The organism is Variovorax monticola, from assembly GCF_051216855.1.
Taxonomy (GTDB): domain Bacteria; phylum Pseudomonadota; class Gammaproteobacteria; order Burkholderiales; family Burkholderiaceae_C; genus Variovorax.
The window spans coordinates 442744-634764 of sequence record NZ_JBPJZP010000006.1 but is presented as its reverse complement, the minus strand read 5'-3'; the positions used below and the strand labels follow the sequence as shown (position 1 = coordinate 634764).

General features: G+C 66.9%; 189 protein-coding genes, 1 tRNA gene and 2 pseudogenes (1 of these 192 only partly in view). 90 read left to right on the top strand and 102 right to left on the bottom strand.

The genetic code is table 11. The annotated features are described in order from the left end of the window. Nucleotides 1-156 precede the first annotated feature (156 nt). Entirely contained in the window at nucleotides 157-4032 is a 3876-nt protein-coding gene (gene hrpA / locus ACSFA5_RS24100; protein WP_435446559.1) for an ATP-dependent RNA helicase HrpA, read from the bottom strand. 146 nt (nucleotides 4033-4178) lie between these two features. Between hrpA and argA the strand changes: the two genes are divergently transcribed. The 8 genes from argA to ACSFA5_RS24060 all read left to right on the top strand — a co-directional run bounded on the left by argA (nucleotide 4179) and on the right by ACSFA5_RS24060 (nucleotide 13622). Beyond that, nucleotides 4179-5525, top strand: a complete 1347-nt coding sequence (argA, locus tag ACSFA5_RS24095) for an amino-acid N-acetyltransferase (RefSeq protein ID WP_435446558.1) — start codon at nucleotides 4179-4181, stop codon at nucleotides 5523-5525. 36 nt (nucleotides 5526-5561) lie between these two features. Further along, nucleotides 5562-6770 (top strand): succinyldiaminopimelate transaminase, encoded by a 1209-nt coding sequence (dapC, locus tag ACSFA5_RS24090; RefSeq protein WP_435446557.1) that lies wholly within the window; start codon nucleotides 5562-5564, stop codon nucleotides 6768-6770. Nucleotides 6771-6836: 66 nt separating this feature from the next. After that, the gene (gene dapD, locus ACSFA5_RS24085) at nucleotides 6837-7670 is read left to right on the top strand and encodes a 2,3,4,5-tetrahydropyridine-2,6-dicarboxylate N-succinyltransferase (RefSeq protein ID WP_435446556.1); all 834 of its coding nucleotides are present in this window, start codon (nucleotides 6837-6839) and stop codon (nucleotides 7668-7670) included. Nucleotides 7671-7726: 56 nt separating this feature from the next. Next, nucleotides 7727-8878 (top strand): PilT/PilU family type 4a pilus ATPase, encoded by a 1152-nt coding sequence (locus ACSFA5_RS24080; RefSeq protein ID WP_435446555.1) that lies wholly within the window; start codon nucleotides 7727-7729, stop codon nucleotides 8876-8878. A gap of 17 nt (nucleotides 8879-8895) precedes the next feature. Then, nucleotides 8896-10080: a succinyl-diaminopimelate desuccinylase gene (gene dapE, locus ACSFA5_RS24075; RefSeq protein ID WP_435446554.1), complete on the top strand. Its 1185-nt coding sequence runs from the start codon at nucleotides 8896-8898 to the stop codon at nucleotides 10078-10080. Beyond that, nucleotides 10077-10958, top strand: a complete 882-nt coding sequence (prmB, locus tag ACSFA5_RS24070) for a 50S ribosomal protein L3 N(5)-glutamine methyltransferase (RefSeq protein WP_435446553.1) — start codon at nucleotides 10077-10079, stop codon at nucleotides 10956-10958. The genes dapE and prmB overlap by 4 nt, the downstream gene beginning before the upstream one ends. A gap of 144 nt (nucleotides 10959-11102) precedes the next feature. Beyond that, complete coding sequence (locus ACSFA5_RS24065; RefSeq protein ID WP_435446552.1) at nucleotides 11103-13100, top strand: ABC-F family ATP-binding cassette domain-containing protein; 1998 nt, start codon at nucleotides 11103-11105, stop codon at nucleotides 13098-13100. An 18-nt stretch (nucleotides 13101-13118) separates the two neighbouring features. Further along, nucleotides 13119-13622 (top strand): hypothetical protein, encoded by a 504-nt coding sequence (locus ACSFA5_RS24060; protein WP_435446551.1) that lies wholly within the window; start codon nucleotides 13119-13121, stop codon nucleotides 13620-13622. Here the strand turns inward: ACSFA5_RS24060 and ACSFA5_RS24055 are convergent. Next, nucleotides 13573-13806 (bottom strand): hypothetical protein, encoded by a 234-nt coding sequence (locus ACSFA5_RS24055; RefSeq protein ID WP_435446550.1) that lies wholly within the window; start codon nucleotides 13804-13806, stop codon nucleotides 13573-13575. The genes ACSFA5_RS24060 and ACSFA5_RS24055 overlap by 50 nt on opposite strands. A 3-nt stretch (nucleotides 13807-13809) precedes the next feature. Next, the gene (locus ACSFA5_RS24050) at nucleotides 13810-14040 is read right to left on the bottom strand and encodes a helix-turn-helix domain-containing protein (protein WP_435446549.1); all 231 of its coding nucleotides are present in this window, start codon (nucleotides 14038-14040) and stop codon (nucleotides 13810-13812) included. A gap of 68 nt (nucleotides 14041-14108) precedes the next feature. On the opposite strand from ACSFA5_RS24050, the gene ACSFA5_RS24045 reads away from it, so the two are divergent. Next, nucleotides 14109-14825: a LexA family protein gene (locus tag ACSFA5_RS24045; protein WP_435446548.1), complete on the top strand. Its 717-nt coding sequence runs from the start codon at nucleotides 14109-14111 to the stop codon at nucleotides 14823-14825. A gap of 193 nt (nucleotides 14826-15018) precedes the next feature. On the opposite strand, the gene ACSFA5_RS24040 is transcribed toward ACSFA5_RS24045, so the two are convergent. After that, nucleotides 15019-15579 carry a fasciclin domain-containing protein gene (locus ACSFA5_RS24040; protein WP_435446547.1) on the bottom strand — a complete coding sequence of 187 codons (561 nt, stop codon included), beginning with the start codon at nucleotides 15577-15579 and terminating at the stop codon, nucleotides 15019-15021. Between the two features lie 354 nt (nucleotides 15580-15933). On the opposite strand from ACSFA5_RS24040, the gene ACSFA5_RS24035 reads away from it, so the two are divergent. From ACSFA5_RS24035 to ACSFA5_RS24025, 3 genes are read left to right on the top strand one after another with little or no spacing between them, the layout of a single operon-like run. Then, nucleotides 15934-17448, top strand: coding sequence for an efflux transporter outer membrane subunit (locus ACSFA5_RS24035; RefSeq protein WP_435446546.1), 1515 nt, complete (start codon nucleotides 15934-15936; stop codon nucleotides 17446-17448). Nucleotides 17449-17501: 53 nt separating this feature from the next. Beyond that, the gene (locus ACSFA5_RS24030) at nucleotides 17502-18659 is read left to right on the top strand and encodes an efflux RND transporter periplasmic adaptor subunit (RefSeq protein ID WP_435446545.1); all 1158 of its coding nucleotides are present in this window, start codon (nucleotides 17502-17504) and stop codon (nucleotides 18657-18659) included. A gap of 10 nt (nucleotides 18660-18669) precedes the next feature. Then, entirely contained in the window at nucleotides 18670-21768 is a 3099-nt protein-coding gene (locus ACSFA5_RS24025) for an efflux RND transporter permease subunit (protein ID WP_435446544.1), read from the top strand. Nucleotides 21769-21783: 15 nt separating this feature from the next. Here the strand turns inward: ACSFA5_RS24025 and ACSFA5_RS24020 are convergent, their stop codons facing one another. The 9 genes from ACSFA5_RS24020 to ACSFA5_RS23980 form a co-directional block, all read right to left on the bottom strand. Further along, complete coding sequence (locus ACSFA5_RS24020; protein ID WP_435446543.1) at nucleotides 21784-23913, bottom strand: putative bifunctional diguanylate cyclase/phosphodiesterase; 2130 nt, start codon at nucleotides 23911-23913, stop codon at nucleotides 21784-21786. Nucleotides 23914-24382: 469 nt separating this feature from the next. After that, nucleotides 24383-25246 (bottom strand): alpha/beta hydrolase, encoded by an 864-nt coding sequence (locus ACSFA5_RS24015; RefSeq protein WP_435446542.1) that lies wholly within the window; start codon nucleotides 25244-25246, stop codon nucleotides 24383-24385. After that, nucleotides 25246-25959: an ABC transporter ATP-binding protein gene (locus ACSFA5_RS24010; protein ID WP_435446541.1), complete on the bottom strand. Its 714-nt coding sequence runs from the start codon at nucleotides 25957-25959 to the stop codon at nucleotides 25246-25248. The genes ACSFA5_RS24015 and ACSFA5_RS24010 overlap by 1 nt, the downstream gene beginning before the upstream one ends. Further along, on the bottom strand, nucleotides 25943-26686 hold the full coding sequence (locus tag ACSFA5_RS24005) for an ABC transporter ATP-binding protein (protein ID WP_435446540.1): 744 nt from the start codon (nucleotides 26684-26686) through the stop codon (nucleotides 25943-25945). The genes ACSFA5_RS24010 and ACSFA5_RS24005 overlap by 17 nt, the downstream gene beginning before the upstream one ends. Further along, nucleotides 26683-27642 (bottom strand): branched-chain amino acid ABC transporter permease, encoded by a 960-nt coding sequence (locus tag ACSFA5_RS24000; protein WP_435446539.1) that lies wholly within the window; start codon nucleotides 27640-27642, stop codon nucleotides 26683-26685. The genes ACSFA5_RS24005 and ACSFA5_RS24000 overlap by 4 nt, the downstream gene beginning before the upstream one ends. Further along, nucleotides 27642-28526: a branched-chain amino acid ABC transporter permease gene (locus ACSFA5_RS23995; RefSeq protein ID WP_435446538.1), complete on the bottom strand. Its 885-nt coding sequence runs from the start codon at nucleotides 28524-28526 to the stop codon at nucleotides 27642-27644. Before ACSFA5_RS23995 ends, ACSFA5_RS24000 begins: the two co-directional genes overlap by 1 nt. A gap of 43 nt (nucleotides 28527-28569) precedes the next feature. Continuing rightward, the gene (locus ACSFA5_RS23990) at nucleotides 28570-29757 is read right to left on the bottom strand and encodes an amino acid ABC transporter substrate-binding protein (protein WP_435446537.1); all 1188 of its coding nucleotides are present in this window, start codon (nucleotides 29755-29757) and stop codon (nucleotides 28570-28572) included. 51 nt (nucleotides 29758-29808) lie between these two features. Next, on the bottom strand, nucleotides 29809-30951 hold the full coding sequence (locus ACSFA5_RS23985) for an FAD-dependent oxidoreductase (RefSeq protein ID WP_435446536.1): 1143 nt from the start codon (nucleotides 30949-30951) through the stop codon (nucleotides 29809-29811). A 41-nt stretch (nucleotides 30952-30992) separates the two neighbouring features. Next, on the bottom strand, nucleotides 30993-31973 hold the full coding sequence (locus ACSFA5_RS23980; protein ID WP_435446535.1) for a VOC family protein: 981 nt from the start codon (nucleotides 31971-31973) through the stop codon (nucleotides 30993-30995). Nucleotides 31974-32277: 304 nt separating this feature from the next. Here ACSFA5_RS23980 and ACSFA5_RS23975 point away from each other — a divergent pair, with 304 nt between their 5' ends. Together ACSFA5_RS23975 and ACSFA5_RS23970 are read left to right on the top strand one after the other, a co-directional pair. Beyond that, nucleotides 32278-32844 carry a TetR/AcrR family transcriptional regulator gene (locus ACSFA5_RS23975; RefSeq protein WP_435446534.1) on the top strand — a complete coding sequence of 189 codons (567 nt, stop codon included), beginning with the start codon at nucleotides 32278-32280 and terminating at the stop codon, nucleotides 32842-32844. 301 nt (nucleotides 32845-33145) lie between these two features. Next, a complete protein-coding gene (locus tag ACSFA5_RS23970) occupies nucleotides 33146-33406 on the top strand; it encodes a hypothetical protein (protein WP_435446533.1) in 261 nt (86 codons plus the stop codon). Between the two features lie 359 nt (nucleotides 33407-33765). Here ACSFA5_RS23970 and ACSFA5_RS23965 read toward each other — a convergent pair whose 3' ends face one another. Both ACSFA5_RS23965 and ACSFA5_RS23960 read right to left on the bottom strand, forming a co-directional pair. Continuing rightward, a complete protein-coding gene (locus ACSFA5_RS23965; protein ID WP_435446532.1) occupies nucleotides 33766-34854 on the bottom strand; it encodes a GntR family transcriptional regulator in 1089 nt (362 codons plus the stop codon). A gap of 26 nt (nucleotides 34855-34880) precedes the next feature. Next, the gene (locus ACSFA5_RS23960; protein ID WP_435446531.1) at nucleotides 34881-36233 is read right to left on the bottom strand and encodes a class-II fumarase/aspartase family protein; all 1353 of its coding nucleotides are present in this window, start codon (nucleotides 36231-36233) and stop codon (nucleotides 34881-34883) included. Nucleotides 36234-36472: 239 nt separating this feature from the next. Here ACSFA5_RS23960 and ACSFA5_RS23955 point away from each other — a divergent pair, with 239 nt between their 5' ends. From ACSFA5_RS23955 to ACSFA5_RS23940, 4 genes are read left to right on the top strand one after another with little or no spacing between them, the layout of a single operon-like run. Next, nucleotides 36473-37423, top strand: a complete 951-nt coding sequence (locus ACSFA5_RS23955; RefSeq protein WP_435446530.1) for a Bug family tripartite tricarboxylate transporter substrate binding protein — start codon at nucleotides 36473-36475, stop codon at nucleotides 37421-37423. Next, nucleotides 37420-38640 (top strand): fumarylacetoacetate hydrolase family protein, encoded by a 1221-nt coding sequence (locus tag ACSFA5_RS23950; RefSeq protein WP_435446529.1) that lies wholly within the window; start codon nucleotides 37420-37422, stop codon nucleotides 38638-38640. The genes ACSFA5_RS23955 and ACSFA5_RS23950 overlap by 4 nt, the downstream gene beginning before the upstream one ends. A gap of 6 nt (nucleotides 38641-38646) precedes the next feature. After that, nucleotides 38647-39414 carry a D-xylose 1-dehydrogenase gene (gene xylB / locus ACSFA5_RS23945; RefSeq protein WP_435446528.1) on the top strand — a complete coding sequence of 256 codons (768 nt, stop codon included), beginning with the start codon at nucleotides 38647-38649 and terminating at the stop codon, nucleotides 39412-39414. Between the two features lie 34 nt (nucleotides 39415-39448). Further along, nucleotides 39449-41233 carry an IlvD/Edd family dehydratase gene (locus tag ACSFA5_RS23940; protein WP_435446574.1) on the top strand — a complete coding sequence of 595 codons (1785 nt, stop codon included), beginning with the start codon at nucleotides 39449-39451 and terminating at the stop codon, nucleotides 41231-41233. A 45-nt stretch (nucleotides 41234-41278) separates the two neighbouring features. Here the strand turns inward: ACSFA5_RS23940 and ACSFA5_RS23935 are convergent, their stop codons facing one another. After that, nucleotides 41279-42925 carry a patatin-like phospholipase family protein gene (locus tag ACSFA5_RS23935; RefSeq protein ID WP_435446527.1) on the bottom strand — a complete coding sequence of 549 codons (1647 nt, stop codon included), beginning with the start codon at nucleotides 42923-42925 and terminating at the stop codon, nucleotides 41279-41281. A 155-nt stretch (nucleotides 42926-43080) separates the two neighbouring features. Next, nucleotides 43081-44010: a LysR substrate-binding domain-containing protein gene (locus ACSFA5_RS23930; protein WP_435446526.1), complete on the bottom strand. Its 930-nt coding sequence runs from the start codon at nucleotides 44008-44010 to the stop codon at nucleotides 43081-43083. An 88-nt stretch (nucleotides 44011-44098) separates the two neighbouring features. On the opposite strand from ACSFA5_RS23930, the gene ACSFA5_RS23925 reads away from it, so the two are divergent. From ACSFA5_RS23925 to ACSFA5_RS23900, 6 genes and pseudogenes are all read left to right on the top strand, one after another. Beyond that, on the top strand, nucleotides 44099-45217 hold the full coding sequence (locus ACSFA5_RS23925) for a Bug family tripartite tricarboxylate transporter substrate binding protein (protein ID WP_435446525.1): 1119 nt from the start codon (nucleotides 44099-44101) through the stop codon (nucleotides 45215-45217). Beyond that, the gene (locus ACSFA5_RS23920; RefSeq protein ID WP_435446524.1) at nucleotides 45214-46341 is read left to right on the top strand and encodes an NAD(P)/FAD-dependent oxidoreductase; all 1128 of its coding nucleotides are present in this window, start codon (nucleotides 45214-45216) and stop codon (nucleotides 46339-46341) included. The genes ACSFA5_RS23925 and ACSFA5_RS23920 overlap by 4 nt, the downstream gene beginning before the upstream one ends. Next, nucleotides 46322-46618, top strand: coding sequence for a (2Fe-2S)-binding protein (locus ACSFA5_RS23915; protein ID WP_435446523.1), 297 nt, complete (start codon nucleotides 46322-46324; stop codon nucleotides 46616-46618). The genes ACSFA5_RS23920 and ACSFA5_RS23915 overlap by 20 nt, the downstream gene beginning before the upstream one ends. Beyond that, a complete protein-coding gene (locus ACSFA5_RS23910; RefSeq protein ID WP_435446522.1) occupies nucleotides 46615-48015 on the top strand; it encodes an FAD-dependent oxidoreductase in 1401 nt (466 codons plus the stop codon). Before ACSFA5_RS23915 ends, ACSFA5_RS23910 begins: the two co-directional genes overlap by 4 nt. A gap of 309 nt (nucleotides 48016-48324) precedes the next feature. Beyond that, a pseudogene (locus ACSFA5_RS23905) lies at nucleotides 48325-48510 on the top strand (Rid family hydrolase); the annotation flags it as partial. A gap of 594 nt (nucleotides 48511-49104) precedes the next feature. Then, nucleotides 49105-49749 (top strand): c-type cytochrome, encoded by a 645-nt coding sequence (locus ACSFA5_RS23900; RefSeq protein ID WP_435446521.1) that lies wholly within the window; start codon nucleotides 49105-49107, stop codon nucleotides 49747-49749. 4 nt (nucleotides 49750-49753) lie between these two features. Here ACSFA5_RS23900 and ACSFA5_RS23895 read toward each other — a convergent pair whose 3' ends face one another. From ACSFA5_RS23895 to bchI, 4 genes are read right to left on the bottom strand one after another with little or no spacing between them, the layout of a single operon-like run. Then, nucleotides 49754-50020: a hypothetical protein gene (locus ACSFA5_RS23895; RefSeq protein WP_435446520.1), complete on the bottom strand. Its 267-nt coding sequence runs from the start codon at nucleotides 50018-50020 to the stop codon at nucleotides 49754-49756. Next, on the bottom strand, nucleotides 50017-50913 hold the full coding sequence (gene bchO, locus ACSFA5_RS23890) for an alpha/beta fold hydrolase BchO (protein ID WP_435446519.1): 897 nt from the start codon (nucleotides 50911-50913) through the stop codon (nucleotides 50017-50019). The genes ACSFA5_RS23895 and bchO overlap by 4 nt, the downstream gene beginning before the upstream one ends. Then, nucleotides 50910-52754 (bottom strand): magnesium chelatase subunit D, encoded by a 1845-nt coding sequence (locus tag ACSFA5_RS23885; RefSeq protein WP_435446518.1) that lies wholly within the window; start codon nucleotides 52752-52754, stop codon nucleotides 50910-50912. Before ACSFA5_RS23885 ends, bchO begins: the two co-directional genes overlap by 4 nt. Continuing rightward, the gene (bchI, locus tag ACSFA5_RS23880) at nucleotides 52751-53773 is read right to left on the bottom strand and encodes a magnesium chelatase ATPase subunit I (protein WP_435446517.1); all 1023 of its coding nucleotides are present in this window, start codon (nucleotides 53771-53773) and stop codon (nucleotides 52751-52753) included. Before bchI ends, ACSFA5_RS23885 begins: the two co-directional genes overlap by 4 nt. Before the next feature lie 122 nt (nucleotides 53774-53895). On the opposite strand from bchI, the gene ACSFA5_RS23875 reads away from it, so the two are divergent. Continuing rightward, nucleotides 53896-54210: a high-potential iron-sulfur protein gene (locus ACSFA5_RS23875; RefSeq protein WP_435446516.1), complete on the top strand. Its 315-nt coding sequence runs from the start codon at nucleotides 53896-53898 to the stop codon at nucleotides 54208-54210. On the opposite strand, the gene ACSFA5_RS23870 is transcribed toward ACSFA5_RS23875, so the two are convergent. Further along, a complete protein-coding gene (locus ACSFA5_RS23870) occupies nucleotides 54194-55204 on the bottom strand; it encodes a LysR family transcriptional regulator (RefSeq protein WP_435446515.1) in 1011 nt (336 codons plus the stop codon). The genes ACSFA5_RS23875 and ACSFA5_RS23870 overlap by 17 nt on opposite strands. A gap of 130 nt (nucleotides 55205-55334) precedes the next feature. Here ACSFA5_RS23870 and ACSFA5_RS23865 point away from each other — a divergent pair, with 130 nt between their 5' ends. Next, entirely contained in the window at nucleotides 55335-56486 is a 1152-nt protein-coding gene (locus tag ACSFA5_RS23865) for an HAD-IA family hydrolase (RefSeq protein ID WP_435446514.1), read from the top strand. Here the strand turns inward: ACSFA5_RS23865 and ACSFA5_RS23860 are convergent. From ACSFA5_RS23860 to ACSFA5_RS23835, 6 genes are all read right to left on the bottom strand, one after another. Then, nucleotides 56466-56960, bottom strand: a complete 495-nt coding sequence (locus ACSFA5_RS23860) for a TspO/MBR family protein (protein WP_435446513.1) — start codon at nucleotides 56958-56960, stop codon at nucleotides 56466-56468. The two genes, ACSFA5_RS23865 and ACSFA5_RS23860, sit on opposite strands and share 21 nt — an antisense overlap. Next, nucleotides 56957-58183 carry a geranylgeranyl diphosphate reductase gene (locus ACSFA5_RS23855; RefSeq protein ID WP_435446512.1) on the bottom strand — a complete coding sequence of 409 codons (1227 nt, stop codon included), beginning with the start codon at nucleotides 58181-58183 and terminating at the stop codon, nucleotides 56957-56959. The genes ACSFA5_RS23860 and ACSFA5_RS23855 overlap by 4 nt, the downstream gene beginning before the upstream one ends. Before the next feature lie 4 nt (nucleotides 58184-58187). Next, nucleotides 58188-59531 carry a BCD family MFS transporter gene (locus ACSFA5_RS23850; protein WP_435446511.1) on the bottom strand — a complete coding sequence of 448 codons (1344 nt, stop codon included), beginning with the start codon at nucleotides 59529-59531 and terminating at the stop codon, nucleotides 58188-58190. Continuing rightward, complete coding sequence (gene chlG / locus ACSFA5_RS23845; RefSeq protein WP_435446510.1) at nucleotides 59528-60412, bottom strand: chlorophyll synthase ChlG; 885 nt, start codon at nucleotides 60410-60412, stop codon at nucleotides 59528-59530. The genes ACSFA5_RS23850 and chlG overlap by 4 nt, the downstream gene beginning before the upstream one ends. A 76-nt stretch (nucleotides 60413-60488) precedes the next feature. Continuing rightward, nucleotides 60489-61928, bottom strand: a complete 1440-nt coding sequence (ppsR, locus tag ACSFA5_RS23840) for a transcriptional regulator PpsR (protein ID WP_435446509.1) — start codon at nucleotides 61926-61928, stop codon at nucleotides 60489-60491. Nucleotides 61929-61988: 60 nt separating this feature from the next. Then, entirely contained in the window at nucleotides 61989-63155 is a 1167-nt protein-coding gene (locus ACSFA5_RS23835) for a cobalamin B12-binding domain-containing protein (RefSeq protein WP_435446508.1), read from the bottom strand. A gap of 122 nt (nucleotides 63156-63277) precedes the next feature. Between ACSFA5_RS23835 and bchF the strand changes: the two genes are divergently transcribed. The 14 genes from bchF to ACSFA5_RS23765 all read left to right on the top strand — a co-directional run bounded on the left by bchF (nucleotide 63278) and on the right by ACSFA5_RS23765 (nucleotide 81317). Then, complete coding sequence (bchF, locus tag ACSFA5_RS23830; RefSeq protein ID WP_435446507.1) at nucleotides 63278-63835, top strand: 2-vinyl bacteriochlorophyllide hydratase; 558 nt, start codon at nucleotides 63278-63280, stop codon at nucleotides 63833-63835. Next, nucleotides 63832-65133, top strand: coding sequence for a ferredoxin:protochlorophyllide reductase (ATP-dependent) subunit N (locus ACSFA5_RS23825; RefSeq protein WP_435446506.1), 1302 nt, complete (start codon nucleotides 63832-63834; stop codon nucleotides 65131-65133). Before bchF ends, ACSFA5_RS23825 begins: the two co-directional genes overlap by 4 nt. A 38-nt stretch (nucleotides 65134-65171) precedes the next feature. Next, nucleotides 65172-66767: a ferredoxin:protochlorophyllide reductase (ATP-dependent) subunit B gene (bchB, locus tag ACSFA5_RS23820; RefSeq protein ID WP_435446505.1), complete on the top strand. Its 1596-nt coding sequence runs from the start codon at nucleotides 65172-65174 to the stop codon at nucleotides 66765-66767. After that, complete coding sequence (locus tag ACSFA5_RS23815) at nucleotides 66739-70548, top strand: magnesium chelatase subunit H (protein ID WP_435446504.1); 3810 nt, start codon at nucleotides 66739-66741, stop codon at nucleotides 70546-70548. The genes bchB and ACSFA5_RS23815 overlap by 29 nt, the downstream gene beginning before the upstream one ends. Then, complete coding sequence (bchL, locus tag ACSFA5_RS23810) at nucleotides 70545-71489, top strand: ferredoxin:protochlorophyllide reductase (ATP-dependent) iron-sulfur ATP-binding protein (protein ID WP_435446503.1); 945 nt, start codon at nucleotides 70545-70547, stop codon at nucleotides 71487-71489. Before ACSFA5_RS23815 ends, bchL begins: the two co-directional genes overlap by 4 nt. A gap of 22 nt (nucleotides 71490-71511) precedes the next feature. Next, nucleotides 71512-72234 (top strand): magnesium protoporphyrin IX methyltransferase, encoded by a 723-nt coding sequence (gene bchM / locus ACSFA5_RS23805; protein ID WP_435446502.1) that lies wholly within the window; start codon nucleotides 71512-71514, stop codon nucleotides 72232-72234. After that, on the top strand, nucleotides 72231-73703 hold the full coding sequence (locus ACSFA5_RS23800; RefSeq protein ID WP_435446501.1) for a BCD family MFS transporter: 1473 nt from the start codon (nucleotides 72231-72233) through the stop codon (nucleotides 73701-73703). The genes bchM and ACSFA5_RS23800 overlap by 4 nt, the downstream gene beginning before the upstream one ends. A gap of 44 nt (nucleotides 73704-73747) precedes the next feature. Continuing rightward, nucleotides 73748-74518 (top strand): photosynthetic reaction center subunit H, encoded by a 771-nt coding sequence (puhA, locus tag ACSFA5_RS23795; RefSeq protein WP_435446500.1) that lies wholly within the window; start codon nucleotides 73748-73750, stop codon nucleotides 74516-74518. Beyond that, a complete protein-coding gene (gene puhB / locus ACSFA5_RS23790; protein ID WP_435446499.1) occupies nucleotides 74515-75207 on the top strand; it encodes a photosynthetic complex putative assembly protein PuhB in 693 nt (230 codons plus the stop codon). The genes puhA and puhB overlap by 4 nt, the downstream gene beginning before the upstream one ends. Before the next feature lie 10 nt (nucleotides 75208-75217). Next, entirely contained in the window at nucleotides 75218-75691 is a 474-nt protein-coding gene (gene puhC / locus ACSFA5_RS23785; RefSeq protein WP_435446498.1) for a photosynthetic complex assembly protein PuhC, read from the top strand. An 11-nt stretch (nucleotides 75692-75702) separates the two neighbouring features. Continuing rightward, complete coding sequence (acsF, locus tag ACSFA5_RS23780) at nucleotides 75703-76773, top strand: magnesium-protoporphyrin IX monomethyl ester (oxidative) cyclase (protein ID WP_435446497.1); 1071 nt, start codon at nucleotides 75703-75705, stop codon at nucleotides 76771-76773. Between the two features lie 61 nt (nucleotides 76774-76834). After that, nucleotides 76835-77632, top strand: a complete 798-nt coding sequence (gene puhE / locus ACSFA5_RS23775; RefSeq protein ID WP_435446496.1) for a putative photosynthetic complex assembly protein PuhE — start codon at nucleotides 76835-76837, stop codon at nucleotides 77630-77632. Nucleotides 77633-77706: 74 nt separating this feature from the next. Continuing rightward, entirely contained in the window at nucleotides 77707-79143 is a 1437-nt protein-coding gene (ppsR, locus tag ACSFA5_RS23770; protein WP_435446495.1) for a transcriptional regulator PpsR, read from the top strand. Beyond that, the gene (locus ACSFA5_RS23765) at nucleotides 79143-81317 is read left to right on the top strand and encodes a GAF domain-containing protein (RefSeq protein WP_435446494.1); all 2175 of its coding nucleotides are present in this window, start codon (nucleotides 79143-79145) and stop codon (nucleotides 81315-81317) included. Before ppsR (ACSFA5_RS23770) ends, ACSFA5_RS23765 begins: the two co-directional genes overlap by 1 nt. 76 nt (nucleotides 81318-81393) lie before the next feature. Here the strand turns inward: ACSFA5_RS23765 and pufC are convergent, their stop codons facing one another. The 11 genes from pufC to ACSFA5_RS23710 all read right to left on the bottom strand — a co-directional run bounded on the left by pufC (nucleotide 81394) and on the right by ACSFA5_RS23710 (nucleotide 92590). Next, entirely contained in the window at nucleotides 81394-82827 is a 1434-nt protein-coding gene (gene pufC, locus ACSFA5_RS23760) for a photosynthetic reaction center cytochrome PufC (RefSeq protein WP_435446493.1), read from the bottom strand. After that, complete coding sequence (gene pufM / locus ACSFA5_RS23755) at nucleotides 82824-83804, bottom strand: photosynthetic reaction center subunit M (RefSeq protein WP_435446492.1); 981 nt, start codon at nucleotides 83802-83804, stop codon at nucleotides 82824-82826. Before pufM ends, pufC begins: the two co-directional genes overlap by 4 nt. A gap of 48 nt (nucleotides 83805-83852) precedes the next feature. Further along, complete coding sequence (gene pufL, locus ACSFA5_RS23750) at nucleotides 83853-84677, bottom strand: photosynthetic reaction center subunit L (RefSeq protein WP_435446491.1); 825 nt, start codon at nucleotides 84675-84677, stop codon at nucleotides 83853-83855. A gap of 114 nt (nucleotides 84678-84791) precedes the next feature. Then, nucleotides 84792-84995, bottom strand: a complete 204-nt coding sequence (gene pufA, locus ACSFA5_RS23745) for a light-harvesting antenna LH1, alpha subunit (protein WP_435446490.1) — start codon at nucleotides 84993-84995, stop codon at nucleotides 84792-84794. A gap of 12 nt (nucleotides 84996-85007) precedes the next feature. Next, nucleotides 85008-85241, bottom strand: coding sequence for a light-harvesting antenna LH1, beta subunit (pufB, locus tag ACSFA5_RS23740; RefSeq protein ID WP_435446489.1), 234 nt, complete (start codon nucleotides 85239-85241; stop codon nucleotides 85008-85010). A 144-nt stretch (nucleotides 85242-85385) separates the two neighbouring features. Continuing rightward, nucleotides 85386-86876, bottom strand: a complete 1491-nt coding sequence (gene bchZ, locus ACSFA5_RS23735) for a chlorophyllide a reductase subunit Z (protein ID WP_435446488.1) — start codon at nucleotides 86874-86876, stop codon at nucleotides 85386-85388. Next, on the bottom strand, nucleotides 86876-88444 hold the full coding sequence (bchY, locus tag ACSFA5_RS23730; protein ID WP_435446487.1) for a chlorophyllide a reductase subunit Y: 1569 nt from the start codon (nucleotides 88442-88444) through the stop codon (nucleotides 86876-86878). Before bchY ends, bchZ begins: the two co-directional genes overlap by 1 nt. A 10-nt stretch (nucleotides 88445-88454) precedes the next feature. Beyond that, complete coding sequence (locus ACSFA5_RS23725; RefSeq protein WP_435446486.1) at nucleotides 88455-89477, bottom strand: chlorophyllide a reductase iron protein subunit X; 1023 nt, start codon at nucleotides 89475-89477, stop codon at nucleotides 88455-88457. After that, the gene (gene bchC / locus ACSFA5_RS23720) at nucleotides 89474-90421 is read right to left on the bottom strand and encodes a chlorophyll synthesis pathway protein BchC (RefSeq protein WP_435446485.1); all 948 of its coding nucleotides are present in this window, start codon (nucleotides 90419-90421) and stop codon (nucleotides 89474-89476) included. The genes ACSFA5_RS23725 and bchC overlap by 4 nt, the downstream gene beginning before the upstream one ends. An 89-nt stretch (nucleotides 90422-90510) precedes the next feature. Next, a complete protein-coding gene (locus tag ACSFA5_RS23715; protein WP_435446484.1) occupies nucleotides 90511-91677 on the bottom strand; it encodes a methyltransferase in 1167 nt (388 codons plus the stop codon). Nucleotides 91678-91705: 28 nt separating this feature from the next. Continuing rightward, the gene (locus ACSFA5_RS23710; RefSeq protein WP_435446483.1) at nucleotides 91706-92590 is read right to left on the bottom strand and encodes a polyprenyl synthetase family protein; all 885 of its coding nucleotides are present in this window, start codon (nucleotides 92588-92590) and stop codon (nucleotides 91706-91708) included. A gap of 86 nt (nucleotides 92591-92676) precedes the next feature. Here ACSFA5_RS23710 and crtD point away from each other — a divergent pair, with 86 nt between their 5' ends. The 4 genes from crtD to ACSFA5_RS23690 are packed head-to-tail and all read left to right on the top strand — an operon-like array spanning nucleotide 92677 to nucleotide 96506. Then, complete coding sequence (gene crtD / locus ACSFA5_RS23705; protein WP_435446482.1) at nucleotides 92677-94230, top strand: 1-hydroxycarotenoid 3,4-desaturase CrtD; 1554 nt, start codon at nucleotides 92677-92679, stop codon at nucleotides 94228-94230. Then, nucleotides 94188-95111: a carotenoid 1,2-hydratase gene (locus ACSFA5_RS23700; protein ID WP_435446481.1), complete on the top strand. Its 924-nt coding sequence runs from the start codon at nucleotides 94188-94190 to the stop codon at nucleotides 95109-95111. Before crtD ends, ACSFA5_RS23700 begins: the two co-directional genes overlap by 43 nt. Nucleotides 95112-95120: 9 nt before the next feature. Then, nucleotides 95121-95474 (top strand): hypothetical protein, encoded by a 354-nt coding sequence (locus ACSFA5_RS23695; RefSeq protein WP_435446480.1) that lies wholly within the window; start codon nucleotides 95121-95123, stop codon nucleotides 95472-95474. A 60-nt stretch (nucleotides 95475-95534) separates the two neighbouring features. Beyond that, nucleotides 95535-96506 carry an NAD(P)H-binding protein gene (locus ACSFA5_RS23690; RefSeq protein ID WP_435446479.1) on the top strand — a complete coding sequence of 324 codons (972 nt, stop codon included), beginning with the start codon at nucleotides 95535-95537 and terminating at the stop codon, nucleotides 96504-96506. Nucleotides 96507-96522: 16 nt separating this feature from the next. On the opposite strand, the gene ACSFA5_RS23685 is transcribed toward ACSFA5_RS23690, so the two are convergent. Genes ACSFA5_RS23685 through ACSFA5_RS23675 form a run of 3 tightly spaced genes read right to left on the bottom strand, consistent with a single transcriptional unit; the run spans nucleotide 96523 to nucleotide 99381 of the window. Continuing rightward, nucleotides 96523-96684: a hypothetical protein gene (locus tag ACSFA5_RS23685; RefSeq protein ID WP_435446478.1), complete on the bottom strand. Its 162-nt coding sequence runs from the start codon at nucleotides 96682-96684 to the stop codon at nucleotides 96523-96525. 11 nt (nucleotides 96685-96695) lie between these two features. Then, complete coding sequence (locus ACSFA5_RS23680; protein ID WP_435446477.1) at nucleotides 96696-97823, bottom strand: phytoene/squalene synthase family protein; 1128 nt, start codon at nucleotides 97821-97823, stop codon at nucleotides 96696-96698. Next, a complete protein-coding gene (locus tag ACSFA5_RS23675) occupies nucleotides 97795-99381 on the bottom strand; it encodes a phytoene desaturase (RefSeq protein WP_435446476.1) in 1587 nt (528 codons plus the stop codon). The genes ACSFA5_RS23680 and ACSFA5_RS23675 overlap by 29 nt, the downstream gene beginning before the upstream one ends. 37 nt (nucleotides 99382-99418) lie before the next feature. Between ACSFA5_RS23675 and ccmA the strand changes: the two genes are divergently transcribed. The 9 genes from ccmA to ACSFA5_RS23630 are packed head-to-tail and all read left to right on the top strand — an operon-like array spanning nucleotide 99419 to nucleotide 106024. Then, nucleotides 99419-100051: a cytochrome c biogenesis heme-transporting ATPase CcmA gene (ccmA, locus tag ACSFA5_RS23670; RefSeq protein WP_435446475.1), complete on the top strand. Its 633-nt coding sequence runs from the start codon at nucleotides 99419-99421 to the stop codon at nucleotides 100049-100051. Nucleotides 100052-100092: 41 nt separating this feature from the next. Beyond that, the gene (gene ccmB / locus ACSFA5_RS23665) at nucleotides 100093-100761 is read left to right on the top strand and encodes a heme exporter protein CcmB (RefSeq protein ID WP_435446573.1); all 669 of its coding nucleotides are present in this window, start codon (nucleotides 100093-100095) and stop codon (nucleotides 100759-100761) included. Between the two features lie 11 nt (nucleotides 100762-100772). Continuing rightward, nucleotides 100773-101552 carry a heme ABC transporter permease CcmC gene (ccmC, locus tag ACSFA5_RS23660; protein ID WP_435446474.1) on the top strand — a complete coding sequence of 260 codons (780 nt, stop codon included), beginning with the start codon at nucleotides 100773-100775 and terminating at the stop codon, nucleotides 101550-101552. Continuing rightward, nucleotides 101549-101722 (top strand): heme exporter protein CcmD, encoded by a 174-nt coding sequence (gene ccmD, locus ACSFA5_RS23655; protein ID WP_435446473.1) that lies wholly within the window; start codon nucleotides 101549-101551, stop codon nucleotides 101720-101722. The genes ccmC and ccmD overlap by 4 nt, the downstream gene beginning before the upstream one ends. Continuing rightward, nucleotides 101719-102180, top strand: a complete 462-nt coding sequence (ccmE, locus tag ACSFA5_RS23650; RefSeq protein WP_435446472.1) for a cytochrome c maturation protein CcmE — start codon at nucleotides 101719-101721, stop codon at nucleotides 102178-102180. Before ccmD ends, ccmE begins: the two co-directional genes overlap by 4 nt. After that, on the top strand, nucleotides 102177-104228 hold the full coding sequence (locus ACSFA5_RS23645; RefSeq protein ID WP_435446471.1) for a heme lyase CcmF/NrfE family subunit: 2052 nt from the start codon (nucleotides 102177-102179) through the stop codon (nucleotides 104226-104228). The genes ccmE and ACSFA5_RS23645 overlap by 4 nt, the downstream gene beginning before the upstream one ends. Continuing rightward, the gene (locus ACSFA5_RS23640) at nucleotides 104225-104749 is read left to right on the top strand and encodes a DsbE family thiol:disulfide interchange protein (protein WP_435446470.1); all 525 of its coding nucleotides are present in this window, start codon (nucleotides 104225-104227) and stop codon (nucleotides 104747-104749) included. The genes ACSFA5_RS23645 and ACSFA5_RS23640 overlap by 4 nt, the downstream gene beginning before the upstream one ends. After that, nucleotides 104742-105152 (top strand): cytochrome c-type biogenesis protein, encoded by a 411-nt coding sequence (locus ACSFA5_RS23635; RefSeq protein WP_435446469.1) that lies wholly within the window; start codon nucleotides 104742-104744, stop codon nucleotides 105150-105152. The genes ACSFA5_RS23640 and ACSFA5_RS23635 overlap by 8 nt, the downstream gene beginning before the upstream one ends. Next, the gene (locus ACSFA5_RS23630) at nucleotides 105149-106024 is read left to right on the top strand and encodes a tetratricopeptide repeat protein (protein ID WP_435446468.1); all 876 of its coding nucleotides are present in this window, start codon (nucleotides 105149-105151) and stop codon (nucleotides 106022-106024) included. Before ACSFA5_RS23635 ends, ACSFA5_RS23630 begins: the two co-directional genes overlap by 4 nt. 218 nt (nucleotides 106025-106242) lie before the next feature. On the opposite strand, the gene ACSFA5_RS23625 is transcribed toward ACSFA5_RS23630, so the two are convergent. After that, nucleotides 106243-106884 (bottom strand): hypothetical protein, encoded by a 642-nt coding sequence (locus tag ACSFA5_RS23625; protein ID WP_435446467.1) that lies wholly within the window; start codon nucleotides 106882-106884, stop codon nucleotides 106243-106245. A gap of 410 nt (nucleotides 106885-107294) precedes the next feature. Here ACSFA5_RS23625 and ACSFA5_RS23620 point away from each other — a divergent pair, with 410 nt between their 5' ends. The 5 genes from ACSFA5_RS23620 (at nucleotide 107295) to ACSFA5_RS23600 (ending at nucleotide 112107) form a co-directional block, all read left to right on the top strand. After that, nucleotides 107295-107936: a biliverdin-producing heme oxygenase gene (locus tag ACSFA5_RS23620; protein ID WP_435446466.1), complete on the top strand. Its 642-nt coding sequence runs from the start codon at nucleotides 107295-107297 to the stop codon at nucleotides 107934-107936. Between the two features lie 832 nt (nucleotides 107937-108768). Beyond that, nucleotides 108769-109857, top strand: coding sequence for an MBL fold metallo-hydrolase (locus tag ACSFA5_RS23615; protein ID WP_435446465.1), 1089 nt, complete (start codon nucleotides 108769-108771; stop codon nucleotides 109855-109857). 979 nt (nucleotides 109858-110836) lie between these two features. Continuing rightward, a complete protein-coding gene (locus ACSFA5_RS23610) occupies nucleotides 110837-111091 on the top strand; it encodes a hypothetical protein (RefSeq protein ID WP_435446464.1) in 255 nt (84 codons plus the stop codon). Nucleotides 111092-111119: 28 nt separating this feature from the next. Then, the gene (locus tag ACSFA5_RS23605) at nucleotides 111120-111320 is read left to right on the top strand and encodes a hypothetical protein (RefSeq protein WP_435446463.1); all 201 of its coding nucleotides are present in this window, start codon (nucleotides 111120-111122) and stop codon (nucleotides 111318-111320) included. Nucleotides 111321-111603: 283 nt separating this feature from the next. Further along, nucleotides 111604-112107, top strand: a complete 504-nt coding sequence (locus ACSFA5_RS23600; RefSeq protein WP_435446462.1) for a tripartite tricarboxylate transporter substrate-binding protein — start codon at nucleotides 111604-111606, stop codon at nucleotides 112105-112107. 33 nt (nucleotides 112108-112140) lie between these two features. Here the strand turns inward: ACSFA5_RS23600 and ACSFA5_RS23595 are convergent, their stop codons facing one another. Next, on the bottom strand, nucleotides 112141-112941 hold the full coding sequence (locus tag ACSFA5_RS23595; RefSeq protein ID WP_435446461.1) for a GntR family transcriptional regulator: 801 nt from the start codon (nucleotides 112939-112941) through the stop codon (nucleotides 112141-112143). Between the two features lie 125 nt (nucleotides 112942-113066). Between ACSFA5_RS23595 and ACSFA5_RS23590 the strand changes: the two genes are divergently transcribed. The 9 genes from ACSFA5_RS23590 to ACSFA5_RS23550 all read left to right on the top strand — a co-directional run bounded on the left by ACSFA5_RS23590 (nucleotide 113067) and on the right by ACSFA5_RS23550 (nucleotide 121635). After that, nucleotides 113067-113951, top strand: a complete 885-nt coding sequence (locus tag ACSFA5_RS23590) for an isocitrate lyase/PEP mutase family protein (protein WP_435446460.1) — start codon at nucleotides 113067-113069, stop codon at nucleotides 113949-113951. Then, nucleotides 113948-115357, top strand: coding sequence for a 3-isopropylmalate dehydratase large subunit (leuC, locus tag ACSFA5_RS23585; protein ID WP_435446459.1), 1410 nt, complete (start codon nucleotides 113948-113950; stop codon nucleotides 115355-115357). The genes ACSFA5_RS23590 and leuC overlap by 4 nt, the downstream gene beginning before the upstream one ends. Nucleotide 115358: 1 nt before the next feature. Continuing rightward, complete coding sequence (leuD, locus tag ACSFA5_RS23580; protein WP_435446458.1) at nucleotides 115359-116000, top strand: 3-isopropylmalate dehydratase small subunit; 642 nt, start codon at nucleotides 115359-115361, stop codon at nucleotides 115998-116000. A 34-nt stretch (nucleotides 116001-116034) separates the two neighbouring features. Continuing rightward, nucleotides 116035-117231, top strand: a complete 1197-nt coding sequence (locus tag ACSFA5_RS23575; protein WP_435446457.1) for a 2-methylaconitate cis-trans isomerase PrpF family protein — start codon at nucleotides 116035-116037, stop codon at nucleotides 117229-117231. A 67-nt stretch (nucleotides 117232-117298) separates the two neighbouring features. Then, complete coding sequence (locus tag ACSFA5_RS23570) at nucleotides 117299-118255, top strand: Bug family tripartite tricarboxylate transporter substrate binding protein (RefSeq protein WP_435446456.1); 957 nt, start codon at nucleotides 117299-117301, stop codon at nucleotides 118253-118255. Between the two features lie 23 nt (nucleotides 118256-118278). Then, nucleotides 118279-119670, top strand: coding sequence for an MmgE/PrpD family protein (locus ACSFA5_RS23565; protein WP_435446455.1), 1392 nt, complete (start codon nucleotides 118279-118281; stop codon nucleotides 119668-119670). A 12-nt stretch (nucleotides 119671-119682) separates the two neighbouring features. Continuing rightward, nucleotides 119683-120657 (top strand): Bug family tripartite tricarboxylate transporter substrate binding protein, encoded by a 975-nt coding sequence (locus tag ACSFA5_RS23560; protein WP_435446454.1) that lies wholly within the window; start codon nucleotides 119683-119685, stop codon nucleotides 120655-120657. Nucleotides 120658-120686: 29 nt separating this feature from the next. After that, nucleotides 120687-120944 (top strand): hypothetical protein, encoded by a 258-nt coding sequence (locus tag ACSFA5_RS23555; RefSeq protein ID WP_435446453.1) that lies wholly within the window; start codon nucleotides 120687-120689, stop codon nucleotides 120942-120944. A 181-nt stretch (nucleotides 120945-121125) separates the two neighbouring features. Beyond that, nucleotides 121126-121635, top strand: a complete 510-nt coding sequence (locus tag ACSFA5_RS23550) for a DUF1993 domain-containing protein (RefSeq protein WP_435446452.1) — start codon at nucleotides 121126-121128, stop codon at nucleotides 121633-121635. Nucleotides 121636-122245: 610 nt separating this feature from the next. Here the strand turns inward: ACSFA5_RS23550 and ACSFA5_RS23545 are convergent. The 15 genes from ACSFA5_RS23545 to ACSFA5_RS23475 all read right to left on the bottom strand — a co-directional run bounded on the left by ACSFA5_RS23545 (nucleotide 122246) and on the right by ACSFA5_RS23475 (nucleotide 134512). Then, nucleotides 122246-122719, bottom strand: a complete 474-nt coding sequence (locus tag ACSFA5_RS23545; protein ID WP_435446451.1) for a hypothetical protein — start codon at nucleotides 122717-122719, stop codon at nucleotides 122246-122248. Nucleotides 122720-122783: 64 nt separating this feature from the next. Next, entirely contained in the window at nucleotides 122784-123254 is a 471-nt protein-coding gene (locus ACSFA5_RS23540; RefSeq protein WP_435446450.1) for a lysozyme, read from the bottom strand. Further along, a complete protein-coding gene (locus tag ACSFA5_RS23535) occupies nucleotides 123251-123394 on the bottom strand; it encodes a hypothetical protein (protein ID WP_435446449.1) in 144 nt (47 codons plus the stop codon). Before ACSFA5_RS23535 ends, ACSFA5_RS23540 begins: the two co-directional genes overlap by 4 nt. Before the next feature lie 66 nt (nucleotides 123395-123460). After that, nucleotides 123461-123754: a hypothetical protein gene (locus ACSFA5_RS23530; protein WP_435446448.1), complete on the bottom strand. Its 294-nt coding sequence runs from the start codon at nucleotides 123752-123754 to the stop codon at nucleotides 123461-123463. Continuing rightward, nucleotides 123747-124073: a hypothetical protein gene (locus ACSFA5_RS23525; protein WP_435446447.1), complete on the bottom strand. Its 327-nt coding sequence runs from the start codon at nucleotides 124071-124073 to the stop codon at nucleotides 123747-123749. The genes ACSFA5_RS23530 and ACSFA5_RS23525 overlap by 8 nt, the downstream gene beginning before the upstream one ends. Continuing rightward, nucleotides 124070-124486, bottom strand: a complete 417-nt coding sequence (locus ACSFA5_RS23520) for a hypothetical protein (protein ID WP_435446446.1) — start codon at nucleotides 124484-124486, stop codon at nucleotides 124070-124072. The genes ACSFA5_RS23525 and ACSFA5_RS23520 overlap by 4 nt, the downstream gene beginning before the upstream one ends. A 1-nt stretch (nucleotide 124487) precedes the next feature. After that, complete coding sequence (locus ACSFA5_RS23515; protein ID WP_435446445.1) at nucleotides 124488-125930, bottom strand: hypothetical protein; 1443 nt, start codon at nucleotides 125928-125930, stop codon at nucleotides 124488-124490. 136 nt (nucleotides 125931-126066) lie between these two features. Next, a complete protein-coding gene (locus tag ACSFA5_RS23510) occupies nucleotides 126067-128457 on the bottom strand; it encodes a glucosaminidase domain-containing protein (protein WP_435446444.1) in 2391 nt (796 codons plus the stop codon). Next, nucleotides 128457-129812, bottom strand: a complete 1356-nt coding sequence (locus ACSFA5_RS23505) for a hypothetical protein (protein ID WP_435446443.1) — start codon at nucleotides 129810-129812, stop codon at nucleotides 128457-128459. Before ACSFA5_RS23505 ends, ACSFA5_RS23510 begins: the two co-directional genes overlap by 1 nt. Nucleotide 129813: 1 nt before the next feature. Continuing rightward, nucleotides 129814-130998, bottom strand: coding sequence for a hypothetical protein (locus tag ACSFA5_RS23500; RefSeq protein WP_435446442.1), 1185 nt, complete (start codon nucleotides 130996-130998; stop codon nucleotides 129814-129816). Nucleotides 130999-131001: 3 nt separating this feature from the next. Continuing rightward, complete coding sequence (locus tag ACSFA5_RS23495; protein ID WP_435446441.1) at nucleotides 131002-131547, bottom strand: GNAT family N-acetyltransferase; 546 nt, start codon at nucleotides 131545-131547, stop codon at nucleotides 131002-131004. 2 nt (nucleotides 131548-131549) lie between these two features. Beyond that, nucleotides 131550-132137, bottom strand: a complete 588-nt coding sequence (locus ACSFA5_RS23490; protein ID WP_435446440.1) for an aspartyl/asparaginyl beta-hydroxylase domain-containing protein — start codon at nucleotides 132135-132137, stop codon at nucleotides 131550-131552. Next, the gene (locus tag ACSFA5_RS23485) at nucleotides 132134-132400 is read right to left on the bottom strand and encodes a hypothetical protein (protein WP_435446439.1); all 267 of its coding nucleotides are present in this window, start codon (nucleotides 132398-132400) and stop codon (nucleotides 132134-132136) included. The genes ACSFA5_RS23490 and ACSFA5_RS23485 overlap by 4 nt, the downstream gene beginning before the upstream one ends. Next, complete coding sequence (locus ACSFA5_RS23480; protein WP_435446438.1) at nucleotides 132400-133680, bottom strand: hypothetical protein; 1281 nt, start codon at nucleotides 133678-133680, stop codon at nucleotides 132400-132402. Before ACSFA5_RS23480 ends, ACSFA5_RS23485 begins: the two co-directional genes overlap by 1 nt. Nucleotides 133681-133795: 115 nt before the next feature. Next, the gene (locus tag ACSFA5_RS23475; protein WP_435446437.1) at nucleotides 133796-134512 is read right to left on the bottom strand and encodes a hypothetical protein; all 717 of its coding nucleotides are present in this window, start codon (nucleotides 134510-134512) and stop codon (nucleotides 133796-133798) included. Between the two features lie 230 nt (nucleotides 134513-134742). Here ACSFA5_RS23475 and ACSFA5_RS23470 point away from each other — a divergent pair, with 230 nt between their 5' ends. The 9 genes and pseudogenes from ACSFA5_RS23470 (at nucleotide 134743) to ACSFA5_RS23430 (ending at nucleotide 138121) form a co-directional block, all read left to right on the top strand. Further along, a complete protein-coding gene (locus ACSFA5_RS23470) occupies nucleotides 134743-134880 on the top strand; it encodes a hypothetical protein (RefSeq protein WP_435446436.1) in 138 nt (45 codons plus the stop codon). Next, on the top strand, nucleotides 134880-135050 hold the full coding sequence (locus ACSFA5_RS23465) for a hypothetical protein (protein ID WP_435446435.1): 171 nt from the start codon (nucleotides 134880-134882) through the stop codon (nucleotides 135048-135050). Before ACSFA5_RS23470 ends, ACSFA5_RS23465 begins: the two co-directional genes overlap by 1 nt. Next, entirely contained in the window at nucleotides 135047-135625 is a 579-nt protein-coding gene (locus tag ACSFA5_RS23460; RefSeq protein ID WP_435446434.1) for a TMF family protein, read from the top strand. The genes ACSFA5_RS23465 and ACSFA5_RS23460 overlap by 4 nt, the downstream gene beginning before the upstream one ends. Next, complete coding sequence (locus ACSFA5_RS23455; RefSeq protein WP_435446433.1) at nucleotides 135622-135915, top strand: hypothetical protein; 294 nt, start codon at nucleotides 135622-135624, stop codon at nucleotides 135913-135915. The genes ACSFA5_RS23460 and ACSFA5_RS23455 overlap by 4 nt, the downstream gene beginning before the upstream one ends. Further along, a complete protein-coding gene (locus ACSFA5_RS23450; protein ID WP_435446432.1) occupies nucleotides 135912-136157 on the top strand; it encodes a phiTE_015 family protein in 246 nt (81 codons plus the stop codon). The genes ACSFA5_RS23455 and ACSFA5_RS23450 overlap by 4 nt, the downstream gene beginning before the upstream one ends. Then, nucleotides 136157-136447, top strand: coding sequence for a hypothetical protein (locus tag ACSFA5_RS23445; protein ID WP_435446431.1), 291 nt, complete (start codon nucleotides 136157-136159; stop codon nucleotides 136445-136447). Before ACSFA5_RS23450 ends, ACSFA5_RS23445 begins: the two co-directional genes overlap by 1 nt. Further along, nucleotides 136444-136968, top strand: a complete 525-nt coding sequence (locus ACSFA5_RS23440; protein WP_435446430.1) for a DUF1643 domain-containing protein — start codon at nucleotides 136444-136446, stop codon at nucleotides 136966-136968. The genes ACSFA5_RS23445 and ACSFA5_RS23440 overlap by 4 nt, the downstream gene beginning before the upstream one ends. Further along, a pseudogene (locus ACSFA5_RS23435) lies at nucleotides 136965-137111 on the top strand (helix-turn-helix domain-containing protein); the annotation flags it as partial. The gene ACSFA5_RS23440 and the pseudogene ACSFA5_RS23435, both read left to right, overlap by 4 nt. Before the next feature lie 17 nt (nucleotides 137112-137128). Next, the gene (locus tag ACSFA5_RS23430) at nucleotides 137129-138121 is read left to right on the top strand and encodes a tyrosine-type recombinase/integrase (RefSeq protein WP_435446429.1); all 993 of its coding nucleotides are present in this window, start codon (nucleotides 137129-137131) and stop codon (nucleotides 138119-138121) included. Between the two features lie 64 nt (nucleotides 138122-138185). On the opposite strand, the gene ACSFA5_RS23425 is transcribed toward ACSFA5_RS23430, so the two are convergent. The 5 genes from ACSFA5_RS23425 to tolB all read right to left on the bottom strand — a co-directional run bounded on the left by ACSFA5_RS23425 (nucleotide 138186) and on the right by tolB (nucleotide 141688). Further along, nucleotides 138186-138261: transfer RNA gene (locus ACSFA5_RS23425), tRNA-Lys, on the bottom strand. Between the two features lie 50 nt (nucleotides 138262-138311). Next, nucleotides 138312-139154 (bottom strand): tRNA threonylcarbamoyladenosine dehydratase, encoded by an 843-nt coding sequence (locus tag ACSFA5_RS23420; protein ID WP_435446428.1) that lies wholly within the window; start codon nucleotides 139152-139154, stop codon nucleotides 138312-138314. A 16-nt stretch (nucleotides 139155-139170) separates the two neighbouring features. After that, the gene (ybgF, locus tag ACSFA5_RS23415) at nucleotides 139171-139920 is read right to left on the bottom strand and encodes a tol-pal system protein YbgF (protein WP_435446572.1); all 750 of its coding nucleotides are present in this window, start codon (nucleotides 139918-139920) and stop codon (nucleotides 139171-139173) included. Continuing rightward, nucleotides 139920-140435, bottom strand: a complete 516-nt coding sequence (gene pal / locus ACSFA5_RS23410) for a peptidoglycan-associated lipoprotein Pal (protein ID WP_435446427.1) — start codon at nucleotides 140433-140435, stop codon at nucleotides 139920-139922. Before pal ends, ybgF begins: the two co-directional genes overlap by 1 nt. Nucleotides 140436-140461: 26 nt before the next feature. After that, nucleotides 140462-141688 carry a Tol-Pal system beta propeller repeat protein TolB gene (gene tolB, locus ACSFA5_RS23405; protein ID WP_435438272.1) on the bottom strand — a complete coding sequence of 409 codons (1227 nt, stop codon included), beginning with the start codon at nucleotides 141686-141688 and terminating at the stop codon, nucleotides 140462-140464. Nucleotides 141689-141952: 264 nt separating this feature from the next. On the opposite strand from tolB, the gene msbA reads away from it, so the two are divergent. Beyond that, entirely contained in the window at nucleotides 141953-143737 is a 1785-nt protein-coding gene (gene msbA / locus ACSFA5_RS23400) for a lipid A export permease/ATP-binding protein MsbA (protein WP_435446426.1), read from the top strand. A 36-nt stretch (nucleotides 143738-143773) separates the two neighbouring features. On the opposite strand, the gene rng is transcribed toward msbA, so the two are convergent. The 8 genes from rng to ACSFA5_RS23360 all read right to left on the bottom strand — a co-directional run bounded on the left by rng (nucleotide 143774) and on the right by ACSFA5_RS23360 (nucleotide 150855). Next, nucleotides 143774-145300 (bottom strand): ribonuclease G, encoded by a 1527-nt coding sequence (gene rng, locus ACSFA5_RS23395; RefSeq protein WP_435446425.1) that lies wholly within the window; start codon nucleotides 145298-145300, stop codon nucleotides 143774-143776. A 7-nt stretch (nucleotides 145301-145307) separates the two neighbouring features. Next, entirely contained in the window at nucleotides 145308-145910 is a 603-nt protein-coding gene (locus ACSFA5_RS23390) for a Maf family protein (protein ID WP_435446424.1), read from the bottom strand. 121 nt (nucleotides 145911-146031) lie between these two features. Beyond that, the gene (rlmH, locus tag ACSFA5_RS23385; RefSeq protein ID WP_435446423.1) at nucleotides 146032-146499 is read right to left on the bottom strand and encodes a 23S rRNA (pseudouridine(1915)-N(3))-methyltransferase RlmH; all 468 of its coding nucleotides are present in this window, start codon (nucleotides 146497-146499) and stop codon (nucleotides 146032-146034) included. Further along, nucleotides 146496-147239 carry a ribosome silencing factor gene (gene rsfS / locus ACSFA5_RS23380; RefSeq protein WP_435446422.1) on the bottom strand — a complete coding sequence of 248 codons (744 nt, stop codon included), beginning with the start codon at nucleotides 147237-147239 and terminating at the stop codon, nucleotides 146496-146498. The genes rlmH and rsfS overlap by 4 nt, the downstream gene beginning before the upstream one ends. Further along, nucleotides 147239-147868 carry a nicotinate (nicotinamide) nucleotide adenylyltransferase gene (gene nadD, locus ACSFA5_RS23375; RefSeq protein ID WP_435446421.1) on the bottom strand — a complete coding sequence of 210 codons (630 nt, stop codon included), beginning with the start codon at nucleotides 147866-147868 and terminating at the stop codon, nucleotides 147239-147241. The genes rsfS and nadD overlap by 1 nt, the downstream gene beginning before the upstream one ends. Further along, nucleotides 147865-148782 carry an oxygen-dependent coproporphyrinogen oxidase gene (gene hemF, locus ACSFA5_RS23370; RefSeq protein WP_435446420.1) on the bottom strand — a complete coding sequence of 306 codons (918 nt, stop codon included), beginning with the start codon at nucleotides 148780-148782 and terminating at the stop codon, nucleotides 147865-147867. Before hemF ends, nadD begins: the two co-directional genes overlap by 4 nt. Continuing rightward, entirely contained in the window at nucleotides 148782-150080 is a 1299-nt protein-coding gene (gene purD / locus ACSFA5_RS23365) for a phosphoribosylamine--glycine ligase (RefSeq protein ID WP_435446419.1), read from the bottom strand. The genes hemF and purD overlap by 1 nt, the downstream gene beginning before the upstream one ends. A 49-nt stretch (nucleotides 150081-150129) precedes the next feature. Next, nucleotides 150130-150855, bottom strand: a complete 726-nt coding sequence (locus ACSFA5_RS23360; RefSeq protein ID WP_435446418.1) for a YebC/PmpR family DNA-binding transcriptional regulator — start codon at nucleotides 150853-150855, stop codon at nucleotides 150130-150132. 117 nt (nucleotides 150856-150972) lie between these two features. On the opposite strand from ACSFA5_RS23360, the gene ACSFA5_RS23355 reads away from it, so the two are divergent. Genes ACSFA5_RS23355 through ACSFA5_RS23340 form a run of 4 tightly spaced genes read left to right on the top strand, consistent with a single transcriptional unit; the run spans nucleotide 150973 to nucleotide 154381 of the window. Then, on the top strand, nucleotides 150973-151761 hold the full coding sequence (locus ACSFA5_RS23355; RefSeq protein ID WP_435446417.1) for a class I SAM-dependent methyltransferase: 789 nt from the start codon (nucleotides 150973-150975) through the stop codon (nucleotides 151759-151761). Nucleotides 151762-151814: 53 nt separating this feature from the next. Further along, nucleotides 151815-152798, top strand: a complete 984-nt coding sequence (locus tag ACSFA5_RS23350; RefSeq protein WP_435446416.1) for a chorismate transformation FkbO/Hyg5 family protein — start codon at nucleotides 151815-151817, stop codon at nucleotides 152796-152798. A gap of 51 nt (nucleotides 152799-152849) precedes the next feature. Continuing rightward, complete coding sequence (locus ACSFA5_RS23345; protein ID WP_435446415.1) at nucleotides 152850-153638, top strand: lysophospholipid acyltransferase family protein; 789 nt, start codon at nucleotides 152850-152852, stop codon at nucleotides 153636-153638. Then, nucleotides 153605-154381: a glycosyltransferase family 2 protein gene (locus ACSFA5_RS23340; protein ID WP_435446414.1), complete on the top strand. Its 777-nt coding sequence runs from the start codon at nucleotides 153605-153607 to the stop codon at nucleotides 154379-154381. The genes ACSFA5_RS23345 and ACSFA5_RS23340 overlap by 34 nt, the downstream gene beginning before the upstream one ends. Before the next feature lie 180 nt (nucleotides 154382-154561). On the opposite strand, the gene ACSFA5_RS23335 is transcribed toward ACSFA5_RS23340, so the two are convergent. The 11 genes from ACSFA5_RS23335 to ACSFA5_RS23285 all read right to left on the bottom strand — a co-directional run bounded on the left by ACSFA5_RS23335 (nucleotide 154562) and on the right by ACSFA5_RS23285 (nucleotide 166012). Continuing rightward, nucleotides 154562-155947 (bottom strand): efflux transporter outer membrane subunit, encoded by a 1386-nt coding sequence (locus ACSFA5_RS23335; RefSeq protein WP_435446413.1) that lies wholly within the window; start codon nucleotides 155945-155947, stop codon nucleotides 154562-154564. Next, a complete protein-coding gene (gene macB, locus ACSFA5_RS23330) occupies nucleotides 155940-157931 on the bottom strand; it encodes a macrolide ABC transporter ATP-binding protein/permease MacB (RefSeq protein WP_435446412.1) in 1992 nt (663 codons plus the stop codon). Before macB ends, ACSFA5_RS23335 begins: the two co-directional genes overlap by 8 nt. Next, a complete protein-coding gene (macA, locus tag ACSFA5_RS23325) occupies nucleotides 157928-159088 on the bottom strand; it encodes a macrolide transporter subunit MacA (RefSeq protein WP_435446411.1) in 1161 nt (386 codons plus the stop codon). Before macA ends, macB begins: the two co-directional genes overlap by 4 nt. Nucleotides 159089-159258: 170 nt before the next feature. Beyond that, on the bottom strand, nucleotides 159259-159762 hold the full coding sequence (locus ACSFA5_RS23320; RefSeq protein ID WP_435446410.1) for a disulfide bond formation protein B: 504 nt from the start codon (nucleotides 159760-159762) through the stop codon (nucleotides 159259-159261). After that, on the bottom strand, nucleotides 159759-160856 hold the full coding sequence (locus tag ACSFA5_RS23315) for a sulfate/molybdate ABC transporter ATP-binding protein (RefSeq protein ID WP_435446409.1): 1098 nt from the start codon (nucleotides 160854-160856) through the stop codon (nucleotides 159759-159761). The genes ACSFA5_RS23320 and ACSFA5_RS23315 overlap by 4 nt, the downstream gene beginning before the upstream one ends. 89 nt (nucleotides 160857-160945) lie before the next feature. Continuing rightward, nucleotides 160946-161839, bottom strand: coding sequence for a sulfate ABC transporter permease subunit CysW (gene cysW, locus ACSFA5_RS23310; protein ID WP_435446407.1), 894 nt, complete (start codon nucleotides 161837-161839; stop codon nucleotides 160946-160948). A gap of 1 nt (nucleotide 161840) precedes the next feature. Continuing rightward, nucleotides 161841-162728, bottom strand: coding sequence for a sulfate ABC transporter permease subunit CysT (cysT, locus tag ACSFA5_RS23305; RefSeq protein WP_435446406.1), 888 nt, complete (start codon nucleotides 162726-162728; stop codon nucleotides 161841-161843). Beyond that, nucleotides 162729-163754, bottom strand: coding sequence for a sulfate ABC transporter substrate-binding protein (locus ACSFA5_RS23300; RefSeq protein WP_435446405.1), 1026 nt, complete (start codon nucleotides 163752-163754; stop codon nucleotides 162729-162731). Continuing rightward, nucleotides 163751-164326 (bottom strand): RBBP9/YdeN family alpha/beta hydrolase, encoded by a 576-nt coding sequence (locus tag ACSFA5_RS23295; RefSeq protein WP_435446404.1) that lies wholly within the window; start codon nucleotides 164324-164326, stop codon nucleotides 163751-163753. The genes ACSFA5_RS23300 and ACSFA5_RS23295 overlap by 4 nt, the downstream gene beginning before the upstream one ends. Before the next feature lie 20 nt (nucleotides 164327-164346). After that, nucleotides 164347-164988 (bottom strand): peroxiredoxin, encoded by a 642-nt coding sequence (locus ACSFA5_RS23290; RefSeq protein ID WP_435446403.1) that lies wholly within the window; start codon nucleotides 164986-164988, stop codon nucleotides 164347-164349. A 118-nt stretch (nucleotides 164989-165106) separates the two neighbouring features. Continuing rightward, nucleotides 165107-166012, bottom strand: coding sequence for a LysR family transcriptional regulator (locus tag ACSFA5_RS23285; protein WP_435446402.1), 906 nt, complete (start codon nucleotides 166010-166012; stop codon nucleotides 165107-165109). Nucleotides 166013-166117: 105 nt separating this feature from the next. On the opposite strand from ACSFA5_RS23285, the gene ACSFA5_RS23280 reads away from it, so the two are divergent. Further along, nucleotides 166118-166951 carry an SDR family oxidoreductase gene (locus ACSFA5_RS23280; protein WP_435446401.1) on the top strand — a complete coding sequence of 278 codons (834 nt, stop codon included), beginning with the start codon at nucleotides 166118-166120 and terminating at the stop codon, nucleotides 166949-166951. Nucleotides 166952-166965: 14 nt separating this feature from the next. Here the strand turns inward: ACSFA5_RS23280 and ACSFA5_RS23275 are convergent, their stop codons facing one another. Then, nucleotides 166966-167880, bottom strand: coding sequence for a LysR family transcriptional regulator (locus ACSFA5_RS23275; protein ID WP_435446400.1), 915 nt, complete (start codon nucleotides 167878-167880; stop codon nucleotides 166966-166968). A 131-nt stretch (nucleotides 167881-168011) separates the two neighbouring features. On the opposite strand from ACSFA5_RS23275, the gene ACSFA5_RS23270 reads away from it, so the two are divergent. Then, nucleotides 168012-168659 (top strand): FMN-dependent NADH-azoreductase, encoded by a 648-nt coding sequence (locus ACSFA5_RS23270; protein WP_435446399.1) that lies wholly within the window; start codon nucleotides 168012-168014, stop codon nucleotides 168657-168659. Between the two features lie 69 nt (nucleotides 168660-168728). Here the strand turns inward: ACSFA5_RS23270 and ACSFA5_RS23265 are convergent, their stop codons facing one another. The 4 genes from ACSFA5_RS23265 to ACSFA5_RS23250 are packed head-to-tail and all read right to left on the bottom strand — an operon-like array spanning nucleotide 168729 to nucleotide 171631. Continuing rightward, nucleotides 168729-169283: an NADPH-dependent FMN reductase gene (locus ACSFA5_RS23265; RefSeq protein ID WP_435446398.1), complete on the bottom strand. Its 555-nt coding sequence runs from the start codon at nucleotides 169281-169283 to the stop codon at nucleotides 168729-168731. Nucleotides 169284-169327: 44 nt separating this feature from the next. Next, nucleotides 169328-170059, bottom strand: coding sequence for an amino acid ABC transporter permease (locus ACSFA5_RS23260; RefSeq protein ID WP_435446397.1), 732 nt, complete (start codon nucleotides 170057-170059; stop codon nucleotides 169328-169330). Continuing rightward, entirely contained in the window at nucleotides 170050-170772 is a 723-nt protein-coding gene (locus ACSFA5_RS23255) for an amino acid ABC transporter permease (protein ID WP_435446571.1), read from the bottom strand. The genes ACSFA5_RS23260 and ACSFA5_RS23255 overlap by 10 nt, the downstream gene beginning before the upstream one ends. Before the next feature lie 25 nt (nucleotides 170773-170797). After that, nucleotides 170798-171631 carry an ABC transporter substrate-binding protein gene (locus ACSFA5_RS23250; RefSeq protein WP_435446396.1) on the bottom strand — a complete coding sequence of 278 codons (834 nt, stop codon included), beginning with the start codon at nucleotides 171629-171631 and terminating at the stop codon, nucleotides 170798-170800. A gap of 168 nt (nucleotides 171632-171799) precedes the next feature. Here ACSFA5_RS23250 and ACSFA5_RS23245 point away from each other — a divergent pair, with 168 nt between their 5' ends. The 5 genes from ACSFA5_RS23245 (at nucleotide 171800) to yjjJ (ending at nucleotide 177078) form a co-directional block, all read left to right on the top strand. Further along, nucleotides 171800-172768: an aliphatic sulfonate ABC transporter substrate-binding protein gene (locus ACSFA5_RS23245; protein ID WP_435446395.1), complete on the top strand. Its 969-nt coding sequence runs from the start codon at nucleotides 171800-171802 to the stop codon at nucleotides 172766-172768. A gap of 13 nt (nucleotides 172769-172781) precedes the next feature. Then, entirely contained in the window at nucleotides 172782-174005 is a 1224-nt protein-coding gene (gene solA / locus ACSFA5_RS23240; RefSeq protein WP_435446394.1) for an N-methyl-L-tryptophan oxidase, read from the top strand. Between the two features lie 66 nt (nucleotides 174006-174071). Then, nucleotides 174072-175004, top strand: a complete 933-nt coding sequence (gene panE / locus ACSFA5_RS23235) for a 2-dehydropantoate 2-reductase (RefSeq protein ID WP_435446393.1) — start codon at nucleotides 174072-174074, stop codon at nucleotides 175002-175004. 5 nt (nucleotides 175005-175009) lie between these two features. Further along, nucleotides 175010-175675, top strand: coding sequence for an Asp/Glu/hydantoin racemase (locus tag ACSFA5_RS23230; protein WP_435446392.1), 666 nt, complete (start codon nucleotides 175010-175012; stop codon nucleotides 175673-175675). An 86-nt stretch (nucleotides 175676-175761) separates the two neighbouring features. Further along, the gene (gene yjjJ, locus ACSFA5_RS23225; protein ID WP_435446391.1) at nucleotides 175762-177078 is read left to right on the top strand and encodes a type II toxin-antitoxin system HipA family toxin YjjJ; all 1317 of its coding nucleotides are present in this window, start codon (nucleotides 175762-175764) and stop codon (nucleotides 177076-177078) included. 9 nt (nucleotides 177079-177087) lie between these two features. Here yjjJ and ACSFA5_RS23220 read toward each other — a convergent pair whose 3' ends face one another. After that, a complete protein-coding gene (locus tag ACSFA5_RS23220) occupies nucleotides 177088-178449 on the bottom strand; it encodes an NAD(P)/FAD-dependent oxidoreductase (protein ID WP_435446390.1) in 1362 nt (453 codons plus the stop codon). A 115-nt stretch (nucleotides 178450-178564) separates the two neighbouring features. Here ACSFA5_RS23220 and ACSFA5_RS23215 point away from each other — a divergent pair, with 115 nt between their 5' ends. Further along, entirely contained in the window at nucleotides 178565-179395 is an 831-nt protein-coding gene (locus tag ACSFA5_RS23215; RefSeq protein ID WP_435446389.1) for an AraC family transcriptional regulator, read from the top strand. A 31-nt stretch (nucleotides 179396-179426) separates the two neighbouring features. Continuing rightward, a complete protein-coding gene (locus ACSFA5_RS23210; RefSeq protein ID WP_435446388.1) occupies nucleotides 179427-180410 on the top strand; it encodes an alpha/beta hydrolase family protein in 984 nt (327 codons plus the stop codon). Here the strand turns inward: ACSFA5_RS23210 and ACSFA5_RS23205 are convergent. The 13 genes from ACSFA5_RS23205 to ACSFA5_RS23145 all read right to left on the bottom strand — a co-directional run. Beyond that, nucleotides 180407-182419, bottom strand: coding sequence for a family 2A encapsulin nanocompartment cargo protein cysteine desulfurase (locus ACSFA5_RS23205; protein ID WP_435446570.1), 2013 nt, complete (start codon nucleotides 182417-182419; stop codon nucleotides 180407-180409). The two genes, ACSFA5_RS23210 and ACSFA5_RS23205, sit on opposite strands and share 4 nt — an antisense overlap. Before the next feature lie 66 nt (nucleotides 182420-182485). Continuing rightward, entirely contained in the window at nucleotides 182486-183418 is a 933-nt protein-coding gene (locus ACSFA5_RS23200) for a family 2A encapsulin nanocompartment shell protein (RefSeq protein WP_435446387.1), read from the bottom strand. Between the two features lie 61 nt (nucleotides 183419-183479). After that, nucleotides 183480-183749 (bottom strand): helix-turn-helix domain-containing protein, encoded by a 270-nt coding sequence (locus ACSFA5_RS23195; protein WP_435438230.1) that lies wholly within the window; start codon nucleotides 183747-183749, stop codon nucleotides 183480-183482. A gap of 55 nt (nucleotides 183750-183804) precedes the next feature. Beyond that, nucleotides 183805-184719 carry a serine O-acetyltransferase EpsC gene (gene epsC / locus ACSFA5_RS23190; RefSeq protein WP_435446386.1) on the bottom strand — a complete coding sequence of 305 codons (915 nt, stop codon included), beginning with the start codon at nucleotides 184717-184719 and terminating at the stop codon, nucleotides 183805-183807. Between the two features lie 4 nt (nucleotides 184720-184723). Next, complete coding sequence (locus ACSFA5_RS23185) at nucleotides 184724-185206, bottom strand: rhodanese-like domain-containing protein (protein ID WP_435446384.1); 483 nt, start codon at nucleotides 185204-185206, stop codon at nucleotides 184724-184726. Nucleotides 185207-185410: 204 nt separating this feature from the next. Continuing rightward, on the bottom strand, nucleotides 185411-185626 hold the full coding sequence (locus ACSFA5_RS23180; protein WP_007829250.1) for a TOBE domain-containing protein: 216 nt from the start codon (nucleotides 185624-185626) through the stop codon (nucleotides 185411-185413). A 69-nt stretch (nucleotides 185627-185695) separates the two neighbouring features. Beyond that, the gene (locus ACSFA5_RS23175) at nucleotides 185696-186292 is read right to left on the bottom strand and encodes a malonic semialdehyde reductase (RefSeq protein WP_435446383.1); all 597 of its coding nucleotides are present in this window, start codon (nucleotides 186290-186292) and stop codon (nucleotides 185696-185698) included. 16 nt (nucleotides 186293-186308) lie between these two features. After that, on the bottom strand, nucleotides 186309-187607 hold the full coding sequence (locus ACSFA5_RS23170; protein WP_435446382.1) for an O-acetylhomoserine aminocarboxypropyltransferase/cysteine synthase family protein: 1299 nt from the start codon (nucleotides 187605-187607) through the stop codon (nucleotides 186309-186311). A 48-nt stretch (nucleotides 187608-187655) separates the two neighbouring features. Further along, the gene (locus ACSFA5_RS23165) at nucleotides 187656-188498 is read right to left on the bottom strand and encodes an ATP-binding cassette domain-containing protein (RefSeq protein WP_435446381.1); all 843 of its coding nucleotides are present in this window, start codon (nucleotides 188496-188498) and stop codon (nucleotides 187656-187658) included. Between the two features lie 4 nt (nucleotides 188499-188502). Then, entirely contained in the window at nucleotides 188503-189474 is a 972-nt protein-coding gene (locus ACSFA5_RS23160; protein ID WP_435446380.1) for an aliphatic sulfonate ABC transporter substrate-binding protein, read from the bottom strand. 10 nt (nucleotides 189475-189484) lie between these two features. Next, entirely contained in the window at nucleotides 189485-190330 is an 846-nt protein-coding gene (gene ssuC / locus ACSFA5_RS23155) for an aliphatic sulfonate ABC transporter permease SsuC (RefSeq protein WP_435446379.1), read from the bottom strand. A 9-nt stretch (nucleotides 190331-190339) separates the two neighbouring features. Continuing rightward, the gene (gene ssuD, locus ACSFA5_RS23150) at nucleotides 190340-191518 is read right to left on the bottom strand and encodes an FMNH2-dependent alkanesulfonate monooxygenase (protein WP_435446378.1); all 1179 of its coding nucleotides are present in this window, start codon (nucleotides 191516-191518) and stop codon (nucleotides 190340-190342) included. Then, nucleotides 191518-192021, bottom strand: partial view of a sulfonate ABC transporter substrate-binding protein gene (locus ACSFA5_RS23145; RefSeq protein ID WP_435446377.1) — the 3' portion only. It continues 453 nt past the right edge of the window; 504 of the gene's 957 nt are visible here — the last part of the coding sequence; its start codon lies beyond the right edge, outside the window; it ends in the stop codon at nucleotides 191518-191520. The genes ssuD and ACSFA5_RS23145 overlap by 1 nt, the downstream gene beginning before the upstream one ends.

The window sequence follows — 192021 nt, the reverse complement described above, 5'->3', positions numbered from 1 at the left end:
GCCTCGGTCCTGTCCGTGTCGATGTCCCATGGGTCAGTCTCCAATGAAAAATGCCCTCCAGACCAACGCCTGGAGGGCACTTCTCGTCGACTCGATGCAGACTATTTACACAGCCTGGAAAGCGGGCTTTTTTTCGTTCGCGCGCCGGTGCGCGGCTCAGGCCTGCAGCTGCGCCCAGGCCTTGTCCAGGCGCTTCACGCTCACCGGCTGCGGCGTGCGCAGCTCCTGCGCGAAGAAGCTCACCCGCAACTCCTCCAGCAGCCAGCGGAACTCGAGCATGCGGTCGTCCACCACGCCCTTGCGCTCGGCGACCAGGCGCCAGTAGCGCTGGTCCTGCGGCTTCAGCTCGGCCAGCTTGGCGGCGTCGCGCGCGGGGTCGGCGCGCAGCTTGTCGAGGCGCAGCACGATGGCCTTCAGGTAGCGCGCGAAGTGCTGCAACTGCGTCCACGGCGCATCGGCGATGAAGCGCTTGCCGACAAGGCGTTGCAACTGCTGCGCGGCGTCCTGCACGGCGTCGGGCTGGATCTTCGTGTCCTTGATCTTGCGTGCAGCAGCGGCGTACTCGACGAGGACGGTCGATGCGAGCCGCGCCACCTCGTTCGCAATCAGCGTGAGGCGCCCGCGCCCCTCCTCCAGCCGCTTCTTGAACGCGAACTCGTCGGTGGGCAGCGGTTCCTGCAGAAAGGCACGGTCGATCGCCACGTCGACGATCTGCGTGCGCAGTTCCTCGGAACTGCCCAGCGGCATGTAGGCCACCGACATCTTCTGCAGGTCGGGGATGTTCTTCTCGAGGTACTTGAGCGCGTCCTTCAGCTGCAGCGCGAACAGGCGGCGCAGGCCGGCGCGGTGCTTGCTGGCAGCCACGGCGGGCTCGTCGAACACCTCGATGGTCACCGCATCGCCTTCGTCGCGCAGCGCAGGAAAGCCGACGAGCGACTGCGCGCCGCGGCGCACTTCCATCAGTTCGGGCAGTTCGCCGAAGGTCCATCCCGTGTAGCGCTGGCCGGCCGGAAGTGCGATCGGTGCCGCCGCTGCGGGTGCGCCGGCATTCTTCGCGGGCTGCGCCGAACGATCGTCGGAAGCGGCCGCCGCCTTCTGCTCCGGCGACGCCTTCACGTTCAGCCCCGCCAGCGCCTGGAAGGCACCGCGCGCCTGCGCACCCAGCTCGGCTTTCAGCGCACCGAGATTGCGCCCCATGCCCAGCTGGCGCCCGTGCTCGTCGATCACGCACAGGTTCATGAACAGGTGCGGCGCCAGCATGTCCAGCTTGAAATCGGCGCGCTTCACATCGATGCTGGTCATGTCGCGCACGCGCTTGAGCAGCACGTCGGTCAGCGAACCCGTGCCGAACAGCTCGGGCACCGACAGCGCCTCGGCCAGCTTCGCCGCCGATTCGGGCAGCGGCACCAGCCGCGAACGCGGGCGCTGCGGCAGGCTCTTGAGCAGCGCCTGGATCTTGTCCTTGAGCATGCCCGTCACCAGCCACTCGCAGCGCTCTTCGTTGACCTGGTTGAGCACGAACAGCGGCACGCTCGCCGTGAGACCGTCCCTGGCGTCGCCCGGCTCGTGCAGGTAGGTGGCCGCGCAGTCCACGCCGCCCAGGCGCAGCGTGGGCGGGAACGACTGCGTCGTGATGCCGGCTGCCTGGTGGCGCATCAATTCGTCGCGCGTCAGGAACAGCAGGCGCGGCTGCTCCCGGGAGGCGTGGCGGTACCAGTTCTCGAAGGTGATGCCGCTGGCCACGTCGGCGGGCAACTGCGCGTCGTAGAAGGCGAAGATGAGTTCGTCGTCGACCAGCACGTCCTGCCGGCGCGCCTTGTGCTCCAGCCCCTCGACCTCGCGCACCAGCTTGCGGTTGGCAACGAGAAACGGGAACTTGCTTTCCCATTGCCCGCCGACCAGCGCTTCGCGAATGAAGATCTCGCGCGCCGCCACCGGGTCGACCTTGGTGAAATCGACGCGCCGCCCGCTGTAGACCACCAGGCCGTACAGCGTGGCGCGCTCCAGCGCCGAGACCTGTGCGCCCTTCTTCTCCCAGTGCGGGTCGAGCAACTGCTTCTTCAGCAGATGCCCCGCCACCTGCTCGAGCCACTGCGGCTCGATGTTGGCCACGCCGCGGCCGAAGAGCCGCGTGGTCTCGACCAGTTCGGCCGCGACGATCCAGCGGCCCGGCTTTTTCTTCAGGTGGGCGCCGGGGTGCTTGTAGAACTTGATGCCGCGCGCGCCGAGGTAGGCCTCATCGTCCTCGAGCTTCCAGCCGACGTTGCCCAGCAGGCCGGCCAGCATCGACAGGTGCAGCGGCTCATAGCCCGCGGGCTCCGGGTTGATGCGCCACTTGTGCTCGGTGACCACCGTGAGCAGCTGCGAATGAATGTCGCGCCACTCGCGCACGCGGCGGATGTTGATGAAGTTCTGCCGCAGCAGCTGCTCGTACTGCCGGTTGCTGAGCTTGTGGGTGTCGCCGTGTCCACCGCGTGCGTCGCCGATCCACTTCCACAGCCGCAGGTAGCCGCTGAACTCGCTTTTCTCGTCGTCGAATTTCGAATGCGCCTGGTCGGCCTGCTGCTGTGCCTCCATGGGGCGATCGCGCACGTCCTGCACGCTCAGGGCCGACGCGATGACGAGCACTTCTTCCAGCGCACCGCGCGAGCGGGCTTCCAGGATCATCCGCCCGACGCGCGGATCGAGCGGCAGCCTGGCCAGCTCGCCGCCCATGGGCGTGAGCTCGTTCGCGTCGTCGACCGCGCCGAGCTCGTTCAGCAGCTGGTAGCCGTCGGCAATGGCGCGCGGGGACGGCGCTTCCAGGAACGGGAAGCGCGACACGTCGCCCAGGCGCAGCGACTTCATCCGCAGGATCACGCCCGCCAGCGAGGAGCGCAGGATTTCCGGGTCGGTGAAGCGCGGGCGGCCGTCGAAGTCTTTCTGGTCGTACAGCCGGATGCAGATGCCGTCCGCCACGCGCCCGCAGCGACCGGCGCGCTGGTTGGCCGCAGCCTGGCTGATCGGCTCGACCATCAGCTGTTCGACCTTGCTGCGGAAGCTGTAGCGCTTGACGCGCGCCGTGCCCGTGTCGATCACGTAGCGCGTGCCCGGCACGGTGAGCGAGGTTTCGGCCACGTTGGTGGCCAGCACGATGCGCCGGCCAGTGTGGCTGTCGAAGATGCGGTCCTGCTCGGGGCCCGACAGCCGCGCGAACAGCGGCAGCACTTCGGCGTTGCGAAACAGCGGCTGGTTGCTCAGGTGGCGGCGCAGGTGGTCGGCCGCCTCGCGAATCTCGCGCTCGCCCGGCAGGAAGATGAGGATGTCGCCCGCGTTGTGCGGGTCGCGCCATAGCTCGTCGACCCCGTCGGCAATGGCGTCGTTCAGGTCGTGCTCGCGCGACTCCTCGAACGGGCGGTAGCGCTGCTCCACCGGAAAGGTGCGCCCGGACACGTAGATGATCGGAGCCGGTCCCTTGGAGGAAGCGAAATGCTGCGCGAAGCGATCGGCGTCGATGGTGGCCGACGTGACGATCACCTTCAGGTCGGGCCGGCGCGGCAATATCTCGCGCAGGTAGCCCAGCAGGAAGTCGATGTTCAGCGAGCGCTCGTGGGCCTCGTCGATGATGAGCGTGTCGTAGGCCTTGAGCAGCGGATCGGTCTGCGTCTCGGCCAGCAGGATGCCGTCGGTCATCAGCTTGACCGAGGCATCGCGGCTCAGGCGGTCCTGAAAACGCACCTTGAAGCCGACCACATCGCCCAGCGGCGTCTTCAGCTCTTCGGCGATGCGCTTGGCCACCGAGCTCGCGGCAATGCGGCGCGGCTGCGTGTGGCCGATCAGGCGGCCCTTGCCGGGCTCGGCGTTGAGCTTGCCGCGGCCCAGGGCGAGCGCGATCTTCGGCAGCTGCGTGGTCTTGCCCGAGCCCGTTTCGCCGCAGACGATCACGACCTGGTGCGCCTGGATGGCGGCCATGATTTCGTCGCGCCGGCCCGAGACGGGGAGCGATTCGGGGAATTCGATGCGCAAGGGAGCGGAGGGGGTCGTGGTCGTCAAGGCAAGGCAGTCGTCGGGCTGGCGCGGCGGGCAAACCGTCGATTATCGGTGCCCGGGGCGTTCGGTGCAGAGGGGCCTCGACCGCCTGCGAAACCGCAGGGCGCGAGTCAGGCAAACGACGTCTCATGAATGCACAATCACGCCCCATGTCCACCGTCTTCAATTTCACCTTCGTGCCGTGGTTCCGCTCGGTCGCGCCCTACATCCACACGCACCGCGGCAAGACTTTCGTGGTCGGCCTCGCGGGCGAGGCGATCGCGGCGGGCAAGCTGCAGAACATTGCGCAAGACCTGGCGCTGATACAGAGCATGGGCGTCAAGATCGTGCTGGTGCACGGTTTTCGCCCGCAGGTCAACGAACAGCTCGCGGCCAAGGGCCACGAAGCGCGCTACTCGCACGGCATCCGCATCACCGACGAGGTGGCGCTCGACTCGGCGCAGGAGGCTGCCGGCCAGTTGCGCTACGAGATCGAGGCGGCCTTCAGCCAGGGCCTGCCGAACACGCCGATGGCCGGCTCCACGGTGCGCGTGATTTCGGGCAACTTCATCACCGCGCGCCCCGTGGGCGTGGTCGACGGGGTGGACTTCAAGCATTCGGGCCTGGTGCGCAAGGTCGATTCGGCCGGCATCCGCCGCACGCTCGACTTCGGCGCGATGGTGCTGATGTCGCCCTTCGGCTTCTCGCCCACCGGCGAGGCCTTCAACCTGACGATGGAAGAAGTGGCCACCAGCGTGGCCATCTCGATCCAGGCCGACAAGCTGATCTTCCTGACGGAGATTCCGGGCATCCGCATGGACAGCGAGCTGCCCGAGAGCGAAGACAACCCGATCGACACCGAGCTGCCGCTGGACGCCGCCGAGAAGCTGCTCGCCTCGCTGCCGCCCGCGCAAAAGCCGACCGACACGGCCTTCTACCTGCAGCACTGCGTGAAGGCCTGCAAGGCCGGCGTGGAGCGCAACCACATCCTGCCCTTCGCGCTCGACGGCTCGCTGCTGCTGGAGGTGTACGTGCACGACGGCGTAGGCACCATGGTGATCGACGAGAAGCTCGAAAGCCTGCGCGAAGCCTCGGTGGACGACATCGGCGGCATCCTGCAGCTGATCGAGCCCTTCGAGCGCGACGGCACGCTGGTCAAGCGCGACCGCACCGAGATCGAACGCGACGTGGGTCACTACACGGTGATCGAGCACGACGGCGTGATCTTCGGCTGCGCGGCGCTCTACCCGTACCCGGAGGAGAAGACCGCCGAGATGGCCGCGCTGACGGTCTCGCCGCTGTCGCAGTCGCAGGGCGACGGCGAACGCATCCTGAAGCGCATCGAGCACCGCGCCAAGTCCATGGGACTGGAAAGCATCTTCGTGCTCACCACGCGCACCATGCACTGGTTCCTGAAGCGCGGCTTCCAGCAGGTCAACCCCGACTGGCTGCCCGAGGCGCGCAAGCGCAAGTACAACTGGGACCGCAAGAGCCAGGTGCTCGTCAAGAAGATCTGACCGTGCGGGCGCCACCCCGTCGCCGATAATCCGGGCATGAATCCCTTGCTTTCCAGGTTGCAGCCCTATCCCTTCGAGCGGCTGAAGCAACTGTTCGCGGGCGTCACGCCCAACCCCGACTTCCCTGCCATCAGCCTGGGTATCGGTGAACCCAAGCACGCCACGCCGGCGTTCATCAAGGAGGCCCTGAGCGCCAGCCTCGGCGCGCTGGCCGCGTACCCCGCCACCGCCGGCGACCTGAAACTGCGCACCGCCTTCACCGACTGGCTTCAAACCCGCTACAGCCTGGCGCTGGACCCGGCCACCCAGGTGCTGCCAGTCAACGGTTCGCGCGAGGCGCTGTTCTCGCTGGCGCAGACCGTGGTGGACCCCACCGCGTTGCCGAAGCCGGTGGTGATTTCGCCCAACCCGTTCTATCAAATCTACGAAGGTGCGGCCCTGCTCTCGGGGGCCGAGCCGTACTACGTGCCCAGCGTGCCCGCGCGCAATTTCGCGGTCGACTGGGACAGCGTCCCAGAGGCCATCTGGGCCCGCACACAGTTGGTGTTCGTTTGCTCGCCGGGCAACCCGACGGGCGCCGTGATGCCGCTGGACGAGTGGCAAAAGCTCTTCGCGCTGTCGGACCGCCACGGCTTCGTGATCGCGGCCGACGAGTGCTACAGCGAAATCTATTTTCGCGACGAGCCGCCGCTCAGCGGCCTGGAAGCCTCGGTGAAGCTGGGCCGGCCCGACTTCAGGAACCTGATCGCCCTGACCTCGCTGTCCAAGCGCAGCAACGTGCCGGGCCTGCGCAGCGGTTTCGTGGCGGGCGACGCCGCCCTCATCAAGAAATTTCTGCTCTACCGCACCTACCACGGCAGCGCCATGAGCGGCACCGTGGGCGCGGCCAGCATCGCGGCCTGGGGCGACGAAGCCCACGTGGTCGAGAACCGCGCCAAGTACCGCGCCAAGTTCGCGGCCGTCACGCCGCTGCTCGAGCCGGTGCTCGACGTGCGCCTGCCCGACGCCAGTTTCTACCTCTGGGCCGGCGTGCCCGAAGTGTGGGCTGGCGACGACGAGGCCTTCGCCCGCGCGCTCTACGCTCAATACAATGTCACGGTTTTGCCGGGGAGCTACCTGGCGCGCGACACCGACCACAGCGCCAACCCCGGCCGGGGCCGCATCCGCATGGCGCTGGTGGCCGAAACCGCAGAGTGCGTCGAGGCCGCCGAACGCATCGTCCGATTCGTCAAGGGCGGGCGCTGATCCCGCCGATCCGCCCGCCAGTCCAACCGCTGTCCCCGCATCCATTCTTCACCCGAGACTTTCTCCATGACCCAGCAACTGCAACAAATCATCGACGCCGCGTGGGACGACCGCGCCAACATCTCGCCCACCGCAGCGTCCGCCGAAGTGCGCGATGCCGTCGAGCACGTGATCACCGAGCTGAACAACGGCAAGCTGCGTGTGGCAACCCGTGAAAGCGTCGGCCAGTGGACGGTGCACCAGTGGATCAAGAAGGCCGTGCTGCTGTCGTTCCGCCTGAAGGACAACGAGCAGATCCAGGCCGGCTCGCTCGGCTTCTACGACAAGGTGCCGACCAAGTTCTCGCACCTGTCGGCCGCCGAGCTGAAGGAATCGGGCGTGCGCATCGTGCCGCCGGCCGTGGCCCGCCGCGGCAGCTTCATCGCCAAGGGTGCGATCCTGATGCCCTCTTACGTGAACATCGGTGCCTACGTGGGCGAAGGCACCATGGTCGACACCTGGGCCACCGTGGGTTCGTGCGCACAGATCGGCGCCAACGTGCACCTGTCGGGCGGCGTCGGCATCGGCGGCGTGCTCGAGCCGCTGCAGGCCGGCCCCACCATCATCGAAGACAACTGCTTCATCGGCGCGCGCTCGGAAGTGGTCGAAGGCGTGGTCATCGAAGAGAACTCGGTGCTCGGCATGGGCGTGTACATCGGCCAGAGCACGCCGATCTTCAACCGCGACACCGGCGAGACCTTCTTCGGCCGCGTGCCGTCGGGCAGCGTCGTCATCAGCGGCAACCTGCCCAAGAAGACCAAGTCGGGCCAGGACTACAGCACCTACGCAGCGATCATCGTCAAGACGGTCGATGCACAAACGCGCTCCAAGACCAGCCTGAACGACCTGCTGCGCGACTGACCCCCTCCCCTGCTTTCGTCCCGTTCGACAACAACAGCACCCGAGGAGAGAGACCGATGAACATGATGGAGCGAATTCTTCGTTTGATGGCCGAGCGCAAGGCCTCCGACATCTACCTCTCGGCCCACTCCCCGGTGCTGATCCGCATCAACGGCAACTGCGTGCCCATCAACGCGCAGGTGCTGCCGGCCACGGCGCCGCTGGCGCTGCTGTCCGAAGTGGTGCCCGCCGAGCGCATCCAGGAACTGGAACGCACGGGCGAACTGAACATGGCCGTGGCGCTCGAAGGTGCCGGCAACTACCGCTTGAGCGCGATGCGCCAGCGCGGCAGCTACGCGGTGGTGGTGCGCCACATCAGCGCCGTCATTCCGAGCTTTGCCGACCTGAACCTGCCCGACATCCTGAAGACGCTCGTCATGGAAAAGCGCGGGCTGATCCTGATGGTGGGCGCCACCGGCGCAGGCAAGACCACCACGCTGGCCTCGATGCTGGACTACCGCAACGAGCACGCCAGCGGCCACATCCTGACGGTGGAGGAACCCATCGAGTTCACCTTCACCAACAAGAAATCGGTGGTGAACCAGCGCGACGTGGGCAGCGACACCGAGTCGATGCACATCGCGTTGAAGAACGCGCTGCGCCAGGCGCCCGACGTGATCCAGATCGGCGAAATCCGCGACCGCGACACCATGTCCGCCGCCATCGCCTATGCGCAGTCGGGCCACCTGTGCGTGGCCACGCTGCACGCCAACAACAGCTACCGCGCGCTGAACCGCATCCTGAGCTTCTACCCCGTCGAGGTGCGCGCCACGCTGCTGGGCGACCTGGGTGCCGCGCTGCGCGCGGTCGTGTCGCAGCGCCTGCTGCGCACATCGGCCGGCGCCCGCATCCCCGCGTTCGAGGTGCTGCTCAACACCGCACTGGTGGCCGAGCTGATCGAAAAGGGCGACTTCTCCGCCGTCAAGGAGGCCATGGAAAAGTCGATGGCCGAAGGCTCGCAGACCTTCGAGGAAGACATTGCCCGCCTCGTCATCGAGGAGCGCGTGAGCCGCGAGGAGGGCCTGGCCCAGGCCGACTCGCCCACCAACCTCATGTGGCGCCTGCAGAACCGCGCCGCGCCCAAGCAGCAGCACGTCGAAGACCGGGCCCTGACCGACCAGCTCGACGAACCCACCTTTACCGACATCACGCTGGACGTGAAGTTCTGAACCAAGCCTTTTTTCCGATGTCCCGTACGCTCCAGCTCGCCGAACAACTCATCTCGCGCCCCTCCGTCACACCGGACGACGCGGGCTGCCAACAGATCCTCGGCGAGCGGCTGGCGGCACTGGGCTTCACGCTGGAAACCATCGAGAGCGGCCCGGCCGACTTTCGCGTGACCAACCTGTGGGCGGTGCGCCGCCCCCGTGACACCAGTCCCGCCAAGGCCACCAAGACGCTGGTGTTCGCGGGCCACACCGACGTGGTGCCCACCGGCCCCGTCGAGCAATGGACCAGCCACCCCTTCACGCCCACGCACCGCGACGGCAAGCTGTACGGCCGAGGCGCCTGCGACATGAAGACCTCCGTCGCAGCCTTCGTGGTGGCCATCGAGGAGTTTCTGCAGGCCGTGCCCGAGCCGCAGCTCACGCTCGCCCTGCTGCTCACCAGCGACGAGGAAGGTCCCGGCGTGGACGGCACCGTCGTCGTGTGCAACACGCTGGCCGCGCGCGGCGAGACCATCGACTACTGCATCGTCGGCGAGCCCACGGCGGTGGAGCGCTGCGGCGACATGATCAAGAACGGCCGCCGCGGCACCATGAGCGGCAAGCTCACGGTCAAGGGCGTGCAGGGGCACATCGCCTATCCGCACCTGGCGAAGAACCCGGTGCATTCGGTGGCACCCGCGCTGGCCGAACTGGTGGCGCTGAACGCGGCCGGCGGCTGGGACGCCGGCAACGCCTACTTCCAGCCGACCAGCTGGCAGATCAGCAATTTCCACTCGGGCACGGGCGCCAGCAACGTGATTCCGGGCAGCGCGGTGATCGACTTCAACTTCCGCTTCTCGACCGAGTCGACGCCCGAGTCGCTGCAGCAGCGCGTGCACGCCGTGCTCGACGCGCACCAGGTCGACTGCACGCTGGCCTGGACCATCGGCGGCCTGCCCTTCCTGACGACGCCGGGCGAGCTGGTCGCGGCGGTGCAAGGCGCCATTCGCGCCGAAACCGGCATCGAGACCGAGCTGTCGACCAGCGGCGGCACCAGCGACGCGCGCTTCATCGCCAAGATCTGCAAGCAGGTGGTCGAACTGGGCCCGGTGAACGCGAGCATCCACAAGATCGACGAACACATCGACGTGGCCGAGATCGAAACGCTGAAGAACATCTACGTGCGCACGGTGAAGCAGCTGAACGCGGCGCTTGCGGCATGAGCACCGTCATCGCACTCATCGAGGCCGGCGCCCAGCGGCTGCAGGAAGCCGGCGTGGCCTTCGGCCATGGCACCGCCAACGCCTTCGACGAAGCCGCCTGGCTGGTGCTGTGGCGCCTGAAGCTGCCGCTGGACGGCATCGACGCCGTGGCCGACACGCCGGTGTCGCCCGCCGACGCCGCCCAGGTGGCCGCGCTGATCGGCGAACGCATCGCCACGCGCAAGCCCGCCGCCTACCTCACCAAAGAGGCCTGGCTGCAGGGCATGCCCTTCTACGTGGACGAGCGCGCCATCGTGCCGCGCAGCTTCATTGCCGAGCTGATTGCCGACGGCAGCATCGACTACTGGCTCGGCGAGCACACGCAGCGTGTGCTCGACCTGTGCACCGGCAACGGCAGCCTGGCCGTGATCGCGGCGCTGACCTATCCGGACGTGACGGTCGCTGCCGCCGACCTGTCGGTCGAGGCGCTCGAAGTGGCCGCCATCAACGTCACCCGCCACGAGCTGGACGCGCGCGTCACGCTGATCGAATCGGACGGCCTGCGCGACGTGCCCGGCCTGTACGACCTGGTGCTGTGCAACCCGCCCTACGTGAACAGCCAGAGCATGGCCGCCCTGCCCGCCGAATACCGCGCCGAGCCCGAACTGGCTCTGGCCGGCGGCACCGACGGCATGGACTTCGTGCGCCGGCTGTTCGCCGACGCGCCCACGCACATGAGCGAACAGGCCGTGCTGGTGCTGGAAATCGGCAACGAGCGCGATCACTTCGATACGGCTTTTCCGCGGCTCGAAGTGGTGTGGCTCGAAACCTCGGCCGGCGAGGACCAGGTCTTGCTTGTGACCCGCAATGCCCTGGTGGCTGGCGCCGGCACGCGTTAGCGGCGCCTGCCCAAGCCCCTTCAGTCGCGTTTTCGCGGCCCTTGGCCGCGATCCCCAGTTATCGGGCGATGTCCCCGCGCCTTTGTCCCTTTTCGCCGGGACTCAAGGGCCGGGCGGGATAATCGCCCCTACGGTTCCTCTTTCATGATCACTCTCAAAAACGTCATTCTTCGCCGCAGCGCCAAGAAACTCCTCGACGGCGCCACCGTCAACCTCAACCCCGGCGAAAAGGTCGGACTCGTGGGGCGCAACGGTGCCGGCAAGTCCTCGCTGTTCGCGCTGTTCAACGGCTCGCTGCACGAAGACGGCGGCGACTTCTACGTGCCCAAGCAGTGGCGCATGGCCCAGGTGGCGCAGGACATGCCCGAAACCGACGAGTCGGCCACCGACTTCGTGGTGGGCGGCGACACCCGCCTGACCGAGCTGCGCGCCACGCTGGCGGCCATCGAGGCGGCCTACACCGAAAACCCCGACGACGCGGACATCGGCATGGAACTGGCCCATGCCTACACCGACCTGGCCGATGCCGGCGAGCACGACGCCGTGCCGCGCGCGCAGGCGCTGATCCTGGGGCTGGGCTTCAAGTCGAACGAGCTCGACGGCGCAGTCAACAGCTTTTCGGGCGGCTGGCGCATGCGCCTGCAGCTGGCCCGCGCGCTGATGTGCCCGAGCGACCTGCTGCTGCTCGACGAGCCCACCAACCACTTGGACCTGGACGCGCTGGTCTGGCTGGAAGCCTGGCTGCAGAAGTACGCCGGCACCATGATCGTCATCAGCCACGACCGCGAGTTTCTCGACGCCGTGACCGACGTCACCCTGCACATCGCCAACGCCCAGCTCACGCGCTACGGCGGCAACTACAGCGCCTTCGAGACCCTGCGCGCCGAGCAGATGGCGCTGCAGCAAACCGCCTTCAGCAAGCAGCAGGACAAGATCGCCCACCTGCAGAAGTTCATCGACCGCTTCAAGGCCAAGGCCAGCAAGGCCAAGCAGGCGCAAAGCCGCGTGAAGGCGCTGGAGCGCATGGAGAAGGTGGCGCCGTTGCTGGCGGAGGCCGACTTCACGTTCGAGTTCAAGGAGCCGGGCAACATTCCCAACCCGATGCTGTCGATCAGCAACGCGAGCTTCGGCTACGAAATTGAAGACGCCGCGCCCAAGACCATCCTGCGCGGCGTCAGCCGCTCGGTGCTGGCGGGCCAGCGCATCGGCATCCTGGGCGCCAACGGCCAGGGCAAGTCGACGCTGGTGAAGACCATTGCGCGCGAAATGGGCGCGCTGGCCGGCGAGGTTACGGAGGGCAAGGGACTGAACATCGGCTACTTCGCCCAGCAGGAGCTCGACGTGCTGCGCCCGCAGGACAACCCGCTCGAACACATGGTGCGCATGGCCCGGGAAATGGGCAGCGCCGTGAAGGAAGCCACCGGCGAGCAGGCACTGCGCGGCTACCTGGGCAGCTTCAACTTCAGCGGCGACATGGTCAAGCAGCCCGTGGGCACCATGAGCGGCGGCGAAAAGGCCCGCCTCGTGCTCGCGATGATGGTGTGGCAGCGCCCCAACCTGCTGCTGCTGGACGAACCCACCAACCACCTGGACCTCGCCACCCGCGAAGCCCTTGCCGTGGCGCTCAACGAATTCGAAGGCACGCTGATGCTGGTGAGCCATGACCGCGCGCTGCTGCGCTCGGTGTGCGACGAGTTCTGGCTTGTGGGCCGCGGCGTCGTGGCCGACTTCGACGGCGACCTGGACGACTACCAGCGCTACCTGCTCGACGAGGCCAAGCGCATGCGCGAAGAGGCCAAGGTCGCGACGCGCGAGGCGATCAGCACCGCCGCCGCGGCAGCCGCCGCGCCGGTGGCGGCGCCCGCGCCCGCTGCCCCGCAGCAGCGCAAGCAGGACGCACAGGAGCGCCAGCAGCGCAACGAGCAGGCCAAGCCGATCAAGCGCGAAATCGCCCAGATCGACGAACGCATGGCGTCGGCCGCCACCGAGCGCGCCGCGCTCGAGGCGCGCATGAGCCAGCCGCTGCCTTCCGCCGAGATTGCCGAAGCGGGCAAGCGGCTGAAGGCCCTCAACGACGAAATCGGCCGCCTCGAAGAGCGCTGGCTGGCCCTGTCGGACCAGCTGGAAGCGCTGGCCGCCTGACACTGAAAAGGGCACCGGATGCCGTCTTCCATCGAACTCGCCGGGGGCGATGAAAAACTCATCGCCGCCGTGCTGCGCAGCCGCCGCCTGATCGGGCGCAAGGCCCTGATGGCGGCTGCGGCCAGCGCCGTGCCGCTGCCCGGCATCGACTGGGCGGCCGACGCGGCGCTGCTGTCGCGGCTGGTGCCGCAGATCAGCGCCGAATTCGGGCTCTCGGTCACCCAGGTCGAAAAGCTCGCGCCGCACCAGCGCGAGCGCATCCAGAAGGCAGCCACCACGGTGGGCGCCCTGCTGGTCGGACGGCTGGTCACGCGCGACCTGCTGATCCGCCTGGCCAAGCACGCGGGCGTGCGTCTCACCGCCAAGCAGGCGACCAAGTACGTGCCCTTTGCGGGGCAGCTGATTTCGGCCGCGCTGGGCTATGCGGCCCTGCGCGCGCTGGGCGAGCAGCACATCAAGGACTGCGTGCGGGTCAGCGCCACGCTCGCCCTCGCGCCGCCCGAACCGCACGCGAGCGCCTGAGCGCCTCGCGGTCGAACAGCACCTGCGCCGCCCACGCGGCACCGGCCAGGCCGAAGCAGCCACCTCCGGCGATGGCTGGCCGCCCCGCCGCCAGCCCGTAGATCAGCCCCGCGAGGGACAGCGACGCCAGCAATGCGCACAAGGCGCGGTCGAGCCACAGGCCCGACAACCGAGGTTCATGCACGCCTCAGTCATGGGGCAAGGGAACATGGAAGACGGGCGCCGGACGCACCGCCTCTTCTTTCAGCTGCTGCTCGTAGGCGGCCAGCAACGCCAGGTAGTGGCGCGACATCACGTCGTTTACCCGCCCCAGGCCGATCTTGCTGACCGTCGGTTGTGGAATTCCGGTTTTCTGCTCGATCTGCTTCTGCGTGAGCCCCATGGCCCTCAACGCCTGTACCAACTCGCGTGGCTTCATGGCTTTACTCCCTTTTTTTAATATTCTAGAGTCTGCACAGAATATTCATCTGGGCTTAAATCTCGGCCATGGAGACCATTGCAAGCCGCGCCCTGGCCGCGCGTAAATTCGCCAAGATGACCCAAAAGGAAGCCGAGGCCGCTTCCGGCGTCAAGCAGTCCAGCATTTCGAAGATCGAGCGTGGAGACACCAGCCGATCGATGAGCGTGCTGGCCTTGGCGCGGGCCTACCGCGCCGATCCGAACTGGCTGGACACCGGCGACGGACCCGCGCCCTGGGACCAGAACCAGATCCGCAGAACGCTGCACCTCGTCAACGAGCCACCCGGGCCTTACCGCGTGACCCATTCACCGCCCATGAGCCCGTCGTTCAATCCGAGCACGCCGGGCACCGTGCCGCTGATCACATGGGAAGACGCCGCCCACTGGGGCGAGCGACCGTCGTCGCAGCAGGGGCAGCCCGAGCGTTGGATTCCCTGCATCGCGCACCACAGCCTGGACACCTACGCGCTGCGCATGCGCGGCAACAGCATGACCGCGAGCAGCGGCCAGTTGAAGAGCTATCCGGCGCGGTCGCTCGTGTTCGTCGACACGCAATTGAAGACGCCCGAGGACGGTGAGCGCGTCATCGCGAGGCTCGACGACACCGGCGAGGTGACCTGCAAGGTGTTCAAGCACGAAGACGGCAAGCGCTGGCTGCTGCCGCTGAACCCGAGGCACGAGCCGATCCGCGCGGCGTTCACCGTGCTCGGCACCGTCGTGGGCAAGTGGGAAGACGAGGACTGAGCGAAGACCGGGTCCATCGTCTTTCGGGACAAGATTCCAGCGAGGTCAGGTTGTGTGCAGGTTCACCAGAGATAGTCATGTCTCTCCCTGTGGCCTGCACTCTCTGATCCTCCCTCCTCCAGCAGGTCACCTTCCAGCCCGCCTTACCGCGGGCTGTTTTTTTGGTGAGCCTGCAAGAGAAGGCAAGACACGATCACTTGGGCAGCAGCACCTTGTCGACCACGTGGATCACGCCGTTCGACTGGTACACATTGGCGATCGTCACCGTGGCGGTGCCGCCCTTTTCGTCGGTGAGCGTGATCTTGCCGCCCTTTTCCTTGGCCACCAGCACGCCGCCGGCCACGGTCTTCAGTTCGGCAGAGCCCTTGCCGGCCTTGATTTCCTTCTTGAGTTCCGCCGCGTCGAGCTTGCCCGACACCACGTGGTAGGTCAGCACGCCGGTCAGGGCGTCCTTGCTCTCGGGCTTGAGCAGCGTGTCCACCGTGCCGGCAGGCAGCGCGGCGAAGGCGGCGTTGGTCGGCGCGAACACGGTGAACGGACCCGGGCCCTTGAGCGTGTCGACCAGGCCCGCGGCCTTCACGGCGGCGACCAGCGTGGTGTGGTCCTTCGAGTTCACGGCGTTGTCGATGATGTCCTTGGTCGGCAGCATCGGCGCACCGCCCACCATCACGGAAGCCGCCATGGCCGAGAAGGCCCCTGCGGACAGCGCGACGGCGAGAGAGACGGCGGCGATGCGGTGAAGTTTGCTCTGCATGGAAATTGCTCCTGATGAATGAATGAACCACCGCGAAATGGCAGCGGCTGCAATCAATACGGGGGGCCGCGCGGAACAGATTCGGCCTCGGCAAAAAGAAAAACGCGGCCACGCTTCGCGCCGCGCCGACGCACTTCGCGCCATGTAATACCAATTTCGTCTCATCGCGCTCGCGGTGCGGGACCGTCGCGACGACATTCAGAAACAAGTCAGGTGCCCGGGCCGTTCCGGGTGTACAACCGCTGCCCCATGCCACATCGACACCACAACGCGTTGGAGGATTCACCCTTTTCGCCGCGCGCAGCCCCCACGGGCCGACGACGAGGGTGGCCTGCCTCGGGGATCCCCGGGGCCATGCAGGGCGCGGCGCTCGGTGCCGTCCTGTTGCTGAGCGCCTGCGCGGTCGGCCCCGACTTCAAGACGCCCGGCCTGCCGTCGGCCGCGCAGGGCGCCGACTACACCCCCTCGCCCGTGCCTGCGCGCACCGCGCAGGCCGACGTGCCAGGCGGCCAGGCGCAAACGCTGCTGCCGGGCCGCGACATTCCCGCGCAGTGGTGGGACGTGTTCCGTTCCGAGCCGCTCGACCAGTTGATCCGCGCCTCGCTCGCGCAGAGCCCCACGCTGGCCTCGGCACAGGCCGCGCTGCGGCAGGCCGAAGCCACCTACGACGCCAGGTCGGGCAACCTGCTGTGGCCGCAGGTCTCGGCGCAGCTCGGCGCGCAGCGCGAACGCGCATCCGAAATCACCTCGCAGGTGCCGGGCGGCCAGTTGCTCACGCTGTACAACGCGTCGGTCAACGTCAGCTACAACCTCGACGTGTTCGGCGGCTCGCGCCGCCAGATCGAGGGTGCGCAGGCCGCCGTGGAGGCGCAGCGCTACCAGGTCGAGGCCGTGTACCTCACGCTCACGTCGAACCTCGTGACCACGGCCATCCGCGAGGCGTCGCTGCGCGCGCAACTGCAGGCCGCGCTCGAAGTGCTGCAGGCCCAGCGCGAGCAGCTCAACGTGATCGAAAAACAGTTCGACACCGGCGCCATCTCCAAATCGATCGTGCTGCAGCAGCGCACGCAGGTCGCGCAAACCACGGCCACGCTGCCGCCCATCCAGAAGGCGCTGGCGCAGACGCGCCATCAGCTTTCGGTGTTCGCGGGGCGCCTGCCGTCCGAGGCGGGCCTGCCCGAGTTCGACATGGCAAGCCTCTCGCTGCCTGAAGCCCTGCCGCTGTCGCTGCCCTCCGAGCTCGCCCGCCAGCGGCCCGACGTGCGCGCCAGCGAGGCGCAGTTGCACCAGGCCAGCGCGGCGATCGGCGTGGCCACGGCCAACCTGTATCCGCAGGTCCAGCTGAGCGGCAGCTACGGCAACAACGCACTGCGCGCACGCGACCTGTTCACCGGCCCGACCACGCTGTGGAGCATCGGCGCCGGGCTCACCCAGCCGATCTTTAACGGCGGCGCGCTGCGCGCACAGCAGCGCGCGGCGGTCGCGGCCTACGACTCGGCGGCGGCGCAGTACCGCAACACCGTGCTGGGCGCGTTCCAGAACGTGGCCGATGCCCTGCGCGCGCTCGAGCTCGATGCCACCGCGCTGCAGACCCAGGCCACGGCCGAGTCGCTGGCCCGGCAATCGCTCGACCTGTCGACCGCCCAGTTCCGCGCCGGTGCGGTGAGCTACGTGACGCTGCTCACCGTGCAGCAGGGCTGGCTGCAGACGCACACCGCGCTGGTGCAGGCGCAGGCTGCGCGCTATGCGGACACGGCAGCGCTGTTCCAGGCGCTGGGCGGCGGCTGGTGGAACCGCGGTGCGCTGGCCGATGCGGTGATCGCACCGGCACAGCCCGCCCTGCCCGGCCAGCCCGCGGCCAGCAACTGACCACCCTCCATCACTCCAAGAAAAGCCTACCTATGACCCGGAGAATGATCATCATGATCGGCTGCGTTCTGCTGCTGGTCGCCGTGCTTGCGCTCGGCAAGTTCCTGCAGATCCGTGCGCTGATTGCGGCCGTGCCCAAGCCGGGCGCGCAAACCGTGTCGACGGTCGAGGTGCAGAAGCTGCAGTGGCAGTCGCAGTTCACCGCGGTCGGCACGCTGAACCCGGTGCGCGGCGCCGACCTCAGCACCGAAGTGGCGGGCCTGGTGCGCGCCGTGCACTTCAAGTCGGGCCAGGACGTGAAGGCCGGCGCGCTGCTGGTGGAGCTCAACGCCGACTCCGACATCGCCCTGCTGCACTCCGCCGAAGCCGCCGCCGCGCAGGCCGCCACCGTGCTCAAGCGCGACCAGGCGCAGTTGGCGGTGCAGGCCGTGGCCCAGGCGCAGATCGACGCCGACACCAACGACCTCAAGGCCAAGCGCGCGCAGGTCGAGCAGCAGGCCGCGGTGGTGGCGAAGAAGTCGATCCGCGCGCCCTTCGCGGGCCGCCTGGGCATTTCGGCGCTCAACCCGGGCCAGTACGTGAATGCGGGCGACAAGCTGGTCACGCTGCAGACGCTCGACCCGATCTACGTCGACTTCTCGCTGCCGCAGCAGCAGCTCGCGGGCCTCGCGGTCGGCCAGGTGGTGAACCTGTCGGTCGACACCTTCCCCGAGCAGACTTTCAGCGGAAAGATCAACGCGATCAGCCCCAAGGTCGATTCGGCCACGCGCAACGTGCAGGTCGAGGCCACCATCGCCAACCCGAAGCAGGTGCTGCTGCCGGGCATGTTCGCGAACGTGAAGATCGACATCGGCGGCTCGCAGGAACGGCTCACGCTGCCTTCCACCGCCGTGACCTACAACCCGTACGGCTCGACGGTGTACGTTGTGAAGCAGGCCGAGCCGCCCAAGCCTGGTGCCCCCGGTGCCGCGGGAACGCCGGCCCCGGCGCCAGCCACCGATGCACAAGGCAAGCCGCAGCTCGTCGCCGAGCAGGTCTTCATCGAGACCGGCCCGACGCGCGGCGACCAGATCTCCATCGTCAAGGGCCTGCAAGCCGGCCAGGTGGTGGTGAGCAGCGGGCAGAACAAGCTGAAGAACGGCACGCCCGTCACGGTGGACAACAGCGTGCAGCCGACCAACGACCCGAACCCGAAGCCGCAGGAAAAGTGAGGCCCGCCGCATGAACTTCACCGACATCTTCATCCGCCGGCCCGTGCTGGCGATGGTGGTGAGCCTGCTGATCGTGGTGCTGGGGCTGCGCGCGCTGTCCGGCCTGCCGGTCAACCAGTACCCCAAGACCGAGAACGGCGTGGTCACCATCAGTACGGCCTACTACGGCGCGGACGCGGCCACGGTCGCGGGCTTCATCACGCAGCCGCTGGAGGCGGCCGTGTCGCAGGCGCAGGGCATCGACTACCTGTCTTCCTCGAGCAGCCTGGGCGTGTCGACCATCACCGCCACGCTGCGGCTGAACTACGACTCCAACCGCGCGCTGACCGAGATCAACACGCAGGTCAATTCCGTGCGCAACCAACTGCCGCCGCAGGCGCAGCAGCCGGTGCTCACGGTGGCCACGGGCCAGACCACCGATGCGATGTACATCGGCTTCTACAGCGACACGCTGCCCAACAACAACGTGACCGACTTCCTGGTGCGCGTGGTGCAGCCCAAGCTCAACGCCATTGCGGGGGTGCAGACGGCTGAAATTCTGGGTGCGCGCACCTTCGCGCTGCGGGCCTGGCTCGACGCGCAGAAGATGGCCGCCTACGGCGTGACCGCCACCGACGTGAGCGCCGCGCTCAGCGCCAACAACTACCTGGCCGCGGTGGGCACCAGCAAGGGCCAGATGGTGAGCGTGCCGCTCACGGCCGGCACGTCGCTGCACAGCGTGGACGAGTTCAAGCAGCTGTCGGTGAAAAGCAGCAACGGCGCGATCGTGCGGCTGCAGGACGTGGCCAACGTCACGCTGGGTTCGGAGAACTACGACTTCAACGTGGCCTTCAACGGCGTGCGCTCGGTGTTCATCGGCATCAAGGTCGCGCCCGAGGCCAACATCCTGGACGTGGCCAAGCAGGTGCGCACCACCTTCCCCGACCTGCAGTCGCAGCTGCCCACGGGCCTGACCGGCAAGATCGTCTACGACTCGACCGACTTCATCAACACGTCCATCAGCGAAGTGATCAAGACGCTGGTCGAGGCGCTGGTGATCGTCACGATCGTGATCTACCTGTTCCTGGGCAGCTTGCGCGCGGTGCTGGTGCCCGTCATTGCGATGCCGCTGTCGCTCATCGGCACCTTCTTCGTGATGCTGGTGCTGGGCTATTCCATCAATCTGCTCACGCTGCTGGCGCTGGTGCTGGCGATCGGGCTGGTGGTGGACGACGCCATCATCGTGGTGGAGAACGTCGACCGGCACATGCGCGAGGGCAAGTCGCCCATGCAGGCCTCGCTGCTGGCTGCGCGCGAGCTGGGCGGGCCCATCCTGGCGATGACCGTGGTGCTGGTGGCGGTGTACGTGCCCATCGGCTTCCAGGGCGGGCTCACCGGCTCTCTCTTCACCGAATTCGCGTTCACGCTCGCGGGCTCGGTGGTGGTGTCGGGCATCGTCGCGCTCACGCTGTCGCCCATGATGTGCTCGCGCTTCTTCAAGCCCGAGCAGGACAGCGGCAAGTTCGCGACCTTCATCGAGCACACCTTCGAGCGCGTGCACCGGCGCTACCAGCTCATCCTGCGCGGGGTGCTCAAGACCTGGCCGGTGATGCTGGTGATGGGCGCCATCCTGGTGGCGCTGCTGTTCGTGATGTTCAAGATGTCGAAGTCCGAGCTCGCGCCCGAGGAAGACCAGGGCATCGTGCTGTCGCAGGTGGTGGGCGCGCCCACGGCCACCATCAACCAGATGCAGACCTATGCCGACCAGATCTTCAAGGTCGCGCACGACACGCCCGAGTACGCACAGCTGTTTCAGCTGACCGGCGTGCCCAGCACCAACGCGGGCATTGCCGGCGTGCTGCTCAAGCCCTGGGACCAGCGCACGCGCAGCGCGCACGACATCCAGACCGACCTGCAGAAGCGCTGGAACGGCATTGCGGGCGCCAAGGTCGTCGCCTTCCAGTTCCCGGCGCTGCCGGGCGCCTCGGGCCTGCCGGTGCAGTTCGTGATCAAGACGACCGAGCCCTTCGAGAACCTGAACACGCTGGCGCAGCAGATCATGGACAAGGCGCGTGCGGACGGCAAGTTCTACTACATCGACGCCGACCTCAAGATCGACCTGCCGCAGGCCACGGTGGTGGTCGACCGCGACAAGATCGCCACGCTGGGCATCACCCAGCAGGATGTGGGCAACGCGCTGGGCGCGGCGCTGGGCGGCGGCTACGTCAACTACTTTTCCATCTCGGGCCGCTCGTACAAGGTGATTCCGCAGGTGCAGCAGGTCGACCGGCTGAACCCGTCGGACGTGCTCAACTTCTACATCAAGACACCGAACGGCGTGGTGCCCGCAAGCACCGTGGCCAGCCTCAAATACACGGTGCAGCCCGAAACGGTCAACCACTTCCAGCAGCTCAACTCGGTGACCATTCAGGGCGTGCCCAGCGGCACGCAGGGCGAGACGCTGGAGTACCTGCGCGGGGTGGTGCAGCAGCTTGCGCCCAGCGGCTACACGGTCGACTACTCGGGCCAGTCGCGCCAGTTCGTGCAGGAGTCGGGCAACTTCGCCGTCACCTTCCTGTTCGCGCTGATCATCGTGTTCCTGGCGCTGGCCGCGCAGTTCGAGAGCTTTCGCGACCCGGTGGTCATTTTGGTGTCGGTGCCGCTCGCCCTGTTCGGCGCCATGATCTTCATCTTCTGGGGCTTCGCCTCGATGAACATCTACACGCAGGTGGGGCTGGTGACGCTGATGGGGCTCATCAGCAAGCACGGCATCCTGATCGTCGAGGTGGCCAACCGGCTGCAGAAGCAGGGCCTGAGCAAGCTCGACGCAATCGTCGAGGCGGCGGGCACCCGGCTGCGGCCCATCTTGATGACCACCGCGGCCATGGTGTTCGGCGTGCTGCCGCTCGTCATTGCCTCGGGTGCCGGTGCGGCCGGTCGCAAGGCGATGGGCATCGTGATCTTCAGCGGGCTGTCGATCGGCACGCTGTTCACGCTGTTCGTGGTGCCGGCGATGTACCTGGCCATCGCGGCGCGGCATCAGAAGGAAGAAAGCGGCGACGGGGTGGCGCCTGTATCCGCTCCTTCGCCGGCGCCTGCATTGCCGGGGAGCGTGGCGCCCGAGGCCTGAAGCCTCGCCGCCGCCTCAGCCCGCGGCGCCTTCGCGCTTGGAGAACCACTCGAGCAAGGCGCCCGCGGGCAAGGGGCGCGAAAAGAAAAAGCCCTGCAGTTCGTCGCACCCCATGGCGAGCAGGATGTCGCGCTGCGCCTCGTTCTCCACGCCCTCGGCCACCACGCTCAGCCCCAGCGCATGGGCCAGGCGAATGACGGCGTCCACCACGGCGCGCGCGTCGTCCTTGGTCTGCAGGTCCTGCACGAAGCTGCGATCGATCTTCACCTGGCGCGCCGGCAGCTTGCGCAGATGGCTCAGGCTGGAATAGCCCGTGCCGAAATCGTCGATCGACAGGAACACGCCCACGCGCGCCAGCCCCTCGAAGGTGCGTTGGGTCGCCTTGATGTCTTCCATGGCGACCGACTCGGTGATCTCGCACAGCAGCAACGAGGCAGGCACCTCGTGCCTTGCCAGCGTCTGCTCGACGCGTGCGACGAAATCGATCTCGCGCAGCTGCATGACCGACAGGTTGACCGCCACGCACATCCAGATGTCTTGCGCCCGCCACTGCGCGATCTGGCGGCAGGCTTCATCGAGAATCCAGTCGCCCAGGCGCACGATGAGACCGAATCGCTCCGCCAGCCCGATGAACTCGGTGGGGCCGATCAGGCCGTGCTGGGGGTGGTTCCAGCGCACCAGCGCCTCCACGCCGCTGAGGGTGTCGCCCACGCCCTTGATCTTGGGCTGGTAGTAAAGCTCGAACTGCTTGAGCTCGACCGCCCGGCGCAGGTCGCTCTGCAGCTGCAATTGCTTGGCGGCATCGGCGCCCATGTGCGATTCGAACATGACGTAGTTGCCGCCGCCCGCGCGCTTGGCTTCGTACATGGCGGCATCGGCGTTGGCCACGAGCTTGTCGGGCTCGCCCTGCTCCGGATGCAGCACGATGCCGATCGAGCACGCGATCTGCAACTGCTTGCCGAGCACGCTGAACGGCTGGCCGAGCGCACGCAGCACGCGGTTGGCGGCCTGTGCGCATTCCGCGCGGTCGTGCACGCCTTCGAGCAGCAGCAAGAACTCGTCGCCCCCGATGCGCGCGACGGTGTCGCTTTCTCGCGTGGTCTCGGCGAGCCGCTCTGCGGCGGCGCGCAGGATCTGGTCACCGGCCGCATGGCCGAAGGAATCGTTGATCGGCTTGAAGCCGTCGAGGTCGACGAAGAGCACGGCAATGCGCTCCTCCACCTGATGCAGGTTGGCCCGCTCCATGCGCAGCAGCGCGTGCCGAAGCCGGTCCTCGAACAGCACCCGGTTGGGCAGCCCGGTCAGTGCATCGGTGAAGGCGCGCTTCTGCAACTCGCGGTTGGCCTGGGTCAGCTCGGCATTGGCTTCCTCGAGCGAGCGCGACAGGCGCCTGGCGACCTGCTGCAGCCGCGACTCCAGGATCGATGTGAACAGCGTGCCCAGCAGCAGCAGGCCCGACGCCAGCACGACGATGGCGGTGAGCCCCGAGCCGTACAGCGCATCGGCGCTGCGGCAGACGGAATCTGCCGGGAAGTTCGCCGCCGCCATGGCGGTGTAGTGCATGCCGCAGATCGCAATGCCCATGACCACCGCGGCCAGCAGCTGGAAGGCCACGCGATGGGTGTTGTGGACCTCGCCAAGGTACTTGAAGATGAACAGCGCCGCGGCCGAGGCGCCCAGGCCGATCAGCAGCGACGCCAGCACGGTCGGCACGTGCCAGACGATGGGCGGCGACATGTCCAGCGCGGCCATGCCGATGTAGTGCATGCCGCAGATGCCGACGGCCATGGCCAGGGAGGCGATGGCGATGCGCCGAAGGCTGTAGTTCGCCTCGCTGGCCACCCACAGCGCAATGCCGGATGCCGTGACGGCGGCCACCCATGAGGTCAGCGTCGTGGCACCCGAGAAGCCCAGCGCGATGGGCAGCGTGAAACCCAGCATGCCGACGAAATGCATCGACCAGATGCCCGTGCCCATGGCCAGCGACCCGATGCCCCACCACAGCAGGTGCGGCTTTCCGCTGGCATGCCGGACCCGGCGCGACAGGTCCAGTGCCACATACGAAGCGAGGGTCGCGAGAAGAAGAGACGCGGCGACAACCCACAGGTTGTAGTGCGAGGGCAAGAAGGCGGGAGAGGTATTCACTGCGCAAATGACACTTGAGCGCGCGCAGCGGGCCGCGTGCCAATCCGGATTTATCCCCAGAAAAAAGCCAGCTATCGAAGAGACAGCTGGCTTCTGATATTCCACAAAGGATTCGTGGTAGGACGTACTGGATTCGAACCAGTGACCAACGGGTCGAAAGTAAGTATCGCTGCCATTCTAAGGCATCCGACATGTGACGACATTCGCCGAAATATGCCGGCAAGCGCCGACAAAAACCCAAGCGCGACAACAAGTTAGCGCGTAAATTCAAATTCACCTCCAGGGGTTGTCGATGGCCCCCAAGTGCGATCTGTTTGCCACCTTTTGCCAACTTTTTGATAACTGGGCCCGCTGGGTTCGAGTTGATGGAGGAAGCTGCGATGACCCGCAAGCCACTTAAGTTTTCGACCGCCGCACCCACAGGCGCCGAGCATGTTGGATTCCGCCGATCTCTGACCCTTGCGTCAATTCAAAGACACTCTACAACCCAACGACAGAGCGCACTTTCGGGGTTTTCGAATCCGAAGATGGCGGAGTAGTGATTGCAACCGGCCTGCGATTCGAGTACCGATCGATTGCCTACATCGGACCACGCGTGATGGAACGCTGACGATTGGCGCCCAAACTCCGCGCTTTCTTCAGCCCCCCAACTCAGCAACGCCGGTGTGCGACACGCACGATTCGTGAACAGCGGCGAGTTGCGTCGCACCACTCCGTCATCGAGCTGGATTTGCGGCTGCAGGTAGCTGTAGCGAAGCGGCTGCAAGTCATAGAGTCCGCTCACCAGCACGGCCGCCTTGAACGGGTCGTCGGCGATGCCGTAGTCGGCCTGCCACGGTGTCTGCAGCGCCATGGCCGCCAGATGCGCGCCGGCCGAATGCCCCCCGATGGCAACGCGTTCCGGGTCGCCGCCATGGCGTTCGATGTTTCGCAACACCCATGCCAGCGAGGCGCGGGTCTGACGCGTGATCTCGTCGATGCCCACCCACGGTGCGAGCGCATAGTTCACCACGACGGTCGTGATGCCCAGCGCATGCAACCCCAGTGCGACGCCACTGAAATCCCGCGCAGAGAACGCCCGCCAGTAGCCGCCATGGATGAAGACGAACACCGGCGCGTTCGCTTTGGCTGCAGGAAAGATGTCCAGCGTTTCAGCGAGCGTCGACCCAAAAGGAACGTCGAGCGTGCAAGGCAGGCTTTCGCGGGCCAGGCGGCTCTTTTGGGCGTAGTGGCGCTGATAGACGCCCGGATCGGGCAGTCGGATCGCGGGGTCGTACTCGGCGTCGATCTCGGCCTGGCTGGTGAACTGCCGGTAGAGCGTGGCCTTGCCCATCACAGCCCCAGGTAGGCTTGGCGGATCATCGGGTCGTCGATCAGGTCGCAGGACGGTGCGTGACGCACGACCCGCCCGTCCTCCATCACATAGGCCGAATCGGCGATCGACAGCGCCGCATAGACGTTCTGCTCGACCATGCCGATGGTCACGCCCTGCGCTCTGATGGACCGGAGCGCGGCGAACACCTCGTCGGCCATGGCCGGCGCCAGCCCCAGGCTGGGCTCGTCCAGCAGAAGCACGCGCGGCATCGACATCAGGCCACGCGCCAATGCGAGCATTTGCTGCTCGCCGCCGGACAGCAGCCCCGCGCGCGTCGTCCGGCGCTCCTGCAGCCGCGGGAACAGTTCGTACATGCGAGCCACGCGTTCCTGCCAGCCCTTGCGGACCCGGGGCAGGAATGCACCGATGCGCAAGGTCTCGGCCACCGTGAAATCGGGAAACACCAGGCGCCCTTCCGGCACCAATGCGATCCCGTCGTTGACGCGTTCGTGCGCCAGCCGGGCAGTCACATCTTGACCGTTGAAGCGGACGGCGCCAGCCTGCAATCGCAGCAAGCCGGCCAGCGATCGCATCAGTGTCGACTTGCCCGCGCCATTGCTGCCGATGACGGCCGTGATCGATCCCGCGGGGATGGCCACATCGACGTGTTCGAGCACCTGGATCTCGCCATAACCGGCACAGGCGCCGAGGGCCTCAAGCATGATCGACATGGCGGCGTTCTCCCAGGTAGGCCTTGATCACGCGCGGATCGTTGGCCACTTCGGCGGGCAAGCCCTCGACCACCTTGCGTCCTTCGTGCATGACCACGATGCGATCGCTCAGGCGCATGAGCGCTTTCATGACGTGTTCGATGATGACGATGCTCAGTTTGTAGCGCTGCTGCACGTCGCGGATCAAATCGAGCGCGGCGCCGACTTCGGTGGCGTTAAGGCCGGCGAGCACTTCGTCGAGCAGCAACAACCGGGGCTGGGTCGCCAGTGCACGCGCGATCTCCAGCCGCTTGCGGCACGCCAGGTTGAGCTGTGCCGCAGGCAGGTCGGCGCGATCGGACAGTCCGGTCTCGCGCAGCAACGCCGACGCGCGCTCGCGTGCCCGGGCAGGTGAAGCAATGCGGCCGCGGCCATACATCGCTGCGACCGCCACGTTCTCCAGCACGGTCATGCCCGCGAAGGGGCGCACGATCTGGAAGGTGCGCGCCACGCCCAAGGCGTTGATCTGCTCCGGCGGCCATCCCTGGATGGCCTGCCCCGCCAGCAGGATCTGCCCCGAAGACGGTTTGACATTGCCGGCAATCATGCTGAACAGCGTGGTCTTGCCCGCGCCATTCGCACCCATCACGCCCAGGATCTCGCCCGGCATGACGTCGAAGCTCACCTCGTTCACGGCCAGGTTGCCGCCGTAGCGGCGTGTGACGTTGCGCACCGACAGCAGGCTCATGCGGGCCTCCCTGCGCGCACCTTGCGCTTCAGCCACGTCGGGCGCCGCCCGGCCAGCAAACCGGCCAGCCCTGAAGGCGCCAGCAGCACGAAGCCGATGAGCAGCACGCCCAGCAGGATCATGTAGGTCTGCGGTGCGCGCGCCCACAGCAGTTCGCCGAGGACCAAGATGAACGCAGCGCCCATGACGGGGCCTGCAGGACGGTCGCTGCCGCCGATGATCGCCATCGTCACGATGGTGAACGAGGTGGTCGGGCTGAACAACTGCATCGGCTCGAAGTACGTGCTGCGCAACACGCTGAGCGCGCCGACCATCGCGGGAATTACGGCCGACAGCGCGAACGCGAGAATCTTCACGCGCGCGATGGGCACGCCCACGGTGGCCGCCGCCGTTTCGTCTTCCCGCACGGCGCGCAATGCCGCACCGAATCGCGACCGTGTCAGCAACACGTTGATGCCCGTGGCCGCGAGCGCGAGGCCCAGCATCGGATAGAACAGGACGACGGTGTCGGGCGTGTCGATCAGCAGTCGGCCGCTCGCGCCCAGCGACGCCTCGATGGCAACCACGACGTACTTGAGGAACTCGGAGATGCCCAGCGTGAGGATCACGAAATAGGGACCGCGCACACGCAGTGCCGGAAAACCGACCACCAATGCGAGCGCGGCGGCGGCCACACCGGCCAGCGGCAGGATAGCCACGACCGGAATCTGCTGCCAGCCCAGGGCCATGATGTAGGCACCCAGCCCGAAGAACACGGCGTGCCCGAGCGAGATGTAGCCCGTCATGCCCGAGAACGCGACCCAACTGCCGGTCAGCGCGATCCAGGCGCACAACTGGGTGAGCACGCCCACACCGTAGGCGCCGAAGACCAGCGGCGACAGGGCCGCCATGCCGGTGAGCGACACGGCGGCGGCCCAGCCGGCCTTGCCGCAAGACGATAAAGGAATTGTTGTCATCAGGTCGACCTCCGTCCGAACAGACCTTGCGGCCGCACGAACAGGATGAGAATGAACAGTCCGTAGACAAGGATGGAACGGTAGGCCGCCGAAGTGAGCGCCACGCCGTAGACCTCGACGACCGCCAGCAGCAGGCTGCCGGCCACCGCGCCACCCAGCGATCCCAAGCCGCCGAGGATCACGACCACGAAAGCCGCGATCGTGTAGGGGAAGCCCCCGAAGGGCGTCACGCTTTCGGTCATGCTGATGAGCGCCCCGGCCAGCCCTGCCAGCGCAAAGCCCAGGCAGAACACGACGACATTGACGCGGTCGGCATTGATGCCGACCAGCGAAGCCGCGTCGCGTTGCTGGATCAGTGCGCGGATCGCCATGCCGAAGACGCCGAAGCGCAGAAAGCACAACACCGCGATCGTCACGCCCGCACTGATGCCCAGGATGACCAGCCGGTTGAGGGCGACGGACACGCTGCCCCACTGCACCAGCGCGTCCATGTAGCTGTAGCTGCGTGCATCGGCGGTGAAGACCAGCGACATCAGGTTCTGCAGGATGATGGACACCCCGAAGAAGATCAGCAGCGAGTTGGCTTCGAGCCGGGCCGCAATGGCCGTGTTGCGCACCAGTCGCTTGAAGCACAGCGTGTAGCAGGCCATGCCCAGCCCCGCCGCCAGCAGCATGGCGCCGAAGAGGCCCAGCAATGGGCTCACGCCGAGCAGCGCGAAGCCGCTCCAGGCCACGTAGCCGCCCAGCACCATCATGTCGCCATGCGCCACGTTGAGAAGCCTCATGGCGCCGTAGATGAGGTTCAGGCCCAGCGCCACGAGTGCGTACGTCGATGCCAGCATCAACGCCGCCAGGAGAAGTTCGGGAGCAAGCAGCTGCGCCATGGGTTTCTTTCCGGCTGCGGGTTCGGGTACGTCCTTGCGCGACCTACTTCTGCCAGCCGGTCTTCGGCGCGAAGGGCGCCGTCTGCTGTGCAGCCGGATACACGATCTGTCCGCTGCCTTGCTGGAACTGCAGGAACATCGTGGGGGTCAGTCGATTCTGCACACCGTCGAAGGCGACCGGTCCGTCGATGGTGTCGAAGGTGCCGGTCGAGAGGGCGGTGCGCAGCTTGTCCTTGTCCAGCCCGGCCTTGGCGACGGCTTGCTGCAGGATCTCGGCCGACTCCCAGGCGAGCGCCACGTCGAGGTAGTCGGGTGCTTCGCCGTACTTCGCCTTGTAGGCGTCGAAGAAAGGCCTGGCTTTCGGCCATGCCTTCTGGTTGGGCGACCAGTGGCCCAGCGTGACAATGCCGTCGAGGTTGGCGCCGAACATCTTCGAGAAAAACGCGATGCTCGGGCCGACGGCCACGAACTGGAACGGTGCCTGGATGTTCTGCTCGCGCGCCTGCTTCATGTAGAGCATGGAGTCCTGCGGATAGGACAGCGAGACGACCGCATCGGGTGCGGCACTCTTGATGGCGACCAGGCTCGCGGTCATGTCCTTGATGCCCGGGGCGTATTCCTGGTTGAAGACCACCTTGATGCCGGCCTTCTCCAGGGCAGGAACCAGGAAGCGCTTGATCTCCTGGGGAAATGGCAGCTGGATGGTGCTGACGGCTGCCGTCTTCACCCCTTGCGCCTGCATCATCTTCGCCAACTCGCCGCCCAGCGCATCGGGTATCGCCGAGGTCGGGAACCAGATATTTTTGGCCTTGATCGAGCGGATCTGCAACGAGGCCGCAGAACTGCCGACCATCGGGAACTTGTAGCGCTCAAGCACCCCGACGATGGCGAAGTGGGCCGGCGACCCCCACGGCGACAGCAACAGGTCGACCTTGTCGTTCGTGATCAGCTTCTCGTAGATGGCGGAGGCCTTCGCCGGGTCGGACTGATCGTCGTAGACCACCAGTTCGACCGGCCGTTTGGTGCCCGCCACATCGAGGCCCCCGCCGGCGTTCACCTGTTCGGCCCACAGCTGGTAAGCATTGAGCTGGCCGGTGCCTGCCGCCGCGAAATCGCCGGTCCTGGCCATGCTCATGCCGATGCGCACCGGCTCGGCAGCCCAACTGCCAGCAGCGGCAGCGAGCGAGAAGCCGGTCACGACCAGCCGGAAATACTTCATTAGCTTCATCATGGAAAGTCCTTGAGTAACTAGGGATATGGTCAGGCGGATTGCCGGGGACTGTCAGCCAAGGGGCGCCTGGGTCCCGGTGGGTGAGCTGTTGGCAGCCTTGAACACCTGCCCTGCGATCCAGTCATCGCTCATGGCCGAACGGATCACGCGCGAGCGCACCTCGTCGGGCAGGCAGGCAACTTCGCCGTACAGGATCGACCAGCGCTGGCAGTGCTCGGTCAGGGGCCGCTCGGTCGCCTCCCACGCCTCCAGCGCAGCAGGGATGTCACGCGGATCGTGTACGCGCTCCAGGGCAACAGCCATCGCCAGGCCGTTCTGCATCGCCATGCCGCCGCCTTGCCCGAGGTTGGGGGGTTGCGCGTGTGCGGCATCGCCGACGATGGCCGTGCGCCCGGTGGACCAGGCCCGGCTTCGCGTGACGCTGTAGACGCCCCAGCTCACCACGTCGCCGATGCGCTCGATGAGGTGTGCCCACTGCGGGAAGGCGTCGGTCCACAGCGTCTTGTTCAACGGCAAGTTGCGCGCCTCGTCGTCATGCAGGCACGTCAGGGCGAGATAGATCTGCGTGCTGTTGACCGGCGTCACGAGCAGGCGACGCGTGCCGTTCCAGTTCTCGATGTACTTGCCAGCATCGCCAGGAGCGAAGTCGCCGGGGTGCGAGGCGATCATCGTGCGCAAGGCGCCCTCTCGTGTCTGCTCGTGCAGCAGTTCGAGGCCCAGGCTCTGGCGCACGCGCGACCAGATGCCGTCGACGCCCACCGCCAGGTCGGCGCGCACGGTCTGCCCGCTGGCCAGCAGCAGTTCGCCGCGGGCCGTCGCGCCGATGGTCTCCACATTGGTGACCACCTGCACGCCGGCACGTTCGCAGGCCGATTTCAATGCGCCCAGCAGTCGGCTTCGCAGCACGGTCAGCAGACGCTTGTCGGATGCGATGGGTGCCGATTCGATGATCGCGTTGCGGTTGTCGCGCTGTTCGAAATGCGTGCCGTGGAAGGCGCCTTCGGTGGCCTCTTCGCAGGCACCCAATGCTTCGAGCACACGCAGGCCGTTTTCCCAGATATAGATGCCCGAGCCTGCGGCACGCAGCGCTGTTTGCCGCTCGTAGACCGTGACATCCCAACCGCGTTGGGCCAGCGCCGCGGCCGTGGCCAGCCCACCGATGCCACCGCCGGAAATGATTGCGCTGAGTCCCATGTTCGTTTCTTTCAGGAAGGTTGAAGAAGGGTGTCGGGTGGTCAGATGGCGTCGGCCATGTCGAGATCGCCGCGCGCCGACAGTTGGCGCGCGGCCTGCCGCTTGACGTACCACTCGCTGCGGATGCCGTCTGGATCGCGCAGGAAGATGGCGCGCTTCCATGGCAGATCGACGCTGCGCGCAATCGCCACGCCGCGTGCGTGCAGCGCCTCCACGGCGGCGTCCAGCGCGGCCTCGTCGAAGAGCTCGAAGCTCGCGTGGTGGTAGCGCGCGTTGCGGGCGGGCACGAGGACCAGATGGTGGTCGTAGGCAGCCAGCGAGGCACCTAGATAGACGACGCCTTCGTCGCGTGCGACCACGTGGAGACCGCCGATGCCGGTATAGAAGGCGGTCATCTCCTCAATGCGTGCCGTCTCGAGCACCGCATGCGTGATGCGCCGGGGATGCAGTGGCGCCGCCGGATGGGTGTGGAGCACAGGGTCCTGGTCATAGCGGCCCTCGACGAAGCCCTCTGCGGTCAATGGGTCCCATTGGCTGGTGATCAGCGCCATGGGTCCACCCAGCACGTTGCGCCAATTCTTGACAGTGTCGCAGTAGAACTCGTTGTAGTTGCCGTCGGGATCGAACATGTAGACGCTGTGCGCGACCTGATGGTCCACCGTGATGTCCGTGGGTACGCCATCGCGCTTGAGCCGGCGAAACGCCGCGACCAGGTCCGCTTCGTTTTCCAATTCCCACGCCAGGTGATTGAGTCCGGCGTGCAGACCGATCGTGCCCGGAAGTTGCAGCAATCCGTCCTTGCCGTAGCGATCGACACCGTTGGTCTTCTGGATCATGCCGAGGTCGTGCGGCGTGTGGCCTGTGCCCAGAAAAGTGGCGACCAGTTCCGGTTCGGTGAACTCCACGTTCAAGCCGCACACCTCGCTGTAGAAGTGCTCAGACATCGGAATGCTGTCCACCCACAGGTTGACGTGGCCGAGGCGGCGGGGTGCGAAATACGAAGCGCCCGGTGAATCGTTCATGTCGGTCCTTTTCGTTTGTAGCGCGATGCGCCAAGTGATTCGTGATCGATCAACTAACAGGTCGTTGCACCAAGTCAGAGCGACTTGCATATGAGTCGCGATTCATGTTGGGGCGTCACAGACTACGGTTTGCTTTTCCTCCCCTGAGGTGCGATAGAAGCGAACTCTAGAAGTCGGCCTCATGACTGTCAATAGCGAATACCATTCATTATTGGAAAAAATTCAACCGGTAATCCGAGCACAATCAGCGCATCGGCGCCCCGGCCTTGAACGAGGCGCCACGACTCCAGAGAGGCAAGTGCACATGGTTCAGCGCAAGAAGGAAGAGGTTCGCGACGCAATCCTCGAGGCGGCATTCCGCCTGTTCAGCGAGAGCGGCTACAGTGAAACGTCAATACCGGGTATCGCACGCGAGGCGGGCATTTCGACTGCGAATGTCTACGTCTATTTCCAGTCGAAGATCGACATTCTTTTTCAGCTGTACTCGCCCTGGCTGTTAGGCAGGCTGGACAAGCTGGAACGCGCGCAGCGTCGCATCACCGACCCGCAGGAGCGTTTGCGCAAACTCTTGCTCGCGCTTTGGCGGGATCTGCCTCGCGAGAACAACGGGTTTACCAACAACGTGATGCAGGCTATCTCGACCAGCAGCGGCAACGGTGACTACAGCCCGGAGCTGCGTCAATTGTTCCAAGCCCGCGTCGCCGGATGGATTCGGGATTGCCTGGACATCTCTGCGGAGCAAGGAGACATGCTTGCAGGAGTCGTGCTCATGGCGTTCGATGGATTCGCAATGAACGTGCGACTGGCGCACAGTGCCGCTTGCAGCGACGAAATAGCGCGCCTCTTCAGTCGACTGATAGCCCGCGCTTGAGGCCCGTTCGCGAGATACCGGACGCACCGCTTGCGGTGACTACGGCCTCGCGTGCCACCGCGCTTGGGACGAGGCCGAGCCCCTTAAGGCAATCCTCGCACCGTGCCTTTTGCTTCCGCACCAATGATGCAGTGATTACAAATCTACGGCTTGCAGACAACAGCCACGCGGTGCGGGATGAGCAAAAATTATATTTCCATATTCATGGAGTTTTGATAGATTGCACTGGCGACCCCGCCAAGCCAACGTTCAGCACAGGGGTTGAAGACTGCACCCTACAAACCAAAGTTAGGAGGCGTTCGTGATCGACATCACTTATCGAGTGGAAGTACCGATGCCGGCGTATCTTCTGGACATGTTCGGGCGAGACACTGATTTCCTCTTCGCGCTCACACAAGCAACGCGGGGACACAGCGCAGCGGGCCGCGCCACCTCAGTTGCCCTTGGCTCCTATGAATGGGGGGAGTTCCGCGACAAGAAAGCCGCCGAAACTTGTGAACGTGACTTGCTGGCAGTGGTCGCCCGATTCGAAGCGCGGCACGCATCAGACCACGCTCATTGACGATGAAACTGTCGACATTGATGCATCAGACACGCGGTTGGGCGGCCTGTTCAGCGCTGGCAGGTGCGGGTGTTGATTTTCATGGAATTCTGCCCCGGTATTGGAGCGACCCCGTCGAATGGACCACCGGGAAAAGATGAACTGATCCACTGGCTTGGCCGTCATTGAAAAGAGAACGGCCAAGTCTTCAAGAGGTCCGTATCGCCGGCACTAGGCAGTTCAGCTGCAGCTGTGTGCATTGGCTTCACTCATTCAAAGACACGCGTGGGGCTGTGTCTTGTTGCGCCTCGCGAACGAGCGGCGATTTCTCAGGGAACGACCTGAAGCGTCGCCATTTTTACCTCGTCAAGTATTTGACTTCACTGCTGGGGGCTGGCTACCGAGTGCCCCGCTTTGTGGGCCAGGGGAATCAATTCGAGCACATACGGCCGACCTGGCTCCTGCCACCTCGTGTTGATCGCCCGATACAGAAAATCGATCTGGTCGGCAACGTTGCAACCCAAGGTCTCGAAGAAGTCAGCGTGCTCATTCTCAAGATCGGCGCGCCCGAGCAGCACCACGCTCAGTTGTGTGGGGATGTCGACGCCAATCTCGGACAACAAGGCCCGGAACCGCCTGCCGTCTTCGATGCCCCAGCAGACCATCGCCGTGAAAGGCAGGCGCCCCTCGCCATCCAGTTTGGCCTTGATGAGATCGACCAAGGCGACTTCGTAGTCTTCGTGGGACAGCTTGGGCACAGGCAGGTTCTGCAAATTCAGCTGGGGCTGGGCCTTGCCCAGTTGCGCCCATCGCTTGAGTCCCAATTGGTTGGCCAGGAACGGATGCGTCGTGGTGGCATACGCAATCTGCCGGTGGCCCAGTTGCTGCAGCAACTGGGCCGCGGCGCCCAGCGGCTCGCCCCACTCCATGCCGACGGCGTCCACGTCGAGCCCCGTGAGCGCGGCGCCATCCACCGCCAGCGCCGTGGCCTTGTCGCGCAAAGTCGCGAGCATGCCGATGGTGATGGTCTCGAAGGTCGACTGGATCAGGCAGGCGTCGAACGATGGCAGCCCGCGCAGCACTTCATGGGCATGCGCCGGATCGGTGTACGACACCTCGAGCACCCGGTGCCCTGCATCGGTGAAGCGCCGTTGCAGACCTTGAATGAGCACCCGGCTGCGCTGGATGCCCATCGTGCGGCGCAACAGCAGGACAGAACGGCTGGCTGGCAGTGGCTTGACGGCTTTTCGCTCGGCCATGGCCTCGCCAGCGTGGAAAAAGGTGCCACGCCCGACCTCCGACGAAATCAGGCCTCGGTCGCGAAGGCCGTCGAAGGCGCGGGTCACGATCGCTTGCGACACACCGAAGCGGCGCATCAGGTCGCGGATGCTCGGTACACGCACGCCGGGTTGGGCGTCGCGCGCCAGGTCGCCCAGATAGCGTTCAAGTTCCGAAGGTGTATTGAGCATGAATACATTACACCATACGGTATTTTCTATCTGCGGAGGCGCGCCCGTTCGACAGCAACGTCAACAAGTTCCGCGCTGGCGCCAATGTAGTTCTGTGGCGTCAGGGCCTCGGACCAGCCGTCGGGCAAGCTGTGCTCGGCCAGCAGCGGATGCTGCTGGATGGCTGCAATGTAGGGGATGCCTTCCGACTGGGATTGCTGCGCGGCGTCGTACAGAAGCTGGTGAGCTTCATGGCGCCCCATTGATCGAGCGAGCCGCATCATCAAGGCCTCCGAGGCGATGAGCCCGTTGGACAAGCCCAGGTTCTTGGCCATCGCCTCTGGATGAACGACCAGCCCCTGGCTCAGCCCGGCCAGCGTTTCGGCCACGGACACCGCGAGGATCCCGATCTCAGGTAGCAAAGCCTCGCACAGGTTGGTGGCGGACGAATCGCCCTCGTCCATGCGCACCATGGACCCCAGCATGGCCGGAATGCGGGCACGCAGCAAGCGCGTCAGGCTGATCAGCAGCAGTGCGCTGGCCGGGTTGCGCTTTTGCGCCATGGTCGAGCTGCCGACCTTGCCCAAGTGAAACGCCTCGCTCACTTCGCCAATCTCGGTGCGCTGCATGAAGACCACGTCTTGCGCCACCTTCTCGACGGTACCCATGAGCAGGCCGAGGGCTGAAACGTAGTCATTGACGCGGTCATACGACGAGCGCATCGCCAGCCCGGCGGGCTGCAGCTCCAGACGCTCGGCCATGCCGGCCTCCACGGCCCGGCCCAGCGGGCCGCCGCCCGCATAGGTGCCGATGGCCCCGCCCATCGAGGCGACGAAGGAGCTCGCCCGGCGCTCGGTCAGGCGGCGGCGATCGCGGTCGAGTTCGTCGATCCAGGCGGCAACCTTGAACCCGAACGTCATGGGCAAGGCATGCTGGCCATGCGTACGCCCTGCCTGGACGGTGTACTTGTGCTGATCTGCCAGGGTGCAGAGCGAATCGATCGCAGCATCCAGGTGCGTGATCAGCAACCCGTGTGTTGCGGACATCTGCAACGACGATGCGGTGTCGAAGATGTTTTGAGTGGTGGCGCCCCAGTGAATAAAGCCGGCCGCCGGCTCACCGCACAGGACTTCGAACTGGCGCAGTACCGGCACGAACGGATGCTGCGCAAAGGCGATGTCGCGCGACAGGCGCTCCAGGTCGAACAGGCTGGCGTCGGCCTTGGCCTCGATGCGCTGTGCCGCCTCGACGGGAACCAGCCCCACCGCAGCCTGGGCGTTTGCCAAGGCCACCTCGACATCCAGCCAGGCCTGCAGCGTGGCGACATCGCTCCAGACCGCCTTGGCGTCGCTGCTGAACCAATGCTGTGTCACGAACGATTCGAACATTCCGATATGCATGCTGCCTCCGAGCGTTGAAAGATCCCTCGGCGAGATCTGAACGAAGTGTATCTCATTATATTGATTAAATACAATACATATTGATAGAATGCGATGCATCCGGTTTGATCCGACCGGAAAGCCTTCCACCACCGCAGGAGACAAACATGCGATTCCGCCTCGAAGCTCGTCAGGACAAACCCGTTCGACCGCCAGCGGCGCCCTGCGCGTTGCGTCGATCTCGCCGGTCGGCGGTCTCGATGGTTGTGCTGCTGGCCGGCGCGGCATGTTTGTCGAGCACCGCGCTGGCGCAGTCGGACAAACCGATCACGATGATCGTGGGCTACTCCGCGGGTGGGAGCGCCGACAGCGTCGCGCGCATTTGCGCGACGGCGCTGTCCACCGTCCTGAAGCGTCAAGTGATTGTTGAAAACGTTACGGGCGCCAGCGGCATCCTTGCGGCGAACAAGGCGGTCAACGGCCCCGTCGACGGCAGCGTCATCTACCTGGGGGGCAGCGACACCATCCTCACGCCCATGGTCAATCCCCACGCCAAGCTCGATTGGGAGAAGGCCTTGCTGCCGGTGGGTCGGGTGGCCACCAGCCCGCTGGTGTTCGTAGTGCACAAGAAGTCGCCCTACAACAACCTGTCCGACCTGATCGCCGGCCTGCGCAAGACCGAGAAGGCGTCTTTCAACTACGCGGTGCCGGGCCTCGGCACGTCGCAGCACGTCTACGCCGCCGTGATGAGCCTTCGATACAAGGTGTCGATGACGCCCATTCCCTACCGCGGCGGCGCACAGATCGTGTCGGACCTGGCGGGCGAGCAGGTCGACGGCGCGGTGCTCGCGCTGTCCACCGCCCTGCCCTTCCTGAAGGACGGGAGCATCAAGGCGCTGTCCATCTCCGACGCGCCGCGCGTCGCGCAGCTGCCCCAGGTCAAGCCGATCAGCGAGGAAAAGGAATTCACCGACGTCTCGCTGCCCATCTGGCAAGGCCTGTTCCTGAAGGCCGGCACGCCGCCGGCCACCGTCACCGCCTACGAGCAGGCGCTGGCGCAGGCGCTGGAAAACCCCGAGCTGCGCAAGAAGCTTTCCGACGCGGGCTTCGCCGTGGCACCGCTCAACGGGGCGGAACTGCAGACCTTCATGAAATCGCAGGCCAGCCTGTACCGCGGCGTCGTCAAGACATTGAAGCTCACCACCGAATGATGCCGATCGCTTGCGACCCCTCGTTTCTTCCTGCCGACATTGCCGGCGCCCTGCTGGTGGGGCGCGTCTGGCGCGCCGGGCCGGTCGACGGCCCTTGCGTGGTCGTGGTTCGCGAAGGCCAGCTGTTCGACATCACGGCCTCGGCGCCCACGGTGTCCGACCTGCTCGAGCGGGACGACCTGCTGGCGTTCGTGCGCACCGTTTCCGGCGAGCCGATGGGCGATGCGGCCGGTTGGCTGGGGCTGGCCGGAGCCGCCGATGGCACAAGTCAGCCCGACACCGATCGCCTGCTGGCCCCGTGCGACCTGCAGGCCGTCAAGGCCTGCGGCGTGACCTTCGCGGTGAGCCTGCTGGAGCGCGTCATCGAGGAGCAGGCCGGCGGCGACGCCAGCCGCGCGGCGCAGATCCGGGCCGACCTGCAGCGCACCATCGGCTCGGACCTGTCGGCCATCCGGCCGGGCTCGGCCGAAGCCGAGGCGCTCAAGCGCGAGCTTCAGAGCCGGGGCGCATGGTCGCAGTACATGGAGGTGGGCATCGGCCCGGACGCCGAAGTGTTCTCCAAGGCGCAGCCGATGTCGGCGGTCGGTTTCGGCGACGACGTCGGGCTGCACCCCACGTCGTCGTGGAACAACCCCGAGCCCGAGATCGTGCTGGCGGTCACCAGCCGCGCGCGCATCGTGGGCGCCACGCTGGGCAACGACGTCAACCTGCGCGACATCGAAGGCCGCAGCGCCCTGCTGCTGGGCAAGGCCAAGGACAACAACGGCTCCTGCGCGATCGGGCCCTTCCTGCGGCTGTTCGACGAGAGCTTCACGCTGGACACCCTGCGCACCGCCACCGTGAGCCTGGTGATCGAGGGGCGCGACGACGGCTTCAGGCTGGAGGGCGCGAGCCGCATGAGCGAGATCAGCCGCGACCCCGAGGACCTGGTGCGCCAGACCTGCGGCGCCCATCACCAGTACCCGGACGGGTTCTTCCTGTTCCTGGGCACCATGTTCTCGCCCAACCAGGACCGGGGCGCCACCGGCAAGGGATTCACCCACCGCCTGGGCGACCGCGTGACCATCGCCACGCCGTCGCTGGGCACGCTGGTGAACCACGTGCAGCACTGCGACGCCATCCCGCCCTGGACCTTCGGCGTCCGGGCGCTGTACCGCAACCTGGCCTCGCGCGGCATCGCGGCGGCAGCGTCAATCCACGACGACGAGAAAGCGTAGCAATCCATGCTGTCAGCCATCTATCCAAGCCTCGCCGGCAAGCGGGTCGTCATCACCGGGGGCGGGTCCGGCATCGGGGCCTCCATGGTGGAGGCCTTCGTCCGGCAGAACGCCAGGGTGTTCTTCCTGGACATCGCCGAGGCCGACGCCCGTGCGCTCGAAGCGAAGTTGAGTGGTGCCGTACATGCCCCCGTCTTCTACCGATGCGACCTGACCGACATCGACGACGTCCAGGCGACCTTCGCCGCGATCGAGGCGTCGGCGGGTGCGGTCAACGTGCTGATCAACAACGCGGCCAACGACGATCGTCATGCACCGGGCGATGTCACGCCTGCGTACTGGGACGCACGGATCGCCGTCAACCTGCGCCACCACTTCTTCTGCGTGCAGGCCGTGTCGGCGGGCATGCGGACGCTGGGCGAGGGCACCATCCTGAACGTCGGCTCCATTTCGTGGCACCTCGCGCTGCCCGACCTGTCGATCTACATGACCGCCAAGGCCGGCATCGAGGGGCTCACCAGGGGACTGGCGCGCGACCTCGGCAAGTTCAACATACGTGTCAACTGCATCGTGCCGGGCGCAGTGAGCACGCCGCGCCAGACCCAGCTGTGGCAGTCGCCCGAAAGCGAGGCGAAGCTGGTCGCGGCGCAATGCCTGCAGCAACGCATCGAACCCGCGCATGTCGCGGCCATGGCGCTCTTTCTGGCATCGGACGATGCCGCCCGCTGCTCCGGCCGCAACTACTTCGTGGACGCCGGCTGGTATGGCGGATGACACCCTTCTCGCCTCCCCACCACCCAAGCCGCCCATGACCCCGCACCCTCGCAACACCCGCCGATTCCGCTCGCAGGACTGGTTCGACAACCCCGACCACATCGACCTGACTGCGCTGTATCTCGAGCGCTTCATGAACTATGGCACCACGCCGGCGGAACTGCGCTCGGGCCGCCCCATCATCGGCATCGCGCAATCGGGCAGCGACCTGAATCCGTGCAACCGCGTTCATCTGGAACTGGCCAAGCGCGTGCGTGACGGTATCCGCGACGCCGGTGGCATTCCCATCGAGTTCCCCGTGCATCCGACCTTCGAGAACTGCCGTCGGCCCACGGCGGCCATCGACCGCAACCTGGCGTACATGGCGCTGGTGGAGATCCTGCACGGCTACCCGATCGATGCGGTCGTGCTGACCACGGGCTGCGACAAGTCCACCCCGTCCCAGGTCATGGCCGCGGCCACCATGGACATTCCCGCCATCGTGCTGTCTGGCGGACCGATGCTGGACGGCTGGTTCGAGGGCGAACTGGTGGGCTCGGGACTGGCCATCTGGAAGAGCCGGCGCCTTCTGGCCGCCGGCAAGATCGACGAAGCGAAGTTCATGGACATCGCCACCGCGTCGGCGCCGTCGGTGGGGCACTGCAACACCATGGGCACCGCCTCGACCATGAACGCGCTCGCCGAAGCGCTGGGCCTGTCGTTGACCGGCTGCGCCGCGATTCCGGCGCCGTACCGCGAGCGCGGACAGATGGCCTACGAGACGGGCCTTCGCATCGTCGAGCTGGCTTGCCAGGACATCCGGCCGTCGTCGATCCTCACGCGCGACGCCTTCCTGGATGCGATCGTCGTCAATTCCGCGATCGGCGGCTCCACCAACGCGCAGCCGCACCTCATGGCCATGGCCCGCCACGCGGGCGTGGAACTGCATGCCGGCGACTGGACGCAGTTCGGCCTGAACGTGCCGCTGCTGCTGAACATGCAGCCGGCCGGCAAGTACCTGGGCGAGGCCTTCCACCGTGCCGGGGGCGTGCCGGCCGTGATGTGGGAACTGCAGCAGGCGGGCCTCCTGCGCAGCGCGCGGCCTACCGTCACCGGCCGGACGCTGCAGCAGAACCTGGAGGGCCGCGAAAGCCGCGACAGGGAGGTGATCCGCGAATTCGCGCATCCCCTGAAGGCGCAAGCGGGCTTCCTGGTGCTCAAGGGCAACCTGTTCGATTTCGCGGTCATGAAGACCAGCGTGATCTCCCAGGAATTCCGAGCGCGCTACCTGAGCCAGCCGGGTGCCGAAGGCAGGTTCGAGTGCCGGGCAATCGTCTTCGAAGACTCCGACGACTATCACGCGCGAATCAATGAACCTGCCCTGGGCATCGACGAGCACTGCATCCTCGTGATCCGGGGCGCAGGCCCTGTTGGCTGGCCCGGTTCGGCCGAAGTCGTGAACATGCAGCCGCCGGATGCGTTACTCAAGCGGGGCATCACCAGCCTTCCGACGCTGGGCGACGGGCGTCAATCCGGAACCTCCGACAGCCCTTCCATCCTCAATGCTTCGCCTGAAAGTGCCGTCGGCGGCGGGCTCGCATTTCTGCGGACGGGAGACACCGTTCGCATCGACCTGAACACAGGTACATGCGACATGCGTGTGTCCGATGAGGAGATCGCACGGCGCAGAAGCGAAGCAGCGCCGTTGATCCGGCCGAGCCAGACGCCGTGGCAAGAACTCTATCGCGCCACTGTGGGGCAACTGGAAACGGGGGCTTGCATGGAGCTGGCCTTGAAATATCGCGGTGTTGCCGACGCTCAACCGCGCCACAACCATTGACACGAGACCCAGTCGAAAAGCGACTTGAACGCTCGGCTCTTCGATTCAGTTGTACGGCGTGAAAGAAAAAGCCATCGGCGCATCGAATTCGTAATCGAGCGAGAGTCCTACGATGCGCGGAGGCTGGGTCTTCCCGTGGACGCCCATCACATTGGGAACGTAGGAATCCGGATTGGCGATTGGCGTATTGCTGGCGAAGTATTTGCTCTGGATGAAAAAGTAGCCGAGTTCCTCTGTCGACACCAGGTTCCAGAGCTGCCGATCCTTGATGGCCTCCGCGGCAGACTCCATCGTGATCTTCGGCTCGGCCAGTGCGTCGCTTGCCAGTGCGTCGCTTGCCTGGATGGTCATGACGAGGCCCGAGCCCATGGTGGTCTGGAGGTACCACCACCCGGAGTCTTCGAGCGAGGGAATGAATTCCCAGAGCTGGTTGTGCACACCGGGATCCCCCAACCCTTTTTTGGCGTAGAGGATGACGTCCGCGCCGGGTTTGCTGCTGGCAGCGTCGACATCGAGCACCTGGTTGTCTCCACCCTTGTGCTGGATGAAGAACTGCTGCCCATGACCGGGAGTCGGTTTGGGATTCACATCGCTCTCAGGAGCGGATGGCATTTTGGCCGCCGCAGCGGGGGTACCTGCAACCGACCTGGTCACAGGCTTCGGCGTCTGGCTGTCGATGTTCCAGTACGTCCCGATCAACGCAACCGCGTCGTCGATGTTCACTTCCTTGCCGTGGCGCTGCAGCAGCGCGATCGCCTGGGCGTTGGTCGAATTCTCGGGAATGAAACAGGGCAGCCGCGGATTGATGTTGACGTACCGGTCGCCCAGCAGCATCTTGGCGAGATTCGGCATGACCTCCGACGATGTGCCGTTGAGGCTGAGGTCCAGAACCGGCGAAGAGACGCTCTGGTTCATCAGGAAGGGCGTCACGTTGTCGAACGGGTTGCCATTGCCCTGCATCCACTGCTTGGCGCCCCAGTCGTGCGTGTCGCTCTGCAACCAGTAGGGCATGAGTCCGGTGCCGATCGTGATGGCGACGATGTTCTCGAGCGGATGGCCGTTTCGCACTGCCAGGCAGATCGCAGCAACGGTCGGATCATGGTTGAAGAAAGCCCCATCGACGTTGCCGTCCATCGAGCCGAGTTGACCCGGCATCGCGCCGCTGGACGTTGCCGCCTTCGCAATCGTCGTGTCGCTGTTCCCGAACAAGCCGTCAAGCTTGTCGCGCTCGGTTCCGAGCATGTTGGTGAACATCATCGGACCCCAAGGCGTGGGCATCATCTTGTTGTCGATGTCGGTCGTGACCTTGCCGACGTTGAACGACACAAGAAGCACATCCCGCCCGAGCTCGGCAACTGTCGGAACCTTGCGACCCAGTTTCAAGTAGGCGTCTTCCTGTGAGGCAAGAACCTTGTCGATGGAGTACGCGGGGGTACGCGGATCGGGATTCATTGCGTCGTAGAAGCCAAGTTCCCCGCCCGTGAACAGGTCCACGAGGTCCTTCGGCGACTTTCCAGCAAGCAGTTCGCTCGTGATGATCGCGCCCGTCGAGCATCCGGCCAGCATCTGGGTCCGGTTCAGAACGCCGTTGTGCACGGCATCGAGCCGCTCCAGTATGGTGGCCGACATCAGGCCTCGAATGCCGCCGCCGACGAACGACAGAATGGTATAGACGGGTTTCGATGGGTCCACGAGGACTCCTTCAGCGGGATCAACCCCAAGACGGGGAGCGAAGTGTCCGGCAACGTGCTTCACGTCGATACGCTCGAAATCCCGCTGAAGAAGAGTGTCGTAATTCCAGCAGATGCGATACGCACTGCGCGTGGCGGGCGCCACGACAAAGCCGACTATTGGCCGTGAACGATCAGGTGCCGGGGCAGCATCTTGCGGATTTCCCGACGCGCATGGTCAATGAAGGGCTTGAGAATGAGCGTCGATGACATGCGCTGCGAGATGACGATGGAGTAGTCCGCAACGATCTCAGGCTCGAACGGAATGAACTTGAGCAATCCCCCTGTATAGGCGCTCGCTGTCAGGGGTTCGATGAGGGCCAGGCCCGCGCCCGCTTCGACCAGCTTGACGATGGCAGATGAATGCTGGGTCTCGACGTTGATGCGGCGATGGACGCCGTGCGACAGCATCACGGCATCGATTTGCGTGCGCGATTCCATCAAGGCCGAAGGGGCGACAAAGCTCTCGCCTTCGAAGTCTTCGGGGCGAAGGACTTTGCGACGTGCCAGCCTGTGGTGAATCGGCACCACGCCCACCATCTTTGCCGACACCAGCAACTCGCTGTTGCCGTGCAGCGTCTTGCGCATGTTCAACATCGCGAAGCCGAGGTCGCAGCGGCCACTTTGAACCATATCGATCACGGTGGCAGTGCTGTGCGTGTGCATGGAGACGAGCGTCTCCGGGTGTTCACTCGTGAAGCTCGCGATGGTGTGAGGCAGAAAGGAAAGTGCCATGGCAGGCGCAGCTGCGATCTCGAGGCGCGTTACTTTCAACGACTTGATGTTGGATGCTGCGTTCGCGATGCGCTCGATGGCCATGAGCGACTGATGCACGTCCTCAAACAGCAAAGCCGCTTCGGGCGTCGGTGACAGACGTCCATTGGAGCGCTTGAACAGCGGAATCGCGATGCGTTCCTCGAAGTCGGCGATCAGGCGCGTCACCACAGGCTGTGTAACTTCAAGCATCTGAGCCGCGCCGGTGACTGTGCGTCGCACCATAAGAGCGCGAAAAGCTTCTAGGTGCCGAAGGGTGATTCGGTTATCCATAGCAGAATGACATTGTTTGATTTCAAGTTGCTATTGTATGCAGCAACCATCAAATAAAACATCAATAAAAACAACGACTTAGATTTCGATGGCCCAGCTATTGCAAAACAACATCACTAGTGGTTCTCACGGTTTCGCAGCAGGCCTGGGTTCACTAACATGGGTGCCGGCAGGCTGGTCTTTCGGCAACACATCGACATCGCATCATTCGTTTTTATCGATCATGAAATTCAATCTTTCAACCATGCGTCGCGCGGGTGGAATCACGTTGCTTTGTGTCGCAGCCTTGGCTCGGACCGCCCAGGCGGCTTACCCGGACAAGCCGGTGCGATTGATTGTTCCCGGTGCTGCCGGCGGCGCCGCCGACGCCATTGCGCGGGTGGTGGCCACCGCGGTCAGCGAGCGCTGGGGGCAACCCATCATCATCGACAACCGGCCGGGCGCCACGGGCCTCATTGCCAACGAGGCGACGGCAAAGGCCGCGCCCGACGGGTACACGCTGGGGCAGGCTACGCTTTCGACCTTTGTGGTGGCGAACGTCGTAGCCAAGCGACTGCCCTACAAGCCGGTCGATGACTTCACCCCCATCGCGATGCTGTGCACCAGCCCGAATCTGCTGAGCGTCACGCCTAGCCTGCCCGTCAAGTCGGTCAAGGAACTCATCGCCTATGCAAAGGCGCATCCGAACGACCTCTTCTACGGCTCCTCCGGGTCGGGTTCCGCTCTGCACGTGGTGACCGAACTGTTCCGTGGAAGTGCCGGCATCAACATCACGCACGTGCCCTACAAGAGCAATCCGGCGGCGGAAATGGATCTGGCGGCAGGACAGATTCAACTGATGATCGGCAACATCACCTCGATGGAGCCCAACGTCAAGACTGGACGTCTCCGCGCGCTGGCCGTGACGGGCCCCAAAAGGTCGCCGTTGTTGCCCAACGTGCCCACGATGGCGGAAGCCGGAATGCCTGCTGCAGAAATGCTGACCTGGGGCGGCGTGATGGGGCCGGCAAAGTTGCCCGCGCCGATCGTGCAAAAGATCAATGCCGATTTCAACGCGGTACTCAACGACGCCAAGGTGATCAAGCGACTCGCCGACTTGGGGTGCGAGCCGACACCCGCAACCGCTTCGACGTTCACCGACCTGATCAAGACAGAGAACGAAAAATGGGGCGCAGTGGTCAAGAAAAACAACATCACGGCGGAATGATGGCCGACTACGACGTGATCGTCGCGGGCGGCGGCATGGTTGGCGCTGCTGTTGGCTATGGACTGGCGGGTTTGAAACGACGCGTCCTGATGCTGGACGGCTCGGACACTGATTTCCGCGCCGCCAAAGCCAACTTCGGGCTGGTGTGGGCGCATGGCAAAGGAATCAAGGAACCGGCGTACCAGCGCCTGACGATCCAGGCCTGCGAGGCATGGCCGGCGTTCGCGGCCCAGTTGGAAGAAGAATCCGGCATGGCACTCGCCTACGAGCAAAACGGTGGCTTGCACTTCTGCTTGACCGACGCGGAGCTGTCAGCTCGCGCGGCCCAGATGGACGCGTGGCACGCTCAGACGCCGGAGCTTGCGCCATCTGTGCACGTGCTGGATCGTGACGAACTGATGCGCCGCTTCCCTTCCATGCGCCTCGGCGCAGAGGTGGCCGGCGCGACCCTGGGAGACCTCGACGGCCAGGTCAACCCGATGCGCTTGCTGGCGGCCATGCTCGCAGCGTTCTTGCGTCGAGGTGGAACGCTGCGAAGCAATCACGCCGTGACCGCCATTCAGGCGCTGCCGGGCGGCGGCTTCGAAGTTGTGGCGGGTGCGTTTCGCGCAAGCGCCGAGCGCGTGGTCATTGCAGCGGGCTTGGGCGCTGCTGCGCTCGGCCCGATGGTCGGACTGGACGTTCCCTTGCGGCCGCTGAGAGGTCAGATCCTGGTGACAGAGCGTTTGGCGCCATTGCTGCCCGTCCCCGCCAGTGGGCTGCGACAGACGGGCGAAGGCACCGTGATGATCGGCGTGACCCAGGAAGACGTGGGCTTCGACCTGGCCACGACAACCGATGGTGCGGTGCGCATGACGCACAAGGCCTTGCGCATCCTCCCCGACCTCGCCAGCGCGAAGCTGGTGCGGCAGTGGGCGTGCCTGCGGGTGATGTCGCCGGACGGCAACCCCGTGTACGCCAGTTCGGCCAGTCACCCCGGCGCGGACATCGCCACCTGTCATTCCGGCGTCACCTTGGCATCGTTCCACGCCCGCGCCTATGCCGAGGCGTTGGTCAGCGGCGAGCTGCCAGACACCTTGCGGACCTTTCACCATGAGCGTTTCAATGTTCCGAAAAATCAATGATGCCGGCAGCCCCGTGCTGACCCTCACGATAGACGGGCAGGCCGTCACCGCCGAGGCCGGCGAAAGCGTGGCCGCCGTGCTGCTGCGCCAGCCCACGCCGGCCAGCCGCAGCACCCCTGTGAACGGAAGCCCGCGCGCACCGTTCTGCATGATGGGTGTGTGCTTCGACTGCCTGGCCATCGTGGACGGCGCAGCGTCGGCGCAGTCGTGCCTGGTCACCGTGCGCGAAGGGATGCGCGTGGAGCGCCAGTTCGGCCGCCGGAGCCTCACCCCATGACGCGCGTGTTCGATGCCGTGGTCATCGGCGCCGGCCCCGCTGGCATGAGTGCGGCCATCACCCTGGGCAGGCACGGACTGTCGGTGCTGGTGGTGGACGAGCAGCCCGCGCCGGGCGGGCAGATCTGGCGCGGCGTGGAGGCGATGGCGCCCACGCCGACGGGTGCATTGCTGGGCGACGAGTACCGATCGGGCGCCGCTCTCGCCGGACGATTCCGTGCCTGTGGCGCTGTTTACGAGCCGCAGACACAGGTCTGGCAGATCGAGCCTGGTTGGCGGGTCTACATGACGAGGAATGGGCAGGCCGAAATGGTGCGCGCCACGCACGTCGTCCTGGCCCTGGGTGCTCAGGAGCGGCCAGCGCCCTTTCCGGGCTGGACCCTGCCCGGCGTGCTCACGGTCGGCGCGGGCCAGATCATGTTGAAGACGTCACGCCAAGTTCCATCGGAGCCGGTCTGGGTCGCGGGCAGCGGGCCCCTGCCGCTGCTGTACATGGCGCAGTTGCTGCGCGCCGGCGGCAAGATTGCCGGATGGCTCGACACGTCGCCCCCTGGAGGCTGGCTGCGCACTTTGCCCTGGCTCGGCGCTGCGCTGGCGGGCTGGGGGGACATTGGCAAGGGTCTGGCCTGGCTGCAGGAACTCAGGGCCGCCGGCGTGATGCGGGTGCGCGGCGTGACCACGGTGCGGGCGCTGGGCGAGGGGCGCCTGCAGGCGATCGAATACACGCGGGCCAACGGCAAGACGATGCGTGCGCCGGCCAGCGTCCTGCTGTCGCACGAGGGTGTGGTGCCATCCATTCACATGACGCGTGCGCTCGATTGCGCGCACAGCTGGAATGCACAGCAAGCGTGCCTCGCGCCCGACTTGGACCCTTGGGGGCATACCAGCAAGCGGGGCGTGTACGTGGCGGGCGACGGCGCCGGCATCGGCGGCGCGCTCGCCGCGTGTGTGCGTGGCGAGTTGGTCGGGCTGGGCGTTGCAATGCATGCCGGCCAACTCTCACCGGAGGAGGCGACCGCACATGCTGCGCCGCTGCGCAAGAAGCTGAAAAGGTTGCTCCGCCTGCGTCCCATGCTGGATGCGCTTTATCCACCGCGGGCCGACATCTTTGCGCCGTCCGACGACACCGTCGTCTGTCGCTGTGAAGAGCTGACGGCCGGTGAGATCCGCAAGGCCGCCTCCATCGGTCAGCCCGGACCCAATCAACTCAAGTCGTACACCCGCGCCGGGATGGGTCCTTGTCAAGGCCGTCAGTGTGGCTACACGATCTCACACATCCTGGCGGCACAGCAGAAGCGGCAGGTGGCGGAAGTCGGGTTCTACCGCATTCGCTCACCACTCAAGCCGGTCACTTTGGCAGAACTGGCGTCGCTGAATGTCGGGCAGGAAGAGGCATGAGCGTCGTGGTATTCGTCGACTTGTCCGGTCACCTCAGGCGGCAGTGCGCAGGCACTGCGTACGCCGTTGACGACCCGTCGGTCTGCGCACGTGCTCGCGCTCGACCCCCAAACGCCTCATCGTGCTGCGGCTCGTTTCTGCCGCTGTCCAAAGTCACGGCCGCGGTGATCTGACCACTTCGCAACTCGCGAAATTCCGCAATGGGAAAGCACGGCTCCAGCGAGTCGGGCGTGGGTTCGTCTGTAATTTTTGGAAAAAAGAGAATGCATGAAAGAAATTTGTCGGCACGCCACGACTGCGCGACGCAGCTGGCTGAAGGACATCAGCAATGATTTTGCTGGGATGAACGAGATCTGGGATGCGTGGACTGCGCCAGGCAATTCTCCGACCCGCGCGACCGTCCAATGTGCACTGGGCCTGCCTGAGATACTGATCGAAATCATTGTCACTGCAGCTGTCGATGCGGCTGACGTCGCTAACTGTTTCCTTCACTGAGTTCTCGAAGTCGGGTGTGTCGCTTTTAGTGAAGTTGCGGGCCTTCAACCATTGCACTCGCACGGGCGCCAGCTCCTTTTCCAAAGACTCATTGGCCCGTTGTCCGATTCTTTGAGGGGTGCTCGTTTTTCACAGCACGCGCAAGTTCGAGAAGCAAGTCTTGATTGAGCTTGCAGATGCATGTGCGCTGCTCAGCGTACGACTTCATCTTTGCGCTGCGGACGAACCTATAAAACACTTCGAGCGAGCTGTAGGGATTAGGTTTGCCATAGCCCGGGCTTTCAAACAGGCCGGTAGACGCCTAGATGATCCAACCAGGTCACGGCGCAACCGCGGGGCGCGCCGGCACAAGCATCACTGGCCGACGCGCTCGCATAGCGGGCAACTGCAAGACGGTCAAGCTCAACAGCCGGCACCGCCGCCATCTTTGAAAGAGGCTCACAGACGCTCGTGAAAGGCGCGCACTGACCAGGGCGCCGGACGCGACGAGCATCGAGCCGACGAAGAGAATCGACTTCGATGGCTCACCATTGGCACCGGCGCGAGGCTCGGCGGACTAGAATGGACGCCTGTCTAGCACTGTGGATGCCTACGATGAAGTCGATTGCATTCTTGCTGATCGCCCTCTGCGTCAGCGCCACTTCCAGCGTATCGTGGTCTGCTGACGCGCAGATCGGCAGCGTGCCAGCAAGGGCCAGGCCCGACCTGGCCAAAGGTGAACAGGCTTACAGCGCCAAGGCCTGCGTCGCCTGCCACGCCGCTGACGGAAACTCGAGCATTCCAGCCAACCCGAAGCTCGCGCAGCAGCATCCCGAATACCTTCTCAAGCAATTGACAGAGTTCAAGTCGGGCAAGCGAAAGAACGCCATCATGACCGGCATGGCCGCGACCTTGACCGACGACGAAATGCGTGACGTGTCCTGGTTCCTGGCCTCGAAGGCCGGAAAGCCGGGCTTCGCGAAAGAACGAGACCTGGTCACCATCGGCGAGAAGATCTACCGGGGCGGCATTGCAGAGCGCAGCGTGCCGGCCTGCGCGGGCTGCCACAGTCCCAACGGCGCCGGCATTCCGGCCCAGTACCCGCGCCTCGCGGGCCAGCATGCGGACTACGTCGCCGCCCAGCTCACCGCATTCCGCGACGGCGTTAGGCTCAACAGCGTGCCGATGACCGGCGTGGCGGCCAAGCTCAACGACCGCGAGATCAAGGCTGTCTCCGACTACATCGCGGGTCTGCGCTGAGCCTTCAGCGATCGCAGGCTGCAGCACACGTCCTCTGCTTCACCCAGGCCATCGCGCTCCTTCGCGCGCAACGTTTCGCAAGTTCGGGCGTCGGGCAGGGCTCGGACGCCGAGCGGACGACCGGCCGCCCGCTCGGCCAGCAAAGCTCGCTGAAGATCACCGGCCAGAACTGGCCCCGATCGTCAGGCACGATGCAATACAAAAACGACCAGCCGCGGTAGCTGAACGTATCGAAGACCGGCGTGCTCGACAGCTTGCGTCCACTTTTCATGCGCACCTCATCACATTGCTCAGGTGCGCGCGGTGCAGCGCGAAAACTTTCGCCGCAATCAAGCCTGGCATCTCTTCGTGCGCAAGATGTCCGGCGCCGGCCAGCCGGTCCAGGCTTGCACCCTGCACCCGTTGCTGAACCCACCGCGATTGGGCAGGCGGCACGGCTCGGTCCGATGCGCCGGTCAACAGGTGCAGCCGCTGTCCCAGCTCCGGCAGACGCGAGCACAGCGGCGCCACGTTCCAACGCGCCATCATGTGCAGCGCAGCAGCCACATGGACCGGGTTACCCACCAGCCGCGCGTAGAGCGCCACGCCGCGCGCGTCGAGCATGGAACCCGTGTTCCCGATCAGGCGCCGCACGGCCTTGGCATCCGCGGCGCTCCACGCGAAGAGCCGAGCGGCCATCGAATTGACGGACATCGCCCTGGCGACCTGCGGAAGCAGCAGGCCCGCGAGACCGGTGAACGGCAAGAACGCTCCGTTGAGCGCCACCACGGCATCCGCATCGAGTTGCTCGCAGAGACACAACTGCGCAGCGATGGCAGCCCCAGCCGAATGACCGACTACCACCGCCGGCCTCAACTGGAGCTGTGCCAGCAGCGCGGTCAGCATGCGGGCCATGCCGTCCAGCGACATGCGCGCGACGGGGGGCATCGAAGTAAAGCCATGTCCGGGCAGGTCCATGGCCACGCAGGTGAAGTGCGGCGCGAGCAGCGGCATGAGGTCGCGCCACGAATGGCTCGCCGCACCGGTGCCGTGGAGCAGCAGCAGGACCGGCCCGCGGCCCATCTGCTGCACATGCCAACGGATGCCCGCAACCTGCACGAAGCTGCTGTGCTGACGGTTCGGCCAGTCCAGGCCGTCCACGTTCCAGTCCAGCGCACGGCTCATGGCAGGGTCCGGTGCAAGACGGCAGCGCGAACGACCCGCGACATTTCCAGGGCGTCGGCATGCGGCAGCGGCAGATAGACCGCGCCCATCGCCTCCGCCAGGTTGCGTGCCGGCGGTTGCGGATGGGGCGAGGTGTCGAGCACCAGCGTGCGGATGCCCGAAGCCCTCATCAGCCGCGCCGAATGAAGCGCCTCCAGCCCGGCACGCTCGCGGCCACCGGTGCCGTCGAGCGCCACGTTCGCGCAGCCGTCGGTGAGCAGCACGGCCACCGGCGTGCGCCCGCGCCGCCGCGTGACTTCGGCCAGCGCAAGCGTCGCGTCGATGGCGGTGGCCAGCGGCGTACCTCCGCCTCCCGCCAGGCCCGCCAGGCTGCGCCGCGCCCGCACCAGCGACCGCGTGGGCGGCAGCAGCACCTGCGCCGACCGTCCGCGAAAGGCGATCAGCGAGACGCTGTCGCGGCGCACGTAGCAATCGGCCAGCAGCAACTCGACCGCGCCCTTCGCCTCGCCCAGGCGATGCAGCGCGGAGGAACCGGATGCGTCCACGGCGAACACGGTCGTGGTTTCGCTGCGCTGCTTGACGCGCGCGACGCGGAAGTCTTCGCGCCGCACCAGCACCGCGGCGTGAGGCTGTGCCGGGTCGGGCGGCGCTGTGTTTCGGCGGCGCAGCGCCTGCCAGGGGGCCGCGGCACGCAGCGTGTCGATGAGGCTTAGCCGCGCACCCTCGCGCGGATGGCCTGGCCGCACGCCGTCAGGCCGGCCGCGCAGGCCACCGGACGCCGACGTTCCTGCGCGTCCAGCGCAGCGAGGCTGGCGCCGCTCGGCGTGCCGCGAAGTCAGCAGCGCGAGCAGCCCGGGCGGGAGCACGGCGGATGCGGCTTCGAGCACGCGGTCCTCTGCCGGCACGCTCGCATCGCCCGGCGCGGGGTCGGTATCGGTATCGGTGCGCGGAGGTGCCGGTGCATCCTGCGGTCCGGGCTGTGTGTCGTTCGCCGGGGCGTCGTTCCGTTCGGCCGCCTGCCGATCCGGTTCGTGCGCCGACTCTGCATCCGGCAGTACCGTGGCCCGCGGCAGCAGCACCAGTCGCGCCGCGAGCGTTGCGTCCGACGCATCGGCTTCCCGGCGCCCGTGCAGCGCCGCATGGGCGCGCGCGGCACGCACCGCGAGCACCGAGCCGCGGATCGAGTCCACACCGAGCGCCAACGCCGCCGCGCACAGCGCTTCACGCAACGCGGCGGGCAACGCCACATCGGGCAGCAGCGTGCGCGCATCCGCGATGTGCTCTCGCGCCCAGCCATGCACGGGCCCGTCGTCGGCCCCGGCGCGCAGGTGCGAGCAGTCGAGGCTGAAGGCGAGCCGGTCGCGCAGCGCATCGGCCAGGCGTTCGTCCGCGTCGATGCCTTCGTCCAGCGCGATGAGCCCGATGCGCGCCGGATGGCAGCCGGCCACGCCCTGGCGCTCGATGCGGAGCTGCTGCGTGTCGAGCACCGCGGCCAGATGGGCCGCAGTGCGCAGCGGGATGCGCTCGGCCATGCAGGCGATCACGATGCCGCCATCGGACTCGACCAGCAGCCCGCTCTGCGCCATCGGCCGGCCAACCCGCAGGGTGGCGGCGAGGTCCAGGCCGCCCAGCAGCCGGTCGTCCTGCACATGCAGCGGCAGCCGGCGCAACGGCGACCCTTCGGGCAGCAGTGCCGCGACATCCCGCAGCCAGGCATCGCGCGCCGCTCCGGCGGGCGAGCGGACGACAGCGCCGCCCAGCCCGACCGCATCCAGGCACAGCAGCGCCGCCACCAGGGCCGCATCGCTGGCCGGTGTGGCGGCCGCCGCGCCCGCGCTCATAGTCCCAGCAATTCTTCGACGGCCTTGCCGACCCGCACGGTCGAGCCGCTGTCGTCCAGCGGATTGCGTCGCAGCCGGTGGCGAAGCGCCAGCGGCGCGACGCGTCGCAGATGGCTGGCGTCCAGCAATTCCTGGCCGTCGAGCGCGGCCAACGCGCGCGCCGCACGGATCATCGTGAGCTCGCCGCGCAGGCCGTCGGTGCCCAGGCTGATGCACAGGCGCGCCGCGCATACGAGAACCGCGTCGGGCACCTGCACCTGGCCGAGCAAGGCTTTGGCCGCCAAAATGCGCCGACGCACCTTGACGTCGTGCGGCAGCCAGTGGCGCAGGAATGCTGCCTCGTCACGATCGAAGGCGTCGCGCCGCCGGATCACCTCGACCCGCACCGCCAGGTCGCGCGGCGTGGTCACCTCCACCGACAGGCCGAAGCGGTCGAGCAGCTGAGGGCGCAGTTCGCCCTCCTCCGGATTGCCGCTGCCGATCAACACGAAGCGCGCCGGGTGTCGCACGCTCAGGCCCTCGCGCTCCAGCACGTTCTCGCCCGATGCCGCAACGTCGATCAGCAGGTCGACCAGATGGTCTTCCAGCAGGTTCACCTCGTCGATGTACAGGAAGCCGCGGTGCGCACGCGCCAGCAGGCCGGGCTCGAAACGCTTGACGCCCTGGGACAGCGCGCGCTCCAGGTCGAGCGCGCCCACCACACGGTCTTCGGTGGCGCCCAGCGGCAGGTCGACCACCGGAACGGGCACGCGCTCGGTGCGCATCGCGGTCTTGGCCTTCTTCAGGGCCGCGCAGTGCTCGCAGGCGGCGCCCGACGCGGCGGGGTCGCAGTGATAGGGGCAGCCGGCCACGGCCTGCATCGGCGGGAGCAGCGCGGCCAGCGCGCGCACGGCGGTCGATTTTCCGGTGCCCCTGTCGCCGAAGACGAGCACTCCGCCTACAGCGGAATCCACCGCCGCGATCAGGATCGCCATCTTCATCTCGTCTTGGCCGACGATGGCCGAAAAAGGAAAGACCATGGCTGCACTCCAAGCCTGATTAAGCGGGTTCATAGGCGCAAGTGTCATATTTAATTGACAATGCAGTGTGTCAGACTATACAACGGTTCCTCCGAAGCCCGTTTGATAAAAAGGACCATCCCATGAGCAACCCAAGTCGCAGGACGTTCGTGATCAGCGTCGTCGCCAGCAGCGCCGGCCTCGTCGCGTCGCAGGCCTCGGCCCAGGCAGCCACGCTGACCGAAACCGACCCCCAGGCTGCCGCGCTCGGCTACAAGGCCGACGCAACCAAGGTCGACAAGGCCAAGTACTCCCAGCATCAGTCCGATCAGATTTGCAGCGGCTGCCAGCTCTTCCAGGGCAAGGCCAGCGATGCGACCGGCCCGTGTCAGCTCTATGCGGGCAAGATCGTTGCCGCCAAGGGCTGGTGCAGCGCGTGGGTCAAGAAGGCCGCATAAGCATCTCTGGCGAACCCTGATCTCGCGCGTCCCGCGAGGCCGCGCGCGGACGCGCCGAACCGGGCGCAATGCGGGCGATGCGCGCATCCACCAGTTGCTGGCCCTGCGCGCACAGGAATGCCTCAAAAGCCCTCGCCACCGGCGAGAGCTGGCGGGTCGCCAGGTGCATCACATGCCAGTCACGCTCGATCGGATTGTTGGCGATCGGCAGCAACGCAAGCAGCCCGGCGTTCATTTCGAGCACGCAGGTGTGCAGGGACAGAAACGCCACGCCGAAGCCGGCTGCGCACATCTGCTTGATGGCCTCGTTGCTCGAGAGTTCGGAGCCGACGCGCAGTGGCAGCGCCGCGTCCTTGAACATGCGTTCGACCGTAGCCCGCGTGCCCGAACCGCGCTCGCGCACCAGGATGCTCTCGTCGGCCAGGCGCTCGATGCCGGGCCGCCTGTCGGCCATGAGCGGATGCCCGGGCGCGGCCACGAAGGCCATCGGATGCTTCGCAAAGGCGTGCGACTCCGTCTTCAGCTCGGCCGGCGGCCGGCCCATGATCGCCAGTTCCACGCTCTGCCCCGCCAGCATGCGAACTACCGCATCACGGTTGCCTACCTGCAGCTTCACCTTGACCTTGGGGTTGGCATCGGCGAAGTCGACCAGCAGCGGCGGCAGCAGGTATTCGGCGGTGGTGACCGCGCCCACGCGCAAGGTGCCGGAGAACACACCCTGCAGCGTGGCCATCTGGTCGCCCGCTTCCTGCCAGAGCGCCAGCAGCCGCGCCGCGTAGTTCGCCAACAGTTCGCCGGCCTCGGTCAGCCGGATGCCCCGCCCCGAGCGCTGCACAAGCGGCGTGCCGGCGGAGGCCTCGAGCGTGCCGATCTGGATCGAAACGGCCGGCGGGGTCAGGTGCATCTCGGCAGCGGCGAGCGACACGCTGCCAAGACGCGCCACCGCATCGAAGGCGGCAAGCTGCCGGAAGGTGGCATTGCGTGCAAGCGTCATCGATTCATATTAAGAAAACCTTAGGTGTTCGTAAATAGATTTAACTTTTCGTGATCCTTCGGCTTGCCTACATTGGCCCCTTGTCGGCCGGCCACGGCCGTCCATCCACGATCCTTCAAGGAGCGGCCGCATGCGGTACATGAACGCGCAGGACACCCGGGAGCCCGGCATGCAGATCGATGCCCTCATCTTCGACGTCGACGGAACCATCGCCGACACCGAGGAGGCGCACCGGGTCGCCTTCAACCGGGCCTTCGAATGGCATGGCCTCGGCTGGCACTGGCCGGCCGCGGAGTACCGCGAACTGCTGAAGGTGGCCGGCGGCAAGGAGCGCATCCGCAGCTACCTCGATGCGCTGCCGGTGTCCGACGCCGAGCGCGGCCGCCTGGGCACCATGGTGCGCGACATCCACTTCGACAAGACCCGGCTCTACAGCGCCGCCGTCAAGGACGGCGGCGTGCCCCTGCGCGTCGGCGTGGCGCGCCTGCTCGATGAGGCGCTGGCACGCGGCTGCAAGCTCGCCATTGCCAGCACCGCCACCGCCGCCACGATCGACGCCTTGCTGCAGTCGGCCTTCGGCCCGCGCGGGCTCGACATGTTCACCGTGATCGCATGCGGCGACCACGTGGCGCGCAAGAAGCCGGCCCCCGACATCTACCAGCTCGCATTGCGCGCACTCGAGGTACGGCCCGGCCATGCGGTCGCGTTCGAAGACTCGGCCCACGGGCTGCGCGCGGCCACGGCGGCGGGCTTGTGCACCATCGTCACACCCAACTTCTGGACGGAGCAGCACGACTTCGTCGACGCCGCACTCGTGCTGCCCCACCTGGGCGGCCCCGAGTTTCCGCTGCCCGGCGAGCCGGGCCGACAGCTGCACGGCGCGGCATGGCTCACCTGCGAGGAGGTGGTGCGCATCGCGTTGCGCCACGCATCAACGAGTCGCACTGCTCGCGCGAGCAAATCGCTTCCACATGTCGGCACCGTGGGCCGCGCCGGCGGCAATCAGACACAGCGCAATCCACAACATGCCGGCGCCGCCCAACGCGCACCGCAAGGCAGCCATCAGGCACAGGCCCGAGACCAGGTTGAGAAGATAGCCGCCGGGCCTCGGACCGCCGCCGGTGAGCCGGTGGTGCGCGAGCAGGACGATGCCTTCGACGGCGGTGAGCACGATCACCCCGTCGACCAGCCGGAGAAAGTTAAAGCCGGTGTCCACGGGGCGATCCTGCTCGATCAATCGCACGCTGGGCGCAAAGCGGGCTCATCGGAACGGCCCGTTTAGCCGCACCGTCTCCCAGTTGAGCACCGCCGCAATCGCCACCCACAGCAGGTACGGCAGCAGCAGCGCCGACGCCAGCTTCGACACTCGCCCCAGCAACAGCACAAGCGCCAGCACCGACAGCCAGAGAAACGGCACCTCGATCAGCGACCAGTCCGGCCGGTGCAGCCGGAAGTACAGCAGGCTCCATAGCACGTTGAGAAAGCCGTTCAGCGCGAACAGCACCAGCATCCACTCGCGCATACCGCCACGCGGTGCGCGCCGCCAGCCGATGACGCCGGCGCTCGCGGCCAGCGCGAAGATGGTGGTCCAGATCGGGCCGAAGGCCGCGTCCGGTGGCTTCCACGCCGGCTGCACGAGGCCGCGGTACCAGGGGCCCAGGTCGGTCATCAGCGCGCCCAGCACCGCCACGCACAGCGCGGCGAGCGCCGCCACCAGCACCGGCTTCCAGAGTCGTCCTCGGGGCGGCGCCGTCATACGCGCGCGAAACCCAGCAAATGCGCGACGTCCTTGAAGAAGATGCGCACATGGGCCATGGGTTTCTTTCGCACCAGCGTCTTGTTCATGTACGACTCGAAGGTCAGTTGCTGCACGTCGCGGTCCTCGCAGATCTTCACGAACCGCTCGCGGCGCCGGTCGGTGCAATACCAGAACCACTGCATCACGCCCAGCACGCGGAACACCGTGCCGTGCGCCTTCATGAAGCGCTGCCGGGCCTGCTTGAGGCAGCGGGCGTCACCGCCTTGCAGGAGCTGCGCCACCGCTTCGGCGGCGAAGCGCCCACCGGCCATGGCGTAGTAGATGCCCTCGCCCGAGGCCGGCGCGACCACACCCGCCGCGTCGCCCGCCAGCACGACATCGCGGCCGTTGTCCCAGCGCGGCAGGGGCTTCATCGGCAACGGCGCGCCTTCGCGCCGCAGCGTCGCGGCATCGGCCAGGCCGGCGGCCGCGCGCAGCCGGCCCACCGCCGTGCGCAGCGAGAAGCCCTTGTCGGCGCTGCCGGTGCCGATGCTCAGCGTGTCGCCGTGCGGAAACACCCAGCCATAGAAGTCGGGCGACAGCTGGCCCTGGTAGTACACGTCGCAGCGTGATCCGTCGTAGCCTTCGGGCTTGGCCGCCGGCGCTTGCACGATCTCGTGGTAGGCGAACACATAGCGTGCCGTGCGGGCCCGCGGAATCGCATCGGCCGCCACGCGGGAGCACGCGCCGTCGGCGCCGATCACGCTGCGCGCCCGCACCCGGCCGGGCTGCGTGCCGGCCTTGCAGCGCTCGGCGCGCCCGGCGTAGTGGACGACGCTCACACCGTCCTGGTCGCGCGCGAGGCGCTCGAAGCTGCCGATGCGCCGCACCGCGCCCGCCTGCGCCGCGCGCTCGCGCAGCCACTCGTCGAAGACCTCGCGGTCCACCATGCCGACGAAGCCGTTGTCGATCGGTATATCGACGCACTTGCCGCTGGGCGCCACCATGCGAGCCGACCGCGCCCTGGCGACCAGCAGGGCATCGGGGATCTCGAAGTCCTTGATGAGCCGCGGCGGTATCGCGCCACCGCATGGCTTGACGCGTCCAGCCCGGTCAAGCAGCAGCACCGAGCGGCCCTGCCGCGCCAGGTCGTGCGCCGCCGTGGCGCCGGCGGGGCCACCGCCAACGACGACCACGTCGAAGGTCTCGACATCGGAATCCAGGGGTTCCAGGGAGTGCATGACATCACCTCGTTTTCAGGCCCGCCTCGACCACACCATGGGACACGGGCCGGGCGGTGGGCTCGCGTTGGACTTTTCCGGCCAGTACAGCCGCGAGCACGAACAGCACCGCCTCGGCCGCGAAGACCGCGGCATACGCCAGGCCCGGCGTGCCGATGAAGACCCGCGCCAGGTCACTTGCTGCCGTGCCCAGCAGGCCGCCGAGCCCGAAGGCCACCGCCTGCGCCGCGCCCCACAGGCCCATGCGCACGCCTTCGCGCGAGGCGCGGCCTTCGCCGGCGAGCGACATCATCGCGGCGATGGCCGCGATGGAGAACGCACCGTTGGCCACGCCCAGCACGAACACGTTGGTCTTGAACGGCCATGCCGTGCCGACGATGCCCGCCGCCACCAGCCCGAGCAGCGCCACGGCCGACACCAGGCAGCCGCCGACCTGCCAGGCGCGCAGCGACCCGAAGCGCCGTGCATTGCGTCCACGTCCGGCCAGCGCGGCGGCCACCATGCCCAGCAGCACGCCCGCATGCTGGGTGCCCGACAGGCGCGTCGACTCGCCCGGCGTGAAGCCCAGCGCCGAGCCCGCGAAGGGCTCCAGGATCAGGTCCTGCGCGCTGTAGGCAAGCATCGAGATGAAGACGAAGAGCGTGAAGCGGCGAGCGGCCGGCTCGGCCCAGACCTGGGCCAGCGCCTCGCGAAACCGGGCGCCGGCCGGTGCCGCCCTCGCCGTGTCGGCCTCCGGGCCCGTACCAGCGCCCTTGCCTTCGAGGCCGGCCATCGCCACGCAGGTCAGCACGAAGGCCACGACCGACACCGCCGCGCTGACCGCCATCAGCCGCGAGGGCGAGAACGGGTCGAGCAGCGAACCGGCCACGCCCGCGGTGACCGCGAAGCCGGCGATCATCATGAGCCACACCGTGGTCGCCGCCGACGCACGCTGCGACCCCTCGACGCGCTGCGCCAGCAGCACCAGCAGCGAGGTTCCGGCCGCGCTCACGCCGATGCCCAGCACCGCGAAGGACAGCACCGCGGCGACGATCCCCGCGACCGGATGGCTCGCCATCGAGGCCGTGGCGCAGGCCGCGCCGAAACCGCCAGCCGCCAGCATCGCCATGCCGCCCACGATCCAGGGTGTACGCCGCCGCCCGCTGTCCGAGCCGTGGCCCATGCGCGGGCGCAGCACCTGCACCAGGTAGTGCATCGCCACCAGGGCGCCGGGCAAAAGCGCCGGCAGGGCCAGCTCGACCACCATCACCCGATTGAGCGTCGAGGTGGTCAGCACCACCACCGCGCCCAGCGAGGCCTGCACCAGCCCCAGCCGCAGGATCGCCGGCCAGCCGAAGTCCGCTTTCATGGGGTGCTCCCGGCGCCGCGAAGCGCGAAGGCGCTGATCATCATGCCGCTCACGAAGACCGGCACGCCGAAACCGCTGTACCAGCGCGCCCGCGCGCCCACGTCCTGCAGAAAATGGTCCATCAGCACCAGCTGAAGCATCACGAGCAGCCCGATGACCACCGCATGCGCGGGCCGGTGCCAGTGCACCAGCAGCAGCACCACCGCCCATTGCGGCAGCGCCATGAACCAGCAGGCCACGCGCCCCGCGCGCTGCGCGCCCAGCTGCACCGGCAGCGAGCGCACGCCCATCTGCCGGTCGCCCTCGATCGCCTTGAAGTCATTGAGCGTCATGATCCCGTGCGCGCCGATGCTGAACAGCAGGGCCAGCCACAGCGAGCGGCTGCCGGGCATGGCGCCGCCGGCCATGACCGCCGCGCCGGTGACCCAGGCCAGGCCCTCGTAGCACAGGCCGCAGGCCGCATTGCCCCACCAGCCGTTCTGCTTGAGCCGCAACGGCGGCGCGCTGTAGGCCCAGGCGAGCGCAAGGCCGACCACCGCCGCCACGAAGGCCCATCGGCCCAGGAGCGACGCCCAGGCCAGCGACAGCAGCGTCCAGCCGATGGCCACGAACAGGCCCCAGCGGCCCGGCATGCGGCCCGAGGGAATCGGGCGCTGCGGCTCGTTGATCGCGTCCACATGCCGGTCGAACCAGTCGTTGACCGCCTGGCTGCTCGCGCACACCAGCGGGCCGGCCAGCACGATGCCCATGAGTGCGACGGTCCAGCGTCCATCGAGGCTTGCGCCCGAGGCGATCACGCCGCAGGCGAAGGCCCACATCGGCGGAAACCAGGTGATCGGCTTGAGCAGCTCGGTGACCGCGGACAGCGCTGGGCGGGGCATGCCGACAAGTGTCCAGCCTGACGCACCAGACTGTCAACTGCGATTTACACTCGCAGTCATTCCACTACGGGTCGCGCTACTGCTTCTCGCTCTCCGGAGAGAGTTCGCCCAGGCCATAGCGGCGCAGCTTCACGTACAGGCTCTGGCGCGAGACGCCGAGCATCTCGGCCGCCGCGGCGCGATTGTCGCGAGTGAGGTCCAGCGCGGCCTCGATGCACAGCTGCTCTATGAGGTCGGTGGTCTCGCCCACGATGTCCTTCATCGACATGCGTCCGACCAGCTCGGACAGCTGCCCGGCCGAGTGCGGCAGCTCCTTGGCCGCGCGCGCATCGGTGCCCTGGCGGCGGCTCACGTCGCGAATGGTGAAGCCCAGGTAGGCCTCGTCGCTGTCGCGCACCAGCGTGGCGGAGATCTCCACGTTGGACACCAGCCCGTGCTCGCAGCGCAGGCTGGTGGGGAAAAGACGCAGCGACCCGCGCTGGCGCAGCGTGGATATCAGCACGCTGAGCTCGACGCCGGTGCGCCCGATCCAGCGGCCCAGCGACTCGCCGCGCACCTGCTCCTCGTTGGCCAGCTGCACCACTTCGACGAAGGCCTCGTTGGCCGATATCACCTGTCCGTTGATGTCGGTGACCACGATGCAGTCGGGCGCGCTCTGCACGATCTTGAGGAGCACCGCGTTGGCGTTGGCCCGGTCGGGCGAGACCACCTCCGCGGCCACGCGCGAAAGGCGCACCACCATCAGCACGCCGTTCTCCTGGCGAAAGACCGAGCCCGAGACGGTGACTTCGCCGCCGCCGTCGGCCACATGCGCCTGGATGTCCTCGGCCCGGCCCGCCGTGCGCAGCGCCGCGACCATCGACTGCACCGCCGCGTTGCTGCGCGCGTCCAGACCGGCGGGGAAAGTGGCGCCTACCAGCCGGCGCACGTTGTCGCCGAAGAGCTGCACGGCGGCGGGGTTGGCCTCGACGATCTTCTGCGTGGCGACATCGACGATGAGCACCGCATCCGACACCGTCTGGAACAGCTGCCGGTAGCGCGACTGCGCATCGCGCAGCTTCCAATGGTCGTGCAGGTTTTCCTGCTGGGCATCGACCACGCTTTGCTGCAGCGCCGTCATGCCGCGAAGGTCGCGGCCGAAAACGACAGTTCGGCCAATGTCGCGGTAGCGCGCCTTGGCGCGCAGCCGGATGGCCGTGGTGCTCAGCTGGAAGTGGGCGCCCTTGACGTTTTCGCAAATGAGCTGCCGCCATTCGAGGGGCTCTTGGGCCGCGGCATTGCGAAGCAACCACTCGGCGTTCGCACGGGAATCTTTGGCGACGCTGTCGACCCAGGGCTTTCCTATCCAGTTCTCGCAGCCCTGGTCATCCAGGCTGTTGCCGCCCAGTGCCACATCGCGGACCACACCGTCCGCATCGAGGATCAGCACCACATCGGAAGGCGCGGCGATCAGTTCCCCGATCAGTCCGGGTGGCAGGTCGCCCAGGTGCCTGGCGTGAGCCGCAAAACTCTTCATGGCTGAAAAGCAGTTCTCGCATCGTTCTTCAAGGATGACCTTCTGGTTCAGGCGCGGTTGTCAGTGGCTGTGCGGACGCGATGCAATCAGTCGTTCGGCATGGACAGGGGCCTTTTTCCCGTCGAGCCCGCATGCGTCGGCGCCCACGAACTTTACACGCTCGGGATGCCCAGCAAAGATCGGGCCACCCACCATCACGCATACGTCCTTGTTGCGCGAAACCTGCCGCACGTCGAGGATGGTGCGGCGCAGCAGCTGCAGCCGCGTCTCGCTGCCGGCGGCCAGGCCGATCACGTCGAACCATTCGGCGTGCGCCAGCTCCACGGCGTTGTTGTCCAGCGGCGCATGGCCGCGGTCTACCTCCCAGCCCGCATGATGGAAGAACTCGGCCACCATCGACAGGCCGAAGGTCTGCTGCTCGCCGCAGGCCGGCAGCAGCAACACACGCCTGGCGTTGCCGCGGAAGGGCCGCTGGCCGCCGTCGGTACCGTTCAGCGAAGGACTCAGCTCGTGCAGCAGTTGCTGCAGACGCGCCAGGCCGAGCGTGACATGCGTGAAGTCGCACAAGTCCTGTGTCCACAGGTAGTTCAGGTGCTGCGCCGCCGGCGCCAGCAGGTCGAGGTAAATGGTTTCGACCGACATGCCGCGCTGCCCGAGCAGGTCGACGAAAACCTGCGCCGGAGGGTGTTCGCGGGCCAGCACCAGCTGCACGAAATCCTCGACGTCGCGGGCAGTGGGCCGGTGGCCGGTGCTCTCGTCGGGCGGGCTGGACGGGGCCGGAACCCGATGCACGTCCACCAGCCGGGGAATGATGTCGAACTCAAGGGTGCGGGTGAGCCTCGTCTGCCGGTCGCTCATGGCGACCCGGTCGTTCGGCGCCCGGCTCCAGGGCGGCGGTGATGCGTCCGATGCCCAATCGGGTGCCGCTTCCGGCGGCTGAATCGAACCATCGAGATCCAGAGCTTGTCGAGCCAGTCGAGGCATGGCTTGTCTCCTGGTGGGGTTGTCTCTTCGCGATGTTGTTTTTGACGGCAATTCCGGCGACGGATCATGACGCAGGAAAGCCGCGCTGTCGACTCTCTGCTCCAGCACGCCCACTTGCGGCTTGCGGCGCCGGGCTTCGGCGCTCCCCGGTCCGAAAAGCAGCAGCACGTTGCTCGCCCGCGGCGCCTCCCCGCGGCCTGCGGCGGGCTTGGGTGCTGGAGCGATGTCGCGGGGATGCTTCATGGCGGCGTGTTGTCTGACAGGCATGTCGTCGACGCGATGATTCCGCGGCACGGGCGTACTGTCAATTTTTATTTACGTCCAATATAGTTGACACACCGAACGCGCCGATCTAGATTGGCCGCATGCGCAACCAGACATCTCCGACGGGCTTCAGCCGCGACGCGTTGCGTGCATCGAGGCGGCCGCTCTACACGCCGGACGAGCGCCGCCGCCGCGATACATCGGGCTGGACGCTGGTGCAGGGCGTGCTGGCCCCGGTGCAGTTCCTGGTCTTCGCGGTCAGCCTCGTGCTGGTGCTGCGCTACCTGTGGACCGGCCAGGGCCACACGGCCGCGGTGATTTCGGTGGTGGTCAAGACGCTGGCGCTCTACGCCATCATGGTGACCGGCGCCATCTGGGAGAAGGTGGTGTTCGGCAGGTACCTGTTCGCGCCGGCCTTCTACTGGGAGGACGTGTTCAGCATGCTGGTGCTGGCCCTGCACACCGCCTACCTCGCGGCGCTGGCCACCGGCGCGCTGGGCGACCGGCCGCTCATGTACCTGGCGCTCGCGGCCTACGCGTCCTATGTGGTCAACGCCGCGCAGTTCGTCCGCAAGCTGCGCGCCGCCCGGCAGGACATGGCGCGGCAGGACATGGAACCGCAGGCCGGCCCTTCGCACACTGGCGGAGCGGTGGCATGAACGCCGTCGCCAGCGCCGTCATTCCGATCCGCGAACAGCCGCGCGCCGCCGGCTGCGAAGACGCGCCGGTGCTGCGCGAGCGCGGCCAGCGCGAGGTGTTCTGCGGCCTCACCGGCATCATCTGGCTGCACCGCAAGGTGCAGGACGCGTTCTTCCTGGTGGTGGGCTCGCGCACCTGCGCGCACCTGATCCAGTCGGCCGCGGGCGTGATGATCTTCGCCGAGCCCCGCTTCGCCACCGCGATCATCGACGAGCGCGACCTCTCGGGCCTGGCCGACGTCAACGACGAGCTCGACCGCGTCGTCACCCGCCTGCTTGCGCGCCGCCCGGAGATCCGGCTGCTGTTCCTGGTGGGCTCCTGCCCCTCGGAGGTGATCAAGCTCGACCTGTCTCGCGCGGCCTCGCGGCTCTCCAAGGCGCATTCGCCGCAGGTGCGGGTTCTCAACTATTCGGGCAGCGGCATCGAGACCACCTTCACCCAGGGCGAGGATGCGTGCCTGGCCTCGATGGTGCCGGTGCTGCCGCCCCGGCCCGCGCAGGCGCCGCCCGAACTGCTGGTGGTCGGCACGCTGGCCGACGTGGTCGAAGACCAGTTCGCGCGCCTCCTCTCGCAGATGGGCATCGCCGCGCGCTTCTTTCCGCCGCGGCGCGCCAACGCCCTGCCCGAGGTCGGGCCGGGCACGCGCTTCCTGCTGGCCCAGCCCTTCCTGGCGGGCACCGCGCGTGCCCTCGAAGAGCGCGGCGCCACCCGGATCGCGGCGCCCTTCCCGCTGGGCGTGGAAGGCACGACGCGCTGGCTGGGCGCCGCCGCCGAAGCCTTCGGCATCGCCCAGGCCGACTTCGAGCGTGTGACCGCCCCGGCCCGCGAGCGCGCCTCGCAAGCGCTGGCCCGGCACCGGCTGCAGCTGGCAGGCAAGCGCGTCTTCTTCTTTCCCGATTCGCAGCTGGAGATTCCGATCGCACGCTTCCTCTCGCGCGAGATGGGCATGACGCTGACCGAGGTCGGCACGCCCTACCTGCACCGCCAGCACCTCGCAGAGGAGCTCGCGCTGCTGCCCGAAGGAACCTCGCTGTCCGAGGGCCAGGATGTCGATCGCCAACTGGAACGCTGCCGGGCCTTGCGGCCCGACATCGTGGTCTGCGGGCTCGGCCTGGCCAATCCGCTGGAGGCCGAGGGGCTGACCACCAAGTGGTCGATCGAGCTGGTCTTCACGCCGCTGCAGGGCTACGAGCAGGCGGGCGACCTGGCCGAGCTGTTCACGCGTCCGCTGGTGCGGCGGCTACGGCTGGCCGCCTGAACAACGAGAAAAAGAAGAACAGACAAGGCGCCAAGACCATGCAGCTCACGCTCTGGACCTACGAAGGACCGCCGCACGTCGGTGCGATGCGCGTGGCCACCGCCATGACCGACGTGCACTACGTGCTGCACGCGCCGCAGGGCGACACCTATGCGGACCTGCTGTTCACGATGATCGAGCGCCTGCCGCGCCGCCCGCCGGTCACCTACACCACCTTCCAGGCCCGCGACCTGGGCGGCGACACGGCGGAGCTCTTCCAGCGCGCCGCGCGCGAGGCCTTCGAGCGCTTCAGGCCGGCCGCGATGATGGTCGGTGCCTCGTGCACGGCCGAGCTGATCCAGGACGACCCAGGCGGCCTGGCCCGCGCGCTGAACCTGCCGATCCCGGTGGTCGCCCTGGAGCTGCCGTCGTACCAGCGCAAGGAGAACTGGGGCGCGAGCGAAACCTTCTACCAGCTGGTGCGGACACTGGCCGGCCCGCAGGTGTCGCCGCCCGGCACGGTGCGGGCGCCGCGACCGGCGGGGCAGCGGCCCCGCTGCAACCTGCTGGGCGCCACCGCGCTGGGCTTTCGGCACCGCGACGACGTGCACGAGATCAGCGGCCTGCTGCACGGCCTGGGCATCGACATCCATGTGGTCGCGCCGCTGCAGGCCGGCGCCGCCGACCTGGCCCGCCTGGGCGAGGCCGACTTCAACGTGGTGCTCTACCCCGAGATCGCCAACCTCACCGCCCAGTGGCTGCAACGCAGCTTCGGCCAGCCCTGCACGAAGACCGTGCCCATCGGCAGCGGTGCCACCCGCGACTTCATCGCCGAAGTCGCCGGGCTCGCGGGCATCGACGCGGCCCGGGCACAATGCGACGCCGCCGCGCGCGCGCCCTGGTATGCGCGCTCGGTCGATGCAACGTACCTCACCGGCAAGCGCGTCTTCATCTTCGGCGATGCCACCCACGCGGTGGCGGCGGCCCGCGTGGCGGCCACCGAGCTGGGCTTCACCGTGGTGGGCCTGGGCACCTACAGCCGCGAATTCGCCCGCGAGGTGCGCGAAGCCGCGCGGCTGTACGAGGTGACGCCGCTGATCAGCGACGACTACCTGGAGATCGAGGCCGCCATTGCGGCGGTGCAGCCCGACCTGGTGCTGGGCACGCAGATGGAGCGCCACATCGCCAAGCGCCTGGGCGTGCCCTGTGCGGTGATCTCGGCGCCGGTGCACGTGCAGGACTACCCGGCGCGCTACTCGCCGCAGATGGGTTTCGAGGGCGCCAACGTGCTGTTCGACACCTGGGTCCATCCGCTGATGATGGGCCTGGAGGAGCACCTCATCGGCATGTTCCGCGGCGACTTCGAGTTTCATGAAGATGCCGCGCCTTCGCACCTGGGCCATGCGACGGTCGCAGTCGCAGTCTCAGTCGCAGCACCCGCCGCTGTGGCCGCGGTGGAAGCCGCCGCCCCGCAGGCAGCAGCGGCCGAGCACGCCGCCGCCTGGGCCTCGGAGGCCGAGCAGGAGCTGCGCAAGATCCCGTTCTTCGTGCGGGGCAAGGCGCGCAGGAACACCGAGCGCTATGCGCTGGACCGCGGAGTGCCGCTAATCACCATCGAGACCCTCTATGACGCCAAAGCCCATTTCAGCCAGTGACCGCGGCGGCACGCAAGCTGCGATGCATGTGGTCATCGTGACCATGGACAGCCACCTGGCCAGCGCCACCGAACGCGCCTGGCGCGGCCTGCGCAAGACGCTGCCCGCGCTCAGGCTCACCGTGCACGCCGCGGCCGAATGGGGCGACCGGCCCGAGGCTCTCGCACGCTGCCAGGCCGACATCGCGCAGGGCGACATCGTCATTGCGACCATGCTCTTCATGGAAGACCACTTCCTGCCGGTGCTGCCCGCCCTGCAGGCGCGGCGCGACAGCTGCGACGCCATGGTCTGCGCCATGTCGGCGTCGGAGGTCACCAAGCTCACCCGCATGGGCAAGTTCGACATGTCGGCCCCCGAGACCGGCGCGCTTGCCTTCCTCAAGCGGCTGCGCGGCAAGCCGGCCGAGGGCGCCGACGCCGCCAGCCGCACCACCGCCGGCGCGCGCCAGATGAAAACGCTGCGCCGGCTGCCCAAGATCCTTCGCTTCATTCCCGGCACCGCGCAGGACGTGCGGGCCTACTTCCTCACGCTGCAGTACTGGCTCGCGGGCTCGGAGGACAACATCGCGAACATGGTGCACTTCCTGGTGGACCGCTATGCCGAAGGCCCGCGCCGCGCCATGCGCGGCATCGCCAAGACGCACGAGCCGGTGGACTACCCGGAGGTGGGCGTCTACCACCCGCGCATGAAGCAGCGCCTGGACCACAGCGTGGACGCCCTGCCGCGCGTGGCGCGCAGCGGCCAGCGCGGCACGGTCGGCCTGCTGCTCATGCGCTCCTACCTGCTCGCCGGCAACACCGACCACTACGACGGCGTGATCACCGCGCTGGAGGCCCGCGGCCTGCGCGTGATTCCGGCCTTCGCCACAGGCCTGGATTCACGCCCTGCCATCGACGCGTTCTTTCGTCACGAGGGCCGCGGCACCATCGACGCGCTGGTCTCGCTCACCGGCTTCTCGCTGGTCGGCGGGCCGGCCTACAACGACGCCCGCGCGGCCGAGGACATCCTGGCCTCGCTCGACGTGCCCTACCTCTCGGTCACGCCGGTGGAGTTCCAGTCGCTGGACCAGTGGGGCGAATCGCCGCGCGGCCTGCTGCCGGTGGAAGCGACCATGATGGTTGCCATACCGGAGCTCGACGGCGCCACCGGCTCGATGGTCTTCGGCGGGCGCGGCAGCGCGGCGCACATCGCCTGCACCGGCTGCGCCCACGCCTGCACCTTCCGCAACGAGACCGGCGTGCACGACATGCACAGCTGCATCGAACGCGCGGACATGCTCGCCGCGCGCGTGGGCAAGCTGGTCGATCTGCGCCGCGCCGAGCGCGCCGAACGCAAGGTGGCGGCGGTGGTCTTCAACTTTCCGCCCAACGCGGGCAACACCGGCACGGCCGCCTTCCTGTCGGTGTTCGAGTCGCTCTTCAACACCATGCGCGCCATGCGCGACGCCGGCTACGACGTGGTGCTGCCGGCCAGCGTGGACGAGCTTCGCCAGCGCGTGATCGACGGCAACGCCTCGCGCTACGGGGCGATGGCCAACGTGCATGTGCGCATCGCGGCCGACGACCATGTGCGGCGCGAAAAGCACCTGCAGGAGATCGAGGCCCAGTGGGGCCCGGCGCCCGGCAAGCAGCAAAGCGACGGCGGCGGCATCTTCGTGCTGGGCGAGCGCTTCGGCAACCTGTTCGTGGGCATCCAGCCGGCCTTCGGCTACGAGGGCGACCCGATGCGGTTGCTGTTCGAGAAGGGCTTTGCGCCCACGCACGCCTTCTCGGCCTTCTACCGGTGGCTGCGCGAGGATTTCGGCGCGCACGCGGTGCTGCACTTCGGCACGCACGGCGCGCTCGAATTCATGCCGGGCAAGCAGAACGGCCTGTCGGCCGGCTGCTGGCCCGACCGGCTCATCGGCGATCTGCCCAACTTCTACCTCTACGCCTCGAACAACCCTTCGGAAGGCACCATCGCCAAGCGCCGCGCGGCCGCCACGCTCATCAGCTACCTCACGCCGCCGGTGGCCGCCGCCGGCCTGTACAAGGGCCTGGTCGAACTCAAGAACATGCTGGAGCGCTTTCGCGGACTGGAAAGCAGCGAGGGCGAAGGCGAGGAGCTGGCCCGCATGATCCAGTCGAATGCGGCCGTGCTCGAACTGGCCGCAGCCGAGCCGCCCTGGGGCGAGGACACGCCGGCGCGCATCGTCGCGCTCAATCAGGCGGTGCTGGAGCTGGAGTACACGCTCATTCCCTGCGGCCTGCATGTGGTGGGCGAGGCGCCGAACCCGGAGGAACGCACCGACCTGCTGATGTCGCTGGCCGAGGCCTCGCACGGCATGCGGCCGCCGCGCGCCGTGGTCGAGGCGATCGTCGCGGGCCGCACGCCCGAGGAAGCGCTCGCCGGATGCGAGACCGAGGCCGAGGCCGGCCCCGCCCTGTTGCCCCTCTTGAACGAGCTTGCCAGGCTGGACCCGCTGCTGGCCACCGACCACGAGATCGACGGCATCCTGCGTGCGCTCGACGGCCGGTTCCTGCGCCCGGCGGCCGGCGGCGACCTGCTGCGCACCCCGTCGATCCTGCCGACCGGCCGCAACCTGCACGGCTTCGACCCCTTCCGCATTCCCAGCGCCTACGCGGTGACGGATGGCGCGCGCCAGGCGGCGCGGCTGCTGGAGCGGCACATGGCCGACGGCAACGCCTTTCCGGAATCGATCGCGCTGGTGCTGTGGGGCACCGACAACCTGAAGACCGAGGGCGCACCCATCGGCCAGGCGCTGGCGCTGATGGGCGCGCGCCCGCGCTTCGACGGCTACGGCCGGCTGGCCGGCGGCGAGCTGATGACGCTGGCCGAGCTCGGACGCCCGCGGGTGGATGTGGTGATCACGCTGTCCGGCATCTTCCGCGACCTGCTGCCGCTGCAGATCAAGCTGCTGGCCGAGGTGGCCTTCCTGGCCGCGAGCGCGGACGAGCCGCCCACGCACAACTTCATCCGCAAGCACGCGCTGGCCTACCAGGCCGAGCACGGCGGCGACCTGGAGACCGCGTCGCTGCGCGTCTTCGGCAACGCCGAGGGCGCCTACGGCGCCAACGTGAACAGCCTGATCGACAACCGCCGCTGGGACGACGCCGACGAGATCGCCGAGACCTACAGCCGCCGCAAGGGCTTCGCCTACGGCCGGGCCGGCCGGCCGGTGCAGCAGGCGCAGCTGCTGCGCAGCGTGCTGTCGGGCGTGGAGCTGGCCTACCAGAACCTGGATTCGGTCGAGCTGGGCGTGACCACCATCGACACCTACTTCGACACGCTGGGCGGCATCAGCCGCGCGATCAAGCGGGCCAAGGGCGCGGACGCCGCCATGGCGCCGGTCTACATCGGCGACCAGACGCAGGACGGCGGCAGCGGCACCGTGCGCACGCTGAGCGAGCAGGTGGCGCTGGAAACCCGCACCCGCATGCTCAACCCCAAGTGGTACGAAGGCATGCTCAAGCACGGCTACGAGGGCGTGCGGCAGCTGGAGGTGCACGTGACCAACACCATGGGCTGGTCGGCAACGACCAGCCAGGTGCAGCCCTGGGTGTACCAGCAGCTGAGCGAGACCTTCGTGCTCGACCCCGCGATGCGCTCGCGCATCGCCGAACTCAACCCGAGCGCGTCGGCCCGCGTCGCCAGCCGGCTGCTGGAAGCGTCGGAGCGGCATTTCTGGAAACCGGACGACACCATGCTCGAGGCGCTGCGCCGCGCGGGCGAGGAACTCGAGGACCGGCTCGAAGGTGTCTACGAAGGAAGCCCTGCATGAATACCGTCACCGTGCCTTTCCCCGACATCAAGAAGCCGGGGCCACGACCGCAGCCGCTGTCGCCTTCAACGTCTTCCCGCAGCGACGGCGAGGGCAGCGTGCAGGTGCAGCTGGACCCCGACCTGAAGATCGGCAATGCCAAGGTCTTCGCGATCTACGGCAAGGGCGGCATCGGCAAGAGCACCACCTCCAGCAACCTGTCGGTGGCGTTCTCGCGGCTGGGCAAGCGGGTGCTGCAGATCGGCTGCGACCCCAAGCACGACTCCACCTTCACGCTCACCAAGAAGCTCATGCCCACCGTCATCGACGTGCTCGAGTCGGTCGACTTCCACCCCGAGGAACTGCGCGTGGAGGACTTCGTCTTTCCCGGCTACAACGGCGTGATGTGCGTGGAGGCCGGCGGGCCGCCCGCGGGCACCGGCTGCGGCGGCTACGTGGTGGGGCAGACCGTCAAGCTGCTCAAGGAGCACCACCTGCTGGACGAGACCGACGTGGTCATCTTCGACGTGCTGGGCGACGTGGTCTGCGGCGGTTTTGCCGCGCCGCTGCAGCATGCCGACCGCGCGCTCATCGTGACGGCCAACGACTTCGACTCGATCTTCGCGATGAACCGCATCGTGCAGGCCATCGGCGCCAAGGCCAAGAACTACAACGTGCGCCTGGGCGGCGTGATCGCCAACCGCAGCAAGGACACCGACCAGATCGACAAGTTCAACGCGCAGATCGGCCTGCGGCTGATGGCGCACTTTCCCGACCTGGACGTGATCCGCCGCAGCCGGCTGAAGAAATCCACGCTGTTCGAGATGGAGTATTCGCCCGAGCTGGAGGCGGTGCAGAACGAATACATGCGGCTGGCCGCTGCGCTCTGGCTGGGCTCGGAGCCCCTGAACGCGGTGCCCATGAAGGACCGCGACATCTTCGATCTGCTGGGCTTCGACTGAAGCGCGAAGGAAACCACACGCCATGGCACACGTCAGCTACCTGCAAAGACGCGGCGAGATCGAAACCTACTTCGACCGCACCGCCGCCCAGGCCTGGGCACGGCTCACCTCGGACGCGCCGGTCGGGCGCATCCGCGCCAGCGTGCGCGCCGGGCGCGACCGCATGCGCCAAACCCTGCTCGACTGGCTGCCCGCGGACCTGCACGGCATGCGGCTGCTCGATGCGGGCTGCGGCACCGGCGCGCTGGCAGTGGAGGCCGCACGGCGCGGCGCCCACGTGGTGGCGATCGACCTGTCGCCCACGCTGGTGGCGCTGGCGCGGGAGCGCCAACCGGCGGAGCTGATCGACGGCACGGGCGCCGAGGGCGCGGGCCGCATCGACTTCCGTGCGGGCGACATGCTCGACCCGGCGCTGGGCCGCTTCGACTACATCGTGGGCATGGACTCGCTCATCCACTACCGCACGCCCGACGCGGTGCAGGTGCTGGCGGGCCTGGCGCAACGGGCCGACCGCGCGGTGCTTTTCACCTTCGCGCCCAGCAATCCGGCGCTGGTCGCGTTCCGCGCGGCGGGCCGGCTGTTTCCGCGCGGCAACCGCGCGCCGTGGATCGAGCCGGTGGCCGAAAAATCGCTGCACCGCCTGATCGCCACCGAGCCCCTGCTGGCCCCCTGGCATCGCGGCCGCACGCAGCGCGTGGCCAGCGGCTTCTACACGTCGCAGGCCCTGGAGATGGTGCGCGCATGAACACGATCACCCGCCTGAACGACCGCGTGGCCAGCAAGTGGAGCCTGATCGCCACGCGCTTCCTGCCCTTCGCCGACGTGGCCACGCGCGAGCTGCCGCTGGGCCGGCTGCTGCGGCTGTCGCTGTTCCAGGTGACGGTGGGCATGGCGCTCGCGCTGCTCAACGGCACGCTGAACCGGGTGATGATCGTGGAGCTCAACGTGCCCGCATGGCTGGTGTCCACCATGATCGCGCTGCCGCTGGTCTTCGCGCCGATGCGGGCGCTGGTGGGCTTCCGGTCCGACCACCACCGCTCGGCCCTCGGCTGGAAGCGCGTGCCCTACATCTGGATGGGCACGCTCATGCAGTTCGGCGGGCTGGCGATCATGCCGTTCGCGCTGATCGTGCTGTCGGGCGACACCAACGGGCCGGTGATCTACGGACAGATCGGCGCGGCCATCGCTTTCCTGCTGGTCGGCGCGGGCCTGCACACCACCCAGACCGGCGGCCTCGCCCTGGCCACCGACCTGGCCACGCCGGAGAACCGGCCGCGCGTGGTGGCGCTGCTCTACGTGATGCTGCTGGTGGGAACGATGGTGAGCGCCCTGGGCTTCGGCGCCCTGCTGCAGGAGTTCAAGCAGGTCAAGCTGATCCAGGTCATCCAGGGCGCGGCGCTGCTCACCATGGTGCTGAACCTCATCGCGCTGTGGAAGCAGGAGGCGCGCGTGCCCTCGCGCACCGCCGCGACGCCGGGCGAGCCGCGGCCTTCGTTCCGGGCCTCGTGGCGTGCCTTCGTGCAGGGCGGGCGTTCGGCGCGCCTGCTGGTCGCTGTGGGCCTGGGGAGCGCCGGCTTCAGCATGCAGGACGTGCTGCTGGAGCCCTACGGCGGCGAGATCATGCACATGGCGGTGGCGTCGACCACGCAGCTCACCGCCATGATCGCCTGCGGCGCGCTGGCGGCCTTCGTGCTGGCCGCGCGCTGGTTCCACCACGGCGGCGAGCCGCACCGGCTGGCCTCCATCGGCGTGGTGGTCGGCATCTTCGCCTTCGCGGCGGTGGTGTTTGCCGACCCGGTGGGCTCGCAGCTGATGTTCCGCATCGGCGCGCTCCTGATCGGCTTCGGCGGCGGCCTGTTCTCGGTGGCCACGCTCACCGCGGCCATGGGCCACGACACGGGCGCGCGCAACGGCCTGGCGCTGGGCGCATGGGGCGCGGTGCAGGCCTCGGCCGGCGGCCTGGCGATCGGGCTGGGCGGCTGGCTGCGCGACGGCATCACCTACCTGGCTTCGCACGGCACCCTGGGCACTGTGATGTCGGCGCCGTCCATCGGCTACAGCGTCGTCTACTACATCGAGATCGTGCTGCTGTTCGCGACGCTCGTGGCGATCGGCCCGCTGGTGCGCACGCCTCGCAACCAGCGACCGCCCGCTGCGGACGCGGACGCCGCCAACAGGCCGGGCAAGTTCGGCCTGACCGAGTTTCCGGGCTGACGGCAAGGCGCCGGGCCACGCCCCCCACACGAAGGAGATACACCATGGGAAACGGAGCCATCACCAACTACATCGACGTCGCGCAGATCGTGCTCTACATGTTCTGGGTCTTCTTCGCGGGTCTCATCTACTACCTTCACCGGGAGAACAAGCGGGAGGGCTATCCGCTGGAGAACGACCGCTCCAGGCACATCGACGTACAGGGCTTTCCGGCCGTGCCGAGCCCCAAGACCTTCCTGCTGCGCGACGGCCGCACGGTGCAGGCGCCCAACCGGCTGCGCGAAGAGCGCGCGCTGGCGGCCGAGCCCCTCGGCGCCTGGCAGGGCGCGCCGCTGGAGCCCACCGGCAACCCGATGCGCGACGGCATCGGCCCGGGCGCCTGGGCGCAGCGCGCCGACATCGCCGACACCACCATCGACGGCGAGCTGCGCATCGTGCCGCTGCGCCACGCGCCCGGCTTCGGCCTGTCGAAGAAAGACCCCAACCCCGTGGGCATGCCGGTCTTCGCCGCCGACGGCCTGGTGGGCGGCGACGTGATCGACCTGTGGGTGGACCGCGCCGAGGCCGTCTTCCGTTACCTGGAGCTCGAGGTGCCGACCGAGGCCGGGCCGCGGCGCGTGCTGTTGCCGATGAACTTCGCGAAGGTCGAGAAACACCGGGTGCGGGTGCGCTCCATTCTCAGCACCCAGTTCGCCTTCGTGCCCGGCACGCGGCTGCCCGAACAGATCACGCTGCTCGAGGAAGACAAGGTGATGGCGTACTACGGCGGCGGCACGCTCTACGCGACGCCGCAACGCCAGGAGCCGCTGCTGTGAAGGCCGCCAACTTCACGCCGCCCGGCGACGACCACGACTTCGAGCCGGCCTACGGCCTGCCCGAGATATTGCCGGCACGCGAACGCATGCTCTGGCAAGGCTCGCCCGACTGGAAGCGCATGACGCGCAGCGCGCTGCACGTACGCGGGCTGGCGGTGTACTTCGCGGTGCTCATCGCCTGGCGCGGCGCCAACACCCTGGCCGGCGGCGGCGGCGCGCTCGACGCGCTGGCGGCCATGGCCTGGCTGCTGCCGCTCGCCACGCTCGCCATCGGCACGCTCGTGGGCCTGGGCTGGCTCACCGCGCGCACCAGCGTCTACACCGTCACCGACCGCCGTGTGGTCATGCGGGTGGGCATCGTGCTGACCGTGACCTTCAACCTGCCCTACAGCGCCATCGACGCGGCCTCGCTGCACCCCAACGCCGACGGCACCGGCGACATCGCACTGGCCCTGAACAACGACGCGCAGATCGCCTACGTGCATCTGTGGCCGCATGCGCGCCCCTGGCACCTGAAGCGCACCCAGCCGATGCTGCGCGCGCTGCCCCGTGCGCGGGAAGTGGCGGCGCTATTGGCCGGTGCGCTGGCGGCGTCGGCCGGCATTCCGCGCCGCGGGCTGCATGCGGTGGCGCCGGCGCCCGGCGCGCGCGAGACCGCCGAGGCCGCGCCCGAACCCATGACCGCCTGAGGATGCACCGATGAACACGATGCAACCCCAACCCCGCTCGCCGGATGCATTGCCGCGCGGCATGCTCATGGCGCTGGGCGGCGTGGTGCTGTGCACGCTCGTCGGCGTGAGCTTCGTGCGTTTCACCGGCATCGGCGTGGTCCATGTGCCGCAGGCCGAGGCCGTGAGCGTGCGCGAGTTCCTCTTCGAAGACCTCGCCAGCGGCGGCATCCAGGTGAAGGACGCGCGCACCGGCCGCGTGGTGCATGAGGTCGCGCCCGAAACCAACGGCTTCCTGCGCGGCACCATGCGCGGGCTGGCGCGGGAGCGCCACCGGCGCGGCATCGGGCCGGAGATTCCGTTTCGCATGACCGGTCGGGCCGACGGCAAGCTCACGCTCGAAGACCCGGCTACCGGCCGCACCGTCGACCTCGGATCGTTCGGGCCGACCAACGCAGCGGCCTTCGCCGGGCTGATGACCGGCGGCCCCGCCACCACCCGCTGAAGGAACACCCCATGTCCACCCCGGCCTCTTTGGCAACCCATGCGCCCGGCAGCTCCACCGAGACCGCGCTGCGCGACACCATGCTCACGCCGCGCTTCTACACCACCGATTTCAAGGCGATGGACCGCATCGACGTGGCGCCGATCCGCGCGCAGTGGAATGCGCTCATGGAGGAGTTCCGGGCCGACAACAACACCGACCATTTCCAGCGGCCGGCCGAGCTGGCCGCCAACTGCGCGCAGCTGCCGCCGGCGCTCTACAAGGAGTTCTCGGATTTCCTGGTGAGTTCGATCACCTCGGAGTTCTCGGGTTGCGTGCTCTATGCCGAGATCAGGAAGCGGGTGACCAATCCCGACATGAAGGAGCTGTTCGGCTACATGGCGCGCGACGAGAGCCGGCATGCGGGCTTCATCAACCAGTGGCTCAAGGACTTCGGCATCGGCGTGGACCTGGGCTTTCTGGCGCGGGCCAAGAAGTACACCTACTTCAGGCCGAAGTTCATCTTCTATGCGACCTACCTGTCCGAGAAGATCGGCTATGCCCGCTACATCGCGATCTACCGCCAGGTCGAGCGGCATCCGGAGCTGTGCTTTCATCCGATCTTCCGGTGGTTCGAGCGCTGGTGCAACGACGAGTTCAGGCACGGCGAGGCCTTCGCGCTCCTGATGCGGGCCGACCCGCGGCTGCTCAAGGGCGTCAACAAGCTGTGGATCCGCTTCTTCGTGCTGGCCGTGTTCGCGACCATGTACGTGCGCGACCACCAGCGCCCCGAGATGCATGCGGCCATGGGCCTGGACCCCACGGCCTACGACTTCACCGTGTTCCGCATCACCTCGGACATCACGCGCCAGGTGTTTCCGCTCACGCTGGACATCGATGCCCCGGCCTTCCGTGCCGGCCTGGAAACGCTGCGGCGCATTTCGGTCGCGACCGAGGCGGCCAAGGCGCGCGGCGGCGTGGGCGGTGCGCTGCAACGCGTGGCGCTGGCCGCGCGCGGTGCGGTTGCCTTCGGCAAGCTCTTCCTGATGCGCGCGCAGCCCAACGCACTGCCCGACGACGTGCGCATGGCGCCGACCTGGTGAGCCCGCGGGCACCGCCGATCGCACCCACGCACCCACCTGCCCGCCCGCCCCGAAGCCCCGCATGTCCCAGTACCTGCTGCCCATGCTCTACACGGTCTTCGTGTGGTGGTTCAGCACGGGCGTGATCCTGTATCTGAATGGCCTGCCGCGCTGGACCTTCGGCTGGACCATGGGCGGCGCCACCGTGCTGCTGACGCTGGCGTTCGTGGGCCTGTACGCGACCCGCAACGACCTGCGCGTGACCGGCGCCTACCTGGCCTTCACCTGCGCGCTGCTGGTCTGGGCCTGGCAGGAGGTGGCCTTTCTGTTGGGCTGCGTGACCGGCCCGCGGCGCGCGCCCTGCCCGCCCGGTGCGCGCGGCTGGCGGCGCGCCGGCTACGCCCTGCAGACGTTGCTGCATCATGAATTCGCGCTGATCGTGCTGGGTGCCGCGGTGGTGACGCTGACCTGGAACGGCAGCAACACGACAGGCCTTTTCACCTTCGCCATCCTGTGGGTCATGCGGCAGAGCGCCAAGCTCAACGTTTTTCTGGGCGTGCGCAACCTCAACGAAGACTTCCTGCCCGCGCACCTGAAGTACCTGCAGACCTACTTCACCCGCAAGCCGATGAACGCGCTGTTCCCGGTGTCGGTGGCGATGTCGACCTGGCTGGCTGTGCTGCTCTGGCAGGCCGCGCTGGCCGAGGGGGTGCGCAGCTTCGACGCCACCGCGCTCACTTTTGCCGCCACGCTGCTGTCGCTGGCGATCCTGGAGCACTGGTTCATGGTGCTGCCGCTGCCGTCCGAGGCGCTGTGGAGCTGGGGGCGGCGCTCGCGCGCGCTGGCGCCCGGCGAGCGCGTCGGACCCGATCGTTTGTGAGGATGGCGCATGCCACCACTACGTGTCTAGAATCCGAAAATTCGCGGCATCCCCTGCCGCCGAGGAGACGCGACGTGAGTTCCAGAGACGGCGAACTTCCCGATCTGGCCGCCCTGGCGGCCTGGGCGCCTGAACTCGCGAAGACCTTCGTCTCGCTGTCCAGCGACATCGCCCTGGTGATCGACAAGGCGGGCGTGATCCGCAACGTCGCGCAGGGCGAGGTCGACCCGATGGCACCGCTGGCCAACGACTGGGTCGGCCGCCCGTGGGTCGACACCGTGAGCGGCGACACCCGCGCCAAGATCGAAAACCTGCTGCACGAAGTCACCACCACCGGCATCGCCCGGCGGCGCGAGGTGAGCCATCCGTTCCAGCAGGGCGGCAGCATCCCGGTGGCCTATTGCGCGATCCGCTTCGGCGACGACGGCCCGGTGCTGGCCACCGGCCGCGACCTGCGCGCCATCGCCGCGATCCAGCAGCGCTTTCTGGATTCGCAGCAGGAGCTGGAGCGCGGCTACTGGCAGGCGCGCCAGGCCGAAACCCGCTACCGCCTGCTGTTCCAGGTGGCGACCGATGCGGTGCTGGTGGTCGACGCCCACACACTCACCATCCTCGAAGTCAACCAGGCCGCCTCGCAGATGTTCGACATCGCCGGCGAACAGATGGTCGGCCGGCAGGTCACCAGCGGCTTCGAGGAGCGCTCGCGCATCGGCATCGAGGCGCTTCTGCATTCGGCCCGCGCCTCGGGCAGCAGCGGCGAGATCCGCGCCCGCCTCCTGGGGCGGATGGCGCTCACCAGCGTGGCCGCCACGCCTTTTCGTGCCGAGGACGCGATGCGCCTGCTGGTGCGGGTGCGCGCGGTCGATGCCACCCAGCCCTTGCCGGCGCTGAGCGATTCGCTGGTGCGGCTGGTCGACGACACCAGCGACGGCGTGGTCGTGACCGATGCCAGCGGCCGGGTGCTGATGGCCAACACCGCCTTCCTCAAGCTGGTGCGGGCGGACGACGAATCACAACTGAAGGGCCGACTGATCGTCGACTGGCTGGGCACGCCCGAGCACCCCATGGCCACCTTGCTGCCACAGGTGCGGCGCGACGGCGTCGCGCGCCGGGTGCCGTCGTGGATCAAGGTAGCCGGCGCGCCGCTGGTCCAGGCCGAGGTGTCGGCCGCACTGCTCACCGAAGGCGACCAGGAGTGCATCGGCTTCACACTTCACCTGCTGCCCGCGAACGAAGGCGACGAGCATTCGCACCACGAACTGAACCTTGGCATGCAGCACCTGACCGAGCACCTCGGGCAGGTGCCCGTGGCCCAGCTGATGGCCGCGGCGGCCGCGCTCGCCGAGCGACACTTCGTGTCGGCCGCGCTCGCGCAGTCGCACAACGACGCCGACGAAGCGGCCCGGTTGCTGGGGATGACGGGCGAGGCCTTCGCGCTGATGCGCCGGCGCGCCGACGACGGCCCCGCCGATGAAGGCAATGACAGCGCCACGCCGCAAGGAGGCCGGTAATGCTCGGCAGCCCCGCGTTCGGCAAGGCCGACCTCACGAACTGCGAGCGCGAGCTGATCCACCTGGCGGGCTCTGTCCAGCCGCACGGCGTGCTGCTCGCGCTGCAGGAGCCCGGTCTGCGGGTGCTGCAGGCCAGCGCCAATGCGCAGACGCTGCTGGGCGTGTCGCTGCAGCAGCTGCTGGCGGCACCCTTGGGCCAGCTGGGCGGCGACATCGAGCGCTGCGTACGCCGCATCGCGTCGCAGGGCCGGCTGACCGATCCCGAAGCGCTGCGCTGCCGCGTCGAGGTGCAGGGCAGCGAACGCGAGTTCGAGGGCACCATGCACCGCATTGCGGGCGACGTGCTGCTGCTGGAGATCGAACCCGTAGGCGCGGGGACCACGATCGAGACGGTCAACGTGCCCAGCGAAAAGCTGCTCGGCCTGCTGGGCGACGCGGTGCAGCGCATCAGCGCCGCCTCGAACATCGGCACGCTGTCCGACACGCTGGTCAAGTGCTGCCGCGACATGCTGGGCTACGACCGGGTGATGGTCTACAAGTTCGACCCCGACGGCCACGGCAAGATCATTGCAGAGGCGCGCGACCCGCGACTGGACTCCCTGCTGGGCCACCACTACCCGGCCACCGACATTCCGCAGCGCGCGCGCGCGCTGTACCTGCGCACCCGGCTGCGGGTGCTGGCCGACGTGCACTACGTCGCCTCGCCGCTGGTGCCGCAGCGCCTGCCCGGGCACGACGAAGAGCTAGACATGTCCTCGTGCTACCTGCGCAGCATGTCGCCGCTGCACCTGCAGTACCTGAAGAACATGGGCGTGACCGCCACGCTGGTGGTGTCGCTGGTGCGCGAGGGGCGGCTGTGGGGCCTGATCGCCTGCCACCACTACAGCGCGCGCAACCTGCGCTTTGCCATGCGCGCGGCGGCGGACCTGCTGGCCGAGGTGGTGTCCACCCGCATCGCCGCGATCGAAAACTACGCCTATGCGCAGGTCGCGATCCAGGTGCGCCGGCTCGAGCAGCGGTTGGTGGAGGCCACATCGACAGAGGGCGACTGGCGCCTGGCGCTGTTTCGCAATCCGCGCACGCTGCTGCAACCGCTGGAGGCCACCGGCGCGGCGCTGTTCCAGGAGGGCGAGCTGCTGACCGCCGGCGAGACACCCAACCATGCCGAGCTGCGCGAGCTGATGCGCTGGATCGATGCGCAGCGCTTCGACGGCCTTTTCAGTTGCGCGTCGGTGGAGCGGGCCGAACCGTCGCTCGCCTCGCTCACGCCCACGGCCAGCGGCGTGGTGGTGGTGCGGCTGTCGTCGTCGCGGCCCGACTACCTGATGTGGTTCCGCAAGGAGCAGCTCACCAGCGTGACCTGGGCCGGCGATCCGTCCAAGCCGGTGCTCGACGCCAACGACCCGCTGACCCTGTCGCCGCGCCGCTCCTTCGCGGCCTGGTCGGAGATCGTGCGCGGCACCGCCCTGCCCTGGTCGGTGACCGAGCTGGCGCTGGCCCGCGCCTTCGGTGCGGCGCTGATCGACATCATCGTGCAGGTGAATGCGGTGCGTTTTTTGATCGCCGAGCACCAGCTTGCGCAGATCCGGGTCACTGTCTCCAACGCCAACGAGCCGGTGCTGATCGCCGATCCGAACGGCCGGGCGCTGTTCGCCAACCGCTGCTTCTTCGAGATGATCGGGCGCGGCGCCGAGGCCGACGCGCCCGCCGAACTCGGCGATGCGGCGCAGTGGTTTGTGGAACCCGCGCGGGTGCGGGACATGCTGCGCACGCTGGTGCAGGAGCGGCATTCGTGGCGCGGCGAGCTGTCGCTGGACCTGGGCAATGGCGCCAGCCTGCCCACTTCATTGCGCGCGGAGCCGGTGTCGGCGCGCGACGGGTCGGTGCTGGGCTTCTTCCTGATCTTCACCGACCTGAGCGACAGCCGACGGGCCGCCGCCGCGCGCGAACACCTGGAGCAATCGCTCTCCAAGGCGATGCGCGACGAAGCGCTGTCGCGCCAGGCCGATGCGGCCGACGTGATCGGCGCCATCGTCTCCAACGCCAGCCTCGCCGCGATGGACATCGCCGACGGCAACATGGGGCCCACCGTGGTGCCCCTGCTGGCCGAACTCGAGGCCTCGACGCGCCGCGCCGCCTCGCTGTACGACCGCATGAAGGCTTTCGTCGGCTGAACGGCTGAACGGCTGAACGGCTGAACGGCCGATCGGCAGCGCGAGGCACGGCAGCTGCCGCGCCGCGTGGGTCTCCTTACTTGATCACCGCCATCTGCACGCGCCGGGCCGTCGGGTCTTCGCCGGCCACGTTGGCCGCGGCCGACTGCGGCTTGTCGAGCACGATGCGGTCGGCCGTGACGCCGGCGGCCACCAGCGCATCGCGCACGGCCATGGCGCGCTGCTTGGCGAGCTCCTCGTTCTGCGCCGGATCGCCGCTCGCGGAGTGGTAGCCCGACAGGCTCACCCGCGCTGCGGCATCGGCCTTGAGCGCCGCGATGGCCGGTGCCAGCGTCTGCACCGCCTCGGGCGAGACCGTGCTGGACCCCGTCGCGAACAGCACGTCGACGCCCGCCGCAGGCAAGCCGGACGCCGTGGCCGCGGTGGCGGTCGCCGCTTCCGCCGCCGGGGCCGACGCGCTCTGCACCACCGCGCGCACCTTCGCCAGTTCGGGATGGTTCGGCAGCATGCTCGCGCCGTAGAGCGGCTTGAAGGCCCCCTGGTGGCAGGTGGCGCAGTTGATCTTGGGCGCGTCGCCGGCGGGCCCGAGCCGCGCGGCCGGGAACAGCGGCGTGAGCGGGTCCAGGTACTGCGTGTTCAGGTCGCGCACCATGCGGATGCCGTACCAGGCCACGGCGCGCGGCGGCGCACTGGTTTCCCAGTCGGCGAAGGAGCGCGTGTTGTGGCAGTAGGTGCAGTTCACGCCCAGCGACTGCGACATGTGCATCATCAGCCCGTAGGTCCACTCGGCCTGCTTGATCGATTGCCGGTTGCCGTTCTGCAGCGCGGTCGCGCCGACCACGCGCACGTTCTCGCCCTTGTCCAGGAACGGCGAGAACGGGTCGTTGGGCAGCGACGCCATCGCCACGCTGGCGGCCGGCGCGTTCTGGCCGGCCTTGTTGCCGGCATAGGCCGCCTTCTGCGGCTCGCCCATCGTCCAGGTGTTCAGCGGCACCGGATTGCCGCGGTGGCAGGTGTAGCAGGTGACGCCGGTGTCGGCCACGTGGGTCTTCCAGTCGGCGTTCAGGTGCTGCGTCATCTGCAGCATGCGCCGCGCGACCACCTTGGTGTAGACCGCGTCGGACGCCATGTTCTCGCCCTGGTGGCAGTAGGTGCAGCCCTGCTGCGGCGCCACCCAGGCGGTCATGGAGACCATCAGGCGGGTGAATTCGCCCACGCTGAGGTCGTTGAGCACCTTGACGTTCTGGAACACCTGGCCTGCCGTCGGGCCGACGGCAGGCGCAGGGGGCGTGTCGGCCGGCAGCGCGTTCTTGACAGCCTGGGTCTCCACGGTGCGCGGGTTGTACACCTCCTGCATGCCGGTGCCGCGGTAGCCGCGCTGCACCACATCGACCGGCGGTCGCTCGCAGCCGGCGAGCAGCAGCAGCACGCCGGCCGCGGCACCCCAGGCCAGGCGGGCGAATCGTCCTCGAGCAGAGCGGGCTGTGCGGGCAGTGTGGTCGGCGTTCATGGCCGCACCCCCGGCAGCGTCGACGGATCGATCACCGGCGCGAACACTGCCGGATAGATCGGCGCCACATGGTGCTTGACCGCCCACAGGTACCAGTTGTCCACCACCGTGCCGGTCAGCAGGATGCCGATGCCGCCGGTAAGCGGGCACAGCACGGCGAACCACCAGGCCCAGCGGTGGATCGACTCCATCGTGGCGTTGAAGCCCATGCACCAGCGCCAGAACAGCGCGGCCCGCTCGGAGGCCGTGCCGCGGTCCACGATCTGCTCGATCTCGCGCTCGCCGCCGAAGCGACTTACCGCCAGGATGGTCGCGCCGTGCATCGCGAACAGCAGCGTGGAGCCGTACAGGAAGGCGATCGACAGCATGTGGAACGGGTTGTAGAAAAGGTTGCCGTAACGGATCGAGAAGGCCGCCGTCCAGTCCAGGTGCGGAAAGATGCCGAAGGGCACCGCCTCGCCCCAGCTGCCCATCAACAGCGGCCGGATGAAGCCCAGCACCAGCATCAGCCAGATCGCGGCGGCGAAGGCCCAGGCCACGTGCGTGCCGATCTTCAGCGCGCGCGCACGACGGTACATGCGCGCCCACCACAGCAGCACTGCAGCGGTCATGAAGAAGCCGGCCATCAGCCACCAGCCGCCTTCGTTGAGCGGTGGAAAGAGTTTGAGCCCCATCGACGGTGGCGGCGGCTCCAGCGCCAGCCAGGGCAGCTGGCGCACGAACTGCACCGGGTCCCAGTTGACCGAGGCGAACATGTTGAGCCCGACGATCTCGAAGGCGATGAAGCCGCACAGCAGCGACGCCAGCCCGAACCAGCCCAGGTAGATGGGCCCGACCTGCGCATCGCCGATGCGCCCGAGCAGGTGCACGTGCAGCGGCGGGCCTTCTCGCTCGTTGTTGCCGCGCTCCAGCGGCACGCCCGCGTAGGCCGGTGCGACAACCTGCACGCGGGTGAAGATGTTCTGGTATTCGGCCATCGATGACTCCTCTGAGACGCTGCGGGTGCGGTGCGTACGTTCGGTTGATCAGTGCCAGATCGGCAGGTTGAGCCACCAGGTCCACCACTCGGGCCAGCCGCGGGTCCAGAAGGGGCCGCTGATGACGATGCACACGGCGCTCCAGAAGGCCGCCGACAGCGCCAGGAACAGGCCCAGGCGATGGATGCCGAGCGTGCCGATCGAGTAGCCGATGGTGTCGCGGAAGAAGGTGTTCTCGTGTTCGGCGGTCTTGACCGTCTCGCCCTTGCCTGGGTTGGTGGCCGCCAGCACCAGGCCGCCGTGCATCGAAAGCGCCAGCACGGTGGTGAAGAAGAAGCTCACGGCCAGCATGTGGGCCGGGTTGTAGTGAAAGTGCAAGTACTGGTAGCCGGTGTTCGACACCCAGTCCAGGTGGCTCATGATCCCGTACGGAAAGCCGTTGCCCCAGGCGCCCATGAGCACCGGGCGCACGATCTCCAGCGTGATGTAGGCCAGTATCGCGAACGAGAACGCGAAGGGCACGTGGTAGCCGATGCCCAGCTTGCGGCAGATCTCCACCTGCCGCAGCGCCCACGACACGAACGCACCGGTGGCGAACACGGTGACCAGCTGCCACAGCCCGCCTTCCATGAGCGGCGCGAGACGCAGGCCGTACTTCAGGTCGGGCGGCGCGATGTTGATCTGCCAGAGGTTCCAGGTAGGCCCCTGCGAGGCACCCCATACGAGGAGCAGCGTGCCCACCAGCGCGCAGAAGATGGTGGTGACACCGAAGAAGCCGACGTAGAACGGCCCGACCCAGAAGTCGAACAGGTCGCCACCGATGAGGGTGCCCCCGCGGATGCGGTACTTTCGCTCGAAGCTCAGCATGGCCATGATCAGTCCCCCGGGGTCAAGACGCGACGGCACAGGGCCGTCCGGATGACGATCGGAATGCGGGGCCAGGTGGACCTGGACCCTCGCTCCGACCGCACGTAGGCAACGACGCGGCTATTTGCCCGCCGGTGCCGTCGCCGGCGCGGGCATGGGAGCCATCTGCGCTGCGACCGGACTGCTCTTTCGCGGCCCTTCGAGCCAGTTGAAGCGGTCGGTGCTGAGCAGGATGAAGTGAATCACCAGCGCCAGCACGAAGAGGAACGTGAACAGGGCGACGAGCGTCCTGCGCGGGTCGAACAACATCCAGATTCGCCACATGTCGTGTCTCCTCTAGGCATTGAAGCCGATGGACACCGCCGCGAGCGCGACATCCTTGGCGTCGTTGAAGATCGCCGCATAGCCGCCGGCACCCGGAAGCCAGGGCCTCCATTGCCATGCCAGGAAATGGGCGACGACCGCAATCAACGTGAAGATGATGAAGCTCGTCATGAAGATGCCGTGAAACTCCTTGGCTTCCTGCTCGGTCAGACCGGACAGTGAGCCTTCTCTATCTTTTGGAACCATGGTATTTACTCCGTATCGGCCTGATGGCCACGCACCGCGCACATCCCCCGCGGCGGGGATCGAAGCGGCCGCAGGCCGCCACAACTTCTGCGGCGGACCCGCAGGCCCGCCAGGTTCTTGTTCTCATGAAGGTCGGCGCGCAGCTCATGCAGGCTCTCCCTGGCGCAGCGCATCGCGCGTGCGCACCACGCGCGCCAAGGTGATGCGCTCTTCGCCGGCGCTTCCCGCGTCGCGCTCGATGCGGTCGCGCAGTCGCTTGGCCGCCGAGATCTGCACCAGCACCGGCTGCGCCTGCACGAAGTCGTCGAGCAACTGGCGGGCGTCGTCGTCCCACGGGCAATCGGGCCGTGCATCGGGCCGCCCATCCGGCCGCGCGGGCGTCGCATCGACGCGGTCCAGCTCGGTGCCCAGCGGCAGGATGTGGAACAGCGCATCGAACAGCGCGTTGCAGAACTCCTGGATGAGAAAGGTCGCGCCCGAGTAGCCCATGAAGGGCGTGCCGGTGTGGCGCCGGATGATCGGCAGCGGGAACGAGGCGGGAATGAAAGCAGTCTTCATCATTCCGCCGCCACCGCACTCGGCCAGGTACATGCGCTCGTTGTAGCTGCCGTACAGCACCAGCGGCGTCTTCTCGTGCACCAGGCGCCGGGTCTCGGCGTTGTCGGTCTTGGCGCCCGCCACCCGCGACACCGCGAAGTGGCAAGGCAGGCCCATCTCGTCTTCCAGGAAGTGCCGCAGGCCCCGCGCATAGGTCTCGTTGGCCACCACGCCGAAGCTGGCGGTGCCGAAGAAGTCCTGCGTGACCGAGCGCCACAGGTCCCAGATCGGCTTCAAGGTGCTGTGCTTCTCGCGCTCGATGAAAGGCTCGGGGTCCAGGTGCAGCAGCTCGCCGAGCGCGCGCAGGAAGGCGGTGGTGCTGTGCAGCCCGATCGGCGCCTGCAGGAACGGCCGCTCCAGCGCTTCGCACAGCATGCGGCCGAACTCGCGGTACATGCAGATGTTCACATCGGCCTCGTCCAGGCGCGACACGTCGGCCAGGTGGGTGCCCAGTGGAAACACCAGGTTCACCTCGGCCCCGATGCCCTGCACCAGCCGCCGTATCTCGGCCAGGTCGCTGGGTGCGTTGAAGGTGCCGTAGCTCGGGCCGATGATGTTCACCCGCGGCTTCTCGCCCGCGGGCCGCTCGGCGAAGGGCTTGCGCACCGACGGGTGCTTCAGGCCGTACTCGGACCACAGCCAGTACATCGCGCGGTCGGCGCACTGCCACTGGTCCTCGTCGATGGTGCGCGGCAGGAAGCGCTGGATGGTCGTGCCCGAGGGCGTCACGCCGCCACCGATCATCTCGGCGATCGAGCCGGTGACCACCACCGAGGGCAGGTCGGGGTCGAGCGCGGCATGGGCGCGGCGCATCGAGGCCTCGGTGCCTTCGCGGCCCAGCTGTTCTTCGGCCAGGCCGGTGACCACGATCGGCAGCTCGTGCGGCGGCAGCGCATCGGTGTAGTGCAGCACCGAGGTGACCGGCAGGTTCTCGCAGCCCACGGGTCCGTCGATGACGACCTGCAGGCCCTTGATGGCGGTGAACACGTAGACGGCACCCCAGTAGCCGCCGGCGCGATCGTGGTCGAGCACCAGCATCAGATCATCTCCTCGGCCTTGCGCTTCTTCAGCGCCTTCAGGGCCTGTCGCCGTGTGTCGGCCTTGAAGTCGGGGCGGTCCTGCGGCACGCCGTGCGCGCTTTCCCACACGCCCGCCGCATGGCCCACGCCGGTGTGGCCGAAGAAGTCCTTCATCGCCTCGAAGCGTGCCTTGTTGCCGATGGTCGCGTTGATCACCGTGGCGAGCGAGCCGGCGCCGGCCGGCCCCATGAGCGGCCGCGCCGAAATGAGGTTGGTGAAGTACAGCGCCGGCGTGCACTGCTCCTTGGCCGCCTGCACCACCGGCGTGGTGCCGATGGCCAGGTCGGGCTTCCATTCGTGCATGGCGGCCAGGTCCTGTTGGAGCGAGGCGCGAAACTGCACATGCACCCCGCGGGCCTCCAGCCACTGGCGGTCTTCGTCGTTCCACGCGGTGCGCGGGCAGGCGGTGCCCACGTAGCGCAGGTCGGCGCCGCTGTCCACCAGCAGGCGGCCGACCAGCAGCTCGGAACCCTCGTAGCCGCTCAACGTGATGCGGCCCTGGATCGGCATCTTCGCGAGCGCGCCGCGAATGGCCGGCAGCATCGCGTTCTTGACCGCGTCGATCTTCGCCTGCGGCACGTTGGCCACGGTGCCGATGGCCTGCAGCCAGGCCTCGGTGCCGTCGTGGCCGACCGGCGCCGAGCCGACGATGGGGCGGCCCGCCGCCTCGAACTCGCGCAGGCTCGCGGTGTAGAACGGATGGATCGCGGCCACCGCCACGCAATCGAGCGCCGCATACAGCTCCCGCCATTCGCGCGTGGGCACCGTCGGCCCGGCCGCCAGGCCCATGGGCTCCAGCATGCGGGCGATGACCACCGGGTCGGCCGGGAACATCTCGCCCATGAGCGCGATGGCGGGCTTGTCGGCCCGGCCGGGGCGCGGCGGCTGCACCGGCCCGGCCATGACCTCGGCGCGTGCGTACTTGAGCATGGCGCCGGCCAGCACGTCCTTGGCCTCGGCATGGGTGGGCACGCCGAAGCCGGGCACGTCGATGCCGATGATGCGCACGCCGTTGATCTCGCGCGGCAATATCTGCAGCGGCACGCCGCTGGCCGTGGGCACGCACAGGTTGATGATGACGATGGCGTCGTACAGCGCCGGGTCGGCCTGCTTGTGCACCGCCTCGCGGATGTCCTCGAACAGCTTGCCCGTCACCAGCGTCTCGGAGTTGAACGGTACATAGCCCACGCTGCGCCGGGCACCGTAGAAATGCGAGGTGAAGGTCAGCCCGTACACGCAGCAGGCCGAGCCCGACAGGATGGTGGAGGTGCGCCGCATGCGCAGACCCACGCGCAATGCACCGAAGGCCGGGCACATGCTCTGCGGCTGGTCGTGCGGGCCGGCCTGGGGCGCCGTCGGATAGTCCTTGGCGTATTGCGCCAGCGTCTCCGACTTGCCCGCCGCACTGGCCGCCGCGCGCATCGCGTCCGCGCCCGAATGGCAACCCACGCCGTCGCCCTGGACGGCCGCCGGCACCTTCAGTGCGACGACGGGAATGGGAAGAATCGGAATGAGGCGCTGAGTCATGGCGTGGCCTTCAGGCGTCGTCGTAGACCACTTCGAGCGTCGGGCGGGCGGTGTCGGACTTGCCGCACATGTCGAACTGCGTCGCCGGCTCCAGCACCACGTTGCGGCCCACCGACTCGGCCGAGAACAGGCCCAGCAACTGGTCCTGCGTCATCGGGCGGGGCCGCACCGGCTGCGAGGCGCCCACGTTCTCGGCCAGCTGCTCGAACAGCGGCCCCCACGGCGTGCCGGGCACGCCGATGATCTCGTAGCTGGCGCTCTTGCGCCGGATGTCGTCGTTGGCCGGAATGACCGAGAGCACCGGAATGCCTACCTGCTGCGCGAAGGCCGACGCCTCGCCGGTGCCGTCGTCGCGGTTGATCACCATGCCGGCCACGCCCACGTTGCCGCCGAGCTTGCGGAAGTACTCCACCGCCGAGCAGACGTTGTTGGCGACGTAGAGCGACTGCAGGTCGTTGCTCGCCACCACGATCACCTTCTGGCACATGTCGCGCGCGATCGGCAGGCCGAAGCCGCCGCACACCACGTCGCCCAGGAAGTCGAGCAGCACGTAGTCGAAGCCCCACTCGTGAAAGCCCAGCTTCTCCAGCAGCTCGAAGCCGTGGATGATGCCGCGCCCGCCGCAGCCCCGGCCCACTTCGGGACCGCCCAGCTCCATCGCGTACACGCCGTCGCGCTTGAAGCACACGTCGCCGATCGCCACCGCCTCGCCGGCCAGTTTCTTGCGCGACGAGGTCTCGATGATGGTCGGGCAGGCCCGGCCGCCGAACAGCAGCGAGGTGGTGTCGCTCTTGGGGTCGCAGCCGATGAGCAGCACCTTCTTGCCCTGCTGCGCCAGCATGTAGCTCAGGTTGGCGAGCGTGAAGCTCTTGCCGATGCCGCCCTTGCCGTAGATGGCGATGATCTGGGTTTCCTTGGTGACGGGCGCGGTGCTCACCGCATCGGGCTCGATGGCGGCCTCGGCGCGCAACGCCTTCTGCTGCATGAAGCGCACCGGCGTTCCCTCGGCGATGGCGTGCGGGGTGGGTGTCATTGGCAGCTTCTCCAGTCGAGGACCATCTTCAGGCAGGCGGGATCGCCGAATGCAGTGCGGTAGGCGCTGTCGGCGTCGGCCGCCCGCGCGCGGTGGGTGATGAGGCCGTCCAGCCGCAATTGCCCCGATCGCATGAGCGCCCGGGCCGCGGCCAGGTCGTGCGACTGCCATTGCGCCGCCACCCGGATGCGCGCCTCGCGCATGAAGGCCGGCGCGAAGGCGAAGGACAGCGGCTCGTCGTAGAAGCCCGCCAGCACGATCTCGCCGCCCGGTGCGAGCCGGCCGATGAGGGTGTCCAGCAGCGTGGGGTCGCCGCTCACGTCGCAGATGCTGCGGTAGTCGCGGCGGGTGTCGGTGGCGGGGTCGCGCACTTCGTAGCCCTGCCCGCCCTCGCGCCTTCGGGCATCGGTTTCCCAGACCACGGGCGCGCCGCCCATGGCGACCGCGATGCGCGCCACCATGCGGCCCAGCACGCCGTGGCCGACGATCAGGTCGGGCTGCACGCCGCCGCCGGCCGAGCTCACGTGGTGCGCCGTAGCCGCCAGGGCCAGCAGCACGCCCTGTTCGGCATCGCCGGCGTCATCTGCATCCCATGCCAGCGTGCGCGCACCCGGCAGCACCACAGTCGATGCGGCGCCGCCGAACAGGCCGCGCACGTCGCCGAAGCACCGGGCGCCCGGCACGAAGACGCGCTGGCCGACAGTCGCGCCCGAATGCCGGCCGGCGCTGCGCACCACGCCCACCGACTCGTAACCCGGCACCAGCGGATAGCCCATGCCCGGAAAGTCGGGCATGCGGCCCGACCACAGCAGCCGCTCGGTGCCGGTGCTGATGCCGCTCCATTCGATGTCGACCACCACGTCCTCGTGCGTCGGCGCGCTCAGCGCCAGGCGGCTCAGCGACAGCTCGCGGGGCTTTTGCAGCACCACGGCCAGGGCCGTCATCGGATTCACAGAACGTGGACTCTGCGTGAGTGTCATTTTATTTTTACTAAATAAACTGTCTACTTCAAATTACACATCCAGAAGCGCAATCACGCAAGGCCTGTTCGCGCAACGATGAGCCCGACCTGCAACGGCATGCGTGTAGGCACCGCTTTCACGTCGACGAAACCCGCCGCGCGCAACATCGCCTGCAGCGCCGCCGCGCTGCGCGGCCTGCCCTTGCCCATCGCGAGCAGGTAGAAGCCGAAGTACGCGCCGCCCATGGCCTGGGCGCCCGGCGTGTCCGCCATGGGCTCGGCCAGCAGCAAGGTGCCGCCCGGGGGCAGCGCCCGCCGCACGGCGTGCAGGATGCCGAGCGCCGCCGCGTCGTCGTGGTCGTGGACGACCCGCACCAGCGTCGCGATGTCCGCGCCCGTGGGCAGCGCATCGGTCAGGAAGCTGCCGCCCTCGATGCGAAGCCGCTCGCCGATGCCGGCCGCCGCGCAGCGCACGCGCGCGCGCTCGGCCACGGCCGGCAGGTCGAACAGCACCAGCCGCAAGGCCGGCGCCCGCGCCGCCGCGCCGATGAGAAAGCTGCCCTCGCCGCCGCCCACGTCGAGCAGGCAGCGATGGCCGTGCAGCGGATAGGCGTCCAGGATCTCGTCGCACACCAGCGGCTGCGAGGCGGCCATGAGCGCCGAGTACTCGGCCACGCTGTCGCCCGAGAGGCCGTCCGGGCACGCCGTGCCGGCATAGGGCCAGTAGCTCGACAAGGCGGTGCCGCGCGCGTCGCCGCGCAGCAGCGCCACCGGGTCCGCCAGGTCGGCATAGAGCGCGCGGTGGTGCAGCACCATCGCGGCGATCGCGATGTTGCCGACCATGGGCGCGCCCAACTCGCCCAGGCCGAAGCGGCCGCCGCTGCGGGCCTCGACCAGGCGCAGCGCCACCGCCGCGGCCAGGAGGCGCTCGGCCGATGCGGGCGGCAGGTCCGTGCGCTGCGCAATGTCGTCCAGCGCCAGCGGGCCGGCCGCAAGGATGTCGAAGAGCTTCAGCTGCACGCAGGCCAGCAGCACCTGCGAATAGACGAAGCCGGCCACCAGGTCGAACAGGGCGCCGGCGCGCTGCCGCGCGATGGGCCGCGTCGGCGCGAACGCGGCGGCGCGCCGCTGGAACACCGGGCTCGCAAGCAGGCGGTCGCGCACGGCCAGCCAGCGGTCGCCCCATGCCGTGCGCCACGACGGTGCTGCGAGGCGGCTGTCCACCGGCAGCGTGTGCATGTTGCGGGCCTTCGGCGCGGGCGGCGGATCAGGCCGCCGCCGCGCGCATCACTTCGCCGCGCGATGCCGGCGGCACCAGGCGTTCTGCCTCGTTGCGCACCAGGGCGCGCAGCCCCGCCGAACCCGCGCAGTCGGGCACCGCGTCGATGGCGCGCGCGACCAATTCGTCGAAGTACTGGGCCGCGCCTTCGAGCCCCAGTTCAGTCGCCGCGCTCGGCCGCAGCAAGGCCAGGTCGCGGCCGGCCGGCTTGCCCAGCACGCTAGGGTCGCCGATCACGTCGCGGATGTCGTCGGCCGCCTGGTAGGCCTCGCCGAGCCAGTCGCCGAAGGCGCGCCAGGGTTGGGGGTCGGCACCCGCGGCCTGCGCGCCGCCCATGGTCGCGGCGGCAAAGAGGGCGCCGGTCTTGGCGCGCTGGTAGTCGCGCAGGTTCACCCGCGGCTCCGACTCCCAGGCCTGGCCGGCGACGGCACCGAAGGGCATGCCCACGCTCTGCGCCACCATCGTGAGCAGGGCCGCCAGGCGCTGCGGCGACTTCGCGGCGCCCACGGTCAGCGTCTGGAAGGCCAGGATGATCAGCGCATCGCCCGCCAGCACCGCCAGGCTCTCGCCGTAGGCGTAGTGCACCGAGGCGCGCCCGCGCCGGGTGGGCGCGTTGTCGAAGCACGGCAGGTCGTCATGCACCAGCGACGCGCAGTGCAGCAGCTCGATGGCGCTGGCCGTGGCGCTCGAGAGTTCGTGGTCGTCGTCGCCGCAGGCGCCCGCCACCGCCAGGCACAGCTGCGGCCGCACCCGGGCGCCGCCCGGAAACACCGCATGCCGGATCGCGCCGGCCAGTTTGGTGGGACACCCGGGCGCCTCGCCCTGGGAGACGGCCATGGCAAGCGAATGTTCGATGCGTGTGAGCGGTTTCATCAAGGGCACCTCTGTAATATTTCACAGTCACATAAAAGTGTCATTTAGAATAGACACATGCACTCCCACCGTCAACCGGGCAAGCGATGAAAGGCGATCGCGTCGTGGTGATCGGTGCCGGCGTCGGCGGGCTTTGCGCGGCGCTGGACCTGGCCTCGCGCGGCATGGAGGTGCATGTGGTCGAGCGCGCGCCCACGGCGGGCGGCAAGCTGCGCGAGCTCGCGATCGACGGCGTGCGCATGGACGCCGGCCCCACCGTCTTCACGATGCGGTGGGTGTTCGACGAACTGCTCGCGCGGGCCGGCACGCGGCTGGAAGACCACCTGGGCCTGCAGCGCGCCGAGGTGCTGGCGCGCCACGCCTGGGACGACGGCTCGCGGCTGGACCTGTTCGCCGACGGTGAACGCAGCGCCGACGCCATCGGCACCTTCGCCGGCGCCGAGGCGGCCCGCGGCTACCGCGCCTTCCAGGTGCGGGCCGGGCAGATCTACGACACGCTGGAGGGTCCGTTCCTGCGCGGCACGCGGCCCACGCCGCTGTCGCTGGTGGCGCGCGCCGGGTTGCGCGGCATGCCGGCGCTGGCGCGCATCTCGCCGTTCGGGAACCTGTGGGAAGAACTCGGGCACTACTTTCGCGACCCGCGGCTGCGGCAGCTCTTTGGCCGCTATGCCACCTACTGCGGCGCTTCGCCCTGGCTCGCGCCGGCCACGCTGATGCTGGTGGCGCACGTCGAGCAGCAGGGCGTGTGGCTGGTCGAGGGCGGCATGCACCGCATCGCGCAGATGCTGGCGCGCCTGGCCGCCGAGCGCGGCGCGCGGCTGCAGTACGGCGCGGAGGTGGCCGACATCCTGGTCTCGGGCGGACGCGCCATCGGCGTACGGCTCGCGAGCGGCGAGCGGCTGGAGGCCTCGGCGGTGGTCTTCAACGGCGATGTCGCGGCGCTGGGCCGGGGCCTGCTGGGCTCGCACGGCGCGCGCGCCCAGCCGGCCAGGGCCCGGCCCGAACGCTCGCTCTCGGCGCTCACCTTCAACCTGCGGGCCGAGGCGCAGGGCTTCGCGCTGCTGCGGCACTCGGTCTTTTTCTCTCGCGACTACGCGGCCGAGTTCGACGACATCCTGCGCCGTGGGCGGCTGCCGTCGGAGCCGACGGTGTACGTCTGCGCGCAGGACCGCCCGGCCCACGAGGCGCCGGCCCCGTCCAAGGCTGGCCCCGAGCGGCTCCTGTGCATCGTCAACGCCCCGCCGTCGGGCGACACCCACACCTTCACCCCCGAGGAGATCCGCACATGCCAGCAGAAAACCTTCGAACGGCTGGCCCGCTGCGGCCTGCGGCTGGACTTCGAGGCGGCGCGGATGCGGGTCACCACGCCCCGGCAGTTCGAGCAGCTGTTTCCGGGGACGGGGGGCGCGCTGTACGGCCAGGCCTCGCACGGCTGGGCGGCGAGCTTCTCGCGCCCGGGGGCGCGCAGCCGCCTGCCGGGCCTGTACCTGGCGGGCGGCAGCACGCACCCGGGCCCTGGCGTTCCGATGGCGGCGCTGTCGGGGCGGCTGGCGGCGGCCAGCCTGCTGGCCGACCGCGCTGGGACTTCGACATCGCGGTGGCGCCCGGCGGCTACGCCTGGTGGTATGTCGACGCGCTGAGCGACGACGGGCAGCACGGCCTCACGCTCATCGGCTTCGTCGGCAGCGTGTTCTCGCCCTACTACGCCTGGGCCCGCGCCCGCCACTGCGGCGTGGCCGACCCGCTGGACCATTGCGCGATCAACGTGGCGCTCTACGGCCCCGGGGGTGGCCCGTCGCGCTGGGCCATGACCGAGCGCCGCCGCGGCAGCGTGCACCGCGAGGCCACGGTGCTGCAGGTCGGCGCGAGCCGCATGCATTGGGAGGGCGATGCGCTGGTGATCGACATCGACGAGTTCACGGCCCCGCTGCCGTCGCGGCTGCGTGGCCGGGTGCGGGTGCATCCGCACGCGCTGGCGAACCGTTCTTTCGCGCTGGATGCGGCGGGCCGCCATCGCTGGCGGCCGATCGCGCCCAGCGCTCGCGTGGAGGTGGACTTCGAACAGCCCGCCTGCCGATGGAAAGGCACCGGCTACATCGACGCGAACACCGGCGACCGGCCGCTGGAGGCCGACTTCGCGCACTGGTCCTGGTCGCGCAGCGCACGCAGCCACGGCCGCTCGGCGGTGCTGTACGACGTGGCGCGCCGCGACGGCACCACCGCGCTGCTCGCGCTCGACTTCGATGCCCATGGCGACACCACCCGCTTCGAGGCGCCGCCGCCGGCCGCGCTGGCGCGCACCGGCTGGCGGCTGGACCGCCCCACCCGCTGCGACGCGGGCACGGTGCCCGCGCTGCGGCGCACCCTGGAGGACGCGCCGTTCTATGCGCGCAGCCTGATCGAGACCACGCTGCGGGGCGAGCGCGCTGTTGCCGTGCACGAGAGCCTGTCGCTCACGCGGCTGGACACCCCGTGGTGCCGCGCGATGCTGCCTTTTCGCATGCCGCGCGCCCTGCGCTGAAGGCACGCGGTGCGGCTCTTCAAGTTCCTGCATCTGATCGGCCTCGCGGGCTTTGCGGGCGGGCTGGCGGCGCAGTTGCTGCTTGCGCGCATCGACCCGCCGTCCGCCGCCGCCGCCGAGGCGGTCTCGCGGTGGTTGACCGGGCCGGCGCTGCTGCTGCTGGTCGCCAGCGGCCTCATGGGCATTGCCGCGCGCCCGGCCTGGCTCGAAGAGCGCTGGATGCTGGCCAAGCTGCTGCTGATGCTGGTGATCGCGCCGGCGGCCTGGTTCGGCGCGGGCAGCGCGACCCTGGGCGCGGCGCTGGGCCTGGCGATTGCCGCGGCGGCCCTCGGGGTCTGGCGGCCGGGGCTTCGCGCGCACTGAGGCATGCCCATGCAGGACCCGATTTCACCTTCACCTTCAACCCGTCCGCGCCGCGTCTTCGTGCTTGGCGCGACAGGCACCATCGGCCGCGCGACCGTGCACGCGCTGCTGGCGCGCGGCCACGAGGTCGTGTGCTTCGTGCGGCCCCGGGCCGGTGTCGGCGGCCAACTGAGGGCAGAGGACAGCGCGCGCCTGCTGCCCGGCGCCATGCTCCGGCTGGGCGAGGCGACCGATGCCGACTCGCTCGCGCGCGACGGCTTTCGTGGCGAACGCTTCGACGCGCTCGTCTCCTGCCTGGCCTCGCGCAGCGGCGCGCCCGCGGACGCCTGGGCCGTGGACCATCTCGCGCATGTGCACGCGCTGCGCGCCGCGCAGGCGGCCGGCGTGTCGCATGTCGTGCTGCTGTCGGCGCTGTGCGTGCAGAAGCCGCTGCTCGCGTTCCAGCACGCCAAGCTGGCCTTCGAGAAAGAGCTGGCCGCGAGCGGCGTGGACTTCTCGATCGTGCGGCCGACCGCCTTCTTCAAGTCCCTGTCGGGGCAGGTCGAGCGGGTGCGGCGGGGCCAGCCCTTCCTGGTGTTCGGCGACGGCCGGTTGACCGCCTGCAAACCCGTGAGCAACGCCGACCTGGCGGCCTACCTGGCCGACTGCCTGGACGACCCGCAACGCCGCAACCGGGTGCTGCCCATCGGCGGACCGGGCCCGGCCATCACGCCGCGCGAACAAGGCGAGGCGCTGTTCAGCGCGCTGGGCCGGCCGCCGCGCTTTCGGCAGGTGCCGGTGGCGCTGCTCGACGCCATCGTGGGCGGGCTGGCCGCGCTCGGTCGCGCGGTGCCGTCGCTGGCGGCCAAGGCCGAACTGGCGCGCATCGGCCGCTACTACGCGACCGAATCGATGCTGGTGCTGGATGCGCGCACCGGCCGCTACGACGCGGCGGCCACGCCGTCGACCGGGCGCGAGACGCTGTTCGATTTCTATGCCGGACTTGCCGGCGGCGCGGCACTGCCGCAGCGCGGCGACCACGCGGTGTTCTGAAGCCGCAGCGCGGGGTTCAGGGCGCGGGGTCGCGCGGCCGGGGCGCGGCCTCGGGCTCCGGCTTTGGCTTCTGCTTCTTCTTGTCGCGCCGCAGCGCATACAGCTCCCAGAAGCCGAAGCCCACCACCACCCCGAGCACGCCCAGCATCTCGAGCGTGATGATCAGGCTCGAACTCATGGCGGACGTTCTCAGGCGGGCGTGGCGGGGCGCGCGGACTTGCTGCGCTCGCGCCGCTCCAGCCGGTCGAAAAGATCGATGACCCAGACCACGCTTTCCGTCGGGCTGCGCTTGCGCGCCGCCGGCGCGCGCGGCGCGGTAGCCGACACCGCATCGACCAGGAAGGCATTGGCCGCCAGCACCGGCCATGCATCGCTCGCGCGACCGGGGCGCACCGCCACCAGCGCGCGCAGCAGCAAGCCCAGCTTGCGCGAGGCGGGCACGACGGCGCGCGCGCTCACCGAATCGCAGCCGGCGCGCTGCACCTGCCGGCCGATGTCGGCGTACAGGAATCGCGCGGCATTGATGCCCGGCCTGCAGGCCAGCGGCAACTGGGCTACGCCGCTGCCCACCCGCGCGTACAGCACATCGGCAGCCGCCAGCAGGCGCCGCACCACCGACCCGAGCGCCGGCGTGAAGACAGGCCGGGCCAGCCAGGCCTCGGGATCGATGCCGGCCTCGCGCATCCATTGGCGCGGCAGGTAGAGCCGGCCCATGGCCGCGTCCTCGCCCACGTCGCGCGCGATGTTCGACAGCTGCATCGCCACGCCCAGGTCGCAGGCGCGGGCCACCGCGTCCGGCGAGCGGGCCCGCATGAGCAGGGCCATCATCGCGCCGACGGTGCCGGCCACGCGGGCCGCGTAGGCATGCAGGTCGTCCAGCGTCTCGTAGCTGCGGCCCTCGGAATCCCAGGCGAAGCCCTCGATCAGGGCCTCGGGCAAGGCGCGCGGAATGTCGAAGGCGGCCACCACGCCGGCGAGAGCGCGGTCGGCCGCCGAGGCCAGCGAAGAGCCCAGCGCCGAGGCCGGCGCGCCGGCCTCGTAGATGCGTGCGAGCCGCGCGCGCAGCATCGCCACCGCGGCGGCTTCGTCGGCGCCCTCGTCCACCGCGTCGTCGGCCATGCGGCAGAACGCATAGAGCGCGCAGGCCGCGTCGCGCACCTCGCGCGGCAGCAGCATCGAGGCCGCGAGAAAGGTGCGCGAGCCCTGCCGAAGTGCCGCGCGGCAGGCGGCGATGTCCGACGGATCGATGCGGGCGTGCGGCGCGCCCCGCGCGGTGCCCGGCGAGATGTCAGCGGGCATGACCGGCAGGGCTGGCATGGCGGGAAGCGAGCGAATCTGCATGAGGCACCACCGTGTCGAGGATGCGGGCCGATGAAAGAACGCCGGGCAGGCCGGCGCCGGGATGGGTGCCCGCCCCCACGAGGTACAGGCGGGCTATGTCTTCGCTGCGGTTGTGCGGGCGGAACCAGGCACTCTGCGCGAGCACCGGCTCCAGCCCGAAGGCCGCGCCGCGAAACGAGGAGAGCCGGTCCTGGAAGTCCTGCGGGGTCAGCATGCGCGAAGTGACGATCTGGTTCTCCAGGTCGGGCAGCAGGGTCGCCTGCAGCTTCTTCTGGATCGCGAGGCGATAGGGCTCGGCCTGGCGCTGCCAGTCGGTGCCGCCTTGCAGGTGCGGCACCGGCGAAAGCACGTAGAAGGCGTCGCACCCGGGCGGGGCCAGCGAGGGATCGGTGGCGGTCGGCCGGTGCAGGTAGAGGCTGAAGTCCTCGGCCAGGTGCTTTCGCACGAAGATGTCCGACAGCAACGCCTCGTAGCGCGGGCCGAGTGCGATGGTGTGGTGCGCCACGTCGGGGTACTGACGGCGCGTGCCGAAGTACCAGACGAAGAGGCTCATCGAATAGCGCGCTTTCTCGATGCGCCGGTCGGTCCAGCGCCGGCGGTGTTCGGGCGCGACCAGGTGCCGGTAGGTCCAGGCCGAATCGGCGTTGGAGACCACCACGTCGGCCCGCAGCGTCTGGCCGTCGGCCAGCCGCACGCCGGTGGCGGTGCCGTTCTTGACGGTGATCTCGGCCACCGTCTGGCGGCATCGCACGCTGCCGCCCTGCCCTTCGATCAGCGACACCAGCCCCTTCACCAGGCTGCCGGTGCCGCCCATCGCGAAGTGCACGCCCCAGCGCCGCTCCAGGAACGCGATGAGGCAATAGACGGAGGTGGTCGCAAAGGGGTTGCCGCCGACCAGCAGCGACTGGAAGGTGAGCACCATGCGCAGCCGCTCGTCGCGCACATGCTTGCTGGCCAGCGAATGCACCGTGCGGTAGGCCTCCAGCTTGATCAGCTGCGGCAGGGCGCGGGCCATGTCGCTCCAGTGGTCGAAGGGCACGTCGCCCAGCTGCTCGAAGCCGACCTTGTAGATCGCCTCGCTGGCCTTCAGGAAGTTTTCGTAGCCCTCGACATCGTCAGGCGCCAGGCGCGCCACTTCGGCGCGCATCGCCTCGGCATCGCCCGAATAGTCAAACGTGGTGCCGTCGTCGAAACGGATGCGGTAGAAGGGCGACACCGGGCGCAGCTCGACGTCGTCGGCAAGACGCTTGCCGCACAGCGCCCACAGCTCCTCGAACAGAAAGGGCGCGGTGATCACCGTGGGGCCGGCGTCGAAGGTGAAGCCGTCCTGCCGATACACATAGGCACGGCCGCCGGGCGCGTCCAGCTGCTCCAGCACCGTCACGCGGTAGCCGCGCGCACCCAGCCGCACGGCAGCCGCCAGTCCGCCGAAACCGCTGCCGATGACGATCGCCTCGGGCTGCGCGCGCGGCGCGGCGGCGCCGGCAGTTGCTGCACGAACCGGCGGCGCGGCCTGGACTGTGGTTGTCAACATCTTGCACATAGTATGAGTGTCAGGTTAAATTGACAACATGGTCTGCCCGACTCTGGAACTTCGCGAACTGGCTTGCGTGCGCGGCGGCCGTGCCGTGTTCAGCGGACTGAATCTTTCGGTGCGCGCCGGCCGGCTGCTGCGGGTCAAGGGGCCCAACGGCGCGGGCAAGACCAGCCTGTTGCGGCTGGTGTGCGGGCTGCTGCGGCCCGCCGAGGGCCAGGTGCTCTGGGAGGGCACAGGCATCGGCCAGCAGCGCGAGGCCTTTCACCGCCAGCTGATCTACATCGGCCATGCCGCGGCGCTCAAGGACGACCTGAGCGCGAGCGAGAACCTGCAGATGGCCGCCCGCGTGTCGGGCCACTGCGCCACCGGGCCCGAGGTGGTGTCCGCGCTCGGCGCCGTCGGCCTTCAGGGCAGGGAACGCATGCCGGCGCGCAGCCTGTCGCAAGGCCAGCGCCGGCGGGTGGCGCTCGCGCGGCTCGCGCTCGGCACGCAGGCGCCGCTGTGGGTGCTGGACGAGCCCTTCGAGGCGCTCGACGACGCAGCGTCGGCGTGGCTGCTTCACGGCATTGCCGCGCACGTGCAGCGCGGTGGCGTGGTGCTGCTCACCAGCCACGACGCGGCACTGTCGTTTCCCCACGGCATGCCGCAGATGGAGCTGGCGCTGTGAACACCCTCGCCCTGCCCTCGGCGCCCGCCGCGCAGCCCGGCCTGCTGCAAGGGGTCGGTTGCCTGGTCGAGCGCGACCTGCGCCTGGCTTGGCGGCGCCCGGCCGACCCGCTGGCCGCGCTGCTGTTTTTCGTGATCGTGGTGAGCCTGTTTCCACTGGGCATCGGCCCCGAGCCGGAGTTGCTGCGTCGCATGGCGCCGGGCATCGTCTGGGTCGCTGCCTTGCTGGCCTCGATGCTGTCGCTGGCGCGCCTGTTCGCCGACGACCTGCAGGACGGCACGCTCGAGTCGCAACTGCTCTCGGCCACGCCGCTCGCGCTGCTGGTGCTGGCCAAGGCACTGGCGCACTGGCTGTGCACGGGGCTGCCGCTGGCGCTGGTCTCACCGCTTTTGGCCCTGCAGTTCGGGCTGGCGCCGGACGCTATGGGCGTGCTGGCGGCGTCGCTGCTGCTGGGCACGCCGGTGCTCAGCCTGGTCGGTGCGATCGGCGCGGCGCTCACCGTGGGCGTGCGCGGCGCCGGCATGCTGCTGTCGTTGCTGGTGCTGCCGCTGGTGGTGCCGGTGCTGATCTTCGGTGCCAACGCGGTGGATGCCAGCAACGCCGGCATGGGCGTGGCCGGCCATTTCTCGCTGCTGGGCGCCATGCTGGTGTTGGCTCTGGCGGGCGCGCCGCCGGCGGCCGCCGCGGCGCTGCGCATCGCGCTCGAATGAAAGGACGCGCCATGTCTTTGGTCACCACCTCGGCATCGCCCTCGCGCACAGCGCCTTCGGCCAGCCTCTTCGCGCTGGCCTCGCCCGCCCGCTTCTATCCGGTGGCGGGCCGCATCGCGATGGCGTCGGCGCTGCTGGCGGCCGGTCTCGCCGTGGCCGGCCTGGTGATCGGGCTGGGCATCGCGCCCACCGACGCCCAGCAGGGCGAGGCCTACCGGATCATTTTCGTGCACGTGCCGGTCGCCTGGATGTCGATGGTGCTGTATGTCGCGATGGCTTTCTGGGCCGGCCTCGGCCTGGCTTTCAACGCGCGGCTGCCGTCCATGTTCGCGCGCGCCCTGGCGCCCACGGGCGCGCTCATGACCTTCCTGGCGCTGTGGACCGGCGCCCTGTGGGGCAAGCCGACCTGGGGCGCCTGGTGGGTGTGGGACGCGCGGCTCACCTCGGAGCTGATCCTGCTGTTCCTCTACCTGGGCTTCCTGGCGCTGCACGGCGCCATCGACGACGTGCGGCGCGCCGACCGCTCGGCCGCGGTGCTGGCGCTGGTGGGCGTGGTCAACGTGCCCATCATCTATTTCTCGGTGAAGTGGTGGAACACGCTGCACCAGGGCGCGTCGGTCAGCTTCTCGAAGGCGCCGAGCATGGCCACGCCCATGCTCACCGGCATGCTGGTGATGGTGGCGGCGGTGTGGCTCTACTGCATCGCCGTGAGCCTGCTGCGGCTTCGCACCCTGATGCTTGAACGCGAGCGCGGCACGGCCTGGGCCCGCCGCGCACTGGAGGCCGAATGAACTGGAACGGCTGGAGCGATTTCGTCGCGATGGGCGGCTACGGCCTCTACGTCTGGGGCGCCTTCGGCATGACGGCGCTGGTAGTGCTGCTCGAAGCGGTGCAGCTGCGCGCGAGGCGCCGCGGGCTGCGTGCGGCGCGGCCGGAAGACGGCGCTGGAGTCGGCTCATGAAGGCGCGCGGCCGGCGCGGCCTGGCGATCCTCGCGGGCCTGGCGGCGGTGGGCATCGCGAGCGCGCTGGTGCTCAACGCGTTCCGCAGCAACCTGGTCTTCTTCTTCAGCCCCTCGCAGGTCGTGGCGAAAGAGGCGCCGCTGGAGCATGGCTTTCGCCTGGGCGGCCTGGTGGAGGAAGGCAGCATCCGGCGCAGCGCCCAGGGCCTGACGGTGCACTTCGTGGTGACCGACACCGCGCGCACCGTGCCGGTGGTCTACACCGGCCTCCTGCCCGACCTGTTCCGCGAAGGCAAGGGCGTGGTGGCGCAGGGCCGGCTGGGCGCCGACGGCGTGTTCCGGGCCGACCAGGTGCTGGCCAAGCACGACGAGAACTACATGCCGCCCGAGGCCGCCGAGGCGCTGAAGAAAGCGCGCCAGGGCAAGCTGCAGGGCCGGCTGGAGGTGGCCGAGCCGTGATCCCCGAACTCGGCCACTTCGCGCTGGTGCTCGCGCTCGCGATGGCGCTGGTGCAGGCGTCGCTGCCGCTGGCCGGCGCGGCGCGCGGCAATGCGGCATGGATGGCGCTGGCCGGCCCGGCGGCGGTGGCGCAGTTCGTCTTCGTCGGCCTGGCCTACCTGGCGCTCACCCGGGCCTTCACGCTGAACGACTTCTCGGTGCTCTACGTGGCGCGGCATTCCAACTCGGCCTTGCCGATGGTCTACCGCATCACCGCCGTCTGGGGCGGGCACGAAGGCTCGATCCTGCTGTGGGCGCTGATCCTCTCGGGCTGGACGCTGGCCGTGGCGCTGTTCGCGCGCGGCGTGGACTGCGCCATGCGCGCCCGCGTGCTGGGCGTGATGGGCTTCGTGAGCTGCGGCTTCCTGCTGTTCACGCTGTTCACCTCCAACCCCTTCGAGCGCCTGCTGCCCGCGGCGGCCGAGGGCGAAGACCTCACGCCGCTGCTGCAGGACCCGGGCATGGTGATCCATCCGCCCATGCTCTACATGGGCTACGTCGGCTTCGTGGTCGCCTTCGCGTTCGCGGTGGCCGCCTTGCTGTCGGGCCGGCTCGACGCGGCCTGGGCGCGCGCCTCGCGGCCCTGGACCACCGCGGCCTGGTGCTTTCTCTCTTGCGGCATCGCGCTGGGCAGCTTCTGGGCCTATTACGAGCTGGGCTGGGGCGGCTGGTGGTTCTGGGACCCGGTGGAAAACGCGTCGCTGATGCCGTGGATGGCCGGCACCGCGCTCATCCATTCGCTGGCCGTCACCGAAAAGCGCGGCGCCTTCCGCGCCTGGACCGCGCTGCTGGCCATCGTCGCCTTCTCGCTATCGCTGCTGGGCACCTTCCTGGTTCGCTCGGGCGTGCTCAGCTCGGTGCACGCCTTCGCGTCCGACCCGACGCGCGGCGTGTTCATCCTGGTCTTTCTGGCGCTGGTGGTCTGCGGGTCGCTCGCGATCTTTGCCTGGCGCGCGCCGAAGCTGGAGTCGGCAGCGCGCTTCGAGCTGGTCTCGCGCGAGTCGATGCTGCTGGCCAACAATGCCCTGCTGCTGGTGGCCTGCGCGGCGGTGGCGCTGGGCACGCTGTACCCGCTGGCCGTCGATGCGCTGGGCCTGGGCAAGCTGTCGGTCGGCCCGCCCTACTTCGAATCGGTGTTCGTGCCGCTGATGGCGCCGGCCCTGTTCCTCATGGGCATCGGCCCGATGGCGCAATGGCGCCAGGCGCGGGTGGGCGACCTGGCGCGGCGGCTGCGCTGGGCCATGGGCGTGAGCGCGGCCAGCGCCATCGTCGCGCCGCTGGCGCTGGGCCGCTGGACACCGATGATCGGATTCGGCCTGATGCTGGCCGCGTGGATCGCCAGCACCTGCGCGCTCAACCTGGCGGGCAAGCTGCGCGGCCATGCGCCCGGCATGTGGGGGGCCAGGCTCGCGGCGCAGAGCGGCAGCTACTACGGCATGCTCTGCGCCCATTTCGGGGTGGCGGTGTTCGTGGTGGGCGTGACCATCGTGGGCGGCTACTCGGTGGAGCGCGACGTGCGCATGGGGCCGGGCGACACCGCAACGCTGGGCGCCTACGCCTTCCGCTTCCAGGGGGTGAACGAGCAGCGCGGCCCCAACTACATCGCCGCGCGCGCCACCATCGCGGTCACGCGCGACGGCGAGCCGCTGGCCATGATGGCGCCCGAGCGGCGGCTGTACATCGCGACCCGCACGCCGATGACCGAAACCGCGATCCACCGCCACTTCACGCGCGACCTGTACGTGTCGCTCGGCGAGCCGATCGGGCCGATGCAGTGGAGCGTGCGCATCCACTACAAGCCCTTCGTCGGCTGGATCTGGGGCGGCTGCCTGCTGATGGCGATCGGCGGGACGATGGCGATACCCGCGCGGCGGCGGCGGCGCGCGCAGGCCGGCGAGGCTGCGGCGCACGCCGACGCGCCACCGCAGCCGCAACCCTTGCCCAGCCTGACGGCCTTGCCCGCCATGAAGGGCGTGGCGGCCTTCATGAACGAAACGAGGCATCCATGAGGCGCGCCGCCATCCCCCTGCTGGCTGCCGGCGTGCTGGTCGCCTTCATGGCCGCCGGCCTCACGCTCAAGCCGCGCGAGGTGCCCTCGCCGCTCATCGGCAAGCCGGCCCCGGGTTTCACGCTGCCGGTGCTGGAGCAGCCCGGCCGCACCCTGTCCGTGCAGGACATGCGCGGCAAGGTCTGGCTGCTGAACGTGTGGGCCTCGTGGTGCGTGGCCTGCCGGCTGGAGCATCCGCTGGTGCTCGATGCGTCCCGCACCGGCGAAGTGCCGATCTACGGCCTGAACTACAAGGACGCCCCGGCCGATGCGCTGCGCTGGCTCGATCGCTTCGGCAACCCCTATGTGGCGTCGCTGTCGGACCGTGAGGGGCTGGTGGGCATCGACTTCGGCGTGTACGGCGTGCCCGAGACCTTCGTGATCGACAAGCAGGGCGTGATCCGCCACAAGGTGATAGGCCCGCTCACCCCAGAAACCCTGCGCGACACGGTGATGCCGCTGGTGAGGAAGCTCGATGGCTAGCCGCACCCTGCTCCTGGGCTGCGCGTGGGCGCTGGCCGCCTCAGCCGCGCTGGCCGGCGAGGCGCAGCCGCTGGCTGCCGACCCGCAACTCGAAGTTCGCGTGCAGGCGATTGCAGGCGAGCTGCGCTGCCTGGTGTGCCAGAACGAGACGCTCGCCGCATCGCAGTCCGCATTGGCGATCGACCTGCGCGCGCAGATCGGCCAGCAGCTCGCGCAAGGGCGCAGCGCCGACGAAGTCAAGAGCTACATGGTCGCGCGCTACGGCGACTTCGTGCTGTACCGGCCGGCCTTCAACGCCACCACCGCGCTGCTGTGGATCGGGCCCTTCGTGCTGCTGGCCGGCGCCTTGCTTGCGCTGGTGCGCATCGTTCGCCGCCATGGGCGCGGCGCCCCCGCGTCATGACCGCCTTCTGGATCGCCGCCGCCGGGCTCGTCGCCCTCGCTTGGCTGATGCTGTCGGGGCCGGTGCGGCAGGCCGTTGCAGGACCGGCCGTCGCGCTGTCGAGGCGCACGCGCGTGGGGCTCGCAGCCGCGGTCGCGGTCTTCGCGTTCGGTGTGTACGGCTTCCTCGGCGACATCGATGCGGTGCAGGTGGCGCCGTCGCCAGAAGCTGCGTCCGTTGCCGCCGGTTCTTCGGACCGGTCGCCCGCCACCGCTACGGCCACAGAACCCTCGGCCGAATCGGTGCAGGAGATGCTCGACGGCATGGTCGTGCGCATGCAGGGCCAGGCGCCCGGCACCATCGATGTGGCGGGCTGGACGCTGGTGGCGCGCTCGTACGCATCGATACAGCGCTACGACAGCGCCAACCGCGCCTATGACCTGGCGCTGGCGCTCGCGCCGGACGACGCGGTGTTGCGGGCGGAGCAGGCCCAGGTGCAGAAGTCATTGCAGGCCAGCCAGGCGTCCCGCGCCGGAGCGCCGCTGTTCGCGGACGCGGTGACCGGCACCATCGGCCTTTCGCCCGAGCTGGCCGCGTCGGTGCGGCCCACGGACACGGTCTTCGTCTTCGCCCGCGAGGTGGGCGGCGTGGGCATGCCGCTTGCCGCCGCGCGCTACAGCGCCGCGCAGTTTCCCCTGCGCTTCAAGCTGGACGGCACCTCGCCGATGAACGGCGGGAAGAAGCTCTCGGAAGTGCCGCGGCTGGTGATCACCGCACGCGTGTCGCGCACCGGCGAGGCCATGCCCCAGACGGGCGACCTGCGCGGCGAGTCGGTGCCGGTGGAGGCCGCGCGCGACAACGTTCAGGTGCAGATCTCGTCGACGCAGCCTTAGCAGGCGTTGGCGAGCGCTCAGCGCTTGGGCGTGCGCATCCAGTCGAAGATCAGCCAGATGAAGGGTGCGCCGATGATCCAGATGGGCAGAAGTGCTTTCATCGCTTGCTCCTTGTCGAGAAAAGGGACTGTGGAGTGTCTGCTTGTACAGGGTGCCGGGCGTACGCACTGCTGCGAAAATCCTGTAGGCGGGTGGCGCGGTCTGCGCCCCGTCCGCAGTCAATGGCGCTGGAACAACTGCTGCGTACAGGCCGAGAAGCCGTCGACGGTGGCATGGCTTCGCGTGCGCACCATGCCGTCACCCAAGATGCGCGAACCGCTGACCATGAGGTCGATCACCGCGAAGAGGGGTTCCGCGCCGGCGCGCCGGTTGAAACGAAGGGTCAGCCGGTACCTTCCGACGATGTCGCCGTAGGCGGCGGCCATGTCGTCGTCGAAGTCGCCCAGGTAGAGCGCAAAGCCCGGCGACGACTCTTTTCGGATCGGCGGAGAAGGCGCCCGTCCATCGGGTGCCAGCACCAGCGCCTCGGTGGGCGCCGAAGGCACCTCCTGGCCCCTCACCTCATCGACGAGGCCCAGCTTCAATGCATAGAACACCATGCCGTCGGTGGCTCTGCGCAAGACAAAGGTGCCGCCGATCTTGACCAGCGCATCGTCGCTGCCGGGGACATCGCGCACCAGCGCCAGGAAGCTCAACTCACACGACGCCAGCGCGCCGCCCGAAAGCGTCTTCGACGATCCGGCAAAGAGCGTGCCTTCAAGCGCTTCTTCGGGTGCAGGCGGTCGCACCGCGGCCAGGCAAGACCCGGACAAAGCGCCGGTTGCAATCACTACCAAACATGTCTGCAGAAGCTTGAACACGGTTGACTCGCGGATGGGTGTGCCGTTGAATCAGGTCATGTTTTGTGCACGATGTCAATCTTGTTGCCGCAGGCCACGACGCCTTCTTCCTCACGCACCGCGGCGCGAAGAAAGGGCTGGCTCAAGGCGCAGCGCGAAGGCAAGCTCAGCGGGGCTGACAGTAAGCCCGTGAGCGCCGAGCAGATGGAGATCAGCCAGCTGCGGACCGTCCAGGTCGATGGTCGAAAAATCGACCTCGACGCGCGTCACTTCACGGCTAACGGCGCCAGTAGAGGCGAAGGGGGAAGCATGTGCGAGATGAGCAGAACCAGCGGAATGGACGGGACACGCATGGGCCGCATGGGTACTCGCATGTGCCTGGTTTTGATACCTTTTTATCCACTTGCTTCGCGTACGGCGTACCCTGTCGCATGCATTTCCCTGATCCAGACACCTCACTGACGAACATTGGGCCCCCGCTCAATGTGCTCCAGGAATTGCGTGCAGCGACGGGCTCGCTGCACGCCAAGCTGGACGCCGGGCTCGCTATCGGGAGGCACCAAGCGGTGCTCGCGGATTATGTTTCGCACCTTCAGACACTCCGGCCTTGGCTGATGAAGAGCCAGGCCATGCTTCACGCGACGAATACAGGCAGCCTCCGGGCATCAGCTGATCGGATCGGCGAGCGTTTGAGAAAGCTCGATGCTGATCTGGAGGATGCAGGGGAGGCATCGCGACTTGACACACTCCCCGAGCCAGGGACGCAAAAGAATTTCACGGCCCCAGTCTCTTCGGCGTACGGCTGGGGGCGAGCCTACGTGGTGGAAGGATCGGCCCTCGGCGGGCGCGTGTTGTTCAAACGTCTGCAGGCAAGGCTGGCGCCACACCCGCTGCGCTACCTGGCTGGGGATGCTGTAACGAGCCCGGGCGCAGCCTGGAGCGACTTCACGGCACAACTGGCGTCGCAGCTCGTAACGCAGGCGCAGATGGTGCAAGCGCAGCAAGGCGCTATCGCCGCCTTTTCCGAGCTGCTGAACTCATTCGTCCAAGACGCCCGCCACGCCGTCGATTGATCTGACGTGTTTACGGATTTGATGAATGCGAACACAAGCGAGTCAGGGTGCGGGACCACAAGTGATGCCCGGCGCTCAACCTGCAACCCCGAGATGTGTGCGAATGCTTCATGTAGCTTTTTCCTTCACAAGAAACGGGAGATCGAACCAGCGCGAAAATTCGACTTGTCCACGCCACAAGTCGAAAAAATAGTCGATTTCTAAAAGTTAGTCTGTGTGGTAGCCCACACATTGAAGATGTCGGCACAGCCCACGGCTCAACTTCTTCATCGGACTTCTCGCAAACGCAAATAATCATCAATTTTTCAGGTTCTCTGATCGATCGGTTGAGCGCGATTGATTCACGTGAACGATCGATGGACAAAGCTGAGAACCTGGCGAATCAAAGATCCCACGCGAGCCGAAGCCACATCGATTTTTCCACCCGCGTCAATCCTACGTTCTCGCAAAAGGCACTGCCTGCCCGCTGTGCAAATCCAAACGAGCGTGCCGACTCTAGAGACCGCGGAGTTAGTGGGCGGAAAGGCGATGTCTACTGCGAGATGCCGCGCAAAGTGAGTGAATGGATCATCGAGCTTTCCGCGAAGCACATCTGAGATTCGGCGATCTGGGAACCATGCCGCTGCCAAATTTCGAGAGCACGCTGGCTGAGATTACGTACGCGAAGGACGTTCTCAAAGTAGATGGATTTCATCGTTGAGAGCCGGAACTCGCTGCCAAGCTTCTGTCGCTGCTAGAAACTCGTAACGATTTTTCCATATGTTGGGTCGCGCACTGACGCGCATCAATATGTACCTTACTCTGAGACTATTGCCAAAAACCAAGGTATCCCATGAGATCTACCGAAGAGTTTGATGTGCTCAAGAAAAATATGCTCAAAAATTGTTTTTCATTGACTTCGTTCACGTGCCAGTTTGTAGCCCGACAAGTCACGGTTCGCTCTGCATACCGAAGCGCATTTTTTCTCTCCACGATTGCGACAGTCGCCGCCGTCGGACTCACGATGCATCCGCTTGCTAGTGCAGGTCCCGCGCAAACCCATGAACAAGCTCCCGCCTTCTACCGCGTGATGGTTGGTGACTTCGAGATTACAGCGATCTCGGATGGCACGATCGAAGTGCCGCTCGACAAGTTGCTGCAGGGTGAAAGCGTCGCGAAGATTGATGCGATGATGAAGAGCGGTTTCGAAGCCCTTCCCGCTGAAACTTCTATCAATGCCTTCGTCATCAATACGGGTTCAAAGTTGATGATCGTTGACACTGGTGCAGGCGACCTCTTCAAACCCGGAGGGGGTGGCCGATTGTTCGAAAACCTCAAAGCCGCCGGCTACAACGCGGACCAGTTCGATGCAGTACTGCTCACACACGTTCACGCGGATCATTCCGGCGGTCTTGTGGTCGGCGGGAAAATGATGTTCCCGAACGCGGATGTCTACGTGCAGAAGGCAGACAGGGAATACTGGTTCGACCGTGCAAAAGAAGCCAAAGCACCTGAAGACCAGAAACATTCATTCGAGCAAGGGCGCGGGTCGCTTACGCCGTATCTAGACGCAGGCAAAGTCAAGATCGTCGATGGCGCGTCGCAGCTCTTCCCTGGAATCACGACCGAGCCAGCGCCTGGCCACACGCCGGGGCACAACTTTATTTCCGTTGAGAGCAAGGGTGCGAAGATTCTGTTTTGGGGAGACACGATTCACGCCGAACCAGTGCAGTTTCAAAAGCCGAGTGTCACGATTAAGTTCGACGCCGACCAGAAGGCCGCCGCGTTGCAGCGCGAGAAGATTCTTTCAGATGCCGCCAAGAAAGGCTATTTGATCGGCGCGGCGCACATTGCATTTCCAGGGATGGGACATGTGCGTGCACAAGGCGGCGCCTATCAATGGGTGCCTGTCAACTACAGCCTGAAGCTGCATACGGACTAATCGGGCGACTGGCGTAGCGCTGTAGCGAGGCAGCATAGCGCCTTTTTGGGGCTTCTGAATCGGTTGCTCATACCGAAAAAAGTGACCTTGCTCAGCACCGAATTCAAAGCTGCATTCGATCAGCCATGCGTCATAGATAGACACCCGTCATACCGCCGCTGCACCCGAGGTGCTTCAGAAAAATGAAGCATGACCAATGCAACGACGACGCTCGGCCTGTACTCGGCGGCCGCTGAGGAAATGTCGAGCATACTGGATTCGGTCAATTCGACCCGAACCGCTGACTCGAATTTCTTCAACCAACGAATCAAGGGGCCGTCTAATCAAGTCGCATATGGCCTGAAAACGACTTTGCGCTTTTTTCCCGTTGCGCTCTCAGGTTCTTCTACGATTCATCCTAAATTTTTGAGAGCCTCTGTGGCTCAATCTCGCTGGCAGCAGGCGTTGCTATCTCATCATCGCAATCAGCCTAAATGCTCGACTCCAATGTGCCATTGCACGCCGCGATTCGCCCCACTCTTCGCCCCGCCAGGGCTTCGAGTTCTCTGGGGTCAGCCCATCATTCCGGCAGGGTCTCGACGCCGATCCAGTGGCTCAGCGGCCGCGGACTTTGCACCGCTATGTCGAGTGCCTATCCCCGGGAAAGTGCGGCAGGAAAAATTTGATGCGTCGGCGTAGCTTTTGCGCTCCGATGCGCCGATGACTTCAGGAACAACTGCAATTTAGCGAAGCAGGTTTCCTGACTCGGAATATGCACACAAACGGGTTGACTGAGAAACCTCTCTCTCTGTTCGTTCTGCTCCCTGGACTCCACCGAACTCAAACGCGCGAGTTCGATTGGATGCCGAGCAGCCACTTCGCCGCGGACTTCCAACCGAACTACCTCATGCAACTGCGTAGGCGAAGGGTAGTCGTTCAGCAAGCTGCTGGCACGCCATGATGCCCATGGCATAGAGATCTGAAATTCGAATGTCGGAATATGCAAGTCGGGATCACGAATCTCCAGCAACAAGTTGCGCATCGCGTTCAAGGCTTTCAGTCGCTCAGCGCCATCGACGCGGCATTGGCTCTGCGCGAGCGCTGCGCACCCGCGCAGCGAAAGGATGCGGCGCTTCGAATCCAGCTTTCACCCACGGCCTTCAAGATCGTTGGTGAGCCGCGGGCCAACAAGGTAGCGCTACGCAACATCGTCGATGGCCAGTTCAGCGTTCACTTCCAATTGGCAACGGCTTAGCTCGACGGACGAGCCGACTGGCAGAGCCATGAGTGCCTGGGCGCAGCCGATCGAAAGACTGGCGGCCAACATGCAGGTCAGTGTCGATAAGGACCTTCCGGGCGCCGGATGCCGGCTCAGCGTGCATGGCGCGCCGGAGCTCGCCATCGAGGTGATGCTTCCGATCGGGAACGCCTCCACGCTATTGGGACGCCCGCGGATTCAGCAGAAGTTCATGTCGCTTGCCTAGCCCGTCTACGGCAAGGACCATGCGACACGGCTCGCACAAAGCATCCTTTCCCTTCGGCAGGAACCCTCTGCGGCATCGCTCGCTCGCAGCTTGCAACTGCCCGCGGATCGCCTTCAGGTCGCGCGCTGAACAAAAAGAAAAGGAGACAGACCGTGAGAATGAAACCGCTGATCGCGCTCGCTCTCTTCTCAGGCACTTGTACGTTGGCCTGGGCGCAGGGAGGCCTCGTCATTTACCCCATCAGACCTGTGAAGATCATTGTTCCGTTCAGCCCGGCAAGCAGTTGATCAACAAGACCGTGAGCTACGACGTGGAGAAAGACCTGGCGCCGATCGCACTGCTGAGCAGCGACGGACTGCTGCTGTTGTCGAGCCCGAGCGTTCCGGCCCAGAACCTGAAGGTGATGTTCGACGCCATGTCAACCGGCAATGAGCAGATCCGCGCCAACCGCCTTCGCGCCTACGGTGTCAGTTCGCCCATCCCCGAGGCGGTCGCACCTCAGTACCAGCCTCCGTGCAATCAAGGCATCCCCGAACTGAAGGGCTTCGACGTGGTGGGCTGGAGCGGTCTGCTGGCGCCCAAGGCCGTTCCCCCGTCGGTTGCAACCGTCCTCGCGAGCACGCTGCGCGAACTGCTTGCGGATCCGGCATTTCGGGCGGACATGCTGCGCCGGAATACCTCGCTCGCGACCGCTGACGGCGCCAAGCAGATGGCCAGCCAGATTCGCCGCGACACGGCGCAGTGGGCGTCGCTGGTGAAGACCGCGACTATCCGGCTCGATCCGTAGTTCAGGGCGCGGGGTCCGGGCAACGACCGGCCCCTACAGCCTCGGCGCGTCGTGGGTGATCTGCCCCGCTCCCAGGGTATTCAGGCTCTCCACCGCTACGTCCATCAAGATCCGGCTGCGTTCCGGCGAGACATGAATGGTGATGTGCATCACCGGGACCCGGTCTATTGCATAGAGCACGCGCGTCAGGCGCAGCATCGGCGATCCGACGTTCACGCCCAGCAATGCGGAGTGCTGCGGATCGGCCGGCACTGCGGTGATCTCTTGAACGACGCGCCCGAACTCGATGCCCTGTGCCATCAGGATCTCGTAGAGGGCCTGTTTCTTCAGCCTGGCGCGCGTGACGTTCGACGCGAAACGGTCGGGCACCCACGCATCGGTGAGCATCAGCGGCATCCCGTTCGATGAGCGCAAACGCACGGCATGGACAGCCGCATGTCCTGCGGGCAATTCCAACTGCACGGCAACGATGGCGGGAGGATCTTGCGTCTGTACATCCAGCACCGTCACCTGTGTGTTCAGTGCGGTACGGCGCAGTGCATCAACAAAGCCCAGCGTCGCCGCCGGGCGCTGGGCGGGCAGTTCGACGCGAACGAAAGTCCCTTTGCCCTGTTGTTTGTCCAGCAAACCTTCGGCATGAAGGTCGGCCACGGCGCGCCGCACGGTGATGCGCGAAACCCCGAAGAGCTCTCCCAGCCGGGCTTCGTTCGGAATCAGCGCGCCTGGCGCGTAGAGCCCTCTCATGATCTGTTCGCGCAGAACCACGTAGAGCTGGTGATGAAGCGGCAACCCGTTCTTTCTCGGCATCAACCCGGCATCGGAGGACTTTGTCATGAGCTTGCGTGGAAAAGAAACAAATTCTATCGAGCTACATCATTATAGATTTATAACGTTATAGAATTAACACGTATTAACATCATGACCAATGACCGATCCGGTCGTCGCTCGAGGAAGCATTCATGTCATCAGCCAGAAAAGACTTGCGGGCCCTTCTGTCCGCGCCTGCGATCGTCGCTGCCCCCGGGGGCTATGACGCCATCACCGCCCGCACGATCGAACAGGCCGGTTTTCGTGCGGCCTATATGTCCGGCTCTGCCGTCTCCGCTTCTCGCGGGTTCCCCGATTTCGGGCTGCTGACGATGGGTGAAATGGCACAGGCCGCAGGCGTGATGGCGCAGTCGGTGAAGATTCCCGTGATCGCGGATGCCGACACCGGCTACGGCAATGAACTCAATGTGACCCGCACCGTGCGCGAGTACGAACGGGCAGGCGTTGCGGGCCTTCACATCGAGGACCAGCTTGCACCCAAGCGCTGCGGCCATCTGGATGGCAAGGAGATCGTCTCGCGCGAAGACTTCGTTGCGAAGATTCGCGCGGCCGTGGCGGCTCGCGTAGACCCTGATTTCCTCATCATCGCGCGCACCGATGCGCGGGCCGTGGTCGGCATGGACGAAGCCATCGCACGCGCCAACGCCGCCCTGCGGGCCGGCGCCGACATCGCCTTCGTCGAGGCGGCGCAAAGCCTGGAGGAACTCGCACTCATCCCGAGGCGCGTCGAAGGCCCGTGCCTGCTGAACATCGTTCGCGCCGGCAAGACGCCGGACATGGGCCTGGATGAAGCGCAGCAGATGGGATACCGCCTTGCGATCCTGCCCAGCCTGCTGTTCGGCGCTGTGATGGGCGCCTGCGATCAGGCACTCAAGGACCTGCGCGAGCAGCGCAGGCCGCCAACATCGACCCACATGATGCTGGTTGCCGAGCGCTTCCGGCGCTTTGGGGCAGATGAGTGGAACGACATCCGCACACGCTTTCGCGATGCCCCGCACGAGGTGGCCGCACCGTGAGCTCTTGCGCTCCCTCCACGCTGTTCGACAAGGTCTGGCAGTCACATGTCATCGAAGACCTGGGTGACGGCTGGGCCCTGCTGCACATCGACAGACATCTGTTGCACGACCTCTCGGGGCCCCGTGGCATGGCCGACCTGGAGGCACGGCAGTTGCCGGTCGTGTCGCCGGAGCTAGCGTTCGCCACTCCAGACCATGCGGTGTCGTCGGCACCGGGCCGAACAGCCGAGACCTTCCCGCCGGGTGCCCCGCTGCTGAAACGGCTGAGGGATGGCAGCCGGCGACACGGCATTCGCTTCTTCGACCTGGGCCAGCCAGGACAGGGCATCGTCCACGTGATCGGACCGGAACTGGGCATCGTGCAGCCCGGCAGCACGGTCATCTGCGGGGATAGCCACACATGCACCAACGGCGCGCTGGGTGCGCTGGCATTCGGTGTCGGCTCGTCGGAATTGATGCACGCACTGGCGACGCAAACGCTGATGCAGCGCAAGCCGAAGAACATGCGCATCGTGTACCACGGGCGACTGGCGCCCGACGTGACCGCGAAAGACCTGATCCTGTCCACCATCGGGAAACTGGGCGCATCAGCGGGCACGGGGTACGCCGTGGAGTACGCGGGCCCGGCGATCGAAGCGATGTCGGTGGAAGAGCGGATGACTGTCTGCAACCTTTCCATCGAGATGGGCGCCAAGGTGGGCATGATCGCCCCGGACCAGCGGGTTTTCGACTACCTCCAAGGCCGCGCTTTCGCACCTGAAGGCGAACTGCTGCTGTCGGCGATGGCGCACTGGCGCACGCTGCGCTCCGATCCGCATGCGCACTTCGACCGCGAAGTGCATATCGAGGCCGACGACGTCACGCCAATGCTGACGTGGGGCACGAGCCCGGAGCAGGTGGTGGCGGTAGCCTGCAACGTGCCCTCTCCGGAATTTGCCAACGGACCCGCCCAGCAGCAAGCTTGGCAAGAGGCTTTGACGTACATGGACGTTCGTCCCGGAGACACCTTGAAGGGCCTTCGCATCGACCGCGTGTTCATCGGCTCCTGCACGAACTCGCGTCTCTCCGATCTGCGCGAAGCCGCGGGACTGATCGGCGGCCGCAAGGTCGCCCCGCATGTCCGGGCATGGGTTGTGCCGGGATCGGAGGCCGTCAGGCGTGCGGCGGAGCGCGAAGGCCTGGACGTGTTGTTCCGCGCGGCGGGTTTCGATTGGCGCGAGCCCGGTTGCAGCATGTGCGTGGCCGCGAACGGCGAAGTCGCGGCGCCGGGCGAGCGCGTGGTGTCTACCTCGAATCGGAATTTTGTCGGCCGGCAAGGGCCTGGCGTACGCACGCACCTGGCGAGCCCTGCGACCGCCATGGCCAGCGCACTGGCTGGCGCGATTGCAGACCCCCGGGAGCTTTGAGATGCAACCCTTCAACACTCTCAAAGGCAACGCCGCACCACTGATGCTCGACAACGTCGACACCGACGTGATCATCCGCATCAACAGGCTGACCGAGCTGCCGCGCGACCAATTGGGCCCTTACGCCTTCGAAGCCCTGCGCTTTTCCGCCGATGGCTCGGAAGACGCCGACTGCGTCCTCAACAGGCCGCCTTTTCGCAGCGCGCCGATCTTGCTGGCGGGACGCAACTTCGGTTGCGGCTCGTCGCGCGAAGGCGCAGTCTGGGCTTTGGCCAGCCGGGGCATCCGTTGCGTCATCGCAGAAAGCTTCGGCGACATTTTCTTCGGCAACTGCTTCCAGAACGGCGTGCTGCCGATCGCCCTGCCACGCGCGACGGTGGATCGGCTCGCCGACCAGGTGGCCAGCTGCGCATCGGTCACGGTTGACCTTCACGCCTGTCGTATCGAGTTTCCCCACGGCCACCGCCAGCCCTTCACTGTCGATGCCATGAAGCGTCAGGCACTGCTGGACGGCATGGACGACGTCACACGCACGCTGCAGCGCCGCGCCGCCATTGCCGCATGGCAAGCGACGGACCGGCTGGCGCGCCCCTGGATCTGGGCACCGGTCGCCGGCGCACGCATCGACCCACCCCATCACTGAACGACCGAATCACAAAACCTGACGGAGACAAGCCGTGTTGACGAATGAACAGAACGCCGGACAGATCGGCATCCCTTGCACGTTGATGCGAGGCGGGACCAGCAAGGGCCTCTATTTCAAGAGTGAGGATCTGCCGCCGCCCGGACCAGAGCGCGACACAGTACTCAAGGCGCTGGTCGGCAGCGACGACCTGCTTCAACTCGACGGCCTTGGCGGATCGCGCCTGGTGACCGCCAAGCTCGCCATCGTCGGCCGCTCTTCGCGGCCCGATGCTGACGTGGATTACACCTATGGCATCGTCCCTCCAGGACGCGAAATCGTCGTCTACACGAGCAACTGCGGCAACATCTCGGCGGGCGTGGGGCCGTTCACGATCGACAGCGGCCTGATCGAGCCTCCAGAGGGGCCAGTCGCCCAGATCAGGATCTTCAACACCAATACAAAGAAGATTCTCATCGCCCATGTGCCGGTCGTGAATGGCCGTGCGAGCGTGGAAGGAAGCTTCTCCATCCCCGGCATTCCCGGCACGGGTGCATTGGTCTTCCTGGACTACAGCGCCACGACCGGCGCCAAGACTGGCAAGGTCCTGCCCACCGGGCGCCTGGTGGACCGCATCGTGCTGGAAGACGGTCGGACGATCGAGGCCACCATCGGCGATGTCGCCAACCCCTGCGTCTTTGTGCGCGCCGCCGATGTCGGTGCGACCGGGAGCGAGCTTCCTGATGACATCAATGCATCGGATGCCCTCATTGCGATGCTGCTCGAACTTCGCGGCAAGGCAGCCCAAGCCATCGGTCTGTGCAAGGACTGGCGTGAGGCGGAAAGCGTATCCCCCGCCCTTCCCCTCGCGGTCATGGTGGCGCCCCCGGAGACCTACACGGGCAGCAACGATGTCGAGGTGACTGCGGGTGCGATAGACCTGCGGGCTCGCCTGGTGTTCTACAACAAGTGCCACGAGAGCATGGCGGGCACAGGGTCCATGTGCACTGCCGCCATGTCGCGCATTCCGGGCACGCTGGTGCACGAGGCTTGCCGCGGCGCGGTCGGCGGCGAGCCCGATGAACTTCGCATCGGCCATCCGCTCGGTGCGATGACGGTCGTCGTTCGTGCGAATCCCGGTGCCGGTGCCGAAGGCGCTACCTACGAGCGGCTCGGTCTTGGCCGAACCGCGCGCCGGCTCATGCACGGCATTGCATACGTCCCGACCTGGCGCATGCGCGCCGCAGCATGAGGAGCACATGATCGTCTCGCACTTTTCTCCAACCCGTCGATCCGTCCTGCGCGCAGGTGCCGGTGCCGTGACCGCAGCGCTGCCGATCCTGCATGCCTTCGCACAGTCGGGCCACGGCGGCTCGGATTTTCCGAAGCGTCCCATCCGCATCGTCGTGGGCTACCCGCCTGGCCAGACCGTCGATGTCACGGCCCGCGCCTACGCGGGGGCGTTGCAGCAATCGCTCGGGCAACCCGCGTACGTCGACAACAAGCCCGGCGCCAACGGCATCATCGCGGCGCAGACAGTCAAGTCCGCGGAGACCGACGGCTACACGCTGCTGTTTGGAACTTCCGGCCAGATGGCGATCAATCCGTCCATCTACGCCAAGCTGCCCTACGACACCTTGAAAGATTTCGCGCCGGTGGCGCTGGGTGCAACCGGGCGCCTCTACCTGGTCGCCAACGCGTTGCTGCCCGTGACGACGTTGCCCGAGCTGATCGCCTATGCCAAGGCGCACCCGAAGACGCTGAGCTTCGGCTCGGGCGGCGCGGGCATCACGGCGCATCTGGCGATGGAAATCCTCAAGTCCGAAACCGGCATGGATCTGCTCCACGTGCCCTACAAGGGGTCCCCTGCCGCGCTCACCGGGCTGTTGTCGAACGACGTGCAGCTGATGTTCGATGCCGGCTCGCTGGTCCTGCCGCAGATTCAGAGCGGAAAGGTCAAGGTGCTTGCCGTGTCGAGCAAGGACCGCTATTCGCTGCTGCCCAAGGTGCCGACCGTCGCTGAACAAGGCTTTCCGGGATTCGAGGTCGCTTCATGGAGCGCGCTCTTCGCACCCGCGGGCACACCCGCCGCGACGGTGGAAAAGCTCAATGCCGCAATGCAGGCGGCTATCAGGAACGACAAGGCCATGACGCCGGTGCGCGTGGGGGGCAGCGAGCCCAGGCCACTCGGTGTGACCGCGTTCAACCAGTTTGTGCAAGCCGAGGTTGGCAAGTGGGCTCGCGCGGCCGCAGCCGCCGGCGTCAAGCCGGAGTAGTGCACGGCGAAAGAAAGAAAGTCATGACATCGACTCAAACAAGCGCTGCAGAGCGCATCGCGCAGTTCGCATGCGGTTTCGACAGTGCGCGCTTGACTGCCCGGCAGATTCTTCTTTCCGGCCGCTCCTTGGCCGATACCTGTGCCGTGGCGTTTGCCGGTCGCAACGAGGCAGCGCCGCAAGCTGCGCTGAGCTACCTGAAATCGGCGGGCCTGCTTTCACATGACAGCTGCGGCGACACGCTGGTCGGGCTGTGGGGACGCCCGGAATACGCGGCGCCTGAAATCGCGGCTTGGTGGAACGGCGTGGCCGGGCACGTGCTCGACTATGACGATGTCACGGTGCCGATGCGAGGTCATCCGAGCGTGGTGCTCTGGCCTGCCTTGCTGGCACTGGCAGAACAACGGGATCTGCCCGGGCAGCGCGTCGTCGCGGCCTTTGTCGTCGGCCTCGAGGTGATCTGCAAGCTGTCGCGTGGCATCGCCACGACTCACTACGAAAAAGGCTGGCACTCGACTGCCAGCATCGGCGTGATCGGTTCGACCGTTGCGTGCGCCTATCTGTTGCAACTTGACGCGCGACAGATCGCGCATGCCATCGGCATGGCGGTGGCGCAGGCCGCCGGTTCACGTGAGAACGTCGGCACCGAGGGAAAGAGCTTTCAGGCCGGACACGCGTGCGGCGCGGCAGTGCGTGCAGCGAGCCTTGCCGCAGAAGGCTTCACTGCCGGGGAGATGGCACTGGACGGGCCGAACGGATACCTGGCGCTCTACGGAAACGGAGAGTCCGTCGAGACGGTGCTGGCCGGGCTCGGTGACTCGCCGCTGGAAATCGAGCGCAGCGGGCTTGATGTGAAGCAGTACCCCATGTGCTACGCGACACACCGCGCCATCGATGCCGTGCTGGCGCTGCGTTCCGCGCACGGTATTCGCCTGCAGGACGTGGAAACCGTGGAGGTGGTCAGCAGCCGGGGCGGACTGCTCCCGCTGGTCCACCCGCGCCCATCTCTGGGACTGGAGGGCAAGTTCAGCCTGCCCTATGCCATTGCCGCGGCGTTGTCCGATGGGGCCGTTCGGCTTACCAGCTTCACGGACGCGGCGGTTCAACGCCCCGAGATCCAGCGCTTCTTCAACCAGGTGCGTTGGCGCGATGACGATGGGCCCGCAGCCCCTCGCTGGGCAGACGTCACCCTGCGTCTGCGCGATGGGCGCATCTTGAGTCAGCGTGTCGAGCAGTTGCACGGTTCGGCTTCGCAGCCGCTGAGCGATGTAGAGTTTTCCGCAAAGGTCGAAGACTGCCTGGATTGGGGAGGAGCCGCTGCGGGGCGGCGCGATGGCGCCCTGTTCCTGAAAACCTGCCTCCGCTTTCATCGCATGTCGACCCGCGCCCTGCTCGCCTTTCTTTCACTTACATAAACGGAAACTCCCATGAACGGTATTTTTCTTCGCAAGGCGGGTACCCGATGCCTGGCGACGCTGGCCCTTGTCGCCACATGCTCGGCCGCGCAGGCGGCATGGCCCGAGCGCCCGATCAAGCTGATCGTCGGATTCACCGCGGGCGGAGGTGCGGACGGCGTGGCACGGGTTCTTGCCGACTCGATGGGCAAGACGCTTGGTCAGGCGGTGATCGTCGAGAACCGACCAGGCGCGGGCACGACGCTGGCTGCCTCGGTCGTCGCCAAGTCGCCGCCCGACGGCTATACCTTGATGCTGGTGACGTCGACCAACACGATCTCGCCGGCGATGTACAAGTCGATTTCTTACAAACCCGCTTCCGACTTCGTCATGATTGGAATGGTGGGGCGCGGCCCCACGTTGATCGCGGTGCCCAAGTCGTCTGGCATCACGACCCTGGCAGAACTCATCGATCGCGCGCGAAGGAATCCCGGCAAGATCAACTATGGCGCCGGCGGCATCGGAACGACCCAGCATCTTGGTGCGCTTGTGCTGCAGCGTGATGCCGGAATCTCGATGATGCACATTCCCTACAAGGGTGGCAGTGAGACAGCCGCTGCGCTATTGGGAGGACAGCTCGATGTTCAATTCGGCACGCCCCCATCGATTGCACCGGTGATGCCGAAGGTCAACATCCTGGCTTCGACCATGGGAAAACGCACGGCGCTCGCTCCGGGAGTTCCGGCGGTGTCGGAGACCGTCAAGGGCTTCGACGTTGCAAGCTGGTATGCCCTCGGAGGCCCAGCCGGCATGCCGGCCGATGCTGTCACCAAGCTCGCCGCGTCGCTTCGCACCGCACTCGCCGATGCAAAGCTTCTGAAGCAACTGAACACGCTAGGCTTGGCGCCAGACGCCATGAGCACCCAGGACGCCACGACGTTCTACCGTGAGGAACTTGTTCGCTGGGCCGCCATCGTGCGCAAGGAAGGCCTCAAAGCCGACGACTGAAATGTGTTGGTCACCACTCTCATGTTGCCATGCACCTGGCCGATGCCAAGTGCGACCATACGGTGCTTGCGCCGGGCAAAGACCGGGAGATTGTTCAGAGCCTGGCCACTCGCGCGATGCCCGGCCTTTCGCGTCGAGCGAGAGCCATTGAGGAAACAAGCAAGTATCGTCAGCTATCGACAGTGACGGTTGTGAAGAACTCATTCCCATCTCTTCTTCTTTGCGTGCAGCTTGGCTGTGAATTTCCGCTTCGCAGCGATCGCGGTCTGTCGTGCGTCTGCAATTGACGTCCGCCTCTTGCTAGCGAACTGCCCTTCAACGCAACTGCTCCGACTACCAGCAGGAAGAAAAGCTGTCCACAAAAGCGGGGCGATTCAGTTCGCCCTGTGCTGTTAGCCTTATATGGTCGGCAGGGCCTCTGCCACGCCAACTTCGGCCATCGTGCCCAATTTTAGAAGTGAACTCACTATGACCAGCCCGCTGTACAACGCCTCCGTTCCCGTCATGCAGCAGATGCTGCGCGCCCTGTCCGACGTGCTCAAGAAGGCCGAAGATCACGTGACGCAAAAAAATATCGATCCCAATGCGTTGCTGCAGGCGCGGCTGTTCCCTGACATGTTTCCGCTGGTACGTCAGGTACAGATCGCCGCAGACTTCTCCAAGGGCATTGCCTCCCGCCTGGCTGGTGCCGAGGTGCCGTCCTGGCCCGACACTGAGTTCAGCTTCGCCGACCTGCAAGCGTTGATCGCCAAAGCTCTGGCCCATATCGGCTCCTTCAAGTCTGAGCAATTTGATCCAAGCGAGAGCCGCGAGATCGTATTGCGCGCCGGCACCCCCAAGGAAAAGAAGCTGACCGCAGGCGCATATCTTCTGCACTATGGACTGCCGCAGTTTTTCTTCCACGTGACCACCACCTATGCCATCTTGCGCCACAACGGTATTGAGATCGGTAAGCGCGACTACATGGGTGCCTACTGACCCAAGACAGACAGGAGTTCAGCCACTCTGGCCACTGCCGCTCGATAGCGACTGGGGCCTCCGTCGCTGCGCGATTTCAGCTAACTGTGGATGAAGGCTTTATCTACCCAAATTTGGGGGATCATTTTTCGGCGGCAATCAACAGCAGGATTGCACCAGCAAGCTCAAGCCTCCAAACCCGATGCTCTGCCGGTTCGAGTCTTTCGGAAAACCAGATTTTCAGCTTGAAATTTGCGAATTCACCGCCGATAGTTTTTTGATGACCAGGGGTGCAGTTCGAATGCCTCGCTATGCAATTGATAGCAAGACCCCATCTCTGACGGGAGGTTCTGGTAGGACGTACTGGATTCGAACCAGTGACCAACGGATTAAAAGGACTGTGCGCGCATGTTACACGAGCGGCTTTCCCTGTGCGCACCCCTTGCATCCATCGCTTGAGACGGCTGAATCTGCCCACGTTCTGCCAAAATCTCCCAACCTGATCCCGCACCATTTCAGAACAGGATTGAGCCATGCCCGCCTACGTCGCCGCCCCGATTCTCATCATCGCAGTCTTGGCTGTTTCCGTCTGGCTGTCCGTCGTTCTGGAGCCGGTGATCGGCACGAGGGGCTAGCGCTTCGGCCAACTGCTTTCTAAGGTTTGGACATCGCTGGCGTGCCCGTCAGCTGCTCCTGCCAGTTCTTGAACTTCAGCCGTGCACGCTCCGAGTACGTCTGCGATGGGATTGGCAGGCTGAGGCTTGGCATTGCCGGAACTGCTGGGCACTGCACCACCTGTGGCGCGCTTGATAGCGTCGAGCAACCGGCCACGCTCAGCAGAAGCGCGGCCAAGATCGGTCCTGAGGCCAGCCTCACGAGTTTTTGCGGCATTCTGAGCCTCCAGTACTTGGGTTTGTCTTTGCGCCTCGATAGCGCGGTTTGCGTCGGCGGCCTTGCGTGCGGTCTCCGCGTCGACTGCGATCTGCCGGTCCCACTGTTGGCGCACCACGGCACGCCCAGCGCGGTACACGGTGAAGTGCGAGAACGCTAGGGCCGCAGCGATTGCGATGGCCACCCACGCGCGCCAATTCAAGAGCAGCGCCATGCGAGCCTCCACTTGCAGTCTCGAGTCTCATGGTCGCTTGAGCCGCACATGCAGCAGATGTGCGTCATGACTCGAACACCGCGCGCTCTGCGGTACGGCGCCGGCGCAAGCCTTTTTCGACGTTGCTCCCCGAGCTTACCCACGAGTCGAATGCAAGCGATGCGCCTGCATAGTCGCCAGCGTTGAGCTTTCGCAGGAGCGTTGATGGCCGGCCATCCTTGAGCCGTATGATGCCGTCTCGCGAGCTTGAGCCCTGCCCCACGTTGAACACGATACTGACCATCGCATCAAACTGGCCTTGGGTGAGCGGAACGGTCACAGCAGCGCTCACCAGGTCTTCGCGCTCTCCGATGTCCCGCATCAGCCGTTCGTCGGCCTGACTCTGCTCCCAGATGGTGCCCGGCCCGATTCCGGCGCCAGTTGCGCCCCAGCCAACAGTCCACGGCGCACCGCCAGTCTTCGGGTCTGGGTAGGCGACAAGCCTGCAGGACTCGAAACGCTTGATGAGATCGACACCGACCTTGGAGGTTTTCATGGTTTCAAGCTTTCTTGCTTCACCGGGCGCAAGAGGATGATCAGCACCAGGCATGCAAGGCGCAGCCCGGACTTGTAGCCGTCATCGAACCAGGGGATCAGCGCGGTGTTGTCCGCAATGACCTGAAGCAGATCCGGCATGAGAATGCCTACCGCGGCGCTGGACCGTCCACGCCTTCCAGAGCTTTTTCCATTCGTCTACGAGTTTCATCGCGATGCCTTTCTGTCGGACTCAAGGGACTCGACGCGGAAGCGGAGGATTGCAATCTCACCGGCCAGCGTCATGGCTTGGTTATTGCCTGCGTTGATGGCAATCTTCATGTCCTTCAACTGGTCTTTCATGTCCTTCAGCGTCTCGCCTTGGCTGCCAATCTGGAAGATGAGGCCGATGGCGAAGGCAGCGAAAACGCCGACGACGCCAAGAATCCACGACAGGGGGAGTTTCCATTCGACCAATGTTCTTGCCTTCGGGAGGTCTGCGGGTTGGGTGTCGTTAGCCACGGTGCACTCCTTCCGGATCAATCGAATCCAGAAGCTGCGAGCGAATCCAGTACGCCCAGTTCTTGCGCCATCCCTCATCGCCGTTGCTCAACTTCCAGAGCCTGCGCGAGAGCGTCATTTCGTGCGGAAACTGCAGGAACACCAGCGTGCCGAACACCACATTCACAACGAAGTCGACAGCCAGCCCGACGAACAGCGCCGGATAGCCGAAGACCTTCATTGCAGTGGTGAGCTTTCCGGCATCACGCACCTGCTTCAGGCGCATCACGGCGGCGTACAGCACCCAGAGAATCCAGGGAGAAAGAAGGAGCCATGTCATTTGAGAGCCTCCGAAAATGCGCTCTTCAGCGCCGGGGATGCGCTTGCGATCTGCGCGTATCGAGCAAGGGTGGCGATCTTCATTTCCTCGTATGTCGTGCAAGAAGAGAGATCGATCTTTGTCAGGTCGCGCAAGGCTTGCTTGGCCGTCTCGATGACCGTTGCTGTGGGCAAGTCGCCCTTGGTCAAGCAAGAGGACTGAAGCCCATCGCAGATCGTGATGATGGGTTGCCGCTCTGTGCGGATCTCCGCCTTGGCCTGGTCGACAAGCTGGGCATGCGTGGGGACTGGGGGCGACGCTGGCGTGTTCGTCAAACACCATTCGAGGAAATCCCGATAGTCCGAGTTCAGCAGCTCAAAGGGGATGCCTAGTCCGTCATCCCTCACCACGCGGTCGGGGTAGAGCGTGTACACGTCACAGCTCCGCAGTGGCGATATAGGTGCTGTAGAAGCGTCCCGCGCCGGTCGCATTGGCCGATTTGAAGAACTCTGCTGCGTATGCGTTGACCGGGGTCACACTAAGGCCGCCAGCCGCAAAGCTCACGCTCGTTCCATCCGCAACGAAGGCAACAGACGGGGTGATCCGCATTTCCTGGTGCGTCACAGTGCCGCCGTAGTTCACGCCGCTCGTAACATTGGAGATGATGCCAACACCGATCAACTGGGCGTATCGCTTACACCGTCGCTGGTCGTCGCCGATCTCCACCTTCTCGAATGGCGACAGTTGCCCGGCCTCAGCCTGCATCGCACCTTGGTAGGTGATCGACTGCCCTGCAAGCAGCGGGCCGGTCACGAACTCGATAGCGACCCCGCGATTCGCATTGGCCCCAGCGTTGAAGCTGAAGAACTTCGTTTCGACCGCGCCAGTCAGCGCGAGTGTGCCAGTAGCGAGCAACGTCTTTGCTGCGAAGTTGTCCGTGGCATTGGCGACGTAGGCGTTCCATGTCACGGAAGCGATGCCAGTTGCCGAGATGGGGATCTGCACATTGCCCTGCTGACTTGCCCAGTCGTAGCAATTGGTCGACTCGATGCGGTGTCCATACAAAGTGCCGGTGTTCGCCGCGGCGCCCGTGATCGTGACCGCATTCTGGTAGCCAGTCCCTGCCACACGTTGAACCGTGACATTCGCGCCAGTGCATGAGACGTAAAAGCGGTCGATGCAATAAGCGATGGCTGCGGCAGCCACCACGGTCAAAGCTGCGCCACTGTTGCGCGTGTCAACCCGCTTGGCCCCGTTGATGATCCGATTCCGGAAAGGCGGCGTAGTCAGCGTGCCGGGCAGCGACGGATTCACCGGCGTGATCAGCCCGACCGAGACAGACGACAGGCCCGAATCCAGCGAGCCACCGTCAGGAACGATGGTGACCGTGGTCAGGGAGGTGTAGACCGAGCGCGCAACCGTGCCGTACACAATGCCCGACGTGTTCACCGTTTTGACGCGAGTACCGAAGGCGAAGATCTGCGTCTGGTCGCCAGGCACCGTGAACGACGTAGCGCTGACGAAGGTAGGCGTGCCAGCGAAGGCAACCCACTGATCAACAGAGGTCGAGCTGTCGTTGATGCCGCTGATGTTGTCAAGCTGGGGACCGCCACGCTGAAGGATGCCAAGCGAATTCTTGATGACAAATTTGTATGCCTGCCCGCCAGTCAGCCAAACCGCCCCTTGGTTGTTCACTCCAAGTGTGTTTAGGACGATTGGCCAAGTGTTTTGATGGCCTGCGGCTCCGTCCTTGTCGTTGTAGGTAGTGGCAGGGGTAGAGGTGCCTGCCAGGTAAACCTCAATGGTCCCGCCAGACAGCGGAGATCCATTGGAATCTTCCTGTTGGTCGTTGATGATGGGCGCGAGGAACTGGGCCATGCAGGCTCCTGAAATGAAAAAAGCCACCCGGAGGTGGCTTTGATGGAAAATGATGAGATGGACTACAGCGACTATCTCTGGCTAAAGCTGATCGGCTTTGCCGTCTTTTGCTTCGTCGTTGCCTTCTGGAAAGCGCTCAACGGACGCTAAGAGCGGGCGCGGCGCGGTAGCCTATGGTTCTGGCCCCCTGACTCAACGCATTGCGCAACGCACTAGTTTGTGGCCCTGAAAGCAGCCTTGCTGCCTCTTGTGGGTCAAGCAGGGCATTGCTCAATCTTTCCTGGATCTGCTTATTGGCCGTACCGTAGGGCAGTTGCAGCACGCGACCCAAGGTCGATGTGGCCGCAGTAGACCCGCCAAGAGTCCCGCCTAGTGCCCCCTGAAGCAATTGGTTTTGCGCCAAGTTTTGAACCGTGTTTGAGCCGACCGCGCGCCCGACGTTGTTGGCGATTTGGCCTGCGTTCAAGTCTGCTTGAATGTTGCGCAGCACCTGAAGCTGTGCGGGGCTGAGATCTTTTGCCAAATCGGCGCCCTTGTTCTTCAAGACGTTGTTCAGCTTCGCGCCCGAAATGATCGCGCCGCCCTGCGAGTCCACAGACCCCGTCTGGATGCTTTTCAGGATGTCTTCCAACTTCTCCATCTGGTTGATCGGCACGCTCTCGTCCGCGTACTTCTGCAGGTAGCCCTTCCAGTTCGGCGCACCTCGTGTAGTCGGGCCGATGGCGTTGGCTGGCATCGCCTTGGATGCTTGATCGATGGCATCGTCAATGAAGCCCTTCACCCCAGAGAGCTGGGAGGCCGCGTATTTCAGATTGCCAGCTTCGCCCTGCAGCTTTCCGCCCAACACATCGTTGATGTCCTTGCGGATGGCGTACAGAGCCCGAGCGTCGATGGCGCCATCCTGCGTGAAGTTCTCGATGCGAGACTTGAACTGGTTCAGGGCCTGCTGGGAAAGTTGCCCTGCGTTGTTCGGATCAGCGATCAGCCCGTCAATCTGCTGAATGATTCCCTGCGATGGCACTTTCCCTGCAGCGTTCAGAGCCTCTTCCCGCATCGGCCCCGTCAATGCATTCCGGGCTTGCTTGGCAAGATCCAGTTTGCCCGTGTTCCCCGCAATCCCCTCAATGGCCGACGACCTCGCTTGATTCTGCGCCGTCTGACGTGCAGCGAGCGCCGATGCGTATTCGGGGGTGGAGTTCTGCATCGTTCGGCTAAGTGCAGCAAGGCCCTCGTCCCCTGCAGCCATGGCCGTGGTTGGCATCGACCCCGGAACAACCGGGGCAGATCCACGCAGCTGCGAAAGCGCATTGGTCGGGTTGGTAGCGGTGTTGCGCAGAACATCGCCTGCAATGCGCTGCTGCCCAGCAGCATAGAAGGGGCGCACAGCAGAACCAAGCGCGTTACCGGCCACCGTAGCGGCCTTGCCGACGATTGGCAGAGCTCCACCTACAGCGGCACCGAGACCGGCTGAGTTCGGATCAATAGCCCCGGCGGTGATGCCGCCAGTGATGGCTCCGCCAAGGCTTCGGATGCCGAGGTCGGCCGCGCCGTTGACAAGGCCAGGCGCGACCTTTTGAGCCGCCGTCATGCCGCCAGATGCCAATGCATTGCCAAGGCGCTCCATCCCCATGACCTTGGCGCCAGCGCCCAGTGCAGGACCGACAGGCAGCGTAGCGAGGATGTTCCCGCCGACACGCCCGGCGCTTGCAAGGCTGCTGCCGCCGTACTCGTCCGCGAAGTCCTGTTTGCCTTGCTGGTTCATCGCGCGGACTCGGGCGCCCTCCCCCTGCTGACCAGTCACCAGGCCGGACACATTCGGCCCATTGCCGGTCAGCTTGTCGTATCCAGAGGCGAGCAGTTCAGCGCCAGTATCGATCGGATCTTTGACGCCGCGGGCAACACCCATTGCGATGGCGTCCAGGGCGTTGGGCGTGTTGTTCTTTGCATCGCGCTTGGCCTTCGGGTAGACGAATGCAGCCCCACTAGGTTGCGGCGCTTCCTGTGCTGGGGGAGTCGGCCCGGCAGCAGATGCAAAGGGGTCGAAGTCCACGGGCGCAAGCGTCGGGCCCGCGGCGGCCTTGGCAGGCGTCATCTTGGCCGCGGTCGTGACCTTGGCGACGTAGCCAGGGTCTTCGGCATAGCCACCGCTCTTGAGCGCCTTGGCGAAGTCCTCGGGCGTCTTGGCGTTCACTGCGCTAGGGTACTTGCGCTGGATCAGGCTGACGTAGTCGTCAACAAAGTGGTCCGGCGTCTCATATGCGCGGTACTTGTCCCGGCTGCCAGTCATGTTGTCGGTTGCGCCGACACCACCACCGCCGAAGTCCTTGATGTTGCCCAGGTTGTTCGTGCCGGGAATTACTGACTTTCCCCAGCCGGTCTCAAGACCCCACTGCCCGAGCACTACCTTCGGATCGACGCCCAGCGCCTTTGCAGCTTTCTCCGCGGCGGCACCGTAGCGCGCGGAAAAATCGTCAGGCGTGGTGGACTTCTTGAAGGGGTCGAATCCAACAGAGACTAGTTCGGCCATTACTCTTTCACCTCAAACCATTTGCCGTTTTGCTGGACGTAGTATTTCCCGTCAGGCGCTCGCTCGGCGCGCATCTCATTGCCACCGATATTGATCGTCTTGCTGGGGGGTTGCTTCGACTTCAGGCCTGCGGCTGGCGAAACTGGCGCCGGGTTGCCGCGCACCTGTGACACACGGTTCTCTGCGTCGGGAACTTCTGCCAAGATGCCGCGGGTAGCCAGGTCTCGATTGGCTTTCTTCTGCTTGATCGTCTCCGGCTTGTCACCGGGCTGCGGGAAATACTGCTTCTCGGCATTGTCGAACTCACTTGCGGAGATGGCTGCGCCAGACTCTCGGCGAAGAACCGCGTTGATGTAGTCGCGCTTGGCTTGGTCGAGCTGTTGGCGCTCTTCAGGCTGCAATGCGCTAATGACGCCGCCAACGACTGGGAGGCGCGAGCCAGGGACGGAGCTGTTGACACCCTCGTTCGACAGCTTGTCCAGAATCTCCGCAGAGACCTGCATGCGGGTGCCGAACTGCAGCGCCTTTGCCTGCGTGTCGTTCAGCGGCTTGCCCCCCGCTGGCTTCGTGTTCGGGTCAGCAGGACCGCCGACGATGAAGCGCAGTTGGCCGGGGTTGGCAGGATCAGGCTCGTAGCCGGAAGGAATGCGCCCTTGTTGCTGGCGGATCTGGTTCTGCTCCCGAGCCCGTGCATCGGTCATTTGCGCATTGGCTGCCGACTGAGCAACGCTGGCCATGCTGTCAGGAGATTGCGTTCGTGCCTGAATACCAGCAATGTCCGTTTGCCCGGTAGCCGGGTTGGTGCGCTGCGTCTGCAGCGTCCCACCGAGGTTTTCGGTCGTGAACTTGCCCAGTACCTTCTCTGCATCACCGCCCCAGCCCTGCGCGAGCTGCCGCAACTTGTTCGGGTCGTTGCGGGCGCCATAGATCTGCGCCTTGGCGCTGTCCACCATCTGCGGCGGAAGCCCATATTGCTGCTGGGCCATCGAAAGCGTTTCGATGGCGTTCTCTTCGGTGGGGTTGGCCAAGATCATCCCCGCGCCGTTCTTCATGCCTTCAGCGACCAGCTTGCCTCGCTCTGCTTGCGCCTTCTGTTGCTCGGTCTGAAACTTGGCAGCATCCATCGACTGCTTGCCAAGACCTGCCTTTTGCAGTGCTGCAATCTGATCTGCGCCCTGCACCCCAGATTGCAGCACTTGGCGGTAAGCCTGGTCATCGGCCATGCCGCGCTGTGCCTGCTGAAGCTGCAGCGCCCCAAGCTGGGACTGCTGCAATTTCGCTTGCATTTCGGACGGGTCTTGCAGCGGTGTAACGCCGCGCCCGGCCTGCAGGATGATGTTTGGATCAAGTGGCATATCAGACCTGAGAGTTCCAACCGTTGTTTGCATTGATCATGTTGCCGAGCGGGTCGCTGTTTCCGCTGTAGCCGTTAGACCCGCTGTAACCGCCGCCCTTTGACAGCATGTTGTTCCAGTTGTAGGTGTTCACGGCGCCATTGATGCCAGACTGCAGTGCATTGCCGCTTGCCACTTGCCCTGCAGATTGCGCATTTGCCCCCTGCATTAATGCATTCCCGGAGTTGTTCGCCGCCTGCTGATTGCCTGTGCCCACCTGCGCTGCCGAGTTCTGGCCGAGCGTCGACACGCCGGTCAAGAAACTGTAGATGCGGCTGCGGTTGTTGTCGTAGGCGTTGAGGTTGGTGTTCCAGGCGTTTTGCTTGGCCGTCAGGTTCGTGTTGTAGGTCGAGCTCGCACGATTGAAGCCTTCGTTGAACTTCGTGCCCGCATAGTCCTCATTGAACCGGGTTAGCTCCTTCATGGCCGCACCGGAAAGGTAGTTGCCTCGTGCGGCTTGCCCGCGGTCAATGCCTAGCGTGCCTTGATCGAGGCCGAACTGATAGCCTGGGTCGTTCTTGAGATCCTGCCCCGTGAAAGAGAACGCTGGGCCCGGGTCGAACTCTGCGCCATTGTGGAACGGGGTGAGGAGAGAGCCGTAGGTCGGGTCCGACTGCAACGCCTTGTTCTGAGCGTCCTGCTCGTCGTAGTACTTCTGGATCGCGGCATTCAAGCCTTCTTCGTCAATGCCCGAGCCGCCCCCGCTCTGTTGGGAGGCGTTGTCATAGAGACGATAGCCGTCCATGCCAGGATTTGACCTGTTGCCCGAGGTCCAGAGAGATGAGATGTCATCTTCTCCTGCTGCGGCCTGCTGCGGGTTCGAGCTTCCAGCATTGGGCTGTTTGGTATAGCGGCTCAGAAGCTGCTCGCGAACCTGCGCTGGGGTCAGCCCCGTAGCCAAGCCCATCGAAGTGACGCCGCTGGAGCCAACACCACCAATGCCGAGGTATTGATTCAGCTTCGATTGCGCTGCGCCCCCCGCTTGCGTCCAGGGCGCGAGATCGGCGCGTTGTTGTGCAGCGGCCATCGCTTGCATTTGCGCCGACTGTTGTCCTGCAGCGGACTGAGTGTCAGCCGCGCTTTGCGCGCCATTTGCGGAAATAGCTGCGCCAGCCACCCCAGCGACGGCTCCGATTGCTGCGACCATGGCTTACTCTCCCAGAACTTTGATGTAGAGGCGTTCCGTCTCGGTCCAGCCCATGTGCTCAAAGAGCGGTCCGGCGTCGAGAGAAAGCTTTGTCCCGGTGAACATCTTTTGAACACCCCTGGCCTTGAGCGTCTTTTCGACAAACTCAAATAGCCGCAGAGGCGTGCGCCCAGTCCGGTACTGGGGTGCGATGTAATAGATGTCTGTGAAGGCGCTCAGGCTCTGGCGATAGTGCAGGTGCGGCCTCACGATGCTGAAGTGATAGCCGATCACCTCGCCTTCTTTGCGTGCCACGACGATGTGCAGCATTCCGGCATTGGCAAAGGCTGCATAAGTGTCGAAATCAGGGTCCAGTTTGATCTGATCCCGATTCACCGCCACCTCGGCCCAATGCAGTGGCCACAGGTGGGCCATCTGGTCCTTCACGTCAAACCAGTTCTCCACAGCGTAAGTGATAGCCACGCCAGTTTTCGGCTTTGAAGATGCTGGCGCCTCCAGCATGAAAGCCGCGACTCCTGGCCCCATCCCGCCCGCAATGAACGCGCCCATGATCAGATCCTTATGTCGATGACCATGTGGATACGCTCCACAGGGCTGTTGTTGATCACTTCATGGGCTGGCCTGTCGTCGTCGGGCCCACCCTTGCCATTGTCGAACCACCATGCCTCGCCGGGAGCCATGCAGACCTGCTCGTCGCCAGCCGAGAACACGACGCCGGGCGCGCTCTGCAGGCAGATGTGGTGACGCTCCCAGTAGTTCGCATGCTCAAGCGTGTCCGCATGCTTGTAAATGCGCCCACCAGGCTGGATTCGGTTGATCATCACGCGGCCAAGCCGAGTGCCGCGCACATAGGAAAACAGGTTCATCACGAGGTCGCGGGCCTCGGGCAGCTTGTCGAACACCAGCAGATCGATGCATTCGTGCTGGTCGACCGTGCGAATCAGCTCCTGACGCTCTTCCTCGGTCTTTGGCACTGCGCGCGGCGGAAAGCGCAGGATGATGCTGTCGGTCTCGCCGAACGGCCCCTGATGAAAAGTGCGCAGATAGGTGTCGTCGTGCCACCAATCCCGGTTGCGGGCGATCTTGGCGAGCAACGGCCCGGTGTTGATGCCCACAGCAAGGCGATGGAAGTTCTTCAAGATGTCGCTCCCGTAGCGTCGCACCAAAGGATTGCAGGCTTTACCTGCTTGACCCAAATTGGCTTGTTCAATGTCGTATCGAAGTAGAAGCGGCCAAGCCACAACACCGTGGTCGGTCGGTCGACCGTGGGGCCGGACTGCTGCACCGACACGGCGGCACGTTGCGTGCGGCTTACCCACTGGCCCCAAGGGGCGGTCAGCATCCCCTCGTCATCCACCACCGGCGTGTCTGTCGGGTAGTCGTAGTTGTTGCTCGTTGCCATTACCGCCCAAGCCTTCCCCAAGCAGCGACGAAGACGGTCTTGACTGGATCGGTGATGCGGAACTTGAACAGCCAGTCACGAGCGCGGCCCAGCTTGCGCCATACAGCGCGGCGGCGGTACTCGCCCTGCTTGCCCATCGGCACCCAAATTTCATTGCCCCAGGTGTGGCCGCCGTCCTTGGACACGCTCATCATGATCTTCGGGTCCGCGCCCTGACCAAGCAGCGTGCCGGTGCCGGACTCCATCTCAAGCCACAGTTCATCGACGCAAGCCCAGTCCCCGTTCGATTGGTGGCGCGTGATGAGCTCTCGGGCGATCTGCTGACCATCGTCCGAATAGAGCCCATCTTGAAAGTAGTACAGCTTGCCGGTCTCCCAGTCGGTCACATACGAACGATCAAGAAAGTTCTGCTGCATCTCGCCACGGTGACGGCCGCCCGACGATTCCACCTTGCTCCAGGCTTTGGTGAGCCCGTCATAGAGCCACGACTCACCGCCTGAAGGGAAGTTGATCTGATAGAACGGGTGCCCGCTCACCATGTAGCTGAAGCCGGTCGCGTTCTCTGTTGCCGGGTACTTCGAAAACACATAGTCGAGCTCTGGCGTGGACACAGCGACGGCGTTGTATCCGGACAAAGTGCAAACCTGCACTGCGCCCAGCCTGTTGCGCCGTAGGAAGATCAGCGAATCCATGAACTTTGCGAGCGACCAGCGTGCCGCAAGGCCCCACTCAATCGCCGCGGCTCCGACCCGTGCGAATGGGAAATCGAGCGCACCTGAATCGCCCCAGAACTCCGTCGTCTCGGGCCCGAACAGAACGAGCTGCCCGTTGTCGGCGATCAGTCGAACGAGGTTGTCAGGGTTGGATTCCGCCGTCGCAAAGTCCAGCGCGCTCCAAGCGAGGCCGTCATACAGCGTCGAGCAGTAGAACTGACCTGAATCCGGCTTGGTGACGACGAAGTAGCCATTCAGAAACGTGACTGTCGATGCGCCAGGGAAGCCCGGCACTGTGATCTGGCTGAAAACGGTCGTCAGCGTGTTGTAAATGTAGCCGTTAGGCCCATCCACCACGATGATCTGAGTCCCGTTGTCGGAGATGTCCACTCGGCCCGCCGAGGTCAACAACGTGCCCCGATTTGTCATCGTCCCATCGTTCGACACCTGCCAAAGCGTGGAGCGGTTCACCACATAGAGGAAGTTGTCCTTCCTGTAAATGCAGCGCGATGGGTAAGCACCGAAGTTCACGAACGCCAAGAGGCCGGGCGTCGGAAACAGCGCCAAGGTGCTCTTCTCAGAGTCCTGCTGAATCTCTACGTACAGGTTCGTCCGCTTCTGGGCATCGACGTTGACGGACTTCCCTACATTGCCAAGACCGAACAATGGAGCGGGGCTAAGCCTAGTAGCCATCGCTCAAAATGTTGTATTGCCCACTGCCGGAGTGGAAGCCCGACGACATCGCGGTAACTTCGAGACTGCGGGTCGCCGGCTGACTGTTGAGGCGCTTCAGACGTGCGATGGCGTTCGTAGCCGACTGCACGACCAGCGGGGAAATCTCGGTGTTGTTCGCCTGCGCGAGCTCTACGGCCAGAGAATCAACAATGGCTTTCTTGTAGCCAGACGGCAGCGCTACTGCAGTGTTGAGCGTGGCGAACTGCTGCAGTGCGGTCGTGAAGCGCAGGAAGCAAGTCGACGCGCCCAGTGGGTAGAAGTGCAGCGTGGCGAGCGGGTAGGTCTTCTCGTACCAGACGCAGCACGGCCACGCTTGGGCGAGACCCTTCAACCGGATGTTGTCGTACTGCTGCCCGCTTTGCAGAATCTCCATCGGGTAAGAGACCCCATTGATCTGTGCATAGGCCGAGACGAGCTCATTCGGGCGGGCAAAGGTGAAATCTCCACCAGTGCCCACGGTGTACGACAGCGCCCCCGTCAACTGCACTTGCTGCAGCGTCTCCACGTAGATGAACAAGCGGTCCAGAGACCACGAGTCAAGCATGAGGTTCAGCGTGTCCAGCGAGTCCTGAGCGTCCTCATCGGACAGGATGTCACCAGTGCCGAGAACTCGCGCCTTCTTCAGCGACAGCTTGATCAGGTCGAGCGCGCTTGTCGTGGCCATTACTGCGCCTTGGGCTTCGGACCGGGCTTGCGACGCACCACGGCCTCGGCAATGGCCTCTACGTCGACGGGCTTCACGACCAGGTCAGCGCGCGGGAATGCGCATGGCCCCAGTGCTCTTGTGCAGATCAAGTCGAACGCGGATGCATCGCCCAGGATGTTTCCTGGACGAACCCGCCGCACCGCTCGCATCTCTGCGGCGGCTGCAAGTACGTTTGGCGCCCCGCCGACGTGCCCACGAACGGCGTGCGGGCCATCAAGACCACGGGCAAGGCCGACAGCCCCATCCGTGCCGCCCTTCAAGGCAACTCCACCGAGATGACCGAGGGGGCGATCAAGGGCTCGGCGACGGACGGGGAGGCACTGTGATGTTTGATCAAGAAAACATCGACCAGCTCAAGGCCGAGTTCTGGGAGAAGCACCGCGCGTGCGAGAAGGCGGCCTACGCGCTTGCCGGTGCACTCCCGGTCGGTGCTGAGCGCACACGCTTCTTCAGCCTCTACGAGATCATCCGCACCGCACCCAGGGAGTCTGCATGACCAACACCCCCGCACTCCCCTCCGCATCGATCCCTGATGCCTTCCTGCATGGGATGGCAGAGGCGCCCAAGGTGGTGGCGTACCTCGTCACCGGCCTGCGCGACGACAAGCCAGGCCTTTGCTTCGAAGACGAGCGCGGCGACTATGGCGATGAGGATCACACGCCGGTGTTTCATCCGCTGTGCAAGGTTTCCGACGCGACGGCAGTAGACAAGGAATCCTTGCGTACTGCCGCTCTCCCCCCGCACCCAGAGCCGCACAGCCACACCTGGACCGAGGCGGAGAAGCGCAGCATCTTGGCTTGGGGCGCTGCAAAGGATGCCGAGATTCAGGCGCTGAGGGCCCAATACGAAGCGCGTGAACTGGAGGCGCACCAGCTCAGCGAGACGATCATCAAGCTGAGGTCCGTCATCCGCGACCACAACGCCGACTGCGAAGCTCGATGCGAGCAGAAGCAGCAAAGCGGTGATGCCCACTGCCCGTATGCGAAGTACGGTCGGCAATGCCCTGACTGCCCGCGCGATGGAATGCTCGACGCCGCCGTCTCAGCTACTGGGGAGGGCGGGCAATCGTGACCTACCAACGAAACGAAACGCCCGAGCCGTTGGCATCGGAGCCCATCAAAGTGTCGATCTTGCCGACAAAGATCTGGATCGAGAACACGATCTTCGGCCAACGCATCGTAGTCGTCCAACACGAGGGCATGCCGTCATTCGATTACTGCATCTTCAATTACCGGTACGGCTACACCGATAACGCGAGTACGTGGGCCGCCGCGCAAGACATGGCGCGAAGCCTCGGCGCAGTGGACCCCATCGAAGTGCGCTACCGTCAACTTGACCCTCAGCCGAAAGGAACCTCATGACCACGCTGCGAGAAGAATTCGAGGCGCTGGCAAAAAGCAAAGGCTTGGAGGTGGAGCTGAAAAAGCCCGATGGTCGCTATTGGTCGAGCCATACGCACTTTGCATGGGGCTTTTACCAAGCCGCTGCCGAGCGCTGCGCAGTGCTGTGCGACGCCATCGCCGCATCCGAGCAAGCGATGCACAACACGCAGGCCGAACAAGCAGCCGATGCTTGTGCCGCGGCATGCAGAGGGGGTGCGTGATGAGCACGATTCAACCCATGCAGCGACTGGTGTTCCGAGCGCCTACAAGGGGTCGCACCTACTTGACTGCACGCGCGGCAGCAAAAGCCGAGGCGGCAGCCATGCTGGCTCGCAAGTACCCGACTGAGAAGCCCGAATACGACGCCATCGGCGGCATGAGTTACGACCACGGCTATCACTGGAGCGGAGACGAGCGGCTGGTAAAGGTGCATGCGCGCCTCGCAAAGCGCCTTCTGGCCAATCTACGTGCCGCGGCAATCAGGGCACAGGCCGGAGGTGAGCAGACATGAGCGCGATCATCAGCTCATGCGGCAAGTACCGCTATCGCCTTGAGCGCACTGTCGGCATGGAAGGGCCGGTCTACGCCTTCTTCGGCGTCAACCCGAGCACAGCCGATGCCAGCATCGATGACGCCACGGTGCGCAAATGGACCGGCTTCGTAAAGACGTGGGGCGGTAGTCGCTTCATCGTCGGCAACGTCAATCCCTTCCGCGCCACCGATGTGCGCGAACTGGCCGCGAACAGAATGACCATCGGCGCATTGCACGATCAGATGCAGCACCTCGACGCCATCGTTCGAGACGCCGACATTCTGGTGCCGTGCTGGGGGAATCGCAGCAAAGCGAAGCACCTCGGCAAAGACTTCGACACCGTGCTGGCGCTGCTGCTTGGTAGTGGCAAGCCGGTGAAGCATTTCGGCTTGACGGCGAGCGGCGACCCGAAGCACCCGCTCATGCTCGGCTACAGCACACCGCTGACCGACTTCCGCGCTGCTGCCGCTCTCGGGCGGGATGGAGGGGATGGGGGATGAGCGACCTTCTGACCGCCGCCGAAGTTGGCCGGCGCCTCGGCATCTCTGCCAGAACCGTCTACGCCATCGCCAAGGCCGGGCGCTTGGCCTGTCACCGTCTGGGCCTCGGGAGCGGCGCTATACGATTCGACCCCGCTGACATTGAAGAATACAAGAACCTATGCCGATCACCCGCCACCACACAGGCTGCTGGCTTTTCCAGTTTGACCGCGTCATCCCCGGAGCCGGCCGCCAGCGCGCTAACCGCCTACTTCCGAAAGACTGGACGAAAGCCAAGGCACAGGCATACGACCAGCGAGAAACAGGCCGTCTCTACGCGCTTGCAACTGGTGTCGACAACGAGCGGCACCTGATCGAAGAAGCCGTTCTGCTGTACCTCAAGGAGCACGCCGTCAACCTCAAAAACCACGACGACATCGCGGGGGCGCTGGAGATCCTGCAGCCATTCTATGCAGGCCGCCCCATGTCAGAACTGGCGGAAGTCGCTGAAAGCTACATCGACAAAGCCTTGGGCGAGAACGGGAACGCCCTCAAGCCGGCGACAATCAGGAATCGCTTGGCCTACCTGAGGGCGGCATGCCGTTGGGCCTGGAAGCGCAAGAAAATGGGGCAGCACGACCCTGCGGAGCGAATGATTCTGCCGGCAGCCAACAACGCCAGGCACGTCTACTTGAGCCGCGAGCAGGCCGTGCGGGTGTTCCGGACCATGGGGCTGTCTTGGTCCCGCGATGCGGCGCGTGTAGCCTTCTACACCGGGTGGCGGATCAGTGAGGTGCTGTCCGCGGTCCCTGCCGAAACGCATTTAGGTCTGGCCCTGTCGATCCCGGACACGAAGAACGGGCTGCCGCGCATGGTTCCGGTGCACAGCAAGATCGAGCATCTGGTGCGCCGTCACTGGCCGCCTCAGGTGACCAAGTGGACAGTCAGCAAGCAGCTCAAGAAGGCTCTCAAGACCAGCGGGCTGGGGCACGCACGGTTGCACGATTTGCGGCACTCTGCGGCGTCGGAGATGATCAATGCGGGGGTGTCGCTGTTCACGGTCGGCGGCGTCCTTGGGCACAAGAGCCAAGTGAGCACCGCTCGGTATGCGCACCTTGCGCAGGGCGAGCTGAGAAAAGCTGTACGCCAGATAGGCAACCGAAAGGCCGGATGACTTGAGTCAAATTCTCCCAACCATGTGGGTTTTGTTGAGCATCAAATCTGCCTTGGTTCCCGAGTGGTAGGACGTACTGGATTCGAACCAGTGACCAACGGATTAAAAGTCCGCTGCTCTACCAACTGAGCTAACGTCCCGGAACCATTTTTTTGCTTCTTGCCGACGTTGAATCCGGCAAAGCCTAAGATTATAGCGCGACGTTCGACGCGATTCGGTCAAGCACCCAACCCGCCGCGCATTGACCGAAAGTCGCGGTCACGCTGACCACCGATCCGTAGCCGTGGCAGTTGAGCGAACCGTCGCCTTCGATGGCACACGACGCATCGGGCGGCGCCACGCTTTCGCGGCTGAAGACGCAGGCCACGCCGATCTTCTTGCCCTCGCGCGGAGCACCGTGCTCCTTGCGCAGGCGTTGGCGAAGTTGCGCCAGCAGCGGGTCGTGCGTGACGAGCGACAGGTCGTCGATGTCGACCTTGTGCGCCTGCCGTTTGCCGCCCGCAGCGCCGACCGTGATGAACGCAGCACGCGACGAGCGCGCCCATGCGGCCATGGCCAGCTTGGCCTTCACCTGGTCACAGGCGTCGATGACGGCCGTCGCCGGCCCGTTCGCAGCCTGCGCCGCATCGAGCAGCATGGTCCAGTTGCCGGGCTCGACGAACTCGTCGATCGCATGCACCTTGCAGTCGGGGTTGATCTGCGCAATGCGCTCGCGCATCGCTTCGACCTTGGCCTGGCCCACCGTCGATCCGAGCGCGTGGATCTGGCGGTTGATGTTCGACTCCGACACGTGGTCCAGATCGATCATCGTCAAGCGCCCCACCCCGCTGCGAGCCAGCGCCTCGACCGCCCACGACCCCACGCCGCCAATGCCGACGACCAGCACGTGCGCATGGCGGATGCGCGCGGCACCCGCGACGCCGTACAAGCGCTCGAGGCCGCCGAAGCGGCGCGAAAAGTCAGGCGCCGCGGTGTCGGTGAGGACAGCCGCGGCGACAGGATGAGCGAGATCGGCAGCGATGATGGCGCTCAAGCGAGGTCCGCTGGCATCAGCGCAGGCGGGAGAGGCGCTCGCGTCCGGCCTGCGCGGCTTCGGACTGCGGGTAGGCCTTGGTCAGGTCTTCCAGCGTGCGGCGTGCGGCGCGCGTGTCCTTCAGCTCGATCTGGCAGTTCGCGATCGACAGCACGGCCTCGGGGGCCTTGGCGTGGTCGGGTGCGAGCGACAGCATGGAACGGAAGTTCGCAATGGCTTCGTTGTAGTTGCGCGTGGCGTACTGCGCATTGCCCAGCCAGAACAACGCCGAGGCGTTGTAGCCGCTTTGCGGATAGCGCTTGACGAATTCGGCGAAGGCAGTTTGCGCCTGTGCGAACTGGCCCGCGCGAAACACGCCGAGGGCGGCTTCGAAGTCGGCCTTTTCCTTGGGGTCGGCGTTGAACTCGCGCCCGTCAACGGACACCTTCGACGGCTCGCTCTGCTTGATCTTGTCGTCCAGCGAGGTCTGGCGCGATTGCATGTCGCTGAGCGTGCGTGTGAGCTGTTCGTTCTGGCCGGTCATGCGTGCCAGGTCGCCGCGCATCTGCTCGATCTGGTTCTGCAGGTCGAGCAGGCTGCGCCGCAGCTGGCCGTTTTCGTCGGTCAACCGCTGGTCGGTCTGCTGGCGCACGGCCTCGACGCGCTGCCGAAGGTCGAGGATGGCCTTGCGGGCCTCGTCGTCCTCGAACAGCGCGGCCTGGGAACCGACCGAGGCGCAAAGCAAGGCCGCAGCCAGCGCTGCGCCTCGCAACACAGCGCGATGCATCACCGGCGGTACGTGATTTCGGCGCGGCGGTTTTGCGCCCAGACTTCTTCACCCGAGCCCGTGGCGGCCGGCTTTTCCTTGCCGAAGCTCACTGCTTCGATCTGGCTGTCGCTCACGCCCAGCAGGGTGAGCGCGCGACGCACGGCTTCCGAGCGCTTCTGGCCGAGTGCCAGGTTGTACTCGCGGCCACCGCGTTCGTCGGTGTGACCTTCGATCGAGATGCGGCGTTGCGGGTTGGCCTTGAGGAAGCGCGCGTGACCGTCGATGGCCGACTGGAAGTCGGGCTTGACGGTGTAGCTGTCGTAGTCGAAGTAGATGATGCGAGCCACATTGACCGGACCTTGCGCGGTACCGCCGGCCTGGTCGATGTTGACAGGCGCCACGGTGCTCTGGCCACCTTGGCCGGCGCCGGCGCCGGAGCGGTCGGTGACCGGGGTGTCGTTGAGCTTGGTGCCCGACGAGCAACCGGCGATAAGGGCCACGATGGCCAGCGAATAAATTGTGCGTTTCAACATTTTCGAACTCCTCAAATAAACCTTGATCATTGCTTTTGAAACGGACCCCAGTCCGGTTCTCTTATGTCTCCCGCCTGTCCTGCCAGCCGGGCCTTTATTTTTCCATCCAGCGTAGTGGTCATCAGCGCTTCACGGCCTTGCAGTTGCGTGGCGTAGACGATCAATTTGCTGTTGGGGGCAAAACTCGGACTTTCGTCGGCGGTCGTGTCCGTGATGGCGTTCACGGTGCCTGTGGACAACTCCATTACATGGAGTTTGAAGGCGCCACCCACGCGAGAGATGTAGGCCAACCACCGGCCATCGCCGCTGACAGACGGAGAGATGTTGTAGGTGCCGCTGAAGGTCACCCGGGTCGGGTTGCCACCGCTGGCGCCCATCTTGTAGATCTGCGGCGCGCCGCCGCGATCGCTCACGAAATAGATGGTGCTGCCGTCGGCCGAGTAGACCGGCTCGGTGTCGATGCTGGAGCTCTGCGTGAGGCGGCGCGGCTCGCCGCCGCTGGCCGGAATGGTGAAGAGCTGCGAGCCGCCGTCGCGGCTGAGCGTCACGGCCAGCGAATTGCCGTCCGGTGCCCAGGCCGGCGCACTGTTGGAACCCTTGAAGTTCGCGAGCAGGCGACGCTGGCCGCTGGCCACGTTGTGCACGTACACGACCGGCTTGCGCGACTCGAAGGACACGTACGCCAACTGCTGGCCGTTGGACGACCAGCACGGCGAGATGATCGGTTCGGGGCTGGCCAGCGCGGCCTGGGCGTTTTCGCCGTCGGCGTCGGCCACCCACAGCGAGTAGCGGCTGCCACCCTTGGTCACGTAGGCGATGCGAGTGGAGAAGATGCCCTTTTCGCCGGTGAGCTTCTCGTACACGTAGTCGGCGATGCGGTGCGAGGCGAGGCGCAGGTCGCCTTGCGGCACCGTGTAGCTCTGGCCGCCCAAATCTTGCCCCTTGACCACGTCCCACAGACGGAAACGCACGTCGAAGCGGCCATCGGCCAGCTTGCTGACGCTGCCCACCACGAGCGAATCGGCCGTGCGCTGGCGCCACAGCGACAGGTCGGGGCGCGAGGCCTCGTCCAGCGCCTGACCCGAAGCGTCGACGCCGCGGAACTGCCCGCTGCGTTCCAGGTCGGCCTGGACGATGTCCGAGATTTTTTGTGGCGAGCTTTCCTGTCCCTTGAAGGGAACGAGAGCGATCGGCAGCTGCGTGAGCCCGACACCCGACACCTCGACCCGGAACTGGGCCAGTGCAGGAAGCATGGGAGTGGCTGCAAGGGCCGCAATGAGCGTGCGGCGAGCAAATAACGATGAAGAAGGAGTTGGAATTGGAGTTGGCAACGGCTTGTTCATGCGGTTCGGAGAGGTTTCCGGCGAAAAAGTTTCTTACCGGCGTGACGGGGCACATGTTACACACTGGCCCGGACACGCCGTCACAAAACGTTTATCCGGCGATGCGGTCCTACACGGCCCCATGAATGCACTTGCGACTGGCCGCGAAAACGCCCCCCCGTAGAATCCGCCGCCATGCAACCTTCCCCCGGCAGCGAGAACGCGCGCCCTCCCCTGATGCGCCGCCTGGCGCGACTCATGACCTGGTTCGGCGGCTCACGCCAATGGTGGGCAACGGGCCTGATCGGCGCCTTCATGGCGGCCATCACCGAACCCCTGATGGCCGCCCTGCTCAAGCCGTTGCTCGACCGCGGCTTCAACCGCGGACAGCTCGCGCTGTGGATCGTGCCGGCCGCCGTGCTGCTGCTGTTCGCGGTGCGCGGCATCGCCCAGTTCATCTCTCAATATGCCCTGTCGCGCATTGCCAATGAAGGCATGCAGCGCTTGCGGCGCGTGCTGTTCGAGCGGCTGATGGGCGCCGAGCTGGCGTTGTTCACCCGGCAGTCGGCCAGTGCGCTGTCGAACACGGTGGTCTACGAGGTGCAGACCGGCGCCATGCTGCTGGTGCAGGCGCTGCTCGGCCTCACGCGCGACGGCTTCACGCTGATCGCTCTGCTCGCCTACCTCGTCTACCTGAACTGGAAGCTCACGCTGATCGTGGCCTTCCTGGTGCCCAGCATCTCCTGGATCATGAAGGTGTTCTCCAAGCGCCTGTACCGCCTCACGCAGCAGGGCCAGCAGGCCACCGACGAGCTGGCCTACGTCGTCGAGGAAAACGTGCTGGCGCACCGCGTGGTGCGTCTGCATGGCGCCGAGGCGGCGCAGGGCGAGCGTTTCGAGCAACTGAGCCAGCGGCTCAACCGGCTGGCCGTGAAGTCGACCATCGCACAGGCTGCCACCACCCCGCTCACGCAGATGATGGCGTCGCTGGCGCTGTCGGTCGTGGTGATGATCGCGCTCTGGCAGAGCGGCGAACAGGGCCTGACGGTGGGCGGCTTCGTCGCCTACATCACGGCCATGCTGATGCTGATCGCGCCGATCCGCCGCCTGGCCGACATGGCGGCCCCCATCACGCGCGGCCTGGCCGCCCTGGAGCGCGGGCTGGTGCTGATCGACGAGGTGGCACCCGAGTCGCAAGGCAGCTTCTCGCTGGCGCACGCCGAAGGCCGCATCGAACTGCGCAACGTGCAGGTCAACTACCGCGGCGCCGACGAGCAGCGCGCGCTCGACGGCGTGAGCCTCGTCATCGAGCCTGGCCAGGTGGTGGCTTTCGTCGGCCCCTCGGGCTCGGGCAAGACCACGCTGGTCAACCTGCTGCCGCGCTTCGTGCAGCCCAGCGGCGGCCAGGTGCTGCTCGACGGGCGCGACACCAGCGAATGGTCGCTCAAGAGCCTTCGCGCGCAGTTCGCCATGGTGAGCCAGGACGTTGTGATGCTCAACGAAACACTCGCCGCCAACGTGGCGCTGGGCTCGCAGATCGACCGCGAGCGCGTGCTGGAGTGCATTGCAGCCGCCAACCTGAGTTCGCACGTGCAAAGCCTGCCGCAAGGCATCGACACCGTGCTGGGCCACAACGCCACGCAACTCTCCGGCGGCCAGCGCCAGCGCCTGGCCATTGCGCGCGCGCTCTACAAGAACGCCCCCGTGCTGCTGCTCGACGAGGCCACGTCGGCGCTCGACACCGAATCGGAGCGGTTGGTGCAGGACGCCCTGCAGCGCCTGATGCAGAACCGCACCACGCTGATCGTCGCCCACCGCCTGTCGACCATCCAGCACGCCGACCGCATCATCGTGATGGAGCAAGGCCGCATCGCCGAACAAGGCAGCCATGAACAGCTGATGGCGCTGGACGGGCTCTATGCGCGGCTGCAGACGCTGGCGGTGCGCAGCGCCAAGCCGGGGCAGGACCCGACGCTCTGAGGCGGGCTGCGCGCCTCGGAGCAAGTTGACCGCTGCTTAAAGCAGCACGATGTCGTACTGCCCCTGCCCGATCGCGGGCTCCGACTGAAGCGAGATCGGCTTGCCGATGAAGTCGCTCAGCCCCGCCAGGTGCTGGCTCTCTTCGTCCAGGAACAGCTCGATCACCTGGGGTGACGACACGATGCGGAACTCGCGCGGCGTGAACTGCCGCGCCTCGCGCAGGATCTCGCGCATGACGTCGTAGGCCACGCTGCGCGCGGTCTTCACGATGCCCTGGCCGCTGCAGGCCACGCAGGGCTCGCACAGCACGTGCGCCAGCGATTCGCGCGTGCGCTTGCGCGTCATCTCGACCAGCCCGAGCTGCGAGAAGCCGCCCGCGGTGGTCTTCACGCGGTCGCGCGCCAGCTGCTTGCGGAACTCGCCCAGCACCTGCTCGCGGTGGTCGTCGCGGGCCATGTCGATGAAGTCGACGATGATGATGCCGCCCAGGTTGCGCAGCCGCAGCTGCCGCGCAATGGCCTGCGCGGCCTCGAGGTTGGTCTTGAAGATGGTGTCGTCGAAATTGCGCGCACCCACGAAGCCACCGGTATTCACGTCGACCGTGGTCAGTGCCTCGGTCTGGTCCACCACGAGGTAGCCGCCCGACTTGAGCTCCACGCGCCGGCCCAGTGCCTTGGCGATTTCCTCGTCGACCGAATACAGGTCGAAGATCGGGCGCTCGCCCTTGTAGTGCTGCAGCTTGCCGGCCGCCTTGGGCATGAATTCGAGCCCGAACTTCAGCAGCACCTCGAACTGTTCGCGCGAATCGATGCGAATGGTCTGCGTGTCTTCGCTGGTCATGTCGCGCAGCACGCGCTGCAGCAGGCTCAGGTCCTGGTGCAGCAGCGACATCGCGGGCATGCGCATCGAGGCGTCGCGGATGCGCGACCAGGTCTTGCGAAGGTAGTCGATGTCTTCGGCCAGTTCGGCGTCGCTGGACTCTTCGCCGTTGGTGCGCAGGATGAAGCCGCCGGTGTTCACCGGCACCACGCCGCCGCTGTCGGCCGCGGCAGCGGCCTCGATCAGCGCCAGCATGCGCTTGCGCAGCGACTCGCGCTGGTCCGGCGGGATCTTCTGCGACACGCCGATGTGGTTGTCCTGCGGCAGGAACACCAGCAGCCGCCCGGCGATGCTGATCTGCGTGGACAGCCGCGCGCCCTTGGTGCCGATGGGGTCCTTGATGACCTGCACCAGCAGCGACTGGCCCTCGAACACCTGCTTCTCGATCGGCACCATCGGCCCGCCGTTGCGGTGGTCGCGCTCGGGCGCGGGTGCGCTCGGACGCGAGCCTGGCGTGAACGGCGCCACGATGTCCGCCACGTGCAGGAAGGCGGTGCGTTCCAGCCCGATGTCGATGAAGGCCGATTGCATGCCCGGCAGCACGCGCGACACCTTGCCCAGGTAGACGTTACCGACCAGTCCGCGCTCCAGCGTGCGCTCGACGTGCAGCTCTTGCACCGCGCCGTGCTCGACCAGCGCCACACGGGTCTCCTGCGGGGACCAGTTGATCAGGATGTCTTGCATGGAATTCTTAGGTAGTGAAACCGGCGCCTCGAAGCAGCTCTGCGGTCTCGAACATGGGAAGGCCCATGATGCCCGAATAGGACCCGCTGATGTGCTCGATGAACGCGGCCGCCGCACCCTGGATGGCGTAGGCGCCGGCCTTGCCCAGCGGCTCGCCGCTTTGCGCGTAGCGCTCGATCTGCGCGTCGGTGATCTTGGCGAAGCGCACGCGCGACACGCTGAGCGCCGCGCGGCGCTGCGTGCCGTGCTGCAGCGCCACGGCGGTCAGCACGCGGTGCGTGGCGCCCGAGAGCATGCGCAGCATGCGTGCGGCATCCTTCGCATCTTCGGGCTTGCCGAGGATGGTGCGGCCGAGTGCCACGGTGGTGTCGGCGCACAGCACCGGCGCCTCTGCGAGACCGCGGCGATGAAGCCGCGCCACCGCGGCGTCGAGCTTGAGGGCCGTGACGCGCTGCACGTAGGTGGCCGGGGCCTCGTGGGGCAGCACCGCTTCGAGCGACTCGGCGTCTTCGCTGGCATCGGCCAGCAGCAGCGCATGGCCAATGCCGAGTTGCTCGAGCAATTGCGCGCGGCGCGGGCTCTGCGAGGCGAGATAGATGAAGTCGGTCAAGGTCGGTTCTCCTGATGAGACGCGCGCAGCGGCGCGCTGGCGAATTCACGCGGCAAGACGCTTGCAGCAGCAGCGAATAAATCGACAAGGCGGTGCCGCGCGGCCTGCCCGTCGGCGCCCGTCATTCGCGGTGGTAAGGGTGACCTGCGTTGACCGACCACGCCCGGTACAGCTGCTCGACCAGCACCACCCGCGCCATTGCGTGCGGCAGCGTCAGGTCGGACAGGCGGATGCGTTCATGGGCCGCGGCCTTGAACGCGGGGTCGAGGCCGTCGGGCCCGCCGATGACGAGAGCGACGTCATCGCCCTCGCCTTGCCAGGTCTGCAGCCGTGTCGCCAGCGCCTTGGTGGTCAACGCCGTGCCGCGTTCGTCGAGCGCGACGATGCGCATGCCGCGCGCAATGGCGCCTTCGATGCGCTCGCGCTCGGCGGCGTACAGCGTTTCCAGTGTCTTGGAGCCGCGCGGCTCTGTCTTGACAGCGCGCAGCTCGAGCTTGAGCTCGGGCGGGAAGCGCTTGGCATAGTCGTCCCAGGCGGTCTGCGCCCAATCGGGCATGCGCTGCCCGACGGCGACCACCAGCAGCTTCATGCGCGGCGGGCGGGTGCCTTCTTGGCAGGCGCCTTCTTGGCGGCCGTGGTCTTCGAAGCCGGCTTTGCAGCGGTCTTCTTGGCGGCGGGCTTGCCCACCACCTTGACCGGCACGCGCGCGGTGGTGCCGGTCTTGCGAGCGGGCGCCTTCTTTGCCGCCGTCTTGGCGGCAGGCCTTGCCGAGGTCTTTCCGGCGGTCTTGTAGGCGGGCTTGCGGGCCGGGGCCTTCGCGGCCTTGGCTTCCTGCTCGGCCGCGCGAATCGCGGTCTTGGCAGCGCTGGCGCGACGAAGGCTGGGCTCCTTCACCGCCGGCTTCTTCTTGCCGGCAGGCTCGTCCGGCACAGCAGCACTGGCGGATGCGGCGGGCTTGGCACCGCCGAGCTTGGCGCGCACCGGCTTGTCGCCCCAGATCTCTTCCAGGTGGTAGTACTGGCGTATGGCGGGCTGCATGATGTGCGCCACGGCGGCACCGCAGTCCACGATGATCCACTCGCCGTTTTCCTCGCCCTCGATGCGCGGTTTGCCGAAACCGGCTTCGCGCACCGCGTCGCGAACGCTGGCGGCCAGCGCCTTCGTCTGGCGGTTGGAGGTACCTGAAGCCACGATCACGCGTTCGAACAGCGGCGACAGATGTTCTGTGTCGAATACCTGGATGTCCTGCGCCTTGACGTCTTCGAGACCATCGATGATGGCTCGCTGGAGTTTCTGGGTGTCTTTCTTGGCGGCGGCTTCAGTGGTCATCAGGCAGAGCGGTAGAGGTGGTGTTGGTCAATATAGCGTGCAACGGTGGGCGGAACCAGCGAGGAAATGTCCACGCCCAGTGCCGAGCGCCGCCGGATTTCGGTGGCGCTGGTGTCCATGAGTGGCAATTCGAGCGCCTCGAAACGCGCGCCAGCCGGGAGGCCAGGAAGCATTTTCGGATCAAAACGAGCAGTGTCGCCCGTCGATAGTGCGCGATACGCTACAGAAACGATAGCAGTGCGGAGTATATCCTGCCAGCCGTGCCAGGTCGGCAAAGCGGTCGCCTGGTCGGCACCCATGATCAGAACCAGTTGCGCGCCGGGCTGTTCCTGCTGCAGTTCGTGCAGGGTGTCTAGCGTGTAGGTGGGGCCGTTGCGCAACACTTCGCGGCTGTCGACGACCACGGTGCCCTTCAATCCCGAGAACGCCAGCCGCGCCATCGCGAGACGGTCTTCTTTCGGTGTCAACGGCCGGCTCTTGTGCCAGGCCTGTCCCGTGGGAATGACGTGCAGTTCGGCCAAGTCGAGCTGGGCCAACGCGGCTTCGGCCAGCGCCACATGGGCGTTGTGCGGTGGGTCGAACGCGCCACCGAAAACGCCAATGCGCGGGGCCTTGCCGGAAGGGCTCACAACCAGTCGCGCCGCACGATGAAGTCGCTGTACAGCGCGGCTTCGGGGCTGCCAGGTTCGGGCTGCTGCTGGTAGGCCCAGCTGGCCAGCGGTGGCATCGACAAAAGGATCGATTCGGTGCGCCCACCGGACTGAAGACCGAAGTGCGTGCCGCGGTCCCACACCAGGTTGAACTCGACATACCGGCCGCGCCGGTAGAGCTGGAAGTTGCGCTCCCGCTCGGCGTACGCCATGTGGCGCCGACGCTCGACGACGGGCAGATAGGCGGGCAGGAAACCGTCGCCCACCGAGCGGATCATCGCAAAGCCGTTCTCGAAACCGCCTTCGGAGAAATCGTCGAAGAAGATGCCGCCTACACCGCGCTGCTCGTTGCGGTGCTTCAGGAAGAAATACTCGTCACACCATGTCTTGAAGCGCGGGTATTTGTCGTCGCCGAAGGGCGCGAGCGCATCGCGGCACGTGGTGTGGAAATGCACCGCGTCTTCTTCGAAACCGTAGCAGGGCGTGAGGTCCATGCCGCCGCCGAACCAGCAGACCGGCTCGCCGCCTTCGGGCAAGGCCGCGAGCATGCGCACGTTCATGTGAACGATCGGCACGTAGGGGTTGCGCGGGTGGAACACCAGCGACACGCCCATCGCCTCGAAGGGCGCGCCCGACAACTCGGGCCGGTTATGCGTGGCGGAGGGCGGCAGCCTGGGGCCGCGCACCTGCGAGAAGCCGCAGCCCGCGCGCTCGAACAGTTCGCCGCCTTCCAGGATGCAGGTGAGGCCGTGGCCCTGCAGCGGCTCGCCCGGCGCCTTGTGCCAGGCATCGCGAACGCAGGTGCCGCCGTCGGCCTGCTCGACCGCCGCGATGATCGACTGCTGCAGCCCGCGCAGGTAGTCGCCGACAGCCGCCGGGTCTGTGTGCTGCATCAGGCGCCGGGGGCCGTGCGCGCCTGCAAGGCGCGGAATCCGATGTCCTTGCGGTACTGCGCACCATCGAAGTCGACGCGCGCCGCGACTTCGTAGACCCGCTGCTGCGCCTGCTTCACGCTGTCGGCCAGCACGGTCACGCAGAGCACGCGGCCGCCGCTGGTCTTGAGTTCGCCGTTGTCCAGCGCGGTGCCGGCATGGAACACCACGGCGTCGGACGCCTCGGCCGGAATGCCGGTGATGCGGTCGCCCTTGCGCGGCGACAGCGGGTAGCCGTGCGCGGCCATCACCACGCCCAGCGCCACGCGGCGGTCCCACTGCAGGTCGACCTGGTCGAGCGTGCCGTCGGTGGCGTGCCAGAACACCTCGAACAGGTCGGACTTCAGCCGCATCATGATCGGCTGCGTCTCGGGGTCGCCCATGCGGCAGTTGAATTCGAGCGTCTTCGGGTGGCCGGTCGGGTCGATCATCAGGCCGGCGTACAGGAAGCCTGTGTACGGAATGCCGTCCTTTTCCATGCCGCGGATGGTCGGCAGGATGATCTCGCGCATGGCGCGGGCATGCACCTCGGCCGTGACCACGGGCGCGGGCGAATAAGCGCCCATGCCGCCGGTGTTGGGGCCTTCGTCGCCGTCGAGCAGGCGCTTGTGGTCCTGGCTCGTGGCGAGTGCGGTGACGTTCTTGCCGTCGCACAGCACGATGAAGCTGGCTTCCTCGCCTTGCAGAAACTCTTCGATGACGACGCGCGCGCCGCCTTCGTTGTGCGACACGCCGAACTTGTTGTCGACCAGCATGAAGTCGACCGCCTCGTGCGCCTCTTGCGCGGTCATGGCCACCACCACGCCCTTGCCGGCGGCCAGGCCGTCGGCCTTGACCACGATGGGCGCGCCCTTGGCGTCGATGTAGGCATGCGCGGCGGCGGCGTCGGTGAACGCCTCGTACTCGGCGGTCGGGATCTTGTGGCGCTTCATGAACGCCTTGGAGAACGCCTTGGAGCTCTCGAGCTGCGCGGCCGCCTGCGTCGGGCCGAAGATGCGCAGGCCGTGCGCACGAAACTCGTCGACCACACCGGCCGCCAGCGGCGCCTCGGGGCCGACCACGGTCAGCGAGATCTTTTCCTTGATGGCCCAAGCGCGCAGCGCGGCGGGCTCGGTGATGTCGATGCAGTCGTAGCGCGCATCGCCCTGCGTGCCGCCGTTGCCGGGCGCCACGTACACGCGGCTCACACGGGTCGCCTGCGCCAGGCGCCATGCCAGAGCGTGTTCACGGCCCCCTCCCCCAATTACCAGTACCTTCATTCGCGGGCCTTCATTTCTCGCTGTGATTCAACAAACATTCAGTGGTGAGTTACTCGGACAACGAGGCGTTGTGAAAAACGTCCTGCACGTCGTCCAGGTCCTCGAGCACGTCGAGCAACTTCTGCATTCTTGCGGCGTCATCGCCGGTCACGTCCACGGTGTTTTCCGCGCGCATGGTGACTTCGGCCGCATCGGGCTTCAGGCCGGCGGCCTCGAGCGAGTTCTTGACGGCTTCGAAGTCGGTCACGGCGGTGATCACCTCGATGGCGCCGTCGTCGTCGGTGACGACGTCTTCGGCGCCGGCTTCGAGCGCCACTTCCATCACCTTGTCTTCATCGGTGCCGGGGGCGAAGATGATCTGGCCGCAGTGCTTGAACTGGAAAGCCACCGAGCCTTCGGTGCCCATGTTGCCGCCGTACTTGGAGAAGGCGTGGCGCACTTCGGCCACGGTGCGCACGCGGTTGTCGGTCATGGTGTCGACAATGATCGCCGCGCCGCCGATGCCGTACCCTTCGTAACGAATTTCTTCGTAATTGACGCCTTCGAGGTTGCCCGTGGCCTTGTCGATGTTGCGCTTGACGGTGTCGATCGGCAGGTTGACCGCCTTGGCTTTTTCCACCGCCAGCCGCAGCCGGGGGTTGGCACTCAGGTCAGCGCCGCCGGCGCGGGCGGCCACCGTGATCTCGCGGATGGCGCGGGTCCAGAGCTTGCCGCGCTTCTCGTCCTGGCGGCCCTTGCGGTGCTGAATATTCGCCCATTTGCTGTGTCCGGCCATGGCTTTCTATCTCGCTGTCTTGTGTTTTCAAAGCAAGCCGCGAGTTTACTGTCCGGCGCACACAACGCCCCGCCACCCCCCGGATTTCGGGCTGGGGCTTTTGGTGATAATCGTTCGATGACGCCATCGCCTTCCGTCGAGCAGGGAATTCCCGACACCCTGCCGCCCCACGCTCCCTTGCCGCTGTACTACAAGACAGAGGCGGAGCACCAGGCGTTCCTGTTGCGCATCTTCGACAGCACCGCCGCGGACTACGACCGCATCGAGAGCGTGCTGGCCTTCGGCACCGGCCCCTCTTACCGCCGCGCGGCGCTGCGCCAGGCCGGCCTGGCCGCCGGCGCACAGGTGCTCGACGTGGGCATCGGCACCGGGCTGGTCGCCCGCGAGGCGCTCAAGCTCATCGGCTCCACCGGCCACCTCGTGGGCGTGGACCCCAGCCCCGGAATGATGGGCCAGGTCAAGCTGCCCGGCGTCGAACTGGTGCGCGGCGTCGCCGAGGCGCTGCCCCGGCCGGACGCCAGCTGCGACTTCGTGAGCATGGGCTACGCCATGCGCCACATCAGCGACGTGGCCGCGGCCTTCGGCGAGTTCCACCGCGTGCTGCGTCCGGGCGGACGCGTGGCGGTGCTCGAGATCACCAAGCCCGAGGGCCGCGTCGCGACGATGCTGCTCAAGGGCTACATGCGCGCCGTGGTGCCGCTGATCGCCCGCGTGGTGGGCCGCCAGCGCAACACCTCGGAACTGTGGCGCTATTACTGGGACACGATCGAGGCCTGCATTCCGCCCGAACGGGTGATGCAGGCGCTGACCGCCGCGGGTTTTCGCGACGTGCAGCGACATGCCAGCCTCGGCGTCTTCTCCGCCTATACCGCCGTCAAACCAGAACACATTCCCGAGGCCAGTTGACAGTGCGAGCTCAGGACGAAACCTCTTCCCATCTGCGCGTCGAGCGCCTTTCATTGCGGGACAGCCTTGCGCTGGCCACCGGCGGCAAGGCGCCCTTCGCGGCGCTCGGCTACGGCACACCGCATGGCGTGGCGTGGATGCCGACCGTCAACGCGCGCGTGCTGTCGCCGCAAGGCGCCATGGCCGACGTGTGGCACGTGAGCGGCCCGCACATCGAGTCGGGCACCACCGGCATCGCGCGCTGGCGCACCGACGGCCACTGGCTGCTCGGCGCCATCGACCTCGACGAGGCCACCGAAAAACAGGGCCTGGCCGAGCTGGCGCACCGCGCCTACCGCGACCTGTTCAACACGCTCGACCAGGCCGGCGCACCGCAGCACCTGCAGCGCATCTGGAACTACCTGCCCCAGATCAACGCCGACGGCGGCGGGCTGGAGCGCTACCGCCAGTTCAACCAAGGCCGCCAGGAAGCGTTTCTCGAAGCCGGCCGTGCCGCCTTCGAAGGCGCACCCGCCGCCTGCGCGCTGGGCATCCACCAGGGCGCGCTGTCGATCCGTTTCCTGGCCGGCCAGCAGGCGCCGCTGCCGGTCGAAAACCCAAGGCAGGTCTCGGCCTACCGCTACCCCGAAACCTACGGACCGCGCTCGCCCACGTTCTCACGCGCGGCGCTGTCGGACATCGGCGACGGGAACATCGCGCTCTTCATCTCGGGCACCGCGAGCATCGTCGGGCACGAGACCCTTCACCACGGCGACGTGCTGGAGCAGACGCGCGAGACGCTGCGCAACCTGCAGGCGGTGGTCGATGCAGCCAACGCGCGCGGCACGGCGAAGTTCTCGCTCTCCGAACTCGATTGCGTGGTCTACGTGCGCCACCCCTCGGACACCGAGGCGGTGCGCAGCATTCTCGAAGGCACGCTCGGCGCAGAGGCGCCAATGGCGCGCCATGCGGTGTACCTCGAAGCGGACATCTGCCGCAGCGACCTGCTGGTCGAGATCGAGGCCCACACGGTCGCGGCCGGCCAACTGCGGGCCTGACCGGTTCTTGTCCGACCGCTGGCCGTCCGATTGCCTGATTCAATGATTCGCGTGTTGCGATTCCTCACGTCCATTCCGCTCGCGTTGATGCTCTACGCGCTGCTGCTGTTCCTGGGCCTGATCTCGCTGGCCTGGAACGTGGTGGCCATGCTGATCTACCCGGTGATGCCCGCCGCGCCGGCGCGCGCGCTCGGCCGCACGACGATCGCCTTCGCCTACCGGATGTTCTGGTGGCTGGCCTCGGTGACCGGCATGATGCGCATCGATGCCTCGTGCCTGGACCCGATGCGCAAGGAGCCCGGCGTGATCTTCGTGGCCAACCACCCGACGATGCTCGACGCGCTGCTGCTGGTGGCGCGGCTGCCGCGCAGCGCCTGCATCATGAAGGCCGACCTGATGGGCAACATCTTCCTGGGCGCGGGCGCCCGCCTGGCGCGCTACATCAGCAACAAGTCGGCCCGCGTGATGGTGCGCCTGGCGGTGAACGACCTGCGCAACGGCGGCCAACTGGTGATCTTCCCGGAGGGCACGCGCACCGTGAACCCGCCGCTCAACCCCTTTCGCCCCGGCACCACGCTGATTGCCAAGCTGGCGCAGGCGCCCATTCAAACGGTGTTCATCGACACCGACTCGCCCTACCTCGGCAAGGGTTGGCCGTTGTGGCGCGTGCCGCCGCTGCCGATCGTCTTCACGCTGCGGCTCGGCAAGCGCTTTGCGCCGACGCAGGACAGCGACGTGCTGCAGGCCGAGCTGGAACATTACTTTCGCCAAAACCTGGAACAGCGCGCCACCGACGCGTCCCCCGAATGCCAGACGCCTCGCGCACCCACCTTGTCCTGATTCCCAGCTACAACACGGGCGAACGCCTGTTCTCGACCGTTGCCGCGGCACGCGCGCAATGGAGCCCTGTGTGGGTGGTGATCGACGGCAGCGACGACGGCACGGGCGAGCGGCTGCAGCAGATGGCAGCCAGCGACCCGGGGCTGCGCGTGTGGCTGCTGCCGCAGAACCAGGGCAAGGGTTCCGCCGTGCTGCACGGGCTGCGTGCCGCGCAGGACGCGGGCTTCACGCATGCGCTGACGACGGACTCCGACGGGCAGCACCCGGCCGACCTGATCCCCGCGTTCATGAAAGCCTCGCTGGCCCGCCCCGAGACGATGGTGCTGGGCCGTCCGGTGTTCGATGCCAGCGCGCCGCTGCTGCGCGTGCGCGGGCGGCGTGTGTCGAACGGATGGACGCAGCTCGAAACCCTGTTCGCCGGCGTCGGCGATTCGCTCTACGGCTTTCGCGTGTACCCGGTACCCGACCTGATCGCCGTCATGGCGCGCCAGCCCTGGATGCGGCGCTTCGACTTCGACACCGAAGCAGTGGTGCGGCTGGCCTGGCGCGGCGTGAAGCCGGTGAACATCGATGCACCGGTGAAGTACCTGACGGCGGAGGAAGGCGGGGTGTCGCACTTTCGCTATGGGCGGGACAACGTGCTGCTGACCTGGATGCATGCGCGGCTGATGGTCGAATTTGTCTTTCGACTGCCTGGGCTGGTGGTTCGCAAGCTGGGGAAGAAGGCGCCGTTCCAGGATTGACGTTTTCCGGGCCGTGGAGTCCGCTGCCCTCACCCCAGCCCTCTCCCGCAAGCGGGAGAGGGAGCAATACAGGGGACAGGGCACCAAGGCCGGCGTCGCACTGTCTTGTCCCCTCTCCCGCCCGCGGGAGAGGGCTAGGGTGAGGGGGTGCCGCCGACAAAGCACGGCCTCCTCGAAGCCCTACGACACCACAGCCGCCCCACCCAACGCCTTGTACAACGTCATCGTCGCATTCAGCTGGTTCAACCGGTTCAACGCCAGCGACACCTCCGCCGTACGCCGCCGGTCCTTCGCGTCGAGCACCGGCTGCAGCGCAGTCGCCCCTGCGCGGTAGCGCACTTCGGACAACCGCTCCGCGCGCTGCGCCTCCTGCAACGCCAGAACAAGCTTCTCGCTCTCATCGCGCAACTGCATGCGCGACGACAACGCGTTCTCCACCTCCGACAGCGCGGTGTACAGCGACTGCCTGAAGCCCACCACCGCCTCTTCGTACTGCGTTTGCGACATGCCCACGCTCAGCCGCGCGGTGTTCCATTGCAGGAAGGGCAACGCCAGCCCGGCGCCGAGCGTGGCCACGGGGTTCTTCAGCAGGTCCCCCAGCGCGGCGCTCGACGTGCCCAGCGATCCCGTGAGGCTCAGCGACGGATAGAAGCCGGTGCGCGTGGCATCGACGTTCGCCAGCGCCGCACGCAGCCGCTGTTCCGCCGCACGCAGGTCCGGCCGCTGGCCCAGCAGGTTCGCCGGCACGCCGGCGTCGATGACGGGCAGCGCCGTGTCCGGCAGTTGTGGCGGCTCGGCGGCCAACGGCTGCGGCGGCTGGTCGAACAGAATGGCCAGCGCGTTGCGCGCCTCGACGCGTTGTTGCAGCAGCTGGGTGTGCGCCGCCTCCTGCGTTGCCAGGTTCTGCCCGGCCTGCGCCACGTCCAGACCCGACACCGCACCCGCCGCGTACTTCACGCGCACCAGCGCCAGGATGCGCCGTCCGTCTTCGATGCCCGCCTCGCTCAGCGCGATGCGCTGGTTGAGATAGCCGGTCTGCCAGTAGAGCCCCGCCGTGGTGCCGACCAGCGCCAGTGCCGTGGCCTGCAGGTCGGACTCGGTGGCTTTCAGCGCCCAGTCGGCGGCGCTGCGTTGCGCGGCGAGCCGGCCCCACAGGTCGAGCTCGTAGCTCAAGGTGGCCTGCAGGCTCGACGCGGGCACGCTGGCACCGCCGCGCTTCAGGTCGTAGGCGCGGCTGGTGCCGGCCTGCGCCACGACGCCGGGGGTGAGGTTGGTGTTCGCAAGACCCGCCTGCAGTTGCGCGCGCTGCACGCGAATGCCCGCCGCCGCCAGGTCGTTGCTGTTGCGCAGCGCGCTGTCGATCAGGCGCTCGAGCTGCGGGTCGTTGAACGCGGTCCACCAGTTGGCCGACAACATGGCGGCTGCGCTGCCCGCGCCATCCGACTGCTGCCAGCCCTGCGGAATTTCCAGCGGCCGCTGCGCCCGTTGCTCGGGCTGGAACAGCGTGCACCCGCCGAGCACCAGCACGGCGGCGGCCACCACGGACAGGAGGCGCGCGCTACTCACGCGCCAGCGCCTCGATCGGGTCCAGCCGCGCCGCGTTGCGCGCTGGCAGGTAGCCGAACAGCACGCCGATCAGCGACGCGCACAGAAAGGCCGACACCACCGCGCCCAGTGAAAAGATCATTTGCCATTGCTTGACGAAAAGCGAAAACAGAAAACTGATGCCGTACGACAGCGTCACGCCGATCAGCCCGCCCACCAGGCACACCAGCACCGCTTCGGTGAGAAACTGCTGCAGCACGTCGCTCTGGCGCGCGCCCACGGCCATGCGAATGCCGATCTCGCGGGTGCGCTCGGTCACCGACACCAGCATGATGTTCATCACGCCGATGCCGCCCACCACCAGCGAGATCACGGCAATCAGCGACAGCAGCAGCGTGAGCGACTGGCTCGTGCGCTCGGCGGTCTTCACGATGCTGTCCATGTTGAAGGTGAAGAAGTCCTTGGCCCCGTGGCGCAGCGTCAGCAGCTTGACGATGCTGTCTTCGGCCGCCTTGGTCGGCTGGTCGTCGCGGATGCGCACGGTGATGTTGTCGAAGTGCTGCTGGCCGAACAGCCGGCTCGCGCCGGTGCTGTAGGGCAGCCAGATGTTGAGCGACTTGTTCTCGCCGAACACCGTCTTCTTCTCCTGCGACACGCCGATCACCGTGCACGGCAGGTTGCCCACCAGGATGATTTTTCCGACCGCCTCGCCCCCGTCGGGAAAGAGCTTGCGCCGCGTGTTCTGGTCGATCACCACCACTTGCGACTGGTGGCGCACGTCGCTGGCGGTGAAGGCCGCGCCGTCGGCCATCTGCATGTCGCGCACGCGAAAGAAGCTGTCGCTCACGCCGTTCACCGTGCCGTTGATGTCCACGCTGCGGTAGCGCAGGCGCAGGCTGCGCGAGGTGGCGGGCGTCACGCTGTGCACGTAGGGCTGCGCCGCAATCGCGTCGAGGTCGGCCGGTGTCAGCGTGCGGATGCTCTGCGCCTTGTCGTCGCCGAAGTCACGGCCCGGGTACACGTCCAGCGTGTTGGTGCCGATGGCCCGGATGTCCGACAGCACGAAGCGCTTGGCGCCCTCCCCGATGGCCACGATCGACACCACCGAGGTGATGCCGATGACGATGCCCAGCATCGTGAGCGCCGTGCGCATGCGGTGCGCCATCATCGAGCGCCAGGCCATGCGGAAGGCCTCGGCGAAGCGGGCCCAGCCGGTGCTGAAGCGCGCAATGCCGAGCTTGGGCCGGACCATCGCTTCGCGCACGGAGGCATCGGCCTGCACGTCCTGCGCGGGCGCCGCCACCGTCGGCACGTTGGGCCGGTCGCCCACGATCACGCCGTCCGAGATCTCGATGATGCGTTCGGTGCAGCTCGCCACCTGCATGTCGTGGGTCACGATGATGATCGTGTGGCCCTGCGCATGCAGCTCGCGCAGGATGCCGATCACCTCCTGCCCGCTCTTGCGGTCGAGCGCGCCAGTCGGCTCGTCGGCCAGGATGACCTCGCCGCCGTTCATGAGCGCACGCGCAATGCTCACGCGCTGCTGCTGGCCGCCCGAGAGCTGGCTGGGCCGGTGCTCGGTGCGGTCTTCGAGGCCCAGCCGGGCCAGCAGCTGGCGTGCCCGCATGTCGCGCGCCTGGGTGTCGGTGCCGGCGTACACGGCGGGCACCTCGACGTTGCCGGCAGCCGTCAGGTGCTGCATGAGGTGGTAGCGCTGGAAGATGAAGCCGAAGTGCTCGCGCCGCAGCTCGGCCAGCGCGTCGCTGTCCAGCGTGCCCACGTCCTGGCCCGACACCGTGTAGGTGCCGGTGCTCGGCCGGTCGAGGCAGCCGAGGATGTTCATCAGCGTCGACTTGCCCGAGCCCGAGGCGCCGACGATGGCCAGCATCTCGCCGTGGCCGATGTCCAGGTCGACGTTCTTCAGCACCTGCACCTCCTGCTCGCCCGAGGGAAAGCTGCGGCCGATGCCGCGCAGCGCGAGCAGCGGCGCCTTCGTCTGCGTCATGGGCGCTTGCCCCGTCCGCCGCCGCCGCCGTCGCCGCCGTCCACCAGCGCCGAGGGGTCGCCCGTGATGACGCTGTCGCCCTCCTTCAGCCCTTCGAGCACCTGCGCTTGGAAGTTGTTGCTGATGCCCACGCGCACCTGGCGCTTTTCCACGCTCTGGTCGGCCTTGAGCACGCGCACTTCCTGGCGGCCGTCCTTGTCGCGCGCACCCAGCGCCGTGAGCGGCACGGTCAGCGCCTGCTTCGCCTCCCCCAGCAGGATGGCGACCTGCGCCGTCATGTCCACGCGCAGTGTGCGGTCGGGGTTGGGCACGTCGAACAGCGCGTTGAAGAACACCGCGTTGTTGATCTTCTCGGGCGAGGGCTGCACCGCGCGCAGCGTGCCGTGGTAGCGCTTGTCGGGGTCGCCCAGGATGGTGAAGTACACCGGCTGCCCCGGCTTCACGCGCACCACGTCGGCCTCGGACACCTGTGCCTTCACGGTCATGGTCGACAGGTCGGCCAGCTTCATGAGCGTGGGCACCTGGAAGGCGGCCACCACGGTCTGGCCTTCGAGCGTGCTGATGGACACCACGTCGCCGTCGATGGGCGCGACGATGCGCGTGTACGACAGGTTGGTCTGCGCCGAGGCCACGGCCAGCTTCTGCTGGCGAATCTGCGCCTCCAGCGACACGGCATCGGCCCGCAGCGCGCGCAGCTCGGCGTCGGCGCTTTCCATGTCCTGCCTGGCGGCGGCGTCCTGCGCGAGCATGTCCTGCTGCCGGGTCCAGGTGAGCTGGGCCTGCCGCACGCGCACTTCCTTCGCGAGCTTCTGCGCCTGCAGGTTCTCCAGCTTGGCCTGCTCCTGCGCGAGGGTGTTCTGCGAGATGACAGGGTCGATCTCGGCGAGCCAGTCGCCCTTTTTCACCGTCTGACCCAGCACCACCTTCAGCGACTTCAGCTGCCCGCTGACCTGCGCGCCCACCTCCACCTGCTTGAGCGCCTGCAGCACGCCGGTGGCGAGCACGGCGTTTTCAAGGTCGGTGCGCGCCACGGTGGCGGTGAGGTATTCGGTTTTCTTGGCCGGACTGAGCCAGAAAAGGGACGACAGCCCCAGAGCGACCAGGGCAACGATGCCGTAGATGAGCTTGCGCGAGCGCCGCTTGGGAGTGTTTGGCATGCAATGAGGATGAAGTGAAACGCGCCACAGGGCCCGTCGCGGGCCGGAAAACCCGGCGTGGCGGACCACGGCGTGTTGTGTGACGGCGGCTTCATCCTAGCCGCGCTTCCTGAAGGCCCCCTAAAGCCGGGGGCCGCATCGGGACATTGCGTCCGATGCGGTTCGCTGTTTCAGCGTGCCCGGCGCGAGCGCACGAGCAGCGTGATCAGCAGCAGCGACAGCACCACGAACGCCACGAACGACCAGTTCGCCAGCGACAGGCCGAACAGCGTCCAGTCGATCTTGGAGCAGTCGCCGCCGCCGCGAAAAATCATCGGCAGCGCACGCTTCAGCGGAAAGGTCTCGATCATTCCGTACAGGTCGCGTCCGCAGGAAACAACCTCGGGCGGGTACCACTGCAGCCAGCTCTGCGAGGCGGCCGTGTAGGCACCGCCGAGGGCCGACACCAGTGCCAGCACCCCGCCGGTCACCTGCAGCGCACGGCTGCGGAACACGGCCGCCAGCCCGGTGAACAGCGCCACCAGCACCAGCGCATAGCGCTGCACGATGCACATGGGACACGGCTCGAGGCCGACCACGTGCTGCAGGTAAAGCCCGAAGGCCAGCATGAGAACGCAGGCCAGGCAGATGAGCCCGAGCGCGCGGCGCGGCGCGCCGAAGTACCAATCGATCAAGGAGAAACCCAATCTTCTTCTACGAACACCCTGGCCTTGCGTGGGTTGGCGACGACGGTGTCGCCTTCCTTCAAGCCCAGGTCACGGAACTGTTGCGCAGGGAGTTGCGCCTCGATGATGGTTCCGGAGCCCGGATTATCTGGATTCGTTTCGGTGGGCTCAAGTTCCAGCCGCGCGGTGGGTCCGACGACGATGGCGCGCGACAGCGTGGCGACGATGCCGGAGGCGCCGGCCACGTAGCGTGTCACGTCGATGTCATGCGGGCGCACGTAGGCCCGCGCCTTGGCGTCGCGCGCGCCGCTGTGCTCGGGCGAATCCAGGCGCATGCCGTCGAGCTGCACCGCGCCGTTGTCGGCACGGCCGTGGAACAGGTTCACGTCGCCCAGGAAGCCGTACACGAACGGGCTGGCGGGCTGGTCCCACACTTCCTGCGGCGAGCCGACCTGTTCGATCTGGCCCTTGTTGATGACCACCACGCGGTCGGCCACCTCGAGCGCCTCTTCCTGGTCGTGGGTGACGAAGATCGAGGTGACGTGCAGCTCGTCGTGCAGCCGGCGCAGCCAGCGGCGCAGTTCCTTGCGCACCTTGGCGTCGAGCGCGCCGAAGGGCTCGTCCAGCAGCAGCACCTTGGGCTCGACCGCAAGGGCACGGGCCAGCGCAATGCGCTGGCGCTGCCCGCCTGACAGCTGCGACGGGTAGCGGTCGGCCAGCCAGTCGAGCTGCACCAGCTTGAGCAGGTCGGTCACCTTGGCCTTGATCTGCGCGTCGCTCGGGCGTTCCTTGCGCGGCTTCACGCGCAGGCCGAAGGCGACGTTCTCGAACACGGTCATGTGGCGGAACAGCGCGTAGTGCTGGAACACGAAGCCCACCTGGCGTTCCCGCACATGCACGTCGGTGGTGTCTTCGCCCGAGAAAAGAATGCTGCCGGCGTCGGCCGTTTCCAGCCCCGCGATGATGCGCAGCAGCGTGGTCTTGCCGCAGCCCGAGGGGCCGAGCAGCGCGACAAGCTCGCCCGACTCCACGTCGAGGTTCACGTCGCGCAGCGCGCGGAAGTCGCCGAACTGCTTGCTGATGTTGCGGATTTCGATGCTCATGAGATCTCTGCCTGTGTCTTCGTCTGGTTACTCCCTCTCCCCTTGGGGAGAGGGCCGGGGTGAGGGTTCTGCGTTCACCCCCGAACTTCTCAAGCTGCCTGGGGCCGCTCGGGCGGCAGCTCGGCAATCGCCTTCATCTCGCGCTCGTGGCGCCATTCGATGACCGACTTGATGACCAGCGTGACCAGCGCCAGGATGGCCAGCAGCGAGGCCACGGCGAACGCGGCCACCGACTGGTATTCGTTGTAGAGCACTTCCACATGCAGCGGCATGGTGTTGGTCTGGCCGCGAATGTGCCCCGACACGACCGACACCGCGCCGAACTCGCCCATGGCGCGCGCGTTGCAAAGAATCACCCCGTACAGCAGGCCCCACTTGATGTTGGGCAGCGTCACGCGCCAGAAGGTCTGCCAGCCGGTCGCGCCCAGCACGATGGCGGCCTGCTCCTCGTCGGTGCCCTGGGCCTGCATCAGCGGAATGAGTTCGCGCGCAATGAACGGAAAGGTCACGAACACGGTGGCCAGCACGATGCCGGGCACGGCGAAGATGATCTTGATGTCGTGCGCGGCGAGCCACGGGCCGATCCAGCCCTGCGCACCGAACACCAGCACATAGATCAGGCCCGCCACCACCGGCGACACCGCGAACGGCAGGTCGATCAGCGTGGTGAGGAGCGCCTTGCCGCGGAACTCGAACTTGGCGACCGCCCATGCGGCCGCCACGCCGAACACGAGGTTCATCGGCACCGTGATGGCCGCCACGATGAGCGTGAGGCGAATGGCGCTCCAGGCGTCGGGCTCCTTCAGCGCATCGAGGTAGGCGCCGAAGCCCTTGCGCAGGGCCTCGGTCGCCACGGCGGCCAGCGGCAGCACCAGGAACAGGAACATGAACGCGAGCGCCAGGCCGATCAGCACCCAGCGCACCCACGGTGCCTCGGTGGTGCCGGCCTGTGCGCGGCGAATGACTTTGGAAGGTGCACTCATCTCAGCCTCCTGCCCGGCGACGCTGCCATGCCTGCAGGCCGTTGATGACCAGCAGCAGCACGAAGGAAATGACCAGCATCACCAGCGCGACGGCGGTGGCGCCCGCATAGTCGTACTGCTCCAGCTTGCCGATGATGATGAGCGGCGTGATCTCCGAAATCATGGGCATGTTGCCCGCAATGAAGATGACCGAGCCGTACTCGCCGATGGCACGCGCGAAGGCCATGGCAAAGCCCGTGAACAGCGCCGGCGCAATGGCCGGGAAGATCACCTTGGTGAAGGTCTGCAACCGCGTGGCGCCCAGCGACGTGGCGGCTTCTTCCAGCTCTTTTTCGGTGTCTTCGAGCACCGGCTGCACCGTGCGCACCACGAACGGCAGCCCGATGAAGATCAGCGCAATCACGATGCCCGCCGGCGTGAACGCCAGCTTGATGCCGTGCGGCTCCAGCAGTTGCCCGACCCAGCCGTTGCCCGCGAGCAGCGCGGTCAGCGAAATGCCGGCCACGGCCGTCGGCAGGGCGAACGGCAGGTCGACCAGCGCGTCGACGATGCGCTTGCCCGGGAACTTGTAGCGCACCAGCACCCAGGCCACCAGCAGGCCGAACACGGTGTTGACGATGGCCGCGATCAGCGAAGCGCCGAAGGTCAGCCGGTAGGAAGCCATCACGCGCGGCGCGGTCACGGCCACCCAGAACTGGTCCCAGGTCAGCGTGAAGGTTCTGAAGACCAGCGCCGACAGCGGGATCAGCACGATCAGGCTGAGGTAAAAAATCGAGAAGCCGAGCGTGATGTGGAAACCGGGCAGGACGCGCTTGGCGCCTCTTGCCCGGTTGGCACGCGAAAAAGGCGCTCCCGCGGACGGGAGCGCCGATGAGACAGCGCCGCTCATTTACTTCGCGCCGGGCGTGTAGAGCTTGTCGAACTGGCCGCCGTCGTTGAAGTGCACCTTCTGCGCTTCACCCAGGCTGCCGAACAGCTCCTGCACCGTGAACAGCTGCAGCGGCTTGAACGTGGCGGCGTACTTCTTCAGCACGGCCGGCGAGCGCGGACGCAGCGCATGCTTGGCGGCGATTTCCTGCGCTTCTTCGGAGTACAGCCAGTCGAGGTAGGCCTTGGCCAGGTCGCCGGTGCCCTTCTTGGCGGTGGTGCGTTCGACCACGGCCACCGGGTTCTCGGCCACGATGCTGATCGACGGGTACACCGAGTCGACCTTGCCGGTGCCGAATTCGCGGTCGATGGACACCACTTCCGATTCGAAGGTGATCAGCGCATCGCCGATGTTGCGTTGCAGGAAGGCGGTGGTCGCGTCGCGGCCGCCGCGTGCCAGCACCGGCACGTTCTTGAACAGCTTGCCGACGAATTCGGCGGCCTGCGCATCGGTGCCGCCCTTCTTCTTGATGTAGCCCCAGGCCGCCAGGTAGGCGTAGCGCCCGTTGCCGCCGGTCTTGGGGTTGACGATCACGACCTGCACACCGGGCTTGACCAGGTCGTCCCAGTCCTTGATGCCCTTGGGGTTGCCGTTGCGCACCAGGAACAGCATGGTCGACGTGGTCGGCGATGCGTTGTCGGGAAATTTCTTCGCCCAGTCTTTCGCGACCACGCCGGCGCCGGCGAGGAAGTCGATGTCGGTCGAGGTGTTCATGGTCACCACGTCGGCGTCGAGGCCGTCGGCCACCGCACGCGCCTGGGCGCTGGAGCCGCCGTGCGACTGGTCGATCTTGACGTCCTTGCCGGTGGCCTTCTTGTAGTGCGCCACGAAGGCCGCGTTGTAGTCCTTGTAGAACTCGCGGGCCACGTCGTACGACGCATTGAGCAGCCCCGTGCCGGACGTACCTTGGGCGAAGGCGCTGCTGCCTGCAAGTGCGGAGGACGCCAGCGCGAGCACGGCGACGAAGGTCTTGATTCTGGAAGTCATGTGATTGCCAAGGTTTCTGAAAATTCACGGCCCGCCGACCAGGCGGCGGGCTCGTCGGTCAAGGATTGGAGCAGAGCCAGGCCGAGCGGCCAGTCCCCGTGCCCCGAATCGACATTGATATGGCCCGCATTCTGCATGCGCACGAACTCGCTGCCCCAGGCGCGCGAGTAGGCCCCCGCCAGGCGAATGGGGCAGAACGGGTCGTTGCTGCTGGCCACCACGATGCTGCGGTACGGCAGCGCGGCATAGGGCACGGGCGCGAAGTCGGACAGCACCGCGCGGCGTTCGGGGTCGGCCGGGGCCACCAGCAGCGCGCCCTGGATGCGGGCGGCCGCGGCCGCCGGCAGGTGCGCGGTGGCGATGCAGCCCAGGCTGTGCGCGGCGATCACCACCGGCCCGGGCGTCTCCAGCACCAGCCTGGCCAGCGCCGACACCCAGGCGTCACGCTTGGGCGAGGCCCAGTCGTCCTGCACCACCCGCGCCGCGCCCGGAATGCGCGCTTCCCACAGGCTCTGCCAATGGCCGGGCCCGGAGTCGCGCCAACCCGGCACGATGACGACGCGAGACTGCATGACGTTGCTGCCCCGCCCGCTTACTTGTTCGGCTGCGGCGTGATGCGCAGATAAGGCTTCACGGCCTTGAAGCCCTTGGGGAAGCGCTCCGCCAGCTCGGCCGGGTCCTGGATGCTCGGCACGATGACCACGTCGTCGCCGTCCTTCCAGTTCACGGGCGTGGCCACCTTGTGGCTGTCGGTGAGCTGCAGCGAGTCGATTACGCGAATGATCTCGTCGAAGTTGCGGCCGGTGGATGCCGGGTAGGTGATGGTGGCGCGAATGGCCTTCTTCGGGTCGATGATGAACACGCTGCGCACCGTGGCCGTGGCCGAGGCGTTCGGGTGGATCAGGTCGTACAGGTCGGCCACCTTGCGGTCGGCATCCGCGATGATGGGGAAGTTGACCGTGGTGTTCTGCGTCTCGTTGATGTCCGAGATCCATTCCTTGTGCTTGGTGGCCGGGTCCACGCTCAGCGCGATGGGCTTCACGCCGCGCTTGGCGAACTCACCCGACAGCGCCGCGGTCTTGCCCAGCTCGGTGGTGCACACCGGCGTGAAGTCGGCAGGGTGCGAGAAGAACACCACCCACGAATCGCCGGCCCACTGGTAGAAGTCGAGGGGGCCTTCGCTGGAATCCTGGGTGAAATTGGGGGCGGTGTCGCCGAGTCGCAGAGTTGCCATGGTCGCTCCTGGAGGGATGTGAGCCTCGGATTGTGCGAACCATCGCTTCAATGCCAAACGAATATCTGATTGTTTGGATATGACGCTTTTCGCATAAGGGCGTCCTGTCAGGCCGGCATCAGGCCGGCAGCGCGGCCAGTTTTCGGGCCATGTCGATGAACACCCGCAGCTTCAGTTGCGACTGCGAGCGCTCCGGAAAATACAGATACAGGCCCGAATCGACCGGAATGCAGGGCTGCAGGAAAGCCTCCAGCTGCCCCTGCGCCACCGCCTGCCGCGCCTCCTGCGCGGAAACGAAGGCCAGGCCCAGCCCCTCGACGGCGCAGTCCACCAGCATCTGCCGGTCGTTCAGCACCAGCCCGCTCTTCGTTTCCACCAGAAAGTCGCGCTTGCCGCGCCGGAAGCGCCAGCGGTGCAGCGCACCGGAGCCGGCAAAGCGGTAGTGCAAGGCCTCGTGGCGCACCAGGTCCTCGGGCACCTTCGGCCGCTCGCGGCCTTCGAAATAGCGGGGGGCGCCCACCACCGCCCAGGCGATTTCGGGCGTGAGCCGCACCGCCACCATGTCTTTCTCGACCGCCTCGCCCAGCCGGATGCCGGCGTCGAAGCCCGCCCCGACGAGATCGACGATCGCCTCGTCGAGCGAAATCTCCAGCGTCACCTCGGGGTAGGCGCGGCGAAATGCGGGCACCAGCGCGCCGAGGATCGGCTCGACCGCGCCGCGCGGCGCGGTGATCCGCAGCGTGCCCATGGGCCGGTCGCGAAAGCCGCCGAGCGCCGCGAAGGCATCCGAAATCTCGCTCACCGCGGGCCGAAGCCGCAGGAAGACGGCCTGGCCTGCCTCCGTCAGCGCCACCCGCCGGGTCGTGCGCTGGAACAGCATCACGCCCTGGCGGGCTTCCAGCGCGCGCACCGCCTTGCTCACGGCCGTCGGCGTCACGCCCAGGGCCAGCGCGGCGCCAGTGAAACTGCGGTGTTCAGCCACGGCGAGGAAGACGGCGACACCGTCGAGGGGGTCGATGATCATGCAGCCAATTATCAACCTGAGGTGCAAGACAGATACACCACGATGGTATTTTTGTTCTCAATCATGCGGCCTACGATGGGCTTCACTCATTCGAAAGGACCTTGAATGGCAACGAAAAACTGGCTGATTACCGGCACTTCCAGCGGCATCGGCCGTGAACTCACCGAAACCTTGCTGGCGCGCGGCGACAGCGTGACCGCCACCGTGCGCAAGGCCGACGTGCTGCGCGAGCTCCAGGCGCAACACGGCGAACGCCTGCGCGTGGCCGTGCTCGACGTGACCGACACCGCCGCCGTGCGCAGCGTGGTCGACGCGGCCTTCGTCGCGATGGGCCGCATCGACGTGGTCGTCAGCAACGCCGGCTACGGCCTGTTCGGCGCGGCCGAAGAAGTGACCGACGCACAGATCCGCCACCAGATCGACACCAATCTCGTCGGCGCGATCCAGGTGATTCGCGCCGCGCTGCCCCACCTGCGCGCCCAGGGCGGCGGCCGTGTCCTGCAGGTGTCGTCCGAAGGCGGGCAGCTGGCGTACCCGAACTTCAGCCTGTACCACGCGAGCAAGTGGGGCATCGAAGGGTTCGTGGAATCGGTCGCGCAGGAGGTGGCGCCCTTCGGCATCTCGTTCACGCTGGTGGAGCCCGGCCCCACCAGGACGAACTTCGGCGGCGGACTGGTAAGCCCCGCGCCGATGGCGGTCTACGAGGACACACCGGCCGGCGCCATCCGCCGCGCGCTCGCAGGCGGCGACTTCGCCGTGACGGGCGACGCGGCCAAGATGGCCAGGGCCATGGCCGACTCGGTGGAACAACACCCCGCGCCCCAGCGGCTCGCGCTCGGCAGCAGCACCTATGCGTCGATCGGCAATGCGCTGCGCGATCGGCTCGCCGTGCTGGAAGCGCACAAGGCCACGACCTTCGCCACCGACATCGACGGGTAGCGGGCGGGCAGCGGCTAGTACATCCGCAATTCTTCGTTCTGCAGGTGCTCGACCAGGAAGTCGATCAGCCGTCGCACCGCCGGCACCAGCGCGCGCCGCGCCGGAAACACCATGTGCGCGACCACCGGCGTCGGGCCCCAGCCCGGCAGCAGGCGCACCAGCTGGCCGGCTTCGACCTCGGCCCTGCACATGTAGTCGGGCAGCATGGTGGCCCCCACGCCGCCCAGCGTGCCGTACTTCAGCGTGACCAGGTCGTCCGCCACGTAGCGCGGCGTGTGCGCATGCACGTAGGTTTGCCCCTCGGGCCCTTCGAGCCGCCACTCGGCGCGCCCCTCGCCGTTGGCCGACATGGCCGCCGTGGGCAGCCTGGCCAGGTCGGCCGGCGACTCGATCGGGCCGAAGCTCGCCAGCAAGTCCGGCGGCGCCACCAGCACGCCGCGGCTGGTGCCGAAGGTCTTGGCCACCAGCAGGGCGCTGTCCTCGATGGCGAAGCGAACGCGCAGGGCGATGTCGATGCCCTCCTCGATCAGGTCGACCGGGCGGTTGATCACCCGCATGTCGATGCGCACCGCCGGGTAGAGCGCCATGAACACCGGCATCAGCTGCGCCAGCCCGCTGTGCGACATGGTGACCGGCACGCTGATGCGCACCAGCCCGCTGGGCTCCGTCTGCACCTGCGCCACCGCCTCGGCCGCGGCCTGCGCCGCGTCGCGCATGGCGGCGGCGTGGCGCAGATAGATTTCGCCGGCCGGCGTGAGCGACAGGCGGCGGGTGCTGCGCTGCATCAGCTGCACGCCCAGGCGCTCTTCCAGGTCGGCCACGCGGCGCGACAGGCGCGACTTGGGAATGCCCAGCGCGCGGCTGGCGGCCGCGAAGCCGCCGCGCTCGGCCACTTCGGCGAAGAAAACCATGTCGTTGAGGTCTTGCATGCCGCCATTGTCCCGCAAACAGAACGATGAGTGCGATTTTTGGCTACTTATCAGTCACTCGATCCAAAAATAGAATTCTCACATCCGCCGGCCAATTGAGCGCCGACAGCCAACACAGAAAGTGATTGATCATGAAGCTGCTCCACATCGACTCCAGCATCCTCGGTGCCTACTCGACCTCCCGCGTCCTGACGGCCGAGATCGTGGCCGCCTGGAAGGCCGCGCATCCGGACACCACGGTCGAGTACCTCGACCTTGCCGTGGACGCACCTGCGCATTTCAGCGCCGATGCCCTCGCCATCAAGACCGGCCCGCAAGCCGAGCCGACCGAAGCCCAACAGCGCGAAAACGCGGTCTCCGAAAAGCTGGTGAGCCAGTTTCTGGCCGCTGACGTGGTCGTCGTCGGCGCCCCGCTCTACAACTTCTCGATCCCGACCCAGCTCAAGGCCTGGATCGACCGCCTGGGCCAGGTGGGCCGTACCTTCAAGTACACCGAAACCGGCCCCGTGGGCCTGGCCGGCGGCAAGACCGTGATCGTGGCTTCGAGCCGCGGCGGCGTGTACTCGACCAGCGATTGGGGCCAAGGCGCCGAGCATCAAGAGAGCTACCTGAAGGTGGTCTTCGGCTTCTTCGGCATCACCGACGTGCGCATCGTGCGCGCCGAGGGCGTGGCGATGGGCGACGAGCCCAAGGCCAACGCATTTGCCGCTGCGCGCTCCGACATCCTGGCGGCAACGGCCGAAGCCGCCAACCAGAAGAACGTCGCGCAAGCTGCCTGAACCAGCGCTGCGCCATGAAAAAAGCCGCCCATCCGGGCGGCTTTTTGTCGTGCGCGGCAAGGAAGAGACTCAAGCCGAATGCGTCTTGACCCAAGCCACGTACTTGTCCATCCAACCCTGCAGGAACTTCGTCGAGCCTTCGTTGCCGATGTGGCCCTTGTCGTCGAACAGGTCGTCCTTGGCCTGCAGGAATACTTCCGGCGCGCCCAGGGTCGGCACGTCGAGGTAGGCCAGGATGTTGCGCAGATGCTGCTGCGCCAGCGCGGTGCCGATGGCACCCACCGACACGCCGAGCACCCCGGCCGGCTTGCCCGCCCAGGCGCTCTGGCCGTAGGGGCGCGAGGCGTGGTCGATCGCGTTCTTCAGCACGCCCGGAATCGAGCGGTTGTATTCGGGCGTGACGAACAGCAGGCCCTGGGCCGCCGCGATTTCGGTCTTCAGGCGCTTCACGGGCGCGGACTGGTTGCCGTCGTCGTCCTGGTTGTAGAGCGGCAGGTCGTCGATGCGCAGGTGCTCGAAGGTGAAGTCCGCGGGCGCCAGGTGCGCCAGCGCGAGCGCCAGCTTCTGGTTGTACGAATCCTTGCGCAGGCTGCCGACGAGAACGGCGATGCGGGTCTGGGCCATGGGTGAAGCTCCTTGAGTGGACAGGGTCGGAATGACGAACGCGATTATGCGAACCGCTCAAGACCTTTTCCCGAAAAGCTCTTGCGTCTTTTTGTAGCTGCCTGCGCTCTCTTCACCCCCGCGTTCGCCAGCCGGTCGAGCCCGGTGCACAGCAGCCAGTAGAGCGCGCCCACCAGCATGAAGATCTCCGCCGGGTAGACCATGGTGCGCGCATTCACCTGCGAGGCCACGAACGACAGTTCCCCCACGCCCACGATGTAGGCCAGCGAGCTGTCCTTCACCAGCGTGACCCACTGGTTCACGAACGACGGCAGCATCATGCGCAGCGCCTGCGGCAGCACCAGAAAGCGCAGCGTGCCCCAGCGCGTGAAGCCCAGCGACAGGCCCGCGGCCCACTGCCCGTCCCCCACGCCGCGAATGCCCGCGTTCACCGCGTGCGCCAGGTACGCGCCGCCCACCAGCGACAGCGCGCACATCACCGACAGCACGCCCGGCACGCTGATGCCCAGCGCGAACGGCAGCAAAAAGTAGGTCCAGAAGATCAGCATCAGCACCGGTATCGCGCGGAACAAACCCAGCACCAGCGTGAGCGCCACCTTGAGCCTGCCGCGCGCGGTCGCCAGGCCGATGCCCGCCGCCAGCCCGAGCACCGCCGAGGCCACGGCCGACCCGGCACTCAGCAGCACGGTGAGCGCCGCGCCGCCCAGCGGCCCCTGCGGAAACGCACCCCACAGCAGGTACGGCAGGCTGTCCCAGAGCGTCTGGATCACCGCCACGCGGCGCTTTCGTGCATCTGTCCCGGTGCATTCGCCTGCCGCCGCGCCGCCCACGCGGCCAGCACCTCGATGGCGCCGATGGTCACGACGTACAGCAGCGTCGCAAAGCCGAAGGCCTGGAAGGTCTTGAAGGTCTCGGCCTCCACCTGCCGCGACGCGTACGACAGCTCGACCAGCCCCACGGCCATGGCCAGCGAGGTGTTCTTCACGATGTTCATGTACTGCCCCAGCAGCGGCGGCAAGGCGATGCGCAAGGCCTGCGGCAGCACCACCTGCGCGAGCACCTGCGTGCCGGTGAAGCCGAGCGCACGGGCCGCCAGCGTCTGCCCGGCCGGCACGCCACGAATGCCCGAGCGGATGTCTTCGCCCACGTAGGCCGCCGCATAGAGCGTCAGCCCGACCAGCGCGGACAGCAGCTCGAACGACAGCACATGCCCCGCATAGAGCCACTCGCGCGCCGCCTCGGGCAGCACGGACGGCGCACCGAAGTACCAGAAGAACAGCTGCACCAGCAGCGGCGTGTTGCGAAACAGCGAGACGTACGCGCCCGTCGCGCGCAGCCATGCGGCGTGGGTCGACGAGCACCCCGCCGCCACCACGATGCCGAGCGCCGTGGCACCCGCTGCCACCAGCAGCGACGCCCACAGCGTCGTCAGCCAGCCGTCGAGCAGCCAGCCGATGTAGCGAGGCGCGAGCAGCTGCTCGCGCAACAGGTCGATCAAGAAATCCTCATCCGCCTCAGTTGGCCGCCACGCGCTGGTCGCCGATCTTCAGCAGGCGCGGCAGCGGCGCCTTGCTGCCGGGGCCGAACCAGGTGTCGTAGATGGCCAGCGCGCGGCCGTTCTTCTCGCTTTCCACCAGCCAGGGGTTCAGCGCCTCGAGCAGGCGCGTCTCGCCCTTGGGCACCGCGGCGCCCAGGTACTCCTTCGAGACGGTGATCGGCGGGATTTCGTACTTTTCCTTGTCGGGAATCGCGTTCCACTGGGCCGTGAGCTTCACGCCGTCGTTGGTGATGGCCTGCACGTTGCCGTTGCGCAAAGCGGCCAGCGCGAAGGGCGAGTCGTCGTACAGCACGACCTTGGCGTCGGGGTAGTTCTTGCGCAGGTTCGACTCCATCGTCGTGCCCTTCTCGGTGCCGATGCGGATGTCCTTGATCTGCGCGGCGTCCTTCAGCACGCCCTTCTTCGCCAGGAACTGCTGGCCCACCAGGAAGTACGGCGTGGTGAAGTCGACCGCCTTGGCGCGCTCGTCGGTGATGGTGAAGCTGGCGAACACCACGTCCACCTTGCCCGAGGTCAGCAGCGGCACGCGGTTGGCGGGGTTGGTCGGCACCAGCTCGATCTTCACGCCCAGGCTCTTCGCGAACTCCGTGGCCAGGTCGATGTCGTGGCCCACCTGCTTCCTGCTCTCGGGGTCGATGTAGCCGAACGGCGGGTTGCCGTCGAACGCGGCCACGCGCAGAACGCCCGCCTTCTTGACGTCGTCGAGCCGGTCGGCCCACGCGGCGCTGCCCAGGGTGAGGGAGCCGATGGCCAGCGCCAGGCTCGAAACGATGAATGTGCTGCGGGTCATGCCTGCTCTTCGGTATGGAAAGCCGCGACTCTAGGCAGCGCGCCCGCGCGGGCCAACGAAGCAAATTCCGCTTGCATATGCACAGCCGAGTTGGGCATGAGCAAATGACGAAAGCTTCGTGGCGCAGACGCGCCACGGCCCCTAGAGTCGCGGACTTTTGCCTTCGCCATGCACACCCCTTCTCTCTCTCGCCGCACCCTGCTCCAGGCCGGCACCGCCGCCGCCTTCACAGCAGCCGCAGCACCGCTGTTCGCCCAAGCCCGCACCAAGACGCTGCGCATCGGCTACCAGAAGTTCAACACGCTCAACATCCTGAAGGGCACGGGCCAGCTCGAGAAGGCGCTCGCACCCAGCGGGGTGAAGGTCGAGTGGGCCGAGTTCCTCGGCGGCAGCCAGCTGTCGGAGGCACTGTCGGCCGGCGCCATCGACTTCGGCCATGCCTCGGACGGCATCGGCGTGTTCCAGCAGGCCAGCGGCAAGGGCCTGGTGTACCTGGCCGCCGAAAGCCCCTACCCCGGCGGCGTCGGCTTCCTGGTGCCGCGCGACGCCCCCATTCGCAGCGTGCGCGACCTGAAGGGAAAGAAGGTCGTTACCGGGCGCGGCTACAACACGCAGTACGTGCTGATTCGCGCGCTGGAGGCGGCGGGCCTGCGCTACGATGACATCGAGCCGGTGTACATCCTCACGGCCTCCGACACCATCGCGGCCTACCAGTCGGGCAGCGTCGCGGCCATCGGCCTGTGGGACCCGTTCCTGGCCGCCGCGCAACTGGCGACCGATTCGCGCGTGCTGTTCGACGGCACCGGCCTGAGCGGCAACCGCACCTACCACTTCGCGCAACCCGGCTTCGCACGCGCCAACACCGACGTGCTGCGCACCGTGTTCGCCGAACTGCGCAGGGCCAACGAATGGGCGCAGGCGAACCCCGCCGAGGTGGTCGCCACGCTGGCGCCGCAGTTGAAGGTCGAGCCCAAGGTGCTGGCGCTGGCCACCGAACGGCGGCAATATGGGGTCGTTGCACTCACCCCCGCCATCGCGCAGGAACAACAAGGCCTGGCCGATGTGTTCGCGCAACTCAAGCTCATTCCCAAGCCCATCGAGGTGAAGGACGCCTTCCTCGAACTGAACCTCGTCTGACGCCAGTTCTCACGTGACCTTGTCCACTCACTACGACGTCATCGTCGTCGGCCTCGGCGCCCTCGGTGCCGCCACGCTCTACCAACTGTCGCAGCGCAGCGCGCGCGTGCTGGGCATCGACCAGTTCGCGCCACCGCACGACCTCGGTTCCTCGCACGGCGACTCGCGCATCACGCGGCTGGCGGTCGGCGAAGGCGACGAGTACGTGCCCTTCGTGCAGCGCTCGCACGCCATCTGGCGCGAGCTGGAGGCGCGCACCGGCAAGCCGCTGATGACCACCACGGGCGGCCTCATCCTGGCGCCGCAGGGTCGGGTGGCCGAACACCACGGCAAGCCCGACTTCGTGCGCCGCACCATCGCCTGCGCGCAGCACTTCGGCATTGCGCACGAGGTGCTCGACGCTGCCGGTATAGGCGCGCGCTTTCCGCAGTTCCACCTGCAGGGCGACGAGATCGGCTACTTCGAGCACGACGCGGGCTTCGTGCGGCCCGAGGACGCCATCGGCGCGCAACTGGCCGTGGCCCGCGCGTCGGGCGCGCAGACACGCACCGGCGAGCGCGTGCAGGCGGTCGAGCCGGTGGGCAACGGCGACACCGTGCGCGTGCGCACCGACACCGCCAGCTTCACGGCCGACCGCGTGGTGGTGTCGGCCGGCGCCTGGCTGCCCGGGTTCCTCGGCAAGCAGGCGCGCGCCGACTGGCAAGCCTGGCAAGGCGACTTCGCGGTGCATCGCCAGGTGATGCACTGGTTCGACACCGGCAGCGCCGCCGCCGACTTTTCGCCCGGGCGCTTCCCCATCTTCATCTGGATGTTCGGCGACGGGCAGGAAGACTACATGTACGGCTTTCCGTCGTCCGACCCCGCGCAGCCCGCGCTCAAGGTCGCGACCGAGCAGTACGTGGCCACGACCACGCCCGACACCATCGAGCGCACCGTCGGCCCCGAAGAAAGCGCCGCCATGTACCGCGACCGCGTGGCCGGCCGCTTTCCGCAGATCGGCGGGCGGGCGCTGAAGGCGCGCGCCTGCATGTACACCGTGACGCCCGACCGCCGTTTTGTCATCGACGCGCTCGACGGCCTGCCGAACGTGCTCATCGCCTCGGCCTGCTCGGGCCACGGCTTCAAGCATTCGGCCGGGCTGGGCGACGCCATTGCAGACCATGTGCTGGGCCGGCAGAGCGCGCTCGACCTGTCGCCCTTTGCCCGCGGCCGGCTGCTGGAGAAAACGGCCGCCTGAAGCAGCGACTGGCGATCGGGGGCATCATCGCCCTCGGTCTTTTCTCGGACTCAGGAGCACAGCGCAATGAGATTTCTGGTGGTGGGTGCCGGCGCACTCGGTGGTTATTTCGGTGGTCGTCTGCTGGAGGCGGGCCGCGACGTCACCTTCCTCTTGCGCCCGCGCCGCGCGGCGCAGCTCGCGAAGACCGGTCTGGTGGTGCAAAGCCCCCTCGGCAACCTCGAACTACCCGCCCCCAAGCACGTGCTGGCCGACGGCATCGACGGCCCCTACGACGTGGTCGTGGTCGGCAGCAAGGCCTACGACCTGGACTCGACCATGGACTCGTTCGCGCCCGCCGTCGGGCCCGGCACCGTGATCCTTCCGCTTCTCAACGGCATGAAGCACATCGACCGCCTCGCCGATCGCTTCGGCGCGGCGCGTGTGCTGGGCGGCCTGTGCATGATTTCGGCCACGCTCGACGACGAAGGCCGCGTGCTGCACCTGAACGATATGCACGGCCTGAGCTACGGCGAGCGCGGCGGCGGCCGCTCCGAGCGCGTCGACGCCATCGCGGCCCAGTTCGCGGGCGCGAAGTTCGACGCCACGGCGAGCGAAAGCATCATGCAGGACATGTGGGAGAAGTGGGTCTTCATCGCCTCGGCGGCGGGCCTCACGAGCCTGATGCGCGCATCCATCGGCGACATCGTGGCGGCGGGCGGGCAGGACGTGGCGCTCGCGATCTTCGACGAGTGCTGCGCCATCGCCGCGCACAACGGCTTTGCGCCGCGCCCGGCCGCCGTGCAGCGCGGGCGCGCCATCATGACGGCGACCGGCTCGCCGATGACCGCGTCGATGTACAAGGACATCGTGCGCGGCGCGGCGGTGGAAGCCGATCACATCGTGGGCGACCTGCTCGGCCGCGCGGCCGCGGGCCAGCACGCAACGCCTTCGGTGCTGCGCACGGCCTACGTTCACCTGAAGGCCTACGAGGCCCAACGAGCGCGCACGGCGGGCTGAACGCCATGCCACCCAACGAAGATGCGCTGGCGTTCCTTCACACGGCGCAGGTGCATGTGCCGACCTTCGAGCGGCTGGTGCGCGAGATCGCACCCGACCTGCGCGTTCGGCATGCGGTGCGCGAAGACCTGCTCGCCGATGCATGTGCGGTCGGTGTCGATGACGCGGGCCTGGTGGCCCGCGTTCACCACGCCATGCACGAGGCGGCCTCCAGCGGCGCGACGGTGGTCGTGTGCACCTGCTCGACCCTCGGCGCCATCGCCGAAAGAACCGCCGCGGGCGATGCGTTCAGGGCCCTGCGTATCGACCGCGCCATGGCCGACCGCGCGGTGCGCACCGGGCCGCACGTGCTGATCGTGGCGGCGCTGGAAAGCACGCTGGCGCCGACGACCGCGTTGATTCTTTCGGCGGCGCAGGACGCGGGTGTGGTGGTGCAGCCGCGCCAGTTGCTCGTGGCGCAGGCGTGGTCGCAGTTCCAGTCCGGCAACATTGCCGGCTACATCGAGACACTGGCCCAGGCCATTCGTGCGAAAGCCGACGGGGCCGATGTCGTCGTGCTTGCACAGGCCTCGATGGCACCGGTTGAAACGGCCCTGGCGAACCTTGGCATCGATGTTCTCAGCAGCCCCGCGCCGGGGGTACGGCTTGCGGTGAAAATGGCCAGAGGATGATGCCGACTATCTATTCAAATATTCATTCAATTTTGTGAATTCACCAATGAAGAATAGAATAATTTATCTATTCACATTGGTATTCAATGGCGACCTCTTCCGCCTTGGCCGACACCGCAATTGCCTTCATCCGGTCGCAGGGCGCCGTCACTGGCGCTGACGTCCAGGCGCGGCTGGGCGTCAGCCAGCCGACCGTGTCGCGCACGCTGGCGCCGCTGCTGCGCGGTGCCGACATCCTGAAGGTGGGCGCTGCGCGCTCGCAGAGGTATGTCGCCCCCCGGCACATCGAGCGGGTCGGCACCGAAGTGCCCGTCGTCAAGGTCGACGAGAACGGCAACGCCGTGCCGTTCGGGCGCATCGTGCCGCTGCAAGGTGGCCGCTGCTGGATGGACGAGCAGGAAGGCCCCAGCGCGCTGCACGACGGGTTGCCGTGGTTCCTCTCCGACATGCGCCCCCAGGGCTTCATCGGCCGCGCCTTCGCCCACGGCCACCCCGAACTCGGCCTGCCCGCCAACCCCGAGCACTGGACCGACGACGACGTGCTGCAGGCGCTGGCCCTGAGCGGCGAGGATCTGCCGGGCAACCTGGTGGTCGGTGCCGAGTCGTTCAACCGCTTCCAGTCGATGGCCGCACGCCCGGCCGCGCACGTGACCACCGACGACTACCCCGCCATGGCGGACAGCGCCATGCAGGGCACCTTGCCGGGCTCGTCGGCCGGCGGCGAACAGCCCAAGTTCTGCACCGCGCGCGACGGGCGGCAGGTGATCGTCAAGTTCTCGCCGGCCGGCAACTCGCCCGCGGACAAGCGCTCGCGCGACCTGCTCGTGTGCGAACACCTGGCATTGCGCACGCTGCAGGAAGCCGGCGTCGCCGCATCCACCACACGCGTGCTCATCGAAGCCGGCCGCGTGTTCCTGGAAGTCGAGCGGTTCGACCGCACCGCCAGGGGACGCATCGGCATGGTGTCGCTGATGGCCTACGACGCACAGCACGTCGGCAAGATCGACAACTGGGCCGCCACGGCCAACCGCATGGCGTCGCGCGGCCTGATGCGCGCGGACGACGCGCAGCGGCTGCGCTTTCTGGAGGCTTTCGGACGGCTCGTCGGCAACACCGACCGGCACTACGGCAACATCTCGCTGCTCATCGAGAACGGCGGCTGGCGCCTGTCGCCCGCCTACGACGTGCTGCCGACGCTCTATGCCCCCGTCAACGGCGAGTTGCCCGCGCGCGACCTGGCGACGAGCGCCGCGGCGCCGACCATCGACACACTGCAAGAGTGGCCCGGCGCGCGGCGCCTGGCCACGGTGTTCTGGCAGGCGGTTGCGGCGGACACCCGCATCACCACGCCTTTTCGCGCCATTGCACGCAAGAACGTGCAGTTCACCGGCGAGCCGGAATAGCCCTCCCTGCTATTCCGGCTTGAGCACCGTTTCCCCCTTCAACATCCCCATGTCCCGGACGTTGAGGCGGTGCCGCTTCCACCCCGCCCAGGTGCGCCGCATGTGCGTGATCGAGATGAAGTAGTACAGGAACTTGAACATGCCCAGCGCGCGCCACATCGGCTTGCCGCGGTAGATGTCGCCGGCCAGCAGCGACATCAGGCCTTCCTTCACCCGGAACGGATTGCCCGGGTACATGAACATGTCGCGGATGGTCGGGTTGGTCGCGCGGTAGATGAACCACGAGTACTCGCGCGGGCCCTTGCGCGTCATGGCCTCGAAGCCCTTGCGCGCCAGCGCCAGCTCGGCCGGCTGGTCGAGCGCCGTGGCCACCAGCCCGGCGCCGTCGAAGGCGCTGGTCATGGCCAGGTACACGCCCGAGGAGAACATCGGGTCGATGAAGGTGAAGGCGTCTCCCAGCATCAGGTAGCGCTCGCCCGTGGCGTGGGTGCTCGAGTACGAAAAGTTGCCGGTGGCGTGCACCGCGTCGTCGACCAGCGTGGCGTTCTTCAGGCGCTCCACCAGCACCGGGCACAGCGCGATGGTGTCGTAGAAGAACTCTTTCAGCGGCTTGTCGCGCGTCTTCAGGTAGTACGGCCAGCAGACCGCGCCGATGCTGGTGGTGCCGTCGGCCAGCGGAATGAACCAGAACCAGCCGTGCGGGAACCAGCAGATGCTGATGTTCCCTTCCTTCTTGCCCTCGAGCCGCTCGGCATTCGTGAAGTGGCCGAACAGCGCCGTGCTGTTGTGGTCGGGGTTCTTTTCCTTGCAACGGAATTTGTTGGCCAGCAGGGTGTCGCGGCCGGTGGCGTCGACCACGAAGCGGGCGCGCCAGCTGCGCCTGGCACCGTCGTCCATCTCGGCATGCACGGTGGCGCCGTCGGCGTCGAAGGCCACGTCGCGCACCTTGCAGCCTTCGATGGTGTGCGCGCCGCGCGTGGCGGCGTTGCGGAACAAAATTTCGTCCAGGTCGGAGCGGCGCACCTGCCAGGCAGAGTCGAGGTTCTTGTCCAGGCCTTCGGCAAATTCCACGTAGCTGCGGTGCTCGTGCTCCGGCGAGACGAACTCGATGCCGAACTTGGGCATGCCGATCTTTTCGACCTGGTCGCGCACGCCCAGTTTCTCGAACAGCTCGACGTTGCCCGGCAGCAGCGATTCGCCGATGTGAAAGCGCGGGTGGTGTGCCTTTTCGAGCAGCACCACCTTGCGGCCTTGCTCTGCCAGCAGCGCGGCAATGGTGGAGCCGGCGGGGCCGCCGCCGACCACCATCACATCGCAGGATTCGTCGGTGGTCTGGGGCGCGAAAGAAGAGGAAGCTTGAGGCAGTGACATGCGGTGGCAAGCGTCGTTGTTGGCAATGACCAAGCATAGCCTGCCGTCGAGTTAAAGAAAGAAAAACAGCAAGGCCTGCTAAGCGGACAGCGCCGCCGGGCGGCAAACTCCGGCCATGACATCGAGCCCGCACCGCGCCGAACAGAGCTACAGGGAACGCGTGTCCCGCGTCGTCGCGGCCATCGTGGCCGACCCGATGGCCGGGCACCGCCTCGAAGACTTGGCGCGCATGGCGCATTTCTCGCCGTTTCACTTCCACCGCGTCTACAGCAGCATTGCCGGCGAAACCGTGGCCGCCACGGTGCGGCGCGTGCGGCTGGCGCTGGCCACCCGGCTGCTGGAGGCCGGCGACCAGAGCGTCACGCAGGTCGCCATGGCCGTGGGCTACGACAGCCCGCAGGCCTTCACGCGTGCCTTCGGCCAGTTCACCGGACAGTCGCCGCGCGACTTCCAGCAGCAGATGCAGAGGGTGGCGCTCAATGCCGGCGCCGTGACCTCGGTGCGGATCGTCGAGCGGCCTGCGCAGCGGGTGCAGGCGTTGCGCCACCAGGGGCCGCTGTCGACCATTCCCCACACGCAGCGCAGGTTGCGCGTGCATGCCGGCGACAGGGCCGTGTCCGAATGGCTGGGCGTGTCTTGCGGCGATCCTGCCGATGCGGCCGGCTTCAGGTACTACGCCGCAGCCGCATCGCCGCAGGCTTGGCCGGCCAACGCAGAAATGCAAACGCTGGACCTGCCGGCCGGCCGCTACGCGCTGCACTCCCTGGCCGGCCCCTATGCACGCATCAACGCGGCCGTCAATGCGCTCTACGCCCGGTGGCTGCCCGAAAGCGGCTACGAGCCGGACGACCGGCCCGCGCTGGAGCACTACCTGAACTCGCCGCGTACAGTCTCGCAGGCCGGGTTGCGCACCGAATTGCTGATTCCGATCCGCACCGCCCGCTGACCGCTCCGCCACCTCACAGAGCCGAAAACCCATGTCTCTTCGCGCCATCGCCTTTTCCGCCGCCTTCTGCCTGTCGAGCACGCTCGCGCAGGCCGCCGGGTTCACCTTCCTCGAAGTACCGGCCGACGCCCAGGGCCCCGCACTGCGCGGCGCCGTCTGGTACCCGTGCGATGCACAGGCCGCCTCCGCCGCCCCGCTCGCACTCGGACCGCTCATCACGCTCCAGGTCGCGAAGGACTGCGCCATCCGAAGCGGAAAGTGGCCGATGGTCGTGATCTCGCACGGCGCGGGCGGCAGCTTCCTCGGCCACCGCGACACGGCCGCCGCGCTGGCGGATGCCGGTTTCGTGGTGGCGGCAATCAGCCACTCGGGCGACAACTTCGAGGACATGAGCCGGCACCGGGACCTCTCGGTCTTCATCAGCCGGCCGATGGACATGAAGAGGCTGGTGGACCACATGCTGCGCGGGTGGCCCGAGCGGATTGCGCCCGCGCAGATCGGTTTCTTCGGTTTTTCGCGCGGCGGCTACACCGGCCTTGCGCTGGCGGGCGCAGTGCCGGATTTTCGCGCCGGCCTGACCTGGTGCGCGAAGGACTCGACGGTGCCCATGTGCGTGCAGTCCCGCAACAACGAACTGCCGGCCGGGCCGCTGGTGCGCGACGAGCGCATCAAAGCCGCGGTGATCGCCGATCCGCTGAGCTTCTTCGATGCGCAGGGGCTCAAGAACGTGAAGATCCCGGTCCAGCTCTGGGCTTCGGAGCGGGGTGGCGACGGCGTGTTGCCGGCGCGCGTGGAGGTGGTTCGGCGCGGGCTGCCGTCACCGCCCGACTTCCGGGTGCCAGAGGGCTCCGCGCATTTCGTCTTCCTGACGCCCTGCTCCGGGGCCATGGCCAAGGTGTTTCCCGATATCTGCAACGACGCGGGGGGCTTCGACCGCGCGGCCTTCCACGACACGCTCAATGCCGAGGTGCTGGCCTTCTTCAGGCAGCACCTCGGGCCGACGCCCAAGCTTTAGCCCGCCCGGCGCTGCCCCGCCAGCCGCCGCACCACCGCCACCAGCCGGTCGACCTCGTCGAAGGTGTTGTAGAACGCCAGCGACGGCCGCACCGTCGTCTCCACGCCGAAGCGCCGCAGGATCGGCTGCGCGCAATGGTGGCCCGTGCGCACGGCAATGCCTTCGTCGTTCAGCGCATGCCCCACCTCTTCGGTGGTGTAGCCGTCGAGCACGAAGGACATCACGCTGGCCTTGTCGGCCGCGGTGCCGATCAGCCGCACATCCGGAATGGCACCCAGTTGCCGCATGCCGTACACGAGCAGGTCGTGCTCGTAGCGTGCGATGTTCTCTATGCCAACCTTGTTGACGTAGTCGATCGCCGCGCCCAGGCCCACCGCGTCGGCGATGTTGCCCGTGCCGGCCTCGAACTTGTTCGGAATCGGCTGGAACACGGTCTTCTCGAAGGTGACGTCGGCAATCATGTTGCCGCCACCCTGCCATGGCGGCATGTCTTCGAGCACCTCGCGCTTGCCCCAGACCACGCCGATGCCGGTCGGGCCGAACACCTTGTGGCCGGAGAACACGAAGAAATCGGCGCCGATGTCCTGCACGTCGACCCGCATGTGCGAGACCGACTGCGCGCCGTCGACCAGCGCCTTGGCGCCGGCACGGTGCGCGAGCTCGACGATTTCCTTCACCGGCACCACGGTGCCCAGCGCGTTCGAAACCTGCGTGACGGCGACGATCTTGGTGCGGTCGTTCAAGAGCTTGCGGTACTCGTCGAGCAGCACCTGGCCCGAGTCGTCCACCGGAATCACCCGCAGCTTGGCGCCCTTGGCGGCGGCCAGCTGCTGCCAAGGCACGATGTTGGCGTGGTGCTCCAGGTTGGACACGATGATCTCGTCGCCCTCGCCCACATGCTGGCCGCCCCAGCTCTTGGCCACCAGGTTGATGGCCTCGGTGGTGCCGCGCACGAAGATCACTTCTTCGACTTCGGGTGCGTTGATGAACTTTCGCATCCGCTCCCGCGCGCCTTCGTAGGCGTCGGTGGCGCGTGCGGCCAGCTCATGGGCCGCGCGGTGGATGTTCGAGTTCTCGTGCGCGTAGAAGTACGCGATGCGGTCGATGACCGATTGCGGCTTGTGCGTGGTGGCCGCGTTGTCGAACCACACGAGCTGCTTGCCGTTCACCCGCTCCTGCAGGATCGGAAAGTCGCGCCGCACGGCGTTGACGTCGAACGGCGGGTGCTGGCCGCTGCCGGCCTGCGGCACCGCGTCGGGGCCGCGCGCTGTACCGTGAGGATGAGGCTTGGCCGGCGTCACGAAGCCGTTGGGCAGGCGCACCGCATCGACGAAGTAGAACTGCGGCTTCTCACCCCCTTGCACCTGGGGTTGGCTCCCTCGCCCCTCTGGGGAGAGGGTTGGGGTGAGGGGCGACCCCGCGCCCCGGCTCGGCCGCAGACCCTCACCCCGGCCCTCTCCCGCAAGCGGGAGAGGGGGCAAGACCTGCAGGGGGGGCGAATTGGCGGGCACAGAACCCGCCGACGGGTGCCCGTAGTTGCTGTTCAGAAAATAGAACGGCGACGCGCCCGCTGGCGCTGCGGCAGGCCCGGCCGGTGCACCGACCTGCTGCGGCACGCCCAGCACGGTGCCGCCCAGGCGCGGCTCGAAGGCCGGCGCCACGGAATACACCGTGTCGGGCACGCCGTTGCCCGCCACCGCATGCGGCAGCAAGGCCGGCGCGCGGTTGGCGAGCGAAGGCAGTTGCGTGGGCGACGCGGGCAGCACGTTGGCGCCCGGAATCTGCCCCTGCGGAATCGGCGTGCCCGGCACGCTGGGCCCGAAGCCCGCGGGGCTGGCCAGCGGCGAGCCCGGCGGCGCGATGTTGGACGGGAATTGCGCGCCCGGCACCAGCCCGCTCGCCACGCCGGGCAAGGAGGTCGGCGGCGTGCCCGATGGAAAAGCAGGTGCCGTGCCCGATGGAAAAGCAGGTGCCGAGCCCGGCAGTGCAGCGAACATGGCATTCGCCATGCGAGCGAGCGCAGCCGGATCGAACGGCGCCTCGCCTGGAAACGATGGTGTGCTGCTCACCGCGGCTTACTTGTAGGTGTCGGCGTAGTCGTGGTACTTGCCGATCTCGACGTCGTCAAGCACGGCCAGCGCGTCGGTGGTCAGCACCGCCAGCGAGCAGTACAGCGAGATCAGGTACGACGCGATCGCGTGGTTGTTGATGCCCATGAAGCGCACCGACAGGCCCGGACCCTGCTCTCCCGACAGGCCCGGCTGGAACAGCCCCACCACGCCCTGTCGCTTGTCGCCCACGCGCAGCAGCAGGATCTTGCTCTTGCCGTCGGCCACCGGCACCTTGTTCGACGGAATCAGCGGAATGCCGCGCCAGGTGATGAACTGCGAACCGAACAGGCTCACGGTGGGCGGCGGCGTGCCGCGGCGCGTCGCTTCACGGCCGAAGGCGGCAATGGCCAGCGGGTGCGTGAGAAAGAAGGCGGGTTCCTTCCATACCTTGGTGAGCAGCTCGTCGAGGTCGTCGGGCGTGGGCGCGCCGGTCAGCGGAAAGATGCGCTGCTCGTCCGTCACCTGGGCCAGCAGGCCGTAGTCGGGGTTGTTGATGAGCTCGCTCTCCTGGTTCTCCTTGATCGTCTCGATCGTCAGGCGCAGCTGTTCCTTGATCTGGTCGTGCGGGCTGCTGTACAGGTCGGAGATGCGGGTGTGCACGTCGAGCACGGTGCTCACGGCATTGAGGAAGTGCTCGCGCGGGTTTTCTTCGTAGTCGACGAAGGTGCGCGGCAGCTGGTTTTCTTCTTCGCGCGAGGTGCAGGTGACCTTGATCGACTCGGGGTTCTTGACCTTGTTGACGCGGTAGATGCCCGCCTCCACCGGCACCCATTGCAGCAGGTGCGTCAGCCAGCGCGGGCTGATCGTCTCGAGCTGGGGAACGGTCTTGGTGGCGTTGGCTAGCTGGCGTGCGGCGTTGTCGCCAAGGGCGGTGGTACCACCGACTGTTGCGCTCATGGATCAAGGCTCCTGTTGGAAAGAAAGTGGCCGCCAGTGTCCGGCGGCCAAGGGTTTGCCCTCAACAGGCTATAGCCGCCAAGTTGATCCGCCGCGCCAGGCGCGACTGCTCCAGCTGTTCGCAGCGCATGAGCAGGCCGACCATGTTGATGCCCAGTGCCGTCGCCAGCTTCTGCGCGGTGACGATCGACGGAATGACGCGGGCGCGCTCGATCTCCCCCACGTAGGAGCGGTTCAGATCGGAACGCTCGGCCAGTTCTTCCTGCGACCAACCCTTGCCTTCGCGCAGCTGGCGCACCGTGACGCCGAAGTCTTCGACGAATGCTTTCACAGGAGCACCTCCGCGCTGCGCGCTGCGGTATTCGCCTTGGGCGCGGCCCGGCGGCTCATGCGCCACCCGCCTTCGGTGCGTTCTGCAGGCTCGCCTGCGTGACGCTCGCGCCCGGGGGCACGTCGTCGGTGATCCACACATTGCCGCCGATGACCGCGCCCTTGCCGAGCGTGACCCGCCCGAGGATGGTCGCGCCGGCATAGATGACCACGTCGTCCTCCACCACCGGATGCCGCGGCAGGCCCTTCTGCAGGTTGCCTTCGGTGTCGGTCGGAAAGCGCTTGGCGCCGAGCGTGACGGCCTGGTACAGCCGCACCCGCTTGCCGATGATGGCCGTCTCGCCGATCACGACGCCCGTGCCGTGGTCGATGAAGAAGCCCGCGTCGATCTGCGCGCCGGGGTGGATGTCGATGCCCGTCTGCCCGTGCGCCAGCTCGGCCACGATGCGCGCCAGCAGCGGCAGGCCCAGCTTGTACAGCGCATGCGCCAGGCGGTGGTGGATCATCGCGAGCACGCCGGGGTAGCACAGCAGCACCTCGTCGACGCTGCGTGCGGCCGGGTCGCCCTGGTAGGCGGCGAGCACGTCGCTGTCGAGCAGGCGGCGCAGCGCAGGCAGCGAATTCGCGAACTTGCGGATGGCGTCCGTGGCCGCGTCGTCAATGTCGCTCGCGGGGCGCGGCTCGAGGCGCGCATTGAAGTTGAGCTCGAGCCTTGCCTGCGTCAGCAGCGCCTGCAGGGCTGCGTCGAGCGTGTGGCCGACGTAGAAGTCTTCGCTCTCGTGGCGCAGGTCGGGCGGGCCGAGCCGCATCGGAAACAGCGCGCCCTTGAGCGACTCCACGATCTGCGTCAACGCGTCGCGCGAAGGAAATTCGCGCGCGCCGGGCTCGCGCGAGCGGCGCTGGGAATCGCGCCATTCGTCTCGCACGGCGTGCAGCGCGCGAACGATGTCACTCACTTCGAAATGGGCCATGGGATCAGTCCTGTACCCACGGCAGGCCGTGGAAGCGCCAGCCGTCGGAGCCGCCGCGGTGCTGGCCCGCGTCAATTTCGCCCTCGAAACCTTCGAGCACATTGAACACCTGCGTGAAACCCGCCTTGGCAGCGGCTTCGGCCGCCAGCGCCGATCGCTTGCCGCTGCGGCACAGCAGCAGCGCCACGGCCTCCTTGCCGCCGTCCTTCGCCAGCTTGGCTTCCAGCTCGCGCACGAAGCGGGGATTGCGCGTGAGCGCCGTGCCGGTGGCCCAGGCCACGTGCACGCTTTCGGGCACATGGCCGACGAACTTGCGCTCTTCGCCGGAGCGCACATCGACCAGCACGGCCTGTCCGCTTTTCACCAGCTCCCAGGCCACGGGCGGCGTCACGCCGCCGGCGTAGGCCCATCCTGCTCCGGTTGCAAGGGCCTTGGCCTGTTCGAGGGCGGGCGGCAACGCAACGACGTCTTCAAATTCCACTGACATGGGCTTCGGCTCCTGTTGTGCGGGGGTTTATTGCATCCGCCTTGATGGCGATGACCACCACTGTAGAAGCATGAGCCCGAAGGTCAAACGACTGAAAAGGCGATTCTTTAGAACCAATCCGTATATGGAATGCCCGGGCCGTGGCGGGGCGTAAAAAAACCCGGCGCCCGCAAAGGCACCGGGTCGGGCGCTGGCCGGGCGCGCTCAGAGCTTGGCGATGGACACTTCGGTCGACTTCACCAGCGCGACCACGTCGGAGCCCACCTTCAGCTGCAGCTCGTCGACCGAGCGCGTGGTGATGACCGAGGTGACGATGCCCCAGGCGGTTTCGACATCGACTTCGGAGACGACGTCGCCGCGGATGATTTCGCGGACCTTGCCCTTGAACTGGTTGCGCACGTTGATGGCTTGGATGGACATGATGGGTTCTCTTTCAGGTGGAGGAAATTCGTTCAGGAAAGCAAGAAGCAATGGAATCGAGGGGCGTCGTCAGACGATCTCGGCCACCTCGTCGAACGCCAGGCGCGGCCCGCGTTCGAAGGTGCCGGCGTGGTCCGCCACGCCGAGGTTGACCAGGAAGTTGGCGCGGTAACGCCCGTCCGCAAAGAAGGTCTTGTCGACCAGCTCGGCGTTGAAGCCCGACTGCGGTCCCGCGTCCAGCCCCAGCGAACGCGCCGCCAGGATCAGGTAGGCGCCCTGCAGGCTGCTGTTGCGAAACGCCGTGGCCTGCGCCGCCTCGGCGCTGTTCTCGAAGATGGGCTTGGCGTCGTAGGCCGGGAACTGCGCGGGCAGATGCTCGAAGAAGCGCGTGTCGTGCGCCACGATCACCGTGACGCCGGCGGCCAGCGTCTGCGCGGCATTGCCGGACGACACGGCCGGCTTCAACCTGGCCTTGGCCTCTTCGCTGCGCACGAACACGTAGCGCGCCGGCTGGGCGTTGAAGGCGGTCGGGCCCCACTTGAGCAGGTCGTACAGCTGGTGGATGAGTTCGTCGCTCACCGGCACGGGCTTGAAGGCGTGCACGGTGCGGGCCTTGCGGAACAGCTGGTCCAGCGCGGCTTCGGGAATGGCTTGCAATGTGGTCATGGTTTCGTGAGGTGTTTCAGTTCGACGCTGCAGCCAGCGCCTGGTCGAGGTCGGCAATCAGGTCGTCGATGTGCTCGATGCCCACCGACAGGCGCACCGTGTCCTCGGTGACGCCAGCACGGGCCAGCTCCTCGGGCGACAACTGGCGGTGCGTGGTCGATGCGGGGTGCGTGGCCAGCGAGCGCACATCGCCGATGTTCACCAGGCGCGTGAACAGCTTCAGCGCATCGAGAAACTTCGCCCCGCCGGCGCGCGGATCGGCGCCGGCACCGATGCCGAAGGTCAGCACGCCGCTCGACTTGCCGCCGAAATACTTCTGCGCCAGCGCGTGGTCGGGGTGGTCTTCGAGCGCGGCGTAGTTCACCCACTTCACGGCCTTGTTCTTCTTCAGGTGCTGCGCCACGGCCAGCGCGTTGCTGCTGATGCGGTCCATGCGCAGCGCGAGCGTCTCGATGCCCTGCAGGATCAGGAAGGCGTTGAACGGTGAGATGGCCGCGCCCGTGTTGCGCAGCGGCACCACGCGCGCACGGCCGATGTAGGCCGCCGGGCCCAGCGCCTCGGTGTAGACCACGCCGTGGTAGCTGGGGTCGGGCTCGTTCAGGCGCTTGAAGCGCTGCTTGTGCTCGGCCCACGGGAACTTGCCCGAGTCGACGATGGCCCCGCCGATGCTGGTGCCGTGGCCGCCCAGGTACTTGGTGAGCGAGTGCACCACGATGTCGGCGCCGTGCTCGATGGGCCGGCTCAGGTACGGCGAGGGCACCGTGTTGTCGACGATCAGCGGCACGCCGTGGCGGTGCGCAATTTCGGCGATGGCCGCGATGTCGGTCACGTTGCCGGCAGGGTTGCCCAGCGACTCCACGAACACCGCCTTGGTCTTGTCGTCGAACAGCTTCTCGAAACTGCTCGGATCGCGGTGGTCCGCGAAGCGGGTGGTGATGCCGAACTGCGGCAGCGTGTGGGCGAACAGGTTGTAGGTGCCGCCATACAGCGCGGTGCTGCTGACGATGTTGTCGCCGGCCTCGGCGATGGTCTGGATCGCGTAGGTCACCGCCGCCTGGCCCGAGGCCAGCGCCAGCGCCGCGATGCCGCCTTCGAGCGCGGCCACGCGCTGCTCGAGCACGTCCTGCGTCGGGTTGTTGATGCGGGTGTAGATGTTGCCCGGCACCTTCAGGTCGAACAGGTCGGCGCCGTGCTGCGCGCTGTCGAAGGCGTAGGCCACCGTCTGGTAGATCGGCGGGGCCACGGCGCGCGTGGTGGGTTCGGGGGAATAGCCGGCGTGCACCGACAGGGTTTCGAATTTCCAGTTCTGCGACATACAGCTGCCTTTCAGTTGGGCAAAAGGGACAAGGGGGGATGAAGACGCTCAGATCGCCCAGCGCAGCGCGTGCGCGGGGGTGTTGAGCCAGCTTGCGTCGGTGCTCTCTGGCGCGGTGTTTTCCGGCTTCTGCAGCACCCTGTCGAGGATTCTTTTTTCGATGGCCGCGAAGGCCGGGTCGCCCTGCGAGCGCGGGCGGGCCAGCGCGATGTTCTCGTCGAGCGCGATGCGCCCGTCTTCGATCAGGATCACGCGGTCGGCCAGCGCCACGGCTTCCTGCACGTCGTGCGTCACCAGCAGCGCGGTGAAGCGGTGGCGCTGCCACAGGTTCTCGATGAGGCGGTGCATCTCGATGCGCGTGAGTGCGTCCAGCGCGCCCAGCGGTTCGTCGAGCAGCAGCAGCCGCGGGTGGTGCACCAGCGCGCGCGCCAGTGCCACGCGCTGGCGCTGGCCGCCCGAAAGGCGCGCCGGCCATTCGTTCTCGCGGTCGGCCAGTCCCACGTGCGCCAGCACTTCCTTGCCGCGCGCCTTGGCGTCGCTGGGCAGGCCCAGCGTCACGTTGTCGAGCACCCGTCGCCACGGCAGCAGGCGCGCCTCCTGGAACATGATGCGGGTGTCGTCGTGCAGGCCGTGCACGGCACGCCCGTCGGTGTAGAGGCCACCGTCGCTCGGCTCCTCGAGCCCCGCAATCAGCCGCAGCAGCGTGCTCTTGCCGCAGCCGCTGCGCCCGACGATGGCGATGAACTGGCCCGGCTCGATGGTCAGGCGCGTGTTGCGCAGCACCTCGCGTGTGCCGTAGCGCTTGTGCAGGCCGCGGGCCTCCAGGCGGACGCCACCGGGGATGGCCTGGGATGGGGCCTGGGGCTGGATGTCTTTCAGTACGGCACTCATGGTGTCAGGCTCCGGGCTTGAACAGCGCCACATTCAGCGCATCGATTTTTCGGGGCAGCAGCTTCTCGGCGAAGAAGGCATCGGCAATGCGCTGCTGTTCGCTCAGGGCCTCGGGCACCACGGCCCGCACCGCGTAGCTGCGGCGGGCGTTGGCCTGCTCGATGGTCGCGGCGTCCAGGCCCCACACGGGCGCAAGCAATGCGGCGGCGTCCTTCGGGCTCTGCTTGACCCACTTGCCGGTCTCTTCGAGTTCGGCGTAGACCACGCGCAGCACGTCGGGCCGCGCTTTCGCGAACTTGGTGCTCGCGAGGTAGTAGCGCTGGTAAGAGGCGATGCCCGTGCCGTCGGCCAGCACGCGCACCTTCGACTGGCGCTGCGCGGCGGCCAGGAACGGGTCCCACACCACCCAGGCGTCGATGGCGCCCTTCTCGAAGGCGGCGCGGCCGTCGGCGGGCGTAAGGTACGCGGCGTCGATGTCCTTCAACGACAGGCCGGCCTTCTCCAGCGCGGCGATCAGCAGGTAGTGCGCACCGGCCGCCTTGGCGAAGCCGACCTTCTTGCCCTTGAGGTCGGCCACGGTCTTCAGCGGCGAGTCTTCACGCACCACGATGGCCTGCGCGGCGGGCGACGGCGCTTCCTGCGCGATGAAGGTCAGGTCGGCGCCGGCCGCTTGAGCGAACACGGGCACGGTGTCGGCCACGTCGGCGCTGATGTCCAGGTTGTCGAGGTTCAGCGCCTCCAGCAGCGGCAGGCCGCTGGTGAACTCGTGCCAGCTCACGCTCACGTTGCGCGGCGCGAGCTGCTTTTCGAGCGCGCCCTGCACCTTCAGCACAGCGATCAGCGTGGAAGACTTTTGATAGCCGATTCGCACGGTTGCGGCCCGCCCGGCGGCAGCGCCTTGCGCAAAGGCCGCGGTGGCGCCCAGCGCGCCCAGCGTGGCGATGGCGGTGCGTCGGGAAATGGGGAATTGCGTCATGTCCATGCCCTCACTTCGCCTTCTTCTGGTAGCCGGGATGCCACCGCAGCCACCATTGCTCCAGGCCGCGTGCGAACAGGTCGGCCAGCTTGCCGAGCAGCGCGTACAGCAGGATGCCCACCAGCACGATGTCGGTCTGCAGGAACTCGCGCGCGTTCATCGTGAGGTAGCCGATGCCGGCCTGCGCCGAAATGGTCTCGGCCACGATCAGGATCACCCACATCAGGCCCAGCGAGAAGCGCAGCCCCACCAGAATGGACGACAGCGCGCCCGGCAGGATCACCTCGCGGTACAGCTGCCAGCGCGTCAGGCCATAGGTGCGGCCCATCTCGATGAGCTGCGGGTCCACGTTGCGAATGCCGTGAAAGGTGTTCAGGTAGATCGGGAAGAACACCGACACCGAGATCAGGAACAGCTTGGCCGACTCGTCGATGCCGAACCACAGAATGACCAGCGGAATCAGCGCCAGCGCGGGAATGTTGCGCACCATTTGAATGGTGGAGTCGAGCAGCGTCTCGGCGAACTTCACCGAGCCCGTCAGCAGGCCCAGTGCCAGCCCTGCCCCGCCGCCGATGGCCAGCCCGGCCAGCGCTCGGCCTGCGCTGACCTTCACGTGCGTCCACAGTTCGCCCGAGGCGGTGAGCGTCCATGCGGCCTTGAGCACGTCGACCGGCGCCGGCAGCACGCGGGTGCTGAGCCAGCCCAGCGACGACGCGATCTGCCAGAACACGATGAGCCCGACGGGCACGAGCCACGGCACCAGCCGGTGGACCACGCCGATGGCGAAGGCCTTGAACGGGTTGCCCGCGCGCTCGGCCGGCACGGCCGCCGGCAGGTCATGAACTTGTTCGGTCATGGGCGTCCTTCAGCTTTGGGAGACGAGGCGCGAAGGCGCATCGAGATTGGCGACGACCTCGCCGAACGGACCGCTCAGCGAGCCGCCCGCCAATGGCGACAGCTTGGTACGGGCCTTGCGCGACAGCAGCGGAAACACCAGCTCGGCGAAGCGGTAGGCCTCTTCCAGGTGCGGGTAGCCCGACAGAATGAATTTGTCGAGGCCGAGCGCGGCGTATTCCTCGATGCGCGCTGCCACGGTCTTCGCATCACCCACCAGCGCGGTGCCGGCGCCACCGCGCACCAGGCCCACGCCGGCCCACAGGTTGGGCGAAATCTCCAGGTCGGCGCGCGAGCGCTTGGCGCCGCCCGCATGCAGCGCGGCCATGCGGCGCTGGCCTTCGGAGTCCATGCGCGCGAAGGCGGCCTGAGCGCGAACGACGGTGTCGTCGTCCACGCGGCTGATGAGCGCTTCGGCGGCCTTCCAGGCGGCGTCTTCGGTCTCGCGCACGATCACGTGCAGGCGAATGCCGAACTCCACCTTGCGGTCCTGCTTCTCGGCGCGGGCGCGCACGTCGGCGATCTTCTTCGCCACCTCGGCCGGCGGCTCGCCCCAGGTGAGGTAGGCATCGACCTGCTCGGCGGCCAGGTCGTGCGCGGCGGCCGACGAGCCGCCGAACCACACGGGCGGATACGGCTTTTGCACCGGCGGGTACAGCAGCTTGGCGCCCTTCACGCTCAGGTGCTTGCCTTCGTAGTCGAAGCTCTGGCCGTCATGGCTGCGCGCGAGGATCTCGCGCCAGATGCGGATGAACTCGGCCGACTGCTCGTAGCGCGAGGCATGGTCCAGGTACACGCCGTCGCCTTCCAGCTCGGACTGGTCGCCCCCGGTGACGAGGTTCACCAGCAGCCGCCCGCCCGAGAGCCGGTCGAAGGTCGCGGCCATGCGCGCGGCCAGGCTGGGCTGGTGCAGCCCGGGGCGTACCGCCACCAGGAACTTGAGATTCTTCGTCGAACCGATCAGGCTGGACGCGATGACCCACGGGTCTTCGCACGAGCGGCCCGTCGGAATGAGCACGCCTTCGTAGCCCAGGTTGTCGGCCGCGCCGGCAATCTGCTGCAGGTAGGCCAGGTCGACGGGGCGCGCGCCCTCGCTGGTGCCCAGGTAGCGGCTGTCCCCGTGTGTCGGAAGAAACCAGAAGATCTGCATCACGCCACCCCTGCGCCAGCGGCTTCGAGCACGTTGATCTTCTTGGGGATGAGCTTCAGCGCGAAGAAGGTGTCGGCGATCTGCTGCTGCTCGGCCAGGATGGCCTTGGTGATCGGGGTGATGCCGTAGGCCGTGCGGGCAACGGTGACGTCGGCCACCGGCTTGGGCAGGCCCCACAGCGCGGCCAGTTCGGCGGCCAGCTCGTTCTTGTTCGCGGAACCCCAGGCGTCCACCTTGTTGAGCTCGTCCACGGCAATGGCGAGCACGTCGGCGTTCTTCGCCACGTAGTCGAGGGACGAGAAATAATAGGCCCGGTTGCCCACCACGCCCGTGGCGTCCGCCAGGATGCGCGCGTCCAGCGTTTTCTCGGCGGCGGCAAGGAACGGGTCCCAGATCACCCAGGCGTCGACCGAGCCCTTTTCGAAGGCGGCGCGCGCGTCGGCCGGCGGCAGGTAGACCAGGTTCAGGTCGGCGTACGCCAGGCCATGCTTCTCGAACAGCTT

What these genes read in the sequence shown, in the direction of transcription:
- ACSFA5_RS23275 (WP_435446400.1), bottom strand. Translation starts at nt 167,880, where the DNA reads ATGCAAGACCTCAACGACATGGTTTTCTTCGCCGAAGTGGCCGAGCGC.
- bchZ (WP_435446488.1), bottom strand. Translation starts at nt 86,876, where the DNA reads ATGCTGGTGCTCGACCACGATCGCGCCGGCGGCTACTGGGGTGCCGTC.
- ACSFA5_RS23280 (WP_435446401.1), top strand. Translation starts at nt 166,118, where the DNA reads ATGGCAACGAAAAACTGGCTGATTACCGGCACTTCCAGCGGCATCGGC.
- ACSFA5_RS24030 (WP_435446545.1), top strand. Translation starts at nt 17,502, where the DNA reads ATGATCGGCTGCGTTCTGCTGCTGGTCGCCGTGCTTGCGCTCGGCAAG.
- ACSFA5_RS23185 (WP_435446384.1), bottom strand. Translation starts at nt 185,206, where the DNA reads ATGTCAGTGGAATTTGAAGACGTCGTTGCGTTGCCGCCCGCCCTCGAA.
- ACSFA5_RS24060 (WP_435446551.1), top strand. Translation starts at nt 13,119, where the DNA reads ATGCCGTCTTCCATCGAACTCGCCGGGGGCGATGAAAAACTCATCGCC.
- ACSFA5_RS23965 (WP_435446532.1), bottom strand. Translation starts at nt 34,854, where the DNA reads ATGCTCAATACACCTTCGGAACTTGAACGCTATCTGGGCGACCTGGCG.
- ACSFA5_RS23610 (WP_435446464.1), top strand. Translation starts at nt 110,837, where the DNA reads ATGCAAGTCGGGATCACGAATCTCCAGCAACAAGTTGCGCATCGCGTT.
- chlG (WP_435446510.1), bottom strand. Translation starts at nt 60,412, where the DNA reads ATGCCCCGCCCAGCGCTGTCCGCGGTCACCGAGCTGCTCAAGCCGATC.
- ACSFA5_RS23990 (WP_435446537.1), bottom strand. Translation starts at nt 29,757, where the DNA reads ATGATGAAGCTAATGAAGTATTTCCGGCTGGTCGTGACCGGCTTCTCG.
- ACSFA5_RS23850 (WP_435446511.1), bottom strand. Translation starts at nt 59,531, where the DNA reads ATGAAAGCGGACTTCGGCTGGCCGGCGATCCTGCGGCTGGGGCTGGTG.
- pufA (WP_435446490.1), bottom strand. Translation starts at nt 84,995, where the DNA reads ATGTGGCGAATCTGGATGTTGTTCGACCCGCGCAGGACGCTCGTCGCC.
- bchC (WP_435446485.1), bottom strand. Translation starts at nt 90,421, where the DNA reads ATGACGGCCCTGGCCGTGGTGCTGCAAAAGCCCCGCGAGCTGTCGCTG.
- ACSFA5_RS23615 (WP_435446465.1), top strand. Translation starts at nt 108,769, where the DNA reads ATGAGATCTACCGAAGAGTTTGATGTGCTCAAGAAAAATATGCTCAAA.
- acsF (WP_435446497.1), top strand. Translation starts at nt 75,703, where the DNA reads ATGTCCACCCCGGCCTCTTTGGCAACCCATGCGCCCGGCAGCTCCACC.
- ACSFA5_RS23505 (WP_435446443.1), bottom strand. Translation starts at nt 129,812, where the DNA reads ATGCCACTTGATCCAAACATCATCCTGCAGGCCGGGCGCGGCGTTACA.
- puhC (WP_435446498.1), top strand. Translation starts at nt 75,218, where the DNA reads ATGAACACGATGCAACCCCAACCCCGCTCGCCGGATGCATTGCCGCGC.
- ACSFA5_RS23510 (WP_435446444.1), bottom strand. Translation starts at nt 128,457, where the DNA reads ATGGCCGAACTAGTCTCTGTTGGATTCGACCCCTTCAAGAAGTCCACC.
- ACSFA5_RS23710 (WP_435446483.1), bottom strand. Translation starts at nt 92,590, where the DNA reads ATGAAACCGCTCACACGCATCGAACATTCGCTTGCCATGGCCGTCTCC.
- ACSFA5_RS23560 (WP_435446454.1), top strand. Translation starts at nt 119,683, where the DNA reads ATGAACGGTATTTTTCTTCGCAAGGCGGGTACCCGATGCCTGGCGACG.
- ACSFA5_RS23300 (WP_435446405.1), bottom strand. Translation starts at nt 163,754, where the DNA reads ATGACTTCCAGAATCAAGACCTTCGTCGCCGTGCTCGCGCTGGCGTCC.
- ACSFA5_RS23885 (WP_435446518.1), bottom strand. Translation starts at nt 52,754, where the DNA reads ATGAGCGCGGGCGCGGCGGCCGCCACACCGGCCAGCGATGCGGCCCTG.
- ACSFA5_RS24000 (WP_435446539.1), bottom strand. Translation starts at nt 27,642, where the DNA reads ATGACAACAATTCCTTTATCGTCTTGCGGCAAGGCCGGCTGGGCCGCC.
- ACSFA5_RS23675 (WP_435446476.1), bottom strand. Translation starts at nt 99,381, where the DNA reads ATGTTGACAACCACAGTCCAGGCCGCGCCGCCGGTTCGTGCAGCAACT.
- ACSFA5_RS23165 (WP_435446381.1), bottom strand. Translation starts at nt 188,498, where the DNA reads ATGAGTGCCGTACTGAAAGACATCCAGCCCCAGGCCCCATCCCAGGCC.
- leuD (WP_435446458.1), top strand. Translation starts at nt 115,359, where the DNA reads ATGCAACCCTTCAACACTCTCAAAGGCAACGCCGCACCACTGATGCTC.
- ACSFA5_RS23430 (WP_435446429.1), top strand. Translation starts at nt 137,129, where the DNA reads ATGCCGATCACCCGCCACCACACAGGCTGCTGGCTTTTCCAGTTTGAC.
- ACSFA5_RS23825 (WP_435446506.1), top strand. Translation starts at nt 63,832, where the DNA reads ATGAACGCCGTCGCCAGCGCCGTCATTCCGATCCGCGAACAGCCGCGC.
- panE (WP_435446393.1), top strand. Translation starts at nt 174,072, where the DNA reads ATGAGATTTCTGGTGGTGGGTGCCGGCGCACTCGGTGGTTATTTCGGT.
- macA (WP_435446411.1), bottom strand. Translation starts at nt 159,088, where the DNA reads ATGCCAAACACTCCCAAGCGGCGCTCGCGCAAGCTCATCTACGGCATC.
- ACSFA5_RS23175 (WP_435446383.1), bottom strand. Translation starts at nt 186,292, where the DNA reads ATGACCACATTGCAAGCCATTCCCGAAGCCGCGCTGGACCAGCTGTTC.
- puhA (WP_435446500.1), top strand. Translation starts at nt 73,748, where the DNA reads ATGGGAAACGGAGCCATCACCAACTACATCGACGTCGCGCAGATCGTG.
- ACSFA5_RS23920 (WP_435446524.1), top strand. Translation starts at nt 45,214, where the DNA reads ATGATGGCCGACTACGACGTGATCGTCGCGGGCGGCGGCATGGTTGGC.
- bchY (WP_435446487.1), bottom strand. Translation starts at nt 88,444, where the DNA reads ATGACTCAGCGCCTCATTCCGATTCTTCCCATTCCCGTCGTCGCACTG.
- ACSFA5_RS23495 (WP_435446441.1), bottom strand. Translation starts at nt 131,547, where the DNA reads ATGGGCGCGTTCATTGCGGGCGGGATGGGGCCAGGAGTCGCGGCTTTC.
- ACSFA5_RS23630 (WP_435446468.1), top strand. Translation starts at nt 105,149, where the DNA reads ATGACCGCCTTCTGGATCGCCGCCGCCGGGCTCGTCGCCCTCGCTTGG.
- bchF (WP_435446507.1), top strand. Translation starts at nt 63,278, where the DNA reads ATGCGCAACCAGACATCTCCGACGGGCTTCAGCCGCGACGCGTTGCGT.
- ACSFA5_RS23590 (WP_435446460.1), top strand. Translation starts at nt 113,067, where the DNA reads ATGTCATCAGCCAGAAAAGACTTGCGGGCCCTTCTGTCCGCGCCTGCG.
- ACSFA5_RS23985 (WP_435446536.1), bottom strand. Translation starts at nt 30,951, where the DNA reads ATGGGACTCAGCGCAATCATTTCCGGCGGTGGCATCGGTGGGCTGGCC.
- dapD (WP_435446556.1), top strand. Translation starts at nt 6,837, where the DNA reads ATGACCCAGCAACTGCAACAAATCATCGACGCCGCGTGGGACGACCGC.
- ACSFA5_RS23500 (WP_435446442.1), bottom strand. Translation starts at nt 130,998, where the DNA reads ATGGTCGCAGCAATCGGAGCCGTCGCTGGGGTGGCTGGCGCAGCTATT.
- pufB (WP_435446489.1), bottom strand. Translation starts at nt 85,241, where the DNA reads ATGGTTCCAAAAGATAGAGAAGGCTCACTGTCCGGTCTGACCGAGCAG.
- ACSFA5_RS23535 (WP_435446449.1), bottom strand. Translation starts at nt 123,394, where the DNA reads ATGCCGGATCTGCTTCAGGTCATTGCGGACAACACCGCGCTGATCCCC.
- ACSFA5_RS23465 (WP_435446435.1), top strand. Translation starts at nt 134,880, where the DNA reads ATGTTTGATCAAGAAAACATCGACCAGCTCAAGGCCGAGTTCTGGGAG.
- xylB (WP_435446528.1), top strand. Translation starts at nt 38,647, where the DNA reads ATGCTGTCAGCCATCTATCCAAGCCTCGCCGGCAAGCGGGTCGTCATC.
- ACSFA5_RS23515 (WP_435446445.1), bottom strand. Translation starts at nt 125,930, where the DNA reads ATGGCCCAGTTCCTCGCGCCCATCATCAACGACCAACAGGAAGATTCC.
- ACSFA5_RS23595 (WP_435446461.1), bottom strand. Translation starts at nt 112,941, where the DNA reads ATGACAAAGTCCTCCGATGCCGGGTTGATGCCGAGAAAGAACGGGTTG.
- ACSFA5_RS23855 (WP_435446512.1), bottom strand. Translation starts at nt 58,183, where the DNA reads ATGCACTCCCTGGAACCCCTGGATTCCGATGTCGAGACCTTCGACGTG.
- ACSFA5_RS24015 (WP_435446542.1), bottom strand. Translation starts at nt 25,246, where the DNA reads ATGGGCAAGGCCACGCTCTACCGGCAGTTCACCAGCCAGGCCGAGATC.
- ACSFA5_RS23550 (WP_435446452.1), top strand. Translation starts at nt 121,126, where the DNA reads ATGACCAGCCCGCTGTACAACGCCTCCGTTCCCGTCATGCAGCAGATG.
- ybgF (WP_435446572.1), bottom strand. Translation starts at nt 139,920, where the DNA reads ATGCATCGCGCTGTGTTGCGAGGCGCAGCGCTGGCTGCGGCCTTGCTT.
- argA (WP_435446558.1), top strand. Translation starts at nt 4,179, where the DNA reads ATGTCCACCGTCTTCAATTTCACCTTCGTGCCGTGGTTCCGCTCGGTC.
- ssuC (WP_435446379.1), bottom strand. Translation starts at nt 190,330, where the DNA reads ATGACCGAACAAGTTCATGACCTGCCGGCGGCCGTGCCGGCCGAGCGC.
- ACSFA5_RS23640 (WP_435446470.1), top strand. Translation starts at nt 104,225, where the DNA reads ATGAGGCGCGCCGCCATCCCCCTGCTGGCTGCCGGCGTGCTGGTCGCC.
- ACSFA5_RS23215 (WP_435446389.1), top strand. Translation starts at nt 178,565, where the DNA reads ATGACATCGAGCCCGCACCGCGCCGAACAGAGCTACAGGGAACGCGTG.
- ACSFA5_RS23555 (WP_435446453.1), top strand. Translation starts at nt 120,687, where the DNA reads ATGCACCTGGCCGATGCCAAGTGCGACCATACGGTGCTTGCGCCGGGC.
- dapC (WP_435446557.1), top strand. Translation starts at nt 5,562, where the DNA reads ATGAATCCCTTGCTTTCCAGGTTGCAGCCCTATCCCTTCGAGCGGCTG.
- tolB (WP_435438272.1), bottom strand. Translation starts at nt 141,688, where the DNA reads ATGCTTCCTGCACTGGCCCAGTTCCGGGTCGAGGTGTCGGGTGTCGGG.
- ACSFA5_RS24035 (WP_435446546.1), top strand. Translation starts at nt 15,934, where the DNA reads ATGCAGGGCGCGGCGCTCGGTGCCGTCCTGTTGCTGAGCGCCTGCGCG.
- ppsR (WP_435446509.1), bottom strand. Translation starts at nt 61,928, where the DNA reads ATGAAGAGTTTTGCGGCTCACGCCAGGCACCTGGGCGACCTGCCACCC.
- ACSFA5_RS23620 (WP_435446466.1), top strand. Translation starts at nt 107,295, where the DNA reads ATGCATTTCCCTGATCCAGACACCTCACTGACGAACATTGGGCCCCCG.
- ACSFA5_RS23995 (WP_435446538.1), bottom strand. Translation starts at nt 28,526, where the DNA reads ATGGCGCAGCTGCTTGCTCCCGAACTTCTCCTGGCGGCGTTGATGCTG.
- yjjJ (WP_435446391.1), top strand. Translation starts at nt 175,762, where the DNA reads ATGGCGACCTCTTCCGCCTTGGCCGACACCGCAATTGCCTTCATCCGG.
- ACSFA5_RS23950 (WP_435446529.1), top strand. Translation starts at nt 37,420, where the DNA reads ATGATGCCGATCGCTTGCGACCCCTCGTTTCTTCCTGCCGACATTGCC.
- ACSFA5_RS23565 (WP_435446455.1), top strand. Translation starts at nt 118,279, where the DNA reads ATGACATCGACTCAAACAAGCGCTGCAGAGCGCATCGCGCAGTTCGCA.
- ACSFA5_RS23955 (WP_435446530.1), top strand. Translation starts at nt 36,473, where the DNA reads ATGGTTGTGCTGCTGGCCGGCGCGGCATGTTTGTCGAGCACCGCGCTG.
- ACSFA5_RS23915 (WP_435446523.1), top strand. Translation starts at nt 46,322, where the DNA reads ATGTTCCGAAAAATCAATGATGCCGGCAGCCCCGTGCTGACCCTCACG.
- bchO (WP_435446519.1), bottom strand. Translation starts at nt 50,913, where the DNA reads ATGAGCCGTGCGCTGGACTGGAACGTGGACGGCCTGGACTGGCCGAAC.
- ACSFA5_RS24050 (WP_435446549.1), bottom strand. Translation starts at nt 14,040, where the DNA reads ATGAAGCCACGCGAGTTGGTACAGGCGTTGAGGGCCATGGGGCTCACG.
- ACSFA5_RS24040 (WP_435446547.1), bottom strand. Translation starts at nt 15,579, where the DNA reads ATGCAGAGCAAACTTCACCGCATCGCCGCCGTCTCTCTCGCCGTCGCG.
- ACSFA5_RS23160 (WP_435446380.1), bottom strand. Translation starts at nt 189,474, where the DNA reads ATGACGCAATTCCCCATTTCCCGACGCACCGCCATCGCCACGCTGGGC.
- macB (WP_435446412.1), bottom strand. Translation starts at nt 157,931, where the DNA reads ATGACGCAGACGAAGGCGCCGCTGCTCGCGCTGCGCGGCATCGGCCGC.
- ACSFA5_RS23835 (WP_435446508.1), bottom strand. Translation starts at nt 63,155, where the DNA reads ATGAAGCATCCCCGCGACATCGCTCCAGCACCCAAGCCCGCCGCAGGC.
- ACSFA5_RS23605 (WP_435446463.1), top strand. Translation starts at nt 111,120, where the DNA reads ATGAGTGCCTGGGCGCAGCCGATCGAAAGACTGGCGGCCAACATGCAG.
- ACSFA5_RS23960 (WP_435446531.1), bottom strand. Translation starts at nt 36,233, where the DNA reads ATGCATATCGGAATGTTCGAATCGTTCGTGACACAGCATTGGTTCAGC.
- ACSFA5_RS23460 (WP_435446434.1), top strand. Translation starts at nt 135,047, where the DNA reads ATGACCAACACCCCCGCACTCCCCTCCGCATCGATCCCTGATGCCTTC.
- ACSFA5_RS23540 (WP_435446450.1), bottom strand. Translation starts at nt 123,254, where the DNA reads ATGAAAACCTCCAAGGTCGGTGTCGATCTCATCAAGCGTTTCGAGTCC.
- ACSFA5_RS23940 (WP_435446574.1), top strand. Translation starts at nt 39,449, where the DNA reads ATGACCCCGCACCCTCGCAACACCCGCCGATTCCGCTCGCAGGACTGG.
- bchB (WP_435446505.1), top strand. Translation starts at nt 65,172, where the DNA reads ATGCAGCTCACGCTCTGGACCTACGAAGGACCGCCGCACGTCGGTGCG.
- ACSFA5_RS23180 (WP_007829250.1), bottom strand. Translation starts at nt 185,626, where the DNA reads ATGTCCATCCAAGCCATCAACGTGCGCAACCAGTTCAAGGGCAAGGTC.
- ACSFA5_RS23475 (WP_435446437.1), bottom strand. Translation starts at nt 134,512, where the DNA reads ATGGCCACGACAAGCGCGCTCGACCTGATCAAGCTGTCGCTGAAGAAG.
- ACSFA5_RS23360 (WP_435446418.1), bottom strand. Translation starts at nt 150,855, where the DNA reads ATGGCCGGACACAGCAAATGGGCGAATATTCAGCACCGCAAGGGCCGC.
- ACSFA5_RS23865 (WP_435446514.1), top strand. Translation starts at nt 55,335, where the DNA reads ATGCGGTACATGAACGCGCAGGACACCCGGGAGCCCGGCATGCAGATC.
- bchL (WP_435446503.1), top strand. Translation starts at nt 70,545, where the DNA reads ATGAATACCGTCACCGTGCCTTTCCCCGACATCAAGAAGCCGGGGCCA.
- ACSFA5_RS24045 (WP_435446548.1), top strand. Translation starts at nt 14,109, where the DNA reads ATGGAGACCATTGCAAGCCGCGCCCTGGCCGCGCGTAAATTCGCCAAG.
- dapE (WP_435446554.1), top strand. Translation starts at nt 8,896, where the DNA reads ATGTCCCGTACGCTCCAGCTCGCCGAACAACTCATCTCGCGCCCCTCC.
- ACSFA5_RS23315 (WP_435446409.1), bottom strand. Translation starts at nt 160,856, where the DNA reads ATGAGCATCGAAATCCGCAACATCAGCAAGCAGTTCGGCGACTTCCGC.
- ccmA (WP_435446475.1), top strand. Translation starts at nt 99,419, where the DNA reads ATGGTCTGCCCGACTCTGGAACTTCGCGAACTGGCTTGCGTGCGCGGC.
- ACSFA5_RS23210 (WP_435446388.1), top strand. Translation starts at nt 179,427, where the DNA reads ATGTCTCTTCGCGCCATCGCCTTTTCCGCCGCCTTCTGCCTGTCGAGC.
- ACSFA5_RS23170 (WP_435446382.1), bottom strand. Translation starts at nt 187,607, where the DNA reads ATGTCGCAGAACTGGAAATTCGAAACCCTGTCGGTGCACGCCGGCTAT.
- ACSFA5_RS23525 (WP_435446447.1), bottom strand. Translation starts at nt 124,073, where the DNA reads ATGACATGGCTCCTTCTTTCTCCCTGGATTCTCTGGGTGCTGTACGCC.
- ACSFA5_RS23270 (WP_435446399.1), top strand. Translation starts at nt 168,012, where the DNA reads ATGAAGCTGCTCCACATCGACTCCAGCATCCTCGGTGCCTACTCGACC.
- ACSFA5_RS23895 (WP_435446520.1), bottom strand. Translation starts at nt 50,020, where the DNA reads ATGAAAAGTGGACGCAAGCTGTCGAGCACGCCGGTCTTCGATACGTTC.
- rsfS (WP_435446422.1), bottom strand. Translation starts at nt 147,239, where the DNA reads ATGACCACTGAAGCCGCCGCCAAGAAAGACACCCAGAAACTCCAGCGA.
- ACSFA5_RS23485 (WP_435446439.1), bottom strand. Translation starts at nt 132,400, where the DNA reads ATGGCAACGAGCAACAACTACGACTACCCGACAGACACGCCGGTGGTG.
- purD (WP_435446419.1), bottom strand. Translation starts at nt 150,080, where the DNA reads ATGAAGGTACTGGTAATTGGGGGAGGGGGCCGTGAACACGCTCTGGCA.
- pal (WP_435446427.1), bottom strand. Translation starts at nt 140,435, where the DNA reads ATGTTGAAACGCACAATTTATTCGCTGGCCATCGTGGCCCTTATCGCC.
- ssuD (WP_435446378.1), bottom strand. Translation starts at nt 191,518, where the DNA reads ATGCAGATCTTCTGGTTTCTTCCGACACACGGGGACAGCCGCTACCTG.
- ACSFA5_RS23245 (WP_435446395.1), top strand. Translation starts at nt 171,800, where the DNA reads ATGCACACCCCTTCTCTCTCTCGCCGCACCCTGCTCCAGGCCGGCACC.
- pufL (WP_435446491.1), bottom strand. Translation starts at nt 84,677, where the DNA reads ATGGCCATGCTGAGCTTCGAGCGAAAGTACCGCATCCGCGGGGGCACC.
- ACSFA5_RS23685 (WP_435446478.1), bottom strand. Translation starts at nt 96,684, where the DNA reads ATGAGTTCGAGCCTGATCATCACGCTCGAGATGCTGGGCGTGCTCGGG.
- bchI (WP_435446517.1), bottom strand. Translation starts at nt 53,773, where the DNA reads ATGGTCTTTCCTTTTTCGGCCATCGTCGGCCAAGACGAGATGAAGATG.
- ACSFA5_RS24080 (WP_435446555.1), top strand. Translation starts at nt 7,727, where the DNA reads ATGAACATGATGGAGCGAATTCTTCGTTTGATGGCCGAGCGCAAGGCC.
- ccmD (WP_435446473.1), top strand. Translation starts at nt 101,549, where the DNA reads ATGAACTGGAACGGCTGGAGCGATTTCGTCGCGATGGGCGGCTACGGC.
- ACSFA5_RS23450 (WP_435446432.1), top strand. Translation starts at nt 135,912, where the DNA reads ATGACCACGCTGCGAGAAGAATTCGAGGCGCTGGCAAAAAGCAAAGGC.
- ACSFA5_RS23440 (WP_435446430.1), top strand. Translation starts at nt 136,444, where the DNA reads ATGAGCGCGATCATCAGCTCATGCGGCAAGTACCGCTATCGCCTTGAG.
- ACSFA5_RS23340 (WP_435446414.1), top strand. Translation starts at nt 153,605, where the DNA reads ATGCCAGACGCCTCGCGCACCCACCTTGTCCTGATTCCCAGCTACAAC.
- pufC (WP_435446493.1), bottom strand. Translation starts at nt 82,827, where the DNA reads ATGAACGCCGACCACACTGCCCGCACAGCCCGCTCTGCTCGAGGACGA.
- ACSFA5_RS23900 (WP_435446521.1), top strand. Translation starts at nt 49,105, where the DNA reads ATGAAGTCGATTGCATTCTTGCTGATCGCCCTCTGCGTCAGCGCCACT.
- ACSFA5_RS23680 (WP_435446477.1), bottom strand. Translation starts at nt 97,823, where the DNA reads ATGCCAGCCCTGCCGGTCATGCCCGCTGACATCTCGCCGGGCACCGCG.
- cysT (WP_435446406.1), bottom strand. Translation starts at nt 162,728, where the DNA reads ATGAGCGGCGCTGTCTCATCGGCGCTCCCGTCCGCGGGAGCGCCTTTT.
- ACSFA5_RS23975 (WP_435446534.1), top strand. Translation starts at nt 32,278, where the DNA reads ATGGTTCAGCGCAAGAAGGAAGAGGTTCGCGACGCAATCCTCGAGGCG.
- ACSFA5_RS23355 (WP_435446417.1), top strand. Translation starts at nt 150,973, where the DNA reads ATGACGCCATCGCCTTCCGTCGAGCAGGGAATTCCCGACACCCTGCCG.
- ACSFA5_RS23205 (WP_435446570.1), bottom strand. Translation starts at nt 182,419, where the DNA reads ATGGCGAATGCCATGTTCGCTGCACTGCCGGGCTCGGCACCTGCTTTT.
- msbA (WP_435446426.1), top strand. Translation starts at nt 141,953, where the DNA reads ATGCAACCTTCCCCCGGCAGCGAGAACGCGCGCCCTCCCCTGATGCGC.
- ACSFA5_RS23290 (WP_435446403.1), bottom strand. Translation starts at nt 164,988, where the DNA reads ATGGCAACTCTGCGACTCGGCGACACCGCCCCCAATTTCACCCAGGAT.
- ACSFA5_RS24065 (WP_435446552.1), top strand. Translation starts at nt 11,103, where the DNA reads ATGATCACTCTCAAAAACGTCATTCTTCGCCGCAGCGCCAAGAAACTC.
- puhE (WP_435446496.1), top strand. Translation starts at nt 76,835, where the DNA reads ATGTCCCAGTACCTGCTGCCCATGCTCTACACGGTCTTCGTGTGGTGG.
- ACSFA5_RS23285 (WP_435446402.1), bottom strand. Translation starts at nt 166,012, where the DNA reads ATGATCATCGACCCCCTCGACGGTGTCGCCGTCTTCCTCGCCGTGGCT.
- ACSFA5_RS23635 (WP_435446469.1), top strand. Translation starts at nt 104,742, where the DNA reads ATGGCTAGCCGCACCCTGCTCCTGGGCTGCGCGTGGGCGCTGGCCGCC.
- bchM (WP_435446502.1), top strand. Translation starts at nt 71,512, where the DNA reads ATGGCACACGTCAGCTACCTGCAAAGACGCGGCGAGATCGAAACCTAC.
- ACSFA5_RS23910 (WP_435446522.1), top strand. Translation starts at nt 46,615, where the DNA reads ATGACGCGCGTGTTCGATGCCGTGGTCATCGGCGCCGGCCCCGCTGGC.
- hemF (WP_435446420.1), bottom strand. Translation starts at nt 148,782, where the DNA reads ATGCAGCACACAGACCCGGCGGCTGTCGGCGACTACCTGCGCGGGCTG.
- ACSFA5_RS23925 (WP_435446525.1), top strand. Translation starts at nt 44,099, where the DNA reads ATGGCCCAGCTATTGCAAAACAACATCACTAGTGGTTCTCACGGTTTC.
- ACSFA5_RS23715 (WP_435446484.1), bottom strand. Translation starts at nt 91,677, where the DNA reads ATGCACACGCTGCCGGTGGACAGCCGCCTCGCAGCACCGTCGTGGCGC.
- ACSFA5_RS23295 (WP_435446404.1), bottom strand. Translation starts at nt 164,326, where the DNA reads ATGCAGTCTCGCGTCGTCATCGTGCCGGGTTGGCGCGACTCCGGGCCC.
- ACSFA5_RS23930 (WP_435446526.1), bottom strand. Translation starts at nt 44,010, where the DNA reads ATGGATAACCGAATCACCCTTCGGCACCTAGAAGCTTTTCGCGCTCTT.
- ACSFA5_RS23200 (WP_435446387.1), bottom strand. Translation starts at nt 183,418, where the DNA reads ATGAGCGCAACAGTCGGTGGTACCACCGCCCTTGGCGACAACGCCGCA.
- ACSFA5_RS23265 (WP_435446398.1), bottom strand. Translation starts at nt 169,283, where the DNA reads ATGGCCCAGACCCGCATCGCCGTTCTCGTCGGCAGCCTGCGCAAGGAT.
- rng (WP_435446425.1), bottom strand. Translation starts at nt 145,300, where the DNA reads ATGCAAGACATCCTGATCAACTGGTCCCCGCAGGAGACCCGTGTGGCG.
- ACSFA5_RS23545 (WP_435446451.1), bottom strand. Translation starts at nt 122,719, where the DNA reads ATGGCGCTGCTCTTGAATTGGCGCGCGTGGGTGGCCATCGCAATCGCT.
- crtD (WP_435446482.1), top strand. Translation starts at nt 92,677, where the DNA reads ATGAAAGGCGATCGCGTCGTGGTGATCGGTGCCGGCGTCGGCGGGCTT.
- ACSFA5_RS23815 (WP_435446504.1), top strand. Translation starts at nt 66,739, where the DNA reads ATGACGCCAAAGCCCATTTCAGCCAGTGACCGCGGCGGCACGCAAGCT.
- ACSFA5_RS23445 (WP_435446431.1), top strand. Translation starts at nt 136,157, where the DNA reads ATGAGCACGATTCAACCCATGCAGCGACTGGTGTTCCGAGCGCCTACA.
- ccmC (WP_435446474.1), top strand. Translation starts at nt 100,773, where the DNA reads ATGTCTTTGGTCACCACCTCGGCATCGCCCTCGCGCACAGCGCCTTCG.
- ACSFA5_RS23800 (WP_435446501.1), top strand. Translation starts at nt 72,231, where the DNA reads ATGAACACGATCACCCGCCTGAACGACCGCGTGGCCAGCAAGTGGAGC.
- ACSFA5_RS24010 (WP_435446541.1), bottom strand. Translation starts at nt 25,959, where the DNA reads ATGTCGATCATGCTTGAGGCCCTCGGCGCCTGTGCCGGTTATGGCGAG.
- ACSFA5_RS23860 (WP_435446513.1), bottom strand. Translation starts at nt 56,960, where the DNA reads ATGACGGCGCCGCCCCGAGGACGACTCTGGAAGCCGGTGCTGGTGGCG.
- ACSFA5_RS23875 (WP_435446516.1), top strand. Translation starts at nt 53,896, where the DNA reads ATGAGCAACCCAAGTCGCAGGACGTTCGTGATCAGCGTCGTCGCCAGC.
- rlmH (WP_435446423.1), bottom strand. Translation starts at nt 146,499, where the DNA reads ATGAAGCTGCTGGTGGTCGCCGTCGGGCAGCGCATGCCCGATTGGGCG.
- cysW (WP_435446407.1), bottom strand. Translation starts at nt 161,839, where the DNA reads ATGAGTGCACCTTCCAAAGTCATTCGCCGCGCACAGGCCGGCACCACC.
- pufM (WP_435446492.1), bottom strand. Translation starts at nt 83,804, where the DNA reads ATGGCCGAATACCAGAACATCTTCACCCGCGTGCAGGTTGTCGCACCG.
- ACSFA5_RS23765 (WP_435446494.1), top strand. Translation starts at nt 79,143, where the DNA reads ATGCTCGGCAGCCCCGCGTTCGGCAAGGCCGACCTCACGAACTGCGAG.
- ACSFA5_RS23725 (WP_435446486.1), bottom strand. Translation starts at nt 89,477, where the DNA reads ATGACACCCACCCCGCACGCCATCGCCGAGGGAACGCCGGTGCGCTTC.
- ACSFA5_RS23250 (WP_435446396.1), bottom strand. Translation starts at nt 171,631, where the DNA reads ATGACCCGCAGCACATTCATCGTTTCGAGCCTGGCGCTGGCCATCGGC.
- prmB (WP_435446553.1), top strand. Translation starts at nt 10,077, where the DNA reads ATGAGCACCGTCATCGCACTCATCGAGGCCGGCGCCCAGCGGCTGCAG.
- ccmE (WP_435446472.1), top strand. Translation starts at nt 101,719, where the DNA reads ATGAAGGCGCGCGGCCGGCGCGGCCTGGCGATCCTCGCGGGCCTGGCG.
- ACSFA5_RS24025 (WP_435446544.1), top strand. Translation starts at nt 18,670, where the DNA reads ATGAACTTCACCGACATCTTCATCCGCCGGCCCGTGCTGGCGATGGTG.
- epsC (WP_435446386.1), bottom strand. Translation starts at nt 184,719, where the DNA reads ATGGCCCATTTCGAAGTGAGTGACATCGTTCGCGCGCTGCACGCCGTG.
- ACSFA5_RS23980 (WP_435446535.1), bottom strand. Translation starts at nt 31,973, where the DNA reads ATGAACGATTCACCGGGCGCTTCGTATTTCGCACCCCGCCGCCTCGGC.
- ACSFA5_RS23230 (WP_435446392.1), top strand. Translation starts at nt 175,010, where the DNA reads ATGCCACCCAACGAAGATGCGCTGGCGTTCCTTCACACGGCGCAGGTG.
- ACSFA5_RS23220 (WP_435446390.1), bottom strand. Translation starts at nt 178,449, where the DNA reads ATGTCACTGCCTCAAGCTTCCTCTTCTTTCGCGCCCCAGACCACCGAC.
- ACSFA5_RS24005 (WP_435446540.1), bottom strand. Translation starts at nt 26,686, where the DNA reads ATGAGCCTGCTGTCGGTGCGCAACGTCACACGCCGCTACGGCGGCAAC.
- ACSFA5_RS23870 (WP_435446515.1), bottom strand. Translation starts at nt 55,204, where the DNA reads ATGACGCTTGCACGCAATGCCACCTTCCGGCAGCTTGCCGCCTTCGAT.